The 230,027-nt window shown below is 60.2% G+C and carries 210 protein-coding genes, 12 tRNA genes and 1 pseudogene (2 of these 223 only partly in view); 68 read left to right on the forward strand and 155 right to left on the reverse strand.

The genetic code is table 11. The features are described from left to right. Together GU3_RS12340 and GU3_RS12345 are read right to left on the reverse strand one after the other, a co-directional pair. A protein-coding gene (locus tag GU3_RS12340) for an aspartate aminotransferase family protein (RefSeq protein WP_014292868.1) crosses the window boundary here: on the reverse strand, positions 1-502 show its 5' end (the start). The gene continues 872 nt to the left of window position 1, outside the view; the window shows 502 of its 1,374 coding nt (coding positions 1-502); its start codon is at positions 500-502; its stop codon lies beyond the left edge, outside the window. A 30-nt stretch (positions 503-532) separates the two neighbouring features. Continuing rightward, on the reverse strand, positions 533-1,891 hold the full coding sequence (locus GU3_RS12345; RefSeq protein ID WP_237711143.1) for a glutamine synthetase family protein: 1,359 nt from the start codon (positions 1,889-1,891) through the stop codon (positions 533-535). Positions 1,892-2,108: 217 nt separating this feature from the next. On the opposite strand from GU3_RS12345, the gene GU3_RS12350 reads away from it, so the two are divergent. From GU3_RS12350 to GU3_RS12370, 4 genes are all read left to right on the forward strand, one after another. Further along, positions 2,109-3,464, forward strand: coding sequence for a glutamine synthetase family protein (locus GU3_RS12350; protein WP_014292870.1), 1,356 nt, complete (start codon positions 2,109-2,111; stop codon positions 3,462-3,464). Positions 3,465-3,480: 16 nt separating this feature from the next. Further along, the gene (locus tag GU3_RS12355) at positions 3,481-4,755 is read left to right on the forward strand and encodes an FAD-binding oxidoreductase (RefSeq protein ID WP_014292871.1); all 1,275 of its coding nucleotides are present in this window, start codon (positions 3,481-3,483) and stop codon (positions 4,753-4,755) included. A 95-nt stretch (positions 4,756-4,850) separates the two neighbouring features. Then, positions 4,851-5,111, forward strand: a complete 261-nt coding sequence (locus GU3_RS12360; protein ID WP_014292872.1) for a DUF1289 domain-containing protein — start codon at positions 4,851-4,853, stop codon at positions 5,109-5,111. An 88-nt stretch (positions 5,112-5,199) separates the two neighbouring features. Next, positions 5,200-6,377 (forward strand): IS3 family transposase gene (locus GU3_RS12370; protein ID WP_148265847.1). Its coding sequence is split into 2 segments (ribosomal slippage): positions 5,200-5,491 and positions 5,491-6,377, totalling 1,179 coding nucleotides; the frame shifts between segments, so codons are not numbered across the junction. A 63-nt stretch (positions 6,378-6,440) separates the two neighbouring features. Here the strand turns inward: GU3_RS12370 and GU3_RS12375 are convergent. From GU3_RS12375 to ppsA, 5 genes are all read right to left on the reverse strand, one after another. Further along, positions 6,441-7,292, reverse strand: a complete 852-nt coding sequence (locus tag GU3_RS12375) for an alpha/beta fold hydrolase (RefSeq protein ID WP_014292873.1) — start codon at positions 7,290-7,292, stop codon at positions 6,441-6,443. A gap of 3 nt (positions 7,293-7,295) precedes the next feature. After that, positions 7,296-8,012, reverse strand: coding sequence for a 7-carboxy-7-deazaguanine synthase QueE (gene queE, locus GU3_RS12380; RefSeq protein WP_014292874.1), 717 nt, complete (start codon positions 8,010-8,012; stop codon positions 7,296-7,298). Further along, positions 8,009-8,365 (reverse strand): 6-carboxytetrahydropterin synthase QueD, encoded by a 357-nt coding sequence (queD, locus tag GU3_RS12385; RefSeq protein WP_014292875.1) that lies wholly within the window; start codon positions 8,363-8,365, stop codon positions 8,009-8,011. Before queD ends, queE begins: the two co-directional genes overlap by 4 nt. Then, a complete protein-coding gene (gene queC / locus GU3_RS12390; RefSeq protein WP_014292876.1) occupies positions 8,365-9,060 on the reverse strand; it encodes a 7-cyano-7-deazaguanine synthase QueC in 696 nt (231 codons plus the stop codon). The genes queD and queC overlap by 1 nt, the downstream gene beginning before the upstream one ends. Before the next feature lie 282 nt (positions 9,061-9,342). Beyond that, positions 9,343-11,718 carry a phosphoenolpyruvate synthase gene (gene ppsA / locus GU3_RS12395; RefSeq protein WP_014292877.1) on the reverse strand — a complete coding sequence of 792 codons (2,376 nt, stop codon included), beginning with the start codon at positions 11,716-11,718 and terminating at the stop codon, positions 9,343-9,345. Positions 11,719-11,904: 186 nt separating this feature from the next. Between ppsA and GU3_RS12400 the strand changes: the two genes are divergently transcribed. Both GU3_RS12400 and GU3_RS12405 read left to right on the forward strand, forming a co-directional pair. Continuing rightward, entirely contained in the window at positions 11,905-12,717 is an 813-nt protein-coding gene (locus tag GU3_RS12400; protein ID WP_014292878.1) for a pyruvate, water dikinase regulatory protein, read from the forward strand. 270 nt (positions 12,718-12,987) lie between these two features. Beyond that, positions 12,988-14,406, forward strand: coding sequence for a uracil-xanthine permease family protein (locus tag GU3_RS12405; RefSeq protein WP_014292879.1), 1,419 nt, complete (start codon positions 12,988-12,990; stop codon positions 14,404-14,406). A gap of 139 nt (positions 14,407-14,545) precedes the next feature. Here GU3_RS12405 and ovoA read toward each other — a convergent pair whose 3' ends face one another. Continuing rightward, positions 14,546-16,666: a 5-histidylcysteine sulfoxide synthase gene (gene ovoA / locus GU3_RS12410; RefSeq protein ID WP_014292880.1), complete on the reverse strand. Its 2,121-nt coding sequence runs from the start codon at positions 16,664-16,666 to the stop codon at positions 14,546-14,548. 173 nt (positions 16,667-16,839) lie between these two features. Here ovoA and GU3_RS12415 point away from each other — a divergent pair, with 173 nt between their 5' ends. Continuing rightward, complete coding sequence (locus tag GU3_RS12415) at positions 16,840-17,166, forward strand: pyrimidine/purine nucleoside phosphorylase (protein WP_014292881.1); 327 nt, start codon at positions 16,840-16,842, stop codon at positions 17,164-17,166. A gap of 13 nt (positions 17,167-17,179) precedes the next feature. Here the strand turns inward: GU3_RS12415 and GU3_RS12420 are convergent, their stop codons facing one another. Together GU3_RS12420 and GU3_RS12425 are read right to left on the reverse strand one after the other, a co-directional pair. Next, entirely contained in the window at positions 17,180-18,886 is a 1,707-nt protein-coding gene (locus GU3_RS12420; protein WP_014292882.1) for a diguanylate cyclase domain-containing protein, read from the reverse strand. Between the two features lie 10 nt (positions 18,887-18,896). Next, a complete protein-coding gene (locus tag GU3_RS12425) occupies positions 18,897-19,916 on the reverse strand; it encodes an amino acid ABC transporter substrate-binding protein (RefSeq protein WP_014292883.1) in 1,020 nt (339 codons plus the stop codon). A gap of 193 nt (positions 19,917-20,109) precedes the next feature. On the opposite strand from GU3_RS12425, the gene GU3_RS12430 reads away from it, so the two are divergent. From GU3_RS12430 to GU3_RS12445, 4 genes are all read left to right on the forward strand, one after another. After that, positions 20,110-20,544, forward strand: a complete 435-nt coding sequence (locus tag GU3_RS12430; RefSeq protein WP_014292884.1) for a plasmid pRiA4b ORF-3 family protein — start codon at positions 20,110-20,112, stop codon at positions 20,542-20,544. A 4-nt stretch (positions 20,545-20,548) separates the two neighbouring features. Beyond that, positions 20,549-21,652: a PQQ-dependent sugar dehydrogenase gene (locus GU3_RS12435; RefSeq protein ID WP_237711144.1), complete on the forward strand. Its 1,104-nt coding sequence runs from the start codon at positions 20,549-20,551 to the stop codon at positions 21,650-21,652. Between the two features lie 77 nt (positions 21,653-21,729). Beyond that, on the forward strand, positions 21,730-22,179 hold the full coding sequence (locus tag GU3_RS12440) for a YtoQ family protein (protein WP_014292886.1): 450 nt from the start codon (positions 21,730-21,732) through the stop codon (positions 22,177-22,179). 139 nt (positions 22,180-22,318) lie between these two features. Next, positions 22,319-22,678, forward strand: coding sequence for a rhodanese-like domain-containing protein (locus GU3_RS12445; RefSeq protein WP_014292887.1), 360 nt, complete (start codon positions 22,319-22,321; stop codon positions 22,676-22,678). Positions 22,679-22,685: 7 nt separating this feature from the next. Here GU3_RS12445 and GU3_RS12450 read toward each other — a convergent pair whose 3' ends face one another. The 5 genes from GU3_RS12450 to osmY form a co-directional block, all read right to left on the reverse strand. Beyond that, positions 22,686-24,407, reverse strand: coding sequence for a potassium/proton antiporter (locus tag GU3_RS12450; RefSeq protein WP_014292888.1), 1,722 nt, complete (start codon positions 24,405-24,407; stop codon positions 22,686-22,688). 97 nt (positions 24,408-24,504) lie between these two features. Continuing rightward, a complete protein-coding gene (locus GU3_RS12455) occupies positions 24,505-25,044 on the reverse strand; it encodes a macro domain-containing protein (RefSeq protein ID WP_014292889.1) in 540 nt (179 codons plus the stop codon). A 104-nt stretch (positions 25,045-25,148) separates the two neighbouring features. Next, on the reverse strand, positions 25,149-25,958 hold the full coding sequence (locus GU3_RS12460) for a CLCA_X family protein (protein WP_041543197.1): 810 nt from the start codon (positions 25,956-25,958) through the stop codon (positions 25,149-25,151). An 81-nt stretch (positions 25,959-26,039) separates the two neighbouring features. Beyond that, positions 26,040-26,201 (reverse strand): DUF1328 domain-containing protein, encoded by a 162-nt coding sequence (locus GU3_RS16840; RefSeq protein ID WP_014292891.1) that lies wholly within the window; start codon positions 26,199-26,201, stop codon positions 26,040-26,042. A 64-nt stretch (positions 26,202-26,265) separates the two neighbouring features. Continuing rightward, entirely contained in the window at positions 26,266-26,892 is a 627-nt protein-coding gene (gene osmY / locus GU3_RS12465) for a molecular chaperone OsmY (protein ID WP_041543198.1), read from the reverse strand. Positions 26,893-27,256: 364 nt separating this feature from the next. On the opposite strand from osmY, the gene GU3_RS12470 reads away from it, so the two are divergent. Both GU3_RS12470 and GU3_RS12475 read left to right on the forward strand, forming a co-directional pair. Then, on the forward strand, positions 27,257-28,420 hold the full coding sequence (locus tag GU3_RS12470; protein WP_014292893.1) for a Na/Pi symporter: 1,164 nt from the start codon (positions 27,257-27,259) through the stop codon (positions 28,418-28,420). A gap of 101 nt (positions 28,421-28,521) precedes the next feature. After that, positions 28,522-29,460, forward strand: a complete 939-nt coding sequence (locus GU3_RS12475) for a class I SAM-dependent methyltransferase (protein ID WP_014292894.1) — start codon at positions 28,522-28,524, stop codon at positions 29,458-29,460. Here the strand turns inward: GU3_RS12475 and GU3_RS12480 are convergent. Continuing rightward, positions 29,432-30,418, reverse strand: coding sequence for a bile acid:sodium symporter family protein (locus GU3_RS12480; protein ID WP_202798311.1), 987 nt, complete (start codon positions 30,416-30,418; stop codon positions 29,432-29,434). The genes GU3_RS12475 and GU3_RS12480 overlap by 29 nt on opposite strands. Positions 30,419-30,511: 93 nt before the next feature. On the opposite strand from GU3_RS12480, the gene GU3_RS12485 reads away from it, so the two are divergent. Beyond that, positions 30,512-31,315 (forward strand): helix-turn-helix domain-containing protein, encoded by an 804-nt coding sequence (locus GU3_RS12485; protein ID WP_014292896.1) that lies wholly within the window; start codon positions 30,512-30,514, stop codon positions 31,313-31,315. 213 nt (positions 31,316-31,528) lie between these two features. Here GU3_RS12485 and GU3_RS12490 read toward each other — a convergent pair whose 3' ends face one another. Beyond that, entirely contained in the window at positions 31,529-31,993 is a 465-nt protein-coding gene (locus GU3_RS12490) for an Lrp/AsnC family transcriptional regulator (RefSeq protein WP_014292897.1), read from the reverse strand. A gap of 128 nt (positions 31,994-32,121) precedes the next feature. Between GU3_RS12490 and GU3_RS12495 the strand changes: the two genes are divergently transcribed. Continuing rightward, positions 32,122-33,162: a PLP-dependent cysteine synthase family protein gene (locus tag GU3_RS12495; RefSeq protein WP_014292898.1), complete on the forward strand. Its 1,041-nt coding sequence runs from the start codon at positions 32,122-32,124 to the stop codon at positions 33,160-33,162. 50 nt (positions 33,163-33,212) lie between these two features. Here GU3_RS12495 and GU3_RS12500 read toward each other — a convergent pair whose 3' ends face one another. Continuing rightward, positions 33,213-36,275: an efflux RND transporter permease subunit gene (locus tag GU3_RS12500; RefSeq protein ID WP_014292899.1), complete on the reverse strand. Its 3,063-nt coding sequence runs from the start codon at positions 36,273-36,275 to the stop codon at positions 33,213-33,215. Then, complete coding sequence (locus GU3_RS12505) at positions 36,272-37,363, reverse strand: efflux RND transporter periplasmic adaptor subunit (protein WP_014292900.1); 1,092 nt, start codon at positions 37,361-37,363, stop codon at positions 36,272-36,274. Before GU3_RS12505 ends, GU3_RS12500 begins: the two co-directional genes overlap by 4 nt. A gap of 153 nt (positions 37,364-37,516) precedes the next feature. On the opposite strand from GU3_RS12505, the gene GU3_RS12510 reads away from it, so the two are divergent. Continuing rightward, positions 37,517-37,738, forward strand: coding sequence for a hypothetical protein (locus GU3_RS12510; RefSeq protein WP_014292901.1), 222 nt, complete (start codon positions 37,517-37,519; stop codon positions 37,736-37,738). A gap of 53 nt (positions 37,739-37,791) precedes the next feature. Here GU3_RS12510 and purK read toward each other — a convergent pair whose 3' ends face one another. Next, positions 37,792-38,859 carry a 5-(carboxyamino)imidazole ribonucleotide synthase gene (purK, locus tag GU3_RS12515; protein ID WP_014292902.1) on the reverse strand — a complete coding sequence of 356 codons (1,068 nt, stop codon included), beginning with the start codon at positions 38,857-38,859 and terminating at the stop codon, positions 37,792-37,794. After that, positions 38,856-39,350 (reverse strand): 5-(carboxyamino)imidazole ribonucleotide mutase, encoded by a 495-nt coding sequence (purE, locus tag GU3_RS12520; protein ID WP_014292903.1) that lies wholly within the window; start codon positions 39,348-39,350, stop codon positions 38,856-38,858. The genes purK and purE overlap by 4 nt, the downstream gene beginning before the upstream one ends. 418 nt (positions 39,351-39,768) lie before the next feature. Between purE and GU3_RS12525 the strand changes: the two genes are divergently transcribed. Then, the gene (locus GU3_RS12525) at positions 39,769-41,457 is read left to right on the forward strand and encodes a sodium:solute symporter family protein (protein ID WP_014292904.1); all 1,689 of its coding nucleotides are present in this window, start codon (positions 39,769-39,771) and stop codon (positions 41,455-41,457) included. 1 nt (position 41,458) lies between these two features. After that, positions 41,459-41,590 carry a putative transporter small subunit gene (locus GU3_RS17375; RefSeq protein ID WP_237711145.1) on the forward strand — a complete coding sequence of 44 codons (132 nt, stop codon included), beginning with the start codon at positions 41,459-41,461 and terminating at the stop codon, positions 41,588-41,590. 101 nt (positions 41,591-41,691) lie between these two features. Here the strand turns inward: GU3_RS17375 and GU3_RS12530 are convergent, their stop codons facing one another. Further along, positions 41,692-42,279 (reverse strand): TetR/AcrR family transcriptional regulator, encoded by a 588-nt coding sequence (locus GU3_RS12530; RefSeq protein WP_014292905.1) that lies wholly within the window; start codon positions 42,277-42,279, stop codon positions 41,692-41,694. A 113-nt stretch (positions 42,280-42,392) separates the two neighbouring features. On the opposite strand from GU3_RS12530, the gene GU3_RS12535 reads away from it, so the two are divergent. Then, on the forward strand, positions 42,393-43,034 hold the full coding sequence (locus GU3_RS12535) for a glutathione S-transferase family protein (protein WP_014292906.1): 642 nt from the start codon (positions 42,393-42,395) through the stop codon (positions 43,032-43,034). A 48-nt stretch (positions 43,035-43,082) separates the two neighbouring features. Here GU3_RS12535 and GU3_RS12540 read toward each other — a convergent pair whose 3' ends face one another. Beyond that, positions 43,083-44,015: a sodium-dependent bicarbonate transport family permease gene (locus GU3_RS12540; RefSeq protein WP_014292907.1), complete on the reverse strand. Its 933-nt coding sequence runs from the start codon at positions 44,013-44,015 to the stop codon at positions 43,083-43,085. A 198-nt stretch (positions 44,016-44,213) separates the two neighbouring features. Between GU3_RS12540 and GU3_RS12545 the strand changes: the two genes are divergently transcribed. Continuing rightward, positions 44,214-45,179 (forward strand): LysR family transcriptional regulator, encoded by a 966-nt coding sequence (locus GU3_RS12545; protein ID WP_014292908.1) that lies wholly within the window; start codon positions 44,214-44,216, stop codon positions 45,177-45,179. 62 nt (positions 45,180-45,241) lie between these two features. On the opposite strand, the gene nhaA is transcribed toward GU3_RS12545, so the two are convergent. From nhaA to GU3_RS12590, 9 genes are all read right to left on the reverse strand, one after another. Further along, positions 45,242-46,573 (reverse strand): Na+/H+ antiporter NhaA, encoded by a 1,332-nt coding sequence (gene nhaA / locus GU3_RS12550; RefSeq protein ID WP_202798260.1) that lies wholly within the window; start codon positions 46,571-46,573, stop codon positions 45,242-45,244. A gap of 31 nt (positions 46,574-46,604) precedes the next feature. Then, positions 46,605-47,261, reverse strand: a complete 657-nt coding sequence (locus tag GU3_RS12555; RefSeq protein ID WP_014292910.1) for a hemolysin III family protein — start codon at positions 47,259-47,261, stop codon at positions 46,605-46,607. Positions 47,262-47,527: 266 nt separating this feature from the next. Next, on the reverse strand, positions 47,528-48,469 hold the full coding sequence (locus tag GU3_RS12560) for a helix-turn-helix domain-containing protein (RefSeq protein WP_014292911.1): 942 nt from the start codon (positions 48,467-48,469) through the stop codon (positions 47,528-47,530). A 110-nt stretch (positions 48,470-48,579) separates the two neighbouring features. Continuing rightward, on the reverse strand, positions 48,580-50,661 hold the full coding sequence (locus GU3_RS12565) for a hydantoinase/oxoprolinase family protein (protein ID WP_014292912.1): 2,082 nt from the start codon (positions 50,659-50,661) through the stop codon (positions 48,580-48,582). A 27-nt stretch (positions 50,662-50,688) separates the two neighbouring features. After that, positions 50,689-52,428 (reverse strand): hydantoinase B/oxoprolinase family protein, encoded by a 1,740-nt coding sequence (locus GU3_RS12570; RefSeq protein ID WP_014292913.1) that lies wholly within the window; start codon positions 52,426-52,428, stop codon positions 50,689-50,691. Between the two features lie 249 nt (positions 52,429-52,677). After that, positions 52,678-53,697, reverse strand: a complete 1,020-nt coding sequence (locus tag GU3_RS12575; protein WP_014292914.1) for an FUSC family protein — start codon at positions 53,695-53,697, stop codon at positions 52,678-52,680. Then, positions 53,690-54,466 carry an NRDE family protein gene (locus GU3_RS12580; RefSeq protein ID WP_014292915.1) on the reverse strand — a complete coding sequence of 259 codons (777 nt, stop codon included), beginning with the start codon at positions 54,464-54,466 and terminating at the stop codon, positions 53,690-53,692. The genes GU3_RS12575 and GU3_RS12580 overlap by 8 nt, the downstream gene beginning before the upstream one ends. A gap of 64 nt (positions 54,467-54,530) precedes the next feature. Beyond that, positions 54,531-55,370 carry a DNA ligase gene (locus GU3_RS12585; protein ID WP_014292916.1) on the reverse strand — a complete coding sequence of 280 codons (840 nt, stop codon included), beginning with the start codon at positions 55,368-55,370 and terminating at the stop codon, positions 54,531-54,533. Between the two features lie 56 nt (positions 55,371-55,426). Then, positions 55,427-56,635 (reverse strand): MFS transporter, encoded by a 1,209-nt coding sequence (locus GU3_RS12590; protein WP_014292917.1) that lies wholly within the window; start codon positions 56,633-56,635, stop codon positions 55,427-55,429. Between the two features lie 164 nt (positions 56,636-56,799). Here GU3_RS12590 and mobA point away from each other — a divergent pair, with 164 nt between their 5' ends. Further along, positions 56,800-57,390 carry a molybdenum cofactor guanylyltransferase MobA gene (gene mobA / locus GU3_RS12595; RefSeq protein WP_014292918.1) on the forward strand — a complete coding sequence of 197 codons (591 nt, stop codon included), beginning with the start codon at positions 56,800-56,802 and terminating at the stop codon, positions 57,388-57,390. A gap of 38 nt (positions 57,391-57,428) precedes the next feature. Here the strand turns inward: mobA and GU3_RS12600 are convergent, their stop codons facing one another. Then, complete coding sequence (locus tag GU3_RS12600) at positions 57,429-57,983, reverse strand: NAD(P)H nitroreductase (RefSeq protein WP_014292919.1); 555 nt, start codon at positions 57,981-57,983, stop codon at positions 57,429-57,431. Between the two features lie 61 nt (positions 57,984-58,044). After that, entirely contained in the window at positions 58,045-60,051 is a 2,007-nt protein-coding gene (locus tag GU3_RS12605; RefSeq protein WP_014292920.1) for an NADPH-dependent 2,4-dienoyl-CoA reductase, read from the reverse strand. A gap of 182 nt (positions 60,052-60,233) precedes the next feature. On the opposite strand from GU3_RS12605, the gene sppA reads away from it, so the two are divergent. Both sppA and ansA read left to right on the forward strand, forming a co-directional pair. After that, complete coding sequence (gene sppA / locus GU3_RS12610) at positions 60,234-62,069, forward strand: signal peptide peptidase SppA (protein WP_014292921.1); 1,836 nt, start codon at positions 60,234-60,236, stop codon at positions 62,067-62,069. Beyond that, positions 62,070-63,089, forward strand: a complete 1,020-nt coding sequence (gene ansA / locus GU3_RS12615; protein ID WP_014292922.1) for an asparaginase — start codon at positions 62,070-62,072, stop codon at positions 63,087-63,089. A gap of 63 nt (positions 63,090-63,152) precedes the next feature. On the opposite strand, the gene GU3_RS12620 is transcribed toward ansA, so the two are convergent. The 8 genes from GU3_RS12620 to GU3_RS12655 all read right to left on the reverse strand — a co-directional run bounded on the left by GU3_RS12620 (position 63,153) and on the right by GU3_RS12655 (position 72,101). Continuing rightward, the gene (locus GU3_RS12620; RefSeq protein WP_014292923.1) at positions 63,153-63,356 is read right to left on the reverse strand and encodes a cold-shock protein; all 204 of its coding nucleotides are present in this window, start codon (positions 63,354-63,356) and stop codon (positions 63,153-63,155) included. 261 nt (positions 63,357-63,617) lie between these two features. Further along, on the reverse strand, positions 63,618-66,845 hold the full coding sequence (gene carB, locus GU3_RS12625; protein ID WP_014292924.1) for a carbamoyl-phosphate synthase large subunit: 3,228 nt from the start codon (positions 66,843-66,845) through the stop codon (positions 63,618-63,620). 16 nt (positions 66,846-66,861) lie between these two features. Then, a complete protein-coding gene (gene carA / locus GU3_RS12630; RefSeq protein ID WP_014292925.1) occupies positions 66,862-67,998 on the reverse strand; it encodes a glutamine-hydrolyzing carbamoyl-phosphate synthase small subunit in 1,137 nt (378 codons plus the stop codon). A 401-nt stretch (positions 67,999-68,399) separates the two neighbouring features. Beyond that, on the reverse strand, positions 68,400-69,212 hold the full coding sequence (gene dapB / locus GU3_RS12635; protein WP_014292926.1) for a 4-hydroxy-tetrahydrodipicolinate reductase: 813 nt from the start codon (positions 69,210-69,212) through the stop codon (positions 68,400-68,402). 139 nt (positions 69,213-69,351) lie between these two features. After that, complete coding sequence (locus GU3_RS12640; protein ID WP_014292927.1) at positions 69,352-69,963, reverse strand: FKBP-type peptidyl-prolyl cis-trans isomerase; 612 nt, start codon at positions 69,961-69,963, stop codon at positions 69,352-69,354. A gap of 44 nt (positions 69,964-70,007) precedes the next feature. Then, positions 70,008-70,937: an ROK family protein gene (locus GU3_RS12645; protein WP_014292928.1), complete on the reverse strand. Its 930-nt coding sequence runs from the start codon at positions 70,935-70,937 to the stop codon at positions 70,008-70,010. Next, positions 70,937-71,692, reverse strand: coding sequence for a M48 family metallopeptidase (locus GU3_RS12650; RefSeq protein ID WP_050899411.1), 756 nt, complete (start codon positions 71,690-71,692; stop codon positions 70,937-70,939). The genes GU3_RS12645 and GU3_RS12650 overlap by 1 nt, the downstream gene beginning before the upstream one ends. Positions 71,693-71,849: 157 nt before the next feature. Then, positions 71,850-72,101, reverse strand: a complete 252-nt coding sequence (locus GU3_RS12655; RefSeq protein ID WP_014292930.1) for a DNA-binding transcriptional regulator — start codon at positions 72,099-72,101, stop codon at positions 71,850-71,852. A gap of 389 nt (positions 72,102-72,490) precedes the next feature. On the opposite strand from GU3_RS12655, the gene GU3_RS12660 reads away from it, so the two are divergent. The 3 genes from GU3_RS12660 (at position 72,491) to purU (ending at position 74,883) form a co-directional block, all read left to right on the forward strand. Beyond that, positions 72,491-73,444: an OmpA family protein gene (locus GU3_RS12660; RefSeq protein WP_014292931.1), complete on the forward strand. Its 954-nt coding sequence runs from the start codon at positions 72,491-72,493 to the stop codon at positions 73,442-73,444. Between the two features lie 107 nt (positions 73,445-73,551). Beyond that, positions 73,552-74,013 (forward strand): YchJ family protein, encoded by a 462-nt coding sequence (locus GU3_RS12665; protein WP_014292932.1) that lies wholly within the window; start codon positions 73,552-73,554, stop codon positions 74,011-74,013. A gap of 33 nt (positions 74,014-74,046) precedes the next feature. Beyond that, a complete protein-coding gene (gene purU, locus GU3_RS12670; RefSeq protein ID WP_014292933.1) occupies positions 74,047-74,883 on the forward strand; it encodes a formyltetrahydrofolate deformylase in 837 nt (278 codons plus the stop codon). A gap of 40 nt (positions 74,884-74,923) precedes the next feature. Here purU and GU3_RS12675 read toward each other — a convergent pair whose 3' ends face one another. Next, the gene (locus tag GU3_RS12675) at positions 74,924-75,220 is read right to left on the reverse strand and encodes a DUF1244 domain-containing protein (protein WP_014292934.1); all 297 of its coding nucleotides are present in this window, start codon (positions 75,218-75,220) and stop codon (positions 74,924-74,926) included. Between the two features lie 68 nt (positions 75,221-75,288). On the opposite strand from GU3_RS12675, the gene yfbR reads away from it, so the two are divergent. After that, a complete protein-coding gene (yfbR, locus tag GU3_RS12680; RefSeq protein WP_014292935.1) occupies positions 75,289-75,882 on the forward strand; it encodes a 5'-deoxynucleotidase in 594 nt (197 codons plus the stop codon). A gap of 182 nt (positions 75,883-76,064) precedes the next feature. On the opposite strand, the gene GU3_RS12685 is transcribed toward yfbR, so the two are convergent. The 13 genes from GU3_RS12685 to GU3_RS12745 all read right to left on the reverse strand — a co-directional run bounded on the left by GU3_RS12685 (position 76,065) and on the right by GU3_RS12745 (position 87,190). Then, positions 76,065-76,601: a DUF3833 domain-containing protein gene (locus tag GU3_RS12685; RefSeq protein ID WP_014292936.1), complete on the reverse strand. Its 537-nt coding sequence runs from the start codon at positions 76,599-76,601 to the stop codon at positions 76,065-76,067. Between the two features lies 1 nt (position 76,602). Further along, positions 76,603-77,085, reverse strand: a complete 483-nt coding sequence (locus GU3_RS12690) for a chalcone isomerase family protein (RefSeq protein WP_014292937.1) — start codon at positions 77,083-77,085, stop codon at positions 76,603-76,605. After that, positions 77,082-77,570: a DUF2878 domain-containing protein gene (locus GU3_RS12695; protein WP_014292938.1), complete on the reverse strand. Its 489-nt coding sequence runs from the start codon at positions 77,568-77,570 to the stop codon at positions 77,082-77,084. The genes GU3_RS12690 and GU3_RS12695 overlap by 4 nt, the downstream gene beginning before the upstream one ends. Beyond that, a complete protein-coding gene (locus GU3_RS12700; protein WP_014292939.1) occupies positions 77,540-78,793 on the reverse strand; it encodes a cyclopropane-fatty-acyl-phospholipid synthase family protein in 1,254 nt (417 codons plus the stop codon). The genes GU3_RS12695 and GU3_RS12700 overlap by 31 nt, the downstream gene beginning before the upstream one ends. 10 nt (positions 78,794-78,803) lie before the next feature. After that, positions 78,804-79,523 carry a DUF1365 domain-containing protein gene (locus GU3_RS12705; RefSeq protein WP_014292940.1) on the reverse strand — a complete coding sequence of 240 codons (720 nt, stop codon included), beginning with the start codon at positions 79,521-79,523 and terminating at the stop codon, positions 78,804-78,806. After that, positions 79,520-80,767, reverse strand: a complete 1,248-nt coding sequence (locus GU3_RS12710) for an NAD(P)/FAD-dependent oxidoreductase (RefSeq protein WP_014292941.1) — start codon at positions 80,765-80,767, stop codon at positions 79,520-79,522. Before GU3_RS12710 ends, GU3_RS12705 begins: the two co-directional genes overlap by 4 nt. Continuing rightward, entirely contained in the window at positions 80,760-81,491 is a 732-nt protein-coding gene (locus tag GU3_RS12715; protein WP_014292942.1) for an SDR family NAD(P)-dependent oxidoreductase, read from the reverse strand. Before GU3_RS12715 ends, GU3_RS12710 begins: the two co-directional genes overlap by 8 nt. Further along, positions 81,488-81,910 (reverse strand): nuclear transport factor 2 family protein, encoded by a 423-nt coding sequence (locus GU3_RS12720; RefSeq protein ID WP_014292943.1) that lies wholly within the window; start codon positions 81,908-81,910, stop codon positions 81,488-81,490. Before GU3_RS12720 ends, GU3_RS12715 begins: the two co-directional genes overlap by 4 nt. Continuing rightward, positions 81,907-83,316: a deoxyribodipyrimidine photo-lyase gene (gene phrB, locus GU3_RS12725; protein ID WP_014292944.1), complete on the reverse strand. Its 1,410-nt coding sequence runs from the start codon at positions 83,314-83,316 to the stop codon at positions 81,907-81,909. Before phrB ends, GU3_RS12720 begins: the two co-directional genes overlap by 4 nt. Continuing rightward, a complete protein-coding gene (locus GU3_RS12730; protein WP_014292945.1) occupies positions 83,294-84,133 on the reverse strand; it encodes a MerR family transcriptional regulator in 840 nt (279 codons plus the stop codon). Before GU3_RS12730 ends, phrB begins: the two co-directional genes overlap by 23 nt. After that, complete coding sequence (locus tag GU3_RS12735; RefSeq protein ID WP_014292946.1) at positions 84,123-85,076, reverse strand: DUF523 and DUF1722 domain-containing protein; 954 nt, start codon at positions 85,074-85,076, stop codon at positions 84,123-84,125. Before GU3_RS12735 ends, GU3_RS12730 begins: the two co-directional genes overlap by 11 nt. 300 nt (positions 85,077-85,376) lie before the next feature. After that, complete coding sequence (locus tag GU3_RS12740) at positions 85,377-85,655, reverse strand: YeaC family protein (RefSeq protein WP_014292947.1); 279 nt, start codon at positions 85,653-85,655, stop codon at positions 85,377-85,379. A 104-nt stretch (positions 85,656-85,759) separates the two neighbouring features. Further along, on the reverse strand, positions 85,760-87,190 hold the full coding sequence (locus GU3_RS12745; RefSeq protein WP_014292948.1) for a glyceraldehyde-3-phosphate dehydrogenase: 1,431 nt from the start codon (positions 87,188-87,190) through the stop codon (positions 85,760-85,762). Positions 87,191-87,338: 148 nt separating this feature from the next. Here GU3_RS12745 and GU3_RS12750 point away from each other — a divergent pair, with 148 nt between their 5' ends. Then, on the forward strand, positions 87,339-88,145 hold the full coding sequence (locus tag GU3_RS12750; RefSeq protein WP_041543774.1) for a DUF2989 domain-containing protein: 807 nt from the start codon (positions 87,339-87,341) through the stop codon (positions 88,143-88,145). A gap of 203 nt (positions 88,146-88,348) precedes the next feature. Continuing rightward, positions 88,349-89,344, forward strand: coding sequence for a type I glyceraldehyde-3-phosphate dehydrogenase (gene gap / locus GU3_RS12755; RefSeq protein ID WP_014292950.1), 996 nt, complete (start codon positions 88,349-88,351; stop codon positions 89,342-89,344). A gap of 104 nt (positions 89,345-89,448) precedes the next feature. Here gap and GU3_RS12760 read toward each other — a convergent pair whose 3' ends face one another. After that, positions 89,449-89,940 carry a MarR family winged helix-turn-helix transcriptional regulator gene (locus GU3_RS12760; protein WP_014292951.1) on the reverse strand — a complete coding sequence of 164 codons (492 nt, stop codon included), beginning with the start codon at positions 89,938-89,940 and terminating at the stop codon, positions 89,449-89,451. A gap of 293 nt (positions 89,941-90,233) precedes the next feature. On the opposite strand from GU3_RS12760, the gene GU3_RS12765 reads away from it, so the two are divergent. The 5 genes from GU3_RS12765 (at position 90,234) to GU3_RS12785 (ending at position 95,501) form a co-directional block, all read left to right on the forward strand. Beyond that, positions 90,234-91,697, forward strand: a complete 1,464-nt coding sequence (locus GU3_RS12765; protein ID WP_014292952.1) for an MFS transporter — start codon at positions 90,234-90,236, stop codon at positions 91,695-91,697. Positions 91,698-91,762: 65 nt separating this feature from the next. Further along, positions 91,763-92,923, forward strand: a complete 1,161-nt coding sequence (locus GU3_RS12770) for a M20 aminoacylase family protein (protein WP_014292953.1) — start codon at positions 91,763-91,765, stop codon at positions 92,921-92,923. A 198-nt stretch (positions 92,924-93,121) separates the two neighbouring features. Then, positions 93,122-93,778: a response regulator gene (locus tag GU3_RS12775; protein WP_014292954.1), complete on the forward strand. Its 657-nt coding sequence runs from the start codon at positions 93,122-93,124 to the stop codon at positions 93,776-93,778. Next, the gene (locus tag GU3_RS12780) at positions 93,775-95,079 is read left to right on the forward strand and encodes a HAMP domain-containing sensor histidine kinase (protein ID WP_014292955.1); all 1,305 of its coding nucleotides are present in this window, start codon (positions 93,775-93,777) and stop codon (positions 95,077-95,079) included. Before GU3_RS12775 ends, GU3_RS12780 begins: the two co-directional genes overlap by 4 nt. A gap of 62 nt (positions 95,080-95,141) precedes the next feature. Further along, on the forward strand, positions 95,142-95,501 hold the full coding sequence (locus GU3_RS12785; RefSeq protein ID WP_014292956.1) for a NirD/YgiW/YdeI family stress tolerance protein: 360 nt from the start codon (positions 95,142-95,144) through the stop codon (positions 95,499-95,501). Between the two features lie 63 nt (positions 95,502-95,564). On the opposite strand, the gene nadA is transcribed toward GU3_RS12785, so the two are convergent. The 26 genes from nadA to aspS all read right to left on the reverse strand — a co-directional run bounded on the left by nadA (position 95,565) and on the right by aspS (position 109,102). After that, the gene (gene nadA / locus GU3_RS12790) at positions 95,565-96,626 is read right to left on the reverse strand and encodes a quinolinate synthase NadA (RefSeq protein WP_014292957.1); all 1,062 of its coding nucleotides are present in this window, start codon (positions 96,624-96,626) and stop codon (positions 95,565-95,567) included. Between the two features lie 129 nt (positions 96,627-96,755). Next, a tRNA-Lys gene (locus GU3_RS12795) sits at positions 96,756-96,831 on the reverse strand. A gap of 79 nt (positions 96,832-96,910) precedes the next feature. Next, positions 96,911-96,986: transfer RNA gene (locus tag GU3_RS12800), tRNA-Val, on the reverse strand. A gap of 7 nt (positions 96,987-96,993) precedes the next feature. Then, positions 96,994-97,069, reverse strand: a tRNA-Lys gene (locus GU3_RS12805). Positions 97,070-97,094: 25 nt separating this feature from the next. Continuing rightward, a tRNA-Val gene (locus tag GU3_RS12810) sits at positions 97,095-97,170 on the reverse strand. A gap of 29 nt (positions 97,171-97,199) precedes the next feature. Beyond that, positions 97,200-97,275 (reverse strand) — tRNA-Val (locus GU3_RS12815). 6 nt (positions 97,276-97,281) lie between these two features. After that, positions 97,282-97,357 (reverse strand) — tRNA-Lys (locus GU3_RS12820). A gap of 25 nt (positions 97,358-97,382) precedes the next feature. After that, positions 97,383-97,458: transfer RNA gene (locus GU3_RS12825), tRNA-Val, on the reverse strand. Between the two features lie 30 nt (positions 97,459-97,488). Further along, a tRNA-Val gene (locus GU3_RS12830) sits at positions 97,489-97,564 on the reverse strand. Positions 97,565-97,571: 7 nt separating this feature from the next. Next, a tRNA-Lys gene (locus GU3_RS12835) sits at positions 97,572-97,647 on the reverse strand. Between the two features lie 25 nt (positions 97,648-97,672). Further along, positions 97,673-97,748, reverse strand: a tRNA-Val gene (locus GU3_RS12840). A gap of 29 nt (positions 97,749-97,777) precedes the next feature. Further along, positions 97,778-97,853 (reverse strand) — tRNA-Val (locus tag GU3_RS12845). Between the two features lie 7 nt (positions 97,854-97,860). Further along, positions 97,861-97,936, reverse strand: a tRNA-Lys gene (locus GU3_RS12850). Positions 97,937-98,076: 140 nt separating this feature from the next. Next, positions 98,077-98,850, reverse strand: a complete 774-nt coding sequence (gene ybgF, locus GU3_RS12855) for a tol-pal system protein YbgF (protein WP_014292958.1) — start codon at positions 98,848-98,850, stop codon at positions 98,077-98,079. A gap of 16 nt (positions 98,851-98,866) precedes the next feature. Beyond that, a complete protein-coding gene (pal, locus tag GU3_RS12860; RefSeq protein WP_014292959.1) occupies positions 98,867-99,394 on the reverse strand; it encodes a peptidoglycan-associated lipoprotein Pal in 528 nt (175 codons plus the stop codon). 25 nt (positions 99,395-99,419) lie between these two features. Continuing rightward, the gene (tolB, locus tag GU3_RS12865) at positions 99,420-100,718 is read right to left on the reverse strand and encodes a Tol-Pal system beta propeller repeat protein TolB (RefSeq protein ID WP_041543777.1); all 1,299 of its coding nucleotides are present in this window, start codon (positions 100,716-100,718) and stop codon (positions 99,420-99,422) included. A gap of 2 nt (positions 100,719-100,720) precedes the next feature. Then, a complete protein-coding gene (gene tolA, locus GU3_RS12870; RefSeq protein ID WP_014292961.1) occupies positions 100,721-101,911 on the reverse strand; it encodes a cell envelope integrity protein TolA in 1,191 nt (396 codons plus the stop codon). 3 nt (positions 101,912-101,914) lie between these two features. Beyond that, the gene (gene tolR, locus GU3_RS12875; RefSeq protein ID WP_014292962.1) at positions 101,915-102,340 is read right to left on the reverse strand and encodes a protein TolR; all 426 of its coding nucleotides are present in this window, start codon (positions 102,338-102,340) and stop codon (positions 101,915-101,917) included. Further along, entirely contained in the window at positions 102,340-103,008 is a 669-nt protein-coding gene (tolQ, locus tag GU3_RS12880) for a protein TolQ (RefSeq protein WP_305807331.1), read from the reverse strand. Before tolQ ends, tolR begins: the two co-directional genes overlap by 1 nt. 1 nt (position 103,009) lies before the next feature. Continuing rightward, positions 103,010-103,420, reverse strand: coding sequence for a tol-pal system-associated acyl-CoA thioesterase (gene ybgC / locus GU3_RS12885; protein ID WP_014292964.1), 411 nt, complete (start codon positions 103,418-103,420; stop codon positions 103,010-103,012). A gap of 318 nt (positions 103,421-103,738) precedes the next feature. Next, positions 103,739-104,746 (reverse strand): Holliday junction branch migration DNA helicase RuvB, encoded by a 1,008-nt coding sequence (gene ruvB / locus GU3_RS12890; protein ID WP_014292965.1) that lies wholly within the window; start codon positions 104,744-104,746, stop codon positions 103,739-103,741. A 3-nt stretch (positions 104,747-104,749) separates the two neighbouring features. Further along, positions 104,750-105,352, reverse strand: a complete 603-nt coding sequence (gene ruvA / locus GU3_RS12895; protein WP_014292966.1) for a Holliday junction branch migration protein RuvA — start codon at positions 105,350-105,352, stop codon at positions 104,750-104,752. 144 nt (positions 105,353-105,496) lie between these two features. Beyond that, positions 105,497-106,018, reverse strand: a complete 522-nt coding sequence (ruvC, locus tag GU3_RS12900) for a crossover junction endodeoxyribonuclease RuvC (RefSeq protein WP_014292967.1) — start codon at positions 106,016-106,018, stop codon at positions 105,497-105,499. Positions 106,019-106,147: 129 nt separating this feature from the next. Continuing rightward, the gene (locus GU3_RS12905; RefSeq protein WP_014292968.1) at positions 106,148-106,888 is read right to left on the reverse strand and encodes a YebC/PmpR family DNA-binding transcriptional regulator; all 741 of its coding nucleotides are present in this window, start codon (positions 106,886-106,888) and stop codon (positions 106,148-106,150) included. A 15-nt stretch (positions 106,889-106,903) separates the two neighbouring features. Further along, positions 106,904-107,335 (reverse strand): dihydroneopterin triphosphate diphosphatase, encoded by a 432-nt coding sequence (gene nudB, locus GU3_RS12910; protein WP_014292969.1) that lies wholly within the window; start codon positions 107,333-107,335, stop codon positions 106,904-106,906. Positions 107,336-107,338: 3 nt separating this feature from the next. Next, positions 107,339-109,102 carry an aspartate--tRNA ligase gene (aspS, locus tag GU3_RS12915; protein ID WP_014292970.1) on the reverse strand — a complete coding sequence of 588 codons (1,764 nt, stop codon included), beginning with the start codon at positions 109,100-109,102 and terminating at the stop codon, positions 107,339-107,341. A gap of 217 nt (positions 109,103-109,319) precedes the next feature. Here aspS and GU3_RS12920 point away from each other — a divergent pair, with 217 nt between their 5' ends. From GU3_RS12920 to GU3_RS12945, 6 genes are all read left to right on the forward strand, one after another. Beyond that, the gene (locus GU3_RS12920; protein WP_014292971.1) at positions 109,320-110,162 is read left to right on the forward strand and encodes a DUF72 domain-containing protein; all 843 of its coding nucleotides are present in this window, start codon (positions 109,320-109,322) and stop codon (positions 110,160-110,162) included. Between the two features lie 211 nt (positions 110,163-110,373). Further along, positions 110,374-111,102, forward strand: coding sequence for a carboxy-S-adenosyl-L-methionine synthase CmoA (gene cmoA, locus GU3_RS12925; RefSeq protein WP_014292972.1), 729 nt, complete (start codon positions 110,374-110,376; stop codon positions 111,100-111,102). Then, entirely contained in the window at positions 111,099-112,106 is a 1,008-nt protein-coding gene (gene cmoB, locus GU3_RS12930) for a tRNA 5-methoxyuridine(34)/uridine 5-oxyacetic acid(34) synthase CmoB (protein WP_014292973.1), read from the forward strand. The genes cmoA and cmoB overlap by 4 nt, the downstream gene beginning before the upstream one ends. Next, positions 112,103-112,867 carry an ATP-dependent zinc protease gene (locus tag GU3_RS12935; RefSeq protein ID WP_014292974.1) on the forward strand — a complete coding sequence of 255 codons (765 nt, stop codon included), beginning with the start codon at positions 112,103-112,105 and terminating at the stop codon, positions 112,865-112,867. The genes cmoB and GU3_RS12935 overlap by 4 nt, the downstream gene beginning before the upstream one ends. Before the next feature lie 5 nt (positions 112,868-112,872). Further along, positions 112,873-114,387: an inactive transglutaminase family protein gene (locus tag GU3_RS12940; protein WP_014292975.1), complete on the forward strand. Its 1,515-nt coding sequence runs from the start codon at positions 112,873-112,875 to the stop codon at positions 114,385-114,387. Further along, entirely contained in the window at positions 114,380-115,351 is a 972-nt protein-coding gene (locus GU3_RS12945; protein WP_014292976.1) for an alpha-L-glutamate ligase-like protein, read from the forward strand. The genes GU3_RS12940 and GU3_RS12945 overlap by 8 nt, the downstream gene beginning before the upstream one ends. Positions 115,352-115,457: 106 nt before the next feature. Here GU3_RS12945 and rluB read toward each other — a convergent pair whose 3' ends face one another. The 3 genes from rluB to GU3_RS12960 are packed head-to-tail and all read right to left on the reverse strand — an operon-like array spanning position 115,458 to position 117,868. Beyond that, on the reverse strand, positions 115,458-116,393 hold the full coding sequence (rluB, locus tag GU3_RS12950; protein WP_014292977.1) for a 23S rRNA pseudouridine(2605) synthase RluB: 936 nt from the start codon (positions 116,391-116,393) through the stop codon (positions 115,458-115,460). Positions 116,394-116,402: 9 nt separating this feature from the next. Next, positions 116,403-117,023 carry an L-threonylcarbamoyladenylate synthase gene (locus GU3_RS12955; RefSeq protein WP_014292978.1) on the reverse strand — a complete coding sequence of 207 codons (621 nt, stop codon included), beginning with the start codon at positions 117,021-117,023 and terminating at the stop codon, positions 116,403-116,405. 20 nt (positions 117,024-117,043) lie between these two features. Then, complete coding sequence (locus GU3_RS12960) at positions 117,044-117,868, reverse strand: PHP domain-containing protein (RefSeq protein ID WP_014292979.1); 825 nt, start codon at positions 117,866-117,868, stop codon at positions 117,044-117,046. A gap of 384 nt (positions 117,869-118,252) precedes the next feature. On the opposite strand from GU3_RS12960, the gene GU3_RS12965 reads away from it, so the two are divergent. From GU3_RS12965 to GU3_RS12995, 7 genes are all read left to right on the forward strand, one after another. Continuing rightward, the gene (locus tag GU3_RS12965; protein WP_014292980.1) at positions 118,253-119,800 is read left to right on the forward strand and encodes an anthranilate synthase component 1; all 1,548 of its coding nucleotides are present in this window, start codon (positions 118,253-118,255) and stop codon (positions 119,798-119,800) included. Then, on the forward strand, positions 119,797-120,393 hold the full coding sequence (locus tag GU3_RS12970) for an aminodeoxychorismate/anthranilate synthase component II (protein WP_014292981.1): 597 nt from the start codon (positions 119,797-119,799) through the stop codon (positions 120,391-120,393). Before GU3_RS12965 ends, GU3_RS12970 begins: the two co-directional genes overlap by 4 nt. After that, positions 120,390-121,397: an anthranilate phosphoribosyltransferase gene (trpD, locus tag GU3_RS12975; protein ID WP_014292982.1), complete on the forward strand. Its 1,008-nt coding sequence runs from the start codon at positions 120,390-120,392 to the stop codon at positions 121,395-121,397. The genes GU3_RS12970 and trpD overlap by 4 nt, the downstream gene beginning before the upstream one ends. Further along, positions 121,391-122,779: a bifunctional indole-3-glycerol-phosphate synthase TrpC/phosphoribosylanthranilate isomerase TrpF gene (gene trpCF / locus GU3_RS12980; RefSeq protein ID WP_014292983.1), complete on the forward strand. Its 1,389-nt coding sequence runs from the start codon at positions 121,391-121,393 to the stop codon at positions 122,777-122,779. The genes trpD and trpCF overlap by 7 nt, the downstream gene beginning before the upstream one ends. Next, positions 122,776-123,969, forward strand: coding sequence for a tryptophan synthase subunit beta (gene trpB, locus GU3_RS12985; protein WP_014292984.1), 1,194 nt, complete (start codon positions 122,776-122,778; stop codon positions 123,967-123,969). Before trpCF ends, trpB begins: the two co-directional genes overlap by 4 nt. Beyond that, positions 123,966-124,772: a tryptophan synthase subunit alpha gene (gene trpA / locus GU3_RS12990; RefSeq protein ID WP_014292985.1), complete on the forward strand. Its 807-nt coding sequence runs from the start codon at positions 123,966-123,968 to the stop codon at positions 124,770-124,772. The genes trpB and trpA overlap by 4 nt, the downstream gene beginning before the upstream one ends. A 271-nt stretch (positions 124,773-125,043) precedes the next feature. Further along, a complete protein-coding gene (locus GU3_RS12995) occupies positions 125,044-128,172 on the forward strand; it encodes a DUF3427 domain-containing protein (protein WP_014292986.1) in 3,129 nt (1,042 codons plus the stop codon). 73 nt (positions 128,173-128,245) lie between these two features. On the opposite strand, the gene GU3_RS13000 is transcribed toward GU3_RS12995, so the two are convergent. Further along, positions 128,246-128,740: a nucleoside deaminase gene (locus GU3_RS13000; protein ID WP_014292987.1), complete on the reverse strand. Its 495-nt coding sequence runs from the start codon at positions 128,738-128,740 to the stop codon at positions 128,246-128,248. Between the two features lie 162 nt (positions 128,741-128,902). On the opposite strand from GU3_RS13000, the gene fabG reads away from it, so the two are divergent. Next, the gene (gene fabG / locus GU3_RS13005) at positions 128,903-129,658 is read left to right on the forward strand and encodes a 3-oxoacyl-ACP reductase FabG (protein WP_014292988.1); all 756 of its coding nucleotides are present in this window, start codon (positions 128,903-128,905) and stop codon (positions 129,656-129,658) included. A gap of 86 nt (positions 129,659-129,744) precedes the next feature. Here the strand turns inward: fabG and GU3_RS13010 are convergent, their stop codons facing one another. From GU3_RS13010 to GU3_RS13035, 6 genes are all read right to left on the reverse strand, one after another. Continuing rightward, complete coding sequence (locus GU3_RS13010) at positions 129,745-130,830, reverse strand: membrane protein (protein ID WP_014292989.1); 1,086 nt, start codon at positions 130,828-130,830, stop codon at positions 129,745-129,747. Positions 130,831-130,983: 153 nt separating this feature from the next. Next, a complete protein-coding gene (locus tag GU3_RS13015) occupies positions 130,984-131,760 on the reverse strand; it encodes a glucose 1-dehydrogenase (RefSeq protein WP_014292990.1) in 777 nt (258 codons plus the stop codon). An 11-nt stretch (positions 131,761-131,771) separates the two neighbouring features. Further along, positions 131,772-133,100 carry a serine hydrolase gene (locus GU3_RS13020; protein WP_014292991.1) on the reverse strand — a complete coding sequence of 443 codons (1,329 nt, stop codon included), beginning with the start codon at positions 133,098-133,100 and terminating at the stop codon, positions 131,772-131,774. A 166-nt stretch (positions 133,101-133,266) separates the two neighbouring features. Then, a complete protein-coding gene (locus GU3_RS13025; RefSeq protein ID WP_014292992.1) occupies positions 133,267-134,244 on the reverse strand; it encodes a calcium/sodium antiporter in 978 nt (325 codons plus the stop codon). Between the two features lie 348 nt (positions 134,245-134,592). Next, the gene (locus tag GU3_RS13030) at positions 134,593-136,083 is read right to left on the reverse strand and encodes a CoA-acylating methylmalonate-semialdehyde dehydrogenase (RefSeq protein WP_014292993.1); all 1,491 of its coding nucleotides are present in this window, start codon (positions 136,081-136,083) and stop codon (positions 134,593-134,595) included. A gap of 69 nt (positions 136,084-136,152) precedes the next feature. Next, positions 136,153-137,499 carry an aspartate aminotransferase family protein gene (locus tag GU3_RS13035; RefSeq protein WP_014292994.1) on the reverse strand — a complete coding sequence of 449 codons (1,347 nt, stop codon included), beginning with the start codon at positions 137,497-137,499 and terminating at the stop codon, positions 136,153-136,155. 134 nt (positions 137,500-137,633) lie between these two features. Between GU3_RS13035 and GU3_RS13040 the strand changes: the two genes are divergently transcribed. Next, entirely contained in the window at positions 137,634-138,527 is an 894-nt protein-coding gene (locus GU3_RS13040) for a LysR family transcriptional regulator (protein WP_014292995.1), read from the forward strand. A 93-nt stretch (positions 138,528-138,620) separates the two neighbouring features. Here the strand turns inward: GU3_RS13040 and GU3_RS13045 are convergent. Then, a protein-coding gene (locus tag GU3_RS13045) for an IS3 family transposase (protein WP_148265849.1) occupies positions 138,621-139,798 on the reverse strand; the annotation gives its coding sequence in 2 pieces (ribosomal slippage) (positions 138,621-139,507 and positions 139,507-139,798; 1,179 coding nt in all). Between the two features lie 236 nt (positions 139,799-140,034). Here GU3_RS13045 and nirK point away from each other — a divergent pair. Genes nirK through GU3_RS13065 form a run of 3 tightly spaced genes read left to right on the forward strand, consistent with a single transcriptional unit; the run spans position 140,035 to position 142,725 of the window. Then, entirely contained in the window at positions 140,035-141,456 is a 1,422-nt protein-coding gene (gene nirK, locus GU3_RS13055) for a copper-containing nitrite reductase (RefSeq protein ID WP_014292996.1), read from the forward strand. After that, positions 141,456-142,229 carry a formylglycine-generating enzyme family protein gene (locus tag GU3_RS13060; RefSeq protein ID WP_014292997.1) on the forward strand — a complete coding sequence of 258 codons (774 nt, stop codon included), beginning with the start codon at positions 141,456-141,458 and terminating at the stop codon, positions 142,227-142,229. Before nirK ends, GU3_RS13060 begins: the two co-directional genes overlap by 1 nt. Further along, positions 142,189-142,725 carry an SCO family protein gene (locus tag GU3_RS13065; RefSeq protein ID WP_014292998.1) on the forward strand — a complete coding sequence of 179 codons (537 nt, stop codon included), beginning with the start codon at positions 142,189-142,191 and terminating at the stop codon, positions 142,723-142,725. Before GU3_RS13060 ends, GU3_RS13065 begins: the two co-directional genes overlap by 41 nt. A gap of 111 nt (positions 142,726-142,836) precedes the next feature. On the opposite strand, the gene GU3_RS13070 is transcribed toward GU3_RS13065, so the two are convergent. Then, positions 142,837-143,457 carry a YceH family protein gene (locus GU3_RS13070; protein WP_014292999.1) on the reverse strand — a complete coding sequence of 207 codons (621 nt, stop codon included), beginning with the start codon at positions 143,455-143,457 and terminating at the stop codon, positions 142,837-142,839. A gap of 68 nt (positions 143,458-143,525) precedes the next feature. Further along, a complete protein-coding gene (locus tag GU3_RS13075; RefSeq protein WP_014293000.1) occupies positions 143,526-143,861 on the reverse strand; it encodes a YkgJ family cysteine cluster protein in 336 nt (111 codons plus the stop codon). A gap of 366 nt (positions 143,862-144,227) precedes the next feature. Here GU3_RS13075 and GU3_RS13080 point away from each other — a divergent pair, with 366 nt between their 5' ends. After that, positions 144,228-146,111 (forward strand): methyl-accepting chemotaxis protein, encoded by a 1,884-nt coding sequence (locus GU3_RS13080; protein ID WP_014293001.1) that lies wholly within the window; start codon positions 144,228-144,230, stop codon positions 146,109-146,111. A 65-nt stretch (positions 146,112-146,176) separates the two neighbouring features. Continuing rightward, positions 146,177-146,728 (forward strand): hydrolase, encoded by a 552-nt coding sequence (locus GU3_RS13085; RefSeq protein WP_014293002.1) that lies wholly within the window; start codon positions 146,177-146,179, stop codon positions 146,726-146,728. Positions 146,729-146,829: 101 nt separating this feature from the next. Here GU3_RS13085 and GU3_RS13090 read toward each other — a convergent pair whose 3' ends face one another. Beyond that, a complete protein-coding gene (locus GU3_RS13090) occupies positions 146,830-148,254 on the reverse strand; it encodes a sodium:alanine symporter family protein (protein ID WP_014293003.1) in 1,425 nt (474 codons plus the stop codon). Between the two features lie 221 nt (positions 148,255-148,475). Here GU3_RS13090 and tal point away from each other — a divergent pair, with 221 nt between their 5' ends. Further along, positions 148,476-149,429, forward strand: coding sequence for a transaldolase (gene tal, locus GU3_RS13095; RefSeq protein ID WP_014293004.1), 954 nt, complete (start codon positions 148,476-148,478; stop codon positions 149,427-149,429). A gap of 210 nt (positions 149,430-149,639) precedes the next feature. After that, positions 149,640-149,828, forward strand: a complete 189-nt coding sequence (locus tag GU3_RS13100) for a DUF3545 family protein (RefSeq protein WP_014293005.1) — start codon at positions 149,640-149,642, stop codon at positions 149,826-149,828. Positions 149,829-149,869: 41 nt separating this feature from the next. Here the strand turns inward: GU3_RS13100 and ung are convergent, their stop codons facing one another. From ung to GU3_RS13250, 36 genes are all read right to left on the reverse strand, one after another. Continuing rightward, positions 149,870-150,544, reverse strand: a complete 675-nt coding sequence (gene ung, locus GU3_RS13105; protein WP_014293006.1) for a uracil-DNA glycosylase — start codon at positions 150,542-150,544, stop codon at positions 149,870-149,872. Positions 150,545-150,582: 38 nt separating this feature from the next. Beyond that, positions 150,583-151,449, reverse strand: coding sequence for an acyl-CoA thioesterase II (gene tesB, locus GU3_RS13110; protein ID WP_041543207.1), 867 nt, complete (start codon positions 151,447-151,449; stop codon positions 150,583-150,585). An 82-nt stretch (positions 151,450-151,531) separates the two neighbouring features. Then, positions 151,532-152,761 carry a phosphoglycerate dehydrogenase gene (gene serA, locus GU3_RS13115; protein WP_014293008.1) on the reverse strand — a complete coding sequence of 410 codons (1,230 nt, stop codon included), beginning with the start codon at positions 152,759-152,761 and terminating at the stop codon, positions 151,532-151,534. Positions 152,762-153,009: 248 nt separating this feature from the next. Then, positions 153,010-153,717, reverse strand: coding sequence for an SIMPL domain-containing protein (locus GU3_RS13120; protein ID WP_014293009.1), 708 nt, complete (start codon positions 153,715-153,717; stop codon positions 153,010-153,012). A gap of 126 nt (positions 153,718-153,843) precedes the next feature. After that, positions 153,844-154,335 carry a hypothetical protein gene (locus GU3_RS13125; protein WP_014293010.1) on the reverse strand — a complete coding sequence of 164 codons (492 nt, stop codon included), beginning with the start codon at positions 154,333-154,335 and terminating at the stop codon, positions 153,844-153,846. 28 nt (positions 154,336-154,363) lie between these two features. Further along, the gene (locus tag GU3_RS13130) at positions 154,364-157,270 is read right to left on the reverse strand and encodes a retention module-containing protein (RefSeq protein ID WP_014293011.1); all 2,907 of its coding nucleotides are present in this window, start codon (positions 157,268-157,270) and stop codon (positions 154,364-154,366) included. Between the two features lie 164 nt (positions 157,271-157,434). Then, positions 157,435-159,342, reverse strand: coding sequence for an EAL domain-containing protein (locus tag GU3_RS13135; protein WP_014293012.1), 1,908 nt, complete (start codon positions 159,340-159,342; stop codon positions 157,435-157,437). Next, on the reverse strand, positions 159,339-160,031 hold the full coding sequence (locus tag GU3_RS13140; protein ID WP_014293013.1) for a transglutaminase-like cysteine peptidase: 693 nt from the start codon (positions 160,029-160,031) through the stop codon (positions 159,339-159,341). Before GU3_RS13140 ends, GU3_RS13135 begins: the two co-directional genes overlap by 4 nt. Next, positions 160,028-160,627: an OmpA family protein gene (locus GU3_RS13145; protein ID WP_014293014.1), complete on the reverse strand. Its 600-nt coding sequence runs from the start codon at positions 160,625-160,627 to the stop codon at positions 160,028-160,030. The genes GU3_RS13140 and GU3_RS13145 overlap by 4 nt, the downstream gene beginning before the upstream one ends. A 16-nt stretch (positions 160,628-160,643) precedes the next feature. Beyond that, complete coding sequence (locus GU3_RS13150) at positions 160,644-161,957, reverse strand: TolC family outer membrane protein (RefSeq protein WP_014293015.1); 1,314 nt, start codon at positions 161,955-161,957, stop codon at positions 160,644-160,646. A 24-nt stretch (positions 161,958-161,981) separates the two neighbouring features. Beyond that, entirely contained in the window at positions 161,982-163,364 is a 1,383-nt protein-coding gene (locus GU3_RS13155) for an HlyD family type I secretion periplasmic adaptor subunit (RefSeq protein WP_014293016.1), read from the reverse strand. Beyond that, entirely contained in the window at positions 163,357-165,498 is a 2,142-nt protein-coding gene (locus GU3_RS13160) for a type I secretion system permease/ATPase (RefSeq protein ID WP_014293017.1), read from the reverse strand. Before GU3_RS13160 ends, GU3_RS13155 begins: the two co-directional genes overlap by 8 nt. A gap of 299 nt (positions 165,499-165,797) precedes the next feature. Next, entirely contained in the window at positions 165,798-167,039 is a 1,242-nt protein-coding gene (locus tag GU3_RS13165; RefSeq protein ID WP_014293018.1) for an O-antigen ligase, read from the reverse strand. 208 nt (positions 167,040-167,247) lie between these two features. Then, positions 167,248-168,888: a glucose-6-phosphate isomerase gene (gene pgi / locus GU3_RS13170; RefSeq protein WP_041543210.1), complete on the reverse strand. Its 1,641-nt coding sequence runs from the start codon at positions 168,886-168,888 to the stop codon at positions 167,248-167,250. Between the two features lie 195 nt (positions 168,889-169,083). Continuing rightward, positions 169,084-169,470 carry an HI0074 family nucleotidyltransferase substrate-binding subunit gene (locus GU3_RS13175; protein ID WP_014293020.1) on the reverse strand — a complete coding sequence of 129 codons (387 nt, stop codon included), beginning with the start codon at positions 169,468-169,470 and terminating at the stop codon, positions 169,084-169,086. Then, positions 169,460-169,762 (reverse strand): nucleotidyltransferase domain-containing protein, encoded by a 303-nt coding sequence (locus GU3_RS13180; RefSeq protein ID WP_014293021.1) that lies wholly within the window; start codon positions 169,760-169,762, stop codon positions 169,460-169,462. Before GU3_RS13180 ends, GU3_RS13175 begins: the two co-directional genes overlap by 11 nt. A 165-nt stretch (positions 169,763-169,927) precedes the next feature. Then, complete coding sequence (locus GU3_RS13185) at positions 169,928-171,295, reverse strand: MBL fold metallo-hydrolase (protein ID WP_014293022.1); 1,368 nt, start codon at positions 171,293-171,295, stop codon at positions 169,928-169,930. 403 nt (positions 171,296-171,698) lie between these two features. Continuing rightward, a complete protein-coding gene (locus GU3_RS13190; RefSeq protein ID WP_014293023.1) occupies positions 171,699-173,642 on the reverse strand; it encodes a nucleoside-diphosphate sugar epimerase/dehydratase in 1,944 nt (647 codons plus the stop codon). Positions 173,643-173,669: 27 nt separating this feature from the next. Beyond that, positions 173,670-174,221, reverse strand: coding sequence for a sugar transferase (locus tag GU3_RS13195; protein ID WP_014293024.1), 552 nt, complete (start codon positions 174,219-174,221; stop codon positions 173,670-173,672). Beyond that, positions 174,205-175,149: an SDR family oxidoreductase gene (locus tag GU3_RS13200; RefSeq protein ID WP_041543213.1), complete on the reverse strand. Its 945-nt coding sequence runs from the start codon at positions 175,147-175,149 to the stop codon at positions 174,205-174,207. Before GU3_RS13200 ends, GU3_RS13195 begins: the two co-directional genes overlap by 17 nt. A 1-nt stretch (position 175,150) precedes the next feature. Further along, positions 175,151-176,329 (reverse strand): glycosyltransferase, encoded by a 1,179-nt coding sequence (locus tag GU3_RS13205; protein ID WP_237711147.1) that lies wholly within the window; start codon positions 176,327-176,329, stop codon positions 175,151-175,153. After that, positions 176,314-177,444 (reverse strand): non-hydrolyzing UDP-N-acetylglucosamine 2-epimerase, encoded by a 1,131-nt coding sequence (gene wecB / locus GU3_RS13210; protein WP_014293028.1) that lies wholly within the window; start codon positions 177,442-177,444, stop codon positions 176,314-176,316. The genes GU3_RS13205 and wecB overlap by 16 nt, the downstream gene beginning before the upstream one ends. Before the next feature lie 22 nt (positions 177,445-177,466). Continuing rightward, a complete protein-coding gene (locus tag GU3_RS13215) occupies positions 177,467-178,585 on the reverse strand; it encodes a capsular polysaccharide biosynthesis protein CapF (protein WP_014293029.1) in 1,119 nt (372 codons plus the stop codon). A 2-nt stretch (positions 178,586-178,587) separates the two neighbouring features. Next, positions 178,588-179,637: a polysaccharide biosynthesis protein gene (locus GU3_RS13220; protein WP_014293030.1), complete on the reverse strand. Its 1,050-nt coding sequence runs from the start codon at positions 179,635-179,637 to the stop codon at positions 178,588-178,590. After that, a complete protein-coding gene (locus tag GU3_RS16850) occupies positions 179,627-180,484 on the reverse strand; it encodes a glycosyltransferase family 2 protein (protein ID WP_014293031.1) in 858 nt (285 codons plus the stop codon). Before GU3_RS16850 ends, GU3_RS13220 begins: the two co-directional genes overlap by 11 nt. 13 nt (positions 180,485-180,497) lie before the next feature. Further along, on the reverse strand, positions 180,498-181,772 hold the full coding sequence (locus GU3_RS17135) for a glycosyltransferase family 4 protein (protein ID WP_148265906.1): 1,275 nt from the start codon (positions 181,770-181,772) through the stop codon (positions 180,498-180,500). Continuing rightward, positions 181,750-182,766: a hypothetical protein gene (locus tag GU3_RS17140; protein WP_148265907.1), complete on the reverse strand. Its 1,017-nt coding sequence runs from the start codon at positions 182,764-182,766 to the stop codon at positions 181,750-181,752. Before GU3_RS17140 ends, GU3_RS17135 begins: the two co-directional genes overlap by 23 nt. Positions 182,767-183,020: 254 nt before the next feature. After that, positions 183,021-183,545 carry a hypothetical protein gene (locus GU3_RS17145; RefSeq protein ID WP_148265908.1) on the reverse strand — a complete coding sequence of 175 codons (525 nt, stop codon included), beginning with the start codon at positions 183,543-183,545 and terminating at the stop codon, positions 183,021-183,023. A gap of 62 nt (positions 183,546-183,607) precedes the next feature. Further along, a complete protein-coding gene (locus GU3_RS16855; RefSeq protein WP_083829471.1) occupies positions 183,608-183,925 on the reverse strand; it encodes a glycosyltransferase family A protein in 318 nt (105 codons plus the stop codon). Positions 183,926-183,948: 23 nt separating this feature from the next. Then, a complete protein-coding gene (locus GU3_RS13225) occupies positions 183,949-185,214 on the reverse strand; it encodes an O-antigen translocase (RefSeq protein ID WP_014293032.1) in 1,266 nt (421 codons plus the stop codon). A 3-nt stretch (positions 185,215-185,217) separates the two neighbouring features. Continuing rightward, a complete protein-coding gene (locus tag GU3_RS13230) occupies positions 185,218-186,339 on the reverse strand; it encodes a DegT/DnrJ/EryC1/StrS aminotransferase family protein (RefSeq protein ID WP_014293033.1) in 1,122 nt (373 codons plus the stop codon). Beyond that, positions 186,339-187,505, reverse strand: a complete 1,167-nt coding sequence (locus GU3_RS16860; protein WP_083829472.1) for a formyltransferase family protein — start codon at positions 187,503-187,505, stop codon at positions 186,339-186,341. The genes GU3_RS13230 and GU3_RS16860 overlap by 1 nt, the downstream gene beginning before the upstream one ends. After that, positions 187,505-187,903: an FdtA/QdtA family cupin domain-containing protein gene (locus GU3_RS13235; RefSeq protein WP_041543215.1), complete on the reverse strand. Its 399-nt coding sequence runs from the start codon at positions 187,901-187,903 to the stop codon at positions 187,505-187,507. Before GU3_RS13235 ends, GU3_RS16860 begins: the two co-directional genes overlap by 1 nt. Position 187,904: 1 nt before the next feature. Beyond that, complete coding sequence (gene rfbA, locus GU3_RS13240; protein ID WP_014293035.1) at positions 187,905-188,771, reverse strand: glucose-1-phosphate thymidylyltransferase RfbA; 867 nt, start codon at positions 188,769-188,771, stop codon at positions 187,905-187,907. Beyond that, positions 188,771-189,931: a dTDP-glucose 4,6-dehydratase gene (locus tag GU3_RS13245; RefSeq protein ID WP_014293036.1), complete on the reverse strand. Its 1,161-nt coding sequence runs from the start codon at positions 189,929-189,931 to the stop codon at positions 188,771-188,773. Before GU3_RS13245 ends, rfbA begins: the two co-directional genes overlap by 1 nt. Positions 189,932-189,981: 50 nt before the next feature. Beyond that, a complete protein-coding gene (locus GU3_RS13250) occupies positions 189,982-190,773 on the reverse strand; it encodes a Wzz/FepE/Etk N-terminal domain-containing protein (RefSeq protein WP_014293037.1) in 792 nt (263 codons plus the stop codon). 360 nt (positions 190,774-191,133) lie between these two features. Between GU3_RS13250 and rcsF the strand changes: the two genes are divergently transcribed. Both rcsF and tsaA read left to right on the forward strand, forming a co-directional pair. Next, positions 191,134-191,502 carry an Rcs stress response system protein RcsF gene (rcsF, locus tag GU3_RS13255; protein WP_041543217.1) on the forward strand — a complete coding sequence of 123 codons (369 nt, stop codon included), beginning with the start codon at positions 191,134-191,136 and terminating at the stop codon, positions 191,500-191,502. A gap of 181 nt (positions 191,503-191,683) precedes the next feature. Then, positions 191,684-192,388, forward strand: a complete 705-nt coding sequence (tsaA, locus tag GU3_RS13260) for a tRNA (N6-threonylcarbamoyladenosine(37)-N6)-methyltransferase TrmO (RefSeq protein ID WP_014293039.1) — start codon at positions 191,684-191,686, stop codon at positions 192,386-192,388. A 30-nt stretch (positions 192,389-192,418) separates the two neighbouring features. Here tsaA and GU3_RS13265 read toward each other — a convergent pair whose 3' ends face one another. Further along, positions 192,419-192,841: a DUF86 domain-containing protein gene (locus GU3_RS13265; protein ID WP_041543220.1), complete on the reverse strand. Its 423-nt coding sequence runs from the start codon at positions 192,839-192,841 to the stop codon at positions 192,419-192,421. Further along, complete coding sequence (locus tag GU3_RS13270) at positions 192,834-193,232, reverse strand: nucleotidyltransferase domain-containing protein (RefSeq protein ID WP_041543223.1); 399 nt, start codon at positions 193,230-193,232, stop codon at positions 192,834-192,836. The genes GU3_RS13265 and GU3_RS13270 overlap by 8 nt, the downstream gene beginning before the upstream one ends. A 151-nt stretch (positions 193,233-193,383) precedes the next feature. Between GU3_RS13270 and GU3_RS13275 the strand changes: the two genes are divergently transcribed. Together GU3_RS13275 and GU3_RS13280 are read left to right on the forward strand one after the other, a co-directional pair. After that, positions 193,384-195,096, forward strand: a complete 1,713-nt coding sequence (locus GU3_RS13275) for a proline--tRNA ligase (RefSeq protein ID WP_014293040.1) — start codon at positions 193,384-193,386, stop codon at positions 195,094-195,096. Positions 195,097-196,042: 946 nt separating this feature from the next. After that, the gene (locus GU3_RS13280) at positions 196,043-197,197 is read left to right on the forward strand and encodes a patatin-like phospholipase family protein (protein WP_014293041.1); all 1,155 of its coding nucleotides are present in this window, start codon (positions 196,043-196,045) and stop codon (positions 197,195-197,197) included. A 285-nt stretch (positions 197,198-197,482) separates the two neighbouring features. Here GU3_RS13280 and tilS read toward each other — a convergent pair whose 3' ends face one another. The 19 genes from tilS to rpsB form a co-directional block, all read right to left on the reverse strand. Further along, complete coding sequence (tilS, locus tag GU3_RS13285) at positions 197,483-198,814, reverse strand: tRNA lysidine(34) synthetase TilS (protein WP_014293042.1); 1,332 nt, start codon at positions 198,812-198,814, stop codon at positions 197,483-197,485. Further along, positions 198,811-201,690: a ligand-binding sensor domain-containing diguanylate cyclase gene (locus tag GU3_RS13290; protein ID WP_014293043.1), complete on the reverse strand. Its 2,880-nt coding sequence runs from the start codon at positions 201,688-201,690 to the stop codon at positions 198,811-198,813. The genes tilS and GU3_RS13290 overlap by 4 nt, the downstream gene beginning before the upstream one ends. Before the next feature lie 249 nt (positions 201,691-201,939). Continuing rightward, a complete protein-coding gene (gene accA / locus GU3_RS13295; protein ID WP_014293044.1) occupies positions 201,940-202,896 on the reverse strand; it encodes an acetyl-CoA carboxylase carboxyl transferase subunit alpha in 957 nt (318 codons plus the stop codon). 9 nt (positions 202,897-202,905) lie between these two features. Next, positions 202,906-206,379: a DNA polymerase III subunit alpha gene (dnaE, locus tag GU3_RS13300; RefSeq protein WP_041543225.1), complete on the reverse strand. Its 3,474-nt coding sequence runs from the start codon at positions 206,377-206,379 to the stop codon at positions 202,906-202,908. Beyond that, positions 206,376-206,969: a ribonuclease HII gene (gene rnhB, locus GU3_RS13305; RefSeq protein ID WP_014293046.1), complete on the reverse strand. Its 594-nt coding sequence runs from the start codon at positions 206,967-206,969 to the stop codon at positions 206,376-206,378. The genes dnaE and rnhB overlap by 4 nt, the downstream gene beginning before the upstream one ends. Beyond that, positions 206,966-208,111, reverse strand: a complete 1,146-nt coding sequence (gene lpxB, locus GU3_RS13310) for a lipid-A-disaccharide synthase (RefSeq protein ID WP_014293047.1) — start codon at positions 208,109-208,111, stop codon at positions 206,966-206,968. The genes rnhB and lpxB overlap by 4 nt, the downstream gene beginning before the upstream one ends. After that, positions 208,104-208,895 (reverse strand): acyl-ACP--UDP-N-acetylglucosamine O-acyltransferase, encoded by a 792-nt coding sequence (gene lpxA / locus GU3_RS13315; protein WP_193372531.1) that lies wholly within the window; start codon positions 208,893-208,895, stop codon positions 208,104-208,106. Before lpxA ends, lpxB begins: the two co-directional genes overlap by 8 nt. 2 nt (positions 208,896-208,897) lie before the next feature. Beyond that, positions 208,898-209,359, reverse strand: a complete 462-nt coding sequence (gene fabZ / locus GU3_RS13320) for a 3-hydroxyacyl-ACP dehydratase FabZ (protein ID WP_014293049.1) — start codon at positions 209,357-209,359, stop codon at positions 208,898-208,900. A gap of 24 nt (positions 209,360-209,383) precedes the next feature. After that, the gene (gene lpxD / locus GU3_RS13325; RefSeq protein ID WP_014293050.1) at positions 209,384-210,406 is read right to left on the reverse strand and encodes a UDP-3-O-(3-hydroxymyristoyl)glucosamine N-acyltransferase; all 1,023 of its coding nucleotides are present in this window, start codon (positions 210,404-210,406) and stop codon (positions 209,384-209,386) included. Positions 210,407-210,419: 13 nt separating this feature from the next. Beyond that, the gene (locus tag GU3_RS13330) at positions 210,420-210,920 is read right to left on the reverse strand and encodes an OmpH family outer membrane protein (protein WP_014293051.1); all 501 of its coding nucleotides are present in this window, start codon (positions 210,918-210,920) and stop codon (positions 210,420-210,422) included. Between the two features lie 87 nt (positions 210,921-211,007). Then, positions 211,008-213,407: an outer membrane protein assembly factor BamA gene (gene bamA, locus GU3_RS13335; RefSeq protein ID WP_041543227.1), complete on the reverse strand. Its 2,400-nt coding sequence runs from the start codon at positions 213,405-213,407 to the stop codon at positions 211,008-211,010. 29 nt (positions 213,408-213,436) lie between these two features. Then, positions 213,437-214,786 (reverse strand): sigma E protease regulator RseP, encoded by a 1,350-nt coding sequence (rseP, locus tag GU3_RS13340; protein ID WP_041543792.1) that lies wholly within the window; start codon positions 214,784-214,786, stop codon positions 213,437-213,439. Then, complete coding sequence (ispC, locus tag GU3_RS13345) at positions 214,783-215,976, reverse strand: 1-deoxy-D-xylulose-5-phosphate reductoisomerase (protein ID WP_014293054.1); 1,194 nt, start codon at positions 215,974-215,976, stop codon at positions 214,783-214,785. The genes rseP and ispC overlap by 4 nt, the downstream gene beginning before the upstream one ends. Then, positions 215,976-216,830 (reverse strand): phosphatidate cytidylyltransferase, encoded by an 855-nt coding sequence (locus GU3_RS13350; protein WP_014293055.1) that lies wholly within the window; start codon positions 216,828-216,830, stop codon positions 215,976-215,978. The genes ispC and GU3_RS13350 overlap by 1 nt, the downstream gene beginning before the upstream one ends. Positions 216,831-217,009: 179 nt before the next feature. After that, positions 217,010-217,771, reverse strand: coding sequence for a polyprenyl diphosphate synthase (gene uppS / locus GU3_RS13355; RefSeq protein ID WP_014293056.1), 762 nt, complete (start codon positions 217,769-217,771; stop codon positions 217,010-217,012). Positions 217,772-217,843: 72 nt separating this feature from the next. Continuing rightward, positions 217,844-218,401, reverse strand: coding sequence for a ribosome recycling factor (gene frr / locus GU3_RS13360; RefSeq protein WP_014293057.1), 558 nt, complete (start codon positions 218,399-218,401; stop codon positions 217,844-217,846). Positions 218,402-218,530: 129 nt separating this feature from the next. Next, positions 218,531-219,262, reverse strand: a complete 732-nt coding sequence (gene pyrH, locus GU3_RS13365) for a UMP kinase (protein WP_014293058.1) — start codon at positions 219,260-219,262, stop codon at positions 218,531-218,533. A 71-nt stretch (positions 219,263-219,333) separates the two neighbouring features. After that, entirely contained in the window at positions 219,334-220,212 is an 879-nt protein-coding gene (gene tsf / locus GU3_RS13370; RefSeq protein ID WP_014293059.1) for a translation elongation factor Ts, read from the reverse strand. Positions 220,213-220,316: 104 nt separating this feature from the next. Next, positions 220,317-221,042 carry a 30S ribosomal protein S2 gene (rpsB, locus tag GU3_RS13375; protein ID WP_014293060.1) on the reverse strand — a complete coding sequence of 242 codons (726 nt, stop codon included), beginning with the start codon at positions 221,040-221,042 and terminating at the stop codon, positions 220,317-220,319. A gap of 287 nt (positions 221,043-221,329) precedes the next feature. Between rpsB and map the strand changes: the two genes are divergently transcribed. From map to aceK, 7 genes and pseudogenes are all read left to right on the forward strand, one after another. After that, the gene (gene map / locus GU3_RS13380) at positions 221,330-222,115 is read left to right on the forward strand and encodes a type I methionyl aminopeptidase (protein ID WP_014293061.1); all 786 of its coding nucleotides are present in this window, start codon (positions 221,330-221,332) and stop codon (positions 222,113-222,115) included. Between the two features lie 351 nt (positions 222,116-222,466). Continuing rightward, a pseudogene (locus GU3_RS13390) lies at positions 222,467-223,048 on the forward strand (pseudouridine synthase); the annotation flags it as partial. Positions 223,049-223,053: 5 nt separating this feature from the next. Then, entirely contained in the window at positions 223,054-223,500 is a 447-nt protein-coding gene (locus tag GU3_RS13395) for an NUDIX hydrolase (RefSeq protein WP_014293064.1), read from the forward strand. Between the two features lie 137 nt (positions 223,501-223,637). Further along, positions 223,638-224,744, forward strand: a complete 1,107-nt coding sequence (mnmA, locus tag GU3_RS13400) for a tRNA 2-thiouridine(34) synthase MnmA (protein ID WP_014293065.1) — start codon at positions 223,638-223,640, stop codon at positions 224,742-224,744. Beyond that, on the forward strand, positions 224,741-225,364 hold the full coding sequence (gene hflD / locus GU3_RS13405; RefSeq protein WP_014293066.1) for a high frequency lysogenization protein HflD: 624 nt from the start codon (positions 224,741-224,743) through the stop codon (positions 225,362-225,364). Before mnmA ends, hflD begins: the two co-directional genes overlap by 4 nt. A gap of 40 nt (positions 225,365-225,404) precedes the next feature. After that, a complete protein-coding gene (gene purB / locus GU3_RS13410; RefSeq protein ID WP_014293067.1) occupies positions 225,405-226,775 on the forward strand; it encodes an adenylosuccinate lyase in 1,371 nt (456 codons plus the stop codon). A gap of 160 nt (positions 226,776-226,935) precedes the next feature. After that, complete coding sequence (gene aceK, locus GU3_RS13415) at positions 226,936-228,681, forward strand: bifunctional isocitrate dehydrogenase kinase/phosphatase (protein WP_014293068.1); 1,746 nt, start codon at positions 226,936-226,938, stop codon at positions 228,679-228,681. A 112-nt stretch (positions 228,682-228,793) separates the two neighbouring features. On the opposite strand, the gene GU3_RS13420 is transcribed toward aceK, so the two are convergent. After that, complete coding sequence (locus tag GU3_RS13420; protein WP_014293069.1) at positions 228,794-229,285, reverse strand: putative 4-hydroxy-4-methyl-2-oxoglutarate aldolase; 492 nt, start codon at positions 229,283-229,285, stop codon at positions 228,794-228,796. A 427-nt stretch (positions 229,286-229,712) separates the two neighbouring features. Between GU3_RS13420 and arcA the strand changes: the two genes are divergently transcribed. Next, a protein-coding gene (arcA, locus tag GU3_RS13425; RefSeq protein ID WP_014293070.1) for a two-component system response regulator ArcA crosses the window boundary here: on the forward strand, positions 229,713-230,027 show its 5' end (the start). The gene runs 402 nt beyond the window's last position; only the first 315 of its 717 coding nucleotides appear in the window; its start codon is at positions 229,713-229,715; its stop codon lies beyond the right edge, outside the window.

Raw genomic sequence — 230,027 nt, forward strand, 5'->3', positions numbered from 1 at the left:
TGGGCTTCATGCCGCCGAGGGACGCACCGGCCAGGGTGGAGCCGTGGTAGGCGTTGTGCCGACTGATGATCACCTTACGCTCGGGCCGGCCCTGCTCCGCCCAGAAGTGGCGTACCATGCGCACGACCGTATCGTTGCACTCAGAGCCGGAGCCGGTGAAAAACAGGTGCTGCATGTCGCCGGGCAGCAGCCCGGCCAGGGTGGCCGCCAGTCTGGCGGCAGGAGGATGAGTGGTCTGAAAAAACAGGTTGTAATAGGGCAGGCGGCGCAGCTGGGCATTGGCCGCCTCAATCAGCTCTTCCCGGCCGTAGCCCAGGTTGACGCACCAGAGCCCAGCCATGCCGTCGAGAATGCGGTGACCGTCGGCATCCCACAGATACACCCCCTCGCCCCGCTCGATCACCCGGGCACCCTTTTGATGCAGCGACTGGCTGTCGGTAAAGGGATGCAGGTGGTGGGCCTCGTCCAGTCGTTGCAGTGCTCCCTTGTTCAATTCCGGCATGTTCAACTCCCTGTCGACATGGTGGTTGGGTTATACGTTGAGCAGCAAAAACTCCCGCTCCCAGGCGCTGATCACCGTAAAAAAGGCCTCGTATTCCTTGCGCTTGACCGCGATAAAGGCGCGCACAAAGCGCGGCCCCAGCATCTCGCGCAGCTCCTCGCACTGCTCCAGCTCCAGCAGGGCTTCTTCCAGGCTGCGGGCCAGGCCAAAGGGCATGTTGTAGGCGCTGCCTTCCACCTCGTCGGTGGGTGCAATGCCCTGTTTCATGCCGAGATAACCACAGGCCAGGCTGGCCGCCAGCGCTAGATAGGGGTTGGCATCGGCGCCGGCAAAGCGGTTTTCAATACGCCGGTCGGCCAACCCCGAGCGCGGCACCCGCAGGCCCACGGTGCGATTGTCTTCGCCCCAGGCCATGTTGCGCGGCGCCGAGTCACCAAAGGCCAGCCGGCGGTAGGAGTTGACGTTGGGGGCAAACAGCGCCACGGCGCTGGGAATATAGCGCTGCATACCGCCGATATAGTGCAGGAACAGCTCGCTGTGGCTGCCGTCCGGGTTGGCAAAGAGGTTGTTGCCATCGGCGTCCACCAGGCTCTGGTGAATGTGCATGGCGCTGCCCGGCTCGTTTTTCATCGGCTTGGCCATAAAGGTGGCGTAGACGTTATGGCGCATGGCCGCCTCACGCATGGTGCGCTTGAACAGAAACACCTGATCCGCCAGATCCAGGGCGTCGCCGTGTATAAAGTTCACCTCCATCTGGGCCGCCCCGGATTCGTGGATCAGGGTGTCCACCTCCAGCTCCTGGGCTTCACAGAAGTCGTACATTTCCTCAAAGATGGGATCGAACTCATTGACGGCGTCGATGCTGAACGACTGGCGCGCGGTTTCCGGCCGGCCGTTACGACCGATGGGCGGCTCCAGCGGGTAGTCCCAGTCCTCATTTTTCTTGACCAGGAAAAACTCCAGCTCCGGCGCCACCACCGGCCGCCAGCCCTCCTGCTCGTAGAGCTTCAGTACCCGGCGCAGTACGCTGCGCGGCGCGATTTCCACCGGCTCGCCGTCGGCGTCGAAACAGTCGTGGATCACCTGGGCGGTGGGTTCACTGGCCCAGGGTACCAGCCGGGGTGTATTGATGTCTGCGTGCAGCTCCATGTCGCGCTCGGTCCAGTCGATGCTCTCGTCATCGGGCCAGTCGCCGTTCACGGTCTGCAGAAAGATATTGTCGGGCAGGCGCATGCCGCCTTCTTTCAGAAACTTGCTGGCCGGCAGTATTTTGCCCCGGGCATTGCCGGTAAAGTCGGGCAACAGGCATTCGACTTCGGTAATGGCGTGCTGCTGCATCCACTGGCGCAGCCATTCCATATCGCGGTTTTCAGGATCTTGAACACTCATAACGACGCTCTGGGTCAAAAACACACTCGTCAGCATAGTCCATATTGGTGTAAAAGTATGCTAGACATAGACATAGCCAGTGGGCAAGAAAAATTATCGCTCGCCCCGATGTTAACTAAACGGCATTATCATTTAACAAAAATTAGTGGATATTAAACAGCCGTGCCGCGATGGAACGACCATGGCCATGCCACGACGACATGTTAAGGACGCACTCATGCACAAGGCCCGTGATACCGCAAAAAGCCATGCCGACTCGCCCTGGTCGGCCTTTCAGTCCGTCGATCTGATGCTGTGCGACATCAACGGTGTCATTCGCGGCAAACGCATTCAGACCAGCGCCTTTGAAAAGGCCCTGAGCCAGGGCATCAGCCTGCCGGCCTCGGTGTTTGCCCTGGATATTACCGGTCAGACGGTGGAAGAAACCGGCATGGGCCTGGCTCAGGGCGACAGCGACCGGCTGTGCCGGCTGCTGCCCCATACCCTGGCGCCGGTGCCCTGGCACAAGATCCCGTCGGGCCAGATCCTGATGACCATGGAAGATCTCGACGGCAGCCCCTTTTTTGCCGACCCGCGCCATGTGCTGCAAAAGGTACTGAACCGGCTGAAGGAAAAAGGCCTGCACCCCTGTGTGGCGGTGGAGCTGGAGTTTTACCTGGTGGATCAGAAGGAAGGGGCCGACGGTCTGCCCCAACCGCCCATACTGCCCGGTACCGATGAGCGCATGCACGATACCCAGGTCTATTCCCTGGACGATCTCGACAGCTGGGAAGACTTTCTGGTGCAGGTGGCCGAGGTGTGCAAACTGCAGCACATTCCCGCCGACAACGCCGTGGCCGAGTACGCCCCGGGCCAGTTTGAAATCAACCTCACCCACCAGAATGATGCCGTGGCCGCCTGCGATCAGGCCATTCTGCTCAAGCGGGCGATCAAGGCCATCGCCATCAAGCAGGGCATGTACGCCACCTTTATGGCCAAGCCCTACAACGGTCAGGCCGGCTCGGGCATGCATATTCATGTGAGCCTGCTCGATAACGACGGCAACAATGTGTTTGCCGGGGATCACGAGCTGTTGCGCCAGGCCATTGCCGGCACCCTCAGCATGCTGCCGGAATCCATGGCGCTGTTTGCCCCCAATGCCAACTCCTTTCGCCGGCTGCAGCCGCACATGTTTGTGCCCCTGCACGCCAGCTGGGGCTTTGACAACCGCACCGTGGCGGTGCGCATTCCGTCGGGTGACCCGGCCAATACCCGACTGGAACACAGGGTCGCCGGGGCCGATGCCAACCCCTACCTGGTGGTGGCGGCCATTCTTGCCGCCGTGGATTATGGCCTGACGGAACAACTGCACCCGCCCGCGCCCATTCAGGGCGACGCCAACAAGCTGGATCTGCCGCTGCTGCCCTACCGCTGGCAGAACGCCCTGGACCGCTTTGCCCAGTCGCACCGGCTGTCGCAATACCTGGGCAAGGAGTTTCACCGGGCCTATCTGATTAACAAGCGCTTTGAGCTGGCCGAATTCGATCAACACGTCACGCCGCTGGAATACCAATGGTATCAGCACCTTGTGTAAAAACTCAGGAGCCTCTATGCAGCCGCACGCCGATTCCTATTACGCCGCTTCCGCCCATTCGGCCCCGGAGTATTCCGCCCTACACGATAACCTGGAGGTGGACGTGTGCATTGTGGGCGCCGGCATTACCGGCTGCAGCGCCGCCCTCAATCTGGCGGAACGGGGCTATAGCGTGGCGGTGCTGGATACCCGCCGGGTAGGCTGGGGCGCCTCGGGTCGCAGCGGCGGCCAGATGATTTTCGGCTATGCCTGTGAGCAGGCCTCGCTCACCCGACTGGTGGGAGACAAGATCAGCCGGCAGCTGTGGGACATCTCAATCGAGGCACTCACGCAGATGCGCCAGCGCATTGACCAGCATAAGATTCAGTGCGATCTGGCCGATGGCCACCTGCACGCCGCGGTCAAGCCCCGGCACATGAACGAGCTGGAACACTGGGCCGACAGCCTGCGCCGGGACTACGGCTACGACTCGCTGCAACTGTGGAGCCGGGAGCAGGTGCGAGCACAACTGGACAGTGAGGCCTATCTTGGCGGCCTGTATGACGCCGCCAGCGGCCATGTGCATCCGCTCAACTACACCCTGGGGCTGGCGAATGCCGCCGCCGAGGCCGGGGCCCAGTTTTTTGAATATACCCCCGCCACCCGCATTGAGCAGGGCGAACACCCGGTGGTGCACACGCCCCACGGCATGGTTCGCTGCCGCCATCTGCTGCTGTGCGGCAACGCCTATCTGGAAGGCATCGCCCCGGACATCGAGCGCAAGATCATGCCGGTGGGCACCTACATTACCGCCACCGAGCCCCTGGGCGAAGCGCGGGCCCGCTCCCTGATTGCCAACAACATGGCGGTGGCCGACATCAACTTTGTGCTCGACTATTTTCGCCTGAGCGCCGACCACCGGCTACTGTTTGGCGGCCGGGTCAGTTATTCGGGGCGGGATCCGGTCAACCTGGCGGCCTCCATGGGCAAACGGTTACGCCATGTGTTCCCCCAGCTGGCGGACGTGAAACAGCAATATACCTGGGGCGGCTATGTGGGCATTACCATGAACCGGGCCCCCCATTTCGGCCGGCTCAACGGCAATGTCTATTTTGCCCAAGGGTTCTCCGGCCATGGCATTGCCCTCACCGGCATGGCCGGCAGCCTGATGGCGGACGCCATTGCCGGCAGTGCCGAGCGCTTTGATCTGTTTTCCCGCATTCCCCACCGGGACTTTCCCGGCGGCCGGCTGTTGCGCACCCCGGCCCTGGTGCTGGCTATGGCCTGGTACCGGCTGCGGGATCTGTTGTAAAAATACCCGGAATATGCTCCAGTGAACGTAGCTGCCGCTTTAGCCGGCAGGGCCTGTGCAACAGGCCTTGAGTTCCAATGTGTGAGAGGCGAAGCATGGAGCAACTGGAGTTTTTCGATGTCCCCAGCCCCTGCATCAGCGTCTGCCAGGTCAATAACCGGGGCTACTGCAAGGGCTGCTTTCGCAGCCGGGACGAACGCTTTAACTGGCTCAAATTCACCCCGGCCCAGCGCCGGGAGGTGATCCGCCTGTGCCAAGATCGCAAGCGCCGAGTGCTGGCCGCTGCCCGCAAGAAACAACTGGAGCTGGAGCTCGAACCGCAGGTTGTTCCGCCCCAGGATACCCTGCCGCTGTGAGGTGAGACGTGTGGGCACTCCACACTCCAAAGCGTCAAACTGGACTGGCCCGAAAAAAGTAGACACCTTCATTTAATGAGAAGGTGTTATGAAGTACAAACCCCACCGTCACTTTAGCGATGCATTCAAACGTGAGGCCGTCGAGGCCTCGCTATCCACCACAGAGACACAAGCTCAGCTTGCTGGCAGACTCGGGATCCATCCTAACCAATTGAGTCGCTGGCGCAGAGAGTGGATCATGACCAAGAAATCATCTGACAAAGCAGTTGAAAACATCGGACCAGAAAAAAGCCTGCAGGAGCTGGAGCGCGAGGTGGCTCGGCTGAAGAAGCAGCTTGAGCGGAAAGAGCTGGAGAACGAAATCCTAAAAAAGGCACAAGAGTACTTCGCCAAGCACGGCAAGTAAGGTTTGCCTTTATCGAGGCTCACCGAAGTCAACGCTGGCGGGTCTCGATAATGTGTGAAGTACTCGATGTGTCACGAGCGGGATATTATCGCTGGCGAGCACGTCAGCACTCGCCGGGAGCGCGTACCATCGAGCGACGGACGCTGAGCACCTTCCTGCTCGAGCGAGCCAGGCAACTGAAGAATGTGCCGGGTTATCGCAAGATGTGGCTGGAAGCACGGGATGCCGGGTTCTGCTGCGGCAAGAACCAGGTTCAGGGCTTGCTGAAAGACGCTGGTTATCGTTCATGCACGGCTCCTAAAGCAGGATATCAAAAGCCAGCATCATCCTTGCCTGTGTTGCCGAATCTGCTGAATCGCCAGTTCTCGGTGGGGTCAGCGAACCGAGTTTGGGTATCAGATATCACCCAAATCCGGTGCAGTGAAGGCTGGCTCTACATTGCTGCAGTCCTGGACCTGGGCACACGCCGCGTGGTGGGCCGAGCCATGGGTGCGATCAATAGCGCTCAGCTGGTGCTGGAGGCCCTTGAGCAGGCATGGCAACATCAGCTGCCAGATGGGACACAGCTGTTGTTCCACTCGGACCAGGGGAGTCAGTATCGGAGCGAAGAGGTGATGAGATGGCTCAATACACGGGGAATCACCATCAGCATGTCACGCCGAGGTAACTGCTGGGATAACGCCTGTTCGGAAAGCTTCTTCGCGCTGCTCAAGAAGGAATGGACACATCCATTAGGAATGCTCGGAAGAGACGAAATGGCAGATGAAGTCCGGTATTATACGGACGAGTATTACCCGAAAGTGCGGCGCCACATGGCGCTGGGAGGAATAACTCCCAATGCCTACGCAGCTGCCGCTTAACTTAAGTGTCTACTTTATCGGGGCCACTCCACACGTCAAACGTCAAACATAAGACGTAAAACGTCAGACGTCTGACAGCCTTTCCCTGATCAGCCCGGCAATCCGTGCCGCCGGCTCGGGTTCAAGATGCAGATGGTGGCCGCCGTCGAGCACGCAGAGCTCAAGAGCAGGCACCAACTCAAGCCACGGCCGAACGCCGTCAAGCTCATTGCCCCTTGCCGCCATCATCAGCAGCACCGGCATGCTTAGTCGCTGTAAAAAGGCCGCCACCTGCTGCTCGCACAGACGCACCACCGACGGTTGACTCAGGGCAATGTCGTGCCGCCAGCACCAGCCTTCCGGGGTTTCTTCAAGACTGCGGGCCAGCAGCCAGCCCGCCGCTTCCCGGCTCACGGCATAGCGACCGCCCATACGTGCCTGCAGCGCCTGCTCAAAGCTGGCATAAGGCCGCCAGCCACGGCGGCGAATGCGCTGGCCCTTGTTCAGGGCCGCGGCCATTTGCTCGGGCAGGCTGTCGGCGGTATAGGTACGCGGCGCCAGGCCATCAAGCAACAATAACCGGCTGACCCGCTCGGGAAAACTGCCCGCCAGCAGGGTGGCCACGCTGGCCCCCATGGAATGGCCGAGCAGGGCCACTTGCTGTAATTCCAGCGCATCCAGCATAGCCTTCACATCGGCCACGTTGTCCCAGATGTAATAGGGCTGGCCGGGCGCGCGATGATCGGACAAACCATGGCCGGCCAGATCCGGGGCAATCAGCCGCACATGAGGCAACTGCTGCGCCAGCAGGGTAAAGCTGGCGGCATTGTCGAGCCAGCCGTGCAATGCCACCACGGGAATACCGGCAGGATCGCCCCACTCCGCCACCGCCAGCCGGCGGCCGTGAATGTTTATGCCAGACTCCCGTGCTGTCATGGCTTACACGCCCCGCTCGTTGTTCCAGATGATCACGTGCAACTGGGGCAGCACCCGGGCCTCAAACCAGCCATCGGCGGTGACTCTGTCCACCAGCCAGCGCAAGTGAGCGTTGAGGGCGTCGAGATCGGTTGTCCGCTCCGGCTCATCGGGGGTAGCCGGGGCCGGATTGCAGGGCTGCAGGGTGAGCGGCAATTGTGGATAGCGGGCGGCAAAATCCCGCGCCCACTGGTAGTCGACTTCGTCGGCAATCACCAGCTTGAGGGTGACCTGGGTGTGGGCGCCGGCGGCGGCCAGACAGGCGTCGAACCGGTGCTGACTAAAGGCCATGCCGGCGGACGGCGGCTTGGGGCTCAGGGTCAGGTGGTCGAGTTCGGCAAACCAGTCCTGCACCTTGCTCCCTTGAGTTTCAATGGCGAAGGTGTAGCCCTTGGCATGGCCAAGCGCCAGCAGCTCACCCAGAGGCTGCAGTGCCGGGTTGCCGCCGGAAAGCGTCACCAGCAGCGGCCGGCCGCCGCTCAGGCGCTCAACCTCGGCCAGCACCGCCTCGGCGCTCATGGGCGTCCAGTCAGCCTTGAAGCGGGGCTCAACGGCATAGAGGGTATCGCACCAGCTGCAGCGAAAATCACAGCCGCCAGTGCGCACAAACACGGTGGGCACCCCGGTGAGCGCCCCTTCTCCCTGAATGGTGGGGCCGAAAATTTCACTGATGGCGATCATGGCCGGTACTCGGCCCAGGTCTTGGGGGTTTCCGAGACCAACACCGCGCTCACTTCGGGCCAGCGCTCGCGGGCCCAGTCATACAAATGACGAGCCAGCCGCTCGGCGGTGGTGCACTCGTCCCCCAGCACCTCGTTGAGGTGGCGGTGATCGAGCCGGTCGTCGATATAGTCCTTGAACGCCTTGAGCTCGAGGTAGTCGCGCACAAAGCCGTACTGATCCAGGGTTTCGCTTTGCAGCTCGATCACCACCACATAGTTATGACCATGCAGCCGGGCACAGGGGTGCCAGTCGGGCATTTGCTTGAGCTGGTGGGAGGCGGAGAAATGAAACTCCTTTTTGATGGTATACATTACTTCGCCCTCGCCACCGCTTCCCGCCAGAACTGTGTGTCCTGATAGGGCGTGGGATCCGCCAGGCCGGCCAAGGCCATAGCCTCGATACGCTCCACGCAGGTGCCGCAACGGCCACAATGCACCTCGCCGCCTTCGTAGCAGGACCAGGTGTCGGCCACCGGCACCCCAAAACGGGCCGCGTCCCGGGCGATCTCGGTTTTGTCGGTATTGACGTAGGGGGCCAGCAGCGCCACCTCGGCCACGCCGTCCAGGGCTTGCGCCTGCATGTCGCCAAACAGGCGAATAAAGTCGGGCCGGCAGTCGGGATAGATGAAGTGATCACCGCCATGCACCGCCAGTGCCACAGTATCAAGGCCGCGGGCGGCGGCCACGCCAAAGGCGATGGTCAACATGATGGCATTGCGGTTGGGCACCACGGTGACCTTCATGTTTTCTTCGCTGTAATGACCGTGGGGCACATCGATGTCGTCGGTGAGCGCCGAGCCGGAAAGCTGGCGGCCGATATGGCCGATATCCATCACCAGGTGAGGAACACCGAGGCGCTCGGCACAGCGGCGGGCGGCGTCGATTTCTTTTTTGTGGCGCTGGCCGTAGTCAAAGGTCAGCAGGGCGCCGAGGGCGTGGTCCGCCGCCAGCCGGTAAGCGAGCGTGACGGAATCAAATCCGCCGGAGCAGATCAGCAGTGCTTTCATAGATTGTGTCCTTGTTTTGTCCGGGTAGGCTGCGACCGGGTAAAAAGCGGTGTGCATTTTAACGCCGTGGGCGGCGAGCGCAAACAAAAAGGGCGCCGAAGCGCCCTTTGGGTCTGATTCTGAGTCGTCTGTCCATTCCGCCAGGGGTCGGCCAAAGGACCAACTTCACGACACGCTTCAGGTACATCCCTGTAACGCTCGGCAAATGCCATCCATGGCATTTGATCGGTCGTGAAGCCGTTCCCTTTAACCGCCCCCTCGAAGGCTGACGTAGCCAGAGCCTCAGTGCTTGGCGTGCTCCGCCAGATACAGCCAGGTATCGATCACGGTGTCCGGGTTCAGGGACACCGAGTCGATGCCCTGCTCTACCAGCCAGGCGGCGAAGTCGGCATGATCCGACGGCCCCTGGCCGCAGATACCCACGTACTTGCCGGCCTTGCGGGCGGCCTGAATGGCCATGGACAGCAGCGCCTTGACCGCCTCGTCGCGCTCGTCAAAGGAGCCCGCTACCAGGCCGGAGTCCCGATCCAGCCCCAGGGTGAGCTGGGTCATGTCGTTGGAGCCGATGGAGAAGCCGTCGAAGTAGTGGAGGAACTTGTCCGCCAGCAGGGCGTTGGAGGGCAGTTCGCACATCATGATGACTTTCAGGCCGTTTTCGCCGCGCTTGAGGCCGTTCTCGCCGAGAATGTCGATAACAGAAGCGGCTTCATTCAGGGTGCGCACGAAGGGGATCATGATCTCGACGTTGGTCAGGCCCATGTCGCCCCGTACCCGCTTCATGGCCTCGCATTCCATGGCAAAGCAGTCCTGGAAGTCCTTGGAGATGTAGCGGGAGGCACCGCGGAAGCCCAGCATGGGGTTTTCTTCATCCGGCTCGTAAGCGTCACCGCCGAGCAGGTTGGCGTATTCGTTCGACTTGAAGTCGGACATGCGCACGATCACCCGCTCCGGCCAGAAGGCGCAGGCCAGGGTGGCGATGCCCTCGGTCAGTTTGGCCACGAAGAATTCCCGCGGGCTGTCGTAGCCGGCAATGATCTCGTCGATCTTGAGCTTGAGCTCCGGGCTCTGGGTGTCGTAGTTGAGCAGCGCCTTGGGGTGCACGCCGATCATGCGGTTGATGATGAACTCCAGCCGCGCCAGGCCCACACCGGCGTTGGGCAGTTGGGCAAAGTCAAAGGCCCGATCGGGGTTGCCCACGTTCATCATCACCTTCACCGGCGAAGGCGGCATGGAGCCCACTTCCGAGGTGTTGACGCTAAACTCCAGCTTGCCGTTATAGATATAGCCGGTGTCGCCCTCGGCACAGGACACGGTCACATCCTGGCCGTCCTGTACCAGCTCGGTGGCGTTGCCGCAGCCCACCACGGCGGGAATGCCGAGCTCACGGGCAATGATGGCGGCGTGGCAGGTGCGGCCGCCCCGGTTGGTAACGATGGCGGCGGCCCGTTTCATGATCGGTTCCCAGTCCGGGTCGGTCATGTCGGTCACCAGCACGTCGCCGGCCTTGATCTCGTCCATCTGATCGATGCTGTCGATCACCTTGGCGGTGCCGGCTCCAATCTTGTGGCCGATGGCCCGGCCTTCGGCGATGACCGCGCCCTTCTGGTTGAGGGCAAAGCGCTCCAGCACATTGGCGTCCTGGCGGCTACGCACGGTTTCGGGGCGGGCCTGCACGATGTAGAGGTTGCCGTCCACGCCGTCGCGGGCCCATTCGATGTCCATGGGGCGACCGTAGTGTTTCTCGATGATCATGGCCTGCTTGGCCAGCTCCATCACCTCAATGTTGGTCAGAGAGAACTGACGGCGCTCTTCCCGGCTGGTTTCCTTGATTTCCACCTGCTTGCCCAGCTCCTGGGCATTGGCGTAGATCATTTTCTGCAGCTTGGAGCCCAAGGTCTTGCGTACCACCGCCGGGCGGCCGGCGGTCAGGGTGGGTTTGTGTACATAAAACTCGTCGGGGTTCACCGCCCCCTGCACCACCATTTCACCCAGGCCCCAGGCGGAGGTGACAAACACCACCTGATCAAAACCGGATTCGGTGTCCAGGGTGAACATTACGCCCGAGGCGCCGATGTCGGAACGCACCATGCGCTGAATGCCGGCAGAGAGCGCCACGCCCTTGTGGTCGTAGCCCTGGTGCACCCGGTAGGAGATGGCGCGGTCGTTAAACAGAGACGCGAACACGTGCTTGATGGCTTCCATCACCGCATCCAGGCCGTGCACGTTGAGGAAGGTTTCCTGCTGGCCGGCAAAAGACGCGTCAGGCATGTCTTCGGCGGTGGCGGAAGAACGTACCGCGAACGAGGCCTCGTCGCCGGCCTTGCCGGCCAGCTCTTCGTAGGCTTCGCGAATGGCCGCTTCCAGCTCGGGCTGGAAGGGAGTGTCGATCACCCACTGGCGAATGGTTTTGCCCGCGTTGCCCAGGGCGGCGATGTTGTCCACGTCGAGCTGGTCGAGCAACTCGTGAATTCTGTCGTTGAGCCCGCTTTGCTCGAGAAATTCGTTAAAGGCATAGGCGGTGGTCGCAAAGCCGCCAGGCACCGACACTCCGGCGCCAGCCAGCTGGCTTATCATCTCGCCCAGTGAGGCGTTCTTGCCGCCAACCCGGTCCACGTCGTGCATGCCGAGCTGTTCATACCAAATCACATATTCCTGCACTGCCACGTCTCCACAAAAAGGGGGTTTCGGGATATCCGTATCTCAATTGATTTCTGTGTAAAAACAGAGCCACTTGGTATTGTTGTAAGGATATGGGCCTGTACACGCTTTGATTCTACAATGGCCCCGAAAAGCGGGTAAACGCCCTGCCCGCCCCAATACCTGAAAGTGAGATCTGGAGGCCCTGTGCACACGGTTTTTTATGTTTCTGATGGGACGGCGATCACAGCCGAAGTGTTTGGCCATGCCGTGCTGAGCCAGTTTCCCCTGCCCTTTGAGCAAATTACCTTTCCCTTTGTGGAGGACGAAGACAAGGCGCGCGCGGTGCGGGATCGCATCAATGCCAGCTTTCACCAGAGCGGCAAGCAACCCCTGGTGTTTCACACCATTATCGACGACCGGCTGCGGGGCATCATCACCGACAGCGAGGCCATGTGTTACGACTTCCTCAATACCTTTGTGGCCCCCATCGAGCAGCAGCTCGGCGTCAAGGCCGAGCCCCGCGCCCACAAGGCCCACAGCATTGAGAACAAACACAACTACGATCTGCGTATCGACGCGGTGAACTACGCCCTCGACAACGATGACGGCGTCACCACCAAGGAATATGACGAAGCCGACATTATCCTGGTGGGCGTGTCCCGCTGCGGCAAGACCCCCACCAGCCTCTACCTGGCGCTGCAATTCGGCATTCGCGTGGCCAACTATCCCTTTATCGATCAGGACATGAGCCGAATGAACCTGCCCGCCGCCCTCAAGGCCAATCGCCACAAGCTGTTCGGGCTCACCATCGACGCCAACCGGCTGCAGGAAATTCGCCAGCGGCGCCGGGCCGACAGCCGCTATGCCACCATTGAGCAATGCCGTTATGAACTGGGCCAGGTCGAGCGGCTGTTCCGCATGGAAGCCATTCCCTTTATCGACACGACTTTTCACTCGGTGGAAGAGATCTCGGTGAAGATTCTGGAGAAAACCGGCATACGACGTAAAATTTACTAAGGCAAGACGCGCATTGATCCAGCACAAAAAACTGCGAGCAATTACACAGCATTGCTCTCAAATATGAACAAAATATTGATTTGGTGTTTACAAAAATGTATACATTGATCCCCGTGATTAACCACGGGGTCAACCCCCCTTGAGTTGACCACAAATGAGCCAATTCAGAAGCTCGAACACTGCGGTGTGGTTCTGTCAGCCTTTATAACCCCATAATGACGGCAGGCAGTGGACAACAACTCACTTGAGCAACCCTCAGGGACTTATGCAATGAAACACAGCCAAAGCAAATCGGTATTCGATTACTACGGCAAGCCGTCTTTCGGTAAAGCACTGCCGCTCTCCTTCCAGCACATACTGGCGATGATCATGGGTGCGGTCACACCGCCGCTCATCGTGGCCGGCGTGGCCGGGGCCAATGGCCAGGAAACCATGATGCTGGTGCAGCTTGCACTGCTGTTTTCCGGTATTTCCACCCTGCTGCAGCTTTACCCTGTCGGCCGTTTCGGTGCCGGCGTCCCCACCATCTTCGGTGTGGGTTTTGCCTATGTGCCCAGCCTTATCGCCATTGGCTCCGTGTACGGCATTCCCGGCATTCTCGGGGCGCAAATCGCCGGCGGTATCGCCATGATCATTGTGGGTCTGTTCATCAAGCAAATTCGTCACCTGTTTCCGCCCGTGGTGGCCGGTACCGTGGTGCTGGTGATCGGCCTGTCCCTGTATGACATCGCCATCAAGTACATGGCCGGCAGCGGCAACGTCAACGCCGAGGGCTTTGGCAGTGGCCAGAACTGGCTGGTGGGCATCACCACCCTGGCCGTGGTGCTGCTGTGCTCCCAGTTCGGCAAGGGCTACCTGCGCCTGGCCGCCATTATTGTGGGCATTATCGTGGGTTACGTAATGTCCTTTGCCTTTGGCATGGTTGACTTCACCAGCCTGCATGAAGCGCCCTGGGTGATTGTGCCCACGCCCTTCTCCATGGGCATTGAGTTCCACGCTTCTGCGGTGATTTCCATGGTGGTCATTTGTATCGTCAACTCGGTACAGACCATTGGTGACCTGTCTGCCACCACCGTCGGCGGCATGAACCGTGAGCTGAAAGACAAGGAGCTGTCCGGCGGCCTGCTGGGCAACGGCCTGACCACCCTGGTGGGCTCCATCTTTGGTGCCCTGCCCACCGCCTCCTTCAGCCAGAATGTGGGCATTGTGGCCATGACCAAGGTGATCAGCCGCTATGTGCTGGGCATTGCCGCCGTGTTCCTGGTGATTGCCGGCCTGATGCCCAAGTTCGGCGCCGTGATGACCACCATTCCCTACCCGGTGCTGGGTGGTGCCACCATCATAGTGTTCGGCATGATCACCATGACCGGTATTCAGTTGCTGGTAAAAGACGAGCTGTCTTCCCGCAACATCACCATAGTGGCCCTGTCCGTGGCCCTGGCCATGGGCATCAATGCCGTGCCCGAAGCCATTGCCCAGCTGGGCGACACCGCCCGCATGCTGATCGGCTCGCCGGTCATCGTGGCGGCCACCGTGGCCTTTGTACTGAACATGGTACTGCCCCGGAAATCCCTGAAGGACGAAGCCCGCGAGCGTGAGGAAATTGAGCGCCAGATGAACCAGGGTTCCGCCAAGTCAGACGCCAAGAGCGACAACGCCCAGCTGCGCGAAGCCAGCGCCGGCAACTGAAAGGGCAAGCCCTCGGGCAAAGATGAACATCCCCAGTGAGAAAAGCCGGTCGCAAGACCGGCTTTTTTGTGGCTGACGCTGTACGTGAGGGGTGAGGCGATTATCCCCTTACTCCTCCCCCCTCACTGAGGTATTCGGTTTACTTCAGTTGCCAGACCGTCATCTCGGCCAGGGTATGCTGAAACTTGCGCCGGGTTTCCCTTATCACAAAGGGCACGTCCTGCTGGCCGACCAGCTCGAACCGTTCGCCCAGCACCGCCTTCAGGCCATCGAGGGTGCTGAAGTTTTCGCCGTTGACCTTGACCCCGCCCAGCCATTTTTCCTTCGGCGTATAGTCTTCCAGCCAGGTGTAAGGCGAGGTCAGCACCAGGCAGCCACCGGCATTGAGCCGCTGGTGCACCTGGGCCAGAAAAGCCGCCGGATCGTAGAGCCGGTCAATCAGGTTGCCGCAGAAGATGAGGTCATAGCCGGTAAAGCGGGGCTTGAGGTTGTGGGCATCGCCCTGCACAAACTCGATGCGATGAGCCACTTCGGCATAGCCCATGTCCGCCAGGCTGGCCTGCTTGAACTCCACCAGATCCCCTTCGGTGGGAATGGCAAAGCGGGTCTGGCCGCTTTCCTTGAGCTGAAAGCCGTGCTGAATAAAACGGGCGGAAAAGTCGATGCCGTCCACCTTGTCGAAGTGGCGCGCCAGCTCAAAACTGGCCCGGCCCACGGAGCAGCCCAGATCCAGTGCCCGGCCCTTGTTTATTGCGGGTACATGGCTCAGCAGCGCATTGACGCAGGCCACCGGGTAGTTGGGCACATCAAAATAGCGGTCGCCATAATGGAATTCCAGGTACTGGGCGACCAGCTCGTCGGTTTCATAGGTGTTGACAGGCTCCACGGGGACCTCGGGGTTGTCGGATTCAATGTAGCGAAAGCCCGCATGCTGAAAGAAATGCCGGCGAAAGGCATAGCGGGAGTAACGGGTGGCCTCGTTGCCGGTCGAGATCCAGGAGCCGCCCTTGAACAGGTTGTGGCGATTGTCAAAGGTCGGGGTGGAAAAGTCGTCGTACAGCGGATGCACCTCAAAGCCGGGAAAGCCGTCGATGGGGGTTTCGGTCCACTGCCAGACATTGCCGGTAATGTCATGGATGCCGTCGTGCTCAAAGCGGTTGACCGGGCAGGACGACGCGTAATATTCCAGGTTGAGGTTGCCCGGCGCCCGCTCCCAGTCGGGCTGATCGGCGTCGATACGGTTGCGCAGCAGGGTCCATTCGGCTTCGGTGGGCAGGCGAATATGGCGGCCGGTTTGTGCCGCCTTCCAGTTACAGAAGGCCTTGGCTTCAAGGTAGTTCACCTCCACCGGCCAGTCCTGCGGCAGCGGTATCTCTTCCAGCAGGTTACGCTGGAAATACTGGCCGTCACGCTCCAGCCAGAAACGGGGCAGCGTGGCCTGAGTAAACGCCAGCCACTGGCGGCCTTCCTCGGTCCAGTGCTCCGGCTTGTGGTAACCGCCATCCTGCACAAACGCCGCGTATTCGCCGTTGGACACCAGGTATTTCGACACCCGGAACGGCTGTACCTCCACCGTTTTGCTGCCGTATTCGTTGTCCCAGCCGTAGGTGGTGGCCGAGGCGGGCTTGCCCAGGGTGAGGATGTCGCCGGCCACCGGCAACAGGGCATTTGGCGGCGCGCTGCCGGACTCTCGACAGGCGGCCCACAAGGGGTGCGGCCTGAGCTGCGCCAGGGGCAGCATGCGCATGATCACCGAGGAGGTTTCCAGGTGAATGCGCTCGTGTTCAATGCCCATCAGCACTATCCAGGCGGCGGAATCCTGGCTGATAGGCAGGGTTAGCGGCATCTCGCTGATAAACCGATCCACCGTTTCCCGCACCCGGTCGCGGTAGTCGCGTGTGTGGGCCAGGCTGGGCCAGTCGTAGTGGGCCTCGTTCAGATCGTCCCAGGACATTTCGTCCACGCCGATGGCGAACATCGACTCCAGCCGTTCGTCAATGCGCGCCGGCAGGTACTTGCCCAGCACCAGCTTGTTGATGAAAAACACCGCGGTGTGGCCAAAATAGAAGATCAACGGATGGCGCAGGGGTTCGGGCCGGGAATAGTAGGCGGCATCGGTGGTAATGCAGTCGAACAGCGCCTCATAGAGGCTGAAGGTCTGGTGAAAGTAACGACGGATTTCTTCCCGTTTTTGTACCGGATCCGTACCGGTCAGCAGCGGGGTTCGGGTTACGGCATCGGCCAGTGTGTGCATGAACATGTCCCTGATCACATTTTTGTTAACGTTACCTTGGCATGGGCCAAATGAGAAGCCTGAAAGGCCTCTGCAACAGACCCGCCGGTGGGAATTTTACTTCACCGGCCGAACGGCATTTTCCGCCGTTCTGCCTTGTGCTATAACCAAGCTCCTTCTCAACCCATACAGGAAGTATCATGTCTCAAGCCGACACTCAGTTCGACAATGTTTCCGTCCTCAAACAGGCCAATGTGTACCACGACGGCAAGGTCACCAGCCGCGTCGTGAAGTTTGCCGACGGCAGCCACAAGACCCTGGGCATCATGCTGCCCGGTGAATACACCTTTGGCACCGAGGCCGCCGAGCTGATGGAAATCACCGCCGGTGAGCTGGACGTACAGCTGCCGGGCAGCGAGCAATGGCAGCGCATTCAGGGCGGCCAGTCCTTTGAGGTGCCCGCCAACGCCAGCTTCAACCTCAAGGTTCACAGCCTGGTGGATTACTGCTGCTCTTACTTCCAGTAAGGCATCCGCAGGCTTATCCGGGCCGGCAGTCGCCGGCCCCGCACTCGGGAGGAGCCGGGCACAGCCGGTTGCGTCCCTGTTTTTTGGCCAGATACAACGCCTTGTCGGCCCGCCCCACAAAATCCTCGATCCGATCATGCAGCCCGGGCACACCGGCCACCACGCCAAGGCTCAGGGTCACGATGCCATGGTCGGACTGGCCATGGGCAATATTGAGCTCGCGCACCGCCTCCAGCAGCCGTCCGGCCACATGCCGGGTCTGCCCCAGATCCAGCTCCGGCAACAGCACGATAAACTCTTCGCCCCCATAGCGCGCCACCATGTCTCCCTGGCGATGCAGCTGATCGGCCAGCGCCCGGGCCACCCGGTGCAGGCACTCATCCCCCTGCTGATGGCCGTATTCGTCGTTAAAGCGTTTGAAGTAATCGATGTCTCCCATGATCAGTCCCAGCGAGCGCTGCTCGCGCTGGGCACGGCGCCATTCGGCGTCCAGGTGCCGGTCAAAGCAGCGCCGGTTGGGGATCTGGGTCAGCTCATCCACCTCGCTAAGGCGCTGCAGCGACTGGTTCATGTCCTGCAGGTGACGATTGGCCTGGGCCAGCTGTTGCTCGGCACTGGCCCGGGCCTTGACGAAGACTTCAAAGGTGGCGCCCATGCGGCTGATTTCATCATCGCCGTCGGTGGGAATGGGCACCGGCCGCCCCTCACCGTGGGACTGCATGGCCCGGCCCAGGCGATTGATGCGCTGAATAATGGCCCGGCGAATATAGAAAATGGCGCCCAGGGTGATCAGCACCAGCATCAGTGACGCCGCCAGCAGCCCCGCCAGGGAACGCTGCATCAGCACCTGCTGCTCCTGCAGGGCCTGCTGGGCCGAGGCCTTGAGGCGCTGATGGTAGCCAAAGGTGGCACTGGTGAGCTTTTGTGCCAATACCCGGGTCTGCCGGGCCGTGGCCAGGGTGGCGCGGGCATGGCGCAACAGCGGGCCCCGCCGGCTGAACAGGGTGGGCAGCTGTTCATCAAGCCGGGTCCGTAACGCGATAAATTCGGGGTCGGTGAGGGCCAGTGAGGCCAGATCGCGCAATTGCTGATCACAGTAGGCCTGCAGCCGGCTGATGTGCCCCGGACGCTCGGCACTCAGAACGGCGGCGGCGTAGCCGAGGGCCGCCAGCGCCGGGCCGGCAAAGCGCTGCTCGGGCAACGGCAACTCGCCCCCCTGCGGCAGCTCGGACAGGCGCCTGAGCAACAGAAACAACTCGTCCACCTGGCGCAACTGCCCCGCCTGCAGATCCTGCTCGGCCCGCAACCGTTCGTTAAGGCGGTCCAGGCTGCTGAAAAACGGCCGCTGCCAGCGATCCAGGGCAGCGGCATCGGCCTCGCTCAAGGGGCCGCCTTGCTGCTCCAGCCGCTCGCGGGTGCCCTGATAGAGACTGGCCAGGTTTTCCACCCGCCGGTTGCCGGCACTCACGGAACGATCATTGCCCACCAACAGTTCGTAAACTTCGGCGGCGATGGTCTCGGCGTCCCGGGTCAGCTCGGCGGCGATCATGGCCCGCTCGACATGACGGCCCACCGCCCCCGCCAGCCCCGAGTACTGGCTGAAGATCACATAGGCAAAGAGCGACGCCGACAACAGATACAGCCCAAACACCAGCATGATGATCAGCATCAGCCGTCGCCCCAGGCTGTTGCGAACCTTCTTACTGCCGGTGGCGGTCATCAGGGCGCGCTCAGCGAAACAGGGGCGCGAACAGCAGCCCGCCCCGGGACCAGGGCTGGTTCAGCCCCTGGGGCATGTTCACCGGGGTGTTGGGGCCAAAGTGGCGCTGGTAGATTTCGCTGTAGTTGCCCACGCTGCGAATGGCCTGATAGGCCCAGTCGGCGGGCAGGCCCAGCCGCTCGCCGAGATTACCGCTGGCGCCAAGCAGGTTGCGGACTTCCACATCGCGGCTTTGGGCACGGGCGCGCGCCACATTGCCTTGAGTGACCCCCTTGTCGTCAGCCAGGATCAGGGCATGAACCACGGCGCGGATCACCCTGCTCCATTCGGGATCATCGTTGCGCACCATGGGACTTATCGGCTCCCGGGACAGCAGCTCGGGCAACATGTGGTAGTGTTCGGGATCGTCGGCCCGGTGGGCCCGGTTGATGGCCAGGTTGATGCGATCGGCGGTGTAGGCATCGCAGTGGCCCCGGAAAAAACTGTCGCCATTGGAAAACACGACCCGGGCATGGATCTGATCCCGCTCCAGCAGGGTCAGCAGATTGCTGTGGGTGGTGGTGTTTTCGGTTACGCACACCGACTTGCCATCGAGATCAGACAGCTGCGTGATGCCCGAGCCGGTACGCACCAGCACGCCCTGGCCGTCGAACAGGTAGATGGCGGGAAAGGCCACCTGGTACTGATCTTCCCGGCCAAGGGTCCAGGTGGCACTGTACATGACCACGTCGCTGCGCTTTTGCTGCAGGCTGGTAAAACGGCTGGTGGCATCCACTTCCACATACTGCACCCGCTCCGGATCGCCAAACAGGGCCGCGGCGGTGGCCCGGCAGAAGTCCACGTAAAAACCGCGCCAGGCGCCGCTTTCATCAATGGCACTGCGGCCGGGATCATCCGGAAAGACCCCACAACGAATATCGCCATGGCGCAACGCCTGCTGCAGGGTGCTCCCCTGTGCCGGCACGCCCGCCAGCAATAACAGCACCAGCGCCAGCCCACCGGCGACCTTGCCAAGACCTTGTATTGCCATCATGACATCCTTGTTTACGCACTCCCCAACCTTGTCAGCATGACCCATTTTGCAAAAAATGACATCGTTTCGTCGCCATTCAATGGAGCTCGCCCTCACATTTTCCGCCCGCGGCCTTTTTGCTACGCTCAATCACAGGCAAAAGACGTCAGCCACTATTCTGAAAACAGGCTTTCTGGTCAGGAGACATGTCATGCTCATTACTCTCACCGTACGGCTGATCTCCGGCATGTACGCTCATCACGACTGGGCCTGCGAGCTGGAAATCGACGACGGCGCCTCACTGCACGAGCTGCATCATGCCATTCAGCAAGCGGTACGGTTCAACAACGATCACATGTACTCCTTTTTTATCGCCCGCCAGGAGCACAGCGCCGATCGCCTGCACTTTGACGGCGACGAATACTCCCTCGACGCGGCCATTTCGACCCTGTTCCCGCTGCCCAAAGGCAAAAAACTGTTCTACTGGTTCGACTTTGGCGACGACTGGATTTTTCAGGTATCCCGCTCCCGCAAAAAGCCGAGATCCTGCTCGCCGGGACGGTCCTATCCCCGCGTGACCGGGGAAACCGGCACCCGACCGGTGCAGTATGAAGGCTATGATCCCCATGCCGAGCCGGAGTGGTAAGCCCATGTTCAGGACCCTGTGGATGCTGTTGTTGCTGATGCTGCCGCTGCTGAGCCTGCCGCTGGCGGCCCGGGACTACGCCGTGCAGACCCTGGCCGAAGGACTGGATCATCCCTGGAGCCTGGCCGAGCTGCCCGACGGCCGCCTGCTGGTCAGCGAACGCCGGGGGCGGCTGTGGCTGCTGACGCCAGAGGGGGAGCGCACCCCGGTGTCCGGCTTGCCGGCCCTGGCCACCGGCGGCCAGGGAGGCCTGCTCGATCTCCGCCTGCACCCGGACTTTGCCGCCAACCGGCTGCTGTATTTCAGCTTCAGTCAGCCCGGCCCCGGCGGCGCCGGCACCGCCGTGGCCCGGGCCCGGCTGACCGATCACCGGCTGGAACGGCTGCAAGTGGTGTTTGAGCAGGTGCCCAAAACCCATGGCCGGGCCCACTTCGGCTCGCGCCTGGCCTTTGATCCCGAGGGGTACCTCTTTATTACCACCGGCGATCGTTACCACAGCCGGCACCAGGCCCAGCGCCTCGATAACCACCTGGGCAAGATCCTTCGGCTGCATGATGACGGCCGGGTGCCCGCCGACAATCCCTTTGTCGAGACTCCCGGCGCCCTGCCCGAGATCTGGAGCCTGGGGCACCGCAATCTGCAGGGCGCCGCCATTCACCCGGACAGCGGTGAGCTCTGGACCCATGAGCACGGCCCCCAGGGGGGTGACGAAGTCAACCGCATTCAAAGAGGCGCCAATTACGGCTGGCCGGTGGTGACCTTCGGCGAGGAATACGGCGGCGGCACCATAGGCGAAGGCAGCCGCAAGGCCGGCATGGTGGATCCGCTCTGGGTATGGGTCCCCTCCATCGCCCCTTCGGGTATGCTGTTTTACACCGGCGAGGCCTTTCCCGGCTGGCGCGGCCATCTCTTCGTGGGCGCCCTGGTCGGGCGCCGGCTGATACGGCTGGAGCTGGACGGAGAACGGGTGACGGGCGAACACCACCTGCTGGATGAACTGGGCTGGCGCATTCGCGCCCTGCACCAGGCCGCCGACGGCGGCATTTATGTGTTGACCGACGAGAACAACGGCCGCCTGCTCAAGCTGGTGCCGGCCGCCGGGGGCTGATTTTGCCGCTGAAATGGGGTAACCTGTAACAACTGTACTTTATTTCAGTTACTTTTGTGAACAATAAGGAAGGCAATATGAGCGACAAGATCTGGAACGTCTACCTCTCCGGCGAAATTCACACCGACTGGCGCGAGCAAATCATCCATGGTTGCGAAGCCCGGGGCCTGAAGGTGCGCTTCAGCTCCGCCGTGACCGATCACGATGCCAGCGACATGGTGGGCGTCAACATTCTGGGCAGCGAGGAAGACAACTTCTGGCGTGACCGCAAGGCCTCCGGCATCAACAGCATCCGCACCTCCACCCACATCAAGGAAGCGGACCTGGTGGTGGTGCGTTTCGGGCCCAAATACAAGCAGTGGAACGCCGCCTTTGACGCCGGCTTTGCCGTGGCCTCCGGTGTCCCCATCATCACCCTGCACGACGCCGAGCACGATCATCCGCTGAAGGAAGTGGACGAGGCCGCCAAGGCCACCTGCCGTCATCCGGAGCAGGTGGTGGAGATCCTGGCCTACCTGATGTCCTGATCTGACAAAGCGGAGCCTTGTGGCTCCGCTTTTGCTTGCCTGTGCCGGTTCCTGTCGGCCTGCCTGCCCTTTCGGCCTTTTTCATTCGCCCTTTCGTTTTACACTTCACCATGAATTAACAGAAAGGGTTACCGTTTCCATGAACATTCGCCTCGCCACCTTGCTGCTGAGCCTGGCCACGCCGCTAACGGCCGCCGAGTCCCCGATATGGATAGACGTGCGCAGCCCCGAGGAATACCAGCAGGATCACCTGCCCGGCGCCGTACTCATTCCCCATACCCACATCGCCCGGGGCGTGACCGAGCGTTACCCCAACCGCACGACCCTCATCAACCTCTACGGCGAGGATGGCCGGCGCTCACGCATGGCGATGGAAGCACTGCAGGCGCTGGGCTACAGCCGGGTGGCAGACCTGGGCAGCCTGAGCCGGCTCAGGGGAGACGAGCCGGCCCCCTTGCCCGTGGTGCACACCGCCGGCCATTCGATCACGCAGGAATAAGCCCGGTTCACGCGGGCTCATACTCGCGCAGGCCCACCTTCAGCACCCGGTCACCGTCCACATCCGCCACCGTCCAGATCATGCCGTAGCGCACGAAGTGATCCCCCACCACCGGGTGACCGCTGTTGTGGGCCAGCATGAAGTCACCCAGGGTCAGATCCTGCTCGGCGGCAGGCACATCCACCCCGTACATCAGCGCCACGTCACCCATGCGGGCATCGGCATCGAGAATAAAGTCGCCAAAGAAGGTCCGGGCCTTTTCGCGGGCCGCTTCCAGATCGCCCCCAAACATGTTGTTGAGGGTCTTCAAGTGCGTGCTGCGCCCGATCACACAGAGCATGTCGTTCATCGCCAGGCGGGTACTGCCCGACGCGGGCAGCAGGTTTTCATCCCGGAATACCGCCGCCACCCGGCAATGGGGCGGAAAGGTCAGCTGGCGTACCACCACGCCGTCGAGGGACTGGCTCTCCACCCGGTAGAGAAACATCTCGAAGTCATCTTCCTTGAAAATACCCAGCATGGAGCGACGCTTCGGCGCCGGCACCGGCGGAACTTCCACCTCCAGCCAGCGGGCCACCGGCGACAATGTCGAGCCCTGTACCAGCAGGGAGAACAGCACCACGAAAAAGGCGACGTTAAACAGCAGGCCCCCTTCCTCAATGCCGGCCATCAGCGGAAAGATGGCCAGCACAATGGGCACCGCGCCCCGCAGCCCGACCCAGGAGATAAAGCCCAGCTCGCGCACATTGAAGCGGAAAAACGGCAGCAGGGAAGCCAGCACCGCCAGCGGCCGGGCCACAAAAATCATGGCCAGGGCGATCAGGCTGGCGGGCAGCGCCATGGCCCACATGTCGGTGGGGGAAATCAGCAGCCCCAGCACCAGGAAGAGGCCAATCTGGCTCAGCCAGGCCAGGCCGTCGAACACCGGCAGAATGGACTCCAGGTTGCGCAACCGGGAATTGCCCAGCACCAGGCCGGCCAGGTACACCGCCAGAAAGCCGCTGCCTTCCAGCAGCGCGGTCAGGCCAAACAGGGTCAGGCCAAAACCGAACACCAGCAGGGGATACAGACCCGACACCAGGTGGATGCGGCGGATCAGCTGCACCAGCAACCGCCCCCCCAGCAGCCCCGCCAGGGCGCCTACCCCCAATTGGGTCAGCAGGAACAGAAGGGCATCGCCCATGCTGTTCATCTCCCCGGTGATCAGGGCAATCAGGGTCAGGGTGAGAAAGATGGCCATGGGATCGTTGGTGCCCGACTCAATCTCCAGGGAGGCGCCCACCCGCTGGTTGAGCTGCATACCCCGGCCACCGAGCAGGGAGAACACCGCCGCCGCATCGGTGGAGCCGACAATGGCCCCCAGCAACAGCCCCTGCAACCAGCCCAGATCGAGGATATACACCGCCAGCAGGCCGGTAATGCCGCTGGTGATGACCACGCCCAGGGTGGCCAGGCTGAGCGCCGGCTTGAGCCCCACGCGAAAGGTGTCCATGCGGGTGCGCATGCCACCGTCCAGCAAAATAATGGCCAGGGCCAGGTTGCCCACACTGTAGGCCAGGGAATAACTCTCGAACTGTATGCCGCCGGGGCCGCTTTCACCGGCCAGCATGCCGAGTAACAGGAAAATAAGCAGAATGGGAATGCCCGAGCGGGCCGACACCAGGGTGGCCAGCACACTCAGACCCAGCAAGACGCCGGTCAGCAAAAACAGGTGTTCGATATTATCCAATATGGTTATTCCAGTGCTTTTTTAGATTTGAATGTTATATCACACTCAAAGGCCACTCCAATAAGTGAATTTTTAATGATTTTTTAAAAATATAAATTCACTTATTGCTGGTTTTCTTCACCAGTATACGTTCGTAGCAGGCCAGATCGGCCGCGCTGAACAACACAAAGCGCACCCGCCTGACACTGGGGCAGTCCGCCAGGGCAGCCAGTACCGTCTCGATGGCAATCTGTGCCGCCGGCTCAGCAGGATAACCGAAAATGCCGGTGGCGATCGCAGGAAAGGCCACCGACGCCCGTCTTTTTTGTGCGACCAGCGCCATGGCCTGGCGGTAACAGGAAGCCAGCAGCGCAGCGGCGGGCTCGTCCACACCGTACACCGGCCCCAGGCAGTGAATAACATGGCGGTTGGGCAGAAGGTGGCCGCCGGTGATCACCGCTTCCCCCGGTTGGATTGGCGCCAGCCGCCGGCACTCCTGCGCCAGTCCGGGCCCGGCCGCCCGGTGAATGGCCCCGGCCACGCCGCCGCCGGGCAACAGGGCGCCGTTGGCGGCATTGACGATCACCTCGATGTCCGGCTGTTGAGTAATATCCCCCTGCACGCATTCCACACATACCCCGTGTTGCACTATTTGCATCTGTGACCTCCGTTCCTCTGGCCCGACCAACGTCCCGGTTTCAGCTTAGGGGGTATTCCGACATCGCACCTTTATGGCGCTGGGGAGCGACGCAATGCTATTCACTAGCAAAGCGCGCCTTCATCCGTCTGCTGGCGAGCCAGGGCCGCGCCAAGCGTACGAAAATAACGGCCAAAGGCCACATTGCAGCGGGCGCGTTGCGCGCCCTGAGGATAAAGCCCGAGTTCCGCTTCCCGGGTAGCCCTGGTGCCCTTTACCAGAAAACCATTCTTGATGGCCGCATCCTGCACAAAGGCTTCAAAGGCCCGGGCACACAGCTCTTCCGGCCGGCTGAAATACACCATGCCCTGCTGTTCATCCACCCTGGCCGAGGCATGGAACTGCGGGCTGGGTGTGCTGCCGTCTGCGCTGAGCAGGACGGCTTCAAAACAATCGAACAACAGGCGGTTGAGCGGATGCACCACGGGGGTGGCATTATCAAGCCAGGCCCGGGATGCCAGGGTAGCCCCGGTCACGCCCACCAGGGCCTTGCCGGCCATATAATGGTCAAAGGCATGAAACCATTCGTGCGCTATGCTGCCTTGGCCGGCATGCTTGGCCAAGGCAAAGCTGCGGGTAGCCGGGTTGTAGTGGGCACTGACACCAGGCCGGCCGCCAGTGCCATATTGCAGTGACAAGGTGCCACGCAACGAAATCAGGGATTCGGGCCCTTGCAGGATCAGCATGAGGTCACACAATGCATTATAAAAATGTGCGGCTGCGCGGTCTCGCTCCGCGCGAGTCACCCAGCGCCCAATTTCAATGCTGCGAAAGTCAAAGCGCCGACGAATGAATACAAAATCCACCGGCATCCCCTGCGCATGATCGGGACCGTTACGATAAAAGCGTCCTGATTTGTATCCTCTCTCATCCATCGCCTGATTTGATAGCTCATTCGCTCTATGACGGTCAAATCATACTGTCATTTCTTTCGGTATAAAACGGCGGCTATCGGGTCAGGGCCGCCTGCGCCCGGTAAACAGGCTGATAATAAACAAGACGATACCCACCACAAACACCAGCTTGGCAGCACCGGCGGCGGTACCGGCCACGCCACTAAAACCCAGCAAGGCGGCCATCACGGCGATGACCAGAAAGATAATTCCCCATCGAAACATGGTTGATTTCCTGCGTTCAGACATGATGGACGATGGCCACCTGCCGACGCAGGTGGCCCCTGGCTCAGTGCACTACCTTGATGTCGTTTTTAACGGTATCCACACCGTCTATGTTGCGGGCAAGGTTCGCCGCCTGCGCAGCCTGCTCAGGACTGTCCACTTCCCCACTCAGGTGTACCACACCGTTGTCGGTTTCCACGCTGACGGCGGTACCGGCCACCACAGGATCGGCCAATAACACCGCCTTGATTTTGCCGGTAATCAGGGCATCCCCCGCCAACCCTGCCAGAGAGTCGTCTTCAGGGGTGCCGGCTTCCCTGACATGCAGTTGATCGTCAACCGACACCACCCCCTTGACGCCCTCGGCAATCCCAACGGCACGTTCTGCCTGCGCTTGTGCCGGCACAAAGCCGCTCAGCACGACCCGGCCCTGGGTCGTTTCCACTGAAATATCGACGCTGGCAACGGCGTCATCATTCAGCAATGCCGACTTTACCTTACCGGTGATCATGCTGTCGTTCATAAAACCGCCCGCTTGCTTTACCGCCTGTTCTGCCTTGTCTGCGGTCTGTTCGGCGGTCGCCTCCGCTTTTCCAGCCAGAGATTCATTGGCCAGCGCACTGCCCGCCACCATGATGGAACTCATTACTACAGCCAGTACGGAACGGGAAAATATTGATTTGTTAGTCATGCTCTCTTCCTCCGGTTGTAACCTGATGTCCCCTGCGGGGCCCATGACTGATACGCCGGCCTGAGGCCCGCTGCATCAGTGCCCCTTCACTATTGAATTCGCCCGTTATCTTTTCAAGGCGGATGAAAACACCCGCGAACAGGCCTGACGGAGCATTATGGCGACAATACGGAAAAGAGGCTTATATGAGGCCCATTCATTTAATAAACTCTATTAAAAACAAAAAGTTAAAAAGCAGAACAAGATCGCGACAAACGCCGACAGAGCAAGGCGGCGGCCCTGGCTGTCATGATGCCGTCACATTGTAATAAAACCGTCATATTGAGACGGCATAGTGCGCCCATCATGACGATGAGGATGTACCATGAGCCCTGAAACCTCCGCCCTCCCCGCCTCCGCCGCCACCAGCCAAAGCACTCCCCGCTGGTTGTCCTGGCTGCTGGTGGCCGCCCTGGTTTACCTGCTGCTGGCCGCCGTCGGCGCCATTGGTGCCGGCTTTAAAGCCGCAGCCGGAGAGGATGCCAAGGCCCTGTTTGAATTTGCTTCCAACCCCGTGATTGCCCTGATTATCGGGGTCGTGGCCACGGCGCTGATCCAGAGCTCCAGCACCGTGACGTCCATCATCGTCGGCATGGTGGCCGGCGGCCTGCCAGTGGCCATTGCCATTCCCATGGTGATGGGCGCCAACATCGGCACTTCGCTCACCAGCACCCTGGTCAGCCTGGGCCATGTGCGCAACGGCGAGGAATTTCGCCGTGCCTTTTCCGCCGCCACCGTGCATGACAGCTTTAACCTGCTGGCGGTGGCCATCGTGTTGCCGCTGGAGCTGTTGTTCCAGCCCCTGGCCCGCGCCTCCGAGTGGCTGGCCGGCCTGCTGGTAAGCGATGCCAGCATGAGCCTGGGCAATATCAACTTTATGAAAGCCATGCTGGCCCCCGCCACCGGCCTGCTGAAAGACAGCGTGGCCTGGCTACCCGGCGTCTGGTCCGGGGTGGCGCTCATTCTGCTGGGCATTAGTCTGATCCTGATGGTGGTGACCCAGATTGGCCGGGTGCTGCGTTCCCTGATGGCCGGCCGGGCCATGGGCATACTGCGCACCGCCGTGGGGCGCGGTCCGGTGTCGGGCATGGCGTCGGGCACCCTGGTCACCGTGCTGGTACAGTCGTCCTCCACCACCACCTCGCTGATCGTGCCCCTGGCCGGCTCCGGCATGTTCAGCCTGAAGCAGGTCTATCCCTTTATTCTGGGCAGCAACATCGGCACCACCATCACCGCCCTGCTGGCGGCCACCGCCATCACCGGCGCCTCGGCCATGGTGGCGCTGCAAATCGCCCTGGTACACCTGCTGTTCAACGTGATGGCCATTGCCCTCATCTATATGCTGCCGCTGCTGCGCTCCCTGCCCATGCACATGGCCGAGCAGCTGGCTGCCCTGGCCCAGCGCAACAAGGGCTATGTGGCGGCTTATATCGGCGGCGTTTTCTTCGTCCTGCCCCTGGGGCTGGTCGGCCTCAGTCAGTGGCTGTAAGCACGTTCGGCTGAGCGCTTCCGCGCTCCGCAGGGGCGGTGGTGTTATCACAGGCAGGCCGCTAGAATGGCGCCTGCTTTTTTATTGCCGGACAACACGCCATGGACATCACCGCCCTGCCCGCTTTCAAGGCCCACCTGCACACCGCCCTTGCCGAACCGCCCACCGAGGTTCGCCGGCTGTTTCACGGCCGGGGCCGGCGCTGGCCGGGGCTGGAGCAACTGACCGTGGACTGGCTCGACGGCCAGGTACTGGTGAGCCTGTTCCGGGAGCCGGAACCCGCCTTTTTGAACGAATTGCACGGCCTGTTCAATGAGCTGGTGGCCACGGCGGTATGGCAACAAAGCGGTGCCACCGCCCTGCTGCTGCAACACCGCAGCCGCGAGGGCTCACCGCTGGAGGTGGTATGGGGGGAACTGGAGGCCAGCCCGGTGGTGCGCGAGCACGGCCTGAAATACCGGCTGACCCTGGGCCGCAACCAGAATCACGGCCTGTTTCTGGACATGCGCCTGGGCCGGCAGTGGGTACGGCAGCAGGCCGAAGGCAAACGGGTGCTGAACCTCTTTGCCTACACTTGCGGGTTTTCCGTGGCCGCCATCGCCGGCGGCGCCGAGCGGGTCGTGAACCTGGACATGGCCAAGTCGTCCCTGGCCCGGGGCCGGGACAACCATCGTCTCAACGGCCACGATCTGGGCAAGGTCGGCTTTCTTGGCCACGAGTTGTTCAAATCCTGGGGCAAGGTGCGCAAGCTGGGCCCTTATGAGCTCATCATTATCGATCCGCCGTCCTTTCAGAAAGGCAGTTTTGCCCTGAGCCGGGATTACGGCAAGATACTGCGCCGGCTGCCGGAGCTGCTTACTCCCTGTGGCCAGGTGCTGGCCTGTGTCAATGATCCGGATATCCACAGTCAGTTCCTGATTGACGGCATGGCCGAGCAGGCGCCGGGGCTGCGCTATGTGACGCGCCTCGACAACCCGCCCGAATTTGCCGACATCGACCCCGAGGCCGGGCTCAAGGCGCTGGTGTTCGCTCAGGGGTAAGGGCCGGCTCACGCTCACGGGCGTATTTTTGTGCCAGCACCGCACACACCATCAGCTGGATCTGGTGAAAAATCATCAGCGGCAGCAAGGCCGGCCCCAGCATGGCGCCGGCAAACAGCACCTTGGCCATGGGCACCCCCGTGGCCATGCTCTTTTTGGAGCCGCCAAAGACGATGGTGATGCGGTCTTCCCGGTTAAAACCCAGCCGCCGGCCAAGCCAGGCGGTCAACCAGAGGATCAGCGCCAGCAGGCCGCAGCACGCCAGGGTCAGCATCACCAGTTTCGACCACGACACCGTGTGCCACAGTCCTTCCACCACGGAGGCACTCAGCGCCGTGTACACCACCAGCAGAATGGAGCCCTGATCCACCCGGCCCAGCCAGGCCCGGTTGCGGTCCACAAAACCGCCAATGACCGGCCGCAGCAGATGGCCGGCGGCAAAGGGCAGCAGCAGCTGGGCGCTGATGGACACAATGGAGTCAAGCGGCGACACCGCCTCGCCGGCCTGCAGATTGAGCAACGCCGCTACCAGCAAGGGGGTGAGCACGATGCCGAGAATACTGGAGGCGGACGCACTGCACACCGCCGCCGGCACATTGCCCCCGGCCAGCGAGGTAAAGGCAATGGCCGACTGCACCGTGCCCGGCAGCACACACAAAAACAGCACTCCCATGTACAGCGGCTCTCCCAGCAGCGGCAACAACAGCGGCTTGAGCAAGAGGCCAAGCAGCGGAAACAGCGCAAAGGTACAGCCAAACACCAGCACATGCAGCCGCCAGTGGGTGGCACCGGCCACGATGGCCTGGCGGGACAGCTTGGCGCCGTGCATAAAAAACAGCAGGGCAATGGCGGCGGTAGTGAGATGATTAAAAAACACCGCGCCCTGGCCCTCGGCCGGCAACAGACTGGCCGCGGCCACCACCGCCAGCAGGATCAGCGTAAAGTTATCAAACAGCAGTCGTAACATTCTGAACATTTCAGCATCCTGATTGTGACAAGGTCGGTGAGCATTATAATTGGAACCTCCTTATGACTTTATCGGCAAAAAGAGATGGAATGTCGCCAAAAAGACAACCAGCAACAGCTGCTTGACCAGCTCGCGCAACTGGAAACGTTGCCAAGACCCGTGCTGGGGCAGCGGTTATCGCTGCCCAACCAGGCCATTCACGCTCACCACGCCCATCCCTGGATACAACTGTCCTATGCCGCGGCAGGCGTGGTCACGGTGGAAACCCCGCGGGCCCGCTTTGTGGCACCGCCGAACCGGGCGGTGTGGATACCGCCCGGCCTTAAGCACGGGGTGCACTGCGCCGCCGGCACCCAGATTCGCAGCCTGTATATCACGCCCGCGGTCGTGTCCTGCCGCCCCTGCGAGGTGGTGGAAATCAGCCCGCTGCTTCGGGAGCTGATCCTGGCCTTCAGCGACGTTGAGGTGGAATATGACGAAGCCGGCGCCGAGGGCAGGCTGGTGACGGTGATGCTGGATCAACTGGCGGTCGCCCCGGCCTGCGCCCTGATGCTGCCCTGGCCCGACGACAACGCCCTGGCCGGCATTTGCCACTACCTGGCCGCCCACCCGGACTGCCGCCAGCCCATGAGTCATTTCAGCGCGCCGCTGGGTGTCAGCGACAAGACCCTGGGGCGATATTTCATCCGCCATACCGGCATGAGCTTTCGCCAGTGGCGCCAGCGCGCCCGGCTGCTGGCCGCCCTGCCCCTGCTGGAGCAAAACCTGCGCATTACCGACGTGGCGCTGGAATGCGGCTACGACAGCCTGTCGGCCTTTATTGCCGCCTTTGGTGACCTGCTGGGCTGCACGCCGGGGGAGTATGTGCGCAGCAGGGAGCAAAACTGAAAATCATAAGCCTGCTGCTCCATATGCAATGCGAAGCAGCAGCAGGGTTACCTCCGCCGACACGCTTCAAGCCCATCCATGGGACGCTCGGCACATGCCGTCCTTGGCATGTGACGGTCGGCTCCGGTAATCCCTGCTGCTACTTCGTGAAACTCCGGCGCTACCTGCCACTGAGTTTTTCTATTCCCCAGTCCCCAATCCCCTTTTTTGCCCCTACTCCCTCGCCGTTAACGGCAAAGCCGTGGTGTACTTGATTTGCTCCATGGCGAAGCTGGAGGTGATGTTCGACAGCCCTTCGGTGCTGTTGATGAGCTTTTTGTAGAAACGGTCAAAGGCGGCAATGTCGGCCACCACCACTCTGAGCATATAGTCCCACTCGCCTGACATGCGGTAAAACTCCACCACTTCGTCAAAGGCGGTGACCGTTTCGGCAAAGCGCGCCAGCCAGCGGCTGTCGTGGTGCTGGGTCTTGATCTGTACAAACACCGACAGGCCCAGCCCCAGCCGTTCGGCGTCAAGCAGCGCCACCCGGCCGCGAATGTAACCGGCTTCTTCCAGCCGCTTGACCCGCTTCCAGCAGGGCGTGGTGGACAGGTTCACCGCCTCCGCCAGATCCTTCAGGGCCAGGGTGGCGTCCTGCTGCAACAGGGCCAGAATATGACGATCGAAATTATCCATTGGCATTGCCGCCACTCAAGAGAAAAATTTTCTCAATATTATCGCTCCAACCAAAAACAAGAGAAAATTTTTTTCACTCGATGAGAATACAATTCCGGGCATGATTCAGTGTTACGGAAGCCGTTTTGATGAGCCAGTGGACCCGCACCGCCCTTAAGATCCTCTCCAGCGATCAGCTGCGTACCTCGGATACCCACCTGTATCGCCTGGATATTCCCGCTCTGGCCGGCATCGATATCTACCTCAAGGACGAGAGCACCCATCCCACCGGCAGCCTCAAGCACCGGCTGGCCCGCTCGCTGTTTCTGCATGCCATCTGCAGCGGCAAGGTGCGCGAAGGCACCCATGTGGTGGAAGCCTCCTCCGGCAGCACGGCCGTGTCGGAAGCCTATTTTGCCAAGCTGCTGGGCCTGCCCTTTACCGCCGTGATGCCGGCGTCCACCACCCGCAGCAAAATCACTCAGGTGGAGCGCCTCGGCGGCCGTTGTCACTTTGTGGCCCATGCCAGCGAGGTGTATGCCGCCGCCGAGCAGCTGGCCGCCGATACCCAGGGCCACTACATGGATCAGTTCACCTACGCCGAGCGGGCCACGGACTGGCGGGGCAACAACAACATTGCCGAGAGCATTTTTCGCCAGCTGGCGGAAGAGCCGCACCCGGAGCCCGAGGCCATTGTGATGAGCGCCGGCACCGGCGGCACCTCGGCCACCCTGGGGCGCTACATTCGCTATGCCGGCCTGAACACCCGGCTGGTGGTGGTGGATCCGGAAAATTCGGTGTTTTTTGACAGCTTCATGCAGCGGGACAACACCCTCACCAGCCGGGCCTGCGGCCGCATCGAGGGCATTGGCCGCCCCCGGGTGGAAGCCTCGTTTCTGCCCGAGGTGATCGACCGCATGATAAAAGTGCCCGACGCCGCCAGTATCGCCACCCTGCACTGGCTGGAGCGCATCCTGGGCCGCAAGGCCGGCGGCTCCACCGGCACCAACCTGTGGGGCGTGCTGCAACTGGCGCTGGAAATGCAACAGGCGGGCAAAACCGGCTCACTGGTGACCCTGATGTGCGACGGCGGCGAGCGCTACCTCGACACCTATTACAACTCACGCTGGGTCGCCGAATATATCGGCGATATTGCTCCTTACAGCGAACAGCTGGCCAGGCTGGGTTGAGGGGACGGGATTAGGCTTGCGCCGAAGTAACGGCGTTGATTTCGCATCTCTCACTCCTTCCCCCTCACCGCCGTCCGGCTGGCTCCCAGCACCAGCATGCAGGGGGTGAGCAGCAGGGTCAGCAGGGTGGCAAAGGCCAGGCCGCCGGCGATGGCGCTGGAGAGCTGAGTCCACCACTGGGTTGAAGGCGCCCCCAGTCCCAGCGAGGGAGTGAGCAGGTCCACGTTCACCCCCAGCACCATGGGCATCAGCCCCAGCACGGTGGTGATGGCGGTCAGCAGCACCGGGCGCAGACGCAGGCAGCCGGTTTCCAGTGCCGCTTCCACCGGGCTCAGGCCCTCGGCCCGCAACTGGTTGAAGGTGTCGATCAGCACGATATTGTTGTTCACCACGATGCCCGCCAGGGCGATGATGCCCATGCCCACCATCACAATGCCGAACGACTGGCCGTTCAGCAGCAGCCCCATCAACACACCGGCGGTGGAAAACAGGATGGCCGACAACACCAGGGCGGTCTGGTACAGGCTGTTGAACTGGACAACCAGGATCAGCGTCATCAGCAACACCGCCACCACAAAGGCGGTGCTCAGAAACTGCCCCGCTTCCCGCTGATCTGCGTCTTCCCCGGCCAGCGTTAACACCACCCCTTCCGGCAGGGTCACCCCGGCCTGCTGCAGGGCCGCCAGCCGCTCGTCGAGGCGAAAGCCCTCGGCCATGTCCGCCTTGATGGTGACGGTACGCCGGCCGTCCACCCGGTGCAGGGTGCCCACCTTGGGCGCCGGGGTCAGGGTGACGAACTCGCTCAGGGGCACCTGGCCCCGGGGAGTGTTCAGGGTCAGGCGGGAGAGCTGATCCACCGAGCGCCAGTGCCGGGGCAGCCGCACGCGAATGTCCACCTCGTCGCTGGCGTCTTCCGGCCGGTAGCTGGCCAGGCGCAGGCCGTTGGTGACCAGCTGCACCGCATTGCCCACACTGAGCACATCGGCTCCCATGCGGGCGGCGGCTTCCCGGTCTACTTCCAGCCGCCATTCAATGCCCGGTAGACTGCGATCGTCTTCGATATCGGCAAAGCCCCCCAGCGCATTCATGGCGCGGCGCACACGGTCGGTGGCATCACTCAACACGCGATCGTCCGTACCCGACAGCCGGATTTCCACCGGTTTGCCCGCTCCCGGTCCCATTTGCTGTTCGCGAAATTCCAGCACCACCCCGGGAAGGTCGGCGGTGCGCGCCAGCATGGTTTCCCGAATGGCGCTGGCCGGTCGGCGCAAATACCAGTCGATAAACTGAAACTGCAGCACGCCAATCACGTCGCTGCCCATCTGATTGTCGGCCATGGCAAAGCTGCGGGCGTAGAGTGCCCGCACCTCGGTGAGCCCGGCCAGCCGGCGTTCCACTTGGCGAAGCAGGGCGTCCTTTTCATACACCGACAGATCCCCCCGGGCCCGCACCTGCAACTGGGCACTGTCCGGCTCGATATCGGGAAAGAACTCCACGCCGTGGTTAAAGCGGGCGTAACCGGCATAAATCAGGGCAATCAGCCCCAGGGTGCCGGCCAGGGTCAGGCCGGGACGGTGCAGCAGCCGGGCCAGCAGAGCACGGTACTGCGCCAGTCCCGGCACCACCACCGGCGCCTTGGGCTGGCGGCCGGGCCGGCCCAGGCCACCCATGGTGGGCAAAAACACCAGTGCCATGGCCAGGGATGCCAGCAGGCAGATAATGACGGTGGCGGGCAGGTACTGCATAAACTCCCCCACCACCCCGGGCCAGAACAACAGCGGTACGAACACCGCCAGGGTGGTCAGGGTGGAGGCGATCACCGGCCAGCTCATGCGATGGGCGGCGTTAATCCAGGCTTCTTTGGGCCGCTGGCCATCATGCAGGTGGCGATCGGCGAGCTCCGACACCACAATGGCCCCGTCCACCAGCATGCCCGCCACCAGGATCAGCGCAAACAGCACGATGATGTTCATGGTAAAGCCGATGCCCCAGATGATCAGAATGCCGGTAAGAAAGGCGCCGGGAATGGTGAGCCCCACCATGATCGCCGAGCGCGCGCCCATGGTGGCCAGGATCAGAATGAGTACCAGCACCACGGCGGTGAGCACATTGTTGAGCAAATCCGACAACATGGTCTCAATTTGCGTGGACTGATCCATGATGTAGTCGATTTCCACCCCCTCGGGCAGCAGCGGCCGGGCCTGGGCCAGCAGCGCCTTGACCTGGGCGATGGTCTCGATAATGTTGGCACCGGCGCGCTTGCTCACCTCCAGCACCAGGCCGGGCTGGCCATTGATACGGGCAAAGCCGGCGGGATCCTTGAAGGTACGCCGGAGCGTGGCCACATCACCAAAGGTCACCACCTGATCGCCGCTGACCTTGAGCGGCAGCCCGAGCACGTCATCCAGGCTTTCAATCACGCCCGGCACCTTGATGGCCAGCCGGCCGGCGCCGGTGTCCAGGCTGCCGGCAGCCACCAGCCGGTTGTTGCGGGACACCAGGTTGAACAGTTGCGTGTAGTCAATGCCGTAACCCTCGAGCACCTGAGGGTCGACCAGGATCTCCAGCACGTCTTCCCGATCGCCGCCGATGTCCACCTCCAGCACCTCGGCAATGCCTTCAATCTCGTCCTTCAGCCGCCGGGCAATCATCACCAGCTCGCTTTCCGCAAGCGGCCCCGACAGCGCCACCGACAGCACCGGAAACAGGGCCACGTTGATCTCATGCACCACCGGCTCGTCCGCCTCCTGGGGCAGCTCGCTGCGGGCCGAGTCGACCTTTTCACGCACTTCCTGCAAGGCCCGGCGGGGATCAAAACCGGCGTCGAACTCCAGCATCACCGCCGCATGGCCTTCGCTGGCGGTGGAGGTCATCTTCTTCACCCCTTCCAGGGTACGCAGCTCCTGCTCCATGGGGCGCACCAGCAGCCGCTCGCCGTCTTCCGGACTGATGCCTTCCAGGCTCATGGAGACATACATCATGGGAATGGTGACGTCGGGGTTGGCCTCCTTGGGAATGGCCTGATAGGCCCCCATGCCCCCCAGCAGCAGAAAGACAAAGGCCAGCAGGGTGGCCCGGCTGCGGTAAACGGCGGCTTCAATCAGAGCCCTCATTCAGGCTGCTCCCGTACCGCCACCGGTTCCCCTTCGGCCACAAAACCGGCCCCCCGGGTCACCACCCGAGCCTGCTCCGGCAAACCGGTAACCCAGGCGTTATCGGGCGTAATGGCCAGCAGGGTCACCGGCAGCAGCTGTAATCGGCTCTGCGCGTCGACCACCGGCACCGCGGGCCGGCCACGCTCGTCCAGCGTCAGTAATGCCGGCGACAGCCGGTGGGCCGGGCGCGGCGGCAGTGCCATGCGCAGCTCGGCACTGGCCCCGGCCAGACGCAGCCCCTGCGGATTGGCAAAGCGGGCCTCCACCGCAAAGCTGCGGGTGGCGGTGTCGGCGGCACTGGCCACAAAGGTGAGGGTGCCTTCAAGCTCGCGGCCATCCAGCAGCCCTGCGGTCACCGCCAGGCCCGGCTTCAGCTCCGCCACCTGTTGCTGGGGCACCTGCGCCAACAGTTTCAGCTCGCTGGCATCCACCAGGGTCAGCAAGGCATCGCCAACCCGGACGTAATCCCCCAGCTCCACCTGACGGTGGTCCACCCTGCCGGCAAAGGGAGCGACGGGCCGGCTGTAGTCCAGTTCCAGTCGGGCCTGGATCAACGCCGCCTCGGCCTGGGCAGCGGCAGACTTGCGCATCAGGTAATCGGTTTCGGCAAGCAGCCCCTGCCGCCGGAGCCGCTCGGCGGCGGCCAGCTCCGCCCTTCGCAGCGTCCGCTCGGCCTCGGCCCGGGCCAGACCGGCCTTGCGATCATCCACGCTGAGGGCAAGCAACTGATCGCCGGGGCTGACCGCCCGGCCAAGCTCCGGCAGTTGTTCCACCAGGCCTTCCACCCGGGCGCGCACCACCAGCTGTTGCCCCGCCTGCAATTGTCCCTGCACCACCCGGCGAGGCTGGTAGGGCTCGGCGGCCAGCGTTGTTACCTGCAACCGGAATGTCGCCGGGGCAGCCGCAGGGCCGGGCTCCGGGGGCTGGCCGGCCGCCTGATACAGCTCGCCACGGCTCAGCCAGAGTGTGCCCAGAGCCAGCACGACCAGCCACCAGGCCAGGGTCTGATGCCGCTTCACCCAACCACGCCACGCTTTCTCCGCCATATTGTTATTATCCGTGCCATTTGAGTAAGACTCAGCATATCAACTTGGTATCCAGGCAGACAGCCTTGATGCAGATCAAAAAACCACCTATTTTATTGACTAATTGGTCAGGCCGGCGTACCGTGGAATAAATAAACATCTGGAGTACCACTTATGAATGATCAACGTTTGCTGACCCTGGCCAACCTCTCCATGGTGGTGTTTCTGCTGCTGTTCTGCGGCTCACTCGGTACCGCCTGGTTGGGCGAGCAGTCGCTGTCGATGGGCACCACCGTCTTTATGCACATTTCCCTGGTGATCACCGCCGCCCTGTTCAAACTGGCCTATGTGGTACGCCTTATCGCCCAGGATCGAATGGGCCAGCCGCTGGTGTAAGCCCAACAAAAAGCCCCGCATCAAGCGGGGCTTTGTCATGATACCGGTGCCGATCAGATCAGCTGGCTGCGCAGCCAGTCGAGCACAATGCCATAGCGGGCGGGCAGCATGGGCTCCAGCTTGTCCAGCGCGGCCTGGGTGTCCGCCGGGTTGTCGAGGCAGAAGTTGATGTGACCCACCTTGCGGCCGGGGCGCACCTCCTTGCCATACCAGTACAGCTCGGCGCCGGACACCGACAGCCAGGCGTCGTTGCGCTCGGTGCCCACCAGGTTGACCATGACGCTGGTGTTTTTCACCGTCGGCGCCACCAGGGGCAGGCCGGCCACGGCGCGCAGGTGCGCCTCGAACTGGCTGACGCTGGCACCGGCCTGGGTCCAGTGGCCGCTGTTGTGCACCCGCGGCGCCAGCTCGTTGATGAGCAGATGATCGCCCACCCGGAAACACTCCATGGCCATGACGCCGACGTAGTCGAGATCCTTCATCAGGGTGCCGAGCATGCGCTCGGCCTCCTCCTGCAGGTGGGCCAGCCGCGCCAGGGGCGACACCGAGCCCAGCAGAATGCCGTCCACATGCAGGTTGAGGGTCAGCGGATAGAAATAGCACTGGCCGTCTTCGCCGCGCATGCCGACGATGGAGGCTTCCTCGTCAAAGTCGATGGCCTGCTCGGCAATGGCCTGGGTGTGCCAGTCATCGGGAATGGCATCCCGCCCCGGCTCCCGCAGCCAGTGCTGGCCGCGACCGTCGTAGCCGCCGGTGCGACGCTTGAGCAGCACCCGCTCGCCCAGAACCTGGTGCAGGCCCTCGGCGGTGGTGTCGGTTTCCACCAGGCGCCAGGGCGCGGTGGCCAGCCCCAGTTTGTCGATGAGCGACTTCTGGGTGTAGCGGTCGGCCAGCAGGGGAAAGGTGTTCAGGTTGACGAACGCCGGGTGCGCCGCCAGCTGGCGGGTGGCGGCGGTTTCAGGCCACTGCTCGCGCTCGGCGGTCACCTTTTCATGGGCCGCCAGCGGAAAGGTTTCTTCAGACTCGATGTCCACCGGACGCACATCCAGATCCAGCGGCATGCCCGCGTGTTTCAGCATTTGGCCCAGCTGGCCGGCACCCAGTACCCAGATACGGCTCATGCGTCCTCCCTCGGGTCGGGGCTGCCCAGCACGGTATCGGTTTGATCCTTGCGGAAGGTTTCCAACCGCTCGGCCAGCTCGGCGTCGTGGTTGGCCAGCATCTGGCAGGCCAGCAGGCCGGCGTTGAAGGCACCGGCGGTGCCGATGGCCAGGGTGCCCACGGCCACGCCCTTGGGCATCTGCACGATGGACAGCAGGCTGTCGAGGCCGCTCAGGGCCTTGCTCTGTACCGGTACGCCCAGCACCGGCAGGCGGGTTTTGGCCGCTACCATGCCCGGCAGGTGGGCGGCGCCGCCGGCACCGGCGATGATCACCTGGTAACCGCGCTCCACCGCCTTTTCACCGAATTCCATCAGCTTGTCGGGGGTACGGTGCGCCGACACCACTTCCACGGTATAGGACACCTGCAGCTGGTCCATGATCTCTGCAGCACCCTGCATGGTGGGCCAGTCGCTTTTCGAGCCCATGATGACGGCAACTTTTGCTTGCATGACTACTCCTGTTCAACAACGTTCAGCATTTATCTGGTGGATCCGGGGGAGCGCGGATTATACCGAAACCACGGTTTTGCGGCCAGTGAAAGGGTGGACATTACCTGACTCAATCGTTAAGGTATTGGCCGTTCAATGCTGGTCTAACCAATTCAAGGAGGTGTACGCCTTATGATGGGCGCCATAGAAGCTTTCCCCTGACGCACAGCTTTGTGCCGTCGACCGCACCATACCAGGCTAACGCCAACGTCTTTAAGAAGCGCATCGCTTCACCGCAACACACATTCTCGCTGTTTGCCACACCCTGAACGGGGTTTACACGTCCGTTGCCGTCAGCCAGGTCGTCCAATTCGTGCCCTGCATGTCGCCTGTTGGCGCCACTGCGGGTGCGTGTCTGTGTTTTTCGCAAGACAGGGAGATGAACTTGGAACTCTATCAATTTTCCAGCACGACCGTGCTGTTACTGCTGGCCGCCTTTTACGGCGGCACTTACCTCATCACCACCTTTATCAAGAAGGGGCAGGAAGACACCGACGCCTTCATGGTGTCCAACCACAGCGTCGGTTTTGGCATGGGGGCGGCCAGCATGACCGCCACCTGGATCTGGGCTGCTTCCTTCTACGCCGCCGCCACCTCCGGCTATACCTATGGCGTGTCGGGGCCGCTGCACTACGGCCTGTGGGGTGCCCTGATGATACTGTTCATCTATCCCTTTGGCCGTCGGTTTCGCGCCCTGGCCCCCAACGCCCACACCCTGGGGGAAGTCATTCACGCCCGGCACGGCTCCTCCAGCCAGCTCATTCTGGCGTTTTCCAACCTGCTGGGCAGCATCATCAGCCTGATGGTGAACTTCACCGCCGCCGGTGCCCTGGTGTCGGTGCTGTCGCCGCTGTCGTTTCAGACCGGGGTGATCATCGCCGGGGTCGGTGTGCTCAGCTACACCCTGTGGTCGGGTTTTCGTGCTTCCGTGCTCACCGACTTTGCCCAGCTGATTGCGCTGATGGCCATTGCGGTGGTGATCATTCCCGCCGTGCTGTTCGCCATGGGGGGGCCGGCCGAGGTGATGAACGGCTTTGACCAGCTCACCGCCGAGCAGGCCAACCTGTTCTCGACCGAGGCCATTCTGCACCAGGGCGCCCCCTACTTTGTGGCAGTGCTGGCCTATGCCATCGGTAACCAGACCATTTCCCAGCGCCTCTTTGCGGTGAACGAAAAGCACATCAAGCCCACCTTCCTGACCGCCACGCTTGGGTACGGCGCCATTGTCATTGGTCTGGGCATGATTGGCCTGATGGCCCTGACCAACGGCGTTGAGCCCCTCAACGGTGACATGAACAACCTGATCCCGCAGATGGTGTCCAGCTACCTGCCGCCGGTGTTCATCGGCCTGTTCTTTATTCTGGTGATCGGCTCGCTGTCCTCCACCGCCGACTCGGATCTGTCGGCCCTCTCCGCTATCGTGATGGCCGACGTGTACGGCAAGAACATCGCCAGGGGCAAGGCCGACCCCAAACGCATGCTGTTTATCGGCCGGCTGACCATGATAGTGGCCACCATGCTGGGCATTGTGTTCGCCAGCTTCTCCCTCGACATTCTGGTGATGCTGGTATTTGTGGGCGCACTGTGGGGGGCCATTGTATTTCCGGTGATCGCCAGCTGCTTCTGGAGCCGGGTGACCAACCGCGCCTTTACCACCTCGGTGCTGGCGGCGCTGGTGCTGTTCTGCGTGGCCCGCTTTGAGCTGCTGGAAATGACCGGTGCCGTTGCCCTGCTGTTTGAGCTGCTGGCCAGTATTGGCGGCGGCGTGGTGATTGGCCTGATGGCGTTCGGCTTTCTCGGCCAGCGCATCGGCTTTGCCGCCGGCATTGTCGCCGGTCTGGCGCTGATGGTGTTTGCCACCGGTTTCCTGCGGGAATACACAGTGCTGCTGTCTTCCCTGGTGGCTTATGGCGTCAGCACCCTGGTGTGCGTGGTGATGAGCCTGATGGAAAAACAGCAATTCGACTTTGATCTGATCAAACAGCGCGTGGGCAACTACGACGACCGCTTTGACGCGCCTGCGGCTACCGCAGCCATCAAATCCACCCACCTTGCCAAGGAGTCCTGAGATGAACGAACTGACCCTGGGGGCCTACATTCTGATCTGGCCCGCCCTCACCCTCTGGGTATTGATCAAGATTTGCCGCGGCGTGTGGAAAGACATCGTCGCTGCAAAAAAAGAAAACCGCGAGCTGGTGTAAGCCACAGCGGACAGCAAAAAGCGGACCTCAAGGGGTCCGCTTCTTTGGTTATGGCAAGCTACAGGTAGACCAAGTAAAGAAAACGACTTCGCCTGTATACTTCATTGTTGTTCATTTACTGGCGCCGTCTCACCAGCCGGCAAAGCAGATTTATCCTGCTCAGCAAGCGCGCCCTCGCAACAAGCCTCCAGCACAGCCAGCGATAAACCGGGATCACTCAAGGCCTTCGCAACCGCTACCCCACCCACCATCATGACCATGGTTCTTAACGTCGACGCGTCCAGAGACTGATGAGGACTTCCGGCTACTTTTGTTGCCAACCCCTTGAAAATACGTGTGTAACTTTCTCGAACCAGCGGGTCCTGCTGACCAATATCAGACACCAGAAATGCCAGTGGGCATCCGCCCTGATCCTGACTAAGGTGTTTTGAACTCAGGTAACTACGAATTAAACCATCCACACCGGAAGGGTGCTCTTCGCCCATCTGCCGAGCACGGAAGACTAAAGCCTCGGCATAGAGCTCCCGTTTGGAGTTGAAATGAGCATAAAAGGCACCACGGGTGAGACCCGCATGCTCCATCACTTGATCAATACTGGCACCGGAAAATCCCTTTTCAGTAAAAAGCCGGCCGGCGCTATACAGAATACGGTCACGTGTTTCAGCACGATGTTTGCTGGGCCAAGACATGATGCTCTCCTCTGGCTAACAGACAACACTCTGCCATGCTTTCGAAATATGTTCTTTAACATATTTCACACTAGGCACAGACTGGCCTCGACTTGTAAACGAAGGAGAGTGTTATGAAACAGGATGTCTATATTTTCGGCCCTGCCTTCAGCAGCTTTGTTCGCTCGGTCATGCTGTGTTGCGAAGAAAAAGGCATTGCCTACCGCCATGGCATGTCCCCCAAGTGCCAGAACATTAGGTTCAAAAGTCCCGAACACCTGGCTATGCACCCCTATGGCAAGGTCCCAGCGCTGCTGCACAATGACAAGGTTCTGTTTGAGACCAGCACTATCTGTCGTTATCTCGATGCCTGCTTTGAAGGACCGGCCCTGCAACCCAACGGTATTCTGGAACGGGCACAGGTAGATGAACGCTGCGCCGAAATCTCCATTTACATTGACCAGGCACTTATCAGGGACTTGGTGCTGGAATTCGCCTTTCCCAAGGGTCCTGAGGGCCAAGTAAGAGAAGAGCGGGTAGAGCAAACACTGCCGGCGGCACGTTCAGCCCTGCGAAGGCTCACTACCCTGCTCGATGAACACCCTTTTATTTGTGGCCAAAACTACACCATCGCGGATGCCCTGCTGACACCCATTCTGGACTATGTGGAGCGACTTCCCATTGGAAAAGAGCTTGTCGGAACGGGACGCTTGCAAGGTTACTTAAATGAAATGCGGGCCCGGCCTTCTGGTTTAAAAGTGCTAAACATCAGCTAAGCCACTCTGGTTAAAACGCCCCTACGTACGTTACGCAGGGTGCATGGCTCAAGCCGCCAGCCAGCGGGCGTAGAGGGGAATACCCACCAGCACGTTAAAGGGAAAAGTCACCGCCAGCGAGGCCAGCATCGCCAGGCCAATATCGGCCTTTTCAATAGAAGCGCCGATGGCCGCCGGCGCGGCGATGTAGGATGCACTGGCCACCAGCGCCACCAGAATAAGCGCACTGCCCGCCGGCAGGCTGAGCGCCGTGGCAGCCAGCGCGCCGAGGCTCGCCAATGCCAGCGGGGCCACCAGGGCAAACAGCATCACCGGCCAGCGCTTCCAGGGCACCGGAGTCAGTGCCTTGGCCGCACACAGGCCCATTTCCAGCAAAAACAGCGCCAGCAACGCCTTGAAGGCATGAATAAACAGCTCGCTCACCGGCGCCGCCCGCTCGGGGCCGTAGAAATAACCGATGAGCACGCCACCGGTCAGCAGTATCACGCCCCGGCTGGTCAGTGCCTCGTGCCACACGCTGCCATGGCTGGTGGCACCGCGCTGGCCCGACAGGCGTTTATAAAGGGAAATGGCCACTATGATGGCCGGCAGCTCCAGCAGCACCAGGTAGAGGGTAGTTTCCGGCGCAATTTCCAGCTGCAGGGTCTGGGCATAGGCCAGCGCCACCGCAAAGGTGCCGGCACTCACCGAGCCGTAGTGGGCGGCCAGGCTGGCGCTGTTGGCCTGATCCAGGCGCAGCAGCCGGCGCGCCAGGGGGTAGCACAGCAGCGGGATCAATACCCCCAGTGAGGCCACCGCCAGCAGCTCCGGCACCAGCTGCCAGTGCAGGTTGCCATGCAAAGCTAGGCCCCCTTTAAAGCCGATGGTGAGCATCAGCAGAATACCAAGGGTGTCATAAGCCGCCTTGGGCACCTGCAGATCCGAGCGGGCCAGCCCCGCCACTACCCCCAGCGCAAAAAACGCCACCACGATATCCGGCATGATTATTCCTCTTTGTTTCGTTGACCTTACGCCCAGCCGAACCCGCGGCAGGGCGCAAGGCCTGCCGGCAGGAAAGCAACCGGGCGGTGTACGGAATCTGTTCCGGCCGAAGCCGTCTTTGACCAGTGGCGACATTGTGCGTCGAGGGCGTTATAGTTACCAATAAATGTTAATTAAGACAGATATAGATAATCATCCATGAACGTGCGTCATCTGACCTTTCGCCTGTTGCAGGTGTACGTGGCCGTGGTCCGGCTGGGCTCGGTATCCAAGGCCGCGGCCCAGCTGCATCTGACCCAGCCCACGGTATCCCAGCAGCTCAAGCGCCTGGCCGAGGCCGTGGGCGAGCCGCTGCTCGATAACCAGATGAAACCCACCTTTATCGGTACCGAGCTCTATCACGCCGCCCTCGACGCCCTGTCCCGCCTTGACGACTTCGGCGGTTTTTTGCAGGACGCCCGTCAGGGCACCCGGGGCAGCTTCAGCATCGGGGTGGTGACCACCGCCAAATACATACTGCCCCGGCTGCTGGGCCCCTTTAACCGGCAATACCCCGGGGTGGAAGTGTCCATCAGCGTCGGCAACCGGGGCTATATTCTGGAACGTCACCGCCACCAGCAGGACGATGTCTATCTGTTCAGCCATCCGCCAAGCGGCGAGCACACCCTGAGTGGCCGCTTTATTCACAATCCCCTGGTGCTGATCACGCCCCCGGATCACTGGGCGCTCAAACAACCGCCGGTCAGTTTTGCCGACCTGCTCAACGAACGCTTTCTGTTACGGGAGCCGGGCAGCGCCACCCGGCTGGTATTTGAGGAATGGCTGCGCAGCCGCAACCTGCAGCTGAAGCGGGTGATGCAGATAGAAAGCAACGAGGTTATTCGCATGAGCGTGGAGCAGGGACTGGGGCTGGCGGTGCTCTCGGAGCACACTCTGGCGGAAGGTCAGCAGCGTCTGGGCCGCCCGGCCCTGGCCGAATTCCCGCTGGGCAGTTACTGGTATCTGGTGTGCCACGGCGACCGCCGATTGCCCTACCCGGCCGCCAACTTCGTGCACTTTGTCAACGACCACCTCGCCCGCTGCGTGGATGAGCGCTACATTCACAACGATCTGGCCGCCCTGCTGGGGCATATCGGCGATGGCACTCCGACCCCATCGCCCTGAACATGACGGCCGGCCTCACTTGGCTGTCGCAAACCGCAGTCATGTGAATTTCAGGTAAAAACTTAACTCCGGGCTGGCCACCAGCGCAATACCACCAGCCCCGCCAGTGCCGAACACACAGAGGCAAGAAAAATCCCCAGCTTGGCGCCATCGATCAGGCTCTGATCGAACGCCATGTCGGCGATGAACAATGCCATGGTAAAGCCAATGCCGGCGAGCAGGCCACCACCGGCCAGCAAAGGCCAGCTGAGTCCGGGTGGCAAAACTGCAATATGCAGCCGCAACGCCAGCCAGCTGAACAGCAAAATACCCACCGGCTTGCCGAGCACAAACCCCATAAACACTGCCAACGTGACCGGGCCTCCCAGCTGGTTGAAAGACAGCGTCAACCCGGCATTGGCAAGGGCAAACAGGGGCATAATGACGAACCCTACCCAAGGATGCAGTGCCATTTCCAGCCGTTCTACCGGCGACAGGGTCTCTCGGGCCGCCATTTCTGCCATTTTCAGGGTCTCCCTGCCCTTGGTATGTCCGCCGCTGCCTTCGCTGCCAGAGGGGTGCGCCACCACCTGACTCAGAATCGCGTACAAACGCGTATCACTGACCCACCGGCGCGCGGGCGTCATCAGGCCGAGGATAACCCCGGTGATGGTGGCGTGTACGCCGGAAGCATCGATCATGAGCCAGATCAGCCCACCCATCAGAACATAAAGTGGGAAACCGCGTATACCGAGCCTCGACATCAGTCCGACAAACACCAGGCCAAGCCCGGCCGCCGCCAGATAAGGCCAAAGGATGTCACTGCTGTAGCCGATGGCCACCACCAGAATGGCGCCAATATCGTCGACTATCGCCAACGACAGCAGGAACATGCGCAGGCTTTGCGGAATACGCGATCCCAGCAGGGCCAGACAACCGATCACAAACGCCGTATCGGTCGCCATCACTGTGCCCCAGCCTAGCTGACCGGGCTGAGCATATTGCAACAGCAGGTATATGGCAGCCGGAACCAGCATCCCCCCTAGCGCGGCGGCGATGGACAAGGCCGCTACCCGTGGCCGGCTCAATTCTCCCAGCACCCACTCCCGCTTTAACTCCAGCGCAACCAGAAAAAAGAACAGCGTCATCAGGCCATCGTTAATCCACTCACGCAGAGAGCGAACAAACGCCTGCGGTCCGACACTCAAACCGACCGGCAGCTCCCAGAAATGCTCAAAAGAAGCCGCCCAGGGTGAGTTGGACATCAACAACGCGAAAAAAGTAAACAGCAGCAGCATGGCCCCGGCGGCGGTTTCAATCTGTACAAAACGAGCAAAAGGATTGGTCAGCCGCTCAACCAGTGCTCTTGGCAATCGGGTGGTATTGGTGGATGCTGTCGGATCCGTGTTCATCATGGAATATCCCGGTATAGGAGGCATGGTGCACTCAGCTTGCATACCAGAGCACCGCAAAGTAATGGCACAGGGTGCCGCCCATCACAAAGAGGTGCCAGATGAAATGGCCGAAGCGCAGCCTGGCATCGGTGGCAAAAAACACCACGCCCAGGGTGTAGAACAGACCGCCGCCCGCAAGCCACAACAGGCCCGACGTGGGCAAGACGGACCACAGTGGTTTGGCAGCCAGCACAATCAACCAGCCCATCACCAGATAAAGGCCAGTAGCCACCACCGAATGAGGGCGCTTCGGCATTATATTCAGCACAATGCCGGCAGCCGCCATCCCCCAGATCAACCCAAACAGGGACCAGCCCCAGGCCCCCCGCAGCACGCCCAGGGTAAAGGGAGTGTAGGTACCAGCGATCAGCAGAAAAATCGCGGCATGCTCAATGCGCCGGCACACTCGCTTGACTTTGCCGGGCTTCAGCACGTGATAAAGCGCCGATGAGAAATAAAGCAGCATGGCCGTGGCGGCAAAGACACTGGCGCCAACCACATCTGCTGCGGTGCCGTAACGCACCGAATTAACAATAAGCCAGGGTGTGCCGAACATCATGGCGACCAGCGCCAGGCCATGACTGATGCTGTTTGCCAGCTCCTCAACCGGTAACTGCTCACGCGATGGATTGGGATCTGATAAGAACATGTGAGTTGCCTATGCGGCTGGCGGAATGCCAGTGGCGGCCGATGTGGGATACCTGAAAAAGCGCGCCTACTTTGTTTAGCATAGCGCCGGAACTGGGCTTGCGCATTAGTAATGCATTCCGCCAGCACCAATGACGTAAAGTACGTGTACATATCAGATAGCCTGGCAGGCCGGTAAGCGACAACTCAAGCACTTGGCCAGGGCAATGGAAAAGCGTGATATTCACATCGATCTGCCCCCCCTTGCTGGGACTAATCAGCTCGGCGTTACCCTCGGCGGGCGGCCTTCGGGGTCATGCCGAACCGGGTCTTGAAGCAGCGGCAGAAGTGGGCCTGGTCGTTGAAGCCCCATTTGTAGGCGATATCGGCCAGGGTACGGCCGGGGCCGGCGGCGCGGATGTCGGCCTCGGCGCCCTGCAGGCGCAGTTCGCGGATCCACTGGCCGACGCTGAATTCCTGGCCCTGGAACAGCTTGTGCAAATAGCGGGTGGAAATGCCGCAGGCCCCGGCCACCTGCTCGGGGTTGAGGCCGGGTTCGCGAATATGATCGCGAATGTACTGCTCTACCCGCTGCAGGTGCACCTGGCGCAGGCCGCTGTCTTCGCTGGAAATGGCGCGCGGGTCCCCTTCCACCGCCAGGGCGAACAGCTCAATCAGCTGGCGCATCAGCGCCGCCGCCTGGCGGTCGTCCAGGTAGGCCACCTGATTGGTGATGCTGCGAAAGTAGTCGAAAAACACCGCCCCCAGCCCCTGGCTGCGGTCGAACTCGCTGAACAGATAACGCTCGGGCAGTCGCAGCCGGGCGCGCAGCAGCGAGCCGGGCACCCGCACCACCCACAGGCTGTTGTCCTGGCCGTATTCAAACTCGTAGGGCTTGTCGCTGCGCTCCAGGATAAAGCCCCCGGGCCGGCAGCGCACGCTGCGCCGCTCCTGGCTGAAGTGCACCTCGTGGCGCTCGGGAAGGGTGATCAGGAAGTGGTGGTCTTCGTGCCGGTTGATGTGCTGTTTGAGGCGGTGGTAGCGGGTGGCCGAGGTGCTGAGAAAGGAGATGCCGAAGGGCGCCACGTCCCAGCGCCACAGCTGGCCGTAAAAGCGCTGCTGTTCACTAAAGTGCAGGGCCAGGTCGAAATAGGTGCTTCCGATCACCCCGCGCCAGTAATCCTGCCGCTCCTGCGCCGGCAGCAAACTGGTCAGATGGCATGAATGCATATTCGCTTCCTTCGCAAATCCATTGCGTCTGATCCGATCAAAAAAACCGCCGGGCCATGGTAAACCGGCGCCGGCGGCAATCACAAGGGACGAGTGATTAAGTTGTGGCCTTACTTCAGCCGGGTCAGCCGGTAGCAGTTGTTGGGCTCCAGCACCAGGCACCAGCCCGGGCGCACCACTATGTTGGTGGTGGGCTCTTCCACCACCGCCGGGCCCACGATTTCCAGCCCCACGTCCAGCCGCTCGCCGCTGTACACACCGGTTTCCACCCAGTGGCCGTCGGCGTCGAACAGCATGGGCCTGTGGCCGGTCAGGGCGTCGGCCAGGGTCTTGCCCACGGGGGTGCGATGCTGCACCGGCGGCTTGCTCACCCGGCCGGTGAGGGTGGACTCGATGTTCACCAGCTCCACCGGGTTGCCGGGCTCGCTGTAGGTATACAGCTCCTCGTGGCGGCGGTGGAAGGCGGCCAGCATGGCGTCCACCGTCTCCGGGGTGATCTCGCCGCCGGGGATCTCCACCGGGCATTCGTGGATCTGCCCCTGGTAGCGCATTTCCACGCTGCGGCCCAGACCGATGTCGCCCAACTGGAAGCCGTCGGCCAGCAGGTGCTCGGTGCCCTGGCGCTCCAGCTCGTGGAAGCGGGCGTTGAGGGTAGACAGGTCCGCCTCCCGGTGGATGGGCATGGGCTCCGAGGCCAGGTAGTTGTAGCGCACGTCCGAGATGATCTGGCCGAAGGCGCAGAACACCGAGGCCACCTTGGGCACCAGCACGGTGCGGCTGCCGATTTCCTCGGCCAGGGCGGTAATGTGCATGCCCGCAGCACCCCCGGCGCACACCAGGGCGAAGTCGCGCGGATCATAGCCCCGCTCGATGGACACCCGGCGGATGCCGTTGACCATGTTGAGGTTGACGATGGTGCTGATGCCGTAGGCCGCCTTTTCCACGCTGATGCCGAGCGGCTCGGCCACGTGCTTTTTCACCGCCTGCCAGGCCGCGTCCCGGTTCAGCCGAATGGTACCGCCCAGCACGGCGTCCGGGTTCAGGTAGCCCAGCACCAGGTTGGCGTCGGTCACGGTGGGGCGGGTGCCGCCCTTGCCGTAGCACACCGGCCCGGGCGTGGCACCGGCGCTCTCCGGGCCCACCTGCAGCATGCCGTATTCGTCCACCTGGCAGATGGAGCCGCCGCCGGCGCCCAGGGTTTCCACCTGGATCATGGGCACGCCGATGCGGTAGCGCAGAAAGTCGATGTCCTTGCTCAGGTTGGTGTGGCTGTCCTTGGTCAGGGTGATGTCGAACGAGGTGCCGCCCATGTCCACGGTGATCACGTTTTCAATGCCGAAGGGCTGCGCCACATAAAGCCCCGCCTGGGGCGCCGAGGCCGGCCCCGAGTTGATGGCGTTGACCGCCCGCCCCTGCATGGCCTCGCCGATGGCCAGGCCGCCGTTGGACTGGAAGTAACGCACCGGATAACGGGCGCCCAGGCCCCTGAAGTAGTCGTCGATGCGCTCCACATAGCGACGCATCACCGGGCTCAGATAGGCGTTGACGATGGTGGTGGAGGTGCGGGTGTATTCGCGGATCTGCGGGTACACCTCGCTACCGGTGCAGACAAACACCCCGGGCAGCAATTGCTGCACCAGCTCCCTGGCGCGGCGCTCGTGGGCCGGGTTGCGCACCGACCACACAAAGGAAATGGCCACGCTCTCCACTTCCTGCTCCTTGAAATAGGCTACCGCTTCGCGGATCTGCTGCTCATTGAGGGGGCTGTGCTCGGTGCCGTCGGCCAGGAAGCGGCCGCCTATGCCCCGGCGCAGGTGGCGCGGCACTATCATGTGGGCTGGGGGAAAGTCGGCCTCGTAGCGGTAGCCCTCCTCCTTGTGGCCCAGGCGGATCTCGATGCTGTCTTCGTGGCCGTGGCTGCACAGCAGGCCCACCTTGACGCCCTTTTTCTCGATCAGGGCGTTGAGCGCCACAGTAGTGCCATTGATGCACAGATCGCACTCCTGCACTATCTGGCTCACCGGCTTGTTCAGCGCCTCGGCAATCTGGCCCAGGCCGTGGCGGATGGCAATGGTGCCGTCCTCGGGAGTGGACGGGCTCTTGAACACCCGGATGCTGCCGTCGTTCTCGGCCAGTACGAAATCGGTGAAAGTGCCGCCGGCGTCCACGCCCAGACGATATTTGCTACGCATAATCAGTTTCCTTACCAGTTAATGAGTTCAGCCACGCAGGCGCTCGGTGTGAGCCCAGTTCACGCTCAGGCAATCGGGGTTGAGTGCCACGCCGTATTCCAGCTCGGCCGCCTCCCGCGACACCAGGCCGTTGCGCACGTCTTCCAGCACCGCCCTGGGATCCCGCTCAAAGGCCGGGCCATAACCGCCGCCGCCGGGGTTGATGTTGGTGATCCGCTCGCCGGGCTTGATGGTGAGCATGGTGTTGTGTTTATGCACCTGCTCGCCGTCGGGCCGGGTCACCACCAGCTTGCCGAGCTTGGGCTCCAGCAACCGGTTCTCGGCGCCCGCCGCGCCCATGGTGGGAATTTGCCGGCCTTCACCAAAGGCGATCACCTGCATTTCGTGCTCCCTGGGCTCCACTTCCCAGGCAGTGCCCGAGCCGCCCCGGTACTTGCCGGCACCGCCGCTGTCGGGCACCAGGCCATAGCGGTGGATGATGATGGGGTAGGAGTACTCCAGCAGTTCGATGTCGCCGGAGCTGAGCGCACCGAAGCAACACAGGGGCCCCACCGCGTGCCAGCCGTCCATCACCTGGGTGGCGCCGGCGCCGGAGATGATGGAAGCCAGCACCATGGTCACGTACTGCTCGCCGCTGCGCGGGTCGATGCCGGCGATGTTGATGCCGCTGGCGTGGCCCCAGGAGGCGGTCACCCGCTCGGGCGCGGCCTGCTCCAGGGCCATGCGCACCGCGTCGGTCAGGGTTTCCATCGGGGTGGTGGTGCAGTTCACGTGGGGCGCCGGCTCCACCGCGTTGCACAGGGTTCCTTTGGGTCCCAGATCCACGGTCACGCAGCGGTACAGGCCCTCGTTGTAGGGCGGCGGCAGCTGGGCGAACATCATCAGCCCCAGGTAGACGCCGGAGAGCGAGTTGCCCTCGTAGGAGTTGATGAAATAGGGGATCTGGGGCGGACTCTGCACCTCGATGTGCAGCCGGTCGCCGCTCACCGTGATGGTGCTGGTGATCGCCATTTCGCCAAAGCCGTGGCCGGCGTCTTCCAGCACGGCGCAGCCCTGGTACACGCCGTCCGGCACCGCGCGGATCAGGGCGCGCATCTGGCGGTCGGCCATGTCTTTCAGCTCGGCAATGCAGGCCTGCACCGTTTTCACGCCGTACTTGTCGAGCAGCGCCAGCAGGTTGCGCTCTCCCACCCGGCAGGCGCCGAACTGGGCGTTGATGTCCCCTTCCTGATCCCGGCGGGCACGCATGTTGGTGAGCAGCAGGTTGATCACGTCGTCCCGGCGCTTGCCCTTCTCCCACAGCTTCACCGGCGGAATACGCAGGCCCTCGGCGTAAATTTCCTTGGCATCCGGGTTGTAGCCCGCGGGCACCGGGCCGCCGATGTCGGTGAGGTGGCCCTTGCATACCGTCCAGAATACCAGCTCGCCCCGGTAGAACACCGGCTTGTACATGCAGCAGTCGAGGATGTGGCTGCCCTTGTAGGCCGGGTCGTTATGATAGATGACGTCCCCTTCGTGGATGTCGTCGCCAAAGTGCTCGGCCACCGCCTTCATGGCCGGGATCAGCGAGCCCAGGTGGATGGGAATATCCTGGCCCTGGAGGATCATCTCGGGGAAATGGTCGAACAGGGCGTTGCTGTAATCGTGGGCCAGGTTGAACACGCTGGAGCGGCCGGTCTTTTCCAGGGTGAGGGTCATTTCCCGCTGGGTGGTTTCGAGCGCTCCGCGCACCACCGCCAGGGTGATTGGGTCTACATGTGTGGCCATCGTCTACCTTCCGTTTTATGACTGGCTGAACAGGGTCGTTAACAAGCGGTTACAACTCGTTTACAGCGCCAGTATAAAAGTGACAATCACCGCCCGAATTGATGCTGGGCGCACCGGCTTTTGACCCTGGGCGCACCCGCTGCTGAGGCGGCAACAGATGGCTGACAGTGTTATTTCAGCGACTCACGGAAGGTTCTGATGATGGGCACTTGGGACCACGTGCAGGCGGGTAGGCCTGGGGCCGGCGAATCAGGCTCGCCGAGGGCTCGGCAGCCATTGCAGCAAACTGCCGCCCACAAAGCCGCACAGGCTGCCGAGGGCAATGTCGAGCATGCGGGTCAGCACCAGCTCATCGGGGCTCAGCGCACCGCCCTGCATCATGCTGGCAAACAGCACGGTCAAGGGAGTAATGAAGATCACCGCCAGGCCATAATTGCGCACCACCAAGGTTTCAATGATAAAGGTCAGCACAATCACCAAGAGAGCCAGCCACCAGGGGCCGGGCTCCAGACTGAACAGCAACCAGGCCAGCATCAGGCCCACGGCGGTCCCCAGAATGCGGTGCAGCTTGCGTTGCAACAACACGGATACGCTGTTGCCCTGCATGATGGCGGCGCAGGAAATGGGCACCCAGTAGGGATTATGCAGACCGAGGGCCAGCGCCAGCAGCAGTGAGCCCCCTACCACGGCACCAATCAGCGCCGACTCCAGCCACAACGCCGACAATGCCCGGTCCGGCTGGGCCGGCCGGGTCAGCTCGCTGTGTTTTACCGGCACCAGCAGGCTGTAACCAAAGGCCAGCAGACAGGCGCTCATGGCGCCCATCATCAGCAGGCCGGTCTGGGCGGGGATCTCGCTCAGCTCAAAGGGCACCGTGCTGGCCATGGCGGCAATCATCACGAAGAAAAAACGCCCCGGCGGCAGCACCGCGTAATAACGGCAGATCAGATTGACCAGCATGGTGATCAGCGCCAGCATGGCGGCACTGCCCCAGAGGTGACCGCCGGTCAGGGCCGCCAGGGTAAAACAGAGGGCAAAACCAAAGGCACACACTGCCAGCGTCACCATCCGGTCGGCCATGGATGCCAGCGGCATGTAAAGCAGCACCATGCCGCCGAGGGCCCCCAGCAGCCCCTGCTCCACCTGCCCCAAGGCCGCGCCCAGCAGCAGGGGCACGCCACTGCCCAGCCCCGCCAGCAGGGGAAAATGCCAGGGCCTGGGGCTGGGAGCCAGCCGCAACATGCCCGTCAACAAACCATTATCAGCCATTGATCACCCTTGCCGTTGCCAGCCGCCATGCGGCCTGGCGGTGGTACAGAAGACGACCGTGGGGCCCCCGGCCCTGCTCCCGTACCCGCACCCGGTCATTGTCCACATGCAGCACCGTCTGGGCCCGGGTGCCGTATTCATCACCGGTGATGAATACGGATGACAGCCGGCGCTCCAGCTCAAGGGGCACGCCGGTATCGGGCAGAAGATGATCAGGGGCCATGGTGCTGTCACTCAGCAATGCCAGGGCGGCGCCGTCGTCCGGGCCGTCAAGCCGGGCCAGGCCGCACTTGAGGCGCTCGGTCTTGGGCCAGGGGGTATTGAGCCCGGCATTGGAGAGCCCGTGCAGGCCGGCACTGAGGGGATGAGGCCCTGCTTCTGAGCGATTGCCGCCATAATGCAGCTCGCCCGCCGGCAAATCCCCTACCAGCAGGTTGAAGCCGGCATAGGCTTGCCCCTCGGCCAGCACCTGCTGCAGATAGTCACCGGGAGACTGACGACCGGCAAGAAAGCCGGTCACCAGCTCGCCCCGGCTGCGCCGTCCGGTTTGCGGCGCGCCCTGACGCACATTGGTCAGGGCCGCAAAGCGCCCATTTTGGGTAATTCCCAGCCAGGTGCCACCGGCCTGCAGATCCCGTCCGGCCCAGATGTGGGGGTATTCCGGCCACCAATCGGCAGGGGCCGTGGGGCGGGCATAATATTCATCCCGGTTGGCGAGCACCCGCAGGCGCCCGGCGGCGGGCTGCCAGTCAAGGGCAATCAAACACAAAAGCGCATTCCTCACTCAGGCTCATGACTCACACTTTACTCCGCCGACACCGGGAGCTCCAGCCTCAGGGAGTCTCATCGCGCACCCGCCAGAAGCTGGCGAAGCGCGGCAGTCCGGTGGCGGTTTCGCCCCGGTAGCGGTAGGTCACCAGGGTGCCCGGCGCCGGTGGATGGCGGCGCTGTTCATCACTGAAGCCGGTGCCCAGCTTGAAGCGACGGCCGTCGACCGTTTCTACCAGCAGGGCTCCCATCATGCCCTCAAGCCTGCCCTGCCCCGGCAGTTGCGCCAGCACCCTGGCCTCGGCGTCCTGGAAGCGTTTGAGCTTGAGCAAGTCCTGATTACGTTCCGGCACATAGCGGCTCTGCCGGTGGCGCAGCATCAGTCCCTCACCGCCCTCGCTTTCCACTTCATCCAGCCGTGCCGCCAGGGCGGCGGCATCGGCCAGGGCGTGATGCTGCACCCGTTGCAGGTAGGGGGTGGTGAGGGTGCCGGCCAGACGCTCCAGTGCCGCTACCCGGGCCGCAAACGGCAGTTCGCTGGCGGGCAGGTCAAACACCATAAAGCGAATTTCGCGCCACTCGTCTTCCACCGGCTCAAAACGGCGTACCGCCGCCGACAGCTCGGCAAAACGTCCCCGGCCCAGCCACAGCTCGCCGTCCAGCGGGGTGGCGGGAAAACCGGCCACAAACCAGTCGGGTGCCGAAAAGGCATGCCCCCCTCTCGACACCAGTTGCCGGCCGTTCCAGTACGCTCGAACACCGTCGAGTTTTTCGCTCACCAGGTAGTCGGCCGGGTTGTGATGAGGGGCATAATCGGCCGCCAGTTGCAGCGGCGGCGCTTCGGCGTCGGCAGGCGCCGGCACGCCCAGCCATAACAGCGGTAATACCAACGGAAGGGGTTTCATCGCGTGCTCCTTGTTGTTTTTGCGGCAAAGTTTAGCCGCTGTACAACAAACAGCCGTTATTTATGCTGATCGGGGACCACATTCACGGCCCGGGCCGCTCCCCAGCCACAGCCCAGCTGCAACAGCTGCAGGGCCATCATCAAGAGTAGTGCTCCCTGCCAGGCGCCTTCCACATCGCGCATCACTCCCAGCGCCGCCGGACCGGCCGCCGCCAGCAGGTAGCCGATGCTCTGGGCCATGGCCGACAGTGCCGTGGCCTGGGCGGTGTTGGCGGCCCGCAGCACAAAAAACGACAGCGCCAGGCTGAGGGCACCGCCACAGCCCACCCCAATCAGCGACGCCCACAGCAGTGGCGCGGCGGCCGGTTGCCACCAGAGGCCGGTTATGCCCAGAAAAGAGGCAAGAAAAATACCCAGCACCAGGGGGCGCTGATTCGCCATGCGCGCCGCCAGTATGGGCACCAGAAAATTAAACGGAATGCTCACCAGGTTGATCAGGGCGGTGGCGGTACCGGCCTCATGGGCATCCAGGCCGCTTTCCAGCAGGATTTTGGGCAGCCAGGTGGCCATGGAGTAAAAGTAAAACGACTGCAGCCCCATATAGAAGGTAATGGCCCAGGCCAGCTTGTCACGCCACAGGCTTATCTTGATCGGGTTGGCCGGGCGCCCCACGCCTTTCACCCTGAGCATGGGCAGCCAGCACAGCACACACAACAACGGCAACACCGCCCACAGGGCCACCGGATAATGCCAGCTTCCAAAGTGCTCCAGCAGCGGCACCGCCAGATACACCCCCAGCCCGGCGCCGGTGCTCAGGGTCACCGAGTAAAGCCCGGTCATCAGCCCCACCTTGCGCGGAAAAAACGCCTTGACCAGACCCGGGATAAGGACATTAAGCAGGGCGATGGCGGCACCCAGCAGCAGGGTACCCGCCAGCACCACCCCATAGTCATCGGCCAGCCGCAACACGACGCCCAGGCTGATGATCAACAAGCCGCCGATGGCCAGCACCTGGGGGGACCAACGTCTGGAAAGCGCCGGCACACAGAGGGAAATGATCCCGAAACACAGCAACGGCAGTGTGGTCAGCAGGCTGAAGGCGCTGGCGCTGATGGCCAGGCTGGCGCGAATTTGCTCAACCAGGGGCCCCACCACCACAATGCCGCCGCGCAGGTTGGCGGCGGCCAGCAGCAGGGCGAACACCGCCAGCATGGCGACCAGAGGGCGGCCGTAAAAGGGATCATCACTGACGGAGGACGTGCTCATGGTGGTTATACCTTGTGGTGTAGGACGGCGTAAAACCTGTCATGGTAGGAGCGAAGTGCGTTCGGCTCAAGCCATTAAATCACCGGAATGTGTGACCGAAGCACTCACATCCCGGTACATAACAGGTTAAAATTCTTGGGAAAATCATTAAAACGGAAGGGATTATGCTGGATCCGAAAGACATTACCGCGGTGATCCTGGCCGGCGGCCGGGGGCGGCGCATGCAGGGCGCCGACAAGGGCCTGCTGCCCCTGTGGGGCCGGCCTCTGGTCAGCCATGTTCTGGAGCGGCTGGCGCCCCAGGTGGGCCAGGTGCTGATCAATGCCAACCGCAACCTGGAACATTACCGGGAATTGGCCAGGGTGATCCCCGACGACGGTTACCAGTTTGCCGGCCCCCTGGCCGGGTTTGAGGCCGGACTCAGCCACGCCCCCAGCGAGTGGGTCCTGTTCGTGCCCTGCGACAGCCCGCTGGTGCCCGCCGATCTGGCCGCCCGGCTGTGCGCCGCCGTGCACCGCCACGATCAGATAGCGGTGGTGGACGACGGCACCCAGCTGCACGCCGCCACGGCACTGATTCACCAGTCCTTGCTGCCTTCCCTGTGCAACTATCTGGACGGCGGCGATCGCAAGCTGCAGTTGTGGTATGAGCGCCACCAGCTGGTGCCGGTGGACTTCAGCGACCAGGCCGACGCCTTTTACAACCTCAATACCCCCGAAGCCCTGGTCGCGCTGGAACAGCGGCGTAAGACGTAAAAAAGGGGCGTCATTGTTTACATGATGCCGCCCTTTTATTAACGGCCGAAATAGCGCACGAACTGGGCCGGGTCCCGCTCGGGCAGCTTGCGTACCGCCACTTCCGGCGTGCCCAGATACAGAAAGCCGACAATCTGATCCTGCTCTGCCAGTCCCAGTGCATCATGCACTCCCCGGTCAAAGGCGAACCAGCCGGTACGCCAGATGCCGTTAAAGCCCATGCTCTGGGCCGCCATCTGCATGGCCATCAGGGCGCAACCGGCGGACAGCTCCTGCTCCAGACGGGGCACCTTGTCATGCTCCTTGATCTTGGCCACCACGGTGATCACCATGGGGGCGCGCAGGGGCGCATTGCGGGCCTTGTCGATGGCGTCTGCGCTCTCTCCCTTCGCCTCGGCCGCCGCCGCCAGCACCTCGCCCAGGGCCCGGCGCTGCTCGCCTTCAAACACAATAAATTCCCAGGGAGTGAGTGCGGCGTGATCCGGCGCGCGCAGGGCCGCGCGGAACAGGGTGTTGAGTTGCTCACCGGCAGGCGCCGGCGCCACCAGCCGGGGGTTGGAGTGGCGGTTCAGTAACAGTTCCAGTGCATCCATTTTTTTACTCCTGTTTTGAGACCGCGCTACCTTAACAGCCCGCGCTTCGGGCATAAAGCCTCTACAGCCTCATGGCAAGCCCGGTCCCCTGACGAATGGCTCGCTGAGCGTCGAGCTCGGCGGCCACCTCGGCACCGCCGATCAGGTGAACACGCCGTCCCGCCCGCTCCAGCGCCGGCAGCAAGGTCCGCTCCGGCTCCTGGCCGGCACAGAGAATAATGTTATCCACGGCCAGACACATGACCTGACCATGGCGCTCGATATGCAGTCCTTGATCGTCGATGCGCAGGTAACGCACGCCCCCCCACAGTTGCACCCCATGGTGGCGCAGGCTGGCTTTGTGGATCCAGCCGGTGGTTTTGCCCTGGCCGCGGCCGGGCTCTCCCGGGCTGCGCTGCAACAGCCACAGTTGTCGTGCCGCAGCTGGTTTTTGCGGTGGCATCAGGGCACCGGGCGCGCGGTACGCCATATCAATGCCCCACTCCGCCAGCCAGTCTGGCAAGGAGGGCACAGGCTCCGCCACCAGGTACTGGGCCAGATCCACCCCGATGCCGCCGGCGCCGATAATGGCCACCCGCCGGCCCACGGCGGCCTGTCCGCTCAGCACTTGGGAATAACTCAGCACACGGCCATGTTCGATGCCGCTGATGCCGGGCCGGCGCGGACGCACTCCGGTGGCCAGCACCACCTCATCAAAGTTCTGCAGATGCTCGAGCCCGGCCTCGGTATTGAGCCTGAGCGTCACCCCCGTTTCCTGCAGGCGGTAGCGAAAATAGCGCAGGGTTTCGGCAAACTCCGCCTTGCCGGGAATTTGCCGGGCAAGATTGAACTGGCCGCCAATGTCACTGCTACGTTCAAACAGGGTCACGCTGTGCCCCCGCTCGGCGGCGGTGCAGGCAAAGGCCAGCCCGGCCGGCCCGGCGCCCACCACCGCCAGCCGCTTTGATCTGGGAGCCGGTGTCATGGTCAGCTCGGTTTCATAACAGGCAAAGGGATTCACCAGGCAGCTGGCCCGCTGGCCCTCAAACACCCGATCGAGGCAGGCCTGGTTACAGGCAATACAGGTGTTGATGCGCTCGGGGGTGCCCGCCTCGCTCTTGGCCACAAAGCGAGGGTCCGCAAGCAAGGGCCGGGCCAGACACACCAGATCCGCCTGCCCCGCGGCGAGCATGGTGTCAGCCACCTCAGGGGTATTAATGCGGTTGGTGGCCACCACCGGTATCGTCAGCGCCTGTTTAAGCCGCGCGGTGATCCAGCCGAAGGCGGCCCGGGGCACATTGCTGGCAATGGTGGGCACCCGTGCCTCATGCCAGCCGATGCCGGTGTTAATCATGGTGACTCCCGCCCGCTCCAGGGCCTGGCCCAGCGCAATCACCTCATCCAGGCTCGAGCCCTGTTCGACCAGATCGAGCATGGACAGGCGAAAGATGATAATAAAGTCTGCGCCCACCCGCGCCCGCGTCTCTCGCACTATCTCCAGCGCCAGCCGCTGCCGTTGATCACTGCCGCCACCCCAGGCATCGGCCCTGTGGTTGGTGCGCGGACACAGGAACTGATTGATGAGGTAGCCTTCGGAGCCCATGATTTCCACCCCGTCGTAGCCGGCCTCTCTGGCCAGGGCCGCGGTGCGGGCAAAATCGGCAATACAGCGGCGAATGCGCCGCTCGCTCATGGCCCGGGCCCTGAACGGGCTGATGGGCGAGCGCCCTGCCGAGGGGGCCTCGGCAAAGGGGTGAACGGCATAGCGTCCGGCATGCAATATCTGCAGGGCGATGTTGCCGCCGGCCTCGTGCACCGCCCGAGTGATTTTTCGATGATGGTTCAGCTGCCAGCAAAAACTCAGCTGGGGTCCATGGAGCTTGAGCCGGCCCCGCAGGCTGGGCGCGATGCCACCGGTGATGATCAGTGCCACGCCGCCTTCGGCGCGCTCACGGTAAAAGGCGGCGAGCTTGTCAGCGCCGCCGCGCGTTTCTTCCAGCCCGGTGTGCATGGCGCCCATGATCACCCGGTTTTTCAGGGTGGTGAACCCCAGATCCAGGGGCGTAAACAAGTGAGGATACGGCCGCATAAGGTCTCCGGAAGCAGGGCTGTAGTGGCTTCGTCAGGCTAGTGGATGGCCTGCTTTTTTTCAAACAGGCGTTTTATTCGCATTTTTCGTGAAGCGCTCACAGTTAGCGGGGCCATCCATGGCAATGTGAACAGCGCCACGCCATAATGGGCAAATTCGACCCTCTTTTTTAAGGCGTTGCTATGTGGTCTGCCATCAAGTGGTTGTTTCGCACCCTGGGCCGGGTGCTGAGCGTACTTCGCACCGTACTCATCAATCTGTTTTTCCTGCTGGCCCTGCTGTCCGTGTTCATTATTTTTTTCAGCGAGAAGGAAGCGCCTACCCTGCCGGCCAGTGCCGCCCTGACCCTGGAAATCAACGGCGCGGTACTGGAGCAGGACGCTCAGGCCAGCCCGCGGCGACTGCTGAACAAGTGGCTGGCCGGTGACCAGGCACCACCCGCCCTGACCCTGGGGCAGATCAAGGAAGCCCTGAACCAGGCCCGCGTTGATGACCGCATCAAGGCGGTGGTACTCAGGCTGCAGAACATGAGTGAGTCCAGCCTGACCAAACTGGATGAAATCGGCGCGGCCCTGGAAAGCTTCAAAACCTCGGGTAAACCGGTGTATGCCATTGGCGATTACTACACTCAGGGCCAGTATTACCTGGCGGCCCACGCCGACGAGATCTGGCTGAACCCGGCCGGGGCCGTCACCATACAGGGCCTGGGCGTGTACCGGCTGCACTACAAGTCGGCCTTTGAACGCTTTGACATCACCCCCCATGTGTTCCGGGTCGGTACCTACAAGTCGTTCGTGGAGCCTTATCTGCGCGACGACATGTCCGATGAAAGCCGGGAAGACGCCCTGCGCTGGCTGGGCCAGCTGTGGCGCCACTACCAGGACAACGTCAGCACCCTGCGCAACATTCCCGCCGATCACATCAGCCCGGGCAAGGAGCTGCTGCTAAGCCGTTTTCGCGCCGTGGGCGGTGATCCGGCCCGCTATGCCCTGGAACAGGGGCTGGTCGACCAGCTCGCCACCCGCCACGACATGCTGCGCCACGTCGGCAAGCAGGTGGGCTGGGATCACAGCGCCGACAGCTATCAGAGCCTGGGCGTGAGCCGCTATCTGGCCCATCGTGCCGAGACCGGCAATACCGCCCCGGCGGTGGGACTGATCACCGCCAGTGGTGCCATCATGAGCGGCGAGCCGGCACCCAATACCATCAGCGACGAACAGCTCGGCAAGCTCATCGACCAGGCCCGCCGCGACCACGAGATCAACGCCCTGGTGCTGCGTATCGACAGCCCCGGCGGCAGCGCCTTCGCCGCCGAGCAGATCCGCGCCGCCCTGCTGCGCTTCAAGCAAAGCGGCAAGCCACTGGTGGTCTCCATGGGCAGCACCGCCGCCTCGGGAGGCTACTGGATTGCCGCCGATGCCGACAAAATCTACGCCGCCCCCACCACCCTCACCGGCTCCATCGGCGTGTTTGGCCTGTTTCTCACCTTTGAAGATGCCCTGGAAAAACTCGGCCTCAATACCGACGGCGTGGGCACCACCGATTTTGTCGGTGCCGGCCTGACCACCGGCCTGCCGGAACACGCCCAGGAGCTGATCCAGCTCGGGGTTGAGCACACCTATGAGCGCTTCGTTACCCTGGTGGCCGAAGGCCGTGAGCTAGAGCCCAGACAAGTGGAAGCAGCCGCCCAGGGACACGTCTGGACCGGCACCGATGCCCAGGCCCTGGGACTGGTGGACGAGCTGGGCTATCTGGATGACGCCCTGGCCGGGGCTGCCGAGCTGGCCGGACTGGCCGAGTACCGACTGAAACGGATACAACTGCCCCGCTCTCCCAAGGAATTACTGATGGACCAGCTGCTGACCTCCAATCTTGATGCCCGCGGGCTGATGGAAAGCGCCCTGCCCGAGGTGCTGCGCCCCGCCGGCGTGCAACTGGGTAACGAGCTGGATGCGCTGTCCCGTTTTAACGACGTTCGCGGCCAGTATGTGCTGTGCGTCGAATGCCAGGAGTTTTGAATGAACCGCAAAAAAATCTACATCGCCTATACCGGCGGCACCATCGGCATGCAGAAATCCGCCAAGGGCTATGTGCCCCTGGCGGGCTTTATGACCAACAGCCTGGCCGCCACCCCCGAGCTGCACCGCCCGGAAATGCCGGCCTACCACATCAGCGAGTACGATCCCCTGATCGACTCCTCCGACATGACCCCCGCCGACTGGCAGCGCATCGCCGACGACATTCGCGCCCATTACGATCAGTATGACGGCTTCGTGGTGTTGCACGGCACCGACACCATGGCCTTTACCGCCTCGGCACTGTCGTTCATGCTGGAGGATCTCGACAAGCCGGTGATCGTCACCGGCTCCCAGATCCCCCTGGTGGAGCTGCGCTCCGACGGGCGAAACAACCTGCTCAACGCCCTCTACATCGCCGCCGAATACCCCATTCACGAGGTGGGGCTGTTTTTCAACAACCGGCTGTTCCGAGGCAACCGGGCCAGCAAGGTGCATGCCGATGGCTTCAACGCCTTTGACTCCCCCAACTTTCCGCCCCTGCTCAACGCCGGCATTCATATCAGCCTTGAAAGCGGCAAGCTCAGCCAGCCCAGCGGCAAGCCACTTAATGTCAGCCCTATCACCCCTCAGCCCATCGGCGTGGTGACCCTCTATCCCGGCATCAGCCCCGAGGTCATCGCCAACCTGTTGCGCCAGCCGGTAAAGGCCTTGCTGCTGCTGTCTTACGGGGTGGGCAATGCGCCCCAGAACGAGGCCATGCTCAAGCTGCTGACCGAGGCCTCGGCCCGGGGGGTGATCATCGTCAACCTCACCCAGTGCCTGCGTGGCTCGGTAAACATGGAAGGTTACGCCACCGGCAAGGCGCTGGCCGACGCCGGGGTAATTTCGGGCTATGACATGACCACGGAAGCGGCCCTGACTAAACTGCACTACCTGCTGAGCAAGGGCCTGCCCCCCGAGGAAATCCGTCTCTTGATGGGACAGAGCCTGCGCGGCGAGCTCACCCCGCCGACAAGCTGATCGACAGGCATAAAAAAACCCGCCGAAGCGGGTTTTTTATGGTCTGATATTATCCGAAGATAATTACAGCACCTGGATTTGAGACGCCTGAGGACCCTTGGCACCCTGAGCTGGGGTGTAGGATACCTGCTGACCTTCGGCCAGGGTTTTGAAACCGCTGCCAACGATCTCGGAGAAGTGGGCAAACAGATCCTTGCCACCGTCAGCGGGAGTGATGAAACCAAAACCTTTGGACTCGTTGAACCATTTTACAGTGCCAGTAGCCATGTATACTTACCTTTTTTAAACATATGAATGGGCAAATGCCCGGAACCGCAATAAATATCAAATAAGGGAAGCGTGGTGACTGAAGAACCGTAAGGGACCAACAATGTACTGATGCTGCGCTGACTTGAGAATCTTGCTGAGGTGCACTCTACGGCAGTGGGGGGATGGCGTCAAACACTATCGGCAAAATAAGCCGAATAAAATTTATACAACAACAAAAAGGCGCCCGCAGGCGCCTTTTGCATTGGGTATGCCGGCGGCTTATTTGCCGTTGGCCACCCGGGCGTGCATTTCCTGCACGGAGATCACCGACTCGGTAGCGTCGTGGGCCATCGCCATCACGGTGGCAAAGGCCCCGTTCAGGGTGGTGGTGTAGGACAGCTTCTGGGCCAGGGCACCGCGGCGCAGCTGACGGGAATCCTCGATGGCCTGACGGCCCTCGGCGGTATTCACGATGTAGCTGTACTCGTTGTTCTTGATCCTGTCCAGAATGTGCGGACGACCTTCGTGCACCTTGTTCACCAGACGCGGGTTGATGTTGGCTTCGCCCAGCACCACGGCGGTGCCATGGGTCGCATCAATCTGGTAACCGGCCTCGATCAGGCTGGCGGCCAGATCCACCACCCGCTGCTTGTCACTGTGGCGCACCGACAGCAGGGCACGGCCTTCCTTCGGTACCGCCTTGCCGGCGCCCAGGTGGGCCTTGCCAAAGGCCTCGGCGAAGGTCTCGCCCACGCCCATCACCTCACCGGTGGAGCGCATTTCCGGGCCCAGCAGCGGGTCAACGCCGGGGAACTTGTTGAACGGCAGCACCACTTCCTTGACGGAGTAGTAAGGCGGAATGATTTCCTCGGTCACGCCCTGCTCCACCAGCGACTTGCCAGCCATGGCCCGGGCGGCCACCTTGGCCAGAGGCACGCCGGTGGCCTTGGACACGAAGGGCACGGTACGGGCGGCACGGGGGTTCACCTCGATGAGGTAAATGTCGTTGCCTTTGACCGCGAACTGCACGTTCATCAGGCCCACCACACCCAGCTCCAGGGCCAGCTTGCGCACCTGCTCGCGCATCTCGTCCTGAATGGACTGGCTCAGGGTGTAGGGCGGCAGCGAGCAACCGGAGTCGCCGGAGTGCACGCCGGCCTGCTCGATGTGCTCCATGATGCCGCCGATAACCACGTCCTTGCCGTCGCAGATGGCGTCGATGTCCACCTCGGTGGCGTCGTCCAGGAAGCGATCCAGCAGCACCGGCGACTCGTTGGACACGCTCACCGCCTCGTTGAAGTAACGGCGCAGGTCCTGCTCGTCATAGACGATTTCCATGGCCCGGCCGCCCAGTACGTAGGACGGACGCACCACCAGCGGGTAACCGATGTCCACGGCCAGGTTCACCGCCTGATCCAGGGCGGTCACGGTGGCGTTCTGGGGCTGCTTGAGGCCCAGACGGTCCACCGCCTGCTGGAACCGCTCCCGGTCTTCGGCCCGGTCAATGGCGTCGGGGCTGGTGCCGATAATGGGCACACCGGCGGCTTCCAGGGCACGGGCCAGTTTCAGCGGGGTCTGGCCGCCGTACTGCACGATCACGCCCTTGGGCTGCTCCACCCGCACGATTTCGAGCACGTCCTCCAGGGTCACCGGCTCAAAGTAGAGACGGTCGGAGGTGTCGTAATCGGTGGACACGGTTTCCGGGTTACAGTTGACCATGATGGTCTCGTAACCGTCTTCGCGCAGGGCCAGGGAGGCGTGCACGCAGCAGTAGTCGAACTCGATGCCCTGACCGATACGGTTGGGACCGCCGCCCAGCACAATGATCTTGTCCTTGTCGGACGGATTGGCCTCGCACTCCTCGTCGTAGCTGGAGTACATGTAGGCGGTGTTGGTGGCAAACTCGGCGGCACAGGTGTCCACCCGCTTGTATACCGGGAAGATTTCATGGCGGTGACGCAGCTTGCGCACTTCGCCCTCGGCCACGCCCAGCAGCTTGCCCAGACGCGCATCGGCAAAGCCCTTGCGCTTCAGCGCCCGCAGCAGCTCGGGGGTCAGGCCGGCCATGCCTACTTCCTTGACCTGCTCTTCCAGCTTCACCAGCTCTTCAATCTGCACCAGGAACCAGCGGTCGACGTTGGTCAGCTTGAACACGCCGTCCACGCTCATGCCGGCGCGGAAGGCATCGGCGATGTACCAGATACGCTCGGCACCCGGATCCTGCAGCTCGTGGCGAATGCGGGCCAGGCTTTCCGGATCGTTCAGGTCCACCACGGGGTCGAAGCCATTCATGCCGGTTTCCAGGCCCCGCAGGGCCTTCTGTACCGATTCCTGGAAGTTTCGACCGATGGCCATCACCTCACCCACCGACTTCATCTGGGTGGTCAGGCGATCGTTGGCGCCGGCGAACTTCTCGAAGTTGAAACGCGGGATCTTGGTGACCACGTAGTCGATGGCCGGCTCAAAGGACGCCGGGGTCAGACCGCCGGTGATGTCGTTCTGCAGTTCGTCCAGGGTGTAGCCGATGGCCAGCTTGGCGGCAATCTTGGCAATGGGGAAGCCGGTGGCCTTGGACGCCAGGGCGGACGAGCGGGACACCCGGGGGTTCATCTCGATGATGACCATGCGACCGTCTTTTGGGTTGACACCAAACTGCACGTTGGAGCCGCCGGTTTCCACGCCGATTTCACGCAGCACCGCCATGGAGGCGTTGCGCATCAGCTGGTATTCCTTGTCGGTCAGGGTCTGGGCCGGCGCCACGGTAATGGAGTCACCGGTGTGCACGCCCATGGCGTCGAAGTTTTCGATGGCGCAGACGATGATGCAGTTGTCGTTGCGATCCCGCACCACTTCCATCTCGTATTCTTTCCAGCCGATCAGGGATTCATCGATCAGCAGCTCGTTGGTGGGCGACAGGTCCAGACCACGGGTACAAATTTCTTCAAATTCTTCCCGGTTGTAGGCGATCCCGCCGCCGGTGCCGCCCATGGTGAAGCTGGGACGAATGATACAGGGGAAACCCACCTGTTCCAGCACGCCGTAGGCTTCGTCCATGTTGTGGGCAATGCCGGCACGGGGGCATTCCAGGCCGATGCGCTTCATGGCCTGGTCGAAACGGTGACGATCTTCCGCCTTGTCGATGGCGTCGGCGGTGGCGCCGATCATTTCCACACCGAACTCTTCCAGCACGCCGTGCTTTTCCAGCTCCAGGGCGCAGTTCAGCGCGGTCTGGCCACCCATGGTGGGCAGCACCGCATCCGGACGCTCCTTCTCGATGATCTTGCGCACTACCTGCCAGTCGATGGGTTCGATGTAGGTGGCGTCGGCCATCTCCGGATCGGTCATGATGGTGGCCGGGTTGGAGTTCACCAGAATGACGCGGTAGCCTTCTTCACGCAGGGCCTTGCAGGCCTGAGCGCCGGAGTAGTCGAATTCACAGGCCTGGCCGATCACGATGGGGCCGGCGCCCAGGATCAGAATGCTCTGTATGTCTGTACGTTTTGGCATGACTCTACCCTACTCCTTATGCGCGGTACTTCTGGATCAGCTCGATAAAATGGTCAAACAGCGGGGCTGCGTCGTGGGGGCCCGGGCTCGCCTCGGGGTGCCCCTGAAAGGAGAACGCCGGCTTGTCGGTGCGGTGCACGCCCTGCAGGGTGCCGTCGAACAGGGACACATGGGTGGCGCGCAGGTTCTCGGGCAGGCTGTCGCCGTCGACCGCAAAACCGTGGTTCTGGGAGGTGATCATCACCACGTTGCGGTCCAGATCCTTCACCGGGTGGTTGGCACCGTGGTGACCGTGACCCATTTTCACGGTTTTGGCCCCACTGGCCAGGCCCAGCAGCTGGTGACCCAGGCAGATGCCAAACACCGGAATGTCGGTTTCCAGGAAGGTCTTGATGGCCTCGATGGCGTAATCGCAGGGCTCGGGATCGCCGGGGCCGTTGGACAGGAAGATGCCGTCCGGATTCAAGGCCAGCACCTCGGCGGCCGGGGTCTGGGCGGGCACCACGGTCAGGCGGCAGCCGCGGTCCACCAGCATGCGCAGAATGTTGCGCTTGGCACCGAAGTCGTAGGCCACCACATGGTAGGGCAGCTCGGCGTCGGTGGGCTGGCTGTGACCCTGGCCCAGTTGCCAGCTGCCTTCCCGCCACTCGTACCGGCTGGCAGTGGACACCACCTTGGCCAGATCCATGCCCTTGAGACCGGGAAAGCCTTTGGCTTCGGCCAGGGCCTTGGCGTCATCGAGGTCGGCTCCTGCCAGAATGCAGCCGGCCTGAGCGCCTTTTTCGCGCAGAATGCGAGTCAGCTTGCGGGTATCGATATCGGCAATACCCACTATGTTGTGAGCCTTGAGATAGTCAGACAGGGTGCGCTGATTGCGGAAACTGGAGGCGATCAGCGGAAGATCGCGAATGATCAGCCCCTGGGCGTGAACCCGGTCGGACTCTTCATCTTCGGCGTTAGTGCCGGTATTGCCTATATGAGGATAAGTGAGCGTGACGATCTGGCGTGCGTAGGATGGATCGGTGAGTATTTCCTGGTATCCCGTCATTGACGTGTTGAATACCACCTCACCAACGGCACAACCGTCGGCGCCAATGGCTGTACCGCGGAAGACCGAGCCATCTTCCAATACGAGCAGCGCTGAGTGATTCAAGACAACCTCCAAGTTAATTCTTATAAATCAACAATTTACCTGGCTGTCCCGAGTTACAGACAAAAAATTTTACTGCATCTCGGCTAATACTGGGCAAATTCTGTGTATTTTATCTGGATGCGTCGTTTTCGACAAACTTTTTTGTGATCCCAGCCACCGAAAGCCGAACAATCGAGCGCTTCGCGCATAAAAACTCAAAAGGCAAGCATAAAAACAAGGGGAGAACGCAGAACAGGGGAAAAAACAACGACTTGAAACAATCTTTACGCGAAGCTACCGAAAAAGTAAAAAATACAAAAAAAACACTTACAAAACAAGCAGATAAACCAGACCCATGAAAAAAGTAAGCAACCAGACCGGCCCGCGGGAGCCAGCCTGGCTTCAGATGGGACAATGACTGCTTATTTTAGCCCCAGTACATCCTGCATATCGAACAGACCGGCAGGCTGGCCGGCAATCCAGGCCGCCGCCCGCACGGCACCGTTGGCGAAGGTCAGCCGGTTGGACGCCTTGTGGGTGATCTCCACCCGCTCGCCGATGTCCGCAAACAGGGCGGTATGCTCGCCCACCACGTCGCCGGCACGAATGGTGGCAAAACCGATGGTGTTCGGATCCCGCTCGCCGGTAATGCCCTCACGGCCGTACACGGCGCAGGCCTTGAGATCGCGTCCCAGGGTATTGGCGATCACTTCCCCCATGCTGAGCGCGGTGCCGGACGGCGCATCCACCTTGTGGCGGTGGTGAGCCTCAATGATTTCGATGTCGGTGTAATCGCCCATGACTTTCGCCGCCTGCTCCAGCAGCTTGAACACCAGGTTGACGCCCACGCTGTAGTTGGAGGCCATCACCATGGCGGTATGGGCGGTGGCGGCCTGGATCTCGGCCTTCTGCTCATCGCTAAAGCCGGTGGTGCCGATCACCAGCCGCTTACCGTGGGCTTGGGCCAGAGCGATATTGGCCAGGGTGGCTTCCGGCCGGGTGAAGTCGATGATCACATCCACCTTGTCGATGACCTCGGCCAGGCTGGCGGTCACCGGCACATTCAGCCGGCCCACGTTGGCCAGCTCGCCGGCATCGGCACCCAGCACGCTGGAGCCGGCGTGCTCGATGGCGGCGGTCAGCACCACCCCGTCAGTGTTGGTTACGGATTCAACCAGTACCTTGCCCATGCGGCCGTTACAGCCGGCGATGGCGATGCGAACCGGATTGGTCATGCGTGTCTTCCCTTGATTCAATGATGTTCATGCGAATGTTGCGCAGTTTGCCAGAATGCGCATCGCTTGCAAATTACGCCGGGCCAAAAAGCGCCCATAAAAAAACCGGCGGCTGCCGGTTTTTTCAGACGCTGCCGGATCAGGCGATCTCGAGCAGCTCCACTTCAAAGACCAGGGTGGAGCACGGCGGAATGGAGCCGGCACCCTGCTCGCCATAAGCCAGGTGATGGGGTACGTACAGCTTCCATTTGGAGCCAACTGGCATCAGCTGCAGGGCTTCTACCCAGCCCTTGATCACGCCGTTAACCGGGAACTGGGCCGGTTCGCCACGCAGCACAGAGCTGTCGAAGACGGAGCCGTCGATAAAGGTGCCGTGGTAGTGCACGCGCACGGTGTCGGTGGCGGCGGGCGTGGCGCCTTCACCTTCGGCCAGCACTTCGTACTGCAGGCCGGACTCGGTCTGCTGCACTTCGTCACGGGCGGCGTTGGCGGACAGGAAGGCGGCTTCCTCTTCCTTGGCCTTGGCAGACTGGGAGGCCTGCTCGGCCTTCATGCGCTCGGTGATCACGCCAAAGGCGGCATTGATGTCTTCCCGGGATACGGCAAACTCTTCACCGTTGAGGGAGTCGGCCAGCCCTTGTTGTACGGCGGCAATGTCCAGCCCTTCAAACGGCTGCTGGGCCAGTTGATCACCGATCTGACGGCCGATGCCATAGCTGGCTTTCTGTTCTACTGTCTCAAATGACGACATGAGATTCCCTCTGTTTTTGGGTGCAAAGACTTAATGCTAACAAATTACGCCCCCGAGCTGAACGGCAAATCCGGCCGCCCGGCCAATAATGCCGCACCGCGCATGCCGCCGGCACCGCCAAACACCGGCCGGTGCACCGGGGCCGCGAGGACCCCGCGCATCATCTGTGCGGGCAGACGCCGGGCCAGGGCCTCGTGCAGCCAGGCCGCCTCCCCCAGGCTTCCCCCCAGTACCACCGCATCGGGATCAAGCTGGGTCATCAGCGCTCCCAGTCCCGCCGCCAGCACATCGAAATAGATGTCCATGCAACGTGCCGCCGCGGGCTCGCCCCGCTGCCAGGCCGCGATGATGGCCTGTCCGTCGCGCTCCGCCCCGCCACAGTGACGGTACAGCCGGGCCAGGCCGGTACCGGACACATAGGCTTCCAGACAGGCGGTACGGCCACAACCGCATTCAAACAGCGGCAGGCCGGCATGGCGCGCCAGCAGGCCGGCATCGATGGGGCCATGACCAAACTCGCCGCTGCCGCCCCGCCGGCTGCTCATCAGCCGGCCGTCATGAATAAGCGCACCGCCCACGCCGGTACCCAGGGTCAGGCCCAGGGCCAGACGGCTGCCTGCTACAGCGCCGCCGTGGTACTCCGACAGCAAAAAGCAGTTGGCATCGTTGTCGCCAGACAAGGGCCGCTTAAGCCGTGCCTGCAGATCTGCCAGCAGCTCCCGGCCGTGAATGGCCGGCACATTGGGGGCCAGAATTCGTCCCTCGGCGTCCAGCACGCCGGGAAAGCCAAGCCCCACCCGCCCTCGAACACCCAGTCGCTCATCGGCCTCCCTCACCAGGCTGGTGATCAGTTCAAGAAAGGCCGCATAACTGTGGCCGGGCGTGGCCTGGCGAGTGGTCTCAAGCAGATGGGCATTTTCGTCAAAGACGCCAAAGGCGGTCTTGGTGCCGCCGATATCAAACCCGTACCGCATCAGCGACGACAGGCCGGTTGCTTGCCCTGGGCGCGGGCCTGCATATAAAGGTTGCTGGCCTCGGGCATCAGTGCCGACAGCCCCTGAATGCGGGTACCGTGTGACGGGTGAGTAGAAAGCAGCTCCGGCGGCTGACTGCCGGACTGCGCCGACATGTTGCGCCACAGGGCAACGGACTGCTGCGGATCAAAGCCCGCCCGGGCCATCAGCTGCAGCCCCAGCCGGTCGGCTTCCGCTTCCTGCTCCCGGCCATAGGGCAGCAGGTAGCCCACCTGTACCCCCAGCCCCAGGGCCGCCATGGCCGGCTGACGCAAACCGGACTGACCCAGCGCCGTGTCGGCGGCACTGAGGCCAATGTTGGTCAGTTGGGTACGGGACACCCGCTCGTTACTGTGGCGGGCCAGTACATGGGCTATTTCGTGGCCGATCACCGCGGCCAGCTGATCCTGGGTTTCGGCCACCGTGAACAGGCCGCTGTAAACCCCCACCTTGCCGCCAGGCAGGGCAAAGGCATTGACCTGTTTGGAGTCGAACAACACCACCTCCCACTGCCCCCCGCCGGGCACCTCGGCGACCAGATGATTGGTAACGCACTGGACGTAACGGTTGAGTGCCCCATCGGCACTGATGGTTTCCTGCTCCTTCAACTGGGCAAAGGATTGTTCTCCCAAACGCTGCATGTCATTTTCGGAAAACAACAACACCTGGCTGCGGCCGGTAGGGGACTGGGTACAGGCGGTCAGCGAGCCCAGCATCAGGGCAAGTAGAATGGCACGCACGGCAATGGCCTCATCACAATAACAATGAACACCTTTTTAGCATAAACCGCGGCAGGCACAAACGCAGGCGTGGAAACGAGACCGAAGCAGACCCGAAGCGACCCTCAGGTATCGCTTCGGGGAAGGGCAAGCATCACTCGGGGCTGATCTGGCCCGCTTCCGGCACCGTGGTGTCGGACAGCAGCCACAGCGTGTACTTGTGCAGCTCCGGATGTTGAGACAAGGCCACCAGAAAGGCGCCACCGACCTCCCGATACCCCAGTTCATAGTTTTTGAGTGTGGTGGGGGGCACCTGCAGCAACTCAGCGAACTTGGGTCGGCTGAGCCCCATAGCCTCACGGATTTGCCGGATTTTCTTTCCGACCAGGCTGGTATCAGGATTCATAATCTTGCTACTCCTCAATGGCAGATTACGACAGGGACGTTGCATACACTGTTTAGTTTAACACCCCTCAACAGACTCGTTGTGAACTGGCGACCTTTTGTTGAAAAAATGTTTCCATATGGCAAATAAGGACTCATACAGGGATATTTCTATGACATTCAAACCCCGTTAGAGTCCTCTTTTTGTACCCATTGCCGACCGGCACCGTTGCAGGCGCCTTGTGAGCCATTCCAAAACAGGATAGTCTGGATTCGCGCGGAACAGCGTCTGGAATGCAGTAACCGAGCGCAACATTCCGGAAGCACCTACCCCGGAACGGGGCGGCGAGTACGGGACCGGTTATTCCGCTGTGAGCGCGCCAACAACTCATTCGAATGAGGAACAAAAACATGAAAAAGACAGTGGCTTCTTCTCTGATCGCAATGGCGCTGGCAACGGCCGGCATGTCTGCCGGTGTACAGGCCAACGACTGGTATCTGGGGGCCGGTGCCGGTTACGCCGACTATGAAGATATCGATCGCAACAACGTCGACGCCGATGACAACGCCGCCGCCGTCAGCCTGTTTGGCGGTTATAACTTCAACCAGTACTTTGGCACCGAGCTGGGCTTCACCAACTTTGGTGGCGATGCCGATACCCGTGCCCTGAACCTGTCCGCCATCGGCCGCCTGCCGCTGGGTGAGCGCTTCTCCGTGTTCGGTGAAGTGGGTGCCCTGGGCTGGGATACCGACGTGGCCAACGGTGACGAAGGCGTGTCTCCCCTGGCCGGCCTGGGTCTGGCCTACCGTGCCAGCGACCTGGTAGACGTCCAGCTGCGCTATCGCCGCGTTGAAGACATGGGTGACGAAGTGAACAACGGCTTTGAGACCGACGTCAACAACGTCATGCTGGAGCTGGTGCTGCACCCCAACCGTCGCGTGGCCGCCCCCGCTCCGGTGGCGCCTGTCGCCCCTCAGCCGCAGCCTGAAGTGACTTACGAGACCCGTACCGTGACCGCCGACGGCTCTGTCTACTTCGCCTTTGACAGCTCCGCCCTGTCTGCCGACGCCCGCGCCACTCTGGATGAAGTGGCCCGTTTCGCCGAACAGAACCCGGACTACCAGATTGAACTGGCCGGCTACGCCGACCGTCTGGGCAGTGCCGAGTACAACCGCAAGCTGTCTGAGCGCCGTGCGCTGGCCGCCAAGGAATATCTGGTGCAGCGTGGTGTCGCCGCCGAAAACATTCAGACTGCCTGGTACGGCGAAGAGCTGGCTCAAGGCATGAGCGAAGAAGAGCGCCAGCGCGATCGTCGTGTAGACGCCAAGGGACAGGCCAGCATTCAGGTGGAAATCATCGAATAAGCTGCTTTGCCAAGCCTGTCACAAACGGCCCTGCGGGGCCGTTTTTGTTTTTCACGATTCCTGCTCGAATCTGGCATACTGGCTTTTTTCATTGTTGACCTTATTCCATGCAATGCCATTGTGACAGCGGACAGCCGTTTTCCGACTGCTGCCAGCCCTTTCTGGAAGGCCGGCTTGACGCCCCTACTCCCCTGGCGCTGATGCGCTCCCGCTACAGTGCCTACCGGCTGGGACTGGGCGACTACCTGGTCAGAACCTGGCATCCGGATACCCTGGGCGAGCTGAATGCCGCCACCCTGCGCGATTCGGGCCTCGGCACCGAATGGCTGGGGCTTGCCGTCGTTTTTTCACGGGGCACCCCGGGCGACACCGAGGGAGAAGTGGAGTTCAGAGTGCGCTACCGCGAACAGGGCCGGGTGGTGGTGCTGCACGAACGCTCCCGTTTTCTGCGCCATGACCGCCGCTGGGTTTACCACTCGGGCCAGTTCAACCCGCCCAAAATCGGTTCCAACCAGCCCTGCCCCTGCGACAGCGGCAACAAATACAAGCACTGCTGCGGCCGGCGCTGACGCCTCATTTCCACAACAAGAAGCAACAACAAAATGGAACGTAAAATACTGCTGAGCCACTGCCCCGATGCCCGCGGGCTTATCTCGAAAATCACCAATATCTGCTACAAGCACCAGCTCAACATTGTGCGCAACGACGAGTTCGTGGATCACGATAACGGCCATTTTTTTATGCGCACCGAGCTGGAAGGGCGCTTTAACGACCACACCCTGCTGGCGGATCTGGACGACGCCCTGCCGGCGGGCGGTCAAAACCGGCTGGTGCCGGCGGGCAGCAAGCGGGTAGTGATCCTGGTGACCCGGGAAGCCCACTGCCTGGGCGACATTCTGATGAAGCACTTCAGCGGCGCCATGAACATCGACATCGCCGCCGTGGTGGGCAACTACGATACCCTGCAGGGGCTGACCGAGAAATTCGACATTCCCTGGCACACCGTGTCCCACGAGGGGTTAAACCGGCCCGAGCATGAGCAACTGCTGGCGGAGGTGATCGACCGCTACCAGCCCGACTATGTGGTGCTGGCCAAATACATGCGTATTCTGAGCCCGACCTTTGTGGCCCGCTATGAAAAGCGCATCATCAATATTCATCATTCCTTCCTGCCCGCCTTTATCGGCGCCAGCCCTTATCGCCAGGCTTATGAACGAGGAGTCAAGATGATCGGTGCCACCGCCCACTTCGTCACCGACGATCTGGACGAAGGCCCCATTATCGAGCAGGACGTCACCCACGTGAGCCACGCCTTCACCGCTGAAGACATGGCCAAGGCCGGCCGGGACGTGGAAAAATCGGTACTGAGCCGGGCGCTCAACCTGGTGCTGGAAGAAAAGGTGTTTGTCTACGGCAACCGCACCGTGGTGTTTAAATAATTCGGGGACTGGGGACTGCTATCCCCAGTCCCGTACGGCGTCAGTCGTGCTTGTGGCTGCTCTCAAAGGCGGCCTTTTGCTCGGCCGTCGCCTCTTTCTGGTATTTCTCCTTCCACTCGCCGTAGGGCATGCCGTATACCCGCTCCCGGGCCTCGTCGTAGTTCATCTCCAGGCCCCGCTCCTCGGCGGCGGCCAGGTACCACTTGCTCAGGCAGTTGCGGCAAAAACCGGCCAGGTTCATCAGGTCGATATTCTGCACGTCCTTGCGTTGATCCAGATGCGCCAGCAGGGCGCGAAAGGCGGCGGCGTCCAGCTCGGTTTGGGTTTGCTTGTCCATCGTCTTCTCCATTGGCAGTTGAGATGCCATTATAACGGCAAGCCCCGCAAACCTCATGAGGCAACATCATGAATCGCAGCCACTTTTATGCCCAAATGGCACGCATGAAGCTGATCCAGCGCTGGCCGCTGATGCGCAACACGGATCCGGAAAACGTGGCAGAGCACAGCCTGCAGGTGGCCATGGTGGCCCACGCCCTGGCGGTGATTAAAAATACCCTGTTCGGTGGCCGGCTTGATCCCGGCATGGCCGCCCTGCGCGCCCTCTATCACGACGCCAGCGAAGTGCTGACCGGAGACCTGCCCACCCCGGTCAAATACTTCAATCACGACATTGCCACCGCCTACAAGGCCATTGAGCAGAACGCCGAGCAAAGCCTGCTGGCCATGCTGCCCGCCGAGCTGCAGCCCGCCTTTGCCCCCTTGTTGTGCGGCCACCGGGACGATGACTACAGCCACCTGGTGAAGTCCGCCGACATGCTCTGCGCCTACCTCAAGTGCGAAGAGGAGCTGTCGGCAGGCAACCGGGAGTTCGCCAAGGCCCGCGAGCGGCTGACCGCCATGCTGGACGCACGCATGAACGACGAAATTCAGTATTTTCTGGAGGTGTTTGTGCCCAGCTTTTCCCTGTCGCTGGATGAAATCTCCACCCCGGGGTTTTGAAGACGGGAGACGGGAGACGGGAGACGGGAGACGGGAGACGGGAGACGGGAGACGGGAGACGGGAGACGGGAGACGGGAGACGGGGACACTACAGGCCACAATAACCTAAGCAAGCTCGTCTTCGTCCAATCTCACACGTCCACACGTCTTATTTTTACGTCTTACATCTTACGTCCAACGTCTCACGTGGATCCTTTTCGTTCAATCCACAGGGTGACTTCACCGACCTTGAAGCCCCATTTGGTCATGTCGGCACGGTTGATCAGCCGGTTTTCATCCAGCAGGTACATCCAGTCGTTAAAGTCGATGTGCCAGACCTTGCCGTCTACCGGCACCGCCAGGGTATAACGCCAGTTCAGGGCATAGCCTTCGGTTCTGCCCTCGGCGGGGGTAACCACATCCGCGGCGGTACCGGTATAGCGGCCGTCGGCATGTTTTTCCAGCTGCCACACCCGGCGTTGCTGCTCACCGTCATCGTAAAAGAAGTCTTCCTCCAGCACCCCCTGGTTGCCTTCCCAGTTGGCCACCATGTCGACCCGAAAGCGTCGCAGCACCTTGCCGGATCTGTCCTGCACCATGCCAAAGGCCACCAGCTCACCGGTAAAGAACTCATCCAGCGCCAATGCCGGGGTGGTGCCCTGGTAATCGGCAATCTGGCTGCTGCAGGATGTCAGCAGCGGGGTCAGCAACAACGTCAGCGCCACCAGCAGAATTTTCATGTCAGCCTCCTTTCAGCTGTCGGGTCAGGTTCGGATCCCGGCTGTCAGACGACAGCCAGATAGCCAGAAAGGCGGGGGCAAAGGCCGGGTCTTCAATGCGGCCCAGCAGCCGCCAGTTGAAGTAGAACGAGCTGGCGCCGGTTTCATCCACCCTGAGCACCAGCTCGTCATCGGTGCGTACCGAGGGCCACAGCCGTGCCAGCTGTTGCGGCCATTCCGGCTTCCAGTTCACCCCCAGGCGCTGCCATTCCTCCACGGTGGCGGTCAGCAGATCTTCCTTGTCGATATTGCGCTGGTAACGCAGTGACAAGGCCTGAGGATACCGCCCCGGCTGGTAGCGGCCATCCTCGCTGTAAAACCGGGCCTGGTACAGATCCCAGAACAGCCAGCTCATTCTGCCCTGGCCCACCAGGGTCAGATCCGCCACCGGACTGGCCCATGCCGATGACACCAGCAGCAACAACATTACGCAGAGCTTTTTCATGGTTCAGTCTTCCTCAGTCGTTGATCGAGCTTGACCAGCAGCGGCAACAAGCCCGACCAGATCAGCGCCAGCAGCAGTGCCGAGGGCCAGAGCCCCAATGGCAGCGCGACCGCCTCCAGCTTCCAGCCGGCCAGGTATGAAGATGCTCCCGCTCCCGCCCCGGTCAGCGCCAGCCAGGGCCAGGAGAACCGGCGCAACCACACCAGGCTGTGCCCCAGGGTCAGCACAAAACCCACCCACAGCAGGGCCAGCCACAGCGGCCAGTGGCTGAAGGCAAACACCCCGCCCGCCGTCAGCAGGGCATCCACCCCCAACCCCAGCACCGCCAGCCACAACACCCGCACATCCGCCCGGCGGCTGGGGGTAAAGGCAAAATGCACCCCCAGCAAGGCGGCGGTCAGCCAGGCCCAGGGGTTCTGCCCGGCCACCGCCAGCAACCAGAAGCCCTCAAAGGCTACAAGCTGGGTCCATTGCCACTTCGACATGCTCTCGCTCCGGGTTTGGCCGCCTCAAAATGCGCCAGGCCGATGGTGCCTTCCAGAAAACCGCCTTCACAATAGGCAAAGTAGAAGGCCCACAACCGCTGAAAGTCGGCGTTGTAACCGAGCCGGGCGAGCTCGGGGCCGGCCCGGCGAAACCGCTCGGCCCAGATGCGCAGGGTTTCGGCATAGTGCCAGCCGTAATCGTGCAACCGCACCAGGGTCATGTCGGTCTGCTCCCGCAGATGCCGCGACATTTCACTCACCGACGGCAGGCAGCCGCCAGGAAAAATGTAACGCTGAATAAAGTCCACACTTTTGCGGTATTGCTGATAACGCTGATCGGCAATGGTAATGGCCTGGATCAACAGCCGGCCATCGGGCTTGAGCAGCCGGTTGAGGGTGCGAAAGTATTCCGGCAGGTATTCATGTCCCACGGCTTCAATCATTTCCACCGACACCAGCTTGTCATAATGACCGGTCAGCTCCCGGTAATCCTTCAGCAGCAGGGTCACCCTGTCCTCAAGCCCTTCTTGTTTGACCCGGGCCTGAGCATACTCAAACTGCTCCTTTGACAGCGTGGTGGTGGTCACCCGGCAGCCGTAATGGCGCGCCGCGTAGCAGGCCAGTCCGCCCCAGCCGGTGCCGATCTCCAGCAGGTGATCCTCCGGCTTCAGCTCAAGCCGGGCGCAGATAAGCCGAAGTTTGTGCTCCTGGGCCAGCTCCAGCGTGGAGCTGTTTCTCGGGAATACCGCCGAGGAGTACTGCATGTGCGGGTCGAGAAACCGCTCATACATGTCGTTGCCCAGATCGTAATGGGCGGCGATATTCGCCCGGCTGCCATCCCTGGAATTGCGGTTGCGCCGGTGGGCCAGCCGGTGCCAGGGCCAGGTCAGCCAGCCCAGGCGCCGTTCCAGCCGGTCCAGCACCGCCAGGTTGCGGGCAAACAGCCGTACCAGACTGGTGAGATCCGGGCTGTGCCAGCCGCCTTCCACCCAGGACTCGGCAGCGCCGATGCTGCCGCCGGTCATCAGCCGGCGGTAAAAGCGCGGGTCCATCACCCGCACCTCGGCCTGCAACGCAGCCTCGGGCTCACCGAAGAAAAACCGGTCGTCGCCGTCCTGCACCGTCAGCCCGGCGTCTTTCAGGCCGGACAACAAGGAAAATGCCAGACTGCGGGCCCAGCGATCCAGACGGCGGGGGGCGGCCAGTGTCAGGGTTGTTTCCATCTTGGCGTCCTTAAGGATGTGAATGGTAAGGAATGCGTTTTAAAAACAGCTTCAGTGCCTGCCAGTAAATGCCTCGTACTACCGTCAGGGTCATCACCGGCCACTGGCGCAACGCCGTGTTCAGGGCGTGGGCATCAAAGGGCCGGCGGCGCAGGGCCAGGGTGGCGTCAAACAACAGCCCGGGGTCGCGGTTTTCAATGTGCACCAGCGCTCGGGGGCCCGGCGGCGTAATGCGCCAGTGATATGCCATGGCCATGCCCATAAAGGGCGACACGTGAAACGCCTTGTCGGTGGCCTGGGGCTGCTGTAGATCCACCAGATAGCAGTGGCGCTCGTTCCAGGGGGTGTTGTGCACCTCGGCCAGCAGGTAGCGGGCCTCGCCCCCCTGGTAACAGAAAAACAGGTTCACCGGGCTGAAATAAATGCCAAAACAGCGCACCTGACCCAGCATCAGCACCCGCTCAAGGCCGTCGGCTTCGCCGCCCAGGCGAGCCACTTCATTCAATACCGCTTGCTTGAGCGGCAACGCCGGATCGCCCAGGTAGTCGCGGCGGCGAAAGCTCAGGGGCGCAAAGCGCTCCAGGGCAAACCAGCGGCTGGTGGCGGCGAGTGTGGGCAGCTCGTCCAGATCCAGCGCCAGCATATAGAGACCGTAACTGAAGGCATGTTCTCTGGGCTGATAGCGGCGATGGCGCACCACACCGGTGTAAATGGCACTGTTGAGGTTCATAGGCTGACTCCGAAGCGCGCACACACGTCCAGGGCACTGCGCACGCCGTCTTCGTGAAACCCGTTGTACCAGTAGGCGCCGCAAAAGTGAGTGTGGTCCCGGCCGCAAATGTCATCACGCCGCCCTTGGGCGTGAATGGCGGCCCGGTTGTACACCGGGTGGGCGTAGGTGAAGCGGCGCAGAATGCGGGCGGGATCGATGGCCTCGCTGCGGTTGAGGGTCACACAGAGGGTCTCGTCGGACTCGATGCCCTGCAAAATGTTCATGTTGTAGGTCACCGCCGGCAGGGCCTGCTCGCCGCCGTCGAGGTAATAGTTCCAGCTGGCCCAGGCCCGCCGCTCGGTGGGCAGCAGGCGGGTGTCGGTGTGCAGTACCACCTCGTTGTTACGGTATTCGAGCCCGCCCAGCACCTGCTGCTCCGCCTCGGTGGCATCGGCCAGCAATCGCCGGGCCTGATCCGAGTGGCAGGCCAGGATCACCTCGTCAAAGTGCTCAACGCCCGCGGCGGATGCGACCTCCACGCCGCCGTTCATCCGGCGCACCGACTGCACCGGGCAGTTCAGGCGAAGATCCTGCACGCCCTGCACCAGCGCCGGTATGTAGCTGCGTGAGCCCCCTTCCACCACATACCACTGGGGCCGGTCCACCAGATTGAGCAGGCCGTGATGGTTGAAGAAACGCAGAAAGAAGGCCAGGGGAAAATCCCGGCTGTCGGCCAGGGACGACGACCAGATGGCCGCCACCATGGGTAGCACATAATGGCCGGCAAAGAACTCGGAAAAGCCATGCCGCGCCAGAAAACGGCCCAGGGTATCTTCGTCGCTGAGGCCGCCGGCTTTCAGCGCCCGCTTGCACAGCAGGTTGAAACGGACGATTTCCAGCAAAAAGCCGTAGAAGCGGCCGTTCACCAGGTTCTTGCGCTGGGCAAACAGGGTACCGAGGGTATGGCCGTTGTATTCCAGCCCGGTCGCCGCCTGCTGCACGCTGAAGCTCATTTCCGTGGGCCGGGCTTCGACGCCAATCTTCGCCAGCAGCTTTTGGAAGCGCGGATAGGTGCGATCGTTGAACACGATAAAGCCGGTGTCCACCGCATGGCTACGACCGTTGAGGGTGACGTCCACGGTGGCGGTGTGGCCGCCGAGGTAATCGTTGGCCTCAAACAGGGTGACCTGGTGCTGCCGGCTCAGCAGCCAGGTCGAGGTCAGGCCGGCAATGCCGCTGCCAATCACGGCGATGTTACTCATGCGTGCTCCTTTTCATGCGACGGGCCAGGCTCAGCCACAGCCGGTGCGGCAGCCAGGACAATACCCTGAGGGTGGCGATAAAGGTGCCGGGAAAGGCGATTTCACTGTTGCCTTTGGCCAGGCCGGTGCGAATGGCGCGGCTGGCCTGCTCGGGGCTCACCCGGCCGGGCATGGGAAAGTCGTTTTTTTGCGTGAGCGGGGTGTCCACAAAGCCCGGCCGCACCAGGCTCACCGCCACCTTGCGCGGATCAAGATCCACCGCCAGGGTGCGGGCCAGATAGTCGACCCCGGCCTTGGAGGCGCCGTAGGCCTCGGCCCGGGTCAGCGGCACAAAGGTCACCGACGAACTCACCAGCGCCAGCCGGCCGCCGGTCTTGATGTGCGGCAGTACCGCCGCCACGCAGTTGGCGGTACCGATCAGGTTGGCCTGCACCACCCGCTCAAACAACGCGGCGTCAAAGCGGTGGGCATCGTCCACGTATTCACAGGTGCCGGCGTTGAGAATGGCCAGATCCACCGACGCCACCTCATTCAGGGCGGCCTCGGCGGCGGCGCGGTCATTGATGTCAAACACGCAATGCTCCACTCCCTCGCCGGGCAGCTGCTGCGCCAGTTTGTCGCGACTTCGGCCACAGGCCACCACCTGCCAGCCGTCGGCGGCATAATCCCGGGCCAGTTGCAGCCCCATGCCGGAGCTTGCCCCGGTTACCAGAACCCGTTTCATGAATTCAGCCTCCGTTTCAGGGCACGAATGCAGCCGCCCAGCAGCGGCAGCCGCTCATAGAGCATGGCGCCGAGATCAAAAAAGTCCCTGTGGTAGTAGACACTGTCGGTAAAACACAGGTGGCTCACGCCCGGCACCGTTACCGGACAACCGCCGTTCAGGCGTGGGTGCATAAAGTGCATTTCCCAGCGCACATAGGCCTCGCCGTCCTGCTCCATCACCTGAATGATGTCAAAACGGCACTGTTTCACCCGAGTAAACAACCCTTCGAAATAGGCCACCAGGGCATCTATGCCGTGAATGTCGTGGGCCGGATCCGCAAACAGCACATCCTTGGAATACACTCGGCGCAGGCCATCCAGCGCCCCGGGCGACAGGCTTTGATACAGCCGGCAAAAGGCATCGAGGGCCGGGCTCATACCGCCTCCTCGTCCTTCAGGGCATCGAACATGGCAATGGCGTGCAACCGGGCCTTGGCATGATCCACCACCGGAGCGGCATAGTCGTGCTCACGCCGGTGCTGGCGCAGCCACTCGTGGGGCGCATGAATGTGCTTGGCCGGCACGTCCGCCAGCTCCGGCACCCAGCGGCGAATAAAGTCGCCGTCGGGATCGAAGCGCTCACTCTGGGTCAGCGGGTTGAACACGCGAAAATAAGGCGCGGCATCGGCGCCGGTCCCCGCCGCCCACTGCCAGCCACCGTTGTTGGCGGCCAACTCGCCGTCAATCAGGTTGGCCATAAACCAGGCCTCGCCCCGGCGCCAATCGATATGCAGATCCTTGGTGAGAAAACTGGCCACTATCATGCGCAGCCGGTTGTGCATCCAGCCGGTTTCCCGCAAGCAGCGCATGGCCGCATCCACGATGGGATAACCGGTGTTGCCCTCGCACCAGGCGCTAAAGGCATCGTCGTCGTTGCTCCATTGCAACGCCTCGGTTTCCGCCTTGAAGGCCCGGTTCATGGAAAGCACGGGAAAGGCCACCAGCAGGTGGCGGTAGAATTCCCGCCAGATAAGCTCGTTCAGCCAGGCAAAGCCCCGCTCACCCCGACCGAAAGGCAGCGAGCCCAGGGCCGCCTCGATGGCCGCCAAACACTGATTGGGCGACAGCACCCCCAGGGCTAGATACGGCGATAACCGGCTGGTGCCCGCCACCGCGGGAAAGTCCCGCTGCTCGCCGTAATCGAGCAGCGGGTCGGCGCAAAACCCCTCGAGGGCCTGCCGCGCAGCCTCTTCGCCGGCGGGCCATGCCCGGCTGTCTTTACGCTCCCCGGCCAGCACAATGTCTGGCGCCTTGACGGGTTCACCCCGCCCCTCGGGCACCGGCAGCAGCCGGTACCCCTGGGCCCTGAGGGCGCTCAGCCAGGCCTTGGAGTAGGGGGTAAACACCCGGTACATGTCGCCGCTTTGGGTGGTGATGCTGCCGTGGTTCATCACGCAGTCGCCGTTGAACACCCGGCAGGGAATGGCCAGGGCCTGCTGCACCGCCTTGTCCCGGCGGCGCTCGTTCACGCCGATATCCCGGTTGGCGTAAAGGGCGTCGATCCCCTGCTGTTCCACCCAGCCGGCAAGCAGCGCCGGCACCTCGGCAAAATACTCGCACTCCAGCACCGTTAAAGGCACCCCCAGGGTGGCCAGGCGCTCCCCCAGGGCCTGCAGGTTGCGGCGGAGAAAGTCCCGCTGGATGGGGCTGTTGCCGTGCTGCCGCCACTGGCCGGGACAGTCGACATACACCGCCTGTACCCTGTCGCCGTCGTTGAGGGCGGCATGCAGCGCCGGGTTATCCGCCACCCGCAGATCGTTTCTAAACCACACCAAATGTCGCATCATGCTTCCTCGCGATTTCGCTCAGGGTGACTTCATGGGGCCGGTTCAGCCAGCCCTGCTCGGCATACACCCGACCCAGCTCTCCGATAAAAAAGCAGTGTTCGGGCCAGCACTGGGCACGCTCCGCAAACCAGGCCTGGTTCAGCCCGCCACCCAGCACCACCACCAGGGCGTCGCATTTCAGGCGTTCGGCGGCCAGCGGCAGTTGCAGCGGCTCCAGCCCTCCCAGCTCCAGACTGCGGCATTCCAGCCCCTGCAATTCAAAACAGGCCAGCAGGCCGGCCAGCTCGTGGCCCTGCCCCACCCGGGCCACGGCGATGCGCGGCCCGGTTTTGATGGTCAGCAGCTGGGTCAATACTCGGGCCAGCAAGGCGCTGGCGCTTTGTTCAATCAGCCGGGCATCGGGCCGCGCCAGCTGAGCCAGGCTGGCAAGCCAGGGCTCAATCACATGGCGCAGCAGCAGCTCCGCCGGATAGAGGCTGGCCAGCTCATGGAGCTCCGCTTCCAGCCGGCCCAGGTTGAGCTCACAGGCCGCCGTCAGCAGCCGGTGCCGGGCTTGTTCCCAGTTGGAGCCCTCTTCCACCGGCTGGGGGTTGCTCAGCAATCCCTTGACCTGGCCGATGCTGACGCCCTGCTCCAGCCAGTGCAGAATTTGCCGAATGAGGGCGATGTCGTCATCGGAATAGAGCCGGTGGCCCTTGTCGGTACGCGCCGGCTTGAGCAGGCCATAGCGCCGCTGCCAGGCCCGCAGGGTGACCGGGTTGATGCCGGTGAGACGGGAAACTTCCCGAATAGGGTATTGGGGCTCAGATGCCATAACGCAGTCGCAATGCCTCCGGGTGTGGATCGAGGTAGACCTGCTGGCGCAGATAGTCGTTGGGGTGCTCTTCCAGGTAGTGGCGCAGCAGGGTAATGGGCGCCAGCAGCGGCAAGATGCCTTCCCGGTACTGATGAATGGTGCGGGCCAGCTCCTGGCGCTGGCGGGAAGTCAGCTGCCGTTTGAAATAGCCCTGCAGGTGCTGCAGCACATTGGTGTGCCCCCTGCGGCTGGCCCGTTTGCTTAATGCACTCATCAGACCATGAATGTATTGCTCGGCTTTTTGTTCCGGGTTTTCCGACAGATCCGCCACCAGACGGCCCAGCGCCTGGTAGCTGTCTCTGTGATGGGCCATCAGCAAGTATTTGTAGCGGCTGTGAAAGGCGATCAGCCGGGATGGCGTCAGCCCCCGGTGCAGCAGGCCCTGCCAGTCGTGCAGGGCATAAATGCGGGTGACGAAGTTTTCCCGCAGCACCGGGTCGTTGAGCCGGCCGTCTTCTTCACAGGGCAGCAGGGGCAGTGCCTGCATGATCTCGGCGGCGTAAATGCCGACGCCTTCCTTGGCATTGCCCTGGCCGCTCTCGTGATACACCCGTACCCGCTCCATGCCACAGCTGGGCGATTTGGCGCACAGCACATAACCACTCAGCCCCTCGAACTGCGCCGCCATGGTGCGGCCGTAGTCACGCAATGCCTCGGTCACATCCAGCCCCTTGGCGGTTTGGGCAATCACCTGCCCTTCCCCGCCAATCAGCCGAATGCTGGGCCGAGGGGTGCCGAGGCCAATGGCCATCTCCGGGCACACCGGCACGAATTCCACAAACTTTGCCAGCTCGTCGGTGCAGAAGTCCGAACGCTTGTGGCCGCCATCGAAACGTACCTTCTGGCCCATCAGGCAACCGCTGATGCCCAGTTTGATAACCTGTGGATCGAACTTGTACATTGCTAACCCTCTTGTACAACTATGCTGTTACCATAGCGTTAGTTGTACAAAGTGATCAAGGCTGTACAAGAAAAAATTCTTCAACGGCAAGAGGTGAGACGCGTGTCGTTGGGGCTGGTAAATTGGAAAGTGGGAATTGGGGAATTGGAGGCTGGGACTGGGGACTGGGGACTGGGGACTGGGGACTGGGGACTGGGGACTGGGGACTGGGGACTGGGGACTGGGGACTGGGGACTGGGGACTGGGGACTGGGGACTGGGGACTGGGAACCTTGCCCGGGATAACCCCGGGCCACCAGGGTTAATTCAGCTTGCTGCGTACAATTTCCTGCTCATCGCGAAACTGGCGGCGCAGCTCGGCCTTGCTCTTCAGCACCAGCTCACCGCCCTTGCCAATGGTCATGTGCTCGGGATTGTCGTTGTGCATGGCCTGCCAGGCCAGCACCGCCTGCATGCTGTTTTCCTTCTGCTCCGGGGTCAGAGCTGAGCCATCGGGCCATTTGCCCAGCTCAACGGCGGTTTTAAGCCGCTCGTACACTTCTTTGGGCATGGCGGCAATGGCTTGCTGAAACGATGACATGGCAACTCCTCCTGTAAAGAGCGCCCAATTTACCACTCCCCACGAAAAAAGGGGCGGCTCACGCCCCCCCTTTTTACTGCCGGTTTGCAAAAATGCGATCAACCTCAGGCGGGCAGATCCATCAGCTCGATACCGGCCATTTTCTGCATTACTCGTACCACCTGGCAGCTATAGCCGAACTCGTTGTCGTACCACACGTACAGTACGGCACGGTCGCCGTCCACGATGGTGGCCAGGGAGTCAACGATACCGGCAAAGCGGGAGCCGACCATGTCGGTGGACACCAGCTCGCTGCTGGTGCTGAAGTCGATCTGGTTGTGCAGCGGCGAGTCCAGGGACACCTTGCGCAGGTAATCGTTCAGCTCTTCCACGGTGGTGGCTTTTGCCAGGTTCAGGTTCAGCACGGCCATGGACACGTTCGGCGTCGGCACGCGAATGGCGTTGCCGGTCAGCTTGCCTTTCAGCTCGGGCAGGGCCTTGGCCACGGCAGAGGCGGCACCGGTGCTGGTGAGTACCATGTTCAGCGCGGCGCTGCGGCCACGACGATCGCCCTTGTGGTAGTTGTCGATCAGGTTCTGATCGTTGGTGTAGGAGTGCACGGTTTCCACGTGACCGTTCTTCACGCCATAGGCATCGTTCACCGCCTTCAGCACCGGGGTGATGGCGTTGGTGGTGCAGGAGGCGGCAGACATGATGCGGTCTTCCGGCTGGATCATGTGGTCGTTGACACCGAACACGATGTTCTTGATGTCGCCCTTGCCCGGCGCGGTCAGCAGCACCTTGGCGGCGCCCTTGGCCTTGAGGTGCAGGCCCAGACCGGCCTCGTCACGCCACTTGCCGGTATTGTCGACCACCAGGGCATCGTGAATGCCGTACTGGGTGTAATCGATTTCGTCCGGGCTGTTGGCGTAGATCACCTGAATGTAGGTGCCGTTGGCGATAATGGCGTTGTTCTCGGCATCCACTTCGATGGAGCCGTTAAAAGGACCGTGTACCGAGTCGCGACGCAGCAGGCTGGCCCGCTTTTCCAGGTCGTCACCGCTGCCACGCACCACGATGCCCCGCAGGCGCATGCCGTTGTTGTTGCCGGCCCGTTCGATCAGCAGGCGGGCCAGCAGGCGGCCGATGCGGCCAAAGCCGTACAGCACCACGTCGGTGGGCTTGGCATCGGTGTCGGCATTCAGGGCCGGCGCCAGCTCGGCTTTCAGGAAATCGGCCAGACCGGACTCGTCCTGGTGGGTTTTCCAGTAACGTACCGCCAGCTTGCCCAGGTCGATGCTGGCCGGGGCCAGTGTCATCTCGCTCAGGGCCTTGAGCACGGGGTAGCTCTGGCTGACCGGCAGCGGCTGGCCTTCGTGGCGACGCACCACGCGGTGAGCCTTGAGAATGTCAATGGTAGAAGCGTTCAGCAAGGGGCGGGCATAGACGCAGGTTTCCACGCCCTGGTTGCGGTACAGTTTGCCAATCAGGGGCTGCATGGACTCTGCCAGTTCCTGGCTCTGCTGCCAGGCGGACAGGTAACTCTCATGGGTCATCGACCGGATCCTTTTAATTCACGTAACCGTTATGGGTATCAACAGCAAAAACAGAAAAAAGTTGCTGCTTTTGGGCTTTTCAGGCGCGCCCATTTTAGTGGATAGGGGGTATGATTACCAGACCGGAGCCGAGCGCGAAAAGACCGAAATGAGAACCAAACCCCTGTTATTCCTGCTGGTGGGCACGCTTTTGTTGGCAGGCTGTGAGCGAGATCGCACCAGTGGTCTGTGCGGTCGCTTTCCCCAGTTCTGTGCCGATTTGCACGACGACAGCTGGTGTACCCGGGAGCGTAACGGACTCGTAGAAGCCCGTTACGAACATGCCGAACGCCCCGGTGACGCCAGCCGCTACCGGCTGATGAGCAGCCTGGAAGCCTACCGGCTGTGCCTGGATCCGCTGCTGGATATTCAGTACACCAAACGCCACGAACGCAAGAACACCAAGGTGGAAGCCATTATCGACATCGGCGAGGAACTGGCCCGGCTGGAAGCCCGCACCGCGTCGTCAGACTACCCCTACCTGCAGCTGTGGCGCTGGCAGCGTCATGGTGACCGGGCGGCCCGCAACGCCTTTATCGAGCAGGCGGGCCGGCCGGAAATGCAGCAGGCCGATCTGCAGCAGGCCCTGGCCGGGTTGTTACTGCAGCGGGACCCGGCGGCGGCCGAACGCGCCCTGCACCGCTCCCTGGAGCTGAGCGGAGCGGATCACAAGCCCGATGCCAGCCTACTCGCCAGCCTGGTGGATCTGTATATCAGGCAAAAGCGCTATGAAGAAGCCTGGATCTGGGCCGGCGCCATCAAGACCCTGTATGACAGCGAGCTGGTCAACTGGCAGCATATGGAGTCCTATGTCCGCTTTGACGAACAACAGCAGAAAGTGATGCAGCAGCAGGTCAACCAGCTGGCACAACAACTGGAACAAGGCCGCTACCAGCGCCATGCCGCCGGCAACTGAGCCGGCCCGGACCGCCCTCTAACCCTGGCCCCTTGCCCCGCCGGCAACCGCAACCCGCCGTGGTGTTGACATACCCTGTCAAACAATGATCCAGCACAGGGGGAAAACACATATCTTCGTTGACGGACCGGGGCTTTCTTGTCACGTTAGCACCAACGGCTTTCTTCGCATTTGATTCTTTTCATAATCTTCAGGGTGAGTATATGACTATCAAGCTGGGTATCAACGGATTTGGCCGCATCGGGCGTTTGGTGTTCCGCCTTGCCTGCGAGCGGGACGACATCGAGGTGGTCGCCATCAATGATTTGCTGGATGTTGATTACATGGCCTACATGCTGAAATTCGATTCCACCCATGGCCGTTTTCAGGGCGATGTGCGGGTCGAAGGAGGCCAGCTGGTGGTGAACGGCAAGCCGGTGCGGGTCACCGCCGAGCGGGATCCGGCCAACCTGAAGTGGAACGAGGTGGGGGTGGACGTGGTGGCCGAAGGGACCGGCGTGTTTCTCACCGACGACACCGCCCGCAAGCACATTCAGGCCGGCGCCAAAAAGGTGGTAATGACAGGGCCGTCCAAGGATGCCACCCCCATGTTTGTGATGGGCGTCAACCATCAGGACTACGCCGGCCAGGACATCATTTCCAATGCCTCCTGTACCACCAACTGCCTCGCCCCCCTGGCCAAGGTTGTCCATGATCACTTCGGCATTGCCGAAGGCCTGATGACCACGGTGCACGCCACCACCGCCACCCAGAATACCGTGGACGGCCCCTCCGCCAAGGACTGGCGCGGCGGCCGGGGCGCCGGCCAGAACATCATCCCTTCCTCCACCGGTGCCGCCAAGGCGGTGGGCAAGGTGATTCCCGCCCTCAAGGGCAAGCTCACCGGCATGGCGTTCCGGGTGCCGACCCCGGACGTGTCGGTGGTGGATCTGACGGTGCGCCTGGAAAAAGCCGCAAGCTATGAGGAGATCTGCGCCGTGATCAAGGCGGCGTCAGAAAACGAGATGAAGGGCATTCTCGGCTACACCGAAGACGCCGTGGTCTCCACCGACTTTCTCGGCGAGCCCAATGCCGCGGTGTTTGACGCCAGAGCCGGCCTTGCGCTCAACGACAATTTCGTCAAGCTGGTGGCCTGGTACGACAACGAAATGGGGTATTCCTACAAGGTGCTGGATCTCATCGCTCACATCTCGAAATAATGGTGGTTTGAATGCAGTGATGCGTTCCGCCTGCCCCCTCCCTCTGGCATGATTGCCCCGCAAACGCGGGGCTTTTCAAGGCTTATTCCCGCGGGAGTCGTTTCCTATTCGGACGGCATCTGCGCTTCGGCGCCGAACGCATCAAGCCGGCGTTGATAGTTACTGGACCCCACCCAGGATGACAGGCGCGCCAGCAACTCGTTGAACACCTCGGCTTCTGCGGCTTGCAAAGGCGCCATCAGCAGCTCTTCCAGCGCGTCGGACAGCTTTCTTGCCTGGTCCCGTGTCGCTTCGCCTTGCGCTGTGGTAAACAGCCGAAAGCGGCGGGCATCGGCCTCGTCGTTCTCACGCCGAACCAGCCCCTGCTTGATCAACCGCTGAATAATGCGCGAGGTCTGGCTGCGCTCCAGGCTGGCCTGACGGGAAAGATCCACAAAAATAATGCCCGGCTGCCGGCCAATAATGCGCAACACGCGTACCTCATGCACCTTCAATCCCAGCCGGGATTGAAAAATGCCGTCGTTGACCCTGATCGCTTCCTGGGCAAGGAGATCGAGACGAAAGGTCCATCGCTCCTGAGTCAATGATTTGTTCATACATCTCCTGCTCGTTACCCGTCACTTTCGGGCAGATACGGCATCAAAACGACTAGCCGGTTGTATGTGATACCGCCGACGGCGTGAATGCTGCCATCGCGGCACCCGTCTCCCTGCTGGTCATGATGAATAAATTAATTGATACATGTCAATATTTGCTAATTGCAACTATTGTAGATTGAACTCAACGACGAAGCGCGCCGGGCTTGCGGACATTAGCCGGCGTATCGCCACCTACTCCGCGTCGCTTGTGCGCGGCCCCATATCGTAAGCTGCAAACAGAGGACAGCCTTATGAGTCAAACCGCTGCATCCACCTACAAGGGTAATGACAAGCTCCTGTACGGTATTATTCTGGGCGTACTCGCCTTCTGGCTCTTTGCCCAAACCACGCTGAACATTGCGCCGGCCATGGCCGAGGATCTTGGCGTTGAACAATCTCTGATGAACAGTGCGGTGGCGATCACCGCCCTGTTCTCCGGTATTTTTATCGTGGTGGTCGGCGGGCTGGCCGACCGTATCGGCCGCGTGAAGACCGTGATGTGGGGCTTTGTTTTCTCCATCATCGGCAACCTGCTGGTAGGGCTGGCCCCCGAAGGCGCCCTGGGCGGTACCTTCCTGATGGGTGGCCGTATCTTCCAGGGTCTGTCAGGCGCCTTTATCATGCCCGCCTCCCTGGCGCTGGTAAAAGCCTACTGGGAGGGTGCCGGTCGTCAGCGCGCCATCTCGCTGTGGTCCATGGGCTCCTGGGGCGGCTCCGGCTTTGCCGCACTGTTTGGTGGCCTGATGGCGCAGAACGTGGGCTGGCGCTGGATCTTCTTCATCGCCGCCGCCGTCTCCGTTGTCGGCATGCTGATGGTCCGTGGCACTCCTGAGTCCAAAGCGGAAGTGGAAGGTAAGTACAAGCTGGACATCAAAGGCATCGTCACCTTTATGATCACCATGGTGTCGCTGCAGGTGCTGGCCACCCAGGGCAGCCAGTTCGGCTGGACCAGCCCCCAATCACTGGGTCTGCTGGCCATCGCAGCGGTTTTTGGGCTTATCTTCTTCAAGGTAGAGTCCAGCAACCCCAACGCCTTTGTACAGTTCCGTCTGTTCCGTAACAGCACCTACACCGGTGCCACCATTTCCAACCTGCTGCTCAACGCCACTGCCGGTATCATCATCGTGGCCATGCTGGTGCTGCAACAGGGTGGTGGTATCACCGCCCAGGAAGCCGGTCTGCTGACCCTGGGTTACGCCATCTCCATCCTCGCCTTCATTCGAGTAGGTGAAAAACTGCTGCAACGCTTTGGCCCGCGCAAGCCGATGCTGTGGGGCTGCTTTATCGTGGGTATGACCATAGTGCTGCTGATGCCCACCCACCTGATGCTGGACAACTACAAGATCCTGTCTGTCATCTCCTTCACCCTGTTCGGTGTGGGTCTGGCCTTCTATGCCACCCCGTCCACCGATGCGGCCCTGTCCAACCTGCCGCCTGACCAGGCGGGTGCCGGTGCCGGTATCTACAAAATGGCTTCTTCGATGGGGGCTTCCTTCGGTGTCGCTATCGCTGCCAGTGTCTACACCGCTATCTCTGGTAGCAACGAAGGCGTGGCCTGGATTGAAGGCGTTATCACCTTCGTCGGCAACCAGGAAAACCTGGCCTACCGTGAAGCGGCCTTCTTCGCTCAGCTGACCATGCTGGTGTTGCTGGTTATCGCGGTCTTCTCCATCACCCTGACCATACCGAAGGGCAAGCCTGCCGACCGTGGCTAATATCGCTGACCGCCGGCACGGAGCCGGCGGTCGTCCACCATCTTTCTTCGCAAGGGGTAACCAACATGGACGCCATCATCAAGCAACTCGAACAGAACAAAGACCAAATCCACGCCTGGTTTGAGCACATGCACAGCCATCCCGAGCTGTCGATGCAGGAAGCCAACACCGCCAGGTACATTGAAGACACCCTACGCAGCTTCGGCGAATACGACGTGCAAGCCGGTATCGGCAAATACGGTATCGTCGCCACCCTGAAAGTGGGTGACGGCGACCAGGCCATCGGCATTCGCGCCGACTTCGACGCCCTGCCCATTCAGGAAAGCAACAAGCTGCACTACTGCTCCAAGACCTCGGGCGTCTCTCACCTGTGCGGTCACGACGGTCATGCCACCATGCTGCTGGCGGCGGCCAAGTACCTGGCGCAAACCAAGAACTTCAACGGCACCCTGCGGCTGTTTTTTCAGCCGGCGGAAGAAACCATGCAGGGCGCTCCGGCCATGATTGCAGACGGTTTGTTTGAACGCTTCCCGGTGGATGCCGTGTTCGCCATGCACAATATGCCGGGGCTGGAGCAGGGCAAGCTGTACTTTACCGAGGGCAACGTGATGTCGGCGGTGGACAACTGGGAAGTGGTGCTCACCGGCAAGGGCGGCCATGGTGCCTTTCCCGAGCTGGCCATCGATCCGGTGGTAGCCGGATCTTCCCTGGTGATGGCCATTCAGTCGGTGGTGGCGCGCAACGTCTCCCCGGCCCACAGTGCCGTGGTCACCATCGGTGCCTTCCAGGCCGGTGAGGCGGGCAATGTTATCGCCCACAGCGCCACCCTGCGCATGTCCATCCGCACCACCACCGACGAAGACCGCACCCTGGTGCTGACCAACCTGCGCCGTCTGATCCAGCAACAGGCCGAGTCCTTTGGCTGCACCGCCGAGATCCGCGAAGGCCAGCCGGGCGCCGTGCTGGTTAATGATCCGCAAGAAACCCGCAAGGCCGCGCAAATTGCCCGGGAAGCCTTCGGTGAGGAAAATGTGTTTGAGGACGGCCCCACCTACCTGGCCTCCGAAGACTTTGCCTTTATGCTGCAAAAGTGCAAGGGCACCTACTGCTTCCTCGGCAATGGCGACAGCAAGTTCGTGCATCACCCGGAATATGTGTTTAACCGGGATATTCTGCCGGTGGGAGCCGCTTACTGGGTCGCCCTCACCGAGGGATATCTGAGGTAACATCCGGCTTACCGTCTGGGCGGTGCCATCCTGGCCGCTCAACGTAAAAAAGCCCGCCGGCAGGTATGCTTTACCCGAGGTTCTTGTTACTTTCCCCGGGTCAGGCATGCCTGCCTTTTTATGGCACAGCCGGCTGCGCTACCATGGTGGCGAGGCCACGTTGGCGCTCATGCCGCCCCCACTGCACAGGAGATCCCCATGCTGTTACTGCTGGTCGAAGACGATCTGGCCCTGGGTAACGCCCTGCTCAAACTGCTCCGCCCTCACTACCGGGTAGAGTGGGTCAGAACCCTGGTGGCAGCAAAGCAGCATCTGGCGGCCAGCGATGCGGATCTGATCCTGCTCGATCTCGGGCTGCCGGACGGCGACGGCCTGCACTGGCTGCAACAGTTGCGCCGCCAGCACTATGCCCGACCGGTGCTGATCCTCTCGGCCCGGGATCAGCTGGATGACCGGGTACAGGGGCTGGACACCGGCGCCGACGACTACCTGGTCAAGCCCTTTGAGCCCGACGAGCTGCTGGCCCGCATTCGAGTGCTGCTGCGCCGTGGTGCCGGCTCGGCCAGCCCGGTAATCGCCATGGGAGCGCTGGAATACGCTCCGCACACCGACGCCTTTACCCTGTCCGGTAAAGGGCTTGCCCTGTCCCCCATGGAGCACCGGCTGCTGCAGACCCTGATCATGGCCAAAGGTCAGGTAGTGGCCCGGGAGCGGCTGCTGCAGCAATGGTACGGCACCGGCAACGGCGGCGATTCCAACACCCTGGACGTGCACATTCATGCCCTGCGCAAACAGCTCGGACGAGAACGTATTGTCACCGTGCGCGGCCAGGGCTACCGGCTGGTGGCCTTGTGAGGCTGCGTCTCACCCACCTGGCCCTGACCCTGGCCCTGGCCATAGTGCTGGGCTCCGGCCTGGGCATCTACCTGACCTACCAGGCGGCCGATCAGGAGTTCCGGGATCTGCTTGATGAGGATCTGGAGCAGCAGACGGAATTGCTGGCCCGGCTGATGGCGGCCAGCCCCGGCGCCCTCTCCGACACCGAGCTGCGTGCGCTGCTCTCCCGCACCTTCAGGCACGACGATGAAGAAACCCTGCTGGTCACCATCACGGATCTGCAGACACGCCGTCAGCTCAGCAACCTGGACATGGCACAATGGCCGTCCGACACCAACAAAGGCCGGGTGACCCTGCAGTTTGATGGTCATGACTGGAGTGGCCGGCAGTACCGGCACGAACACATCCTGGTCCAGTTGCTGCGACGGGACGATTTGTACCGGGAGCTGCAGGGAGACATCGCCGAAGACATCATCACCCCGGCGCTGGCCAGCAGCGGCCTCACCCTGCTGCTGCTGGCCGCCCTGGTCGGTCTGGTGCTGTGGCCCCTCTCCCGCCTGATCCGCCAGCTGGAACAGCGCTCGGCCCAGGATCTGTCGCCCCTCAAACCAGAGTCGCCACTGCGGGAAGTGGCGGTGGTCAGCGAGCGCATCAACCAGCTGATGACCGATATCGCGGAAGTGCTGGAACGCGAACGGCGGTTTGCCGGGGAGCTGGTCCATGAATTGCGCACGCCCCTGACCACCCTCAAACTGGAGCTGGCCTGCGAGGAACCGGACTTGCCGGCCATTAGCGCCGAAGTGGAGCGCATGGCCCGGGTGGTGGAACAACTGCTGCTGCTGGTGCGTCTTGATCAGGGCCGCTGGCACCACAGCTTTGCCCGCCAGCCGCTCAGGCCGATACTGGCGGCGGTGCTGGAGCGCTTTGGCCGGCGATTGCCCCCGGAGCAACGGCTGCTGAGCAGCCAGCTGGCCGACCTCGAGGCCAGGGTCGAGCCCACCCTGCTGGGCATCCTGCTCGACAACCTGCTCAGCAACACCCGCCGCCACTGCCCCGCCGGCACCGCCGTGACCGTGAGCCTTCGGCGCGAGCACAATGAGGTGGTACTGGAGGTCACCGACACCGGCCCCGGCATTTCCCCGCCGCTGCGCGCCAGCATGGGCCAGGGCCATACCCGCCTTGACAGCAAAAGCCAGGGGCTGGGGCTGGGGCTGGCCATCTGTCACCAGATTGCCCGGGCCCATGGCGGCCGACTCACCTTTCTGGCCCGGGAGGATGGGGCCCCGGGGCTGCGGGTTCGTCTGGCCATTCCTTTTTAAGGTTACGTTAAGGTTGCTTCACTATCATTGCCCTTGTCCCAATAACAACGGAGCATGAGACCATGAACAAGCCTTTTAGCCTGACCCTGGCAGCCGTCACCCTTACCCTGCTTTCCGGCACTGCCCTGGCTGCCACCGGCGGCTTCAGCGGCCCGGATCGTACCGAACAGGTCAGCGTGTCCCAGGCGCTGGAACTTGGCGATGACAGCCAGGTTCGCCTGACCGGCGTGATCACCGAATCCCTGGGCGACGAGAAATACCGCTTTCAGGATGACAGCGGCAGCCTGGTGGTGGAGATCGACAATGAAGACTGGCAGGGCGTCGAAGCCACGCCCGATACCCGGCTGATATTGTGGGGAGAAATCGACAAGGACTGGAACGAAACCGAGCTGGACGTGGACAGGGTCGAGCTGGCGCCCTGAACCAAGGATGAGCCCAACAAAAAAAGCCGAAGGCAGGGCCTTCGGCTTTTTTACGCGCCTCGATCAGGCGTTGCCCTGTACCTTCATTTTCAAGGCTTTGGCAAAGTTGAGCATGCGCTCCAGCGGGATCATGGCCTTGACCCGGGTGGCTTCATCCACGTGAATTTCGTGAGTTTCACCACCGTCCTTCAGGGCGTCACGAATGGCCACCAGGCCGTTCATCGCCATCCAGGGGCAGTGGGCACAGCTGCGGCAGGTGGCACCGTTGCCGCCGGTGGGGGCTTCCACCATTTCCTTGTCGGGGCAGGCCTGCTGCATCTTGTAGAAAATGCCCTTGTCGGTGGCCACGATCAGCTTTTTGTGGGGCAGGTCTTTGGCGGCCTGGATCAGCTGACTGGTGGAGCCCACCGCGTCCGCCAGCTCCACCACCGACTGGGGCGACTCCGGATGCACCAGCACGGCAGCATCGGGGTTCTGGGCCTTGAGTTCCTTCAGGGCCTTGGCACGAAACTCGTCGTGGACGATGCAGGCGCCCTGCCAGCGCAGCATTTCACAACCGGTCTGCTTTTCGATATAGGCACCCAGGTGACGGTCCGGTGCCCAGATGATCTTGTGGCCTTCGCTGTCGAGGTGCTCGACGATTTCCAGCGCAATGCTGGAGGTCACCACCCAGTCGGCCCGGGCCTTGACCGCCGCCGAGGTATTGGCATACACCACCACGGTGTGATCGGGATGGGCATCGCAAAAGGCAGCAAATTCATCGGCCGGGCAGCCCAGATCCAGGGAGCATTCCGCTTCCAGGGTGGGCATCAGCACGGTTTTTTCCGGGCTCAGGATCTTGGAGGTCTCGCCCATAAAGCGCACCCCGGCCACGATCAGGGTTTGTGCCTCGTGCTCCTTGCCAAAACGGGCCATTTCCAGGGAGTCGGCCACACAGCCGCCGGTTTCCTCGGCCAGCGCCTGGATTTCAGGATCGGTGTAATAGTGCGCCACCAGCACCGCATTGCGGGCTTTCAGCAGGGTCTTGATTTCATCCTTCAGCGCTCGCTGCTGCTCCGCGCTGAGCGGGGCCGGCTTGGCAGGAAAAGGATAGTCAAATTCGACAATATCAACAGCTTCAGTCATGGCGGTGTGCCGGTGCTCCATCCAGATAACATACTGGCGCCATTATACCGCCGAACACGGGGCAACCCAAATTTACGTTAACAACAGGAAGCAGCAGGACGTGGAATACTGAAGGGGAATGGGAAAAACTGGTGGGTCGTGCAGGATTCGAACCTGCGACCAATTGATTAAAAGTCAACTGCTCTACCAACTGAGCTAACGACCCGTATAAACGGAAGCTTATTCATTCGGAATAAGCTGAGCTAACGACCCGTATAAACGGAAGCTTATTCATTCGGAATAAGTGGTGGACGCTACTGGGATCGAACCAGTGACCCCCTCCTTGTAAGGGAGGTGCTCTCCCGGCTGAGCTAAGCGTCCGGGAATCTGGTGGGTCGTGCAGGATTCGAACCTGCGACCAATTGATTAAAAGTCAACTGCTCTACCAACTGAGCTAACGACCCGAATTGTGTCACTTTCCTCGGAAAGTGGTGGGTGATACTGGGCTCGAACCAGTGACCCCCTCCTTGTAAGGGAGGTGCTCTCCCAGCTGAGCTAATCACCCTGGGTGCACTTTTAAGAAAGTACTAAAACTGGTGGACGCTACTGGGATCGAACCAGTGACCCCCTCCTTGTAAGGGAGGTGCTCTCCCGGCTGAGCTAAGCGTCCGGGAACTGGTGGGTCGTGCAGGATTCGAACCTGCGACCAATTGATTAAAAGTCAACTGCTCTACCAACTGAGCTAACGACCCGAATTGTGTCACTTTCCTCGGAAAGTGGTGGGTGATACTGGGCTCGAACCAGTGACCCCCTCCTTGTAAGGGAGGTGCTCTCCCAGCTGAGCTAATCACCCTGGGTGCACTTTTAGCAAAAGTACCAAAACTGGTGGACGCTACTGGGATCGAACCAGTGACCCCCTCCTTGTAAGGGAGGTGCTCTCCCGGCTGAGCTAAGCGTCCGGGAATCTGGTGGGTCGTGCAGGATTCGAACCTGCGACCAATTGATTAAAAGTCAACTGCTCTACCAACTGAGCTAACGACCCGAATTGTGTCACTTTCCTCGGAAAGTGGTGGGTGATACTGGGCTCGAACCAGTGACCCCCTCCTTGTAAGGGAGGTGCTCTCCCAGCTGAGCTAATCACCCTGGGTGCACTTTTAAGAAAGTACCAAAACTGGTGGACGCTACTGGGATCGAACCAGTGACCCCCTCCTTGTAAGGGAGGTGCTCTCCCGGCTGAGCTAAGCGTCCGGGAATCTGGTGGGTCGTGCAGGATTCGAACCTGCGACCAATTGATTAAAAGTCAACTGCTCTACCAACTGAGCTAACGACCCGTGCTGGTGGGTGGCTGCTGCCCCCTGCCAACGGCGGCCTATATTACGGATTTAATTGTGTGACGCAACAGCTAAATTATCATTTTATTTCGTTTGCTCAAGGAACAAGCGACTCTCACAAAATTCCGCCAATCCGCCGTTTATTTCATCGCATCCAGGTTTTCCTGTGCCAGCCGCGCGGCACTGCTGCCAGCGTATTCGCTCAGTACCTGCTCAAAATGTTGTCGGGCCTGACCGTCGTCTTTTTGCTCCCGGGCAATCAGCCCCAGCTTGAGCAGGGAATCCGCCCGCTTGTTGGACTTGGGATACGCCTCCACCACCCGGGCAAACTGGGCCTTGGACTGATCAAAGCGCTTTTGGGCATACAGCAGCTGTCCCAGCCAGTAGTGGGCATTGGGCACATAGGTGGACTGGGGGTACTGGGTAATGAAACGGGCAAAGGCCGGAATGGCGGCGTTGTAGTCCTTGTCCTGCAACACCAGGTTCACCGCCCTGTCGTAGGTGGCCTGCTCATCGCCGGCGGGCTCGGGATCGGGAGTGGCCTGACTGGACGCAGCCCGGCTGGCCGCCGGGGCCGGCTCAGCAGCGCTTGCCGGCGCCTCCGATGCCCCCCTGGGAGACGAGGCGGCTTCCTGCTGGGCCGCCAGCATGCTGCGCTGGCGCTCTATCACCTGCTCCAGCCGGTAGCTCTGCTCTTCCAGCAGGCCACGCAATTCGCTCAGCTCCTGCTGCATGGCATTGAGCTGACGTTGTTGATCGATCTGCGCCTGGCTGCGGGCACTGAAGCCCCGCTCCAGCTCGGCCAGGCGCTCATTGACGGAGCCGCTGCCACCCACACTGGCCACCGGGGCCTGGGCCCAGCTGGCGGTGGATAAAACAGCGGCCATCGAAATGGCCGCGAATTTAATCATCATGTAACCGGATCAGTCCTTAGTAAACCAGTACCGCGCGGCGGTTTTTGGCAAAACCGTCTTCGCTGCGGGACGTATCAATCGGCTTTTCCTCGCCGTAGCTGACGATGGCCAGCTGAGAGCCGCTCACACCCAGGCTTTGCAGGTAGCTGGTAACCGCCTTGGCACGACGCTCGCCCAGGGCGATGTTGTACTCGGGAGTACCGCGCTCATCGGCATGACCTTCCACCAGAATGCTCACATTGGGGTTGGAACGCAGGAAACTGGCATGGGCTTCCAGCACCTGAGCATAGTGGCCGGTTACTTCGTCCCGGTCGAACTCGAAGTAGATCACGTTTTCACGACGCAGGGCTTCGTATTGCTGACGCATCTGCTCTTCGGCGGACAAGGCGCCTCCGGTCTGGGCACCACCAGTCTGAACGCCACCGTCCTGGTAGCTGCCGTCAGCGCCGGACATGGTGTCGGAGTCGCCGGTGGAGCTACATGCAGCCAGGGTCAACATGGGAAGTGCTACCGCCAGACTCTGAAGCAGTTTTTTCATTTGCATGGTTTTTCCTTAGAAAAAGCAATTTTTAGTTTAGAAACGGTGACCACGCCGGTGAGCGGACATCGCCGCTGCGCGCCGGCAGCCTGGCCTTGAAACGACCATCCATCGATACCAGGGACAGCACCTGCCGGCCCTGATAGGTGGTACTGTAGATGATCATGGTGCCGTTGGGCGCCGGGCTCGGAGACTCATCCAGCTGTGTTTCGGTCAACACCTGCAGATAGCCTCCGTCCAGCTCCTGTCGGGCAATCCGGTATTGCCCCTGGGAGCGGCTGACCAGCACCATGTTCTGACCGTCTGCCGTGACCCGGGGGCCCAGATTCATGTCTCCCTCAAAGGTCACGCGGCGGGCATTGCCGCTGCCCGGCTCGGTGCGGTAGACCTGTGGCCGGCCGCCCCGTTCGGAGACAAAATAAATACTTTTTCCGTCCGCCGACCAGGTCGGCTCGGTGTCGATTGTGCGGTTATTGGTCACCCGGGTCAACTGGCCACTGGCCAGAGTGAGTACATAAACCTCGGGCTGACCATCCCGGGACAGCACCAGCGCCAGCCGGCTGCCGTCGGGGGACCAGGCGGGGGCGCCATTGATGCCAGGCTGGGAGCTCACCACCCGGCGTTGCTGGCTGTAAATATCCTGCACCACAATCTCGGCCTTCTTGTTTTCAAAGGACACATAAGCCAGTTTACGGCCGTCCGGCGACCAGGCCGGCGACATCAGCGGCTCCCGGGAGCGCAGCAGCACCTGCTCGTTGAAGCCGTCGTAATCGGCGATCATCAGCTGGTACGGATACTGGGCACCGTGCTGCACGTTAACGTAGGCGATGCGGGTAAGAAACGCGCCCTTGATGCCGGTCAGCTTCTCAAACACGATGTCGGCAATACGGTGAGCGTACTGGCGCAACTGGGCGGCGGGCACGGTGGCACTGCGGCTTTCCAGCAGCTGGGCGCCGTTACCGCCGAGCACGTCGGCCAGCTCAAAGCTGATGCGATACTGGTTGTTGCCCGCCGGCGCAATGCTGCCCACCACCACGGCTTCCGCCTGGCGCGAACGCCACAGCATGGGGTCCAGCTGATCGGCCCGGGACACCCGCTGGGGCAGCGCATTGCGGTCCAGCGGCCGGAACATGCCGCTGTTGCGCAGATCGTTGGCAATCACCTCGGACAGCTCCTGGGGGGCGGCGCCACCGCCGGTCCATTCAAAGGGTACCACCGCCACCGGCCGGGCACTGTCTATGCCGCCGGTGATCACTATGTCCAGCGCCGCCTGGGCTCGTCCTGCCAGCATCAGCAGCGGCAGCCATAACCACAACCATCGTTTTGTCATCATCAAAGCCTCGGTATCAGGGTCAAATTCAGATTTTGCAGCTGTTTGTTCACGTCCGGATCCTTGGGCATGGGCAGGGTTCCGGTTTTGCGAATGGCCAACTCCGCCGAGCGGCAGACCTCTGCATCGCCCTGCCCCTGCCCTATGGTCAGAATAAGGCCATCGGGCGCCACCCGCACGTTAATGCGACACTGCTTGCCCACCATGGTCGGCCCCACCAGCCAGTTGCGCTGAATGGCGGCGATGATCATGCCGGTGTAGCGATCCACTTCCGCGGCCGAGGCAGCGGACGACGCGCCTCCCGCCGAGCCGCCGCCCATCAGGGCTTCCAGATCCTTCATCGCCTGCTCGGCTTCCGCTTTTTTCTTGGCTTCCGCCGCCTTGCGGGCCGCTTCGGCTTCCGCCTGTTTCTTGGCCTCTGCCGCCTTGCGCTCGGCCTCGGCCTTCTTCTTCGCTTCCTCGGCCTTGCGCGCCGCCTCGGCTTCCGCCTGCTTCTTGGCTTCCGCCACCTTGCGTGCCGCCTCGGCCTTCTTCTTCGCTTCCTCGGCCTTGCGGGCCGCCTCGGCTTCCGCCTGTTTCTTCGCTTCTGCCGCCTTGCGTGCCGCCTCGGCCTCCGCCTGTTTCTTGGCTTCCGCCGCCTTGCGCGCCGCCTCGGCTTCCGCCTGCTTCTTGGCTTCTGCCGCCTTGCGCACTGCCTCGGCTTCCGCCTGTTTCTTCGCTTCCGCCGCCTTCTGCGCCGCTTCGGCTTCCGCCTGCTTTCTGGCCTCTTCCGCACGGCGGGCGGCTTCGGCCTGACGTTGCTGCTCCAGCACCTGTTGACGCTCCGCTTCGGCCTTGGCCTGCTGCTCGGCCACGGCCTTTTGCTGCTCGGCCTGGCGCGCCGCTTCGGCGGTGGCGGCTTGCTCCGCCGCCTGTCGTTCGGCTTCCTCGGCGGCCTTTTGCGCGGCCTCGGCTTTCGCCTGGGCCGCGGCCTGCTCGGCGTCGCGGTTTGCCTGCATTTCCGCCAGCCGCTCGGCCTGGGCCGCCACCATGCCGTCGTCGATCATGGTGGCTTCAATAATGGACGCCGCCTGGGTCGGCCGCTTGGGCGTGTTGAAGTTGACCCCCACCAGCAGTATCACGCCGATCAGTACATGCAGCCCCAGCGAAATCACCAGCGCCTTGCGAATGCCCCCGCTCTGGTTATCAAACACGCCTTATTGCTCCGGTTGGGTCATCAGGCCCACGCTGGGCACACCGGCCGCCTTGAGGGTCGCCATCAGCTGGATCACCGCGTCGTAGCGCACATTGGCATCGCCCTGCACCACCACGGGGGCCTTGGGATTGGCCGCCAGTTTTTCCTGCACCATCTCGGCCAGGGCCAGCAAGTCCACCGCCTCGTCCCGGCTTTCACCCACGTCGAGGAAATAACGGCCTTCCGCATCCACCGAGGCCACCAGCGGGGTGTCGCTGTCTTCCGGCAGCAGCTCCGCCTCGGCCTGGGGCAGATCCACTTTTACGCCCTGAGTAATCACCGGCGCCGTGGCCATGAAGATGATCAGCAGCACCAGCATGACGTCGATATAGGGCACCACGTTGATTTCGGCCACGCGTTTGCGCCGCTTGCGCTGATAGCTCTGCATTACTGGTTACCCGTGGTCACTTGCCGGTTGAGAATGGTGGAAAACTCATCCATGAAGTTGGCCAGGTGGTTTTCCAGCCGCTCGACCTGATAACTGAAACGGTTGTAGGCGATCACCGCCGGAATGGCGGCAAACAGGCCCATGGCGGTAGCGATCAAGGCTTCGGCGATGCCCGGGGCCACCATGGCCAGGGTGGCCTGCTTGATTTCCGACAGGGCGATAAAGGCATTCATAATACCCCAGACGGTACCGAACAGACCGATATAGGGGCTGATGGAGCCGATGGTCGCCAGTACCGATAGATTGGTTTCCAGACGGTCCACTTCCCGGGACAGGGCCACACGCATGGTGCGGTAGGTGCCTTCCAGTATGGTTTCCTGAGGCCGGCCCTGCTTTTGCAGACGCACAAACTCGCGAAAACCGGCGTGAAAGATCTGCTCCATGCCGGCCAGGCTGTCGCGCCGGGCGTTGGACTCGTGATAGAGCCGGCTGAGATCGGCACCGGACCAGAACCGGTCTTCAAACTTGTCGGCGTCGGCCCGGGCGGAGGTGAGCACCCGGCGGCGATTGATGATCAGCGCCCAGGACAGCACCGACATGCCCACCAGCCCCAGCATCACCAGTTTGACCAGCAGGCTGGCCTGCAGAAAAAGACCTATAAACGAGATTTCAGCGTGCACCCGACAATACCCCCATCAACGGCTCAGGAATGGCAAAAGGTTTCATTTTGGCGATGTCGACGCAGGCGATGACCACTTCGCCCCTCACCAGAGAAAGGCCCGCATCATCCAGAATTTCCTGCTCAAACACAATAGAGGCACGTTTGAGCATTTTCACCGTGACGGTGACTTTTAATGCATCATTGAACCGGGCCGCCCGGCGCAGATCCATCTCGACCCGGCGCACCACAAAGGCGATCCCCTTGTCGAGCAGGCCATCCTGCTCTATCCCTAAGTGCCGCAGCCACTCGGTACGGGCTCTTTCCATGAATTTCAGATAATTGGCGTTGTAAACGATACCGCCGGCATCGGTATCTTCGTAGTAGATACGCACCGGCCAGTGAAACGGCGTGTGTGACATGCAAATCCCGGGGATCCGGCCAAAAAAGATGGAATTACTATACCCAAGTCGGCGCCGCGAAAGAAGAAGGCCGCGACAGGGCACGACACTGGATGACCCTGCTCCCCTTCGGGAGAGCTGGAAGTTCTGAGCTGGAAGCTGGAAGTGGAGTTGATTGGTGATGCTGTGCTGTGTCTGCAGGAGCGGAGTTCTTTGTGAAATCGTCCGAGCGACGGTGTGTTTGTAGGCGCCGCTTTAGCTGGCGCAACCAAACCGGCGACGCCTGTAATAAAGGACTGCTGCGCAGCCCCTGCCAGCTAAAGCGGCAGCTACCTGCCGTCAGGCTTCAGGGAGATCGAATCCAAAATGCAGGTAGGCGCGCGGGGTGGCCATGCGACCGCGGGGAGTGCGCTGCAAAAAGCCCTGCTGAATGAGATAAGGCTCAATTACGTCCTCGATGGTTTCCTTTTCCTCGCCAATGGCCGCCGCCAGGTTGTCGAGACCCACCGGGCCGCCCATAAACTTGTCGAGCACCGCCATCAGCAGCTTGCGATCCATATAGTCAAAGCCCTGCTTGTCCACATCCAGCATGTCCAGGGCCTGGGCGGCGATGGCGGCGTCGATGGCGCCACTGCCCTTGACCTCGGCAAAGTCGCGCACCCGGCGCAGCAGGCGATTGGCGATACGCGGCGTGCCCCGGGCGCGGCGGGCCATTTCCAGGGCGCCGTCGTCGTCGATGGTCAGGCCCAGCTTGCCGGCGCTACGGCTGATGATGTGGGCCAGATCCGCCACCTGGTAAAACTCCAGCCGCTGCACGATGCCAAAGCGATCCCGCAGGGGCGAGGTCAGCGAGCCGGCCCGAGTGGTGGCGCCCACCAGGGTAAAGGGCGGCAGTTCCAGCTTGATGGAGCGGGCGGCGGGGCCTTCGCCGATCATGATGTCGAGCTGGTAGTCTTCCATCGCCGGATAGAGAATTTCTTCCACCACCGGGCTCAGCCGGTGAATTTCGTCGATAAAGAGCACATCGCCGGGCTCCAGGTTGGTGAGCATGGCGGCCAAGTCACCGGCCTTTTCCAGTACCGGACCCGAGGTGGTCTTGATGCTCACCCCCATCTCATTGGCGACGATGTTGGCCAATGTGGTCTTGCCAAGCCCCGGCGGGCCGAAGATAAGCAGGTGATCCAGGGCTTCTTCCCGCCGGCGCGCCGCCTCGATGAAGATTTCCATCTGGCCGCGCACATGGTCCTGGCCCCGGTAGTCCGCCAGCGCCTTGGGCCGAATGGCCCGGTCGATGGCTTCCTCTTCCTGCCGCGGGGCCGGGTTGATAAAACGATCCGCTTCTATCATGGCTTATCCCATGCTTTTGAGGGCTTCGCGGATCAGCTGCTCCGCGTCCATGCCGGGTTTGGCAATTTTCTTCATCAGCTGCTCGGCCTGAGCGGCCTTGTAGCCCAGCGCCTGCAACGCGGCCAGGGCTTCGTCCCGAGCACCGTCGCCACCGGCCGACAAGGCCGACTCGGGTGCCGGGTTGAACAGATCGTAGCCGCCAAAGCCCTTGAGCCGGTCGCGCATTTCCACTATCAGGCGCTCGGCGGTTTTCTTGCCCACCCCAGGCAGCTTGACCAGGGCGGTGATCTCGCCCTGCTCTACGTTATGAATAAACTGATCGGCGGTCATGCCCGAAAGAATGGCCAGCGCCAGCTTGGGGCCCACGCCGTTGGTCTTGATCAGCTCCCGAAACAGCGCCCGCTCGGTTTTGGTGTTAAAGCCAAACAACAGCTGGGCGTCTTCCCGCACCACAAAGTGGGTCAATACCGTGGTCGCCTGGCCCACATTGGGCAGCTCATAAAAGCAGCTCATGGGCAGGGTGACTTCATAGCCCACGCCATTGATATCCAGCAGGATCTCCGGGGGCTGTTTTTCGACGATGATACCTTTTAACCGACCTATCACGAAGGCGCTCCGCTAACGTACAAAACTGGGCCAAGAATAATAAATAACTGGATAAATATCCATGTATCAAAGCGGGGATTCAGGCCTGGGCATGAGGGAGACGACGCTTTCCATTCCCGAGTCCCCAATCCCTCATCCCTGATTTCAGCGCAGACGCCCGCGCACGGTGCCGCGCACCTGGCCGGCCATGCCGATCAGGCTCTGGCGGGTGTGGCCGTGGCACAGGGCCACCGCCAATGCGTCGGCGGCATCCGCCTGGGGCGTGCCCGGCAGGCTCAGCAGCCGGACCACCATGTGCTGTACCTGGGTTTTGTCGGCGCCCCCCTGCCCCACCACCGCCTGCTTGATCTGACGGGCGGAATACTCCGCCACCTCCAGTCCGGCATTGGCGGCGGCGACGATGGCCGCGCCCCGGGCCTGGCCCAGCTTCAGCGCCGAGTCGGGGTTGCGGGCCATAAACACCTGCTCGATGGCGAACAGATCCGGGCGAAACTGCAAAATGATCTCGCTGACCCCGTCGTAGATTTTCTTGAGCCGGGGCGCCAGCGCCTCATCGCTCATGCGAATGCAGCCGGAGCCCAGGTACTCCATTTTATTGCCGGTCTGGCGTACCACCCCGTAACCGGTGATGCGCGAGCCGGGATCGATACCGAGAATAATGGACATAGGAAGCAGAGCCAATGGTCACCCCCGCGAAGGCGGGGGTCCAGAGAAAAGGTGTACGGCTCTGCAGACATGGCATCGCCTGCAGAGCCGCACTGGATCTCCGCCTACGCGGAGGTGACATTCCGTCGTTTACAGTTGTTCGGCCAGTTCGTCGGAGATGTCCCCGTTGTGGTACACCTCCTGCACGTCGTCCAGATCTTCGAGCATGTCGAGCAGCCGCAGCAGCTTGGGCGCGGTGTCTTCATCCAGCTCCGACTTGGTGGAGGGGATCATGGTGACTTCGGCGTTGACGGCCTCGAGACCGCTTTCATCAAGGGCATCCTTCACCGTGCCGAACTCGTCCCACTGGGTGTAGACGTCGATGGAGCCGTCGCCGTTCACCACCACGTCGTCGGCACCGGCGTCCAGCGCCGCGTCCATCACGGTTTCCTCGTCCGCCTCGGCGTAAGTGATCACGCCCTTTTTCTCGAACAGGTAGGCCACCGAACCGTCGGTGCCCAGGTTGCCGCCGCTCTTGGAAAAGGCATGGCGTACCTCCGACACGGTGCGATTACGGTTGTCGGTCATGCATTCCACCATCACGGCGGTGCCGCCCGGGCCGTAGCCCTCGTAAACGATGGTTTCCAGCTGCTGGCCGTCGAGCTCGCCGGCGCCGCGCTTCACCGCCCGTTCGACGGTGTCGCGGGTCATGTTGTTGGACAGCGCCTTGTCAATGGCGGCACGCAGCCGGGGGTTGGAAGCCGCATCGGAGCCGCCCTCGCGGGCCGCCGTGGTCAGTTCACGGATTAATTTGGTGAAGATCTTGCCGCGCTTGGCGTCCTGAGCCGCCTTGCGGTGCTTGATATTGGCCCATTTACTGTGACCTGCCATAACTTCAGTCTCCTTTTACTCGCCGTTTATCAGCCTGCCAATGGCGTCCCGGTTGGTCCAGGAGCCGGCTCTGGCGCGAGCCTCCTCAAAGGGCAGCCAGCACTGATCCAGGTGCTCGGTGAGCCGCACGGATTGCGGCTCGGGCAGGCATAAACGAAATTCGTATTCCCAGTTGTGGGTGACCCCCGGGCGGTAGCGGTGCCGCCAGTGGGGGTAAATTTCAAAGCGCACCCGGTGCCCGGTCTCCACCAGTTGCAGGCCGTTGCCCACCACCAGGCCGGTTTCTTCCTCCAGCTCGCGGGCGGCGGCCTGCAGGCGATGCTCGCCGGCTTCCAGGCTGCCGGTCACCGACTGCCAGAAGTCCGGGTTGTCCTTGCGCTGCAGCAGCAGTACCCGATCCGCAGTATGAATGAGGATCAGTACCGACTCCGGATGCTTGTGGGCCATGGCTCAGTCCGCCTTGGGCAACTCGGTGCGAATGGCCAGCTCCGCCAGCGCATCCGGATTGGCCAGGCTGGGCGCATCGGTCAGCAGGCAGGAGGCGGTGGTGGTTTTCGGGAAGGCAATCACGTCCCGAATGTTGTCGGTGCCGGTCAGCAGCATCACCAGGCGGTCCAGGCCAAAGGCCAGGCCGGCATGGGGCGGAGTGCCGTACTTGAGGGCGTCGAGCAGGAAGCCGAACTTCTCCTGCTGCTCCTCGGCATTGATGCCCAGCAGGCGGAATACCGTCTGCTGCATGGCGTTGTCGTGAATACGCACCGAGCCACCGCCCACTTCGTAGCCGTTGATCACCATGTCGTAGGCATTGGCCACGGCGGTCAGCGGGCTGGCTTCCAGCTCGGCGGCAGACAGGTCTTTCGCGGCGGTAAAGGGATGGTGCATGGCGTAGAGCCGACCGTCTTCTTCCTCGAACATGGGGAAGTCCACCACCCACAGCGGTTTCCAGCTGTGCTCGACCAGATCCAGATCCTTGCCGAGCTTCAGGCGCAGGGCGCCCATGGCGTCGGCCACCACCTTGGCGCTGTCGGCACCAAAGAAGATGGCGTCGCCATCCACGGCGCCGGTGCGGCGCAGCAGCTCGGTGACAATGGCGTCGTTCAGGAACTTGGCCACCGGCGACTGAACACCGTCCAGCCCCTTGGCGGCCTCATTCACCTTCAGCCAGGCCAGGCCCTTGGCACCGTAAATGCCCACAAACTTGCCGTATTCATCAATCTGCTTGCGGGAAAGCGCGCCGCCGCCGGGCACGCGCAGCGCGGCCACGCGGCCTTTGGGGTCATTGGCCGGGCCGGCGAACACCTGAAAGTCCACGTCCTTCACCAGATCGGCGACGTCGGTCAGCTCCATGGCAATGCGCAGATCCGGCTTGTCGGAGCCGTAGCGGCGCATGGCCTCGGCATGAGTCATGATCGGGAAGGCCCCCAGATCCACGCCGGCCACGTCCTGCCACAGTTCCCGTACCAGCTGCTCCATTACCTCGCGCACCTGCTCGGCGGTCATGAAGGAAGTTTCCACGTCGATCTGGGTGAATTCGGGCTGGCGGTCGGCGCGCAGATCCTCGTCGCGGAAGCACTTCACAATCTGGTAGTAGCGATCAAAGCCGCTCATCATCAGCAACTGCTTGAACAGCTGGGGCGACTGGGGCAGCGCGTAGAAATAGCCCTTGTGCACCCGGCTCGGCACCAGGTAGTCGCGGGCCCCTTCCGGGGTGGCCTTGGTCAGCATGGGCGTTTCGATGTCGAGGAAACCGTGCTCATCCATAAAGCGGCGCACCCGGCTGGTGACCTGGGCACGGGTTTTCAGGAAACGGGCCTGCTCGGGACGACGCAGGTCCAGATAGCGGTACTTGAGGCGCTGCTCTTCGGAGTTGTTCTGGTTGAAGTCCAGGGGCAGCGGCGCCGCCTTGTTGATGATGGTGAGTTCGTGGGCAAAGATTTCCACCTCGCCGGTGGCCATGTCCTTGTTCACCTGGGACTCGGGGCGCGCACGCACCACACCGGTGATCTGCACGCAGAACTCGGCACGCAGCCCGGATGCCTGGTCGTAGGCCTCGGCCTTGTCGGGATCGAAAAACACCTGAACGATGCCTTCCCGGTCGCGCATGTCGATAAAGATGAGACCGCCCAGATCACGACGACGATGAACCCAGCCACTGAGGGTTACGCTCTGGCCAACCAGGGAGGCGTCTACCTGCCCGCAATAATGAGTGCGCATGGAGTCTTCCTATGATGTGCTTTGGCTGCGGCGCCCGGCCGCAGGCTTGAATTGGTCTGTGAACAGCGCGCTAGTATAATCGGAAACCCGAACAGGGGTAAAATCATGTCTTTAAAGGCGGGAATAGGGAATAGGGACTGGTAAAGGCAAAAACCGCATTCTTCTGGTGCCGATTCCCTATTCCCCAGTCCCTGCTCCCTTGGTTGAAAGGAGAAATATGCCGTTATATCTGGGCCTGAGCCAGTGGTCCCATCCCGGCTGGCCGGGCCATTTGCTGAGCCGGGGGCTGAAAAGTACCGAGCATTTGTCCGACTATGCCCGTGTGTTCAACACCGTGGAAGGCAACACCAGCTTTTACGGCGTGCCCGACACCCAAAGCCTCACCCGCTGGGAGGCCATGACCGGCCCGGACTTTCGCTTCACCTTCAAGTTTCCGTCCACCGTCAGCCACCAGGGCCGCCTGGGCGACAATATCGCCCCGGCGCTGGCCTTTATCGGGCAGCTTGAGCCCCTGCACCACAAGCTGGGCATGCTGATGCTGCAACTGCCCGCCGCCACCGGGCCGGAGCAACTCGACGGCCTGCAGCAGCTGCTTGACGCCCTGCCGCAAGACGTTGAACTCGGCGTGGAAGTACGGCACCCGGCCTTTTTCGCCAAGGGCGAGGCGGAGCGCCGGCTCAACCGGTTGTTGCTGGAGCGGGGTGCCAACCGCATTATCATGGACTCCCGCCCGGTGTTTGCGGTCGCCCCCACCACACCGGCCCTGGCCGATGCTCAGCAAAAGAAACCGAAAGTGCCGGTGCATATCATCAGCACCGGCAAGGCGCCGGTGGTGCGCTTTATCGGCAATCCGGATTTGCCCGCCAACACGCCCTTCTGGCAGCCCTGGCTGCCGCGCCTGCAGAGCTGGCTGAATGAGGGCAAGTCGGTGTACCTGTTTGTGCATACCGCCGACAATATTCAAGCGCCCGTGCTGGCCGCCACCCTCGCCGAGGCACTGGGGGCGCCCCTGCCCGTCTTTCCAGGCCAGGCGCCCGAAGCCCAGGGCAGTCTTTTTTGAGCTGGCCCGTAAGGGGTGAGGTGTGAGGGGAAAAACACTCAAATCCATCCTTCTCCTCCCCCCTCACCCCTCACTTCCCTCACCGCCAGCATAAAAAGAATTTGTCGCACTCAAGGGTGCTCCTCAAGACAACCCATTGCGCTTCTTTTACAATAGCCGCCATTCAGTACGGCAATACGGCCGTCAGCCAGAGTTCAGTATTTACAACACCATGCAAGAAAAAGATCATATTTTCGCCGCGCCCATTGCCCGGCTCGGCGACTTCTGTTTCGACCATAAAGTCGCCGATGTCTTTCCGGACATGATCAAGCGATCCGTGCCCGGTTACTCCAATATCATCTCTGCCATCGGCATGATGACGGCTCGCTTCGCCCAGCCCCATACCCAACTCTATGATCTGGGCTGCTCGCTCGGTGCCGCCACCCAGGAAATGCGCCGTAATCTGGCCCAGCCCGGCTGCCGCATTGTAGCGGTCGACAATTCCGCCGCCATGGTGGAGCGGGCCCGCAATCATCTGGCGGCCTTTCGCTCCGAGGTGGAGGTCGAGCTGCTGGAAGCGGACATCTGTGACCTTCCTATTGAAAATGCGTCCGTGGTGGTGCTCAACTTCACCCTGCAATTTATCGATCCCGCGCAACGCGAGACCTTGCTCAAAAAAATATATGACGGCCTGAATCCGGGCGGCGTGCTGATTTTGAGCGAAAAGTTTGTCAGTGCTGACGACACCGTCAACGAACTGCTGATCGATCTGCACCACGACTTCAAGCGGGCCAATGGCTACAGCGAGCTGGAAATCAGCCAGAAGCGCACGGCACTGGAAAACGTGCTGCGCCCCGACTCGCCGGAGCAACACAAGACACGGCTCAAAGGCATCGGCTTTGCCCATGTCGACCTGTGGTTCCAGTGTTTTAATTTCGGCTCCATGGTGGCCGTCAAATGATCGACTTCAGCGACTTTTACCAGCAGATCGCCAAAAGCCGGCTCAGCCACTGGCTGCACTGCCTGCCCGCCCAGTTGCACGACTGGCAAAAGCAGCACCAGCACGGCGATCTGGCCCGCTGGAGCCGGGCCCTGCGCAAATTGCCGGCCATTCATACCGGCCGCATTGAGCTGACGGACCAGGTCGCCATCGGCCAGCCCGGCGAGGTGTCGGCGGGAGAGCAGAAAAAAATCGAAAGCCTGCTCGGCCAGTTTCATCCCTGGCGCAAGGGGCCGTTCGACGTGCATGGCATTCACATCGACACCGAATGGCGCTCCGACTGGAAATGGGAACGGCTCAAGCCCCATATCAGTCCGCTGAAATACCGCTATGTGCTGGACGTGGGCTGCGGCAGCGGCTATCACCTGTGGCGCATGATGGGCGAAGGGGCCGAAATGGCGGTGGGCATAGACCCCTCCCAGCTGTTTCTGTGCCAGTTCGAAGCCATCAAACATTTCGCCAATGGTTATCAGGGGATTCAGGTATTACCCTTAGGCATAGAAGAACTGCCGGAGCTGCGCGCCTTTGACACCGTGTTTTCCATGGGCGTGCTCTACCACAGGCGCTCGCCCATCGATCATCTGCTGCAGCTCAAGGCCCAGTTGCACGACGGCGGAGAGCTGGTACTGGAAACCCTGGTCATCGACGGTGACGAACATCAGGTGCTGGTGCCCGGCGAACGTTACGGCAAAATGCGCAACGTCTGGTTTATTCCAAGCTCGGCGGCCCTGGTGGGATGGCTCGCCAAGTGCGGCTTTGAACAGATTCGCGTGGTGGACGAAAGCGTCACCACCCTGGACGAACAACGGCGCACCGACTGGATGCGCAACGAATCGCTGGCGGACTTTCTCGATCCGAACGACCCCGGCAAGACCATTGAAGGATACCCGGCTCCCAAGCGCGCCATCATCATCGCCAACAAGCCGGTCGACCCGCAACACAGACCACAAGAGAGTAAAGGATGAACAAAGCGGCCCTGTCATTGCTGATGCCCCTGTTATTGAGCGCCTGCGCCGGCCAGCTCTCCCCCAGCGAGCCCGAGCCCCGGCCCCTGTCCGAGCCCGAGCTGTCGGCGGCGCTGGCCGAGCAGGAAACCCGGCTGACCACCATCATGGAGCAGCAAAACACTCGGCTCAGCAACAATCATCACGCCTTTATGACTGCTCTGCAGCAGGAAATCCGCAACCTGAAAAAGCAGGTGATCGCCACCCCGCCCGCGGCCACCCCGGCCGCGGTCAGCGAGCCCGCCCCCGATAACACCCCCGACAACGAAACCCGGGACGGCAAGCTGATTGTGGGAGAAACCGAAAGTGTGTGGCTGGATGCGGTCAACGACCTGTTTCCCGCCCGCATCGACACCGGCGCCACCACCTCCTCGCTCAGCGCCCAGGACATCACCGAATTCGAGCGCGACGGCACCCCTTGGGTGAGCTTCAACATGGCCCACGAAGGGGTGGATGAAAAGCTGCCGGTGGAAGCCCCCCTGGTGCGTTATGTGCGTATTCGCCAGGCCTCGGCCGAGGAAACCGAACGCCGCCCCGTGGTGGAGCTGACCATGCGCCTTGGCCGGCTGTCGGAAAAAACTGAGTTTACCCTGACCGATCGCTCCCAGATGACCTACCCGGTGCTACTGGGCCGGGAGTTTCTCAAAGACATCGCCGTGGTGGATATTGCCCGCCGTAATGTGCAGGGCAAACCCAAGCGCCCCAACCCCTCCAGCGAGTAAACCGCATGTACTCACGCAAACCCTTTTATCTGATCGTGGCAGCCCTGTTCCTGGTGGGGCTGGCACTTATGCTACACCGTCACTTTGTCTATGAAGTGCCCTGGCTGCCCGGTGAAAAACGCCAGATCTGGTCGGTGGAGGCCAAGGTGGAGTTCGAAGCCAATGGCCGGCCGGTAAAGGCCTCCCTGGCGGTGCCCGGCAGCCAGCCCGGCTTTACCCTGATGAACGAGTCTGCCGCTTCTCCCGGTTATGGCCTGTCGTTCGTGCAAACCGAAGGCGGCGCCCGCGCCGAGTGGTCCATTCGCTCCGCCACCGGCCATCAGGAGCTGTACTACAAGGTCGACATGATGCTCGACCCCTTTGCCAAGGGCCCCATCGGCAATACCCCGCCCCAGATCACCCCGGTGGAAGTGGCCGAGCCCTATGCCACCGCCATGGATCAGGTGCTGAGCCTGGCCCGGGAGCGCTCTTCCGACAACATTACCTTTACCCGGGAGCTGTTGCGGGAACTGGGCGGCGGCGGCCAGAACGCCGAGCTGCTGGCCCAGCACAAATCGGCCGGTCCCTTGTTGCTCGACATGCTGCACCGGGCCGGCGTGCAGGCCCGGCTGCTGAAGGGCCTGCAGCTGGAAGACGGCCGCCGGCGCCAGCCGCTGGTGGACGTGGTGCAGGTCTTTGACGGCGAGCGCTATGACATCTTCAACCCGGCCACCGGAGCCCAGGGCCGCCAGGAAAACCTGCTGCTGTGGGAGTACCACTCGGCGCCGGTGCTGGATCTGGTGGGTGGCAGCAACTCCCGCGTTACCTTCACCATGCTGCAGCAGGAGCAACCGGTGAACGTGGCCCTGGCCAAGAAGTTTGACCAGCCCGACTGGATCAACGTGTCGCTGTACAACCTGCCGCTGGAAGAGCAGGCCCTGTTCAAGGGCATTCTGCTGATCCCCATCGGCGTGCTGGCAGTGGTGTTCCTGCGCATTATCGTGGGGGTGAAAACCTCGGGTACCTTTATGCCGGTGCTGATCGCCATGGCCTTTATTCAGACCAGCCTGCTCACCGGCCTGGTGGGCTTTCTACTGATCGTGGGCACCGGCCTGGTGCTGCGCTCCTACCTCTCCCACCTCAACCTGCTATTGGTGGCGCGGATCTCGGCGGTGATCATCATGGTCATCGGCATGATCGGCTTTTTCAGCATCGTCGCCTATCAGCTGGGCCTGACCGAGGGCATGAAGATCACCTTCTTCCCCATGATCATTCTGGCCTGGACCATAGAGCGAATGTCCATTCTGTGGGAAGAGGAAGGCCCCAAAGAAGTCGTCAAGCAGGGCGGCGGCTCCCTGGTGGTGGCGGTGATGGCCTTCCTGGCCATGAACAACGAGCTGATTCGTCACCTCACCTTCAACTTCCTCGGTCTGCAGCTGATGGTCATGGCCGCGGTACTGCTGCTGGGCAACTACACCGGCTATCGCCTGACCGAGCTCAAGCGCTTCAAGCCCCTGGTGGACGAGCTGAAACATGATTAAGCAGCTGCTCGCCAAATACGCCACGCCCTTTGAGCTGGGCCGCCACGGTATTATGGGCATGAACCGCCGTAATATTTCCTATATCAGCCGCTACAACCCGCGGCGGCTGTATCCGCTGGTGGACAACAAGCTCAAGACCAAGCAGATTGCGCTGGATGCCGGTGTCACCGTGCCCGAGCTGGTGGGGGTGATCGAATACCAGCACCAGGTGTCCCGCCTGTGGGACATGGTCAAGGACTGGCCGGGCTTTTGCATCAAGCCCGCCAAGGGCTCGGGGGGCAAGGGCATTACGGTGATCGTGGATCACGACCGCCAGCGCTTTACCAAGCCCAGCGGCAAGGCCGAGACCATTGAGGATCTGGAGCGCCATGTGTCCAACATTCTGGCCGGGCTGTACTCCCTCGGCGGCAAGCCGGACGTGGCGCTGATCGAGGCCCTTATCAACTTCGACGATGTGTTTGACGGCTTTTCCTACGAAGGCGTCCCCGACACCCGGGTGATCGTGTTCAAGGGCTTTCCCATCATGGCCATGATGCGGCTGTCCACCCAGGCGTCGGACGGCAAGGCCAACCTGCACCAGGGCGCCGTGGGCGTGGGGCTCGACATCAACACCGGCCGGGCCATTCGGGCGGTGCAGTTCAATGCCCCGGTGCGCTACCACCCGGATACCGGGCGGGATCTGTTCGAACTGAAGGTGCCCTACTGGGAGCTGCTGCTGAACCTGTCCTCTTCCTGCTACGAGATGTCGGGACTGGGCTACATCGGCACCGACATGGTGCTCGACAAGCAAAAGGGCCCCATGCTGCTGGAGCTGAACGCCCGCCCGGGGCTGGCGATACAAACCGCCAACGCCGCCGGCCTGGTGCCGCGCCTGCGCAAGATTGAAAAACTGGGCCGCAAGATCACCATGACCCCCGACGAACGGGTGGCCTTCTCCCGCCGGGAGTTCGCCAGCGAGTTGTGAGTGTTGGTAAGGGGTGAGGTGTTTAGAGTGAGGAGATAAAAACGGCGCCGGGCTTGAATCCGGCGCCGTTTTACTTTGCGCGTTTATACCTCACCCCTCACAGGTGTTACATGCGGGTTTTGCGCTTTTGCCGCTGGCCCGGCTTGGGGCCCTGGCTGCGGGAGCCGGTGGGGGCCGGCTTTTTCGGCGCGGCACCGGTGCCGGCCCCCTTGACCCGAGTGTTGTGCTTGCGCACCGCCTTGCGAATGCGGGCCACCTGCTTGAAACGGTCGGGGGCGTTCACGTCCACCTTGCTTTCCCGCTCCGGCGGCAGGCCCACTTCCTTGCGCAGGTAGTTCACCTGATCCAGCGGCAGCTCGGCCCAGCCGCCCCGGGGCAGGTTCTTGGGCATTTCAATCTTGCCGTAGCGTACCCGCATCAGCCGGCTCACCTGCACGCCCTGGGATTCCCACAACCGGCGCACCTCCCGGTTGCGGCCTTCCTTCAGGGTAACGTGGAACCAGAGGTTCATGCTCTCGCCGCCGGTGTATTTCAGGGTTTCAAAACGGGCCTCGCCGTCTTCCAGCATCACCCCCTTGCGCAGCCGCTGCAGCATGGCTTCGTCCACCTCGCCAAACACCCGCACCGCGTATTCCCGGTCAATCTCATGGCGCGGGTGCATCAGCCGGTTGGCCAGCTCGCCGTCGGTGGTAAACAGCAGCAGGCCGGAGGTGTTCACATCCAGCCGGCCCACCGCCACCCAGCGGGCGCCCTGCAGCCGGGGCAGGCGGTCAAATACCGTGGGCCGGCCTTCCGGATCCTTGCGCGTGCTCACCTCGCCTTCCGGCTTGTGGTAGGCCAGCACCCGGCACACGATGTCGCTTTCGGCCTGGGTTTCCACCAGGTGGCCGTCCACCCGGATCTGCTCGCTGCCGGTGACTCTGTCCCCCAGCACCGCCACCTTGCCGTCCACGCTCACCCGGCCCTGGCTGATCAGCCCTTCAATTTCCCGGCGCGATCCCTTGCCGGCCCGGGCCAGCACTTTTTGCAGTTTTTCAGTCATGTCGTTCACTTATTCAAAAGGGCTGAGATCGCCCGCGCCTTCACGCAGGATCACCGGGTTATCGTCATACAGATCCACCACCGTGGTGGGCCTGGGGTCGAGCACGCCGCCGTCGATGATCAAATCCACCACTTTTTCCAGCCGGTGGCGGATCTCAAAGGGATCGTATTCCGCCTCGGTCTCGCCGGGCAAAATCAGGCTGCAGGACATTAGCGGCTCGCCCAGGGCCTCCAGCAGCGCCAGGCTGATGGCGTGATCCGGCACCCGCAGGCCAATGGTTTTGCGCTTGGGGTTCTGCAGCCGCTTGGGCACTTCCTTGGTGGCCCGCAAAATAAAGGTATAGGCCCCGGGCGTGTTGTTTTTCATCAACCGGAACGCGGTGTTCTCCACCCGGGCATAAGCCGACAGCTCGGACAAGTCCCGGCACACCAGGGTGAAATTGTGCTCCTTGTCGATCTGGCGAATGCGGCAGATGCGTTCCATGGCATTCTTGTCGCCCACCAGGCAGCCGATGGCGTAACCCGAATCGGTGGGGTACACCACCACGCCGCCCTGGCGCACAATGGCCACGGCCTGGTTGATCAGCCGGGGCTGGGGATTGTCTGGATGAATTTCAAAAAACTGACTCATGATTCCTCCCGGAATGATTTTTATAGAAAACGTTCCCATACGGGATCGGCTTCCTTGGGCAGCCACAACTGGCGGCCCAGTTCCCGCCACTGGCTGGGAAAATGAAAATCGGAGCCCACGGAAGCGGCCAGGCCGTACTCCCGGCTCCACTTACCCAGCGTGGCACGTTCCTGCGGACTTTGCTGGGCCATGGACACCTCCATGGCATCGCCGCCGGCCTCGGCAAAGGCCGTCAGCAGGTTGCGCACCCATTTGTTCGACAGGTCGTAACGGGTGGGGTGGGCCAGCACCGCCACGCCGCCCGCCTGTTGTATGGTAGTGATGGCATCGGCAAGGGAGCACCAGTCCGGCGGCGCATAACCGGTGTTGCCCCGGCTCAAAAACTTTTTGAACACCTTGCCCATGGAGTCGGCGGCGCCCTGCTCCAGCAGCCAGCGGGCCATGTGGGTGCGGGTAATGGCCGCCTTGCCGGCAAGGGCCCGGGCACCGTCATAGGCGCCGGGATAACGGGCCTTTTCCAGCCGCTCGCTCATCAGCCGGGCCCGGGCCTCGCGCCGCCCGGTCTGCTCGCCCAGCAGTTGCACAAGCTCCGGATGGGCCGGATCCAGGTTCAGCCCCACCACGTGGATTTCCTTGTGTTGCCACAGGGTCGAGATTTCCACGCCGGTCACCAGCCGAATACCGTGTTCATTGGCAGCGGCCTGCGCCTCACTCAGTCCGGCCACGGTATCGTGGTCGGTCAGCGCCAGCACGTCCACTTCCTTTTCGGCGGCCCGGGCCAGCAGTTCGCCGGGGCTCAGGCTGCCGTCGGAGGCGGTGGAGTGGCTGTGCAGGTCGATGCGCATAAAAAATCCTGTGGTTGGGCTTGACTTGCCCCCGCAAATATCGTTTAACTGTATCCAGTTTTTCGATTAGCGAGATGAGCGCCATGTTGCAGCAAACTTCCACTCTGACCATTTGGTGGTGGCACACTCCCTGAAGCGGGTGTGATTTGCTGTATTCGTTCAACAGTCTCAGCGAAACATGAAAGCCCGCAACTCTGCGGGCTTTTTTATTATCCAGCAAAAGGTGATGCGATGAAACCGACCTCTTTCATTTTTTGGCGATGGCAACCCGACAACCGGCCTGTTCAGCAACCGGCATTTGCGTGCGTTACCGACGACGACATTGCCAGCCAGGTCATCAGACAGATACCCGATGATCAGCATTAACTCATAAGGAATACCCCCATGGCGCAAGGTCAGCTCCACGTTTTATTGCAGAATGCACCCTACACCGATGATCCCCTGGCGTTATACGCCGCCCTCAGCCAGCCCGGCGACAACAGCCTGCTGCTGGAATCCGCCGAAATCGACACCAAGGCGGGCACCCAAAGCCTGCTGATGCTGGACGCCTGTGTGCGCCTGGTCTGCCACGGCCGCACCGTTACTCTGAGCGCCCTCAACGCCAATGGCCTGCCGGCCCTTGAGCTGATACACCATGAGCTGGGCGGCGAACGCACCGAGCGCGAACTCACCGTGACCCTGGCCGAGGCCGACGCCAACCTGGACGAAGACAGCCGGCTCAAGGCGCCCTCGGTACTGGAAACCATTCGGCTTATACTCACCCGCTTTCATGCCGACCGGGGCCAGCAGCACCTGTTTATGGGCGGCACCTTCGCCTATGACCTTATCGCGTCGGTTGAGTGCCTGCCCGCCGTACCCGAGGGCATCAACCACTGCCCCGATTTCTGTTTTTACCTGGCGGAAACCCTGATCACCCTGGATCACGTCAAAGAACAGTGCCAGCTGGCTGCCTGTGTTTTTGCCCCCGGCGAGCGCGACCGCCTTGAACAGCGCCTGAGCGAACTGGCCACCGCCTGCGGCGAGCGCCATGAAAGCCCCAAGGCCGAATCAACCCTGAGCGGCAAGGTGCAGGCCAGTAAAAGCGACGCCGAATTCCGTGCCGACGTAGAACGGCTCAAGGGCAACATCGTCGCCGGCGACATCTTTCAGGTGGTGCCGTCCCGCTGCTTTACCCTGCCCTGCCCCAGCCCGCTCGCGGCCTACGGCAAGCTCAAGCAGACCAACCCCAGCCCCTACATGTTTTATGTGAACGATCAGGACTTCATCCTGTTCGGCGCCAGCCCCGAAAGCTCGGTGAAGTTTGACCATCACAGCCGCCAGGTGGAAATGTACCCCATCGCCGGCACCCGCCGCCGGGGCTTCAACCCCGATGGCAGCATCAACCTGGATCTGGACGGCCGCATTGAGCTGGACCTGCGCCAGGACGCAAAGGAAACCGCCGAGCACCTGATGCTGGTGGATCTGGCCCGCAACGACATCGCCCGCATCAGCGAGCCCGGCAGCCGCTACGTGAAGGATCTGCTGAGCGTGGATCGCTACAGCCATGTGATGCACCTGGTGTCTCGGGTCGTGGGCACCCTTCGTGCCGACCTCGACGCCCTGCACGGCTACCAGGCCTGCATGAACATGGGCACCCTCACCGGCGCGCCCAAGCTTCGCGCCAGCGAGTTGATTCGCGAGGTGGAAGGCCAGCGCCGGGGCAGCTACGGCGGCGCCGTGGGGTATGTCAACGGCCTGGGCGACATGGACACCTGCATCGTTATTCGTTCGGCCTTTGTGAGCCAGGGGCTGGCCCACGTACAGGCCGGTGCCGGCGTGGTGTACGACTCGGACCCGCAGTCGGAAGCCGATGAAACCCGCAACAAGGCGGCGGCGGTACTGAACGCCATCGCCCTTTCCCACGGCAGCACCCTGGCGGAGGTGAGCGCATGAGCCAGACCATTTTCCTGCTCGACAACTACGACTCCTTTACCTACAACCTGGTGGATCAGTTCCGCGCCCTCGGCGCCACGGTCAATGTTTACCGCAATACGGTGCCGGTGGCCCAGTTGCTGGCCGCCATGACACAGGCCGACAACCCGGTACTGGTGCTCTCCCCCGGTCCGGGCAAACCCAGTGACGCCGGCAACATGCCGGCACTGATTGAACAGTGCCTGGGCCGCTTTCCCATTCTCGGCATCTGCCTGGGCCATCAGGCATTGGTGGAGCACTATGGCGGCCGGGTGGAAAGCGCCGGCGAAATCAAGCACGGTAAGAGCTCGATGCTCAGCCACTCCGGCAAAGACATGTTTGCCGGCCTGCCCAACCCGCTGCCGGTGGCCCGCTACCACTCGCTGGTGGGCACCCACATTCCCGCCGGCCTGGAAGTGGTGGCCGACTTCAACGGCATGACCATGGCCGTGCAGGACAGGGCCCGCCGGGTGCTGGGCTTTCAGTTCCATCCCGAATCCATCATGACCACCGACGGGGCCCGCCTGCTGGCCCAGAGTCTGCAATTTATTACCACCAAGGAGAATGCCGCATGAATCAGGCCATGGAACAACTTTACCGGGGCGAAAACATCAGCCGTGAAGCCTCTCATGCCCTGTTCGAGCAACTGCTGCGCGGCGACATGGATCCCATTGTGCTCTCCTCCCTGCTCACCGCCCTGAAGATAAAAGGCGAAAGCCCGGACGAGATCGCCGGGGCCGCCAGCGCCCTGCTGGCCGCCGCCAAACCCTTTCCCCGCCCCGATTACGCCTTTTGCGACATCGTTGGTACCGGCGGCGATGGCATGAACACCATCAATGTGTCCACCACCTCGGCGCTGGTGGCCGCCGCCTGCGGCATTCCCGTGGCCAAGCACGGCAACCGGGGGGTGTCGTCCAAGTCGGGTTCGTCAGACCTGCTGGAGCAACTGGGCATTCGCCTGGATCTCAGCCCGGAAGCGGCCCGCCGCTGCCTGGACGAAGCCAAGGCCTGTTTTCTGTTCGCCCCGCTCTACCACGGTGGCATTCGCCACGCCATGCCGGTGCGCCAGGCCCTGAAAACCCGCACCATCTTCAATGTGCTGGGCCCGCTCATTAACCCGGCACGCCCGAGCTTTATGGTGCTGGGGGTGTACAGCCCGGCACTGGTCCGCCCCATTGCCGACACCCTGGTGACCATGGGCCTGGAGCGGGGCATGGTGGTGCACGGCAGCGGCCTGGATGAAATTGCCATTCACGGCCCCACCCACATTGCCGAGATCAACGGCAACACCGTCACCGAATATCACATCACCCCCGAGGAGCTGGGGCTGGAACGGCACGATATCAGCACCATTGAGGGCGGCGAGCCGGCAGAGAACCGCAAAATTACCGAAGCCCTGCTGGCCGGTGAAGGTACCCTGGCCCAGCAGAGCGTGATTGCCATGAACGTGGCGCCGCTGCTGGTGATGAGCGGTCAGGTGGAAAATCTCAAGCAGGGCGTGGAGCGGGCACTGTCCGTGTTAAGATCCGGCCGTGCCCTGGATGTGGCCAAACAACTGGCGGAGTTGAGTCAATGCTGAATACGGTGCTCGGCAAAATTGTTGCCGACAAGAAAATCTGGGTGGAAGCCCGCAAACAAAGCCAGCCGCTGGCCAGCTTTGAAGCCGCGCTCACCCCAAGCGATCGTCCCTTTGCCGAGGCCCTGGCCGCCGGCAAGCCGGCCTTTATTCTGGAATGCAAAAAGGCCTCGCCCTCCAAGGGACTGATAAGGGAAGTGTTTGATCTGGATGCCATTGCCGGCGTCTATGGCCGTTACGCCTCGGCCATTTCGGTGCTGACCGAAGAAAAGTACTTTCAGGGCCGCATGGAGTTTGTGACCCGAGTGCGCGAACAAGTGACCCAGCCGGTGATCTGCAAGGACTTCATTGTCGATCCTTACCAAATCAAGCTGGCCCGCCACTACCAGGCCGATGCCATTCTGCTGATGCTGTCGGTGCTGGACGACGAGCAGTATGCCGAACTGGCCAAGGTGGCCGAATCCCTCAATATGGGCGTGCTCACCGAGGTGATCGACGAAGAGGAAGTGGCCCGGGCGCTGAAACTGGGTGCCAGGGTGATTGGCATCAACAACCGGGACCTGCGGGACCTCAGCATCGATCTCGACCGCACCAAACGGCTGGCGGCACTCATTCCCGAAGACCGCATCGTGATCTCCGAGTCCGGCATTTACCATCACGGCCAGACCAAGGCGCTCTCGGCCCATGCCGACGGCTTTCTGGTGGGCAGCTCGCTGATGGCCGAAGACCACCTTGAGCTTGCGGTGCGCCGGCTGATCCTCGGCGACAACAAGGTCTGTGGCCTCACTCGGGCCGAAGACGCCGCCGCCGCGTTTGAAGCCGGTGCCGTTTACGGGGGCCTCATCTTCGTGGAGAAAAGCCCCCGCTGCGTGAGCCTGGACCAGGCCCGCCGCGTGATGGCCGGCGCCCCGCTGCACTACGTGGGCGTATTTCAGAATCAGCCAGCAGACGAGATAGTGGCCACCGCACAAGAGCTGAACCTGGCGGCGGTGCAACTGCACGGTGACGAAGACGATGCCACCATCGAGCAACTCAAAGCCCGGCTGCCCGGCGTGGCCATCTGGAAAGCGGTGGCGGTAAGCGATGCGCTGCCCGCCCTGCCCCAGCACGCCGATCGGCTGCTGTTTGATACCAAGGCTGGCGGCCAGAGCGGCGGCACCGGCCAGGCCTTTGACTGGAGCCTGCTCGCAAACATCGATAAGGCCAGTGCCATGCTGGCCGGCGGGCTCACTTCCGACAACGCCGCCACCGCCGCCGCCGTTGGCTGCCGCGGCCTGGACTTTAACTCCGGCGTGGAAAGCGCTCCCGGCCAAAAAGATGCCGGCAAACTCAAGGCGGCCTTTGCCACCCTCAGACACTACGGACGCAGGACAAACACACAATGAGCTTACTGAATCCCTTTTTCGGCGACTTTGGCGGCATGTACGTGCCGCAGATCCTGATGCCGGCCCTGCTGCAACTGGAGCAGGCCTTTGTGGACGCCCAGCAGGATCCGGAATTTGACCGCGAGTTTCGCGAGCTGCTGACGGAATACGCCGGCCGCCCCACCCCGCTGACCCGGGTGCGCAACCTGGCCGCCAACACCAAAACCCGCATTTACCTGAAGCGGGAAGATCTGCTGCACGGCGGTGCTCACAAGACCAACCAGGTGCTGGGCCAGGCGCTGCTTGCCAAGCGCATGGGCAAAAAACGCATTATCGCCGAAACCGGCGCCGGCCAGCACGGCGTGGCCACCGCCCTGGCCTGCGCCCTGATGGACATGGAGTGCATCGTGTACATGGGCGCCAAGGACTGCGAGCGGCAAAAACCCAATGTATTCCGTATGGAGCTGATGGGCGCCAAGGTGATACCGGTGCATTCCGGCGCAGCCACCCTCAAGGACGCCTGCAACGAGGCCATGCGCGACTGGGCAGCCAACTACGAGACCACCCACTACATGCTGGGGACCGCCGCTGGCCCGCACCCCTTCCCCACCATAGTGCGCGAATTCCAGCGCATGATCGGCGAGGAAGCCAAGGTGCAGATCATGGAGCACGAAGCGCGGCTGCCCGATGCGGTGATTGCCTGTGTGGGCGGCGGCTCCAACGCCATTGGCCTGTTCGCCGACTTTATTGAGGAAGACAGCGTCAAGCTCATCGGCGTGGAGCCGGCGGGCAAGGGCATTGACACCGGCGAGCACGGCGCCACCCTGGGTGAAGGCACCAAGGGCGTATTCTTTGGCATGCTGTCGCTGATGATGCACGATGAAGACGGCCAGGTGGAAGAATCCTACTCGGTCTCCGCCGGCCTCGACTTTCCGTCCGTGGGCCCCCAGCACGCCTACCTGGCCACCACCGGCCGGGCCCAGTATGTGTCGGTCACCGACGACGAAGCCCTCAACGCCTTCCAGGCCCTGGCCCGTAACGAAGGCATTATTCCGGCGCTGGAATCCTCCCACGCCCTGGCCTATGCCCTGAAAATGGCCGAAGCCGATCCGGAAAAAGAGCAGGTACTGGTGGTGAACCTGTCGGGTCGTGGCGACAAGGACATCTTTACCGTGGCCGAAATCCTGGAGCACAAAGGAGCCCTGAAATGAGCCGTTACCAGCGTTTGTTTGACCGTTTGAAAACCGCCGATGAAGGCGCCTTTGTCCCCTTCGTGACCCTGGGCGACCCCACCCCCGAACACTCGCTGAAGGTGATTGACGCCCTGGTGGCCGGCGGTGCCGACGCCCTGGAGCTGGGCATTCCCTTCTCCGATCCGGTGGCCGATGGTCCCACCATTCAGGCCGCCACCCTGCGCGCCCGAAAGGCCGGCACCAACTCGCAAATCTGCTTCGACATGCTGACTCAGGTACGGGAAAAATACCCCGAGCTGCCCATTGGCCTGCTGGTGTACGCCAACCTGGTGTATGCGCCGGGAATGGACAGCTTCTATGGCCGTGCCGCCAAGGCCGGTGTGGACTCGGTGCTGGTGGCCGACGTGCCGCTGGAAATGGCCGGACCCTTCAAGGCCGCCGCCGACCGGGCCGGCATTGAGAGCATTTACATCGCCCCGCCCAACGGCGACGAGGCCACCCTGAAAGCGGTGGCACAAACCGGCTCCGGCTACACCTACCTGCTGAGCCGGGCCGGCGTGACCGGCACCGAAACCAAGGCAGGCGCCCCGGTCGACACCCTGCTGGCTACCCTGGCCAAATACGATGCGCCACCGTCGCTGCTCGGCTTTGGTATCTCCAGCCCCGAGCAGGTGCGCGACGCCATTGCCGCCGGTGCCGCCGGCGCCATCTCCGGATCCGCCGTGGTCAAGATCATCGAGCAGCACCTGGACCAGCCCCAGGCCATGCTGGATGCCCTCACCGCCTTTGTCAAAGAAATGAAGGCCGCGACGCGGAAGTAAGACGTTGGACGTGAGATGTAAGGGGTGAGCAAAATTTGCCCCGTATTTTCCTCCGTCATCCCGGCACAGGAACGTCATTCATCACGAAAATAAGGACAGGCGTCCGACAAAACGGCACTTGGGTTAACCTGGTGCCGTTTTTATGGAGCGCAGGCTGCCAGCCTGCAACTTGCCGCGAAGCGGCAAGCTCATGATCGCTTTACCCACTTCCTTCACCCTGCCAACGTGCTAACCTGGTCCGATAAAAATCTAACAATAACAAGGACACGGGATGACTGCGCCGCTGCCCCAAGGGCTCTATGACCTGCTTACCACCCAGAGTTTTACCGAATCGAAAAAAGTATTAGTAGAAGCTGGTTTATCCATTCACGCCGAAGATCTTAATCCGGAATTCAGCCATGAAAGACTGGCTAACGCGCTGGCAGAGCAACTTTCCCAACTGCTGGCCGATATCAAAGGCAAAGACAAGGTCGAGACTCAGGCCCTGCTGATTAACGAAATTCTGCGCTACTCCCGCCAACGGCTTGAGCAACCTGACGAATCAGCAATGTTGGCCACACCACCTCGAGTGATTCGGGCCCTGTATGCTACCAAGCCTCCGAACATGCCGGCCATTGGGCTAGCGCAACCCTGGTTATTTACCGCTGGTAAAGACTCTCCCGCCCTGTTCCACGAGCTACAAGCTGAGCTCGCCTCGTGCAACAGCGTAGATATTTTGATGAGTTTTATTACCGTCTCCGGTGTGCGCAAAATCATCGATGTGCTCAAACAAATCACCAGCACCAATGCGCAGGGTCAAAGCCAGGCCCGAGTGCGTATTCTTACCACCACCTACATTGGTGCCACTGAGCAAAAAGCCCTGGATATGCTGGCTCGCCTACCCAACTGTGCAGTGCGGGTTTCCCTTGATGGCCGGCGTACTCGGCTGCATGCCAAAGCCTGGATTTTTGAGCGACACAGCGGCTTTGGCTCTGCTTATGTAGGCAGCGCCAATTTGTCCAGTGCCGCACTCATGGGGGGATTGGAATGGACGGTTAAATTCACCGAAAAAGGCCAGAATCAGCTCTATCAACGGGCACAAGCGCATTTTGAAACCCTTTGGCAAGATGGCGAGTTTCAGCCTTATAATCCAGAAGATAAAACCCATCGCCAAGAGCTGGCCAACGCCATCAAGCGCGAGTCGGGACAAGACGTTATTGCCACTCCCACCTTCTTTGATATTGAGCCCAAGCCCTTTCAGCAAGACATTCTGGAGCAGTTAGCCAACGAGCGGGCCCATGGCCGCATGCGCAATTTGCTGGTGGCAGCCACCGGCACGGGCAAAACAGTGATGGCGGCATTTGATTATCGAACGCTGGCCCGCCAGCAAGGTGGGCTACCACGTCTATTATTTGTCGCCCATCGCAAGGAGCTGCTGATCCAAGCCATGCGAACCTTTCGGCTGGTGTTACGGGAGCCAGACTTTGGTGATCTTTTTACCGGTGAGTACCAACCAACGCAAGATAACCACCTGTTCGCTACCATTCAAAGCATCAACGCTCGTAAGCTGGTCTCACAGACCAAGGCTGATCATTGGCGAATGGTGATCATGGACGAGTGTCATCATATTGAAGCCAACAGCTTTGAACAGTTACTCACTACCTTAAAACCGGCCTGCTTGCTGGGACTGACCGCCACTCCTGAACGCACCGATGGCAAGAGCATTCTGCGCCACTTCGATAACCGCCCCGATGGCTCCCCGGCGGCCCAGTTACGCCTTTGGCAGGCGCTGGATCTGCAACTGTTAGCCCCCTTTGAATATTACGCCTGCGACGACAATACCGACTATCGCAGCATTCCTTGGAAAGATGCCAACGAGTTAAAAGAGCTCGACAAGCTGCTGACCGGAAACCATGTGCGTGCCGCCGCCGTTATTCGTTCATGGCAACAACTGGTGAACGACCCGCGTCAAGGTAAAACCCTGGTATTCTGCGTCAGCATTGCCCATGCCGAATTTATGGCGGAACAGTTTGAAAAAGCCGGCATACTCGCTAGTGTGATCACTGGCCAAAGCTCGTCAAAAGAGCGGCACGAGCTGCCTCAACGACTCAAGAAAGGCGATATTCATGCGCTGATCACCGTCGATCTCTACAACGAAGGCGTCGACTTACCTTTTGTCGACACCCTATTGCTGCTGCGCCCGACCCAAAGTGCCACCCTGTTTCAGCAGCAAATCGGCCGCGGTCTGCGCCTGCATGAAGGCAAAGAAAGCTGCCTCATTCTGGATTTTGTTGGCCAGCATAAACAGGGCTTTCGCTTCGATCTGCTCTACAGCGCCATCACCGGGCTCACTCGACGGGAGGTGGTAGAAAGTGTCGATAAAGGCTTTGGTCGCTTGCCCAGCGGTTGCCATCTTCAACTGCAAAAACAGGCTCGCGAGCATATTCTCGACAGCCTACGCCAGGCCATTAATCAAAACTGGCGTCGCCTGCAACAAGAGCTGCATGCCTATGTGAATCTCACCAATAATCGTCAAGTGACCCTGAGTGAATTTCTAAACGAGCAGCAACTGGAGCTGGAAGATATTTATCGTTCCGGCCAAAACAGCGGTTGGACCAACCTGAAGCGGGATGCAGGCCTGCTGGAGGGCGAGACCTGCGCGCAAGAGCGCTATTTCAGCCGTCGCATTGGCAGCCTGCTGCATATCGACGACGCCGAGCAATTACAGCTAATCCAACAAGTCGCCGAGCAGAATGCCCACTACCTGATCGCCAATGAGAACGAACGTCAGCGGCTGCAAATGCTGGCCTACCAGATAGATGGTGAGCACAAACAAACCGGCTCGGCCCACGCCTTTCTCGACCGCTTGGCACAAACCCCAGCGGCTTGCGCTGAGCTGGCTGAACTCAGTCATTATCTCGATGCCCGCACCCGCTATGCCTACTCTCCCCTGCCTGGCCTGGAACATACTCCGCTTAAGCTACATGCGGCCTACCAAAGCCGGGAAATTCTTACGGCAGTCGGCTTTTTAACCGAGCACAAACGCACGCCTTTTCAGGCGGGCGTACTGCCCCTGAAAGAGCTGAAAACCGAACTCTTGCTTGTGACTCTCGATAAAAGCGCGGCGCAGCACGAGGGCGTGGCCTATCACGATTACGCCATCAGCCAACAGGAGTTTCATTGGCAATCTCAGAACAGTGGGAGCCCCGACACCCCCAGCGGTCGTCGCTACCTCGACAGCAGCGAGAACGGTTGGCGGTTTCAGCTATTTGTCCGCATCAATAAACAGTCGCCCTATCGCGCCTGTGGCCCGGTTCGCTTATTGCGTTATCACGGCAGTAAGCCGATGAATATTGTCTGGCAGTTAGAGCATCCGCTACCGGTACGCCTGTTCCGTGAATTCAGCGTGTTGAAAGGGTAAGAGAAGCGCCCTGGCGGGCGCTGATGCAGGCGAGCCGCCCCTGTTCAGGGACAAGACCTGCGCTCCGGGGGCATTATCTGACCGGACCGCCCCCTTCAAAATAGCGCCGGTGCAGCTCGCGGATTTCTTCGGCCAGCTCCGGCACCGGGCCGGCCACGGGAATGTCGGGAGCAATGTCGTTGATGGTCAGTGCCTTCACCGGCGCGGCGCCCAGGCCCCACTGCTCGCACCACACAGCAAACTGGCCGGCGGAGCTGGCAAAGACAATGCGCCCAAGGCCAGCCCAGGCGTGGGCGGCGGAACACATGGGGCAGTGCTCCCCCGAGGTGTAGAGGGTAGCGCGAGAGCGCTCGGTCGGGCTCAGGTTTTCGGCCGCCCAGCGGGCCAGGGCCATTTCCGGGTGCCAGGTGGCCTCCACCGTATGAATACGGTTGCGGTCTTCCGCCAGCACGGCCCCTTCGGCCGACACCAGCACAGAGCCAAAGGCCATGTCGCCCTCGCTCAGGGCTTCTTCGGCCAGCTCGACACAACGGCGCAGATGGCGCAGATCCTGCTCGCTAATGGTCATGTTTACCTCCTGTTCGCAAACACGGTTATGTTGTCTGTCTGCCTCACAAGGTACTGAAGAAACTAAAAATTTAAAAGTCGATCCGTATCACTTACCGGGTTTCGGTTTTATGCTTGCATGGCTGTTTATGTTTTAAACAAACAACAACCAACAGGAGAGCCCATGTTTGATTTAACGGATCAGGTCGCCCTGGTGACCGGCGGCGCCAAGGGCATTGGCAAGGGCATCGCGCGGGTGCTGACCGAGGCCGGCGCCACCGTGGTGATCGCCGATATCGACGAAGCCGCCGGCAAGGCCACCGCCGGTGAGCTCAACGGGCATTATTACTATCTGGATGTATCCCGTCAGGAAAGCTGCCGGCAGGCGGTGGCGGCGGTACTCAGGGAGTTTGAACGGCTGGATATTCTGTGCGCCAACACCGGCATTTTTCCCCAGTGCGAGCTGGCCGCTATGACCGAGCAGCACTGGGACGAAATGCACAACATCAACCTCAAGGGCACCTTTTTCATGGTGCAGGCGGCACTGGAGGCCATGCGCCCGCGGGGCTATGGCCGCATTGTGATCACCTCTTCCATTACCGGCCCGGTCACCGGCTTTCCCGGCTGGAGCCACTACGCCGCCAGCAAGGCCGGCCAGCTTGGCTTTATGCGCAGTGCGGCGCTGGAATGCGCCCGCGATGGCATTACCATCAACGCCGTGATGCCCGGCAACATTCTCACCGAGGGGCTGCAGGCACAGGGAGAGGAATACCTGGAGCAGATGAAGGCGGCCATTCCCACCCACAGCCTGGGCACGCCGGACGACATTGGTCATGCGGCCTGTTTTCTGGCATCGAAAGAGGCGCGTTACATTACCGGCCAGACCTTGATCGTGGACGGCGGTCAGGTGCTGCCCGAGTCGCCGGAGGCGGTGCAGTAAAAAGCCCGGCCAATGCCGGGCTTGCCAGTGCCGCAGGGCACAAATGCGAACGGGCCGCCTGCCCTTGTGGCGGGCGGCTCGTTCGTTTAGTCGTTGTCGGCCAGGGGCTGCAGTTTGCCGGCAAATTCGGCACGCTTCAGTCGCAGCGGCGCATACATCAGCGCGCCCACCAGGAACAGACCCAGATACCCGATCAGCGGGTAGAAGAAGGCCACCAGCTGGGTAAAGCCGGCGAAGCTAGCCACAAAGCCCACCACCATGGTAATGATGCTGAAACGGTTGGCCGCCGGGGTGTGCATTTCCACAAAACGAGCGACAAAGGCGTAGAACATGCTGGCGCCGGTGCTGAAAATCATGCCAAAGAGTACAAACGCCATGGCCTTGGCCAGCCAGGGAGAGATGCCGTCGATGATTTTCAGCAGCGGCAGCGCATAGCCGGCCACCTGATCAATTTGCGAGAACATGGCCAGATGGCTGATCATGATCAGCACCCCGACCCCGGCGCCACCCAGCAGGCCGCCCCAGCGGGCAATGCGGGCATTGGGCTCGGCCCCGCCCATCACCAGCGCCATGGCCGCTCCCACGGCAATGTTGAACGACACATAGTTGATGGCCGACACCAGCCAGTGCGGCAGAGTGGACTCAATGCTTTCGGCAATGGGCGCCAGCTCGGCAAAGCTGCGCTCCATGGTCAGCAGGCTGTAAACGCAGATCAGCACCAGCGCCAGCACCAGAAAAGGCGTAATGCTGCCAATCAGTGCAACCACCCGCTGCACGTTCAGCATCAGGGTGGCGCCCATCAGCAGGGTCATCAGCACACTGCCCACAAAGGGCGCCAGGCCAAACTGCTGATGCAGGGTAGAGCCGGCACCGGCGATCATCACCACGCCCACCCCAAACAGGGTAAAGATGATAACGCCATCCACCACCACGCCAAGGTAGCGGCCGCTTATCTGGTACACCACGGTTTTATGGGAGCGGGTTTGCGTACGGCTGCCCAGCCAGGTCAGCATCATGCCAAGGTAGGCAAACAGGGCCGTGGCCACCACGGCCGCTGCCGTGCCCAGGTAACCAAAGCTGGTGAAGTACTGCAGTACTTCCTGACCGGAGGCAAAGCCCGCCCCCACAATGATGCCAATGAATGCACTGGCAATTTTAATGATGTTCCACATGATCGTCTGTTAATCCTTTTACAACCCAAAATACAACAATACTGATGGGCAAAGGTGCAAAATATGCGTTTGCCATACAATAAAGCCGGCGACCTTAGCAGAGGTTGCCGGCCAGTGCCATAACACCTTGGTCGTAAGGATCAATAATGTGGTTCAGTCCAGTGTTTGCACACCGCCACCGTTGACAAACAGGGTCTGACCACTGACCCAGCAACTCACCGGCGCCGCAAAGTAGAGCACGGCGCCGGCAATGTCTTCCGCCTCCCCCAGGCGCCTGAGCGGAGTGTGGGCCAGCATGCGGGCCTCGATCTCGGGGGTCAGCACCGAGGCCAGGGCGTCGGTACGCACGGCCCCCGGGCCCACGGCGTTGACGCGAATGCCGGCGGGGCCGTAATCAAAGGCCAGGTTGGCGGTCATGTGATTGATGGCGGCCTTGGAAGACGCATAGGCACTGATGGCCGGGCTTTTGTTGATGGAGCTCATCGACGACATATTGATGATGGAGCCGTAGCCGGCCTTTTCCATATGGGGAGCGCACAACTGGGCCAGCCGCCAGTTGCTGAACACGTTCAGCTCAAAGGTACGGGCGAATTCGGCCACCGTGAGCGTAGCGGGGCTCTCCCGGCCGGCCCCCCCGCCGCCCACGTTGTTGACCAGAATGTGGATATGGCCAAATTCCGCCAGGGTCTGGTTCACCAGCCCGGTCAGATCTTCGTCTCTGGTCACATCACAGGCCACCGCCAGGGCCTTGCCGCCTGCCTCGCGGATTTCCTCGGCGGTGGCCTCGGCGGCGTCCAGCTTCAGATCCGCCACCACCACACGGGCGCCATGGGCGGCCAGCATGGTGCTGCAGCCCTTGCCAATGCCCTTGGCACCGCCGGTAATAATGGCCACCTTGCCGGTGAGATCAAAAAGTTCAGCAGGTTTCATAAAGGCTCCTGTTACGGTTTTTCAAGGGACATCAGGTGATCCGCCACCGCCTGATACGCCGGCAGCGAGTCGGGATCGTTGGCACCGTTGGCCGCCACCGGGTGGGAAGCAAAGCGCACCAGCACCATGTCGGCGGCCGGATCTATGTAAATGGTCTGACCGTGCACCCCCCGGGCGGCAAAGGCGCCGTTGCGGTTATGGGTTACCCACCACATATTGCGGTAAGACCAGCCCTTGAGCGTGTCGAAACCGGAGCGGGCAAAGGCCTCCTTGCTGCCGCCGCGGCGTATATCGTCAATGGCCGCGGCGGGAATAATCTGCTCCCCCTGCCAGCGGCCGCCATTGCGCACCAGCTCGCCAAAGCGGGCCATGTCCCGCAGGCCGGCGCTCAGGCCGCCGCCGGCAAAGGGCGTGCCCAGGCTGTCTACCTGGTAATAGGCACTCTGCTCCATGCCAATGCGCCGCCAGATGCGCTCGGACAATAGCGCCGCCACCGACTTGCCGCTGGCCCGGGCAATCACCCAGCCCAGGGCGTCGCTGTTCACGGTTTTGTAGCCAAAGGCCTGGCCATGCTCCCCCTGCTTTTGCACGCCGGTCAGGTATTCGAAATAACCCACCGGGCCGGTGTAGCCCTCCGGCTTGGGCCAGGGACTGCCGGCGGCGGAGAATTGCCATACCTCGGCATTGGGATCGGCATAATCTTCGCTGTAGTGCAGCCCCGTGGTCATGTCCATCAGCTGGCGAACGGTGGCATCGCCAAAGGCGGAGCCGGCCAGTTCCGGCACATACTCGGCCACTCTTTTGCTGTCATCCAGCCGGCCTTCGGCCACCAGCACGGCGGCGAGCAGGCCGGTAAACGACTTGGTCACCGACATGGCCGCGTGCTGGCCGTCTTCCCTCAGGGCCCCGGCATAACGCTCGTACACCACCTCGCCCCGGTGCAGAATTATCAGGCCGTCGGTGTAGTTGCGCTCAAAGGTCTCGGCAAAGGTGATGGGCTCCTCGCTGCCCCAGGGTAGAAAGCGCAGCCGATCGATAAGCGGATCAAGACGGTAGGTCAGCGGGGCCGGGGCTCCCAGGCCGCGAGACACTGCCACCGTGGGCATAAACTCGCGCATGTGGGCCACGCTGTAGCGCAGGGCAGGAAACGCAAAAAAGGAGCCGTCGGCGGCGCTGATGCGTTTTTCCGCCGGGGGTGGAAAACCCTGCATCCAGCCAAGGGCATTGGGATCGCTGTCTTGGGCGGAAAGCGGCGCCGCTGCAGGCTGAACCGCCGGCAGCGACAACAGGGTGAAAAGCAGACCGGTGGCGGTCCGCCGGGGAAAGGTAACACCGATCATGATGTCTCCCGCGCAGGGTGGCTGTTCGGGAGAGTATAGACGTGGGCGCCCTTACTGCGGACGGAAACGACGGGGCAAAGCGCCCATTTTGGGTGAGTCCGTCATGGGTGGGTCATTCCGCCCTGCGCCGGAAGAAAGATGCCGGGTCAAGGCCCGGCATGACGATTTATGCTGCGGCAATCACACCGCCGGCCAGCCAGCCGGTATAGGCCAGGTAAACCGCCAGCAGAAACGCGCCTTCAAACCGGTTGATGCGCCCCTGGCGGCCCCTGAAGCCAAAGCCCAGCACAAACAGTGACAGGGTCAGCACTATCATCACCATAAAGTCGCGGCTGATCACTTCCGGCGCCACTTCCAGCGGGTGGATAATACCGGCCAGCCCCACCACCGCCAGGGTGTTGAACAGGTTGGAGCCAATCACATTGCCCAGGGCCAGATCGTGTTCGTTTTTGCGAATGGCGGCAATGGAGGACGCCAGCTCCGGCAGCGAGGTGCCAACGGCCACGATGGTCAGGCCAATGATTAAATCGCTGACGCCAAAGGCCTGGGCCACGTTCACCGCCCCCCACACCAGAAAGCGTGAGCTGATGATCAGCAACACCAGGCCGGCCACCAGCCAGAACAGGGCCTGCTTCAGGGTCATTCGGTTTTCGTCCAGCTCTTTCACCTCATCGGCGGCCATGCTGTCGCTGCCGTCTTTCAGGCCCTGGCCAATGCTCCAGGCCATGAGCAGCACAAACACCACCAGCAACATCACGGCGTCGGGCCGCGCCAGCCAGCCGTTCCACAGCAGGCTGAGCGACAGCAGGGTGATCAGCAGCAGTATCGGCAGCTCCTTGCGCAGCACCTGGGAATGCACGGCAATGGGGCTTATCAACGCCGTTACCCCGAGGATCAGGCCAATATTGGCAATGTTGGAGCCATAGGCATTTCCCAGGGCCAGGCCGGGGTTGCCTTCCAGCGCCGAAATAATGGACACCACGATTTCCGGCGCCGAGGTACCGAAACCGACGATCACCATGCCGATCAGCAGCGGCGGCATGCCGGCGTAACGGGCGGTGGCCGAGGCACCGTCCACAAAACGGTCGGCGCTCCACACCAGCACCCCAAGGCCCAGTAAAATGGCGGCAACGGACATCAGCATGAGGCATTCCCCCCGTGAGCAGGGGCAGACAGCAGAAAAGGCAAAGCAGACAGGTTCATAAGCGGCTCTTGGGGCGGGACATGATAACCGAGACGCCCCATCTCCCGCCCGGTGGATGGTTGCGTCTCGAGTCTCATCAATCCGTCAGGACACGACTGCCATAAGCCTTTGGCTCAGAGATTGTTGACAGCCGTTTCGGCGGTGGCCGAACGATTACTCCCTCAAGAGGCGCCTATTGTGACAGCTTGCGGCGGGCAAGAAAAGGGGCCGTGAGGAGTGAAGCGTAAGGGTGAGGAGGAAATACCCGTGAACTGCCCCTCACACCTCACCCGTCACGCCTCACAACATTCACAAACTCGGAAAGGCGAAATCCGAGGCCTGGTGGCTGGCGCGCTCGGGCCATTTCTGGGTAATGGTCTTGCGGCGGGTATAAAAGCGCACCGCATCGGGGCCATAGGCGGCAAGATCGCCAAACAGCGAGCGTTTCCAGCCGCCAAAGCTGTGATAAGCCACCGGAACCGGCAGCGGCACGTTAATGCCCACCATGCCCACCTCGATTTGATCGCCAAACAGCCGGGCCGCTTCACCGTCCCGGGTAAACAGGCAGGTGCCGTTGCCGTATTCGTGGGCATTGATCAGCGCAATGGCCGCTTCCAGGCTGTTCACCCGCACCACACAGAGCACCGGGCCGAAAATTTCCTCCCGGTAAATGCGCATCTCGGGCGTGACCCGGTCAAACAGGCAACCGCCAATGAAGTAGCCGTTTTCATGGCCCGGTACCGTCACGCCCCGGCCGTCCACCGCCAGGGTGGCGCCGGCGGCAATGCCGTCTTCAATGTAGCCGGTGATTTTCTCAAGGTGTTCACGACTGATCACCGGGCCCATGTCGTGGCCGCCCTGGGTGCCGGGGCCGATGTTCAGGGCCCGAATGCTGTCGCTCAGTTTGGCCACCAAGGCGTCGGCCACCGCGTCTCCCACGCACACCGCCACCGAAATGGCCATGCAGCGCTCGCCGCAGGAACCGTAGGCCGCCCCCATCAGGGCACCGACGGCATTGTCGAGATCCGCATCGGGCAGCAGCACGGCGTGGTTCTTGGCCCCTCCCAGGGCCTGCACCCGCTTGCCGTTGGCCGTGCCCGTGGCGTAAATGTACTCGGCCACCGGGGTCGAGCCCACAAAACTGATGGCTTTCACGTCCTTGTGCTCGAGCAGGGCATTGACCGCCTCACGGCCGCCCTGCACCACATTCAGCACGCCCTTGGGCAGACCGGCCTCTTCCAGCAACCGGGCGATAAGCAGCGACGATCCCGGATCCTTTTCCGACGGCTTGAGCACAAAGCAGTTGCCGCAGGCGATGGCCATGGGAAACATCCACAGCGGCACCATGGCAGGAAAGTTGAACGGAGTAATGCCGGCCACCACCCCCAGCGGCTGAAAATCGGACCAGGCATCAATATCGGGGCCCACGTTGCGGGTGTATTCGCCCTTCAGCAGGCCGGGCACACCACAGGCATATTCCACGTTTTCTATGCCCCGCTGCAGCTCGCCCCGGGCATCTTCCAGGGTTTTGCCATGCTCTTCGGCAATCAACCGGCAAATGTCGTCGGCCCGGTCTTCCAGCAGCTGGCGATACCGAAACATCACCCGGGCCCGTTTGGCCGGCGGGGTGTCTCGCCAGGCGGGAAAAGCGGCTTCGGCGGCCGCCACCGCCTGCTGCACGGTCGCGGCATCGGCCATGGCCACCTGGGCACACACGTCGCCGGTGGCGGGGTTGAAGACCTCCAGCAAGGTGTTGCCGTGGTGAAGTTCGCCGTTGATCAGGTGAGAAATGGTGTTCATGCTTGGTCCTTGTAGAGGTAATGCTTGCTCGTTCGATATGGTTGCCACACAGGCCGGGACGGGCATCGTTCAGCCCTGCCCCAGCACCTTGGCCACAGCGTTAAACAGCTGCTCCAGTTCGTCGGGCGTGGAGATAAAGGGCGGGCCAAACTGCAGGGTATCGCCGCCAAAGCGCACGTAATATCCCGCCTGCCACAGGGCAATAGCCAGCTCCATGGGGCGGCGGGCCGGCTCGCCCGGATAGGGCGCCAGCTGCACGGCCCCGGCCAGGCCACAGTTGCGAATGTCCACCACCTGGGGCAGGCCTTTCAGCCGGTGAATGTGTTCTTCAAACACCGGCATCAGCGTCCGCACCCGGGCCGGCATGTCCTCCTCAGTCAGCGCATCCAGCGACGCCATGGCGGCGGCGCAGGCCACCGGGTGGCCCGAATAGGTATAACCGTGGGGGAACTCCACCAGGTAGTCCGGCCCCGGCTGCGCCATAAAGGCCTGGTAAATATGCTCTTTGGCGATCACCGCCCCCATGGGCACCACACCATTGGTCAGCTGTTTGGCCACATTCAGCATGTCGGGCACCACGCCAAAGGCCTCGGCACCGAACAGCTCGCCCATGCGGCCGAGGCCGGTGATCACCTCATCGAAAATCAGCAGAATATCGTGCTGGTCGCAGATCTCCCGCAACCGCTGCAGGTAGCCCACCGGCGGCACTATCACTCCCGCCGAGCCGGACATGGGCTCCACGATTACCGCCGCAATATTGGAGGCATCGTGCAGCTCAATCAGTTGCAGCAGATGATCGGCAAGCTCCGCGCCGTGGGCCGGCTGGCCCCGGCTGAAGGCGTTTTCCGAAAGCAGGGTATGCGGCAGGTGATCCGCCTCCACCAGCTGACCGTAATGCTTGCGATTGGGGCCAATGCCGCCCAGGCTGGTGCCGCCCATGTTCACGCCGTGATAGCCCCGGGCTCGGCCAATCAGCCGGGTCTTTTCCGGTTTGCCCCTGGCCCGCCAGTAGGCCCGGGCCATTTTCAGGGCGGTGTCGGCGCATTCGGAGCCGGAGTTGGTAAAGAACACCCGGTTCAGATCCGCCGGCGCCAGCGCCGCCAGCCGCTCGGCCAGCTCAAAGGCCAGCGGATGGCCGGTCTGAAAGCCGGGGGCATAATCCAGGATATGAAGCTGGCGGTGAATGGCCTCGATGATTTTGGGATGCCGGTGGCCCAGGCCGGTGCACCACAGCCCCGACAGGCTGTCGAACAGCCGGCGGCCATTCACATCGGTAAAATACGCGCCGTCCGCTTCCGCCACCAGCCGGGGAGCCGCCTTGAAGGCCCGGTTGCCGGTAAAGGGCATCCAGAAGGCGTCCAGGTTAAGCTGACGACCGAGCTCCTGCTTGCTGTTTGCACTGATCATGGTGTTCATCACGACTCCCTGCCGCCTCACGAATATGGCCGAATGGTTCCATGGTGATCACCGTTGCCTTTTTGTTAAATATAAACCTTGTGAAGTTCAGTTAAGGGTATGCTGAACTTTCCTTGTTCTGTTTGAGTTGCAGCATGACATCATCCAAATCTTCGCCCCTGGGCCAGGTCAGCGATTTTGAGCTCAAGTTACTGCGCGTGTTCCGCACCGTGGCGGCCTGCGGCGGCTTTTCCGCCGCCGAGGTGGCGCTGGGCATCAGCCGGGCCGCCATCAGCATGCAGATGGCGGATCTGGAAAAACGGCTGGGCGTCAAACTGTGCCAGCGCGGCCGGGCCGGCTTTGCCCTCACCGCCGAGGGCCGGCGCGTGCTGGAGGCCACTGACCGGCTGTTTGGCGCCGTGGATCACTTTCGTGCCGAGATAAGCGATCTGCACCAGCGCCTGCAGGGCACGCTGGTCATCGGCATTACCGACAACCTGGTCAGCCACCCGGGCATGAAAATCACCCATGGCCTGGCGGCGCTCAAGGCCCGGGGACCGGAGGTGCACATCGATTTGCGCATGCAGCCTTCCGACGACATTGAAATCGGCGTGCTCGACGGCCGGCTTAACGTGGGGGTGATCCCCCAGGTACGGGATCTGCCGGGGCTGACCTATACGCCGCTGTATGAAGAAAGCGCCAGCCTCTATTGCGCCGATAACCATCCGCTGTTTGCCGACCCCGCCCCCGACGTTACCGGGCACGAAGTGGTGCAGCCCCGCTTTGCCCAGCCCGCCGAGGCCGCCGCCCTTTATGCCCGCCACTTTAGCGGCGCTCAGGCCAATGATCGGGAAGGCATCCTGTTTCTGGTACTGACCGGCTGTTACCTCGGCTACCTGCCGGATCACTATGCCGCGCCCTGGATTCGGGCCGGCCGGCTGCGCGCCCTCACAGCGGGCTTTACCACCCGTTTTTGCGCCATTACCGCCCGCAGCCGCCGGCCCGGCCTGGTGCTGGAAACCTTTCTGGAAACGCTGGAGACATGTTAGGGGTTAGGGGTTAGGGGTTAGGGGTTAGGGGTTAGGGGTTAGGGGTTAGGGGTTAGGGGTTATGGAGTGGCCCCGATAAAGTAGACACTTAAGTTAAGCGGCAGCTGCGTAGGCATTGGGAGTTATTCCTCCCAGCGCCATGTGGCGCCGCACTTTCGGGTAATACTCGTCCGTATAATACCGGACTTCATCTGCCATTTCGTCTCTTCCGAGCATTCCTAATGGATGTGTCCATTCCTTCTTGAGCAGCGCGAAGAAGCTTTCCGAACAGGCGTTATCCCAGCAGTTACCTCGCCGAGACATGCTGATGGTGATTCCCCGTGTAGTGAGCCATCTCATCACCTCTTCGCTGCGATACTGACTCCCCTGGTCAGAGTGGAACAACAACTGTGTCCCATCTGGCCGCTGATGTTGCCATGCCTGCTCAAGGGCCTCCAGCACCAGCTGGGCGCTATTGATGGCACCCATGGCTCGGCTCACCACGCGACGTGTACCCAGGTCCAGGACTACTGCGATGTAGAGCCAGCCTTCGTGGCACCGGATTTGAGTAATATCTGATACCCAGACTCGATTTGCCGCACCAACCGAGAAGCGGCGATTCAGCAAGTTCGGTAGCACAGGCAAGAATGATGTCGGCTTTTGATACCCTGCTTTAAGAGCCGTGCATGAATGGTAACCAGCGTCTCTCAGCAAGCGCTGAACCTGGTTCTTGCCGCAGCAGAACCCGGCATCCCGTGCTTCCAGCCACAGCTTGCGATAACCCGGCACATTCTTCTGTTGCCTGGCTCGCTCGAGCAGGAAGGTTTTCAGAGTTTGTCGCTTGATGACACGTTCTCCCGGAGCATGCTGACGTGCTCGCCAACGATAATATCCCGCTCGTGACACATTGAGTACTTCACACATTATCGAGACCCGCCAGCGTTGACTTCGGTGAGCCTCGATAAAGGCAAACCTTACTTGCTGTGCTTGGCGAAGTACTCTTGCGCCTTTTTTAGGATTTCGTTCTCCAGCTCTTTTCGTTCAAGCAGCTTCTTCAGTCGAGCATTTTCACGCTCCAGATCCTGCAAACTTTTTTCTGGTCCGATGTTTTCAACTGCTTTGTCAGATGATTTCTTGGTCATGATCCACTCTCTGCGCCAGCGACTCAATTGGTTAGGATGGATCCCGAGTCTGCCAGCAAGCTGAGCTTGTGTCTCTGTGGTGGATAGCGAGGCCTCGACGGCCTCACGTTTGAATGCATCGCTAAAGTGACGGTGGGGTTTGTACTTCATAACACCTTCTCATTAAATGAAGGTGTCTACTTTTTTCGGGCCAGTCCAGTTAGGGAAATGGACCGGTTTGGAGCAAAAACCGTGCTCCGGATCACTAAAACGTGGGTCACCTTCTTCACTGGATAATAACCCCCTCTTTTCTTGATCCAGGTCAGTCCTGTTTGGCAACACTCGGACCAAACTTGCATATGAGATACACATAAATCAACTTCAGCACTCAGTGCAGGGAGTACCCCATGAAGCCATGCAAGCTTGTCGCCGCCATCAGTTTCGCCCTGGCGTTTTCCGCCCAGGCCAGTTCGCTGCCCGTTGAGGAGGCCGTGCTCACCTCGCCGCCCCTGGTGCCGCCCCCCATCACTCGGGATCATGCCGCCAAGGTGGTGGTGAAGATGGAAACGGTGGAAAAGGTGATGGAAATCGCCGACGGGGTGGAATACATGTTCTGGACCTTTGGCGGCTCGGTGCCGGGCCAGTTCCTGCGGGTGCGGGAAGGAGACGAAATCGAATTCCACCTCTCCAACCACCCCGACTCCAAGATGCCCCACAACATCGACTTGCATGCGGTCACCGGACCCGGCGGCGGCGCCGCGGCCTCCTTCACCGCCCCCGGGCACACCTCGGTGTTCAACTTCAAGGCGCTCAATCCCGGGCTTTATGTGTATCACTGCGCCACCGCCCCGGTGGGCATGCACATTGCCAACGGCATGTACGGCCTGATCCTGGTGGAGCCGAAGGAAGGGCTGCCGCCGGTGGATCGGGAATACTATGTGATGCAGGGCGACTTCTATACCAAGGGCGCCTACGGCGAGCAGGGCCTGCAATCCTTCGACATGGACAAGGCCATCCGCGAGCAGGCCGACTACGTGGTGTTCAACGGCGCCGTGGGCGCGCTCAACGGCGACAAGGCGCTGACCGCCAACGTGGGCGAGACGGTGCGCCTCTATGTGGGCAACGGCGGCCCCAACCTGGTGTCGTCGTTCCATGTCATCGGTGAAATCTTCGACAAGGTTAATGTGGAGGGTGGCACCGCCATCAACGAAAACGTGCAAACCACCCTGGTGCCCGCCGGCGGTGCGGCCATGGCCGAATTCAGGCTGGATGTGCCCGGCAACTTCATCATGGTGGATCATTCCATCTTCCGCGCCTTTAACAAGGGGGCGCTGGGCATGATGCAGGTGAGCGGCCCGGAAGACCACATCGTCTACTCGGGCAAGGTGGCCGACAACGTCTACCTGCCCGAAGGCTCGGCGGTACAGGTGATGCCCAACGGCCATCCCAAGGTCACCGCCAAGAACAAGGAAGAGCGGATGATGTACGGCAAGCGGGTGTATGAGGCCAACTGTCAGGCCTGTCACCAGAACGAAGGCCAGGGCATTCCCGGCGCCTTCCCGCCGGTGGCCGGCTCCGACTTCCTCAACGAGAACCCGACCCGCGCCGTCGACGTGGTGCTGCACGGCCTCAAGGGACCGATCAAGGTCAACGGCCAGGCCTTCGACAGCATCATGCCGGCCATGCGGCTGTCGGACGAAGACGTGGCCAACGTGCTCACCTATGTGCTCAACAGCTGGGATAACGACGGCGGCGACATCACTCCCGAGCAGGTGGCCGAGCGTCGGGAGGAAGGCAAGCCCATCGTGATGGAAGGGAGCGCCCACTGATGAACACGGCGCTGCTGCTGGGCCTGGCAGCGCTGCAGATGGCCGAGCTGCCCGGCGGGGAAGTCCGGCCGCTGTACCTGAGCCAGGACAGCCCGCTCACCCGGGTGGCGCCGTTCCGGCTGGATGTCACCCCGGTCACCAACCGGCAGTTCGCGGCCTTTGTGGCGGCGCACTCCCGCTGGCAACCGGGCCGGCCCCCGGCCCTGCTGGCCGAACCGGCTTATCTGCAACACTGGCCCGGGTTGAGCCCGGCTGTTCCGCAACTCGATCAGCCGGTCACCCATGTGTCCTGGTTTGCCGCCGACGCCTACTGCCGGGCCCAGGGCAAGCGGCTGCCCACGGTGGCGGAATGGGAATTCGCCGCCCAGGCCTCGGAAAGCGCCGCCTTTGGTGCCACCGAGCCCGACTACAGCCGGCGCATTCTCGACTGGTACGCCCGGCCCGCCAGCGCTCGTTTGCATGACGTGGGCCAAACGCCGGCCAACTACTGGCAGGTGCAGGATCTGCACGGCCTGGTGTGGGAATGGACCCAGGACTTCAACTCCACCCTGGTCACCGGCGAATCCCGGGGCGACAGCAGCCTGGATCAGGGCCTGTTCTGCGGCTCGGCCGCCGCCGGCAGCGCCGATCCGTCCGACTACGCCGCCTTTATGCGCTACGGCTTTCGTTCCAGCCTGAAGGCCAGTTATGCCCTGGGCAACCTGGGATTTCGCTGTGCCAAGGAGACCACCGATGAGAATACTCACCTTGTTGCTGATGTTGCTGAGCCTTGAAACACTGGCCGCCCTGCCCGAGGACTCGCTGTACCAGCTGGGTAGCGAGTGGCAGGATCACCATGAACACCGGCTGAACATCAACGAACTGGCCGGCAAGAAGCGGCTGGTTGCATTTATTTACACCGACTGCGTGACCGCCTGTCCGGTGATAGTGTCGGAGCTCAAGCGTATTCAGCAGGCACTGAGCCCGGCCCGGCGAGAGCGGCTCGGCTTTGTGCTGGTGTCGCTCACCCCGGGCGTGGACACGCCGAAAGTCATGGCGCACTTCGCCGGCAAGCACGGGCTGGATGAGCACTGGACCCTGCTCAGTGGCCAGGACGATCAGGTAAGAACCCTGGCCATGGTGCTCAATATCAAATACATGGGGCTGGCCGACGGCGAGATTGCTCACTCCAACGCCATCACCGCCCTGGACGAGCAGGGCCGCCTGCTGTTTCAGCAAAGCGGCCTGCCCGGTGGGCCCGAAGCGGTGCTTGAGCGAATGGGACTGTGAAAACGCGAGACAAAAAACGTGAGGGGTGAAGGGTGAGGGGTGAGGTGAGGGGTTAGGGGAAAGGGAGGGGGTCATAACTGACTCGCCCTCCCCTTTTTTGCCTTGTCCGGATTACCGGTTTTCCAGCTCCATGATCCGCGCCTTTAACCGGGCGACTTCCGCTTCCAGCTCCATGATCCGCGCCTGGGCATCCTCATTGGCGGTGGCCGGCGCCACCGGCTCACTGACCGGTACGTCGCCGAACAGGTGAGCATAGCGTGACTCCCGCTTGCCGGGCTGGCGTTCCAGCTTCACCACGAAGGGGCCTTTTTCCATCAGGCTGTTCAGGCAGGCATCCACCTCGCCGACATCCCCGAAGGAATGCAGCCGGGCACAGCGGCTGCGCAGCTCCCCCGGGGTCTGCGGGCCACGCAGCAACAGCTCGCAGACGATGGCCAGCTCGCCGGGGCCGAACTGCAGCTCGCCGAACTCGGTATTGCAGAAGCGGTGCTGATATTTGGCGGCCCGGGCATTGAAGCCGGCCACATTGTTCACCAGCCGCCGGGCCCCCAGGGTATTGAGCACCGACTGTATCTCGCTCTCCCCCAGGCTCAGCACCGGATCCCGGTTGCTCTTCTGGTTGCAGGCGTTCACCAGGGCATTGAGGGTCAGCGGATACACATCGGGGGTGGATACCTGCTTTTCAATCAGACAGCCAATCACACGTTGCTCGAGGGCAGACAGTTTTTCCATAGCCAGACTCCTTGTGTTCTGTCTAAAGACTACCGGAGCACCCTCAAAACACCAGCATTTTCCGCCGCTTATGCCGCCACCGGATTATGCTCCAGCGGCGGCAGGCCATGAGCGGCCCGGGCCCGGTTGCAGGCACCACCGGGATCATAGGCCTCGAAGTCCCGGCACGGGCTGGGCCGGTGCTCGTAAATGGCACAGGACACACAGCCCCCCACCTCTCCTTCCAGCGCCACACAGCGTGGGCCGGGCTGGTTGGTACCGCGCATGGCCAGCCGGCTGTGACTGACCGGCTCGGTCAGGGCTTCGGGCACGGCAAAGTCGCTGTGTACCTCGCCCCAGTAAAAAGACACACGAAAAAACGCGCAGCAGGCGCCGCAGCTCAAACAGGGATTGCCACCACTCATTAACGCCTTACCTCCAGGCAAAACCAAAACAGTGACGAAAAGAAAAACGGCTGAAATCGAAAACGGCGAGAACACGGGAAAGGAAATTGGCGCTCGGGACGGCGGCCCGGCGCGACGTGCCGGTGGTGACTCCTCTGAGAAGAAAACGGGAGCCTATAAATAAATCGAAAAACGGCGCCGGGCAAGAAGGCAGACAGCGGGACGCGCAAAAAAAAACCGTGGCCGCCCTTGCGCCAGGGCATAATGTTAAAAAATTGTGCGCTTACGCAAACAATCAAACACAGCAGTTGTGTTTGCTGATGCGTCGCCGTTCAATACGCCTTTGGTCGCATTCCCCCAACCCACACAAGAACAGGGATCCGTTGTATGAAACTCACTCACAAAGTGGGGCTGACCGCTGCCGCCGTGTTGCTGGTTACCGTCAGTCTGCTGTCCTGGCTGCAGCTCTCCCAGGTGCGGGAAAACCTGCGCCAGCAAACCGCTGCCTCCGTTCACCAGACCAGCTCCACCCTGGCCCGTCAGATAGAAAACTGGCTGAACGGCAAACTGGACCTCATCGACATGGCCGCCCAGCAAATCAGCAGCGATTTCAGCCGCGAACAGGTGCAGCAAACCTTTGACCTGCCCCTGCTGAAAGAGGAATTTCTGCTGATCTTTGGCGGACTGGAAAGTGAGCAGGGCCGGGCCATCACCAACACCCCCAGCTGGAACCCGCCTGGCTGGGATGCCCGGCAACGCCCCTGGTATGCGGTGGCCCGGCAGGCCGGCACGGCCTCGCTGACCGAGCCCTACGCCGATGCCAGCACCGGCGACATCCTGATTTCCGCCGTGGCCAACATCACCGACAATGGCCGCTTTCTGGGCGCCTTTGGCGGAGATCTCAGCCTGGAAGCCGTTTCCGAGGCCATCAATGTCATCGACTTCAACGGGGCCGGGCATGCCTTTCTGGTGAGCCGGAACGGCAACATCATTTCCCACCCCGACAGCGCCTTCAACGGCCGTCCGCTGAACGAGCTGTTTGACGACGCCAGCCCCGAACTCAGCCCCGAACTGGACACCTACTCGCTGCAGGGACAGCCCCACTGGGTGGCCTTCACTCCGCTCGAGGGCCTGCAGGGTGCCGACTGGTACATTGGGGTGGCGCTGGACGAAGGCATGGTCATGGCCCGGGCCGACCAGTTGCAGTGGCAGTCCATTATCATTGCCGCCTTCGGGGTGGCCATCAGCCTGGCCATTCTGGTGTTGCTGATGACCAGCCAGCTGAAGCCTCTGAGCGGATTGCACCGCTCCCTGGCCGACATCAACAGTGGCGAGGGCGATTTGACCCGGCGCCTGCCCATTGTGAGAAAAGATGAGTTTGGCCTGGTGGCCGGCGAGTTCAACGGCTTTCTCGCCCACCTGCAACAGCTGATTGGCAACGTCATGGGCAGTGCCGAGGCGCTGAAAACACGCATCGGCGAAACCTCGGTGCAATCGGAGCAGGCCGAACAACAGTTGCAGCTGCAACTGCAGGAGCTGGATCAGCTGGCCACCGCCATGCACGAAATGGCCGCCACCGCCAACGACGTGGCCCGCCACGCCCAGCATGCCGCCGAAGCGGCCAACGCCGCCAACCGGGAAACCGAACAGGGCGCCGAGGTGGTTTCCCGCTCCACCCAGGCCATTGAACGCCTGGCCGCCGACATGGACGACACCATGGCCTCCGTTAACGAACTGGCCCAGCTCAGCCGCAATATTGAATCAATACTGTCGGTGATCACCGGCATTGCCGAGCAAACCAACCTGCTGGCCCTGAACGCCGCCATTGAAGCGGCCCGGGCCGGCGAGTCGGGCCGCGGCTTTGCGGTGGTGGCCGACGAGGTGCGCTCATTGGCGTCCCGCACTCAGCACTCCACCCAGGAAATCGGCGACATGATAGAAAAGCTGCAACAAGGGGTGCAGCAGGCCGAACACAAGATGCAGCAAAGCCAGGCCCTAGCCACCCGCACCACTCAGGATGCGGCCGAGGCCAATGAGGTGCTGGCGCGTATTCGCGATGCCATTGCCCGGATTAACGACATGAACCTGCAGATTGCCACCGCCGCCGAGGAGCAAAGCGCCACCAGCGAGGAAATCAACCAGAACACCACCAACATTCGGGATATCAGCCAGGATGTTGCCAATGGTGCCCTGGAGCAGCTGAAAAAATGCCATGCCATGTTGGAGCAGATGCAACACCAGGACCGGCTGCTGGGAGAATTCAAGGTTTGATGCCGGGCTGATTAATGGCCCTGAAACCGGCATACTGACCCCTGCTGCACAAGAAGGAGAGACACATGCTGATGCAACCCGAAAAAGCCGCTTTGCTGGTGATCGACATTCAGGAAAAACTGGTGCCCGCCATTGATCAGGGCGAGCGCCTGGTGGCCCGGGCCGGCTGGCTGATCAGCGCCTGCCAGCGGCTGGGTACCCCTACCCTGTTTACCGAGCAATATCCTCGCGGCCTGGGCCACACCCTGCCCCGGCTGACCGAGCTGGTGGAGCGCCCCGAAGTAGCCAAAAAGGTCCATTTTTCCGCCGTGGCCGGCGGCTGCCTGCCCAAGCACTGGCAGGACCGCAGCCAGATCATCGTCTGCGGCATGGAAACCCACGTGTGTGTGCTGCAGACCGTGCTGGAGCTGCTGCAGGCGGGCAAGGAGGTGTTTGTGGTGGCCGATGCGGTGGGCAGCCGCACCGAAGAAAACCGCCAGCTGGGACTGGAGCGCATGCGCCAGGCAGGCGCGCAGATTGTGAGCCGAGAGATGGTGGTGTTTGAGCTAATGCAACAGGCCGGCACCGACACCTTCAAGGCCATCAGCAAGCAGTTTCTGGTAGGGGAGCAGCCGTAACGGAGCGCGGGCTGCCAGCCCGCAATTTAGCGCGAAGCGGCAACCCAAAACATCAAGCGCCCTGCCGGGCGCTATGCAGGCTAGCAGCCTGCGCTCCATCCCTATGACTTCTTGTCCCAGATCCCTTCTTCCAGCTGATTACTCAGCTCGGGATACTTGCTGGCATCAAAGGTGGGTAGCCGGCCCAGCTTGCGCTGATCGTTATAATCCTTTGCCAGTTTAACCACCACGCCCGACAGCAACAAAATGGCCACCAGGTTGATGAGCGCCATCATGCCCATGGAGGTATCGGCCATGGCCCAGATGGTGGGCAGCTCGCCAACGGAGCCAAACATCACCATGCCCAGCACAAACAGCCGGAACACAAGCAGACCGGCCGGGTGGTTGTGCTCAAGAAACACCAGGTTGTTTTCCGCATAGGCGTAGTTGGCCACGATGCTGGTAAAGGCAAAAAACAAAATGGCGATGGCGATAAAGTAATTGCCCCAGTCCCCCACCTCGTTCGAGAGCGCTTTCTGGGTCAGCTCAATGCCGGTAATGCCGGAGCCGGGCTCAAACTGGCCGGAAAGCAGAATAATGGAGGCGGTACAGGTGCAGATGACGATGGTGTCGGCAAACACCCCCAGCATCTGTACATAGCCCTGGGACGCCGGGTGGGGCGGATAGGGCGTGGCCGAGGCCGCGGCGTTGGGTGCCGAGCCCATGCCTGCCTCGTTCGAAAACAGGCCCCGTTTCACCCCGTTGATCAACGCCTGGGAAATGGCATAGCCCATGGCGCCGCCACCGGCCTGCTCCAGGCCAAAGGCGGATTTAACAATCAGCGCCAGCACGCCGGGCAGCTCGGTGAGGTTCATGGCCACCACCACTAGGGCAATCAGCAGATAGGCCAGCGCCATCAGCGGTACCACCAGCTCGGCAAAGCGGGCAATGGTGCGCAGACCGCCAAAAATAATCAGCCCCGCCAGCACCACCAGCACAATGCCGGTGGCCCACTCGGGCACGCTGAAGGCCACCTGCATGGCGGCACTGATGGAGTTGGCCTGCACCGCATTGAACACCAGGCCAAAGGCAATGATCAGGAACACCGCAAACAGCACGCCCATCCAGCGCATGCCCAGGCCCCGTTCCATGTAGTAGGCCGGGCCGCCCCGGTAGTTGCCGTCGTCGTCTTTCACCTTGTAAAGCTGGGCCAGGGCGCTCTCGGCAAAGGCGGTGGCCATGCCGATCAGGGCGATCAGCCACATCCAGAAAATGGCCCCGGGCCCCCCCAGGTACAGCGCCACCGCCACCCCGGCCAGGTTGCCGGTGCCCACCCGGGCCGCCAGGCTGGTACAGAGCGCCTGAAACGACGAAATGCCCGCCGCGTCGGACTGGCGGCTGTGTTTCAGCACCGAGAACATGTGGCCAAAATGGCGGAACTGGATCAGCCCCAGTCGCAGGGTAAAGAAAATGCCAACCCCCAGCAGCAGGTAGATCAGCACGGATCCCCACAGCAGGTTGTTGAGAAAGGAGATAAAGGAGTCCATGGGCACCTCTGGATCAAATCAAATTTCATGGCCGTCATCAGGATGGAGCCACGCGAAGCGGCGCAATGTACCACAACCGCTCGCACACGCCATGTGAGCTGGATCACAGCGAGCGACCTGATCCCGGCGCGACGGAACAGCGCCGGCCGGCCAAGGCAAATGACTTTCCTACCCGTTAAAACTAGAATATAGCGCTAAACATCACCCTGAAGGACTCATTCATGGCCAACAAACTCGCTCAACTGCGCACGCTCACCACCGTTGTGGCCGACACCGGCGACATCGAAGCCATTCGCAAATACCAGCCCGAAGACGCCACCACCAATCCGTCTCTTATTCTGAAAGCGGCACAGATCCCGGAATACCGCCCGCTGATCGAAGACGCCGTGGCCTGGGCCAAGGCCCAGAGCCAGCACGCCGAGCAGCAACTGTTCGATGCTTCCGACAAGCTGGCGGTGAACATTGGCTGTGAAATTCTGAAGCTCATTCCCGGGCGCATCTCCACCGAGGTAGACGCCCGGCTGTCGTTCGACACCGAGGCCAGCATCGCCAAGGCCCGCAAGCTGATCGCCCTGTATGCCGACGCCGGCGTCGGCAAGGAGCGCATTCTGATCAAGCTGGCCGCCACCTGGGAAGGGATCCGCGCCGCCGAAGTGCTGGAGCAGGAAGGCATTAACTGCAACCTGACCCTGCTGTTCAGCTTTGCCCAGGCCCGCGCCTGTGCCGAAGCCGGCGCCTACCTCATTTCGCCCTTCGTGGGCCGTATTCTCGACTGGTACAAAGCCAACACCGAGCAGAAGGACTACGCCCCGGCGGAAGATCCGGGCGTGCTGTCGGTCACCCGTATCTACGACTACTACAAGGCCCACGGCTATCACACCGTGGTGATGGGCGCGAGTTTCCGCAATACCGGCGAGATCCTGGAGCTGGCCGGCTGCGACCGTCTGACCATAGGCCCGAACCTGCTGGAAGAGCTGAGCCAGAGCGAAGGCGAAGTGGTGCAAAAGCTGCAGGACAAGGGCGCTACCCAGGCCCGCCCCGCCCCCATGACCGAAGCCGAGTTCCGCTGGGAGCAGAATCAGGACGCCATGGCCACCGAAAAACTGGCCGAAGGCATTCGCAACTTCGCCATTGACCAGGGCAAGCTGGAAGACATGCTCAAGGCGATGATTTAAATAACAGGGATTGGGGACTCGGGATCAGAGAATCGCGAGTCCCTTCCACGCTCTCCCCATTCCCCTATTCCCCCATTCCTCACTCCCCCATTCCTCACTCCCCCATTTTGCGTTTCAACTTAATAAATCTGCAATAACAACGTTCTAATTTATAACCTGTTGTGATATATGAACTACGACTGCAACTGATAGCCAACAGGAGGGAGCCCCATGGAGAGGTTTAGCTTCGATCAGGAATTTGTAGTTGAAAAGCGAGCACGCGCTCCGCGCGAGCCAGCCCAAAAGCGTAAATGGCGGGAAATAGAAGCCCTTAAAGACAAAAAACGTTTACGGGAAGAACTTCAGCAACTCGATTGTACCTTCGAACTCGATGAACGTATCGAAGAGCTGGAGCTGTAAGAGCACGTAATATAATTCAGGCGCCCTGGTGGCGCCTTTTTTTATGGCGCCAGCGGCAGTTGCCAGTCAATGGGGGTTTTGCCCTGGGCTTCCAGCAACTGGTTGGTCTTGGAAAAATGGCGGCAGCCGAAAAAGCCCCGGTGGGCCGACAGCGGGCTGGGATGAGGCGCACTCAGCACATGATGACGCCGGCGGTCGACATGGCTGCCCTTTTTCTGGGCATGGCTGCCCCAGAGCAAAAACACCACCCCCTCGCAGTATTCGTTTACCGTCTGGATCACCTTATCGGTAAAGGTCTCCCAACCCAGTCCAGCATGGGAATGGGCCTTGCCCTTCTCCACCGTTAACACGGTATTGAGCATCAGCACCCCCTGCCGGGCCCAAGATTCCAGAAAGCCATGCTGAGGTGCTTTAAAACCGGGAATGTCGCTTTCCAGCTCTTTATACATATTGCGCAGCGACGGCGGCACTTTTATTCCCGGGCGTACGGAAAAACACAGGCCGTGGGCCTGGCCGGGACCGTGATACGGATCCTGCCCCAGCATTACCACCTTGACTGCGGCCAGCTCGGTCAGCTTGAGAGCATTGAACACGTCGGCTTCAGGCGGATAAATCTCCTTGCCCGCCTGCCGGGCCTGAGTGACCGCCGCCATGGTCTGCTGAAAATAGGGTTGCTGTTTTTCCGGGCCGATGGCCTCGCTCCAGGTGGTGTTCATCAGGTTTTTCCAGTTAAAAAGTTTACTTGTTCCACGTCTCACGTCTCACTGCGCGGGCGAATCAGCCCTTCCTGCATGGTCGTCGCCACCAGCCGGCCGTCGCGGCTGTATAGCCTGCCCTGCACCAGGCCGCGGCCGGCAATGGCCCGCGGGCTGTCCATCACATACAGCACCCAGTCATCAAAACGAAAATCCTCGTGAAACCACATGGAATGATCGATGGTGGCCACCTGCAGCTCCCGCTCCCAGAACGAATGGCCATGGGGCATCAGCGCCGTGGGCAAAAAGTTGAAATCGGAGGCGTAGGCCAGCAGGTATTTGTGAATACGCGGATCATCGGGCAATTCACCATTGGCCTTCAGCCAGATGCAGCGCCGCGGCTCGGCCTTTTCCGGTTTCATGGGATCCACGTAGTTGACCTGGCGCATCTCGATGGGATTTTCCGCCAGCAGCTTTTTGCGCAGCCTGGTTGGCACCTGCCCAGCCAGCGCCGCCAGCCGTTCGCTTTCCGGCACCAGCCCTTCTGGGCCCGCCACCTCCGGCATCAGCGCCTGGTGCTCAAAGCCTGCCACCGGCAGCTGGAACGACGCCGTCATGTAAAAAATGGGCTTGCCGTATTGCAGCGCCTGCACCCGGCGGGTGGAGGTGGTCTGGCCATCACGAATGTTTTCCACGTCATAGATGATGGGCTTGCTGACATCACCGGGGCGTAGAAAATAGGAATGGAAGGAGTGAACCGGCCGCTCCGGGGTCAGGGTGTACTTGGCCGCCGCCAGCGCCTGCCCCATGACCTGGCCGCCAAACACGGCGCCAAAGCCCAGATCCAGGCTTTGCCCCCGGTAAAGGCCGTCGTCCAGCGGCTCCAGCGCCAGCAGGGTCAACAAATCGTCCAAAGCTCGACTCATGCAGGTATCCCGGTTGAAATGACTGGGGCTACGTTAACATGAAAAAAGGGGCTTGCACCCCTTTGTCATGCTGAGTCTTCGATTAATGCAGAATACGGGCGCGGATGGTGCCGCTGATGGCCTTGAGCTTTTCCAGGGCCTGTTCACTCTGGGCGGTTTCCACGTCGATGACCACGTAACCGATCTTGGGCGAGGTTTGCAGGTACTGGGCCGCAATGTTGATGTCGTCACCGGCAAAGGCCTGGGCGATCTGGCTGAGAATGCCCGGCTTGTTGTGGTGAATATGCAGCAAACGGCTGGTGCCGGCATGGCTTGGCAGAGACACTTCGGGGAAGTTGACCGCCGACAGGGTAGAGCCGTTGTCGGAATACTTGATGAGCTTGCCCGCCACCTCGTAACCGATGTTTTCCTGTGCTTCCTGAGTGGAGCCACCAATGTGCGGTGTGAGAATGACGTTGTCGAACTCACGCAGCGGCGACACGAACTCTTCGTCGTTGGACTTGGGCTCCACCGGGAACACGTCGATGGCGGCACCGGCCACATGCTTGCTGGCCAAAGCCGCTGCCAGTGCGTCGATGTCGACCACGGTGCCGCGGGAGGCGTTGATCAGAATGGCACCCGGTTTCATCATCGCCAGCTCGTTGGCACCCAGCATATTCTGGGTCTGGGCGGTTTCCGGCACGTGCAGCGAGACCACGTCGGCCAGGTTGAGCAGCTCTTTCAGGCTGCCCACCTGAATGGCGTTGCCCAGCGACAGCTTGTTTTCGATGTCGTAGTAGTACACCTGCATGCCGATACCTTCGGCAATGATGCCCAGCTGGGTGCCGATATGACCATAGCCGATAATGCCCAGCTTCTTGCCACGGGCCTCAAAGGAATGGGTCGCGGTTTTCTGCCACTCGCCCCGGTGGGCCTTGGCGTTACGCTCGGGAATGCCGCGCAGCAGCAGCAGCAGCTCGCCCAGCACCAGCTCGGCCACGCTGCGGGTGTTGGAAAAGGGCGCGTTGAATACCGGAATGCCGCGAATTTCGGCGGCAGACAGATCCACCTGGTTGGTGCCGATGCAGAAACAGCCGATGGCCACTAGCTTGTCGGCGGCGTCCAGTACCGATTCGGTGAGCTGAGTACGGGAGCGAATGCCCACGAAGTGCACGTCCTTGATACGCTCTTTCAGCTCATCTTCGCCCAGCGACGTTTTGAGATAATCGATATTGCTGTAACCAGCGGCTTTGAAAGACTCAACCGTGCCTGGGTGTACGCCTTCCAACAATAAAATTTTGATTTTTTCTTTTTCGAGGGAATAGTTGGCCATTACCGGGTCCTTTATGACAACTGCTAGGGTTTTCCATAAAGTACCAAAAACATCGACTTTAGGGAATTTTTGCCATCAAAGTCACGTTTTTTTAAGTTATAAATTTTTTTTAATCCGTGGGGCGGAAAAAACGGGAAAGACGGGACTCGGGAAAGGCCTGTCATACCGGCCTGGAGCCGGCATCCGGCACGAATGCTCGACCTTGCCTGTGCAAGATACCGGGCCGAAGCCCGGCAGGACGAGAAAGCCTACTTCAGGGTATAAACCACCTGCACCCGGTCGGTGAATTCAATCTCGTTTTGCTGGTAGCTTTCCTGAGCGGCATCGGCCGCGGCCATCATTCTGGCGGCGCCAAGCGGGCGGGGCTGTACCGGCGGCTGACCGGCATATTCGATGGCATAGAGCTCACCCAGTGACTGCTCAAAGCCGGTGGCCAGCTCTCCAGCCAGCTCCCTGGCATGGGCCATGGCGGCCTGGCGAGCCTTTTGCTGATAACTGTCGGACTCACGTACACCGTAACTGATGCGCTGCACATTCTGTATGCCCTGCTCCAGCGCCGCGTCAATCACCTGGCTCAGGTTGTCGAGCTGATACAGCCGAATGGTCACGGTGCGCTCGGCCACGTAGCCGTTCAGCTCGCGCTGGCCGTTTTTGGGATAATGGTAGTCCGGCCGGGTGACCAGATTGCCGCTGTCGATATCCGCCTTTTTAATGCCCAGGGCACTCAGGCTGCTGAACAGGGCAGCCACATGGGTATCCACCTCATCCTTGGCCTCGCCGCTGTCCTTTTTTAATGCCGTTACCGCAAGCTCCAGGGTCGCCATGTCGGGCGCCACGCTGATGCTCGCTTCCCCCTGCGTCACCAGATGCGGCGCATCGGGCACCGCAATGGCGAACACCACCGGACTGAATAACAGGGGCAGGCAGAGCAGGGCTGACAGGGAATTTTTACGCATGAGGATCCTCTTTTTTAACGTATTCAGGCTTCTCGGATAAAAGAAAGCGCCCTGCGGGCGCTGATGCAGGCTGGCAGCCCCTGTTCAGGGACAAGACCTGCGCTCCAATGGGCTGTTCCCATTCCTTTATTCAGGAGGACTATACACCGAGAGCCAATTGATAACATCGTCGATCAGATCACTGTCGAGGCCGGCTGTGTCGGGAAGCGTCGCATCCCACAACATGTCGGGCAGTTCACTGCTCAGCAGAATATCGTCCAGACTCAGGGGCGGCGGGTCATCACCGGCGGCACCGGGCATGGCTTCCGGCATCAGCGGCGAGGCGGGCAGCAGCATGGCCTGCACCGCAAGCGGAGAAAGGGCGCTCAGGGCCGCCCCCCTGTCATCCACCAGGATCACTTCCCCCGGCTCGCTTTCGCCGGCCAGGCTCCAGTCCTGCCGTTCAAAGTCGATGGAAAAGGTGGCGGTGGTTTCGCCTTCCCGATCGTAAAGCTCAATCTGCTCCAGCGATGAGCCGGCCAGTGACCACGGCAGGCTGATGCCGTCATCCACCAGAATATCCTGCCCGTTCCAGTGGTAGCCGACCCCCTGCAACATTACCGTGATCACCTTGGCCATGGCTCACCTCCCCTTCGGCTATGCCCGGTTACTTGTCCACCTGCAGGGTCTGATCGTCCACCATGGCCTGGATCAGGGCCTCACTGCCGGCCACGCCGTAGAGATCCATCAGGTTGGTGTCTTCGAAACGGATCTGCTGGCTGTCGCCGCCATCCCCGGCCGGGGTCACGTTCAGCACGGTGTCGTTGCCATCCTGACTGAACGCCAGGTAATCGGACAGATTGCCGGCGTCTTCCCCTGACAGCAGTTCTTTCAGATCCACCACATCCACGCCTTTCTCAAAGTCGGTAATGACGTTGATGGAGCCGTCATCGGCCTCGGTAAAACGGAAGATATCGATGCCATCACCACCGGTCAGGATATTGTTGCCCAGACCACCGAGCAAAATGTCGTCACCGTCGCCGCCATCAAGCACATCGGTATCGGCGCCGCCAACCAAAGTGTCGTCTCCTGCCATACCCTGAATATGCAGTTTGTCCCCCAGCTCTTCACTGGAAAGAAGTTCATTACTGGCATCCCCTGTCAGGTGATGAGTTTCATCATCGATCTCAACACTCAGCCGCCCGCTGTAATGCTCTCCATGTTCATCGGTCAGATGCCAGTCGAAGTCGAGATCCTTGCCGGGAGTAAAATAGTCCGGCTGGAGCAGTTCCAGCGCATAACTACCGTCCACTTTCAGCATCATGGTAAACAGTTCAGAACCATCGTCCAGTGTGGCCGTGAGACGCTCTCCCAGATAGTCACTGCCGTTGTACACCTCTTCCGAATGCACTGTTACATCATCGGGATGATCATCAAGGTCCAACTGGATATTCGAGTGGTGGCCGTCCATATCCATCAGCAGATCGGCGGCCGCCAGGGCATGTGCCCAGATGCCAGCAAAGGAGGCAGCTACCTTGGGCAGGCTCACCGCGCCAATCCAGTGGGAGCAGCCATGATGATGGTGTCCCCCGTTATTATCACCACCATGATGATCATCATCATCCTTGGGCGGCTGGGAACCATCGCTGTCTTTAACGGTAATGTTCAGCTCGGCATGCGCCTGATCGCCGTCTTTGTCTTCAATGGTGTACGTGAAGCTTTCTGTAAGGTCACCATCCACATCGCCGGGGCCTTTGTATGTAAAGTCACCGTTTGAATACATGGTCAGGGTGCCACCTTCTTTTGTATTAATTATTGCCGGCTTATCATTTGTAACGGGATAATCAGTTCCATCATACTTCACAGAAACCACACTGCCTTCACCGTCTGCACCATAGGTGTCATCTTTGCTGCTATGGTCATTTTCCAGCACGTTACCTTCAAGAGATACGGGAGCTGTATCCTGTAAGGCAGCGTCCAGCTGGCTTTCATCGGTAATAATTTTGGTCGTGTCACCGCTATTGCCAATTTTGTCAAGCTCTTCCTTGGCCTGGGGACTGTTTTTACCCACTCCGACAGCAATAACATCAATATTTTTGCTATCAACAAAGCTCTGCCAGTCTTCCGGGACACCATCACCACGGTTAGGCTCACCATCAGATACAAAGTAAAGCTTTTGTTTATAATCAGACAGTGTGGTCAATTGGCCAGGCTGGCCATTTTCTCCCTCAAGTAACTCCCGAATATCCTCCAGTGGGTCTTCATAGTTGGTCCACCCATCAGCATTCAGCGAGTTTATATAAGCTATCGCCTCATCAACGGACAAATTATCCTGTATTATTCCCGCCTGTGTATTGAAAGAAAGAACATTTATATTTAACTTTTCAGATGCTGCATCATAACTTTTAATCAGGTTAATCAAAGCTGCCTTGGCCAAATCCAGCCTGTCACCTTTCATGCTACCGGATGTATCAATAATCAATGTCAGGTTATAACAATGACCACCATTTTCGGATATCGAGTAAGTGTCATCGTAGGCCATGGGGCCATCGTCATGTACGTTAACAGTAAGACCTGCTGTAACCTGCTCGCCGTCATCGTCGGTCACCCGCACCTCAAAATGGTCGGCCAGGGTATCCGCGGCACCGATTTTCCCTTCATTCGGGTGATCATGGGCCCCGTCAAGATCATAACGCCAGCGGTATACCCCATCGTCCAGGGTCACCGTCAGAGTGCCATATTTCCCTGCAATCTTAACGTCACCGCCACCGGTAACGTCCACCCATTCACCATTGGGTAGGCGGACTTCCACCTTGTCCAGCTCATCGTTGCCGGTATTAATATCGAAATAACCGGTGCAGCTTTCATTGTCGCTTTCTGGGTTGGTGCCATCCGTCAGTGCGCTTTCTTCCACAAACGCATAGTCTGAACCACCTCCACCGCCGCCAGGGGGAGTGAGAGGTGGATCGATAACCACCACGATTTCAGGAATGGAATCGCCGCCACCGTTATCGCCACCGCCATTGTCACCACCACCGCCGTTATCCCCGCCCCCGTTATCACCACCGTCACCGGGCAATGCGTCGGTCACCTCGTCAATCAGGTCTTCCCGCTCCGGCTCGGCCTCCAACACTGAGGCAACGCCCTGACTGGCAAAGCTGGTGTCAAACCCCGCTTCCGCCAGCAAGACGTCACCGTTACGATCCACCACCACAAAACCGGCGTTGCCGCTGCTGCCGTCGCCGTCGGCAGGCGACGGTGTGGCGGGGTTACCTGCAGCGGGGGCGGCAAACAGCTTGGTGGGATCGAGCCCCGCCAGAATGGCCGCCTGAATGGCTTCCGCTTCGGCGGCCGCCGTTTCATCTGCAATCGGCTGCTCGGCCACCGCATTGGTCCCATTATCCGGGACATCGCCATACACAATGCCGGAGTTTTCGTCGGTCAACAGCAAGGTGCCCGGCGGCAATACCTGACCGGCACTGACCGGCGTAACCGTTCCATCTTGTGCAATGATAAAGGCCTGGCCTTTCAGGCTGACAATCTGAACCGTGTTGTCTATTCGTGTAGTGTCCATGTCCGCATCCCTGTTCCTGCCTGTGTTTACCTTAAGGCTAGGGGGGAATGCCCAATGGATCCTGCGCAAAAATTAGCCGCCAGCGGCGCGTGAAATGAGATTATCTTTCGAAAAAGTGGGTGATTTAAAGCGCCCAGCGCTTGTAGCCGGGCGCGCCATTAACATCAGCAGAGGCGGCCGGGGGGGCTGACGTAGCCCTGGTAGGCGTCTATGTGCAGGGTTCGCAGGCGCTCCACCTGTTCACCGGTTTCCACCCGGGAGGCAATGGTCAGTGCGCCCATGCTGTGGGCGGCCCGGCACACGGCGGCCAGAAAGGCATCGTTGTAGTCGGGCTGCTGTACCTGGCTGGTGTAGCCATGATCCAGCTTGACATAACTGGGTCTGAGCTTGCCCAGGTGCACCAGCAGGTCGAAATGCCGCCCGAAGTGATCCACTCCCCAGTCCACCTTCAACCCCGCCAGGGGAGCAATCAGCCGCTCCCAGCCAAAGGCAAAGGCACTTTCGGGCAACTCCAGCAACAGTCGCTCCCGCACCGGCTCGTAGCGCTCCAGGATCTGGGACAGCTTGCGCCAGAAGCCGTCCTGATGGCAGCTCTGGCGCGTCAGGTTCACCGCCAGCTTCAGTTCAGTCCGTTTTTCCAACATGCGCAGGGCCCGGGCGATCACATGCAGATCCAGCCGCTCTCCCAGCCCGAACTGTTCGGCTGCCGGCAGAAAGTTGTCGGCGCCGTAGGCGATGCCATCCCGGCGAATGCTGACAAACACCTCTTCATGATAACGTTCGCCATGAAAGCCCATCACCGCCTGCACGCTCAGTTCAAAACCGTCCTGCTCCAGTGCCTCTTCCAGTAACTGCTTCCATTGCAGCCGGCCCAGCCGCTCGCGTTGCTGATGGGCCTCGACCACCACCCCAGTTTCATCCATGTGCGCCCGGTTAAGGGCATGATCGGCCCGGGTCAGCAGGCGGCCAATCTCGTCGCCGGGCTGCACCAGGGCAATGCCCACCACCGACAGCTCCCGCTCGTCTTCCGGATCCTTCACCAGCTCGGCAATGTGCCGGTTAATGGTCTCGCCCAGCTGTTTCAAGGAAGCCGGATCCGACTCGCTCACCAACATGGCATATTCGGTGGCCGAAATACGGGCCAGCACATGCTCACCGTGATCCCGGCACAGCTGACGCAGATTTTTACCAATCACCCGGGTCATCTGATCCCGGGCATCAAACCCTTCTTCCCGGTACAGCCAGTCCAGCACCCGGGCCAACACCAGCACCAGGGCCCCGCCCCGGCCGTCGCCCAGCCAACCCTGGCTCTGGGCCATCAGCCAGGCCCGGTTGCCAAGCCCTGAGGTGTCATCCATAAAGGCCCGGTGGCGCAATCGTTCGGCCTCGGCGGCCTGCTCTTCAAACTGGGCTTCCAGCTTGCCCGACATGCCGTTGATGGCCGACACCACCTGCCGAAGCTCACGGGTGGCCGGCAGCGGTATGGTCTTGCCAAAATGATGCTGTTCAATTTCCCGCGCCTGCTCCTCTATGCTGTGCAGGGGCTTGAGCAAATGACGCAACGCCAGCACCAGCAGGGCCCACACCAGCACAAAACTCACGGCAAACCAGGTGGCCAGCCGGCTCATGCCCTGCCACAGCTGGTAATAGGCATGGCCGGTGTGGCCTTCCACATAAAGCTGGCCCAGCTGCAGCCAGCCCGAGGTCAGCACCGCCTGGTGGTTGCCGCCCTCAAACAAGTCAAGATCCACAAACCAGGTGGGCACCCGCTGGGGCGCGGCGGTGTTTTCCCGGGTTATGGTTTTATTGCTGGCCAGCAGGTTCAGCTCCACCTTGCGGTAGTAGCCGCCATCGAACATGGCGTTGATCACCGACTCGGCGCCCACGGCGTCGTCGTTTTCCAAATAAGGGGTAAGCGCCAGCCCGAGTGAGGTAACGGTATTGATCACCATGAATTCCTGCTGCTGGGCCAGGTAGCTGCGGGTGGAGCTGAACTGTACCGAATATGCCGATACAAACAGCAGGGCAAACAACAGCAGCATGGTAAGCAGAAGTTGCCGGTACAAAGTCATAGTCCATCATCCAGGTTGATTGCCGGCCGCTGCAGCCGTGTCTGTTCCTGCCGGCTGCGCAACTCGTTCCATAACGACAGACGCGAAGACGCTCCGGCCAGCTCGCCCCTGCCTCTTTCCTTCATCAGCCACAAATGCTGACCGTTAAAGCTGTAAATGGGTGCCAGATCTCCCCGCCGAGTGGCCGGCATGATGGCCGGCTTGAGGTTGTCGAGGATCAGCGGCACCGACGCGGGCGTGGGGTAGTAGGCCACCACCATATGAAACTGGTTCAGCTCCAGCGCCTTGACATACACCAGCCTGAGCTTGTCGTCGGCCAGCCCCAGCTCCCGCAGGGAAAAATACTTGGCCAGGCTGAAGTCTTCGCAGTCGCCGCCACCGGCACCCAAAAACTCCAGCGGTGTGGCCCAGTAGTCCTCCTTCGCCCACAGCTTGATGTCGTCAATAAACACCAGCCGGTTAAAAAAACGGTTTACCCGCTCAATGGCTTCCTGCTCGCTCCATTTCGCCGCCTGGCCTTCCCGTACCAGCCGGCGCCACTCCAGCAGGCGATGGGCCGCCGGGCGGCCATATACCGTTTGCACGGCCACGCGCATGTTGCTGTCTTCCTCTTCCAGTGACCAGGCTGGCACACCGAGCAACACGCCCAGCAGCGCCAGCCCGCAAAGCCGGTGAGAAAACGGCCTCATTGTTCAGAAGAAGGCTCCATGCTGTACACGTTCCAGCGCATTCTTACGCCTTCGGTCATGTTGGTAAGTGCACCCACCACCCGGCGGTTGGCGGCGGCCGACTGCTCGTCGTCGCCCATCAGTATGGGTTTGCTCTCGCCGTAACCGATGATCTCCAGCCGCTCAGCGGGTACCCCTTCCCGCACCAGAGCCTGACGCACCGCCTGGGCCCGGCGCTTCGACAACGCCAGGTTATATTCCGGCGTGCCCACCTGGCTGGCATGGCCTTCCAGCAACAGCTTCAGCTCGGTGTTCTCGGCCATAAAGGCGGCCATGCGGTTAATCTCCTCCTGATATTTCGGCATGATGTTCGACTTGTCGTGAGCAAACAGCACAATAATGTCCTGTTGCAATACCCGGCTCTCGCTGCCGCCACAACCGTCATTATCCACAGACGAGTTCAGCGCCGAGTCCAGACAGTTGTCCCGGGCGGTGATCACGCCGTCTCGGTCCAGGTCGGTCAGATCATATTCGGGCATGGTGTCCCGCTCCGGCTCGGCGGTAAGGGTACAGCCTGCCAGCGGCAGTACCAGGGCCAGCAAAATCCATGTTTTCATCGCAATTCTCCTTTAGTTATTCTGCTTGCTGCCACTGATCGGGCTGAGTGAAGCGCAGCGCTTCCAGCAGCCGGCCCGACGCGTTCATAATGCGATATTCCGCCAGCAGCTGATCGTACTCGGCGTTGATGTAGGAACGCCGTGCCTCGAACAGTTCGTTCTCGGTGTTGAGCACGTCCAGCAGGGTACGGTTGCCAAGCGAGAACTGCTTCTTGTAGGCATCCACGGTGTCAAAGCTCGACTCCACATGCCGGCGCAAGAAGTCTTTCTGCCGACCCAGCGACTCATAGGCCGCCCAGGCCAGACGCATGCCCTCTTCCACCTGACGGTGGGCATTCATGTGAATGTCCTTGGCCTGCATTTCCAGTGCCGAGGTGGAGCGGCTGCGCGCCAGATCGGCGCCGCCATTGAACAGGTTGTAGCGCATGCGCACCATGGCGGTGAAGTCGTTGTTGTGGCCACGCACGCCGTCGATGTCGTCGTTCCAGTTGCTGTCGAGCTCAAGGTTCACCGTGGGGTAAAAGCCCGACTTGGCATCCCGGTGCTGCTGGTGCGCCGCTTCCACATCAAAGGAGGCCGACATCAGGGTAGGATGGTTTTCCTGGGCCATGACCAGGGCATCTTCCAGGGTGGGCGGTACATAGTTGGCATCGGGCTGGGGCTGGCGCAGGTCGCCGGGCATGTCGTTCACCAAAGACATAAACTGGCTCTGGGCATCCCGCAGGTTGTTTTCCGCCGCCGTCATGTTGGAATAGGCCCGCGCCACCCGGCCGTTGATCTGGTTGAGATCGGCGGTGGAGCCCACCCCCGAGTTGGTGCGGCGCTGAATGTCGGACAGGATCTGCTCGTGGGTTTCCAGGTTACGGCGCGACAGCTCCACGATTTCATCCTGGCGCAGCACGTCGAGGTAAACCTCGGCCACCCGCAGGGCGATGTTTTCCGCATCCGACAGCAGCATGTAGCGCTGGGCATCCGCTTCCGCCCGGGTCCGGTGCACGTTGCTCGGGGTTTTAAAGCCGTCGAACAGCATTTGCCGAAGCGACAGCCCGGCTTCCTTGCGGGTCAGTGTCTTGTCGGCCCTGAGGTCGCCGTCGCGCACGCCGGGGCTGTCGGTGTATTCATAGCCGATGCCGGCATTGGCATCGAGCTTGGGCAAATAGCCGGCAAAGGCCTCGTCCTGATCGTATTGCCGGGATTGATAAAGATGAAAGGCTTCCTTGACCTTGGGATGGGTCATCAAGGTCTGGGTGACCGCCTCTTCCAGTGTTTGGCCGTGAGCCGGCAACACCATGGCGGCGCCCACCAGCACTGCAATCGCCGATTTTCTCATTGTTTTTCTCCCTTTTCTTTCGACTCAACGCTCACGCAAAGCGCCCTGCTTTGCTCTTAAAATGGGTTTGAGCAGGTAGTCCAGCACCGTTTTTTTGCCGGTAATGATGTCTACCCCCGCCTGCATGCCCGGAATAATCCGCAGCGGTGCCTGCTCGTTGCCCAAAAAACTCTCCCTGGTTCGAATGGTGGCAAGGAAGAAGGTGTTGCCTTCGTCATCCTGAATGGAGTCGGCGCTGATCTTCTCCACCTCTCCCATCAGGCCCCCGTACACAGTGAAGTCGTAGGCAGTGAACTTGACCATGGCCTCCAGCCCCGGCCGCAAAAAGCCAATGTCCCGGGGCTCGATGCGCGCCTCCACCAGCAGGGTGTCTTCCAGCGGTACAATTTCCACCAGGCTCACCCCCGGCTGCACCACGCCGCCTACTGTGTTCACGCTCAGGGTTTTGACCGTGCCCTTTACCGGCGACAGCACCGAAGTGCGCGTTACCCTGTCCTGCAGGCCCACTTCGCCGGCTTTCAGCTGGGCCAGCCGGCCGCGGCGCTCGTTCAGCTCCTGCTGGGCCTCGGAGCGAAAACTGAGTGCCACTTCCTTGCGCTTGGAAATGGTTTCCTTGAGGGTGGCTTCCAGCTTGGGCAGCAGCAGCCGGGCCGATTCCAGCTCGCCCTGCAGCTCGTTGAGCTGACGCTCCAGACGCAAAATTTCTACTTGGGGCACGATGCCTTCCCGGGCCAGGGGGCGGCTCATGTTCACTTCCCGGGCGGCCAGCCCCACACCCCGCCCCAGGGTGCGCACCTTGGCGTTGGTCTCCACAATTTCCTGCTCGCGCTGCTGGATCTGGTTGCCAAAAATGGACAGCTGGTTTTTCACATAATCGAGCCGTTCGTTATACAGCGAGCGCTGAATGGCGGGCTGCTGCGGGTACTGCTCCACAAACGCCTCGGGAAACGCCAGCTCCGCCGGCGCCACCTGTACCTGCTCGCGCCAGCCGAGATCCGGCGCATCACTAACACGTATCGATGCCACCTGGGCTTCCAGCCGCAGCACATCCCCCTGCAAGGCGGCAATTTCCTGCTCACGCTCGCGTAGATCGGAGCGAAACCGAGTGTCGTCGATCAGCAGCAGCGGCTGGCCTTTTTCCACCTGCTGGCCCTCGCGCACATAGAGCTCGCGCACTATGCCCCCTTCCAGGTTCGACACCACCTGCAACTGGCTGGAGGGGATCACGGTGCCGGTGCCGGAAGTCACTTCCTCCAGCTCGGCAAACCAGGCCCAGACAATGGCCGCCAGCACAAAGGCCAGCATGCACCACAGCAGCGCCCGGGCGCCCTTGGGGGTGTTGAGCAACACGGCGGCGGCGGTGTCGCTGGTGTAGTCGAGCTGCTCAGGGCGGGGCGATTTAGCCATGGCTCACCTCCCGCACGGTCGCCTTACCTGCCTGCAGTTGCGCCAGCACCTGCTCCTTGGGGCCGTCGGCCATCACCCGGCCCTGCTCCAGCACAATAACCCGGTCTACCACATCCAGCATGGAGGTTCGGTGCGTGACCAGCAGCAGGGTTTGTTGCCGGTCCAGCCGCTTGAGCTGCTGGCGAATATGCAGCTCGGAGCGGTTGTCCATGTTGGAGGTGGGCTCGTCCATCACCAGCATCACGGGGTCATTCAGCAGGGCGCGGGCAATGGCCACCGCCTGGCGCTGCCCGCCCGACAGCAGCCGGCCGCCCTCACCCACCTGGCGCTCCAGGCCGTCGGCGTCCTGATGGGAAAACAGGGTTACGCCGGCCCGCTCGGCGGCGGCCAGCACGGCGGCCTCGTCGGCAAGCGGGCTGGCGAGCACAATATTGTCGCGAATGGAGCCATAAAACAGGGTGACGTCTTGGGGCACACAGCCCAGATTGCTTCTGAGCACCGCCGGCTGCAGCTGATTGATGTCGATGCCGTCAATGCGAATGGCGCCCTGGGTGGGTTTGTACAGACCCGCCACCAGCCGCTCCAGGGTGGTTTTGCCCGAGCCGATGCGGCCGATAATGGCCACTTTTTCACCGGGCCTGATATGCAGGCTGACATTGCTCAGCACGTCCTGCCCGGCGCCGGGATAACGAAAGCTCACCCGGTCGAATACGATGTCGCCCTCAAACTCGGGATGATGAATAAAGCGCCGGCCGTCTTCCTGCTCGTCGGGGGCGGCCATGACTTTCTCCAGAATGTCCATGGCCGAACGGGCGTGGTTGTAGCGGGTGGACAGCACCGACAGCTGCACCATGGGCGCAATGGCCCGGCTGCCCAACATTACCGCGGCAATCAGCCCCCCCATGGAGAGCTCGCCGGCGGCAATGAGGTACACCCCCAGTACAATCAGGCTGATGGTGGTGACCTGCTGGGTTACATTGGCCAGGGTGGATACCCCGTTGGTAAGTCGGCGGGTTTTCATGCCCCAGCCGGCCATGTGGCTGACCGCCTGCTCCCAGCGGTGCTGAAAGGCCCCCTGGGCACCAAACAGCTTGATGGTTTCCAGCCCCGCTATGCCTTCCACCAGGTTGGCGTTTTTCTGGGAGGCCAGCCGCGAGCCCTCTTCAATGCTGTGACGCAGCGGGCGCTGCACCAGCAGGCTGACCGCCACCAGCAACAGCATGGCAATGAGCGGTACCCACACCATGTGGCCGGCGAATATCCAGATAATGAACAAAAACAGCAGGGCAAAGGGAATGTCGACCAGTGCCGCCACCGTGGCCGAGGTGAGAAATTCGCGAATGGACTCGAACTCCTGCAAATGCCGGGCAAAGGCGCCGGTGGACGGCGGCCGCGCCTCCATGCGCATGCCCATCACCTTGGCGAAAATGCGGGCAGAGAGCAGCACATCAGCTTTTTTGCCGGCCACGTCGATAAAGTGGCTGCGCAGCAGGCGCATCACAAAATCGAACACCAGCACCACGGCGGCGCCGGTGGCCAGCACCCACAAGGAGTCGAACGCCAGGTTGGGCACGATTTTGTCGTACACGTTCATGGTGAACAGCGGCGTGACCAGGGCGAACAGGTTGATAAGCAGGGAGCCGATCAATACATCCCGGTAAATGGACGACGAGCGCCGCAGGGTGCTCCAGAACCAGTGGCCGTGATCGCTGTCCAGCACCTGGGGTGAGCGTTCATCAAAACGAAAGCGGGGTTTGAGCAAAATGGCCCGGCCGCTGTAGCTTTTAACAAGCTGGTCGGCAGGCAGCCATTCTTCACCCTCGCCGGTGTCGGGCAGCATTACCCGACAGCCGCGCTCTTCCTGCTGCTCCAGCAGCACACAGGCGCCACCGTTTTTCAGCAGCAGAATGCAGGGCAGCAACAGCTCGGAGATATCGGCCAGCGGAGAAACATCCTGACGGCAGGAAAAGCCGGCGCGCTCGGCAGCACGGGGGAACAAGACGGGAGTAAGCCGGCCCTCGGCCAGAGGCAGGCCGTTAACCAGGGCCTCGCCCTGGTGCGGCTGGCCATAGAACCGGGTGAGAAACACCAGGCTTTGAAGAAGAGGATCCTTGAGCGTGTTTGCATCCTGCATAACCTTCACAGCTCCGTGTGGAAGCGCCTGAATCTTATTCTAGTGAAGTTATGGAAATGCGGTGGAAAATCGAACGGTTGGGAGGGCCTGGGGGGATTGTGGTGGGGACTAAGAGCAGTGCAAGTTTTGGAGCACGGGTTGTGCATTCATTGGAGCGCGGGCTGCCAGCCCGCAATTTGGCGCGAAGCGGCAACCGAAAGCGAGCGCCCTGCGGGCGCTAATGCAGGCGAGCCGCCTGCGCTCCACAAGACCTGCGTTCCACGTGCGCCGAGTATGCCCTGGAACGCGGTCTCAGTAAGTTAAGTGCGTAAACCGGCGGTTTCAGGTCGTTTCAGCATGGTGTAAATGGCGACCACTGTCAGTGCGTAACACCCGGAGATGACATTGCCCTGCAGCGGTGCCTCGCTGATGCCATACACCATAAAACCGGCAACAAAGGTCACTCCGGCGGCTGCCAGTGCTTTTTCCTTGCCACAGGTGCTCATGGCCTTGCGCAGAAAAATAACCCCCGGCACCAGAAACAGCATGAACAAACCAATAATGCCCAGCAGGCCACGACCGGCCAGCACTTCAAAATACTCACTGTGGGCGTGTCCGCGAGATACGGTAAGTACCTGAGGAATAACCACACCATCATCCACCAGCTGCGCATTCAGTGCTTCTCGCTGGTTGTAGTTCAGACCGTACAGCGGACTCTGTTTGACTGCCTCAATAGCCGCAGTCCAGAGCTCAAGCCGCAGACCACTAGAACTGTATGCCTTGCTGGCATCACCGCTTTCGTAGTTGACCAGCTCGTTGATCAGCACGTCAAAGCGCTGCTGTACCTGTGGCACCACCATATAGCTGGCGGCAGGCATGGAAATGGTTGCCGCTGTCACCAGAATAAGCAGCTTTGCCCCCAGCTCTTTTCTGTACAGAACAATCAGCAGTACAGCCAGCACCGGCACGGCGATATAAGCGCCACGGGTGCCGGTTAGTACCATGGAAAACATGGCAAGAACAAAGCCGGTAAACGCGGTGAGCTTCCATCTGGAACGCTCAAAAAAGATCATGCCCGTAAACGACAGAAACGCCAGAGAGCAGGCAAGGTAACCAAAATTAATACTGTAAAGAAAGCCATCAACCCTGGGCATGCCCGCATAAAAGTACTGATACACCGCCAAGCCAAAACCACTGATGCAACCCACGACTGCACCGGCAAACAGCCAGCTTGCTTTGGAAGGTGTTTTAAGCAGCAGCCATAATACCGGTACCACCAGCAAAAATCGCAAGGAAAGATCAAGGTAGCGGCCACGGAATCCATCGCTTACAAAGGGCGGCAGCACGGTTAGAAACATAAATACAAACGAAAAAATAAGCAGCTTGTCGGTACTATTCAGGCTGGGTTTGTCTTTAACCCGAAACAAAAAAACCAGCGCCACCAGCAGTAACACGGCAAATGCCGCCACCGAGCCCCCCGGGGTTGACAGCAGTAGCGCCAATGACAAAAACACCATCAAGGACATAAAGTTATTGTTATCAATCAGTTTTTTTATATTCATCCGTTCAGCTTCAGCCTTTTATTATTCAAAACACCGCATGCTCGCTCTTTATGGCTATGGCCAAGCAACCAGACACACTTAGAACCTCGGCATTCTAACGCAAACCGAAAAAGCTGGCAGCATTGGAGCAAGGTTAAGCAATGAGTTGCCGCTTCGCGGCAAATTGCAGGCAGACTGCCCCTATTCAGGGACAAGACCCGCGCTCCACTTAACTCCAGTGTTTAATCTGTGCAAGCAGACCGTTGGTGGCACTGTCGTGGCCATCGGTCACGCCGTTTTCCAGGTCGTCAATTAACCGGGCAGCCAGTTTCTTGCCCAGCTCCACGCCCCACTGATCAAAACTGTTAATGCTCCAGAGCACGCCCTGCACGAAGGTTTTGTGTTCATACATGGCAATGAGTGCGCCCAGATTATAGGGAGTCAGCTCGTCGAACAACATCACCGTGCTGGGGCGGTTGCCGGGCATTACCTTGTACGGAGCCAGGCGAGCAATGACCTCGGGGCTGAGCCCTTCGGCAGCCAGCTCGGCTTCTACCTGCTCGCGAGACTTGCCAAAGGCCATGGCCTGGGCCTGGGCCAGCATGTTGGCCAGAAGCTTGCGCTGGTGCTCGGGGTACGGATAGGCAGAACGTACAAAGCCAATAAATTCCGCCGGCACCACCACACTGCCCTGGTGCAGCAACTGAAAAAACGCATGCTGGCCATTGGTGCCTACTTCGCCCCACACTACCGGACCGGTGGCATGATTAACCGGCGAGCCGGCGTTGGTTACGCCCTTGCCGTTCGACTCCATGTTCAGCTGCTGCAAAAAGGCAGGAAAACGCTTGAGCTGCTGGCTGTAAGGGAATACCCCCTCACTCTGCAGCCCCAGCACATTGATGTTCCAAATGCTGAGCAGCGCCAGCTGCACCGGAATGTTGTGCTCAAAGGGGGTGTGGCGCAGGTGTTCGTCCATGGCGCGAGCGCCCGCCAGCAACTGCTGAAAACGCTCAAACCCCAGCGCCAGGGCAATGGGCAGACCAATGGCAGACCACAGCGAAAAGCGGCCACCCACCCAGCTCCAGAAGCGGAACATGTTGGCTTCATCAATGCCAAAGGCCGTGACCGCCTCAATGTTGGTGGACACCGCCACAAAATGCCGGGCAATGTGTTGCTCACCGCCACAAGCCGCCAGCAGCCAGGCCCGGGCGGAGCGAGCGTTGGTCATGGTTTCGTCGGTAGTAAAGGTTTTGGACGAGATCACAAACAGAGTCGTGGCCGGGTTCAACTCCGCCAGCACAGCACCCAGCTGTGCGCCGTCCATGTTCGACACAAAATGCGCGCGCAGGCCCTGATCCTGATAAGGCGCCAGCACCTCCACCACCATGGCCGGGCCGAGGTCGGAGCCACCAATGCCAATGTTGACCACATCCGTAATGGGCAAACCGGTGTAGCCGCGCCAGTCGCCGCCCTGCACCTGCCGGCAAAAGGCCTGAATGCGCGTAAGCTCGGCATGCACCTTGGGCACCACGTTTTCGCCCTTGTGCTCCAGCACCGCACCGGGCGGCATGCGCAGCGCCGTGTGCAGCGCCGCCCGGCCTTCGGTGTGGTTGAAAAGGTTATCGGCAAACAGCCCTTCAATAGAGGCCTTAAGGTCCATGTCGGCGGCCAGCCGGCACAGCAACGCCCGCACCTCGGCCGACCAGTGCTGGCGCGATAAGTCCACCCGCAACTGCTCACCAAAGCCAAGGCTGAACTGCTCAAAACGATTGGGATCTGCGGCAAACCGCTCTGCCAGAGTAATGGCCTGCTCTTTTTCTTTTAACTGCTGCAAGGCCATAAAAGCCGGCTGCCGGACTAAAGACGTCATTCTATCCCTTTGTATTTATTTCTATTCAGTGGCATATCGATTTTTTGGGGCGCAGATCTTGTGGAGCGCAGGCGGCTCGCCTGCATTAGCGACCGCAAGGGCGCTCAAAAACCTTGCCGCTGCGCGCCAATAGCGACCAAGCTGGCCGCGACGCGCCACTCGCGCTCCAAAACCGCTGCCCCACTAAAGCAGTGCCTACGCGTCAAAACGCTGGCCAAGCAGTTGATGCAGTGCCTGCATGGCACTCAAATGTGCTGGCAGCCGTTGGTAAATATCCAGCGCCACCTCTTCCTTGTAGGTATGCGATGTAAGATTCCGGTCTTTGAGCATAGAGAGCCATTCAGTTTCATTCTGCAGCCAATGGGCTGCATAGGCCTGCTGCAAACACTCTCTGGGCGTATTGGCCGCAATACCTTCCATGGCCAGTGCCTTTTTCAACGTTTTCCAGGTCAGTTCAATACAAAACTCAAACCGCTGGATACTGGCGTCCACCACCAGTGGCTGACTGGCCGGAAAATCCAGTGATTCCTGCAAACGGGCCAGGGCGTTACCCAACAGCTCCAGGTTCAGATCAACGCTCATACAGTACCTTTTTATCTCGTTCTATCGCCGCCCGTAACGGACTGTTTGCGGGCTCGGCATCCAGCCGGACACAATCTATCGTCAGCAGCGTATCGGCCCGCTCAACAATGGCCAACACTTGCAGCCAGTCCTGTGCACTCGCCTTCGGGCAAAAAACGGCCAGGTCGATATCGGATCGCTCTCTGTGGTCGCCGCGCGCTCTTGAGCCAAACAGGTATACGGCTTCAACAAAGGGCAAAGATACCAGCTCACCCAAAAAATGATAATGCTTAAGCGGTATGCTCTCTGTCATTACAGATTACTTCCTCCGTCATTCCCGCGAAGGCGGGAATCCATGATTGCCGCTGCGCGCCAAATTGCGGGCAAGCTGCCCGCGCTCCAATGGATGCACGGTCTAGGTGGAGCGCAGGCTGCCAGCCTGCTTTAGTGCCCGCAAGGGCACTCAAAAACCTTACAGCTATGCTCCCATCACCACTTCCGTTTCCGGCAGCAACTCCTTCAACCGCGCCTGCAACACCGCCTTGGGATTCGCCTCGCCGTGTATCAGGCGTATTTGCTCAGGCGGCGGATTAATGCCGGTGGCGAAGTTTATCAAATCTTCCTGGCCGGCGTGGGCCGAATAGCCGCTCACCTGATGTACTCGCGCACGAATGGTGAAACGTTCGCCATCCAGCTCTACCCAGCCTTCTTTCGGCCCGTATTCAAGAATGTCCCGCCCCGGCGTGCCCTCGGCCTGGTAACCCACAAACAGCACATCGTTACGCGGATCATTCAGCAGCGCCTTCAGGTAATTCACCACCCGGCCGCCGGCGCACATGCCGGAGCCCGCCAGTACCACGCAGGGCTTGTGGGAGCGGGCCAGGTAGCCCACGGCATTAAGATGATCGTGATGGGAATTCACCACGGTTAACTGCTCAAACGACAGCGGGTGCCGCCCCTCGCTAACCCGCTCCCGGGCCTCGTCATTCCAGAACGGCTTAAGCTCGCGGTAAAGCTGGGTGAAGTTGGCCGCCAGGGGCGAGTCTACCACCACCTCCAGCTCGTTCCAGGGCAGGCCCGGCGCCGCCTGCTGGCCGCCAAACTCGGCAATCAGGCTTTCCAGCTCATAAAGCAGATCTTGGGTGCGCCCCAGGCTAAAAGCGGGTATAAGCAAGGTGCCGCCGTCTTCCAGCGCGTGCTCCACCGCCGCCTTCAGCCGCAGGCGGCGATCAATCCGGCTTTCATGGTTTTTATCGCCGTAGGTGCTTTCCAGCACCAGCACATGGCAGCGCTCAGGCGGTGCCGGCGGCACCAGCAGCGGCGAATGGGGGGCGCCCAAGTCGCCGCTGAACACCACCCGCTGCCCAGCCACCTCGCACTCCACATAGGCCGAGCCCAGAATATGCCCGGCCCGCTGCAGCCGAATGGCAATGTTACTGCCTTCCACTTGCTGCCACTGGTCGTAGGGCAAAGGCCGCAACCTTGAGGACAGCAGCTTGAGTACCCGGTTAATGAGCTGCTCATTGCGGGTGAAGCCGATTTTAAGCGCGTCTTCCAGCATGGCCGGCAGCAGCAGCGCCGAAGGTTGCGAGCAATATATGGGCCCATCAAACCCCGCCCCCAGCAGGTAAGGCAGCCGGCCTACATGGTCGATATGCACATGGGTAACCACGAGCGCCTTGATGTGGGCAATATCAAAATCGATGGCCAGATCGCGCTTGCCCTCCAGCCCCTGAAACAGGCCGCAGTCAATTAAAATGCCGGCATCGCCCGCGCGCAATTCATGACAGGAGCCGGTAACGCTGTTTACCGCCCCGTGATGCAAAATCTCCAGTCCCTTGCTCATGTGCTCTCCTTGTTGTTTGATTTGTGGAGCGCAGGCTGCCAGCCTGCATTAGCGCCCACATGGGCGCTCAACGAAGGTTGCCGCTGCGCGGCAAAATGCGGGAAAGCTGCCCGCGCTCCAATGCCCTGCCCCTGTAGGCCCGGTTTTAACCGCGGCTGCAAGCGGGCAAACCATGCTGCATGTGGCACCACTGCCCCGTTAAAACGGGGCCTACAAAAGCGTACGGAAGACCATAGCCCGTGAAAAACAAAAATGCCCGCTGTTCGATCAAACAACGGGCATTGGTGTCTACACAATATGCACGATTCAAGCGCCTGTCGGCGCTAATGCGGGCCAGCGGCCCGCGCTCCACAATCCCAAAGCCGCTCGCAACAGCTGGGCGCCGGGCGCTTAACGCTAGGCGCTACAAAGCCAGCGCCACTACCTTGGTTTCATTCCCGGTTTCAGCAGCTTGGCTTTGCTGCCATACCAGGTCGCAAATGCCATCCTGGGGGTTGAATGCTGTGGGCGCCTGCAGCAGCAGCTCGCGAATGCGGGGCTGGTTATATTGCTCGCAGGCGGTGTTCAGCTCCTGCAACAGGGCAGCCATGTCCTGCCAGGGCAGATGCACTTCATGAGCGGTGCGAATGCGCGGGTGGGCGGTAGGTAGCTCATTGCCGCCGATCAGCAGCTCTTCATACAGCTTCTCGCCGGGGCGCAGGCCGGTAACCTGGATTTCTATATCGCCGTCCGGGTGTTTGGCGTCTTTTACCTCATACCCCATTAACCGCACCATTTTGCGGGCAAGGTCGATAATTTTTACCGGCTCGCCCATGTCCAGCACAAACACATCGCCGCCCTTACCCATGGCGCCGGCCTGGATCACCAGCTGGGCCGCCTCGGGAATGGTCATAAAATAGCGGGTAATGTCTTCGTGAGTAAGGGTAATGGGGCCGCCGGCGCGGATCTGCCGCTTGAACAGTGGCACCACAGAGCCAGAAGAGCCCAGCACATTGCCAAAGCGCACCATGCAAAAGCGGGTGTTGCTCTGGCGCAGAGCCAGCCCCTGCAACACCAGCTCGGCCAGGCGCTTGCTGGTGCCCATGACATTGGTAGGGCGCACGGCCTTGTCGGTGGAGATAAGCACAAAGGTTTCCACCCCGCAGTTAATGGCCGCTTCCGCCGCCCGCCAGGTGCCGAACACATTGTTGCGCACCCCTTCCACCACGTTGTATTCCACCAGCGGCACATGCTTGCAGGCGGCAGCGTGATACACGGTGTGCACCCCAAACGTCTGCATTACCGCTTCCAGCCGGTTTTGACGCTGCACCGAGGCCATAATGGGCACAATGCGCACCTCATAGCCGGCCTCACGACACATGCCGTTCAGCTCCTGATCAATTTGATAAAGCGCATATTCCGACATTTCGAACAGCACCAGAGTGGTTGGGCCCTGCTGCACTATTTGCCGGCACAGCTCGGAACCAATGGAGCCGCCGGCACCGGTCACCATCACCACCTTGCCGCGAATATTGGCGCCAATCAGCTCGGGAAAAGGTTCTACCGGGTCCCGCCCCAACAGGTCTTCCACATTCACTTCGTGCAGCTCGCTCAGCTTGGCCTTGCCACTGACCAGATCGGCCATGCCGGGAATGGTGAGCATGTCTACGGGCAGCTCTTCCAGGCTGTCTACAATTTCTCGGCGGCGCTGGCGGCTGATGCTGGGCATGGCCAGCAACAGCTTGTGGGCACCAAAGCGCTCCACCAGCCAGGGCAGCTCGGCCGGAGAGTAAACCGTTAACCCCTGCAGCAGCGCTTTTTGCAGGCCGGGGTTGTCGTCCACAAAGGCCACGGCGCGATATTCGCTGCCATGGGTAAGCGAAGTATTCAGCTGCCGGCCGGACGCGCCGGCACCGTAAATAATGACGGGAGTTTTCTGTTTTTTGGTGCTCTGGTTATACAGCGCCCGGGCCATGGTGCGGGCACCGCCACACAGCAGCAACGCCAGAGAGGCATAAATAATGGGCACAGAGCGGGGCAAAAAGGCGTTGAAGTAATAGGCTGCCAGCACCATGGTAACGGCCGACACCGCCACCCCGCCCATCATCACCACAGTAGCGTGATGCCCCAGATAACGGAGCACCGCCCGGTAAAGACCAAAGCGCACAAAACACAGCAGCGTAACCGGCACCATGGTTGCCAGCACCAGCCAGTGCCGGAACGAGCCCAGCAGGCTGGAGCTGTCCAGCCGCAACAGGTAAGCCGCCCAAAACGCCAGCGAAATAAACAGCGTATCCAGCAACAAGCTGATAATACGCTTTACCGAGCGAGGCTGTTGAAACAACCAGTGAATGGCCTGATGGATCATGCAATATCCCGTTGGTGTATTGTTATTTCAGCTTTTTACCCGATCGCCACTGCCCTTGCCGGACACGGTAAGCAGTATGTAACGAAAATAATCCTTAACCGACAGCGACTGGATCATTTTTTTATCTGTCTCGGCCAGCAGTTCGGGGGTGGACATGTCAATTTCATTCACCTGCGCCAGGCCGGTAATGCCGGGGCGCACATCATACACACCGTGAGCAGCTCGGGCTCTCGTCAGCTCTTCCTGATTAAACAGGCCGGGCCGTGGCCCCACCAGGCTCATTTCGCCTTTCAGCACATTCCACAGCTGAGGCAATTCATCCAGTTTGGTACGACGCAAAAAATGGCCAAAAGGCGTAATGGAAGATGCACTTGCCAGGTGAGAAGCCACGGAAGCGGTGTCCACCTTCATGGTGCGAAACTTGACCAGGGTAAACGGCTGTTGGTGCCGCCCCACCCTAACCTGGCGAAAAATAGGTGAGCCGGTATCAAACAGGCCGATAAGGGTAAGCAACACAAACACCGGAAAGCCACACACCAGCCCCAGCAACGAAAATACAATATCAAACAGCCGAATCATCAAAACACCTCTTTAATCCTTGCTCCACCGACAGCGGCGGCGTCCAGCCCAACAAGTTACGCGCCTTGGAAATATCCACCTGCAGCGAGCCCAGCAGGCGCTGTGCCACCGCCTTTTTACCCAACGCAGTGGCACCCAACTGCAGTAACCCCGCCGGCACCGGCAGCAACCGGCACGGCTTGCCGGCTGCATTGGCCACGCCGCGCAGCAGCTCGGTGGTGGATACATCTTCACCGTCTCCAGCCAGAAACACCTGGTTGGCCGCGCCGGGATGATCAATGCAGGTGATAATGAGGTCAACCAGATTATCCAGCGCCACCAGCGAGCGCCGGTTGTGGATGGCACCCAACGGCAAAGGCAAGCCCTTTTCAACCAGCTTGATCATGCTGGCAAAATTGCCCTTAACACCCGGCCCGTAAACCAGTGGCGGGCGAATAATCACCACCTCCATGCCGGTTTCGGCAGCCAGTTGCCGCAAGCCCTGCTCAGCCTCCCACTTGGACATACCGTAGGCATCTTCCGGTGCAGCAGCATCGTCCGCTGTAAAGGGCTTGCCCAAGAGCGTTTGCTCACCATTCACCTTGATGGAGCTGATAAAAATAAAGCGCTTCAGCCCTGCCACTGCCGCCTGCCGGGCAAGGTTGAGCGTACCCTCAACGTTTACCTTGCGGTATTCCGCCAGCGGATCCGCCACTTCATCTTTCATGATGTGGGCACGAGCAGCGGCGTGAATAACAACCTGTTGTCCGGCAAGTGCAGCGGACCAATTAGTGCCGGCATCAAGCCCCTGCACTTCAACAATGCGAGCTGCCAGAACTTCAGCATGGCGACGCACGGCGGCAGTCAGATTAATATTCGGCCGCAACTGCAATACGCCCGCAAGCCGAGAGCCCAGAAAGCCGGTGGCGCCCGTTAGTAAAATATTCATGTTACTCCAGCACTATCTTGTCCAGCGCAGTTACAAAAACATCAAACCTTAGCTTGGCCTTCAGTATTTCCCTTGCGCTTTGATCACCGGCCTCATTTACAGCACCATTTTCAATATTCGAGAACATGCCAGCCAATGCTTCAACCTCCGGTTTTACAACCAGACCCACGCGATTTTCCTTCACCCATTGGGCCACCCCCGTATGTTCACCACAAACGGCCAGGATATTGGCACCTGAAAAAACATAGGATGATGACTTACTGGGAAAAGCAAACCGCGTTACATCATCCTCAATTGGCAGCAAAGCCCAGGTGTAATCGGCATTAATCTGAGCAGCTTCTGTGGGAGTAACCAGGCCGTGATAATGAAAATGCTCGAATTTTTCGGAGAATGCTCTTAAGTGGTCGGCATATATACCACCACCGGCAAAACTGAAGGCAAGCTTACCTCCGCGAGTGATGTACGCTTCTATTGCATCCAGCACCAAAGGTATCCGCTGCAACCTTCCGGCATTACCACAAAATGAAAAACCCGAAATTTTAGGTTTGGTTGTATCAATACCGTCGAATGATACAGCCGGGTTGTCCAGCACATGAACAGGTGCGGAAGTGCCTGAACGGGCACGAATTTCAGCCGCCATTTGCTCGGTAATGGTGATCAGACACTTCGCCTTGCGCATGGTCAGAGCGTCCATCTTCAGCAGAATTTTATATACCCACTTGTTAACCGGTATAACAACGTTCGCTGCTTCCGGGTGGATATCCTGCAGATGGTAGATATATTCAGCACCAAACAACCGGCTGTATAGCATGACAATAAAGGGCACGACAACCGGCGGATCGGTAGAAACATAAACCTTGCTGGGCCTTACCCACAGCAGCACTGCCAGAACCCAGAACATGAAAAACACGGCATCACAGGCTCTGAGCAATACACCACTGGCTGAGGTGGTTAAGGCTTTGGCAGGGTAGAAATTTACACCCTCACCACGCTCTTCTTTCGCCAGCTTGGCCTTGATACCAGCATGATCCTGCATAATCACCGACACAGAATACCCCTTGGTTGATGCACCTTCCGCAAATCGCAAAAGGGCCTCGCCAATTACAGGGTATACCGGCCAAAAGCTGCGATTAATCACAGCCACTTTAACAGGCTTTCGGTTCATCAATACTGCTTCCACACGGTGCGCATTACATAATCCCGGTAGCTGTGAATAATCCGCACTACTTTATCAGCCACGTTGGGCATGCTGTAGTCGGCCACCAGGCGCAAGCTGCGCTCTTCCCCTCTGGCCTGGCTTTCCAGGATCTGCAGGCCCTGCAGCACCCGCTCCAGCTCAAGGCCCACCATCATGGCGGCGGCTTCTTCCATGCCTTCCGGGCGTTCGTGGGCTTCGCGAATATTCAGCGCCGGAAAGTTAAGGATGGAGGATTCCTCGTTGATGGTGCCGCTATCGGACAGTACCGCTTTGGCGGTGAGTTGCAGCTTGTTGTAATCCTTAAAGCCCAGCGGTTTGAGCAAACGCACATTGGCATGAAAGGTAACACCCATGGCATCCACCCGTTTTTGGGTGCGCGGATGGGTAGACACAATCACCGGGTAGCCAAACTGCTCGGCCACTGTGTTAAGGATGTTCACCAGCTTGAGAAAGTTTTTGTCAGAGTCGACGTTTTCTTCCCGGTGGGCACTCACTACAAAGAACTTGCCGGCTTCCAGGCCCAGCCGTTCCAGCACGTTAGAGGCCTCTATGCCCCCACGGTAATGGTTAAGCACCTCGAACATGGGGCTGCCGGTTTTAATAACCCGGTCCGGCTCCAGCCCTTCGCGCAGCAGATAGTCGCGGGCGATGGTGCTGTAGGTGAGGTTGATATCGGCGGTGTGATCCACAATGCGGCGATTGATTTCTTCCGGCACCCGCATGTCGAAACAGCGGTTGCCCGCTTCCATATGGAAAGTAGGGATCTTGCGGCGCTTGGCCGGGATCACTGCCATGCAACTGTTGGTATCGCCCAGCACCAGCAGTGCCTGGGGCTGCACTTCGGCCAACACCTTGTCTACCGCGATGATCACATTGCCAATGGTCTCAGCACCACTGGCACCGGCCGCGTTAAGAAAATAATCCGGCTTGCGAATGCCCAGATCCTGAAAAAAGATCTCGTTCAGCTCGTAATCGTAGTTCTGGCCGGTGTGCACCAGAATGTGCTCACAATGCGCATCTAGCGCCGACAGCACACGGGAAAGGCGAATGATCTCGGGCCGGGTGCCCACAACGGTCATTACTTTTAACTTGTTCATTATTATTCCTGCTTTTGCTTGCTCAGGCCTGGGTGCCCACCGGGCGGGCGTAGGTATCTGGATGTTCACGGTCAAAAATTTCGTTTGCCCACAGCATGACCACCATTTCATCGTTACCCACGTTGGTAACGTCGTGGGTCCAGCCCGGCACTGTTTCCACTATTTCCGGCTGCTCGCCGCTGGTGAACAGCTCATAAAACTCGCCGCTCATAATATGGCGAAACCGAAAACAGGCCTGGCCCTTGATCACCAGAAACTTCTCTGTCTTGGAGTGGTGATAGTGGCCGCCACGGGTAATGCCGGGATGGGCAGTAAAAAACGAGAACTGGCCGGCATCGGGAGTTTTGAGCATCTCCACAAACACGCCGCGTTCGTCACCGTATTTGGGCACCGGGTAGGTAAAACGCTCCGGCGGCAAATAGCTGAGATAGGTGGAATATAGCGCCCGCACCAGGCCGGTGCCTACTTGTTCGGTAACCAGCGTGTCGCGACTGTCGCGAAAGCGCTGCAGCTGCCCGGCCAGCTCACCCACAGTAATACGGTATTCCGGTGCTACCTCAACAAAGGGGTTGCCAGCTAACTTGCCTTCCATCACCGTCACAAAGTGGCTGATCACATCATCAATGTACACCAGGCGGATTTCGGCGGTGGGATCGTTGATCTGGATGGGCAGATCACGGCTGATGTTGTGGCAGAAGGTGGCCACCGCCGAGTTGTAGTTGGGCCTGGCCCATTTGCCAAACACATTGGGCAGGCGGAACAGGTGCACGGCACTGCCATGCTGCCCGGCTAAATCCAGCAACGCCTGCTCGGCCTGGCGTTTGCTTTCGCCGTAAGGGTTACTCTGCTCGGCCTGGATGGAAGAGGTGTAAAGCACGGGAATAGCACGGCCAGTGGCATGAATAGCCTGGCACAGGCTGCGGGTAAGGTCAGCATTACCGCTGGCAAACTCGGCAGGATCCTGCGGCCGGTTAATGCCGGCCAGGTGGAATACAAAATCTACCCCTTCCAGTAACGCCGGCAAATCGGCCGGCCGATGCCCACGGGTAAAGGGCACCAGGGTGATATTGGCCCGCTCGCCTAGGTGGGCTACCAGGTTCTGGCCCACAAAACCATTGGCACCGGTAATGAGCACGCGCATGCTTATTCCTCCGGGTTGATGTATTCGCCCTGCTGCAGGGCACGAATAAAGTCGAGCTTGAGCAGCAGTTTTTGCATGCCGGCCACATCCAACCGCTCGGTGTTGTGGGAGTTGTAGTCTTCGGTGTGGGAGATTTTCTCTTCGCCCTGCTCCACAAACTTGCCGTAGTTGAGGTCGCGCAGATCGGGCGGCACCCGGTAATAACCACCCAAGTCTTCGGCACAGGCCATTTCTTCCCGGCTGAGCAACGCCTCGTACAGCTTTTCACCATGGCGGGTGCCAATGACCTGAATGGGGTAGTCCGGCTGCTCCAGCAGGCTGGTAATGGCCCGGGCCAGGGTCTCGACGGTGGCGGCAGGCGCTTTTTGCACGAACATGTCGCCATTGTTGCCGTGTTCAAAGGCGTAGAGCACCAGATCCACCGCGTCCGCCAGGGTCATCATAAAGCGGGTCATTTGCGGGTCGGTAATGCTCAGCGGCTTGCCGGCACGCATTTGATCCACAAACAGAGGGATCACCGAGCCGCGAGAGGCCATTACGTTGCCGTAGCGGGTGCCGCAAATCACGGTTTTGCTGCTGTCCACGTTGCGGGACTTGGCCACCATTACCTTTTCCATCATCGCCTTGGAAATACCCATGGCATTGATGGGATACACCGCCTTGTCGGTGCTCAGGCATACAACCCGCTTTACTTCATTCTGAATGGCCGCTTCCAGCACGTTCTCGGTGCCCAGCACGTTGGTTTTAACCGCCTCCATGGGGTGAAATTCACAGGAAGGCACCTGCTTGAGCGCTGCAGCATGGTAGATGTAATCCACCCCCCGGGTGGCATTAAGCACGCTCTGATAATCCCGCACATCGCCAATATAAAACTTGAGCTTGGGATTGGCGTATTTTTTACGCATATCATCCTGTTTTTTCTCGTCCCGGCTGAAAATGCGGATTTCTGCAATGTCGGTATCAAGAAAGCGATTGAGTACGGCGTTGCCGAAAGAGCCGGTACCACCGGTGATCAGCAGAATTTTATTTTTAAATATAACGTTATTCTTCATTTAAATTACCACTTAAAATAAACAAGTGCTCTGAATTTAACTTACTTGAATCAATGTATTCACAACTTCTAAATCTCACTGTTTTCAAATAAAGATCAGGAGTTAACTTCAGCAGTCTTAAAACAAAAATCTTAAATTTCTTTTTAATGATGAACTTGACCTTCTCAATAATATTACACTCAATCACTTTATTACCAATAATATAAAGAGTAGATTGGAGTTGATTTAAATTTGCTTCAATAGATTTTGCAATATTTACTTCCCGATCTTCAGAGTAAACCAATAAGTATTTATTACAGCAATAACCTTTATAATTACTTTCCAAATGAAGCATGACACCAAGATCTTCACCAGCCCTCATGGATTTATCGTATACAACCTTATCTTTAAGACTCGCTCTAAAAGCCAAAGTTGGATGGACAAAAGAAGGGGTGAATCTCTCTTTAGTTTTAGAAAAATGCCTTGCACCTTTTAAATTCAAGTTGTTATCCGCTATTAAAGCGTATGAGCAAAAATAATCATATCCACTACTTATAGATTTATTTATTTCAGCCAGACGTTCAGACGTATAAAAATCGTCAACATCCCAAACTACAATTATTGAACCCCGCGCTTTTTCAGTGGCAAAATTACGGGCATAACCACGCCCACGGTTTTTATCAAGAGTAAATTTTTTTATTCTTGAGTCTTGCTGTGCCAAACTGGATATTATTACATCAGTATCATCTTCAGAGCCGTCATTTACTATGACCCACTCCCAATCTTTATAAGTCTGACGTCTCAAGCACTCATAGCTTCTCAACAAGTATTTTGCACAGTTATAAGTTGGAGTTATTACAGAAATCATATTCACAAAAACTCTAATTTATTAGGCCAACAAGATTACTAGTAATTACCTTTGAGGTGAAATTAATTCTGGCATACTCCAAACCTTTTTCAATAGTAGATCTATAGTTTTCTTGCCCAGTCAACACCTCCAACAACTTATTATTAGAGACGCTAGTGTCAGCCCTTGAATCAATATAAAACCCAATACCATTTTCATAGATTAATTTCATAGATGCTATTTCTGAAGGACCATATGCAATTAAACCAATACCTGTAGCCAAACACTCAGGGATTTTTGTCGATACAGAAAGCCTTGTCATTTTTATATATTCATCCAAGTCGCTTTCAACATGCAAAAGAAAATCCGCACTTTTATATAGATCATCAACTTCAACAGAGCTTAATCGACCTAAGAAATCAACATTATGACTATTAAACTCTTGGACCTGCTTTTGACTAGGTATATCACCGGTACAAACTTTAAGTAAAACCTTTTTATTTAGTTCTATTTCGGATTGATTTATCAATTTAGAAAATGAGATCAGCGAGCTAAAACGTCCAAGCGTCAACCCGCCTGCATAGACTATAGATATAACATCCTTTTTGCCTATGTTAGCAGCCGGTATAGTCGTTTTAGGTATATGAATAGGATGGATTAGTACAGAAAAATCTAGTTTATATCTTTCTTTATAAACCCTTGCCATTTCCTCACCTATGACAAACCTACCAGAAGATAAGCGCATTACTTCTAAAGCTTTTGCTTTGTATGAACTTGGTATATTAGTTATATCATTACCTAAAAAATCATCTGTATAGTAAACATAGATAGGTATATTAAATTTTTTCTTTATACTCAGAGCAATATCGTATGTAAAATTATAGCTTGAGGGAACTAAAAAAATAGCGTCTGGTGCAAATTCTAAAATCCAGGCGTCTAAATTTGATGAATTCCATCTGTCATTCTTATATAAAAACTCACGAGTAACGTTTTTTAACTTAGTGAATTTTTTCGCAAAGCCAATTAATCCTTTATAAATCTTACCTTTCTCTTGATGATGATCCACTATAGTGGGCTTGGGACTAATAACTCCACCTAGACATCTCCTCTTAAAAATCAAGCTTTTCATCACATCAATATCGCGGATACGATAGAAATTAATAAATTTTTTAGACTCTGGTATTTCATCTTGAAAGAAAATCTGTGCTAAATCATCTGCATCCCAACTATCAAAAATACCTGTTAAGGTTTTCCCATTATTTGCATGCAATGATAAAGAGTTCTGACTAATTATAAGAATTTTTTTCATACTTAACCAACGCTGTTTTCAGATAAACAGAAAATACAGACAAGAGCACAATTAAATTATAAATTTCTGAGGAGGCCCATATAGCCCCTTTAAAGTAATACGCCGCTAAAGCTATAAATAATGAAAACACTACAATTAATCCAAAGTTTATTTTAAGAAACTTCCTTAGAGGCCCCGTCAGGTAGAAAACAACAATTAAAAGCAGCATGGTATTTAAAGCACCAAATATATAAATATCTCTAACAAAGCCTATATCAGATGAAACAGGGAAGTTACCTTGCTCTCCAAAAACTGATAATCCTGTACCAAAAATAAAGCTCATAGTCTCTGTTGGAAAATGAAACATTTCCTCTAGCACTTGAAAAGTTCCAGTTCTCTCTCCATCGATTAAGCTCACTATTTCTTCAATACCCCACATTAATCGAGTCATATACTTATCTAAATTCAGACCGGCTGACATTAAAATGAAGAGTCCAAAACCTGAAAGTAAAAACAACTTCCCCCCACTAATTAGACTCTTTCCATGAAAGGCCATGGACAATGCAGTAAGTATAAAAAAAACGACAACTGGAACCAGCCCAATTCGCGCATTAACAATAACAGAAAAAATAAAAAGAAATGATAAAAATAGCAACCAATAATATCTTAAGTTAAAAGCCGAAATTCGAGAAGCCATAGTGATAACAATTAAAGCGTAAACACCCATCAGCATAGGGAATGTTGAAGTATAGCCATTAGCCAATCCATAAGAACGAAGCCCTCCATACTCATTTGAAATGCTGGATAAATCTTCTACTCTAGATGTTTCCAAAACCCACCCTCGAAAATCTGGTGACACAATTGAAATAGCAACAAAGAATAATTGCACCAGACCTATGTTAATTAAATATTCAAAAAAACCCTCAAGTGAAAAAGTGTATAGCTGGCTGTAACTAACAACAATAAACAAAACACACACAAAGGAAAATAAAACCAGCGAATAATTATACGCCATATAAGTTGCGTCGGCGCCATTAGATAGACCAAAAACCAACAAGTAAGATATTATATAAAACAAAAACAAGATATAAATAAAAATCCTTTTATCTCTCAATAGAGAAAGATAACAGCCACCGTTAAAAAAAACAGACAATACAGCAACAAAAAAAAGCAAATATATTAAATTAAAATTTAAAAAATTAGTGGGGTTAAATATATAAAAAAAACATAAACCCCTAAAAAAACTTCATCAGCACTCTTGGCATTCAACTACTTCCAATAGAATAAAAATCTAAAAATTGCCTTATAGAAATAAACTGAATTACACTTAGGAAGAGAATTAAGCATTCCGGACATAGAATACAACTTATCTCTCTTATAGGCAGAAAAATATATGAAACGTCTGAAATTCCATTCAAGCAACGCCTCCTCATAAAGAGGGTGTGCTTTGTATTTACTTATCGTCTTTAGATGAGATTCAGATACATCGCGCCGCATTACAGGTCTTTTCCTGTTCGATCCAATAGCTGCAGGTGAGCGATAGTAATAAAGCTTATCCTTTACAAACCCCGCTTTACTTTTAGATAATATCCTTAAGCTTATATCATAGTCTTCGGCTGTTAATGTTTCATCAAAACCTTTCAATTCATCTTTAAGGAAACTAGCAGTATACATACCAGTAACAGGAAAATGCACTTTAAACGTAAAGACCTCATCAAATGTTACATTATCATGCAAGCCCTTATTCGCTAAACTTGTTGCTACTGTTAATATGTCCCCATTGTCATCTTGCACATAAGCCTGCGTATAACAAAAGTTAACACCTTGATTTTCAATAAAGTACTGAACCTGTATACTTAGTTTTTTTTGTGCAAAATATCATCAGATGAACAAAACCCTATAATATCGCCTGCTGCTAGACCAATTCCTTCATTCAGAGTCGCACACAATCCTTTATTAGGCCTATGTCTAAACTCAAACCGTTTAAATCGCTCTTCACAAGCAGGAATCATCTCTTGAATAACTTCAACGGAATTATCTTTTGAACCATCATCAATAATGATCAGTTCAATATTTTCATAGTCTTGATCAATTACGCTTTGAATGCTTTCTTGCACAAACTGAGCGTGATTGTAGCAAGGTATAACCACTGACACTAATGGATTGTTATTCATTTCTTTCTGTCTTTATAGAGTATTCAGTTAACAACTTTACTGACGTTTTTTAATGACTTTCTGATTAGCACCATCATAATCACCCAGTAAATTGCGTAGTTAGCTGCATGAGCAATAACCGGCGCTTGTAGACCGTAACTAGGTATGAAAGCATACGTAAAAACAACAAAACCGGCAGCAAAAATAATTTCTGTGGTGATGAAGAGTTTAACCATGGCCTGGCCTAGCATCAGGTATGCCAATATCCAGCTGCCTATTTTCAAGGTATCACCCAGCATTTGCCAGGCGAACAGCTCCCGCATTGGAGTGAACTCAGCGGTAAAGAGCAGACCTATAATAAAATCCCTCAGCAGGTAGATAACCAGTCCACAGGCAGCGGCCGTGGGTAATATTATCTTATATCCCTGAATGATCTCCGTCTTAATATCTTGAGAATCTTTAAGCTCAGACAATCTGGGCAGGTAATAGACACTCAAGGTGGTGGTTACCAGCATCAGATAAGCCGCACTCAGTCGCCACATGGCTTCCCAATAGCCCGCTGCATCCCAGCCAAGGGTTTCGCCCAGATGATTACGCACCAATATATGGCTCACGGGCACACAGGCGGCACTGGTGAGTGCCATGGCGGTGAATTTGCCCAGGTTCAGTGCGGTTTGCTTGTCGATGCGACCGACCAGGTACTGTACCTTAAACCAAGTGGTGCTGCGGCACATATAAAGGGTGACAAAAAACACCAAAGACTGGTTAATGGCGAGCGTTAGCAAGGCACCATACAAGCCAAACTGCACAATCATCAAGGCGCTGATCATGAGCGAGAATAGGCTGCCGGTAATATTCACCAGCACATATCGGCCAATTTCTTTTTTTCCGTTCAGGATTGCCAGCAACAAGGTATTGAAAACAAAAAATACCAGTGTTAGTCCAAACCAGATAAAAATGCTGCTGTATTGGGTATCTTTTAAAAACCAGCTGGCCAGCGGCTTGCTTAACACTGCAACCAGCAGGCCCGACACGATCGAGCCTATCAGGGTGATGGTACCGGCGGTTTGCCATACGGTGCGCTGCTTTTGCTCATCCTCAAAATATTCGGCCGTGTACTTGGTCACCCCCGTATTAATGGCACCACTGCCAAAGGTGGAGATCATTTGTACCGCATTTTGGAAGTTACCAATCGCCGCATAACCGGCTGGCCCCACGTAAATAGCCAGTATCTTATTGATACCCAGCATGGTGAGCATTTTAATAACGACTGCAATGCCGTTCAGAAGGCTGGTTTTAATCAGAGTCATGCGTCAGAGCATCTCAAAGCAGTTACAGGCGGCAATAACAGTATCTATCTGAACATCTGTCATTACGGGGCTGATTGGCAGGCTCAGCACTTGCTGATGCATGGCTTCTGTTAATGGGTAGGGCTGTTCATTCCACTGGGCATAGGCCTGTTGCTGGTGCGGCGGGATCGGGTAATGGATCAGGGTCTGAATAGCGGCATCAGCCAAATATGCCTGCAAGGCTTCGCGTTCTGCCGTACGGATTACGTACAGATGGAATACATGGCTTTCCAGTGATTCCATGGTGCTGCTGGCCGGTATTGGCTGAGAAATGGCAGGATGTGAAATACCTTTGGCATAGGCCAGTGCAATCTCTTTACGCCGGTGTGTGTCGGCATTCAGATGTTTCAGTTTCACCCGCAGCATGGCGGCCTGTATTTCATCCAGCCGGCTGTTTACACCCTGGTAGAAGTTTTCATACTTCTTGTGACTGCCGTAGTTGGCAATGGCACGCAAGGTAGTTGCGAGTTCATTATCGTTGGTGGTTACCGCACCGGCATCACCCAGGGCGCCCAGGTTTTTTCCCGGATAGAAACTGAAGCCGCTGGCATGACCCCAGTTGCCGGCTTTTTTACCATTGATACTGGCACCGTGGGCCTGGGCCGAGTCTTCCAGCACCAGCAGGTTATGGCGCTCTGCCAAGTCCATAATGGCGGGCATATCGGCCAGCTGGCCGTAGAGGTGCACCGGCAAAATGGCACGGGTTTTGGGGGTAATGGCCGCTTCGGCCTTGATCGGGCAGAGGTTATAGCTTGCCGCATCCGGCTCTACCAATACCGGCACCAAGCGGTTTTCGGTAATGGCCAGAATGCTGGCAATGTAGGTGTTGGCGGGAACAATGACTTCGTCCCCTTCCTTCAACCTGCCCAGCTCTTTCCAGGCACGCAGGGTAAGGATGAGCGCGTCCAGGCCATTGGCCACGCCTATGCAGTGTTTGGTGCCGCAGTAATCGGCAAACTCCTGCTCAAAGGCTTTCACTTCCTGGCCCTGAATATACCAGCCTGAGTCGATGACTTTGGTTGCTGCATCTATCAATTGTTGACGATACTGTTCGTTAACTAGTTTTAGATCGAGAAATGAAATCATTATTTTACACCCAAGAAAAACTTTTCTTTTTCAGATAAATAATCTGCTAACTGCTTCCCTGAAAAATCCTTGTGCTTAACACAAGCTCCACTCGCAACCAAAAAATCAAACAGCTTTTTATCACCAGCTTTAATACAAAAATCTTTTGCATACATCAGAACTGATGTTCCATTGTTATTGCAATCATTAACACTAGCTCCTTTTTCAAGGAGAAACTTAACAACATCAACATTTCCGTGATAAGCCGCAATAATAATTGGTGACCAACCGTTTTCATTTCGGTCATTAACACCACATAAGCCTTTCAAAAGCATTCCCGCTTGCTCAACTGTACAAGTGGAAAACTCATTAATTCTATCTATACGATCAAAATACAATCTAATATCGAAATCAATCGTTGCCAGATCAAAAAAATCGGGTTCTCTATTTACCACCGTACCAGGTTTACATATACTACGGGAGTCAAGAATCTCAGCTTCAACAATTCTCTCACCCATAATCATAGGCAACTGGTACTCTCTAAAACTAAAAGAGTAGATTTGTCTAACCACACTGAAAGCCGTTTGATTTAGATCAACTTTCAAACTGCCAAAATCTATACTTTTTTTCGAATAATATGTTGAACCATTTTTAGGTTGTGTTATGGAACTTAGCTCACCAGTGAGTATGTCATCAAACCTACTTTTAATCAGTTCAAAAGAAGATGACAAATACTTTCTATATAAGTCTCTTGCTCTATCATGCGCAGATATAGCAAACTCACGCTGATCGATAATTGCCCCTGCATCTATTCCACTATCGATCTCATGCAAGGTTACACCTGAGACAACTTCGTTATTTAACAAAGGCCAAATAGATGTATACATCCCTTTGTATTTTGGAAGTAAAGAAAAATGAATGTTGTATGGACGAGCTTTCTTGAATTTCTCTGTCCGTACTATCTTATCAAACTCAAGACTAATAAAAATTGATGCTTGTTCATATGCTTCCTCAAGAGATATTTCTTTTACCCCTTTATCTAAAGCCGTTTTCTTTAATGATCTTTGCCAGCCATGAGTACCATTATCTGTTTGATTACATACAACCACGAAACCTTCATTGTAATTATCAAGAAGATAATTAAACACGTTAACTGCAATATTGTTCTTACCAGCCAAGACAAGCATTATTTGACCAGCCTTATAAATTCATCATAATTACGAATATAATCCACTTCATCATAATGCTCACTGGCCAGCACCAGCAGCACGCAGTCTGGGCTAAAGTCGTGCATTTCCCGCCACACCAGGTCTTCAATCAAGAGCCCACGGGTGGGAGAATCCAGCAAAACTTCTTTGCGCTCATGGCCATTGTCCAGCACCATGCGGCAACTTCCAGTAACACACAGTGCTACCTGTTTCAGGTTTTTATGGGCATGAAACCCTCTGGACACGCCCGCTTTGGTACCAAAAATGTAATAAACCCGCTTGATATCAAAGGGTACGGTTTTTAACGCTTCCAATGCGACCAAAGAGCCTCGGCCATCCCCCAAGGGAGGAAAGTCAATAAACTGAACCAAATCCATATCAGCCCCTTAAAATATCCAGCAAATACTGCCCATAACTATTCTTGCTTAGCATCTGCCCTGCCTGCTTGAGCTGCGCTACATTCAGCCAGCCATTATTAAAGGCAATTTCTTCCAGGCAGGCAATTTTATAGCCCTGGCGCATTTCTATGGTTTCCACAAAAGAGGCGGCCTGCAGCAAGCTTTCGTGAGTGCCGGTGTCCAGCCAGGCAAAGCCACGGCCCAGCAACTCCACGTTTAATTCGCCACGCTCAAGATACACCTGGTTAATGCTGGTAATTTCCAGCTCGCCACGCTCCGAGGGCTGAACCTCTTTGGCAATACGCACCACATTGTTATCGTAAAAATACAGACCGGTTACCGCATAGTGAGACCTGGGCTTAAGGGGTTTTTCTTCTATGGAAACAGCACGCTTGTTTTCATCAAACTCCACTACGCCAAAGCGCTCGGGATCTTTTACCTGATATCCAAATACTGTAGCGCCGGCAGGCCGAGCAGCCGCAGCGCGCAGCATGGGAGTAAAACCTTGGCCGTAGAAGATGTTGTCACCCAGCACCAGGCAGACATTGCTGTCGCCAATAAACTCTTCACCAATAATAAAGGCCTGAGCCAGGCCATCCGGGCTGGGCTGTACGGCGTAGCTGAGTTCAATGCCAAAGCGGCTGCCGTCACCCAGCAGTCGCTTGAAGCTGTCGCTGTCTTCGGGAGTCGTGATGATCAGCACTTCACAAATGCCTGCCAGCATCAGTACCGACAGCGGATAGTAGATCATGGGTTTGTCGTAAACCGGCAACAACTGCTTGGACACGCCCATGGTAATGGGATAAAGGCGGGTGCCGCTTCCTCCGGCAAGAATAATTCCCTTCATTACATCACTCCCAGGCGTTCACGTTGATAGCTGCCATCCTGCACCCGTTGGCACCATTCTTGATTATTGAGATACCACTGCACGGTTTTGCGAATGCCGGATTCAAAGGTCTCAACCGGCTTCCAGCCCAGTTCCCGTTCAATTTTGCTGGCGTCTATGGCGTAGCGGCGGTCATGACCGGGCCGATCACTCACATGAGTGATGAGCTGCTTGTAGGAAGATTCCGCATCAAGTGCGGAATGACCCGCCTTGGGAGCCAGTTCATCCAGCAGGGTGCAGATGGTTTGTACTACTTCCAGGTTGGTTTTTTCGTTATGACCACCGATGTTGTAGGTTTCCCCTACTTTGCCTTCGGTGACGACTTTGTAGAGCGCACGGGCGTGATCTTCCACATAAAGCCAGTCGCGAATTTGGTCGCCTTTACCGTAGATGGGCAGCGGCTTGCCTTCCAGGGCGTTGAGGATCACCAGCGGAATGAGCTTTTCCGGAAAGTGGTAGGGGCCGTAGTTGTTGGAGCAGTTGGTTACGATTGCAGGCAGGCCATAGGTACGCTGCCAGGCTCGCACCAGGTGATCGGAGCTGGCCTTGCTGGCGGAATAGGGGCTGCTAGGGGCGTAGGCGGTAGCTTCGGTGAAGAGCGGAAGCTCCGTATCCACAGTGTTGAGTTGTGAGTGTTGAATGTTGAGTTTTAATTCACCACTTACACCTAAACACTCAACATTCACATCCGAAGGATGGGGAAGGTCGCCATACACTTCGTCGGTGGAAATATGATGAAAACGGAAAGACGCCTTACGCTCTGCACTCAGGCCGCTCCAGTAGCCTCTTGCCACTTCAAGCAGAGTGTAGGTGCCAACTATGTTGGTCTGAATAAACTCGGCGGGGCCGTCGATGGATCTGTCTACGTGGCTTTCTGCTGCCAGGTGCATAATGGCATCGGGCTGGTGCTCAGCAAACACACGCTCAAGTTCGGGCCGGTTGCAAATGTCCACATGTTCAAAAGCGTAACGGTTACTTCCATTTACTTCTGCCAAGCTTTCCCAGTTGCCTGCGTAAGTAAGTTTGTCAACGTTCACCACACTGTCTTGGGTGTACTGGATGATATGGCGAATAACGGCAGAGCCGATAAAGCCGGCACCACCGGTTACCAGTATTTTCATGATTATATTCTTGATTGTTGTTTAAATTGAGTTAGCTTAAAAACTACTGATTATTCTTCCTGTAAGCTTGCGCACAGCTGTACAATAAACTCCCGCACAAACACGGCCATTACCGCCAGCATGGCGCCCAGCACCAGGCCCAGCGCCAGCACCAGTGCTTTGCTGGTGCCTTTGGGTTGCAGGCTCTGGTTGGCAATGGCGGAGATGCTGCCCGGTTGAAAGCTGTTAACCTGCCCCTGCAGGTCGTTAATTGTGCTGGTGTAGCTGGCAATCAGCTCGCCGGTTTTGGCCAGTTCGGCATTATTGACCAGGTCAATCTGCGCTTTGGCAGCATCTATTTGTTGCTGCAGCAACTCTGTGCGGCGGTGAATATTGGCGTTTTGCTCTGCCTTCAGCCGTTCGGCTATGGCTCCATGCAGCTCTTGCACCAGGGGCTCTGCGTCTTCTGTGGTTTGGCTGGTAATGGTGATCAGGCTGGAGTCGCGCGGATTGCTGATGTTGAGTTTGAAGGGCACGGCTTCAAGCTGGTGGCGCGGTAAAAACTCACGCACCACGGCAGGAATGTAAAGGCTGTTTACCTTGGTCTGCAGGCCGGCGGCGCTTTCCAGCGTTTGGCCTGCGCTGCTTTCTGCCATGGTGTAAATGGTGGTGTATTCGTATTTTTGCGGCAGCATAAAGGCCACTACGGCGGCGGCAGCCAGGGTGAGCATAAACACCAGCGCCAAGAGCCGGCGGCGTTTGATCAAGGTTTTGGCGATGTCGACGAGGGAGATTTCGTCGTTCTGGTAAGGATATGGGGGCAGTTGCGGAGAAGAAGGTGCATTTTGTGGTAACTGGCTCATTTTGCTCTGCTTTTTTGAGTTGGATTGGTTATAACTTTATAAAAAGGCACGCTACCGCCCAAAGGGTTGGTGCTGGCCTTTCCCCCACGGCCGGGCAGTGCGTAAATTTGCGTTTTGCAACAGCCGAAGGCCTGCAAAGTCGCAACATTCTAAGGGATTTGGTCAGGAGGTGAAACCTGCGGGTGGCAAGACGCCTCTGCGCTGCTGGAGCACACTGCATTTCGCGTGTTTGGAAAGCGCCCTCACGGGCGCTATTGCAGGCTAGCAACCTACGCTCCACTTCGCCCCCACAATTTCATTCGATCTTCCGCCCGGCCCGGTGCAGAATAAGGTAACTCACTCTGATATTAAGGATTTGTCATGCGTGTTCTCGGTATGGCCCTGGTGGGCCTTGCTCTCTCCGGCTGCGCCAATATGGGGCTAGACAGCAATGTGTCGCCTGCCGGCATCAAGGACTATTACAAGGGCAACAATGTCAAACTCTATGGCCGCGATGAGCTGAAAGGGCTGAACTATGTCACCCTGGGGACGGTAGAAGGCGAGGCCTGCCAGGTGGAAGCCAGCGAGCCGCCGCCCAAGGATGCGGATGCCCGCGCCGACATTCGACGCCGCGCCGCCGACATGGGCGCCAACGGCATTTTGCTGGACCGCTGCATGCGTTTTACCGACATGCCCGGCTGCATAGAGCAGGTGCTGTGCAGCGGGCAGGCGTTGGTGGTAAACGAGTAATTTTGTAGGCCCCAATTTATTGGGGCAAAGAGTATTGTTGGAGCGCGGGTATTATCCCCGGATGGGGATAGCTTGCTCGCATTTCACGTCATTCCCGTGAAGGCGGGAATCCATTGTTGCCGCTTCGCGCCAAATTGCAGGCTAGCAGCCTGCGCTCCAACGTTGTTAACCGGATATTCTCATGACCAGTATCACGCTTGATCCCATCGGCATTATTCGCTCGCCCTATAAAGAGAAGTTTGCGGTGCCGCGCCAGCCGGGGCTGGTGAGCCGGGCCCGGGCAACCCTTGAGATGCTGCCGCCTTACAACGACCCCAGTGCCTTTCGGGGCCTTGGTGAATTCAGCCACTTATGGCTGGTGTTTGTGTTTCACCAGACCATGGAACAGGGCTGGAAGCCGACCGTGCGCCCGCCCCGGTTGGGCGGCAACGAGCGGGTGGGTGTGTTTTCCACCCGCTCCACCTTTCGGCCCAACCCGCTGGGGCTCTCGGTGGTGGAGCTGCGCGACATGTGTAAAAGCGGCAACCGGGTATGGCTGGAGCTGGGCGGCGTGGATCTGGTCGACGGCACCCCCATCGTGGACATCAAACCCTATCTGCCTTGGGCCGACTCCGTGCCGCACGCCCATGGCGGCTTTGCCCCGGCGCCACCAGATCTGGGCATGGAAGTGATTTTCTCCCCCGAGGCAGAGCAAGCCTGTGCCCGCTCGGAAATCCCCGAGCTGAAGGAGTTCATTACCGAGGTACTGGTGCAGGATCCGCGCCCGGCTTATAAAAAAACCGAGCAGAGCTGGCAGCAATATGGCGTGCGACTGTACGACTACAACGTGCGCTATGAGGTGTTTGGGCAACTGACCCGGGTATTGGCGCTGGAGCGTGGCGAGTAGCGCCAAGAAGCCACAACACCAGCGCTCCACCTATTGTGCTAGTGCATCAATTCCCTTTCTGGCAAAGGCGAGCAGATCCTGATGGTAGCCGGAGAGAATCACGTCCTGCACTATTGCCGGATCCACTTCGAGGTAGTCATGTACCAGGGCATTTCTGAGGCCAATCACCTTGCGCCAGGGCGTTTCCCGGCTGATTACACCTTTTTCAGACAGCCGGTTGAATGCCGTTAATGCCTCGTTGCTGGCCATTCCGGTTTCCTGCCTCGCCCAGTGCTTGGCAAGGCCGATGCACGATTCAATTAATACCTGCAATGTTCGTTCTGCTGCCCGTTGTTCAAACCGGCTCCAGGGCCCTTGCTGCAAACGACATTTAAGCTCTTGCAGATCCAGCTCACATTGATCAATGTGCTCTTTTTGAGCGCAGAGGTAGGCATTGGGTCCTTGATTACTCATTCATTCCTCCGGCCTTGTTCGCGTGAACATAATCCAGCTCCCACATGGAGTAAATACGCTGCTCAGCCTTCATTCGATGAGAGGGAGACTTGTTCAGCAATAATTTTCCCTCACTGAGTACATTCCAGCCAAGAGGCACCGGAGCAATGGCAAGGTCAATCACACTGATGGTGCCTTCTGGCATATTCAACCGGCATTGCCAGTCTATGGCCAGCTCTTCCGGCCGCAAACGCCGCTCCAGCGCGTTATCCAGCCAGTGGGTGAACACCACGGCCAGATCGTAGTCGCTGGTGTCATGGTTATCGCCACGAGCGCGGGAGCCATAAAGCCACAGTGCTGCTATATCAGGGTGCTGCCGCGCCAGCTCAATGATGTTTTCAAGTTGCGTCATACCACTCCATTTTCGCTTTGCGACCCGTTTTATGCAGTATACAGAGTTGGTGATGCATTATCCCCTCACCCACAACAAGACTCTTCTGCCAACCTCCCCCCCCTGCTACAATTCGGGCTTTCACGGATTTCAAGCTACAAGGTTCCCGTTCATGCGTACCAGCCAATACCTGCTTTCCACCCTTAAAGAAACCCCGAGCGATGCCGAAGTCATCAGCCACCAGCTGATGCTGCGCGCGGGCATGATCCGCAAGCTGGCTTCGGGCCTGTACACCTGGCTGCCCAGCGGCCTGCGGGTATTGAACAAGGTGGCCGCCATTGTGCGGGAAGAAATGAACCGGGCCGGCGCCATTGAAATGCTGATGCCGGTGGTGCAGCCGGCGGATCTGTGGCAGGAAACCGGCCGCTGGGACAAGTTCGGCCCCGAGCTGCTGCGCATTAAAGACCGTCACGATCGCCCCTTTGTGCTGGGCCCCACCCACGAGGAAGTGATCACCAGCATGGTGCGTAACGAGGTGGCCTCCTACAAACAGCTGCCCCTGAACCTGTACCAGATCCAGACCAAGTTCCGCGACGAAGTGCGCCCGCGCTTTGGAGTAATGCGCTCCCGGGAGTTTGTGATGAAGGACGCCTACTCCTTCCACACCACTCAGGAAAGCCTGCAGCAGACTTACCAAGACATGTACGACGCCTACAGCCGTATTTTTGAGCGCATGGGCCTCGACTTCCGCGCCGTGCTGGCCGACACCGGCGCCATTGGCGGCAGTGCTTCTCACGAGTTCCACGTGCTGGCCCAGAGCGGCGAAGACGACATTGCCTTCTCTACCGAGTCGGATTACGCCGCCAACATCGAGATGGCCGAGGCGCTGGCGCCCAAGGCGGCCGCCGATGCCCCCACCCAGAACATGACCCTGGTGGATACTCCCAACACCAAAACCATTGCCGATCTGGTGGAAAAGTTCGGCCTGAACATTGAGCAGACCGTAAAAACCCTGCTGGTGAAGGCCGCCGACGACGTGGATGCTCCCCTGGTGGCGCTGCTGGTGCGCGGCGATCACGAGCTGAACGAAGTGAAGGCCGAAAAGCTGCCGCAGGTGGCCAGCCCCCTGACCTTTGCCACCGAAGAAGAAGTGCGTGCCGCCGTGGGCGCCGGCCCGGGCTCCCTGGGCCCGCTGAACATGCCGGTGCCGGTGATTGTGGATCGCGCCGTGGCGGTAATGAGCGACTTTGGTGCCGGTGCCAACATCGACGACAAGCACTATTTCGGCATCAACTGGGGCCGGGATCTGCCGCTGCCCGAGGTGGCCGATCTGCGCAACGTGCGTGAAGGCGATCCCAGCCCCTGCGGCAAGGGCGTGCTGCAAATTAAGCGCGGTATAGAAGTGGGCCATATCTTCCAGCTGGGCAACAACTACTCCGCCAAAATGAACGCCACCGTGCTTAACGAAGGCGGCAAGGCCACCGTACTGGAAATGGGCTGCTACGGCATTGGCGTGTCGCGCATTGTGGCCGCCGCCATTGAGCAGAACCACGACGATCGCGGCATTATCTGGCCCGAGGCCATTGCCCCCTTCCAGGTGGCCATTATTCCCATGAACATGCACAAGTCCCACCGGGTGCAGGAAGTGGCCGAGCAGCTCTACACCGAGCTGACCGCCGCCGGCATTGAAGTGCTGTTTGACGACCGTAAAGAGCGCCCGGGCGTGATGTTTGCCGACATGGAGCTGCTGGGTGTGCCCCACAGCATTGTGATTGGCGAGCGCGGCCTCGACACCGGCGTGGTGGAATACAAGCACCGCCGCGGCGGCGACAAGCAGGAAGTGGCCATTGGTGATGTGGTGGCCAAATTACAAGGCCTGATGTAATGATTTAAAGCGCCCGCAAGGGCGCTTTTGCTTTGGAGCGCGGGCCTTGTCCCCGAATGGGGGCAGCTTGCCCGCATTTTGGCGCAAAGCGCCAACTCCTTTGAGCGCCCATCGGGCGCTATTGCAGGCTGGCAGCCTGCGCTCCACTTAAATCGCGCACTCCCTGGAGCGCGGGCTTTGTCCCCGAATGGGGGCAGCTTGCCCGCATTTTGGCGCAAAGCGCCAACATTCTTGAGCACCCTACCGGGCGCTATTGCAGGCTGGCAGCCTGCGCTCCACTTAAATCGTGCATTCCCTGGAGCGCGGGCTTTGTCCCCGAATGGGGGCAGCTTGCCCGCATTTTGGCGCAAAGCGCCAACATTCTTGAGCACCCTGCCGGGCGCTATTGCAGGATGGCAGCCTGCGCTCCACTTAAATCGTGCATTCCCTGGAGCGCGGGCAGCTTGCCCGCATTTTGGCGCAAAGCGCCAACATTCTTGAGCACCCTACCGGGCGCTATTGCAGGCTGGCAGCCTGCGCTCCACTTAAATCGCGCATGCTTTGGAGCGCGGGCAGCTTGCCCGCATTTTGGTGCAAAGCGCCAACATTCTTGAGCACCCTACCGGGTGCTAATGCAGGCTGGCAGCCTGCGCTCCACTTAAATCGAGCATTCCCTGGAGCGCGGGCAGCTTGCCCGCATTTTGGCGCAAAGCGCCAACATTCTTGAGCACCCTACCGGGCGCTATTGCAGGCTGGCAGCCTGCGCTCCACTTAAATCGTGCATTCCCTGGAGCGCGGGCTTTGTCCCCGAATGGGGGCAGCTTGCCCGCAAATTGGCGCAAAGCGCAAACATTCTTGAGCATCCTACCGGGCGCTATTGCAGGCTGGCAGCCTGCGCTCCACTTGAGCCATCTTTCTTCTTCCCTTTTAAACAGTTATTTATAATGAACCAAAAGGGAGGATCATCATGGAACGAGAAGCCAGCAATGCCTGTGCCCTGGTGATGACCGGCGGTGGTGCCCGGGCCGCTTATCAGGTGGGGGTGCTCAAGGCCATTGCCGAATGCTATCCAAGAGGGCATGCCATTCCCTTTCCCATTTTGTGCGGCACTTCGGCCGGAGCCATCAATGCCACGGCGCTGGCCTGTTATGCCTCCTGTTTTCAGCTGGGCGTGCGCAAGCTGGAATACGTGTGGCGGCACCTGAACACCCACAAGGTACTGCGCCTGCAACTGGGCCGCATCGTCCGCCATTCCGTCAAAAGTCTGGTCAAGGGCGCGCTGGGCAAGCCCACTCAAATGGCGATGCCGCTGTTCGACAACAGTCCGCTGGAGCGGCTGCTGGAAACCCTGATCGACTTTCAGCGTATCGACAACAACCTGCTCTATGGCGCTCTTGAAGTGCTGGCTGTCACCGCCTCCAACTACAATACCGGTGACTCCACCACCTTTTTTCAGGGCCGGCCCTATCACCAGCCCTGGGCCCGGGCGGGCCGTTCGGGGCGTTCCTCCATTATTGCCACGCCGCACCTCATGGCCAGCAGCGCCCTGCCCTTTGTCTTCAAGCCTTGCCGGCTGCAGAACCATTTTTACGGCGACGGCTCCATTCACCAGCTCAACCCGCTCAGTCCGGCCATTCACCTGGGCGCCAGTAAAATCCTGATCGTCAGCCTGGCCCACGACGAGGCCGATCCGGGGCATTTAAGCAGCAACCCCAGCAGCTCGGACATCGCCGGCCACTTGCTGGATACCATTTTTACCGATGCCCTCACGTCCGACATTGAGCGGCTGCAGCGTATTAACAGCACCATTCGGCTGGTTCCCGAACGCCGGCGCGAGCAGCTGCCCCTGCGCCATATCGACAATCTGGTGCTCAAGCCCAGCAAGAACCTGGATGAGCTGACGCTGGCCCACTTTCATCGCCTGCCCTGGAATATTCGTACCCTGCTGCGGCTGTTTGGGGTGGAAGCGGGCGATGCCACCGGTCTGGCCAGTTTTTTGCTGTTTGAGCAGGACTATACCCGGGAGCTGATTGACCTGGGGTATGCGGATACCAAGGCGCGGCTGGAGGAGGTGTGTCTGTTTTTGGGGCTGGATGGGGCGTTGCGCAAGACCGGAACCTGAGACGTCAGGATCATGGAGCACGGGTCTTGTCTCCGGATGGCATGAAGCGGCTACGTCCTTTGAGCGCCCTCACGGGCGCTATTGCAGGCTGGCAGCCTGCGCTCCAACACCATGGTAGCGGCTACGTCCTTTGAGCGCCCTCACGGGCGCTATTGCAGGCTGGCAGCCTGTGCTCCAACACCATGGTAGCGGCACGTCCTTGAGCGCCCGCCGGGCGCTATTGCAGGCTGGCAGCCTGTGCTCCAACACCATGGTAGCGGCACGTCCTTGAGCGCCCGCCGGGCGCTATTGCAGGCTGCCAGCCTGCGCTCCAACAGGCTCCCATTCCAGCTGCCAGCCGGGCTGGCCGGGGGCGGCGGCGTAGTCGGCGCAGACAAACACCCCCACGGCGGCAACCAGCCGGTCATCTTGCATCAGTAGGGGAATGCGCGGGCGTTGCCAGGGGGACACACCGTATTCCTGCCAGAGTTTCTTCAGCGGCCGGGATCCACTGCGGCCAAGCGGGCGTGCCCGCAGGCCCGAAATCCCAAAGGCGATATGCAGCTCGTTTGGTAACACACCGTCATGAATGGCCGCGCCGCTTGCCACCTGCTTTATGCGCAAACGGCCCACCCCCAGATCGTGCCATTGCTCGGGCTCAAGCACGGAGAGCGCCACCGTCTCCCCTGGTAGCGCCGGCACATACAAATGTCCCTGATAACGGCGCAACCCCTTGCCGCCCAGGCGAAATACCGGCTCCGCATCTTCCCGGGCCAGGGCCAGCTCGCTCCAGGCCACCTCCAGCTGGCTGCGGCTCAACGACAGCCCCTGTTCACCCAGCCAGTGGCGCAGGGCGTTGTGGCGCCGGGCCGGGCTCAGTTGCTCCAGGCCGGCAATGCTCAGCCCGCCGGCGGCGTTTTGCAACGACGGCAGATCCTGTGCGGCCAGCTCTCGCGCCAGCGCCAGCTGCTCGGCACACAGCTCGGCGCTGCGGCTGGCGGTGCGGGCAAAGGCCGGCCACTGGGCCAGCAGCCGGGGCAAAATATCGTTGCGCAGAAAGTTGCGGTCAAAGCGATTGTCGGTATTGGACGGGTCTTCCACCCAGCTCAAGCCCTGAACAATCGCAAAACTTTCAAGCTCGCTGCGGGCACAATCCAGCAGCGGCCGAAGCTGCACCCCCTGCCCCAGCGGCTTGCACGCCGGCATGGCGGCAAGCCCGGCCAGGCCGGCACCGCGCTTGAGCGCCAGCAGCAGGGTTTCGGCCTGATCGTCCAGGTGGTGGCCGGTGAGCAGGGCCGCCCCTGGTGGCAGCTCGGCGGCCAGTGCTCCGTAACGGGCGTTGCGGGCGGCAGCCTCCACACTCACCCGCGGGCCGGTGTCCACCTTGACCTTTAAGATGCGACAGGGCACGTCCAGCGTCTTCGCGACCTGTGCACAATGCACCGGCCAGGCATCGGCCGCCGGCTGCAGGCCGTGGTGCACGTGTAGGGCCACCAGCTCACGCTGCTGTTCGGCGGCCAGACGGGCCGCCAGCGCCAGCAATACCGTGGAGTCGAGCCCGCCACTGAAGGCGATATAGATAGGGCCTTGAGGGTAAAGCTCGTGCAGGCACCGGCAAAAACGCGCGTACAAGGTCATGACCACAACTCCACCCGGTTTCGTCCGTTGTTTTTGGCGCGGTAAAGCGCCTGATCGGCATGGGCCAGTAGCCGGTCTTCACTGCCGGCGCCGGCCGCCTCGGCCAGCCCCAGCGACACGGTCAGGCTCAGCCCCGCGGCAATGGAGCTGCAATCCAGGCCGGCCACGGCCTCGCGAATGCGTTCACAAATGCGGGTGGCGTCCTGCAGGCTGGTATCGGGAAACAGCAGGGTAAACTCCTCGCCCCCCCAGCGGGCCACGCTGTCCTGGCTGCGGATCTGCGCACGCAGTACCCCGGCCACCGCCTTGATGGCCTCGTCTCCCACGCCGTGAGACCACTGATCATTCACCCGCTTGAAGTGATCAATGTCCACCACCGCCAGGCAAAGGCCGTGCCCACCCTGTTCGAAACGGCCATAGGCGTCTGCCAGCCAGTCGTCAAAGGCCCGCCGGTTGGCCAGGCCGGTGAGCTGATCTTCACGCGCCTGGCGTTCAAAGGCCTGGGTCTGTTGTTGCAGGGCCTGGGTTTTCTCCTCCACCAGTCGCCTGAGGGTGCTGGCATTGCGTTTGAGCATGCGCAGGCGCAGCTGAAACAGCCCCCACAGCAGCAGCAAGCCGGCGCCGCCGGCCACTCCCCAGAATGCGGGCCGCTGCCAGAAAAAGGGCGCAATGCTGAAGCTCAACCCGGCTTCCCGGTTGCTCCAGGGACTGTAGGGGTAAGACGCCGCCACCTGCAGCCGGTAATTGCCCGGGGCCAGGTTGGTGTATTCCGCCAGGTTCTGCCCGCCGCGCTCGACCCATTGCTTGTCAAACCCCTCCAGCCGAGTGCGGTAACGAATGCGCTCGGGCATCACATAGCCCAGGCCGGCAAACTCGATTTGAATACGGTCACTGCCAGCGGGCAGGGCCAGAGGCCGGCCCGGCAATACCGGCATGCCGTTGACCCTGATGTTTTCCAGCACCACCGGCAGATTGTTGTGCACCAAGCTGGCCAGCCGCTTTGGCTGCACCCGCGCCACGCCCACGGCCGTGGCAATCCAGAGGCTGCCGTCGGGTGCCAGGGTGGCCGCCGGCCCCGAGCCGCCATTGGCCTGGCTGCTGGCCATGCCATCCCCTTCTCCGAACACGTCAAAGGGAATCGTGTCCTGCTCGCCATCCGCCACCCGGTGCGCCTCGGCCAGATCCAGCCGCAGTATGCCCCGGTTGGTGGTCAGCCAGATGCCGCCTTGCTCGTCGGCCACCGGCTGAAACATTTTTTCGATGGGCAGGCCATGAGGCCGTCCCACCATGGACAGACTGTCATCCCGGTAACGGTAACGCAGCAGGCCGCGGTCGGTGGCAATCCAGACCGCGTCAGTGCCCCGCTGCTGATAAAACCCAAAGGCATACTCGGCATTTTCCTGACGGTGCAGATCAAGCGCCCGAATGTGCGCCGGATCCCCGCCGCCCATGATGGCCGCGCCCACGCCGGTACCCACCCAGATATCGCCGTTTTCCGCCTGATGCAGGGCCATCACAAACTCGCCGGGCAAACCGTCCCGCTTGCCGTAGGTAAATACCCTGCCCTGCTGCAGCCGGCTCAGCCCCTCGGCGGTGCCCACCCACAGGCTGCCATCCCGGGCCGGCAGTATGGCGCGCACTTCATCGGCACTGAGGCCCTGCCGGCGGTCGATGATCCGTGGCTCACGGCCCGGTTCAAGGGCAATGAGGCCGTGGGTATAGGTGCCCAGCCACAGGATGTTGCCCTGTCGGGCCAGACTCAGAATGGAAGGGGTCTTGCCGTCCGGCAGGCGCACCGGCACCGGCCGGGCTCCGTCGGCATCGATAACGCTGAGGCCGTTACTCGAGCCCACCCAGATGCGCCCGGCCTCGTCGGCCAGCACGCTACGCACATAGTTGCCCGACAGCCCCTGCTCCTGGGTGAAGCTGGTAAAGGGGGCATCGCGCAGGCGCAGCAGGCCCCCGTTGGTCCCCACCCAGAGGTTGCCTTCGGTGTCCTGCAGCAGCGACAACACCCGGTTGTCGGGCAGGCCCTGGGCCATGCCCATGCGCTCCAGCCCGAGCTCACTCAGCCGTGCCAGCCCCCGGTCCGTGGTGCCAACCCAGAGATCCCCCCTGTTGTCTTCCAGCAGGCTGCTGATGGCTTCATCGGCCAGCTGCGGATGAAGAGGGGCAAAGCCGCCGTTGCCATCACTGCCGTACAGCCCCTGCCCCGAGCCCACCAGCAACTGCCCCTGCTGGGTTTGCAACAGCGCCAGCACGGGGACAGCGGGAATATGCTCGTTCACGGTGATCCCATTGTCAGCGCTGATCACCGCCAGGCCCTGAGAAGTTCCCGCCCAGACTTGCCCGTCGGCCGTTTGCAGCAGGCGGTAAACCGCCAGTCCCGGCAGGCCCTGGGCCGAGGAAAAATGGTGCTGGGTGCCCTGCGGGTCACGCATATAAAGGCCGTCGCCTTCGGTGGCGAACCATAACCGGCCCTGCCGGTCGCGCAACACATGATTCACCATGGCGGGCAGGCTGGACTGAGGCTGCCACTGGGGATATTGATAGCGGCTGAACCCGCCCCGGGCCCCCACCACCAGCAGACCGTCCCCGTCCGGGGTCAGGCCACGAATGCCGGAGTCGGGCAGGCCGGTTTGCTTGCCGCGCACAAAGGTATGAAATCCGCGCCCGTTGTAGCGGGACACCCCTTCCCAGGTGGCGAACCAGAGGTAACCTTCGGGGGTTTGCGCCATGCTGTTGATGCTGTTGTGAGGCAGGCCGTTGCGGGTGTTCCAGCTGTCCTGGTAGTAATCCCGCAATGGCGAGTCGGCGGCCGCCAGCGGCCAGGCCAGCAGCAGACAAACGAGCAACAGCAAACGGCAAAGGTTCATCAAGGCATTCCCTGGTAAATGGCTCCATTTCGAGCCGGAATATAGCAGTTTTTGAGCCGCGGACGTGAGGGAATGGCAAGGTTATAAGACAGTAGGTATAGCAAAAAAGAAAAAGCGCCCCTGAGGGCGCTGGTGGGGCGCAGGTAGCTGCCGCGGACAGCCTGTTCGCATTTTGGTGCAAAGCGCCAACTCCTTTAAGCGCCCTTACGGGCGCTAATGCAGGCTAGCAGCCTGCGCTCCAATTACGGCTCAGCAGTAGCCGTATTTCATCAGGCGCTGGTAGCGCTGTTCAAGCAGGGTGTCGGTGTCGAGCTGGTCGAGGTCGGCCAGATCGGTGAGCAGGCGCTGTTTCAGGCGCTCCGCGATAAGCAGAGGGTTGCTGTGGGCGCCGCCCATGGGCTCTTCCACCACGTTGTCGATAAGCCCCAGCTCGTGAATGCGGCCGGCGGTAATGCCCATGGCTTCGGCGGCGACCGACGCCTTGTCGGCACTCTTCCACAAAATGGAGGCACAGCCTTCCGGGGAGATCACCGAGTAGGTGGAATACTGCAGCATGTTGACCCGGTCGCCCACGCCAATGGCCAGGGCGCCGCCGGAGCCGCCCTCACCCACCACGGTGCAGATGATGGGGGTCTTGAGGCCGGACATCACCTTGAGGTTGCGGGCAATGGCTTCACTCTGGCCACGCTCTTCCGCCCCCACGCCCGGGTAGGCGCCGGGGGTGTCGATAAAGGTGAGGATCGGCATTTTGAAGCGTTCGGCCATTTCCATCAGCCGCAGGGCCTTGCGATAGCCTTCGGGGCGGGGCATGCCGAAGTTGCGCTTGATCTTTTCCTTGGTCTCGCGTCCCTTCTGGTGGCCGATCACCATGACCGGGCGACCTTCAAAGCGGGCCACGCCCCCGACAATGGCCTTGTCGTCGGCGTAGGCGCGGTCACCGGCCAGCTCGTCGAACTCGCCAAACATCAGCTCCAGGTAGTCCTGAGTGTAGGGGCGGCGCGGGTGGCGGGCCAGCTGGGAAATCTGCCAGGGGCCCAGGTTGCTGAAGACCTTTCTGGTCAGCTCGTCGCGTTTGGCTTCCAGCCGGCTGATTTCTTCATCCAGGTCGATGTCGAGGCCGTCGCCCTCGCCCACGTGACGAAGCTCTTCAATCTGGGCCTGAAGCTCGGCGATGGGTTGTTCAAAATCCAGAAAATGGTGGCTCATGGCTGCCCTCTAGTCAAAAATCAGTTCGACCTTGTCCTGCCCCAGCAAGGCCCTGAGCGATTCCAGCATCTGGTCGGTGGGGGTTACCCGCCATTCAGTGCCCAGGGTGAGCTCGGCTCTTGCGCCGGGTCGGTTATAGGTCACACGCACAGGACATACGCCCGCCCTTACCGGCGTGAGTATGTCCAGCAATTGAGTAAAAAAGCCCTGATCAATCCGGCTTTTGTCGATGTACAGTGCGAGCCCGCGGGCAAAACGTTCCCGGGCATCGCTGATATCAAGCACTTCCCTGGCCGACATTTTAAGGCCGCCGGAGAAGTCGTCAAAGCTGACCTGTCCGCTGATGACCAGAATTTTATCTTTTTCCAGCAAAGACTCATAGCGTTCCAGTGCATCGGAGAACAGGGTCACGTCCAGCCGGCCCGACTTGTCGTCCAGGGTGAGGATGCCCATGCGGTTGCCCCGCTTGGTGGTCATCACTCGGGAGGCGATCACCAGCCCGGCCACCGTGCTGACGCGATCCCGCCCGCCGGGCTGCACTTCACTGAGCCGGCCGCTGGTGTACTGGCGCAGCTCCCGGGCGTACTGGTTGATGGGGTGACCGGTGAGGTAAAGCCCAAGGGTGTCGCGTTCGCCGTCCAGCCAGATCTTGTCGGGCCAGGGCGCCACGTCGGCAAAGGCGTGCTCCACCTTGTCTTCCTCTACCAGCACGCCGAACATGTCGCCCTGGCCCAGGGCCTCGGCTTTGGCGTGCTGATCGGCGGCCTTCATGGCCTCTTCCAGGGTGGCCATCAGAGAGGCCCGGTGCGGACCCAGCCGGTCCATGGCCCCGGAGAGGATCAGCTTTTCCATCACTCGCTTGTTGAGCTTTTTCAGATCCACCCGGTTGCAGAAGTCGAATAAATCCCGGAACGGGCCGCCGCTTTCACGCGCCTCAAGAATGGACTCGATAGGTGCCTCACCCACCCCCTTGATGGCGCCGATACCGTACACAATATGGCCGTCGTCGTTCACGGTAAAGCGGTAGCGGCCGGTGTTGACGTCAGGCGGGATCAGCGTCAGTCCCATGCGCTGGCATTCGTCCACCAGGGTCACCACCTTGTCGGTGTTGTCCATGTCGGCGGTCATCACCGCCGCCATGAACTCCGCCGGGTAGTGGGTTTTCAGCCACAGGGTCTGGTACGACACCAGGGCATAGGCGGCGGAGTGTGACTTGTTGAATCCGTAACCGGCGAATTTCTCCACCAAGTCAAAGATTTTTATCGCCAGCTCGCCGTCGATGCCGTTGGCCACGGCCCCCGCCTCAAAGCCGGCCCGCTGCTTGGCCATTTCTTCCGGTTTTTTCTTGCCCATGGCCCGGCGCAGCAGGTCGGCGCCGCCGAGGGAATAGCCCGCCAGCACCTGGGCAATCTGCATCACCTGCTCCTGATACAGAATAATGCCGTAGGTGGGTTCCAGAATGGGCTTGAGGGACTCGTGCTGCCACTGTGCGTCGGGGTAGGACACCGCCTCGCGACCGTGCTTGCGGTCGATAAAGTTGTCCACCATGCCCGACTGCAGCGGGCCCGGACGGAACAGGGCCACCAGGGCTATCATGTCTTCAAAGCAGTCCGGCTGCAGCCGCTTGATCAGATCCTTCATGCCCCGGGATTCGAGCTGGAACACCGCCGTGGTTTCATAGCGTTTGAGCAGCTGGAACGAGGCCTGGTCGTCGATGGGAATGGCGGCAATGTCGACCGGGGGCTTGCCTTCCTTTTCCAGCCTGGGGTTGATCATGCCCAGCGCCCAGTCGATGATGGTCAGGGTGCGCAGGCCAAGAAAGTCGAACTTGACCAGGCCCGCGTATTCCACGTCGTTCTTGTCGAACTGGGTGACCGGGTGGCGGCCTTCGGCGTCGCAGTAAAGGGGCGCGAAGTCGGTGATCTTGGTGGGGGCAATCACCACCCCGCCGGCGTGCTTGCCGGCGTTGCGGGTCACCCCTTCCAGGATGCGGGCCATGTCGATCAGCGCCCGCACTTCCTCGTCCTGATCATAGAGTTCGGGCAGCTTGGGCTCGACCTCAAAGGCCTTGGCCAGGGTCATGCCGGGATCGGGGGGAATAAGCTTGGAAATGCGATCCACAAAGCCGTAAGGGTGGCCCAGCACCCGACCCACGTCGCGCACCACCGCCTTGGCGGCCATGGTGCCAAAGGTGATGATCTGGGATACCGCATCCCGGCCGTAGAGCTCGGCCACGTGCTCGATCACCTCGTCGCGCCGGTCCATGCAGAAGTCGACGTCGAAGTCGGGCATCGACACCCGCTCCGGGTTCAGGAAGCGTTCAAACAGCAGGTCAAATTCCAGCGGGTCGAGATCGGTAATTTTCAGCGCATAGGCCACCAGGGAGCCGGCACCGGAGCCCCGGCCCGGGCCCACGGGAATGCCGTTGTCCTTGGACCACTGAATAAACTCCATCACGATGAGGAAGTAGCCCGGAAAGCCCATTTGGTTGATCACCTGAAGCTCGATTTTCAGGCGTTCGTCGTACTCGCCCCGCTTTTCGGCGCGCACCGCCGGATCCGGGAACAGGAATTCGAGCCGCTCCTCCAGCCCCTCTTCCGAGCGCTTGACCAGAAAGTCTTCAATGCTCATGTCACCGGTGGGAAAGTCCGGCAAAAAGTACTCGCCCAGGCGCACGGTGACATTGCAGCGCTTGGCGATTTCCACGCTGTTTTCCAGCGCCTCGGGAATGTCGGCAAACAGCTCGGCCATTTCCTCCGGGCTTTTCAGGTACTGCTCGGGGCTGTAGCGCTTGGGCCGGCGCTTGTCGTCCAGGGTGTAGCCGTCGTGAATGGCGACGCGAATTTCGTGGGCGTCGAAGTCACTCTTGTCGAGAAACACCACCTCGTTGGTGGCCACCACCGGCAACTGCTGTGCCGCCGCCAGCTCCACCGCCATATGCAGGTAGCTTTCTTCATCGGCGCGGCCGGTACGCAGCAACTCCAGATAGTAACGGTCGGCAAAGTGCTGATGGTAAAAGGCCAGGCACTGCTCCGCCAGGGCCTGGTTGCCCTTCAGCAGATAGGTGCCCACGTCCCCTTCCCGGCCGCCGGACAGAATGATCAGCCCGTCACTGTGTTCGGCCAGCCAGGCCTTGTCGATCACCGGCCGGTGCTGAATGTGGCCGCGCTCGTAGGCTCGGGAGATCAGCAGGGTAATGTTCTGGTAACCGGTGTTGTCCATGGCCAGCAGGGTGAGGCGGAACAGCTGCTCGCCCAGCTCTTCGCTTTGCACCCACACATCGGTGCCGACAATGGGTTTCAGCCCCTTGCCGTGGGCATCGCCGTAAAAGCGCACCAGGCCGCACAGGTTCATCTCGTCGGTCAGTGCCAGGGCCGGATAGCCCAGCTCCTGCACCCGCTTGTTGATGGGGCCGATTTTGGACAGGCCATCCACCATGGAAAAGTCGGAGTGGACTCGCAGATGAATAAAGCTCGGGGTCATGCGCCCTCCAGCGCCCGGGCCACGGGTTTGAAGCTTTTGCGATGCGCAGGCAGGGCGCCGTGCAAGGCCAGGGCCGCCAGGTGCTCCTTGGTGGGGTAGCCCTTGTGACGGGCAAAGCCATATTGTGGATGCAAAGCGTCGAGGGCCAACATCTCAAGGTCCCGCTCCACCTTGGCCAGAATGGACGCGGCGCTGATCTCCGCCACCCGGCTGTCTCCTTTCACCACCGCCTGGGCAGGCATGGGCAGCGGTGGGCAGCGGTTGCCGTCAATCAACACAAAGCCGGGCTGCACGGACAGGCCTGCCACCGCCCGGGTCATGGCCAGCATGGTGGCCTGCAGTATATTAAGCTGGTCAATTTCGGCGGCGGTGCAGCGGCCAATGGCCCAGGCCAAAGCACGCTCGCGAATAAGCGGCGCCAGCTGCTCGCGCTTTTTCTCGCTGATGGTTTTGGAGTCGGCCAGCCCCGGAATGGGCTGGTTGGGGTCAAGGATCACGGCGGCAGTGACCACGTCGCCGACCAGGGGGCCGCGCCCCACTTCGTCGACCCCCGCCACCAGCACGCCGCTGGGGTAAATAATCTCGGTCATGGTTTTCGGGCCAGCTCCAAGACCGCCAGGGCGGCCTGTTCGTCGGCATTACAGCGGATACGTTTATGCAGTTGGGTAAAGTGGTTAACCAGCTCGCTGGTGTCGTGGTCGAGCAGCTTGCCGATTTCGTCCACGATGTGGCCGGGGGTGCACTCGTGCTGAATAAGCTCCGCCACCAGGGTTTGATCCGCCAGCAGGTTGGGCAGCGCCACGTATTCGGTTTTCACCAGCCGCTGGGCCAGCCAGTAGCTGAAATCTTTCAGTTTATACCCCACCACCATGGGCTTTTTGGCCAGCATGGCTTCCAGGGTGGCGGTGCCCGAGGCCAGCAACACCACGTCGGCGGCGGTCATCACCTCGCGGCCACGGCCTTCCACCAGGGTCACCTTGAGCCCCGGCGCCACCTTTTCCTTGATGGCGAGAAACTCCTGCCGGCGCTTGTCGCTGGTCAGGGGCACCACGAATTCCAGCTCGGGGTGGCGCACCTTGAGCTGCTTGCAGGCCTCAAGATAGACGGGAGTAAGCAGGGTCACTTCCGCATGGCGGCTGCCTGGCAGCAGTGCCAGATAACGGCCGTCGGGATCCAGGCCCAGCCGCTCCCGGGCGCCGCGCGTGTCGGGGACCAGCGGCATGCGGTCCGCCAGGGTATGACCGATAAAACGGCAGGGCGCGTCAAAGCGGTCGTAAAAGGCTTTTTCAAAAGGCAGGAACGCCAGCACCAGATCGGTGGCGGCCTTGATCTTGTGAATCCGGTTCTGCCGCCAGGCCCACACCGAGGGGCTGACGTAATGCACGGTGGCGATGCCCGCCTTGCGCAGCCGGTGCTCCACGCCGATGTTGAAGTCGGGGGCATCGATGCCCACAAACACATCGGGCGGATTGTCGATGAAGTGCGCAATGATGCGTTTACGAATGTGCAGAATGCGCGGCAGCCGGCCCAGCACTTCCACCAGGCCCATCACCGCCAGCTCGTCCATGTCGAACAGCGCCCGGCAGCCCTCAGCCTGCATCTGCGGGCCGGCAATGCCTTCAAAAATGGCGTCGGGATGGCGGCGGCGCAGTTCGCGAACCAGCCCGGCCCCCAGGGTGTCGCCGGATACTTCGCCGGCGACAATGCCAATGCGAAGCGGAACCTCAGGCACGAATAATACCGCGCTCGTTGGCCTTGAGGAAATCGACCATGATGGCCACTTCCGGTTGTTGCTCGGCCATGGTTTCCAGCGCCGGCAGCACTTCTTCCACGGTTTTGCCGCTGCGGAACAGCTCCCGGTAGGCCTGCTTGATGGCGGAAATCGCCTCCTTGCTGAAGCCCCGGCGGCGCAGGCCCTCTGAGTTGATGCCAAAGGGCTTGGCATAATGGCCGGCGGCCATCACGTAGGGCGGCACGTCTTTATTGAGCGCGGCGCAGCCGGCAATAAAGGCGTGGCTGCCGACCCGGCCGAACTGGTGAATGGCGGCGTGGCCACCAAAGATGACGTGATCGCCAATGTGCACATGGCCGGCCAGGGTGGCGTTGTTGGCAAAAATGCAGTCACTGCCAATGCGGCAGTCGTGGGCCACGTGCACGTTCACCATAAACAGGTTGCGGCTGCCGACCGTGGTGAGGCTTTCATCCTGGGAGGTACCCCGGTGAAAGGTGCAGGATTCACGAATGATGTTGTCGTCGCCGATTTCCAGCACGGTGCGCTCGCCGGCGTATTTCTTGTCCTGGCAGTCTTCACCAATGGAGGCAAACTGAAAAATGCGGTTGCGCTTGCCGATGCGGGTCGGGCCCTTAATCACCACATGGGAGGCGATACGGCAATCGTCACCGATTTCCACGTCGGGACCGATCAGGGTCCAGGGGCCAATTTCCACGCCCTTGCCGATCACGGCGTCGGGATGGACGATGGCGGTTTCATGGATCACTGCACCTTGTTCACTCACACTCAACCCTCGCGTTTGGCGCACATCAGCTCGGCGGTACAGACCACTTCGCCGTCGACGCTGGCAACACCGGTAAACTTGGCGATGCCTCTGCGCTCTTTCAGATAAACCACGTCCAGCACCAGCTGATCTCCCGGTACCACCGGGCGCTTGAAGCGGGCGTTGTCGATGGAAGCGAAATAATACAGCTCGTTGGGCTTGGGCTTGCCCACCATTTTGAATGCCAGAATGCCGGTGGCCTGGGCCATGGCTTCCAGGATAAGCACACCGGGGAACACCGGCTTGTTGGGAAAATGGCCGGTGAACATGGGCTCGTTGAACGATACGTTCTTGATGCCGCGCAGGGTTTTGCGCTCCGGGCTTATCTCGTAATGAGCCACCTTGTCGACCATCAGGAAAGGATAGCGGTGCGGCAACAGTTCCAGGATTTCCTGGATGTCCAACTGATTCAGTTCGTTACTCAAAATTTAACCCTACCAAAAATGTGCTTAGTCGTTGTTGTTCAGTTTTTTTTCAAGCTGGCTCAGCCGCTTGTGCATATCGTCGATGCGCATCACGCGCGCCGCCGTTTTGCGCCATTCCTTGTTCGGTTGCAGCGGAATGCCGGAGGAATAAGTACCGGGCTCGGTAATGGGGCGCATCACCATGGACATGCCGGTAATGGTGACGCCGTCACAGATTTCCATGTGGCCGTTGAACACGGCGGCGCCGCCAATAATACAATACTTACCGACCTTGAGACTACCGGCCATCACGGTGCCCCCCGCCATGGCGGTGCCGTAGCCAATTTGTACGTTGTGGGCTATCTGGCACTGGTTGTCGATAATCACGTTGTCGGCAATGCGGGTGTCCTCCAGCGCGCCCCTGTCTATGGTAGTACAGGCGCCGATTTCAACCCGGTTGCCGATCACCACGCCACCGAGCTGAGGGATCTTTATCCATTCGCCCTTGTTGTTGGCATAGCCGAAGCCGTCGGAGCCAATGACGGTGCCCGACTGCACCAGGCAGTCGGTGCCCAGGGTCACGCCGTGGTAAATGGTGACATTGGCCCAAAGTTTGGTACCTGCGCCCAGGCGTGTGTTCTTGCCCACAAAGCAGCCGGGGCCGACGATAACGCCGTCTTCCAGCACCACCCCCGACTCGATCACCGCATTGGCACCGATGGCCACGCCTTCACCCAGGGTGGCGCTGTCTGCCACCACGGCGCTGGGATGAATGTCCACCGCCGGAGCCGGCGTGGTGTCCAGAGCCTGGGCCGCCAGGGCAAAGCCGAGATAAGGGTCGCTCATCACCAGGCTGGCCACCGGACAGGCTGCGCGATCGGCCTCCCGAAGGATCACCGCCGACGCCCGGGTATCGTTCAGCAGATGCCGGTATTTGCTGTCGGTGAGAAAGGCCACCTCGCCGGGGCCGGCCTTGTCGAGGGTGTTGACCCTGTGAATGGGCTGTGCCGCATCGCCGTGCAGCTCGGCGCCCAGTGCCTGGGCCAGTTGTTGCAGTGTAATGCTCATGGGCTTGCTCTTGTTACTTGCTGACGCGGCTAATCACCTGTTGAGTGATGTCGAGAGAAGGTGACACATGGATCACGGCTCCCCGCTCGATCACCAGATCCAGCCCCTGCGCCTTGGTGATGTCATCTATCGCGCCCTTGATGCGCGACAGCATTTTCTGGCGTTCTTCGTTTTCGCGCCGGGCCCGGTCCTGCTCCAGCGCGCGGGCCTTTTGCACGAACGTGGCCTGCATTTCATTGAGTTTTTTCTGAGCCTCGGCCTTTTGGCTGTCGTTCATAAAGGCCATGTCTTTCTGCTGCTTTTCCACAAAGCTGCGGCCCTGCTCTTCCAGCTGCTGCACTTCCTTCACCCGGGAGGCGAATTCATTTTTCAGCTGGTTACGTATCACGTCACGCTGGGGCATTTTCTGAAATACCTCGGCGGTGTCCACCACCGCGATTTTACCCTGGGCCTGGGCCAGGGTGGCGGTCATCACCAGCGCCAGGGCGCCGGCCAGTTTAATCAGTTTATTCATTTACAGACTCCTTGTTCGGTGAGGGGTGAGGCGTTGGAGGTGAGGGGAAAAATCTCCTCACTCTTCACTCCTCCCCCCTCACATTTATCAGAACGTACGGCCGATGTTGAAGTTGAACACTTCGGTCTTGTCCCCTTCCACCTCGGTCACCGGGGTGGCCAGGGAGAACACCAGCGGGCCCAGCGGCGACAGCCACTGCATGCTGACACCGGCAGAAGCACGATACTCGCCCGGATCGCCGAAGTCATAACAACCGCTCACGCAATTGGCAAATTCCGACGCATCGTATTCGGTATCCCACACCGTGCCCACGTCCATAAACAGGCTGGTGCGCAGGGAACGCTGCAGATCCTCGCCGGCAAAGGGCGTGGGCACAATCAGCTCCAGCGAGCCTGCCAGCAGGGCGTTGCCGCCGATGGCGCTGCCGTCGGTGGTGTTATCTTCATACACCGCCCGTGGCCCCACCGAGCTGCTCTTGAAGCCGCGCAGGGTGTTAAAACCACCGGCGTAGTAGTTTTCAAAGAACGGCAGCCGGCTGGTATTGCCATAACCGTCGGCATAGGCGGCACGGAACTTGCCGTACAGCACCCAGTTGTGATTGCGATCCAGCGGGAAGTAGTGGCCGTCGTCAAAGCTCAGCTTGTAGTACTGCAGATCCGAGCCCGGCACCGTGACCTTGAGGCCCACGCTCTGGCGGCTGCCGGCGGTGGGGAACACGCCCCGGTTGAGGGTGTTGCGGGTCCAGCCGGCGGTAAGATCGAAGTCGTCAAAGCTGACTTTTTCGCTGTCCGGTACATTGTTATCGGCCCAGAAATTCTTCAGCTGAATGGAAGGCCTGTCCGGCTGGCTCAGGGTGTTGTGCTCATAGCCCAGGCTGAAGTTCAGGCTGTTGTTTTCGTCGATGGGGAAGCCGGTGAGGCCGCGCACCCCGTAGGTGGTGCTTTCATAATCGACGGAGCCCAGATAATCGTCGTCGGACTCAAACGACCGGTAATACACTCGGCCGCCCAGGCTGACGCCATCCACGGTAAAGTAGGGATCGGTAAAGTCCAGCGACACGTTCTTGGAGTAGTCGTTCATCTGGGAGTTGATGCCCACCCGGTTGCCGGTGCCGAGGAAGTTGTCCTGCTCCACGCCGGCCTGAATGCTGAACCCCGAGTCGGTACCAAAGCCCACGCCGAAGTTGATGGAGCCGGCTGGCTGCTCCTTGACCTTGACATCGAGATCCACCAGATCGTCCTGGCCCGGAATGCGCTGGGTATCCACCTCGACGTTTTCAAAATAGCCCAGGCGGTTCAGACGGGTACGGGACTGCTCGACGTTTTCGCTCGACAGCCAGGTGCCTTCCATCTGGCGCATTTCCCGGCGCAGCACTTCGTCTTTGGTGATTTCGTTGCCGCTGAAGTTGATGCGGCGCACATAGACTCGGTTGCCCGGCTCGATGTTGACCACCAGCTCCACCTTGCGGGTCGCTTCGTCGATCTGCGGAAAGGTATTGATGCGCGGATAGGCATAGCCAAAGCGGCCAAGGAAGCGCGACAGCAGCTCTTCCATGTGGGCCACGTCGGCGGCGGAGTAGAGGTCGCCGTTCTCGATGGGCACCAGCTCGTTCAGCTCCCGCTGCCGGTCGATGAGGTTGCCGCGCAGGCTGACCCCGGACACGGTGTACTGCTCTCCCTCGGTGACGTTGAGGGTGATATAGACCCCTTCCTTGTCGGGGGACATGGACACCTGGGTGGAGGTAACGTCGGCCTTGAGGTAGCCCCGATCCCGGTAAAAGGAGCGCAGGGTCTCGATGTCGCCGGCCAGCTTCTGCTTCTGGTAGCGCTGATCGCCCATGATGTTCCACCAGGGCACATCGTCGGACAGCTCCAGCTGGCTCAGCAGTTGCTCCTCGCTGAAGGCGCGGTTGCCGACAATGTTGATCTGCTTGATCTCGGCGGCCTCACCTTCGACGAATTCAAACTTCAGATCGACCCGGTTACGGGGCAGCGGCGTCAGTACCGCCTTGACCTCGGCGGAGTACTTGCCCACGCCATAGTAGAAGTCTTCCAGGCCCTGCTCCAGCTCGCTCAGGGTAGTGCGATCCAGTGGCTCGCCCACCCGCACACCGGCCCCTTCCAGGCTTTCGCGCAGCTGCTCTTCCTTGATTTCCTTGTTGCCGCTGAAGCTGATGCCGGCAATGGTGGGCCGTTCGGTGACCTGCACCACCAGGGTGTCGCCGTCGCGCAGCAGTTGTACCTGCTCAAAGTTGCCCGAGGCATAAAGGCTGCGAATGGCCTCGGCCAGCCGGGCCTGATCCACTTCCTCCCCGACCCGCACCGGCAGGCTGAGCAGGGCCGCGCCCAGGGTTACCCGTTGCAGGCCGTTGACCTGAATGTCTTCTACTACAAAGGGGGTCATGCCGCTCTGCGCCTGGGCCAGCATACTGGCTCCCAGCAGGCAGGAAGCGACAAGCGTGTGTTTAACTGCCCTTTTTTTTGCCATAGCCTGACTTAGTCCTTGTGTCTTGTCGCTCAGAGGCGACCAATATCATTAAACAGCGCCAGCCCCATCAGCAAGATCAGCAGGGCCGCGCCGATTCTGAACCCCAGTTCCTGTATTCGTTCCGGCACCGGCCGGCCGGTGATGGCTTCAACCCCGTAAAACAGCAGGTGGCCGCCATCGAGCACCGGCAGCGGCAACAGGTTGATAATGCCGAGGTTGACGCTCACCAGTGCCATAAAACTCAGAAAATACACCAGCCCGAAGCCGGCACTGGTTCCGGCACCCTTGGCGATGGAAATGGGGCCGCTCAGATTGTCGAGGGAGACGATGCCGGTCAGCAGCTTGCCGATCATTTGAAAAGTCAGCACCGTCAGCTCCCAGGTGCGCTCCGCGCCTTCCCACAAGGCCTTGACCGGACCATAGCTGAGTTCAAAGCGATAGCGGTCGTCTACCGGAGTGACCGAGGGGGCCAGCCCAACGTAACCAATGGCCCGGTCATCGGTCTCAAGCAGCGCCGGAGTCAGCACCAGGTCGAGGCTCTGACCCTCACGGCGCACCACAAGTTCCATGGGCTGCTCGGGAGAAGACTGCACCAGCGTCACGAACTGCTCCCAGTCGCGCAGGGGTTCATTATTTGCGCTCAGCAGGGTGTCACCGGCACGCAGGCCGGCCTCGGCGCCCGCCCCGCCTGCCAGCACATTTTCCAGGGTGAGGGTGGCCACGGGGCCCTCGGGCAGCAGCCCCAGGGCGGTAACCGGCGACTCGCTGTCGGGATTGAACTGCCAGCGATCAAGGGGCACGGTCAGTTGCTGTTGCGAGCCGCCATCGGTCTGCACCACCAGGGTGGTCTGTTCGGCGCCGATCTGCCCGATCAGGGCAAAGTTCACGTCTTCCCAGGTCAGGATGTCGTTGCCGTTGATGGCGGTGATCTGCATGCCCGGTTGTACCCCGCCCAGGGCGGCGGGGGATTCGGCGACCACATCCCGGACCACCGGCTTGACCGAGGGCACACCAATCAGAAACATCAGCCAGAAGGCGAACACCGCGAACAGAAAGTTGGCCATGGGCCCGGCCACCACAATGGCCATGCGCGCCCACACCGACTTGTTGTTGAAGGCCTGGTTCGCCAGCTCCGGCGGCACCTCGTCCACCCGGCCGTCGAGCATTTTCACATAGCCGCCCAGGGGGATCATGGCCACCACGTATTCGGTGCCGTCACGGCCGGTTTTGCGCCAGATGGGCTTGCCAAAGCCGATGGAAAACCGCTCCACCCGCACGCCGTTGCGGCGGGCCACCCAGAAGTGGCCGTATTCGTGTACCGCCACCAGTATGCCAAGGGCGATGATAAAGGCGCCCAGATTCCACAATATTTCAATCATGCGCATGTCCCGATCAGTTGGCCGGCCAGCCGACGCGCCTCGGCGTCGAGGGCCAGTATGTCTTCCAGCGCCTGCGCCCGGGTTGCCCCCAGCCGGTCCATGACGTTCCGGTTGATACCGGCAATGGCCATAAAGCCCAGCCGGCCTTCCAGAAAGGCCGCCACCGCCACTTCGTTGGCGGCATTCAGCGCCGTGGTGGCGCCCTGGCCGGCGGCGCAGGCATCCATAGCCAGTTGCAGGCACGGGTAACGGGCCATGTCGGGCGCCATAAAGCTCAGCTCACCCAGGCGGGTAAAATCGAGCGGGGCCACGCCCGACTCGATACGCTCGGGCCAGGCCAAGCTATGGGCGATAGGTGTCATCATATCCGGCTGCCCCAGCTGGGCCAAGACGGAACCGTCCGAGTACTGCACCATGGAATGGATCACCGACTGGGGATGGATGAGGACGTCAATCTGGGCCGGTGCTGCGTTAAACAACCAGCGCGCCTCGATGTATTCCAGCCCCTTGTTCATCATGGTGGCAGAGTCTACCGAGATTTTGGGCCCCATGGACCAGTTGGGATGATTGACCGCCTGGGCCGGGGTGACGGCGGCCAGGTCTTCAACCGGGGTGTAACGGAAGGGACCACCGGAGCCGGTGAGCAGAATTTTGCCGATACCGGCGGCGGCCAGGCTGCCCCGCCCCGGAGCCCGCTGCAGCCCGGTGGGCAGGCACTGAAAAATGGCGTTGTGCTCGCTGTCCACCGGCAGCAGCTCGGCCCCGCTGTGGTGTACGGCGTCGATAAACAGCTCGCCGCTCATCACCAGGGCCTCCTTGTTGGCCAGCAGCACCCGCTTGCCGGCCTTCACCGCCGCCAGGGTGGGCAGCAGTCCGGCGGCGCCGACAATGGCCGCCATTACCACGTCCACCTCGGGCGCCGCCGCCACCTCGCACAGGGCGTCACTGCCGGCCAGCACTTGAGTAGGGCTGCCCGCATCCCGCAGCCGCCGGCCGAGCTCGGCCGCCGCCGCCGGCTCCGCCATCACCGCGTAACGGGGGGTGAAAGCCAGGCAGTCGACCAGCATTTTTTCCACCTGACGGCTGGCGGTCAGGGCAAACACCGAGAAACGCTCAGGGTGGCGGCGAACCACCGCCAGGGTGCTTTGGCCGATGGAGCCGGTGGCCCCCAGTATGGTCAGCTGTTGCATCAGCCCTGCCCCGCCAGCTGGTATACCACCACAAACATCGGCAGGGCGGCGGTCAGGCTGTCGATCCTGTCCATGATGCCGCCGTGACCGGGCAGTATGTTGCCCGAGTCCTTGAGTCCGGCCGCCCGCTTGAACATGCTTTCCACCAGATCGCCCAGCACCGACGCCAGCACCGCCACCACTGAGGCCAGCAGTACCGCATTACGTTGGGGACCGGGCAGCTCGACGGCCAGCGTCACCACCAGCGCCAGGGCGCAGGCGGCGAGTACCCCGCCGATCATGCCTTCAATGGTTTTGCCCGGGCTGACCTGGGGGCAGAGCTTGTGTTTACCGAGCGTTTTGCCGGCAAAATAGGCGCCGGTGTCGGCGGCCCATACCAGGGCCATGACAAACAGCAGCAGCCAGGCACCGTAATGGGGATCCTGCTCATATTGATAGCTGCGCAGGGTCAGCAGCGACCAGAAAAAGGGCACCAGACTGAGCAAGGCAAACACCGCCTTGAGCCAGGGCCGCTGCTGCCAGAGCGCTCGGCTATTGGGATAACGCAGCACCAGAGGCAGTGCGCACAGCCACCACAATGCCCCGGCCCCCAGTATGGCGGCCACCAGATCATGAAGGCCGTCGGCCCAGATTTGCTCGATGGGCACGCTGGCCATCAGCGCCACCAGCACCAGCGCCAGAAACACCATGACCACGTTGGTTTTGTCTGTATCGATAAAGCGCCCCCACTCCCGGCCGGCCAACAGGTAAACGGCGGTGGCAAAGAGGGCAAAAAACGGCAGGGGCAGCAGGAAAATGGCCCCCAGCACCACAGGGATCAGGCACAGGGCCGTGATAATACGAAGCTTCAGCAAGAAATGTCCTCTTTCTCGGGGTGAGGGCCGCAGGCCGGGTGCTCACCCTGGTCGTTTTTATTTGTTATCGCTGCACCGATGGATTCCCGCCTGCGCGGGAATGACACCCCAACCCCCGTCACCCCTGCGGAATGACTCCTTAATGTTCGTCACGCCTGCGCGAATGACAAAACACGCCGTCAGGCCTTTTGCTCCAGCAGCTCGCGGATCTGGGCACCGGTGCAGCCAAACCGTCGCTCCCGTCCCACAAAGGCGGCAATGGCATCGCTGAAGGCGTCTTCGCCAAAGTCGGGCCAGAGCACCGGGGTAAAATACAGCTCGGCATAGGCCAGCTGCCACAATAAAAAATTGCTGATGCGCTGCTCGCCGCCGGTGCGGATCAGCAGATCCACCGGCGCCAGGTCGGCAAGCTGAATGCACTCATTCAGCAACGCCTCGGTGATGTCCGCCGGCGCCAGCTCCCCCTGAGCCACTTGCTCAGCCAGCATGCGCGCTGCCTGGGTAATATCCCAGCGGCCACCGTAATTGGCGGCAATGTTCAGGGTAAGGCCGGTATTGGTGGCGGTGAGGCGTTCCGCATCCTCGATTTTTCGCTGCAGATGGGGCGCAAAGGCACTGCGATCACCGATGATGCGCAGCCGAATATTGTTGCGGTGCAGCTTGCGCACCTCGGAGCCCAGCACGGCGATAAACAGGCTCATCAGGGCGCTGACTTCGTCCTCGGGACGGCGCCAGTTCTCACTGGAGAAGGCAAACAGGGTCAGGGCATCGAGGCCGAGCCGGTAGCCAAAACTGACCGCCGCCCGTACCGATTTCACCCCGGCCTTGTGACCGGATACTCGAAATTTTCCTCGCTGCTCGGCCCAACGCCCGTTGCCGTCCATGATAATGGCGACATGGCGGGGCAGCGGCTGGCCTTCAAATGCTGCCGTTGCTGGCATAGTCACTCCTGCACAAAAACAAACGCCGTGCAGGCAGCTACACGGCGTCGGCTACTATACCTGATGTAACTATCAGATTTCCATTAACTCTTTTTCTTTGGCAGCGAGGGCATCGTCCACCTGCTTGATAAAGAGATCGGTCAGTTTCTGAATGTCGTCCTGGGCGCGACGATCGTCGTCTTCGGAGATCTCTTTTTCTTTCAGCAGTGCCTTCAGGCTGCTGTTGGCGTCGCGACGAATGTTGCGAATGGCCACCCGGCCCTGCTCGGCCTCATTGCGCACCACCTTGATCAGATCCTTGCGGCGCTCTTCGGTCAGCGGCGGCAGCGGAATGCGGATCATGGCGCCGGCGCTGGACGGGTTCAGGCCCAGATCGGAGGTCATGATGGCCTTCTCAACGGCCTGGATCATGGAGCGGTCAAACACGGTCACGGCCAGGGTGCGGGAGTCTTCGGTGGTGATGTTGGCCAGCTGGTTGAGCGGCGTGGAGGCACCGTAGTAGTCCACGTGAATGCTGTCGAGCAGGCTGGGGTGAGCACGACCGGTGCGCACCTTGTTCATCTGGGTTTTCAGCGCTTCCACGCTTTTTTCCATGCGGGTCTTGGCGTCGGTTTTGATGTCGTTTATCACGGTCGTTATCCTTTTTTGTGAGTGAGGGGTGAGGGGTCAGGCGTGAGGCGGAAGACGTAAACCCACCAGCAATGGCTGTCGGGTTCGTGTTTTACTCCTCACTCCTCTCCCCTCACTCCTTACAAAATATCAGAGCTTATTGCTGATCAGGGTGCCTTCGGTTTCCCCCATCACGGCACGACGCAGGGCGCCCGGCTTGTTCATGTTGAACACCCGGATCGGCAGGTTGTGATCCCGCGCCAGGGTAAAGGCCGCCAGGTCCATGACCTTGAGTTCCCGATCGAGCACGTCGTCGTAACCCAGATGGTGATACAGCTCGGCGTCGGGATTCTTGACCGGATCCTCGCTGAACACGCCATCCACCTTGGTGGCCTTGAGCACCACATCGGCCTCGATTTCGATGCCGCGCAGACAGGCCGCCGAGTCGGTGGTAAAGAAGGGATTGCCGGTGCCGGCGGAGAAGATCACCACTCGGCCCTTGCGCAGCAGGCTGATGGCATCGGCCCAATTGTAGCTGTCGCACACGCCTTCCAGGGTAATGGCAGACATCAGACGGGCATTCACATAAGCACGGTGCAGGGCATCGCGCATGGCCAGGCCGTTCATCACGGTGGCCAACATACCCATGTGGTCGCCCACCACGCGGTTCATGCCCGCCTTGGCCAGGCCCGCACCACGGAACAGGTTGCCGCCGCCGATCACCAGGCCCACCTGGACGCCCAGCTCTACCAGTTCCTTGATTTCCTGAGCCATACGCTCCAGTACGGCGGGGTCGATACCAAAGCCTTCTTCTCCCTGCAGCGCTTCACCGCTGAGCTTGAGAAGAATGCGTCTGTATGCGGGTTTCGGATTGGTACTCATGCTTTCTATTCCTGGTCATAGAAAGACCGCGACGGAATGTCGCGGCCTGAATAGCATTAAAAAGGCGGGAGTTAACCCTTGGAAGCGGCGATCTGAGCCTGTACTTCGGCAGCGAAGTCTTCTTCCTTACGCTCGATACCTTCACCCACTTCAAAGCGGACGAAGCCCAGGGCGTCGGCGCCGTTCTGCTTGAGCAGATCGCCCACGGAGATGGACGGATCCTTGACGAAGGGCTGGCCGGTCAGGGAGATTTCACCGGTGAATTTCTTCATGCGGCCTTCAACCATCTTCTCGGCGATGTCTTTCGGCTTGCCGGAGTTAACGGCGATTTCCACCTGGATTTCACGCTCTTTGGCCACCACTTCGGCAGACACGTCTTCGGGCTTGACGAACTGCGGGCTGGAAGCGGCCACGTGCATGGCCACGTCTTTGGCCAGCTCTTCGTCGCCGCCCTGCAGGTTGGCGATAACGCCAATACGGGTGCCGTGCAGGTAGGTGATCAGGTTGTCGCCTTCCATCAGCACTACGCGACGCAGGCTCATGTTTTCACCGATCTTGGCGATCAGGTTGGTCAGGGCGGTTTCAACGGTTTCACCGTTGGCCAGGGTGGCGGCCTTCAGGGCGTCTACGTCGCCAATCTTGTTGGCCAGGGCCAGGTCAGCGATTTGCTCACCCAGGGCGCGGAAGCCGGCATCCTTGGCAACGAAGTCGGTTTCGCTGTTCATTTCTACCATCACGGCAACGTTGCCGGCCTGGCGAGCCAGGATGATACCTTCGGCAGCGATACGGCCGGCTTTCTTGGCGGCTTTGGCCTGGCCGGACTTGCGCATGTCTTCAATGGCCTGCTCGATGTCACCGTTGGCTTCGATCAGGGCTTTTTTACAATCCATCATGCCGGCGCCAGTGCGCTCGCGCAGTTCTTTTACCAGGGCGGCGGTAATGTTTGCCATTCGTAATGTCCTCGGTCTTGTTAAGAAAACAGGGGCACATGGCCCCTGTTAACCTATAACTTGCGTATGGTTAATAAAGGCGTGAGCGCGGGGCTCAGTCTTTATTATTCTTCTACGACGTAGTTGTCTTCGGCTTGCACGGCCAGGTCTTGCGCACGGGCAGCGTTCACGGCGTCAGCGGCGGCGTTCAGGTACAGCTGAACGGCACGGATGGCGTCATCGTTACCGGGAATGATGTAGTCAACGCTGTCCGGGTTGGAGTTGGTGTCAACTACAGATACCACGGGGATGCCCAGGTTGTTGGCTTCCTTGATGGCGATGTGCTCGTGATCTGCGTCGATAACGAACAGTACGTCGGGCAGACCGCCCATGTCCTTGATACCACCCAGGGACTTCTCCAGCTTTTCCATTTCGCGAGTACGCATCAGCGCCTCTTTCTTGGTCAGCTTGTCGAAGGTACCGTCCTGAGACTGGGCTTCCAGATCCTTCAGGCGGTTGATGGACTGACGCACGGTTTTCCAGTTGGTCAGCATACCGCCCAGCCAGCGGTGGTTGACGTAGTACTGGTCGCACTTGGTGGCGGCTTCTTTTACGGCTTCAGAGGCTGCGCGCTTGGTACCAACGAACAGGATTTTACCTTTCTTGGAAGCAACGTTGCCCAGGTAGTTCAGCGCATCGTTGAACAGGGGAACGGTCTTTTCCAGGTTGATGATGTGAACCCGGTTGCTGGCGCCGAAAATGTAAGGCTTCATCTTGGGGTTCCAGAAACGAGTCTGGTGACCAAAGTGAACGCCGGCTTTCAGCATGTCGCGCATAGATACTTGTGCCATGATTTCCTCAAATATGTAGTGGGTTAGGCCTCCACACATCCCATGACTCCGACCCGCAGGCACCCTGGAGCATGTGCCGATGTGTGTGTGTGTTAAATAAAGTGAATGTTGGTGCAATGCCGAATGTTTGAAACCCGCCATCACGGCGCGCTTTATACCACAATTGCCCCGCCCGCACCAGCGCCGGGACCGATTTCGGTGCTGGAAGTTAGTGCCCGGCAAGGGTACACTTTTGGCCCTCTCACGGGTACGCCCGCTAATCGCCCAGCCATTTCACAGAGACGAGTATGAGCATAGTCATAAAAACCCCGGAAGAAATCGAAAAAATGCGCGTGGCCGGCCGCCTGGCCGCCGAAGTGCTGGAAATGATCGAGCCCCATGTAAAGCCCGGCGTGACCACGGACGAACTCAACCGGATTTGTCATGACTATATCGTGAACGAACAGCATGCCATTCCGGCGCCGCTGAACTACCACGGTTTTCCCAAGTCGATCTGTACCTCGGTGAACCACGTGATCTGCCACGGTATTCCGTCGGACAAAAAGCTCAAGGAAGGCGACATCGTCAATATCGACATCACGGTGATCAAGGATGGCTACCACGGCGATACGTCCAAGATGTTTACCGTGGGCCAGCCGAGCATCATGGCCGAGCGCCTGTGCCGGGTGACCCAGGAATGCATGGAGCTCGGTATTAAAATGGTCAAGGACGGCGTGCACCTGGGCGACATCGGCGCCGCCATTCAGAAACATGCCGAAGCCCATAACTACTCTGTGGTGCGGGAATATTGCGGCCACGGCATCGGCAAAGAATTCCATGAAGAACCCCAGGTGCTGCACTATGGCAAGGCCGGCACCGGTGAAGTGCTGAAGGCGGGCATGTGCCTGACCATTGAACCCATGATCAACGTGGGCAAGCGCCACAGCAAGATGCTGAACGACGGCTGGACCGTGGTCACCAAGGATCGCAGCCTGTCGGCCCAGTATGAGCACACCATTCTGGTGACCGACACCGGCTGTGAGGTGCTGACCCTGCGCCAGGACGATAACCTGCCGCGGATCATCACCGCCTGAGCGCGATGCGAAGCAGCAGCGCGGTTGCGCTCCGCCGACACGCTTCAAGCCCATCCATGGGCCGCTCGGCAAATGCCATCCTTGGCATTTGACGGTCGGCTACGGCAATCCCCGCAGCTGCTTCGTGAAGCCTCGGAGGTGCCTGTTTGACGACCGGCGGCTCCGAGGTCAAACCCAGGAGGGCAGAGGGCATCTGTTTCGCCGTGCCCTCTGCGCCATGGATGGCGCAGTGGAGCCTACATGGACGTATTCACGGCGTGCCGGCGAAACAGTGCCCTGTGTCCGACGAAGTGCACGGCCAGACAGCAAACCTTTGTCATCCGCCTATCTGTATAACAAAGCAGCTACCCCATGAAACCCAACCTTAGCCGCCGCCCCCGCAAGCCCGTACCGAAAAAGCCGTCAGGCCCAACCGTGACCCTGCTGCTGAACAAGCCCTACATGGTGCTGTGCCAGTTTACCGACGGCAACGGCCGCGAGACCCTGGCCGACTATGTGGACGTGCCTGGCGTCTATGCCGCCGGCCGGCTCGATCGGGACAGCGAAGGCCTGCTGGTGCTGACCAATGACGGCGCCCTCAATGCCCGCCTGACCCAGCCCGGGCGCAAGACCGCGAAAACCTACTGGGTGCAGGTGGAAGGCGACCCGACCGAGGCCGATTTAGATAAACTGCGCCACGGCGTTACCCTTAACGACGGCCCCACCCTGCCGGCACAAGTCAGGCGCATGGACGAGCCGGCGGTCTGGCCGCGCAACCCGCCCATTCGCGAGCGCCAGCACATTCCCACCACCTGGCTGGAAATCAAGATCACCGAGGGGCGCAACCGCCAGGTGCGGCGCATGACCGCCCATATCGGCTTTCCCACCCTGCGGCTTATTCGTTACGCCGTGGGCAACTGGACCCTCGACGACCTGCAACCCGGACAATGGAGAAAAGTATGAGTCATGCGGTGACCCTGGCGGTGATTGTGCGCGCCGGTGAACGTTTTTTGATGGTGGAAGAATGGCAACAGGGTCAAGTGATGTTCAACCAGCCCGCCGGCCACCTCGAAGCCGGCGAAAACCTGCTGGACGGGGCCAGGCGTGAACTGCGGGAAGAAACCGGCCTGGAGTTGCCCCTTGAAGAGGCAGTGGGCGTATACCAGTACACGGCACCGGACAACGGCAAGCATTTTGTGCGTTTTACCTTCTGTACCGAGGTGGCCGCCCCCCTGGCCACCCACCCGCAGGATCCGGACGGTGACATTATTCGCTGCCACTGGCTGACACTTGAAGAAATCGAGGCGCTTGGCGAGCAACTGCGCAGCCCGCTGATTTTGGCCTCCCTGCGGGACTACCTGGCCGGTGAACGCTTTCCGCTGTCGGCGTTGAAAGGCTGGGACTAGGGAATGGGGACTGGGGACTGGTGTAAACACTCATCCCCAGTCCCTAATCCCAATTCCCCGAGAGCTGAAAGCTCCCTCCCCCTTACCGCATTTGTCTGGTAAAATAGCGCCCGTTTTGCAATCGAGTAATGGGCGTTATGAGCGATAACAGTCAGCTGAAAGTGATTGTCGGCATGTCCGGCGGTGTGGATTCCTCGGTCTCGGCGTACCTGCTGCAACAGCAGGGCTACCAGGTGGAAGGCCTGTTCATGAAGAACTGGGAAGAAGACGACACCGACGAGTACTGCTCCGCCGCCGAAGATCTGCGCGACGCCCAGGCCGTGTGCGACAAGCTCGGCATCGAACTGCACACCATCAACTTTGCCGCCGAGTACTGGGACAATGTGTTTGAACATTTCCTGGCGGAATACCAGGCCGGCCGCACCCCCAATCCCGATATCCTGTGCAACAAGGAAATCAAGTTCAAGGCGTTTCTGGAGTTCGCCGCCGAGGATCTGGGCGCCGACTATATCGCCACCGGCCATTACGTGCGCCGCAGCTTTGACGACGAGCCTAAACTGCTGCGCGGTCTCGACGGCAACAAGGATCAGAGCTATTTCCTCTACACCCTGAGCTCGCAGCAGGTGGCCAAAAGCCTGTTCCCGGTGGGCGAGCTGGAAAAGCCCGAGGTGCGCCGCATTGCCGAGCAGCTTGAGCTGGTCACCGCCAAGAAGAAGGACTCCACCGGTATCTGCTTTATCGGCGAGCGCAAGTTTACCGACTTTCTGGCCCGTTACCTGCCCGCCCAGCCCGGCAACATTGAAACCGTGAACGGTGAGGTCATCGGTCAGCATCAGGGGCTGATGTACCATACCCTGGGGCAGCGCAAAGGCTTAGGCATCGGTGGCCTGAAAAACGCCGGCGACGAGCCCTGGTACGTGGTCGACAAAGAAGTCGAGCGCAACGTGCTGGTGGTGGCTCAGGGGGATCACCCCCGCCTCTATTCCGACGGCCTGATTGCCCGCCAGCTGCACTGGGTGGATCGGCGCCCGGTGACCGAGCCCCTGCGCTGCACCGTAAAAACCCGTTACCGCCAGACCGACATTCCTTGCACCATTGAGCCGGTGGACGCCGACACCATTCGCGTGATCTTTGACGAGCCTCAGGCGGCGGTGACCCCGGGCCAGTCGGCGGTGTTCTATCAGGGCGAGGTGTGTCTGGGCGGCGGCATTATTGAAACCCGGTTCAACAAGGATCAAGCGTGAGTCACAGTCTCGAAAACCAGACCCTGGCCTTTGCCGGCATCTGCCAGGCGGTGAGCCTGGTGCAACAGGTGGCCCGCCAGGGCACCATTGAAGACAAGGCGGTGCTGTCCTCGACCCTGAACAGCATACTGGTCACCGATGCCGAGCAGTCGGCGGACATCTATGGTGGTCACCACAACCTGCGGCTGGGCTACCAGACCCTGATCGAACAGCTTAACCCCGACAGCAGCAAGAAGAACGCCGAGCTCACCCGTTACCTGGTAGGCCTGGTGGCACTGGAGCGCAAACTGGCCAAACGCCGGGATCTGCTGTCGATGCTGGGCGAGCGCATCAGCCAGGTGAAGCGCCAGCTGCACCACTTCGAGCTGCTCGACGAGCAGGTGTTGGCCAACCTGGCCAGCATCTACAGCGACATTGTCAGCCCCCTGGGGCCGCGCATTCAGGTGGCCGGCAACCCGAGCTTTTTGCAGCAGCCCGTGGTGCAGCACCAGATCCGCGCCCTGCTGCTGTCGGGCATTCGAAGCTGTGTGCTGTGGCGCCAGCTCGGCGGCAAGCGCCGGCATATTCTGTTTTCCCGCAAGCGACTGGTGGCCCAGGCCCAGGCCGCCTTGCGGGACTGATTTTGTGTTATTACCCCCCAACCTTCAGGAGTTTCAGTTCATGGAATTGTCAGCATTAACGGCCATTTCCCCGGTCGATGGCCGTTACGGCAGCAAAACCGAGGCGCTGCGCGCCATTTTCTCCGAATTCGGCCTGCTGCGCTTTCGCGTTGAGGTGGAAGTGCGCTGGCTGCAGGCCCTGGCCGCCGAGCCGGCCATCGCCGAAGTGCCGGCCTTCTCCGCCGACGCCAACGCCCTGCTCGACGCTATTGTGGCCAACTTCAGCGAGGCCGACGGCCAGCGCATCAAGGAGATTGAGCGCACTACCAACCACGACGTCAAGGCCGTGGAATATTTCCTGAAGGAAAAGGTCGAGGCCCTACCTGAGCTGGCCGCGGTGAGCGAATTCATTCACTTCGCCTGCACCAGTGAAGACATCAACAACAACGCCCACGCCCTGATGCTGAAAGCCGGCCGCGACGAAGTAGTAGTGCCCTACTGCCAGCAGCTGGTCGATGAAGTAAAACGGCTGGCCACCCAGTATCGCGATCTGCCCATGCTGAGCCGCACTCACGGCCAGCCCGCCTCGCCCACCACCCTGGGCAAGGAAATGGCCAACGTGGCCTACCGTCTGGAACGCCAGCTCAAGCAAATTCAGAGCGTGGAGCTGCTGGCCAAGATCAACGGCGCCGTGGGCAACTACAACGCCCACATCTCCGCCTATCCGGAAGTGGACTGGCATGCTTTTTCCGAGCAGTACGTGACCGGTCTGGGCCTGACCTGGAACCCCTACACCACCCAGATTGAGCCCCACGATTACATCGCCGAGCTGTTCGACGCCCTGGCCCGCTTTAACACCATACTGCTCGACTTCGACCGGGACGTGTGGGGCTACATCTCGGTAGGCTACTTCAAGCAGAAAACCGTGGCCGGCGAAATCGGCTCCAGCACCATGCCCCACAAGGTCAACCCCATCGACTTTGAAAACTCCGAGGGCAACCTGGGCCTGGCCAACGCCATTTTCAACCACCTGGCCGCCAAGCTGCCGGTGTCCCGCTGGCAGCGGGATCTGACCGACAGCACCGTGCTGCGCAACCTGGGCGTGGCCGTGGGCTACTCGCTCATCGCCTATCAGGCCACCCTGAAGGGCATCAGCAAGCTGGAAGCCAATCCTCAGGCACTGGCTGCCGATCTGGATCAGAACTGGGAAGTGCTGGCCGAGCCGGTACAGACGGTGATGCGCCGCTACGGCATTGAAAAGCCCTACGAGAAGCTGAAAGAGCTGACCCGGGGCAAGCGGGTGGACGGGGCCGGCATGCGTGCCTTTATCGATACCCTGGAACTGCCCGAGTCGGTAAAAGACGAGCTCAAGCAACTGACCCCGGCCAGCTACATCGGCCGCGCGGTGCAGCTGACCGACGAGCTGAAGTAAGCCTGAAGGGGCGAAGCGGTCGCGCTTCGCCCTGCTTCACACATTTCCCGCCTGAACAGACCGCAGCTTGCGGCAGCCCACAAAACCGGCATTTTCCCTTCGCTTTTTTTCTTTTTGTTTCATTAACATGCTTCCAGTCATCCACGGGAGCCCGCTTGTCATGAATAGCCGCACACGGGAAATGGCGCACATTGTCATGCGCGGTTTCGACGCCTTTCATCGCTATTTTCTGGTGATTACGCAAGGGGCCAAGGCCCGCTTTGAAGCCCAGGACTGGAGCGGGGTGCAACTGGCCTCGCGCCGGCGCATCTGGCTTTACGACGAGCACGTCAACAATACGGTGCGTGCCGTGCTCGACTATAACCGGGGGCCGCTGCGCCACCAGGAGCTGAAGGCGCTCAAGCAGGCCTTTAACGATCTGCTGCTCACCCATCCCAATGCGGACATGGCCGAGTCCTTCTACAACTCGGTATATCGCCGCTCCACCCGCCATCGCAGCATTCGCGCCGAAAACCTGTATGTGCACCCCTTTGTTCCCCAGCCCGGCGAGCAGGATCTCGGCCCCGTTAGCTGGCACTACCACCTTGCTCCCGATGAGCTGGGCACCATACTGCCAGGCCTGCTGGCGCGCCTGGGGCTGGAGCTGCCCTTTCTGCGGCTGGAGCGGGATTTAAATCATGTGCAGCGCACCCTGGCCGAGCAGGGACTGGCCGGAGAGCCCCTGCAACTGACCGTGATCAACACCCTGTTCTACCGCAACAAGGGCGCTTATCTCATTGGCCGGCTGGAGCGCCCGGAAGGCCCCCTGCCCTTTATTTTGCCCATACTGCACGAGAACGGTGGCCTGATCATCGACACCCTGCTGCTCAGCCGGGACGACGCCTCCATTCTGTTCGGCTTTGCCCGGGCCTACTTTATGGTGTGGTGCCCGCGGCCCTCGCTGCTGGTGCAGTTTCTGCGGCCGCTGCTGCCCAACAAGTCGGACTATGAAATCTACAACGCCATTGGCTGGCAAAAGCACGGCAAGACCATCTTTTATCGGGACTTTCTGCAGCATTTGCAGCAGTCACGGGATCAGTTCGTGCCCGCCGCCGGCATCAAGGGCATGGTGATGTGCGTGTTTACCCTGCCTTCACTTGACGTGGTGTTCAAGGTGATCAAGGACCGCTTTACTCCGCCCAAAACCGTGGACCGGGATACCGTCAAGGCCAAATATCGGCTGGTCAAGCAGCACGACCGGGTGGGCCGCATGGCCGACACCATGGAGTTCACCAACTTTGAACTGCCGCTTCACCGCATCAGCCCGGCCTTGCTGGAAGAGCTGCAACGGGAAGTGCCGTCCCTGCTCACCCAAAAGGACGATCGGTTGATTATTCATCATCTGTATACCGAGCGGCGCATGACGCCCCTGAATATGTATCTGGAGCAGGCCGACGACGAACAGCTCAGACATGCCCTGGATGAATACGCCAATGCCCTGAAACAGCTGGCCGCCGCCAATATTTTTCCCGGCGACATGCTGTTCAAAAACTTTGGCGTCACCCGCCACGGCCGGGTGATTTTCTACGACTACGACGAAATCGCCTACATGACCGAGTGCCACTTTCGCGATATTCCCAAAACCGACCACCTGCAGGATCAACTCAGCCCCGAGCCCTGGTACTCGGTGGGGCCGAACGATGTGTTTCCGCAAGAGTTCAAAACCTTTCTGCTGTACAAACCGCGCATTCGGGCCGCCTTTGACCCGCGGCACCTGGAGCTGTTTACCGCCGGTTACTGGCGACAACTGCAGCACAACATTGAGCAGGGCCGGGTGGAAGACATCTTCCCCTACCGCCGGCGGCAGCGGTTTAAATATAAGTACGGGGAGACGTTGGATGGGAAGACGGAAAGGGGTGAGAAGTGAAGGAAGTCACATCGCCTGTTGGAGCGCGGGCTGCCAGCCCGCAACTTGCCGCCGTGCGGCAACTTAAAAAGCACCTGCGGCGCTAATGCAGGCTGGCAGCCTGCGCTCCATGTTACAGCTGCGGGTGGCTCAGGGGCTCGCGGGACACCAGCACGCCGTTCAAGTCCGAGTAGATGTAGTCTCCCGGGTAAATGGTCACGCCGGCAAAGGTCACCGGTACGTCCACCACGCCTTCACCGCGTTTTTCCGAACGGATGGGGCAGGCCGCCAGGGCCTTGATGCCCAACGCCAGCTCACCCAGGGTGCCGGCATCGCGAACCGCACCGTGAATGACGATGCCTTCCCAGCCGTTTTCCAGCGCCTTTTCCGCCAGCATGTCGCCCATCAGGGCACAGCGCAGCAAGCCGCCGCCGTCCACCACCAGCACCTTGCCGGTGCCGGGCTCGGATACCAGCTCCCGTACCCGGGAGTTGTCTTCGTAACAGCGCACCGTTACCGCCTGGCCCCAGAACAGGGATTCCCCTCCAAAATCGCGAAATACCGGGTCCAGCATCCTGACCAGATCGGCATGTTCATCACACAAGTCCGGCAACAAATCGAGCATCTTATCCTCCGTTTTCTGCACAGATTTTTCGGCCTTCGTCTTTGGCAAAGGTCCGGGTTTCCAACAACGACATCAGGGCTTGCACCGACGCCGATGTTGTTAAATTGGCACTTGACCTGGATCAAGCCCCTTCATAAAACTATTTAACAATATCCGTTGCAAACTGTTGTTATGCCCCTGTTAACTGTTAAAATAACACCAATTTGGCAAAAGGACCTCTGTTCTTCCCGTTTGAAATCTGTTGGGTATGATGCAGTAACTGCATGGGATGCATATAAAAACAATAACAGCACCACAAAACGGACAGGCTTCGGCAGCGTGAACGGCTTGCATACGTAAGTTTGTTACACAAACCCCGCCTGGACGGCCGGCTTTTGAACCGTGGTGCCGATGACAGTATTTTTACATTCAGAGAACAGGTAAGCTCATGCAGACTCCACACATTCTTATCGTTGAAGACGAACTGGTCACCCGTAACACCCTTAAAGGCATTTTTGAGGCGGAAGGTTACACCGTGCTGGAAGCCACCGACGGTGAGGAAATGTACAAGGCCCTGTCCGATCACAAGGTGAACCTGGTGATCATGGACATCAACCTGCCCGGCAAAAACGGCCTGCTGCTGGCCCGGGAGCTGCGCGAGCAGCACAACCTGGCGCTGATGTTCCTCACCGGCCGCGACAACGAGGTCGACAAGATCCTTGGCCTGGAAATTGGCGCCGACGACTACATCACCAAGCCGTTC

The organism is Oceanimonas sp. GK1 (assembly GCF_000243075.1).
In the GTDB taxonomy this organism is placed as follows: domain Bacteria; phylum Pseudomonadota; class Gammaproteobacteria; order Enterobacterales; family Aeromonadaceae; genus Oceanimonas.

Coding starts and splice junctions, on each gene's coding strand:
- GU3_RS12345 (WP_237711143.1), bottom strand. CDS start 1,891: ATGAGTGTTCAAGATCCTGAAAACCGCGATATGGAATGGCTGCGCCAG.
- GU3_RS12350 (WP_014292870.1), top strand. CDS start 2,109: ATGCACAAGGCCCGTGATACCGCAAAAAGCCATGCCGACTCGCCCTGG.
- GU3_RS12355 (WP_014292871.1), top strand. CDS start 3,481: ATGCAGCCGCACGCCGATTCCTATTACGCCGCTTCCGCCCATTCGGCC.
- GU3_RS12360 (WP_014292872.1), top strand. CDS start 4,851: ATGGAGCAACTGGAGTTTTTCGATGTCCCCAGCCCCTGCATCAGCGTC.
- GU3_RS12375 (WP_014292873.1), bottom strand. CDS start 7,292: ATGACAGCACGGGAGTCTGGCATAAACATTCACGGCCGCCGGCTGGCG.
- queE (WP_014292874.1), bottom strand. CDS start 8,012: ATGATCGCCATCAGTGAAATTTTCGGCCCCACCATTCAGGGAGAAGGG.
- queD (WP_014292875.1), bottom strand. CDS start 8,365: ATGTATACCATCAAAAAGGAGTTTCATTTCTCCGCCTCCCACCAGCTC.
- queC (WP_014292876.1), bottom strand. CDS start 9,060: ATGAAAGCACTGCTGATCTGCTCCGGCGGATTTGATTCCGTCACGCTC.
- GU3_RS12405 (WP_014292879.1), top strand. CDS start 12,988: ATGAAACACAGCCAAAGCAAATCGGTATTCGATTACTACGGCAAGCCG.
- ovoA (WP_014292880.1), bottom strand. CDS start 16,666: ATGTTCATGCACACACTGGCCGATGCCGTAACCCGAACCCCGCTGCTG.
- GU3_RS12415 (WP_014292881.1), top strand. CDS start 16,840: ATGTCTCAAGCCGACACTCAGTTCGACAATGTTTCCGTCCTCAAACAG.
- GU3_RS12420 (WP_014292882.1), bottom strand. CDS start 18,886: ATGACCGCCACCGGCAGTAAGAAGGTTCGCAACAGCCTGGGGCGACGG.
- GU3_RS12425 (WP_014292883.1), bottom strand. CDS start 19,916: ATGGCAATACAAGGTCTTGGCAAGGTCGCCGGTGGGCTGGCGCTGGTG.
- GU3_RS12430 (WP_014292884.1), top strand. CDS start 20,110: ATGCTCATTACTCTCACCGTACGGCTGATCTCCGGCATGTACGCTCAT.
- GU3_RS12435 (WP_237711144.1), top strand. CDS start 20,549: ATGTTCAGGACCCTGTGGATGCTGTTGTTGCTGATGCTGCCGCTGCTG.
- GU3_RS12440 (WP_014292886.1), top strand. CDS start 21,730: ATGAGCGACAAGATCTGGAACGTCTACCTCTCCGGCGAAATTCACACC.
- GU3_RS12445 (WP_014292887.1), top strand. CDS start 22,319: ATGAACATTCGCCTCGCCACCTTGCTGCTGAGCCTGGCCACGCCGCTA.
- GU3_RS12455 (WP_014292889.1), bottom strand. CDS start 25,044: ATGCAAATAGTGCAACACGGGGTATGTGTGGAATGCGTGCAGGGGGAT.
- GU3_RS12460 (WP_041543197.1), bottom strand. CDS start 25,958: ATGGATGAGAGAGGATACAAATCAGGACGCTTTTATCGTAACGGTCCC.
- GU3_RS16840 (WP_014292891.1), bottom strand. CDS start 26,201: ATGTTTCGATGGGGAATTATCTTTCTGGTCATCGCCGTGATGGCCGCC.
- osmY (WP_041543198.1), bottom strand. CDS start 26,892: ATGACTAACAAATCAATATTTTCCCGTTCCGTACTGGCTGTAGTAATG.
- GU3_RS12470 (WP_014292893.1), top strand. CDS start 27,257: ATGAGCCCTGAAACCTCCGCCCTCCCCGCCTCCGCCGCCACCAGCCAA.
- GU3_RS12475 (WP_014292894.1), top strand. CDS start 28,522: ATGGACATCACCGCCCTGCCCGCTTTCAAGGCCCACCTGCACACCGCC.
- GU3_RS12485 (WP_014292896.1), top strand. CDS start 30,512: ATGGAATGTCGCCAAAAAGACAACCAGCAACAGCTGCTTGACCAGCTC.
- GU3_RS12490 (WP_014292897.1), bottom strand. CDS start 31,993: ATGGATAATTTCGATCGTCATATTCTGGCCCTGTTGCAGCAGGACGCC.
- GU3_RS12495 (WP_014292898.1), top strand. CDS start 32,122: ATGAGCCAGTGGACCCGCACCGCCCTTAAGATCCTCTCCAGCGATCAG.
- GU3_RS12500 (WP_014292899.1), bottom strand. CDS start 36,275: ATGAGGGCTCTGATTGAAGCCGCCGTTTACCGCAGCCGGGCCACCCTG.
- GU3_RS12505 (WP_014292900.1), bottom strand. CDS start 37,363: ATGGCGGAGAAAGCGTGGCGTGGTTGGGTGAAGCGGCATCAGACCCTG.
- GU3_RS12510 (WP_014292901.1), top strand. CDS start 37,517: ATGAATGATCAACGTTTGCTGACCCTGGCCAACCTCTCCATGGTGGTG.
- purK (WP_014292902.1), bottom strand. CDS start 38,859: ATGAGCCGTATCTGGGTACTGGGTGCCGGCCAGCTGGGCCAAATGCTG.
- purE (WP_014292903.1), bottom strand. CDS start 39,350: ATGCAAGCAAAAGTTGCCGTCATCATGGGCTCGAAAAGCGACTGGCCC.
- GU3_RS12525 (WP_014292904.1), top strand. CDS start 39,769: ATGAACTTGGAACTCTATCAATTTTCCAGCACGACCGTGCTGTTACTG.
- GU3_RS17375 (WP_237711145.1), top strand. CDS start 41,459: ATGAACGAACTGACCCTGGGGGCCTACATTCTGATCTGGCCCGCCCTC.
- GU3_RS12530 (WP_014292905.1), bottom strand. CDS start 42,279: ATGTCTTGGCCCAGCAAACATCGTGCTGAAACACGTGACCGTATTCTG.
- GU3_RS12535 (WP_014292906.1), top strand. CDS start 42,393: ATGAAACAGGATGTCTATATTTTCGGCCCTGCCTTCAGCAGCTTTGTT.
- GU3_RS12540 (WP_014292907.1), bottom strand. CDS start 44,015: ATGCCGGATATCGTGGTGGCGTTTTTTGCGCTGGGGGTAGTGGCGGGG.
- GU3_RS12545 (WP_014292908.1), top strand. CDS start 44,214: ATGAACGTGCGTCATCTGACCTTTCGCCTGTTGCAGGTGTACGTGGCC.
- nhaA (WP_202798260.1), bottom strand. CDS start 46,573: ATGATGAACACGGATCCGACAGCATCCACCAATACCACCCGATTGCCA.
- GU3_RS12555 (WP_014292910.1), bottom strand. CDS start 47,261: ATGTTCTTATCAGATCCCAATCCATCGCGTGAGCAGTTACCGGTTGAG.
- GU3_RS12560 (WP_014292911.1), bottom strand. CDS start 48,469: ATGCATTCATGCCATCTGACCAGTTTGCTGCCGGCGCAGGAGCGGCAG.
- GU3_RS12565 (WP_014292912.1), bottom strand. CDS start 50,661: ATGCGTAGCAAATATCGTCTGGGCGTGGACGCCGGCGGCACTTTCACC.
- GU3_RS12570 (WP_014292913.1), bottom strand. CDS start 52,428: ATGGCCACACATGTAGACCCAATCACCCTGGCGGTGGTGCGCGGAGCG.
- GU3_RS12575 (WP_014292914.1), bottom strand. CDS start 53,697: ATGGCTGATAATGGTTTGTTGACGGGCATGTTGCGGCTGGCTCCCAGC.
- GU3_RS12585 (WP_014292916.1), bottom strand. CDS start 55,370: ATGAAACCCCTTCCGTTGGTATTACCGCTGTTATGGCTGGGCGTGCCG.
- GU3_RS12590 (WP_014292917.1), bottom strand. CDS start 56,635: ATGAGCACGTCCTCCGTCAGTGATGATCCCTTTTACGGCCGCCCTCTG.
- mobA (WP_014292918.1), top strand. CDS start 56,800: ATGCTGGATCCGAAAGACATTACCGCGGTGATCCTGGCCGGCGGCCGG.
- GU3_RS12600 (WP_014292919.1), bottom strand. CDS start 57,983: ATGGATGCACTGGAACTGTTACTGAACCGCCACTCCAACCCCCGGCTG.
- GU3_RS12605 (WP_014292920.1), bottom strand. CDS start 60,051: ATGCGGCCGTATCCTCACTTGTTTACGCCCCTGGATCTGGGGTTCACC.
- sppA (WP_014292921.1), top strand. CDS start 60,234: ATGTGGTCTGCCATCAAGTGGTTGTTTCGCACCCTGGGCCGGGTGCTG.
- ansA (WP_014292922.1), top strand. CDS start 62,070: ATGAACCGCAAAAAAATCTACATCGCCTATACCGGCGGCACCATCGGC.
- GU3_RS12620 (WP_014292923.1), bottom strand. CDS start 63,356: ATGGCTACTGGCACTGTAAAATGGTTCAACGAGTCCAAAGGTTTTGGT.
- carB (WP_014292924.1), bottom strand. CDS start 66,845: ATGCCAAAACGTACAGACATACAGAGCATTCTGATCCTGGGCGCCGGC.
- dapB (WP_014292926.1), bottom strand. CDS start 69,212: ATGACCAATCCGGTTCGCATCGCCATCGCCGGCTGTAACGGCCGCATG.
- GU3_RS12640 (WP_014292927.1), bottom strand. CDS start 69,963: ATGTCGTCATTTGAGACAGTAGAACAGAAAGCCAGCTATGGCATCGGC.
- GU3_RS12645 (WP_014292928.1), bottom strand. CDS start 70,937: ATGCGGTACGGGTTTGATATCGGCGGCACCAAGACCGCCTTTGGCGTC.
- GU3_RS12650 (WP_050899411.1), bottom strand. CDS start 71,692: ATGCTGGGCTCGCTGACCGCCTGTACCCAGTCCCCTACCGGCCGCAGC.
- GU3_RS12655 (WP_014292930.1), bottom strand. CDS start 72,101: ATGAATCCTGATACCAGCCTGGTCGGAAAGAAAATCCGGCAAATCCGT.
- GU3_RS12660 (WP_014292931.1), top strand. CDS start 72,491: ATGAAAAAGACAGTGGCTTCTTCTCTGATCGCAATGGCGCTGGCAACG.
- GU3_RS12665 (WP_014292932.1), top strand. CDS start 73,552: ATGCAATGCCATTGTGACAGCGGACAGCCGTTTTCCGACTGCTGCCAG.
- purU (WP_014292933.1), top strand. CDS start 74,047: ATGGAACGTAAAATACTGCTGAGCCACTGCCCCGATGCCCGCGGGCTT.
- GU3_RS12675 (WP_014292934.1), bottom strand. CDS start 75,220: ATGGACAAGCAAACCCAAACCGAGCTGGACGCCGCCGCCTTTCGCGCC.
- yfbR (WP_014292935.1), top strand. CDS start 75,289: ATGAATCGCAGCCACTTTTATGCCCAAATGGCACGCATGAAGCTGATC.
- GU3_RS12685 (WP_014292936.1), bottom strand. CDS start 76,601: ATGAAAATTCTGCTGGTGGCGCTGACGTTGTTGCTGACCCCGCTGCTG.
- GU3_RS12690 (WP_014292937.1), bottom strand. CDS start 77,085: ATGAAAAAGCTCTGCGTAATGTTGTTGCTGCTGGTGTCATCGGCATGG.
- GU3_RS12695 (WP_014292938.1), bottom strand. CDS start 77,570: ATGTCGAAGTGGCAATGGACCCAGCTTGTAGCCTTTGAGGGCTTCTGG.
- GU3_RS12700 (WP_014292939.1), bottom strand. CDS start 78,793: ATGGAAACAACCCTGACACTGGCCGCCCCCCGCCGTCTGGATCGCTGG.
- GU3_RS12705 (WP_014292940.1), bottom strand. CDS start 79,523: ATGAACCTCAACAGTGCCATTTACACCGGTGTGGTGCGCCATCGCCGC.
- GU3_RS12710 (WP_014292941.1), bottom strand. CDS start 80,767: ATGAGTAACATCGCCGTGATTGGCAGCGGCATTGCCGGCCTGACCTCG.
- GU3_RS12715 (WP_014292942.1), bottom strand. CDS start 81,491: ATGAAACGGGTTCTGGTAACCGGGGCAAGCTCCGGCATGGGGCTGCAA.
- GU3_RS12720 (WP_014292943.1), bottom strand. CDS start 81,910: ATGAGCCCGGCCCTCGATGCCTTTTGCCGGCTGTATCAAAGCCTGTCG.
- phrB (WP_014292944.1), bottom strand. CDS start 83,316: ATGCGACATTTGGTGTGGTTTAGAAACGATCTGCGGGTGGCGGATAAC.
- GU3_RS12730 (WP_014292945.1), bottom strand. CDS start 84,133: ATGGCATCTGAGCCCCAATACCCTATTCGGGAAGTTTCCCGTCTCACC.
- GU3_RS12735 (WP_014292946.1), bottom strand. CDS start 85,076: ATGTACAAGTTCGATCCACAGGTTATCAAACTGGGCATCAGCGGTTGC.
- GU3_RS12740 (WP_014292947.1), bottom strand. CDS start 85,655: ATGTCATCGTTTCAGCAAGCCATTGCCGCCATGCCCAAAGAAGTGTAC.
- GU3_RS12745 (WP_014292948.1), bottom strand. CDS start 87,190: ATGACCCATGAGAGTTACCTGTCCGCCTGGCAGCAGAGCCAGGAACTG.
- GU3_RS12750 (WP_041543774.1), top strand. CDS start 87,339: ATGAGAACCAAACCCCTGTTATTCCTGCTGGTGGGCACGCTTTTGTTG.
- gap (WP_014292950.1), top strand. CDS start 88,349: ATGACTATCAAGCTGGGTATCAACGGATTTGGCCGCATCGGGCGTTTG.
- GU3_RS12760 (WP_014292951.1), bottom strand. CDS start 89,940: ATGAACAAATCATTGACTCAGGAGCGATGGACCTTTCGTCTCGATCTC.
- GU3_RS12765 (WP_014292952.1), top strand. CDS start 90,234: ATGAGTCAAACCGCTGCATCCACCTACAAGGGTAATGACAAGCTCCTG.
- GU3_RS12770 (WP_014292953.1), top strand. CDS start 91,763: ATGGACGCCATCATCAAGCAACTCGAACAGAACAAAGACCAAATCCAC.
- GU3_RS12775 (WP_014292954.1), top strand. CDS start 93,122: ATGCTGTTACTGCTGGTCGAAGACGATCTGGCCCTGGGTAACGCCCTG.
- GU3_RS12785 (WP_014292956.1), top strand. CDS start 95,142: ATGAACAAGCCTTTTAGCCTGACCCTGGCAGCCGTCACCCTTACCCTG.
- nadA (WP_014292957.1), bottom strand. CDS start 96,626: ATGACTGAAGCTGTTGATATTGTCGAATTTGACTATCCTTTTCCTGCC.
- ybgF (WP_014292958.1), bottom strand. CDS start 98,850: ATGATGATTAAATTCGCGGCCATTTCGATGGCCGCTGTTTTATCCACC.
- pal (WP_014292959.1), bottom strand. CDS start 99,394: ATGCAAATGAAAAAACTGCTTCAGAGTCTGGCGGTAGCACTTCCCATG.
- tolB (WP_041543777.1), bottom strand. CDS start 100,718: ATGACAAAACGATGGTTGTGGTTATGGCTGCCGCTGCTGATGCTGGCA.
- tolR (WP_014292962.1), bottom strand. CDS start 102,340: ATGCAGAGCTATCAGCGCAAGCGGCGCAAACGCGTGGCCGAAATCAAC.
- ybgC (WP_014292964.1), bottom strand. CDS start 103,420: ATGTCACACACGCCGTTTCACTGGCCGGTGCGTATCTACTACGAAGAT.
- ruvB (WP_014292965.1), bottom strand. CDS start 104,746: ATGATAGAAGCGGATCGTTTTATCAACCCGGCCCCGCGGCAGGAAGAG.
- ruvC (WP_014292967.1), bottom strand. CDS start 106,018: ATGTCCATTATTCTCGGTATCGATCCCGGCTCGCGCATCACCGGTTAC.
- GU3_RS12905 (WP_014292968.1), bottom strand. CDS start 106,888: ATGGCAGGTCACAGTAAATGGGCCAATATCAAGCACCGCAAGGCGGCT.
- nudB (WP_014292969.1), bottom strand. CDS start 107,335: ATGGCCCACAAGCATCCGGAGTCGGTACTGATCCTCATTCATACTGCG.
- aspS (WP_014292970.1), bottom strand. CDS start 109,102: ATGCGCACTCATTATTGCGGGCAGGTAGACGCCTCCCTGGTTGGCCAG.
- GU3_RS12920 (WP_014292971.1), top strand. CDS start 109,320: ATGCCGTTATATCTGGGCCTGAGCCAGTGGTCCCATCCCGGCTGGCCG.
- cmoA (WP_014292972.1), top strand. CDS start 110,374: ATGCAAGAAAAAGATCATATTTTCGCCGCGCCCATTGCCCGGCTCGGC.
- cmoB (WP_014292973.1), top strand. CDS start 111,099: ATGATCGACTTCAGCGACTTTTACCAGCAGATCGCCAAAAGCCGGCTC.
- GU3_RS12935 (WP_014292974.1), top strand. CDS start 112,103: ATGAACAAAGCGGCCCTGTCATTGCTGATGCCCCTGTTATTGAGCGCC.
- GU3_RS12940 (WP_014292975.1), top strand. CDS start 112,873: ATGTACTCACGCAAACCCTTTTATCTGATCGTGGCAGCCCTGTTCCTG.
- GU3_RS12945 (WP_014292976.1), top strand. CDS start 114,380: ATGATTAAGCAGCTGCTCGCCAAATACGCCACGCCCTTTGAGCTGGGC.
- rluB (WP_014292977.1), bottom strand. CDS start 116,393: ATGACTGAAAAACTGCAAAAAGTGCTGGCCCGGGCCGGCAAGGGATCG.
- GU3_RS12955 (WP_014292978.1), bottom strand. CDS start 117,023: ATGAGTCAGTTTTTTGAAATTCATCCAGACAATCCCCAGCCCCGGCTG.
- GU3_RS12960 (WP_014292979.1), bottom strand. CDS start 117,868: ATGCGCATCGACCTGCACAGCCACTCCACCGCCTCCGACGGCAGCCTG.
- GU3_RS12965 (WP_014292980.1), top strand. CDS start 118,253: ATGGCGCAAGGTCAGCTCCACGTTTTATTGCAGAATGCACCCTACACC.
- GU3_RS12970 (WP_014292981.1), top strand. CDS start 119,797: ATGAGCCAGACCATTTTCCTGCTCGACAACTACGACTCCTTTACCTAC.
- trpD (WP_014292982.1), top strand. CDS start 120,390: ATGAATCAGGCCATGGAACAACTTTACCGGGGCGAAAACATCAGCCGT.
- trpCF (WP_014292983.1), top strand. CDS start 121,391: ATGCTGAATACGGTGCTCGGCAAAATTGTTGCCGACAAGAAAATCTGG.
- trpB (WP_014292984.1), top strand. CDS start 122,776: ATGAGCTTACTGAATCCCTTTTTCGGCGACTTTGGCGGCATGTACGTG.
- trpA (WP_014292985.1), top strand. CDS start 123,966: ATGAGCCGTTACCAGCGTTTGTTTGACCGTTTGAAAACCGCCGATGAA.
- GU3_RS12995 (WP_014292986.1), top strand. CDS start 125,044: ATGACTGCGCCGCTGCCCCAAGGGCTCTATGACCTGCTTACCACCCAG.
- GU3_RS13000 (WP_014292987.1), bottom strand. CDS start 128,740: ATGACCATTAGCGAGCAGGATCTGCGCCATCTGCGCCGTTGTGTCGAG.
- fabG (WP_014292988.1), top strand. CDS start 128,903: ATGTTTGATTTAACGGATCAGGTCGCCCTGGTGACCGGCGGCGCCAAG.
- GU3_RS13010 (WP_014292989.1), bottom strand. CDS start 130,830: ATGTGGAACATCATTAAAATTGCCAGTGCATTCATTGGCATCATTGTG.
- GU3_RS13015 (WP_014292990.1), bottom strand. CDS start 131,760: ATGAAACCTGCTGAACTTTTTGATCTCACCGGCAAGGTGGCCATTATT.
- GU3_RS13020 (WP_014292991.1), bottom strand. CDS start 133,100: ATGATCGGTGTTACCTTTCCCCGGCGGACCGCCACCGGTCTGCTTTTC.
- GU3_RS13025 (WP_014292992.1), bottom strand. CDS start 134,244: ATGCTGATGTCCGTTGCCGCCATTTTACTGGGCCTTGGGGTGCTGGTG.
- GU3_RS13030 (WP_014292993.1), bottom strand. CDS start 136,083: ATGAACACCATTTCTCACCTGATCAACGGCGAACTTCACCACGGCAAC.
- GU3_RS13035 (WP_014292994.1), bottom strand. CDS start 137,499: ATGAACACCATGATCAGTGCAAACAGCAAGCAGGAGCTCGGTCGTCAG.
- GU3_RS13040 (WP_014292995.1), top strand. CDS start 137,634: ATGACATCATCCAAATCTTCGCCCCTGGGCCAGGTCAGCGATTTTGAG.
- nirK (WP_014292996.1), top strand. CDS start 140,035: ATGAAGCCATGCAAGCTTGTCGCCGCCATCAGTTTCGCCCTGGCGTTT.
- GU3_RS13060 (WP_014292997.1), top strand. CDS start 141,456: ATGAACACGGCGCTGCTGCTGGGCCTGGCAGCGCTGCAGATGGCCGAG.
- GU3_RS13065 (WP_014292998.1), top strand. CDS start 142,189: ATGAGAATACTCACCTTGTTGCTGATGTTGCTGAGCCTTGAAACACTG.
- GU3_RS13070 (WP_014292999.1), bottom strand. CDS start 143,457: ATGGAAAAACTGTCTGCCCTCGAGCAACGTGTGATTGGCTGTCTGATT.
- GU3_RS13075 (WP_014293000.1), bottom strand. CDS start 143,861: ATGAGTGGTGGCAATCCCTGTTTGAGCTGCGGCGCCTGCTGCGCGTTT.
- GU3_RS13080 (WP_014293001.1), top strand. CDS start 144,228: ATGAAACTCACTCACAAAGTGGGGCTGACCGCTGCCGCCGTGTTGCTG.
- GU3_RS13085 (WP_014293002.1), top strand. CDS start 146,177: ATGCTGATGCAACCCGAAAAAGCCGCTTTGCTGGTGATCGACATTCAG.
- GU3_RS13090 (WP_014293003.1), bottom strand. CDS start 148,254: ATGGACTCCTTTATCTCCTTTCTCAACAACCTGCTGTGGGGATCCGTG.
- tal (WP_014293004.1), top strand. CDS start 148,476: ATGGCCAACAAACTCGCTCAACTGCGCACGCTCACCACCGTTGTGGCC.
- GU3_RS13100 (WP_014293005.1), top strand. CDS start 149,640: ATGGAGAGGTTTAGCTTCGATCAGGAATTTGTAGTTGAAAAGCGAGCA.
- ung (WP_014293006.1), bottom strand. CDS start 150,544: ATGAACACCACCTGGAGCGAGGCCATCGGCCCGGAAAAACAGCAACCC.
- tesB (WP_041543207.1), bottom strand. CDS start 151,449: ATGAGTCGAGCTTTGGACGATTTGTTGACCCTGCTGGCGCTGGAGCCG.
- serA (WP_014293008.1), bottom strand. CDS start 152,761: ATGGCCAACTATTCCCTCGAAAAAGAAAAAATCAAAATTTTATTGTTG.
- GU3_RS13120 (WP_014293009.1), bottom strand. CDS start 153,717: ATGCGTAAAAATTCCCTGTCAGCCCTGCTCTGCCTGCCCCTGTTATTC.
- GU3_RS13125 (WP_014293010.1), bottom strand. CDS start 154,335: ATGGCCAAGGTGATCACGGTAATGTTGCAGGGGGTCGGCTACCACTGG.
- GU3_RS13130 (WP_014293011.1), bottom strand. CDS start 157,270: ATGGACACTACACGAATAGACAACACGGTTCAGATTGTCAGCCTGAAA.
- GU3_RS13135 (WP_014293012.1), bottom strand. CDS start 159,342: ATGACTTTGTACCGGCAACTTCTGCTTACCATGCTGCTGTTGTTTGCC.
- GU3_RS13140 (WP_014293013.1), bottom strand. CDS start 160,031: ATGAGGCCGTTTTCTCACCGGCTTTGCGGGCTGGCGCTGCTGGGCGTG.
- GU3_RS13145 (WP_014293014.1), bottom strand. CDS start 160,627: ATGAAAACATGGATTTTGCTGGCCCTGGTACTGCCGCTGGCAGGCTGT.
- GU3_RS13150 (WP_014293015.1), bottom strand. CDS start 161,957: ATGAGAAAATCGGCGATTGCAGTGCTGGTGGGCGCCGCCATGGTGTTG.
- GU3_RS13155 (WP_014293016.1), bottom strand. CDS start 163,364: ATGGCTAAATCGCCCCGCCCTGAGCAGCTCGACTACACCAGCGACACC.
- GU3_RS13160 (WP_014293017.1), bottom strand. CDS start 165,498: ATGCAGGATGCAAACACGCTCAAGGATCCTCTTCTTCAAAGCCTGGTG.
- GU3_RS13165 (WP_014293018.1), bottom strand. CDS start 167,039: ATGAATATAAAAAAACTGATTGATAACAATAACTTTATGTCCTTGATG.
- pgi (WP_041543210.1), bottom strand. CDS start 168,888: ATGACGTCTTTAGTCCGGCAGCCGGCTTTTATGGCCTTGCAGCAGTTA.
- GU3_RS13175 (WP_014293020.1), bottom strand. CDS start 169,470: ATGAGCGTTGATCTGAACCTGGAGCTGTTGGGTAACGCCCTGGCCCGT.
- GU3_RS13180 (WP_014293021.1), bottom strand. CDS start 169,762: ATGACAGAGAGCATACCGCTTAAGCATTATCATTTTTTGGGTGAGCTG.
- GU3_RS13185 (WP_014293022.1), bottom strand. CDS start 171,295: ATGAGCAAGGGACTGGAGATTTTGCATCACGGGGCGGTAAACAGCGTT.
- GU3_RS13190 (WP_014293023.1), bottom strand. CDS start 173,642: ATGATCCATCAGGCCATTCACTGGTTGTTTCAACAGCCTCGCTCGGTA.
- GU3_RS13195 (WP_014293024.1), bottom strand. CDS start 174,221: ATGATTCGGCTGTTTGATATTGTATTTTCGTTGCTGGGGCTGGTGTGT.
- GU3_RS13200 (WP_041543213.1), bottom strand. CDS start 175,149: ATGAATATTTTACTAACGGGCGCCACCGGCTTTCTGGGCTCTCGGCTT.
- wecB (WP_014293028.1), bottom strand. CDS start 177,444: ATGAACAAGTTAAAAGTAATGACCGTTGTGGGCACCCGGCCCGAGATC.
- GU3_RS13215 (WP_014293029.1), bottom strand. CDS start 178,585: ATGCGCGTGCTCATTACCGGTGCCAATGGTTTTGTGGGCCAGAACCTG.
- GU3_RS13220 (WP_014293030.1), bottom strand. CDS start 179,637: ATGAAGAATAACGTTATATTTAAAAATAAAATTCTGCTGATCACCGGT.
- GU3_RS16850 (WP_014293031.1), bottom strand. CDS start 180,484: ATGATTTCTGTAATAACTCCAACTTATAACTGTGCAAAATACTTGTTG.
- GU3_RS17135 (WP_148265906.1), bottom strand. CDS start 181,772: ATGAAAAAAATTCTTATAATTAGTCAGAACTCTTTATCATTGCATGCA.
- GU3_RS17140 (WP_148265907.1), bottom strand. CDS start 182,766: ATGGCGTATAATTATTCGCTGGTTTTATTTTCCTTTGTGTGTGTTTTG.
- GU3_RS16855 (WP_083829471.1), bottom strand. CDS start 183,925: ATGAATAACAATCCATTAGTGTCAGTGGTTATACCTTGCTACAATCAC.
- GU3_RS13225 (WP_014293032.1), bottom strand. CDS start 185,214: ATGACTCTGATTAAAACCAGCCTTCTGAACGGCATTGCAGTCGTTATT.
- GU3_RS13230 (WP_014293033.1), bottom strand. CDS start 186,339: ATGATTTCATTTCTCGATCTAAAACTAGTTAACGAACAGTATCGTCAA.
- GU3_RS16860 (WP_083829472.1), bottom strand. CDS start 187,505: ATGCTTGTCTTGGCTGGTAAGAACAATATTGCAGTTAACGTGTTTAAT.
- GU3_RS13235 (WP_041543215.1), bottom strand. CDS start 187,903: ATGGATTTGGTTCAGTTTATTGACTTTCCTCCCTTGGGGGATGGCCGA.
- rfbA (WP_014293035.1), bottom strand. CDS start 188,771: ATGAAGGGAATTATTCTTGCCGGAGGAAGCGGCACCCGCCTTTATCCC.
- GU3_RS13245 (WP_014293036.1), bottom strand. CDS start 189,931: ATGAAAATACTGGTAACCGGTGGTGCCGGCTTTATCGGCTCTGCCGTT.
- GU3_RS13250 (WP_014293037.1), bottom strand. CDS start 190,773: ATGAGCCAGTTACCACAAAATGCACCTTCTTCTCCGCAACTGCCCCCA.
- rcsF (WP_041543217.1), top strand. CDS start 191,134: ATGCGTGTTCTCGGTATGGCCCTGGTGGGCCTTGCTCTCTCCGGCTGC.
- tsaA (WP_014293039.1), top strand. CDS start 191,684: ATGACCAGTATCACGCTTGATCCCATCGGCATTATTCGCTCGCCCTAT.
- GU3_RS13265 (WP_041543220.1), bottom strand. CDS start 192,841: ATGAGTAATCAAGGACCCAATGCCTACCTCTGCGCTCAAAAAGAGCAC.
- GU3_RS13270 (WP_041543223.1), bottom strand. CDS start 193,232: ATGACGCAACTTGAAAACATCATTGAGCTGGCGCGGCAGCACCCTGAT.
- GU3_RS13275 (WP_014293040.1), top strand. CDS start 193,384: ATGCGTACCAGCCAATACCTGCTTTCCACCCTTAAAGAAACCCCGAGC.
- GU3_RS13280 (WP_014293041.1), top strand. CDS start 196,043: ATGGAACGAGAAGCCAGCAATGCCTGTGCCCTGGTGATGACCGGCGGT.
- tilS (WP_014293042.1), bottom strand. CDS start 198,814: ATGACCTTGTACGCGCGTTTTTGCCGGTGCCTGCACGAGCTTTACCCT.
- GU3_RS13290 (WP_014293043.1), bottom strand. CDS start 201,690: ATGAACCTTTGCCGTTTGCTGTTGCTCGTTTGTCTGCTGCTGGCCTGG.
- accA (WP_014293044.1), bottom strand. CDS start 202,896: ATGAGCCACCATTTTCTGGATTTTGAACAACCCATCGCCGAGCTTCAG.
- dnaE (WP_041543225.1), bottom strand. CDS start 206,379: ATGACCCCGAGCTTTATTCATCTGCGAGTCCACTCCGACTTTTCCATG.
- rnhB (WP_014293046.1), bottom strand. CDS start 206,969: ATGACCGAGATTATTTACCCCAGCGGCGTGCTGGTGGCGGGGGTCGAC.
- lpxD (WP_014293050.1), bottom strand. CDS start 210,406: ATGAGCATTACACTGCAACAACTGGCCCAGGCACTGGGCGCCGAGCTG.
- GU3_RS13330 (WP_014293051.1), bottom strand. CDS start 210,920: ATGAATAAACTGATTAAACTGGCCGGCGCCCTGGCGCTGGTGATGACC.
- bamA (WP_041543227.1), bottom strand. CDS start 213,407: ATGGCAAAAAAAAGGGCAGTTAAACACACGCTTGTCGCTTCCTGCCTG.
- rseP (WP_041543792.1), bottom strand. CDS start 214,786: ATGATTGAAATATTGTGGAATCTGGGCGCCTTTATCATCGCCCTTGGC.
- ispC (WP_014293054.1), bottom strand. CDS start 215,976: ATGCAACAGCTGACCATACTGGGGGCCACCGGCTCCATCGGCCAAAGC.
- uppS (WP_014293056.1), bottom strand. CDS start 217,771: ATGCCAGCAACGGCAGCATTTGAAGGCCAGCCGCTGCCCCGCCATGTC.
- pyrH (WP_014293058.1), bottom strand. CDS start 219,262: ATGAGTACCAATCCGAAACCCGCATACAGACGCATTCTTCTCAAGCTC.
- tsf (WP_014293059.1), bottom strand. CDS start 220,212: ATGGCAAACATTACCGCCGCCCTGGTAAAAGAACTGCGCGAGCGCACT.
- rpsB (WP_014293060.1), bottom strand. CDS start 221,042: ATGGCACAAGTATCTATGCGCGACATGCTGAAAGCCGGCGTTCACTTT.
- map (WP_014293061.1), top strand. CDS start 221,330: ATGAGCATAGTCATAAAAACCCCGGAAGAAATCGAAAAAATGCGCGTG.
- GU3_RS13395 (WP_014293064.1), top strand. CDS start 223,054: ATGAGTCATGCGGTGACCCTGGCGGTGATTGTGCGCGCCGGTGAACGT.
- mnmA (WP_014293065.1), top strand. CDS start 223,638: ATGAGCGATAACAGTCAGCTGAAAGTGATTGTCGGCATGTCCGGCGGT.
- purB (WP_014293067.1), top strand. CDS start 225,405: ATGGAATTGTCAGCATTAACGGCCATTTCCCCGGTCGATGGCCGTTAC.
- aceK (WP_014293068.1), top strand. CDS start 226,936: ATGAATAGCCGCACACGGGAAATGGCGCACATTGTCATGCGCGGTTTC.
- GU3_RS13420 (WP_014293069.1), bottom strand. CDS start 229,285: ATGCTCGATTTGTTGCCGGACTTGTGTGATGAACATGCCGATCTGGTC.